This is a genomic window from Pelosinus sp. UFO1, assembly GCF_000725345.1.
GTDB lineage: Bacteria > Bacillota > Negativicutes > DSM-13327 > DSM-13327 > Pelosinus.
Map to the genome: position 1 here is coordinate 1,705,301 of NZ_CP008852.1, position 230,686 is coordinate 1,935,986.

Annotated in this window: 235 protein-coding genes, 14 tRNA genes, 2 pseudogenes, 1 riboswitch and 1 other annotated feature (2 of these 253 cut by a window edge); of the genes and pseudogenes, 203 read left to right on the forward strand and 48 right to left on the reverse strand. The window is 38.2% G+C overall.

Annotated features, from left to right (window positions below):
• The 31 genes from UFO1_RS07730 to UFO1_RS07880 all read left to right on the forward strand — a co-directional run.
• A protein-coding gene (locus UFO1_RS07730) for an ATP-binding protein (protein WP_038669835.1) crosses the window boundary here: on the forward strand, window positions 1–345 show its 3' portion. It extends 48 nt beyond the left edge of the window; 345 of the gene's 393 nt are visible here — the last part of the coding sequence; its start codon lies off the left edge, out of view; it ends in the stop codon at window positions 343–345.
• Window positions 346–451: 106 nt separating this feature from the next.
• Window positions 452–910, forward strand: coding sequence for a tRNA (uridine(34)/cytosine(34)/5-carboxymethylaminomethyluridine(34)-2'-O)-methyltransferase TrmL (gene trmL / locus UFO1_RS07735; protein WP_038669836.1), 459 nt, complete (start codon window positions 452–454; stop codon window positions 908–910).
• 45 nt (window positions 911–955) lie between these two features.
• The gene (locus tag UFO1_RS07740) at window positions 956–1,813 is read left to right on the forward strand and encodes a TIM barrel protein (protein WP_038669838.1); all 858 of its coding nucleotides are present in this window, start codon (window positions 956–958) and stop codon (window positions 1,811–1,813) included.
• 99 nt (window positions 1,814–1,912) lie between these two features.
• Window positions 1,913–2,263 carry a YlbF family regulator gene (locus UFO1_RS07745; RefSeq protein WP_038669840.1) on the forward strand — a complete coding sequence of 117 codons (351 nt, stop codon included), beginning with the start codon at window positions 1,913–1,915 and terminating at the stop codon, window positions 2,261–2,263.
• On the forward strand, window positions 2,250–3,176 hold the full coding sequence (gene murB / locus UFO1_RS07750) for a UDP-N-acetylmuramate dehydrogenase (protein ID WP_038669842.1): 927 nt from the start codon (window positions 2,250–2,252) through the stop codon (window positions 3,174–3,176). The genes UFO1_RS07745 and murB overlap by 14 nt, the downstream gene beginning before the upstream one ends.
• A 111-nt stretch (window positions 3,177–3,287) precedes the next feature.
• Entirely contained in the window at window positions 3,288–4,877 is a 1,590-nt protein-coding gene (locus UFO1_RS07755; protein WP_038669844.1) for an MBL fold metallo-hydrolase RNA specificity domain-containing protein, read from the forward strand.
• Window positions 4,878–5,104: 227 nt separating this feature from the next.
• Window positions 5,105–6,913, forward strand: a complete 1,809-nt coding sequence (typA, locus tag UFO1_RS07760) for a translational GTPase TypA (RefSeq protein WP_038669846.1) — start codon at window positions 5,105–5,107, stop codon at window positions 6,911–6,913.
• Window positions 6,914–7,100: 187 nt separating this feature from the next.
• Window positions 7,101–7,517 carry a cell division protein SepF gene (locus tag UFO1_RS07765; RefSeq protein WP_038669848.1) on the forward strand — a complete coding sequence of 139 codons (417 nt, stop codon included), beginning with the start codon at window positions 7,101–7,103 and terminating at the stop codon, window positions 7,515–7,517.
• 176 nt (window positions 7,518–7,693) lie between these two features.
• Window positions 7,694–7,888 (forward strand): hypothetical protein, encoded by a 195-nt coding sequence (locus UFO1_RS07770; RefSeq protein WP_038669849.1) that lies wholly within the window; start codon window positions 7,694–7,696, stop codon window positions 7,886–7,888.
• 32 nt (window positions 7,889–7,920) lie between these two features.
• Window positions 7,921–9,150, forward strand: coding sequence for a DUF438 domain-containing protein (locus UFO1_RS07775; protein WP_236639356.1), 1,230 nt, complete (start codon window positions 7,921–7,923; stop codon window positions 9,148–9,150).
• Window positions 9,151–9,328: 178 nt separating this feature from the next.
• On the forward strand, window positions 9,329–9,823 hold the full coding sequence (locus UFO1_RS07780) for an HPP family protein (protein WP_051788857.1): 495 nt from the start codon (window positions 9,329–9,331) through the stop codon (window positions 9,821–9,823).
• Window positions 9,824–10,068: 245 nt separating this feature from the next.
• Complete coding sequence (asrA, locus tag UFO1_RS07785; RefSeq protein WP_038669853.1) at window positions 10,069–11,061, forward strand: anaerobic sulfite reductase subunit AsrA; 993 nt, start codon at window positions 10,069–10,071, stop codon at window positions 11,059–11,061.
• Window positions 11,061–11,855, forward strand: a complete 795-nt coding sequence (gene asrB, locus UFO1_RS07790; RefSeq protein WP_038669855.1) for an anaerobic sulfite reductase subunit AsrB — start codon at window positions 11,061–11,063, stop codon at window positions 11,853–11,855. The genes asrA and asrB overlap by 1 nt, the downstream gene beginning before the upstream one ends.
• Window positions 11,856–11,875: 20 nt before the next feature.
• Entirely contained in the window at window positions 11,876–12,823 is a 948-nt protein-coding gene (gene asrC, locus UFO1_RS07795) for a sulfite reductase subunit C (RefSeq protein WP_038669858.1), read from the forward strand.
• Between the two features lie 151 nt (window positions 12,824–12,974).
• Complete coding sequence (locus UFO1_RS07800; RefSeq protein WP_038669860.1) at window positions 12,975–14,276, forward strand: MFS transporter; 1,302 nt, start codon at window positions 12,975–12,977, stop codon at window positions 14,274–14,276.
• 22 nt (window positions 14,277–14,298) lie between these two features.
• Entirely contained in the window at window positions 14,299–17,988 is a 3,690-nt protein-coding gene (locus UFO1_RS07805; RefSeq protein WP_038669862.1) for a nitrate reductase subunit alpha, read from the forward strand.
• Window positions 17,978–19,459 carry a nitrate reductase subunit beta gene (gene narH, locus UFO1_RS07810; RefSeq protein ID WP_038669863.1) on the forward strand — a complete coding sequence of 494 codons (1,482 nt, stop codon included), beginning with the start codon at window positions 17,978–17,980 and terminating at the stop codon, window positions 19,457–19,459. Before UFO1_RS07805 ends, narH begins: the two co-directional genes overlap by 11 nt.
• Window positions 19,428–19,994: a nitrate reductase molybdenum cofactor assembly chaperone gene (gene narJ / locus UFO1_RS07815; protein WP_236639357.1), complete on the forward strand. Its 567-nt coding sequence runs from the start codon at window positions 19,428–19,430 to the stop codon at window positions 19,992–19,994. Before narH ends, narJ begins: the two co-directional genes overlap by 32 nt.
• The gene (narI, locus tag UFO1_RS07820; RefSeq protein WP_038669866.1) at window positions 19,991–20,692 is read left to right on the forward strand and encodes a respiratory nitrate reductase subunit gamma; all 702 of its coding nucleotides are present in this window, start codon (window positions 19,991–19,993) and stop codon (window positions 20,690–20,692) included. The genes narJ and narI overlap by 4 nt, the downstream gene beginning before the upstream one ends.
• 121 nt (window positions 20,693–20,813) lie before the next feature.
• Entirely contained in the window at window positions 20,814–21,248 is a 435-nt protein-coding gene (locus UFO1_RS07825; protein WP_038669868.1) for a GAF domain-containing protein, read from the forward strand.
• Window positions 21,249–21,282: 34 nt separating this feature from the next.
• A complete protein-coding gene (locus UFO1_RS07830) occupies window positions 21,283–22,353 on the forward strand; it encodes a PAS domain-containing sensor histidine kinase (protein WP_038669870.1) in 1,071 nt (356 codons plus the stop codon).
• Window positions 22,328–22,987 carry a response regulator transcription factor gene (locus UFO1_RS07835; protein WP_038669872.1) on the forward strand — a complete coding sequence of 220 codons (660 nt, stop codon included), beginning with the start codon at window positions 22,328–22,330 and terminating at the stop codon, window positions 22,985–22,987. Before UFO1_RS07830 ends, UFO1_RS07835 begins: the two co-directional genes overlap by 26 nt.
• Before the next feature lie 75 nt (window positions 22,988–23,062).
• Complete coding sequence (gene moaA / locus UFO1_RS07840; RefSeq protein WP_038669874.1) at window positions 23,063–24,034, forward strand: GTP 3',8-cyclase MoaA; 972 nt, start codon at window positions 23,063–23,065, stop codon at window positions 24,032–24,034.
• The gene (locus UFO1_RS07845; RefSeq protein WP_144390869.1) at window positions 24,003–24,617 is read left to right on the forward strand and encodes a molybdenum cofactor guanylyltransferase; all 615 of its coding nucleotides are present in this window, start codon (window positions 24,003–24,005) and stop codon (window positions 24,615–24,617) included. Before moaA ends, UFO1_RS07845 begins: the two co-directional genes overlap by 32 nt.
• On the forward strand, window positions 24,614–25,102 hold the full coding sequence (mobB, locus tag UFO1_RS07850; RefSeq protein ID WP_038669878.1) for a molybdopterin-guanine dinucleotide biosynthesis protein B: 489 nt from the start codon (window positions 24,614–24,616) through the stop codon (window positions 25,100–25,102). The genes UFO1_RS07845 and mobB overlap by 4 nt, the downstream gene beginning before the upstream one ends.
• Before the next feature lie 48 nt (window positions 25,103–25,150).
• Entirely contained in the window at window positions 25,151–26,362 is a 1,212-nt protein-coding gene (gene glp, locus UFO1_RS07855; protein ID WP_038669880.1) for a gephyrin-like molybdotransferase Glp, read from the forward strand.
• Window positions 26,363–26,375: 13 nt separating this feature from the next.
• A complete protein-coding gene (locus UFO1_RS07860) occupies window positions 26,376–27,392 on the forward strand; it encodes a molybdopterin-binding protein (protein ID WP_038669882.1) in 1,017 nt (338 codons plus the stop codon).
• A gap of 13 nt (window positions 27,393–27,405) precedes the next feature.
• On the forward strand, window positions 27,406–27,897 hold the full coding sequence (gene moaC, locus UFO1_RS07865; RefSeq protein ID WP_038669884.1) for a cyclic pyranopterin monophosphate synthase MoaC: 492 nt from the start codon (window positions 27,406–27,408) through the stop codon (window positions 27,895–27,897).
• Window positions 27,882–28,835, forward strand: a complete 954-nt coding sequence (locus UFO1_RS07870) for an MOSC domain-containing protein (protein ID WP_038669886.1) — start codon at window positions 27,882–27,884, stop codon at window positions 28,833–28,835. Before moaC ends, UFO1_RS07870 begins: the two co-directional genes overlap by 16 nt.
• A gap of 181 nt (window positions 28,836–29,016) precedes the next feature.
• Window positions 29,017–31,023: a molybdopterin-dependent oxidoreductase gene (locus UFO1_RS07875; RefSeq protein ID WP_051788858.1), complete on the forward strand. Its 2,007-nt coding sequence runs from the start codon at window positions 29,017–29,019 to the stop codon at window positions 31,021–31,023.
• Window positions 31,024–31,191: 168 nt separating this feature from the next.
• The gene (locus tag UFO1_RS07880; protein WP_038669891.1) at window positions 31,192–31,482 is read left to right on the forward strand and encodes a hypothetical protein; all 291 of its coding nucleotides are present in this window, start codon (window positions 31,192–31,194) and stop codon (window positions 31,480–31,482) included.
• Here the strand turns inward: UFO1_RS07880 and UFO1_RS07885 are convergent, their stop codons facing one another.
• The 3 genes from UFO1_RS07885 to UFO1_RS07895 are packed head-to-tail and all read right to left on the reverse strand — an operon-like array spanning window position 31,483 to window position 35,677.
• The gene (locus UFO1_RS07885; protein WP_038669893.1) at window positions 31,483–32,775 is read right to left on the reverse strand and encodes an aspartate aminotransferase family protein; all 1,293 of its coding nucleotides are present in this window, start codon (window positions 32,773–32,775) and stop codon (window positions 31,483–31,485) included.
• Window positions 32,776–32,819: 44 nt separating this feature from the next.
• Complete coding sequence (locus UFO1_RS07890) at window positions 32,820–34,775, reverse strand: peptidase U32 family protein (RefSeq protein ID WP_038669895.1); 1,956 nt, start codon at window positions 34,773–34,775, stop codon at window positions 32,820–32,822.
• 32 nt (window positions 34,776–34,807) lie between these two features.
• On the reverse strand, window positions 34,808–35,677 hold the full coding sequence (locus UFO1_RS07895) for an ABC transporter substrate-binding protein (protein ID WP_038669897.1): 870 nt from the start codon (window positions 35,675–35,677) through the stop codon (window positions 34,808–34,810).
• 240 nt (window positions 35,678–35,917) lie between these two features.
• Here UFO1_RS07895 and UFO1_RS07900 point away from each other — a divergent pair, with 240 nt between their 5' ends.
• A complete protein-coding gene (locus tag UFO1_RS07900; protein ID WP_038669899.1) occupies window positions 35,918–39,346 on the forward strand; it encodes a DNA polymerase III subunit alpha in 3,429 nt (1,142 codons plus the stop codon).
• A gap of 34 nt (window positions 39,347–39,380) precedes the next feature.
• Here UFO1_RS07900 and UFO1_RS07905 read toward each other — a convergent pair whose 3' ends face one another.
• Window positions 39,381–39,959: a YdcF family protein gene (locus UFO1_RS07905; RefSeq protein WP_038669901.1), complete on the reverse strand. Its 579-nt coding sequence runs from the start codon at window positions 39,957–39,959 to the stop codon at window positions 39,381–39,383.
• A gap of 251 nt (window positions 39,960–40,210) precedes the next feature.
• Between UFO1_RS07905 and UFO1_RS07910 the strand changes: the two genes are divergently transcribed.
• The 3 genes from UFO1_RS07910 (at window position 40,211) to UFO1_RS07920 (ending at window position 43,835) form a co-directional block, all read left to right on the forward strand.
• Entirely contained in the window at window positions 40,211–40,411 is a 201-nt protein-coding gene (locus UFO1_RS07910) for a DUF2007 domain-containing protein (protein WP_038669903.1), read from the forward strand.
• 158 nt (window positions 40,412–40,569) lie between these two features.
• Window positions 40,570–42,333: a pyruvate kinase gene (gene pyk, locus UFO1_RS07915; RefSeq protein ID WP_038669905.1), complete on the forward strand. Its 1,764-nt coding sequence runs from the start codon at window positions 40,570–40,572 to the stop codon at window positions 42,331–42,333.
• Between the two features lie 236 nt (window positions 42,334–42,569).
• Window positions 42,570–43,835 carry a hypothetical protein gene (locus UFO1_RS07920; protein WP_236639416.1) on the forward strand — a complete coding sequence of 422 codons (1,266 nt, stop codon included), beginning with the start codon at window positions 42,570–42,572 and terminating at the stop codon, window positions 43,833–43,835.
• Window positions 43,836–43,963: 128 nt separating this feature from the next.
• On the opposite strand, the gene UFO1_RS07925 is transcribed toward UFO1_RS07920, so the two are convergent.
• Window positions 43,964–45,100: an acyltransferase gene (locus tag UFO1_RS07925; RefSeq protein WP_038669909.1), complete on the reverse strand. Its 1,137-nt coding sequence runs from the start codon at window positions 45,098–45,100 to the stop codon at window positions 43,964–43,966.
• A gap of 151 nt (window positions 45,101–45,251) precedes the next feature.
• Between UFO1_RS07925 and dat the strand changes: the two genes are divergently transcribed.
• The 4 genes from dat to UFO1_RS07945 all read left to right on the forward strand — a co-directional run bounded on the left by dat (window position 45,252) and on the right by UFO1_RS07945 (window position 48,647).
• On the forward strand, window positions 45,252–46,109 hold the full coding sequence (dat, locus tag UFO1_RS07930; RefSeq protein WP_038669910.1) for a D-amino-acid transaminase: 858 nt from the start codon (window positions 45,252–45,254) through the stop codon (window positions 46,107–46,109).
• Between the two features lie 111 nt (window positions 46,110–46,220).
• Window positions 46,221–47,651, forward strand: coding sequence for an MFS transporter (locus UFO1_RS07935; protein WP_038669911.1), 1,431 nt, complete (start codon window positions 46,221–46,223; stop codon window positions 47,649–47,651).
• 138 nt (window positions 47,652–47,789) lie between these two features.
• The gene (locus UFO1_RS07940; protein WP_038669913.1) at window positions 47,790–48,122 is read left to right on the forward strand and encodes a hypothetical protein; all 333 of its coding nucleotides are present in this window, start codon (window positions 47,790–47,792) and stop codon (window positions 48,120–48,122) included.
• Between the two features lie 15 nt (window positions 48,123–48,137).
• A complete protein-coding gene (locus tag UFO1_RS07945; protein ID WP_038669914.1) occupies window positions 48,138–48,647 on the forward strand; it encodes a hypothetical protein in 510 nt (169 codons plus the stop codon).
• A 35-nt stretch (window positions 48,648–48,682) separates the two neighbouring features.
• Here UFO1_RS07945 and UFO1_RS07950 read toward each other — a convergent pair whose 3' ends face one another.
• The 3 genes from UFO1_RS07950 to UFO1_RS07960 form a co-directional block, all read right to left on the reverse strand.
• Complete coding sequence (locus UFO1_RS07950) at window positions 48,683–49,429, reverse strand: M48 family metallopeptidase (RefSeq protein WP_236639358.1); 747 nt, start codon at window positions 49,427–49,429, stop codon at window positions 48,683–48,685.
• A gap of 68 nt (window positions 49,430–49,497) precedes the next feature.
• Window positions 49,498–49,583 (reverse strand) — tRNA-Leu (locus UFO1_RS07955).
• 131 nt (window positions 49,584–49,714) lie between these two features.
• A tRNA-Leu gene (locus tag UFO1_RS07960) sits at window positions 49,715–49,800 on the reverse strand.
• A 191-nt stretch (window positions 49,801–49,991) separates the two neighbouring features.
• Here UFO1_RS07960 and UFO1_RS07965 point away from each other — a divergent pair.
• The 10 genes from UFO1_RS07965 (at window position 49,992) to UFO1_RS08010 (ending at window position 60,059) form a co-directional block, all read left to right on the forward strand.
• A complete protein-coding gene (locus tag UFO1_RS07965) occupies window positions 49,992–50,354 on the forward strand; it encodes a hypothetical protein (protein WP_038669916.1) in 363 nt (120 codons plus the stop codon).
• A 388-nt stretch (window positions 50,355–50,742) separates the two neighbouring features.
• On the forward strand, window positions 50,743–51,882 hold the full coding sequence (locus tag UFO1_RS07970) for a nitrogen regulation protein NR(II) (RefSeq protein ID WP_038669918.1): 1,140 nt from the start codon (window positions 50,743–50,745) through the stop codon (window positions 51,880–51,882).
• Window positions 51,883–51,997: 115 nt separating this feature from the next.
• Window positions 51,998–52,921 (forward strand): L,D-transpeptidase, encoded by a 924-nt coding sequence (locus UFO1_RS07975; protein WP_038669919.1) that lies wholly within the window; start codon window positions 51,998–52,000, stop codon window positions 52,919–52,921.
• 302 nt (window positions 52,922–53,223) lie between these two features.
• Complete coding sequence (gene polA, locus UFO1_RS07980; protein ID WP_038669922.1) at window positions 53,224–55,848, forward strand: DNA polymerase I; 2,625 nt, start codon at window positions 53,224–53,226, stop codon at window positions 55,846–55,848.
• Window positions 55,849–55,870: 22 nt separating this feature from the next.
• Complete coding sequence (gene mutM / locus UFO1_RS07985; RefSeq protein WP_038669925.1) at window positions 55,871–56,695, forward strand: DNA-formamidopyrimidine glycosylase; 825 nt, start codon at window positions 55,871–55,873, stop codon at window positions 56,693–56,695.
• 24 nt (window positions 56,696–56,719) lie between these two features.
• Window positions 56,720–57,343: a dephospho-CoA kinase gene (gene coaE / locus UFO1_RS07990; protein WP_038669927.1), complete on the forward strand. Its 624-nt coding sequence runs from the start codon at window positions 56,720–56,722 to the stop codon at window positions 57,341–57,343.
• Window positions 57,344–57,419: 76 nt separating this feature from the next.
• Complete coding sequence (locus tag UFO1_RS07995) at window positions 57,420–57,989, forward strand: lytic transglycosylase domain-containing protein (RefSeq protein WP_038669929.1); 570 nt, start codon at window positions 57,420–57,422, stop codon at window positions 57,987–57,989.
• Between the two features lie 12 nt (window positions 57,990–58,001).
• Window positions 58,002–59,714: a peptide ABC transporter substrate-binding protein gene (locus UFO1_RS08000; RefSeq protein ID WP_038669932.1), complete on the forward strand. Its 1,713-nt coding sequence runs from the start codon at window positions 58,002–58,004 to the stop codon at window positions 59,712–59,714.
• Window positions 59,715–59,844: 130 nt separating this feature from the next.
• A tRNA-Leu gene (locus UFO1_RS08005) sits at window positions 59,845–59,930 on the forward strand.
• Window positions 59,931–59,973: 43 nt separating this feature from the next.
• A tRNA-Leu gene (locus tag UFO1_RS08010) sits at window positions 59,974–60,059 on the forward strand.
• Between the two features lie 231 nt (window positions 60,060–60,290).
• On the opposite strand, the gene UFO1_RS08015 is transcribed toward UFO1_RS08010, so the two are convergent.
• Window positions 60,291–61,217, reverse strand: a complete 927-nt coding sequence (locus UFO1_RS08015) for an AraC family transcriptional regulator (protein WP_084159791.1) — start codon at window positions 61,215–61,217, stop codon at window positions 60,291–60,293.
• A 182-nt stretch (window positions 61,218–61,399) separates the two neighbouring features.
• On the opposite strand from UFO1_RS08015, the gene UFO1_RS08020 reads away from it, so the two are divergent.
• The 3 genes from UFO1_RS08020 to UFO1_RS08030 all read left to right on the forward strand — a co-directional run bounded on the left by UFO1_RS08020 (window position 61,400) and on the right by UFO1_RS08030 (window position 64,046).
• Window positions 61,400–62,614 (forward strand): MFS transporter, encoded by a 1,215-nt coding sequence (locus UFO1_RS08020; RefSeq protein ID WP_051788859.1) that lies wholly within the window; start codon window positions 61,400–61,402, stop codon window positions 62,612–62,614.
• Between the two features lie 209 nt (window positions 62,615–62,823).
• Complete coding sequence (locus UFO1_RS08025) at window positions 62,824–63,465, forward strand: GGDEF domain-containing protein (protein ID WP_038669934.1); 642 nt, start codon at window positions 62,824–62,826, stop codon at window positions 63,463–63,465.
• Between the two features lie 47 nt (window positions 63,466–63,512).
• Entirely contained in the window at window positions 63,513–64,046 is a 534-nt protein-coding gene (locus tag UFO1_RS08030) for a histidine phosphatase family protein (protein WP_038669936.1), read from the forward strand.
• A 45-nt stretch (window positions 64,047–64,091) separates the two neighbouring features.
• On the opposite strand, the gene UFO1_RS08035 is transcribed toward UFO1_RS08030, so the two are convergent.
• Window positions 64,092–65,492 (reverse strand): sodium:solute symporter family protein, encoded by a 1,401-nt coding sequence (locus UFO1_RS08035; protein ID WP_038669937.1) that lies wholly within the window; start codon window positions 65,490–65,492, stop codon window positions 64,092–64,094.
• A 146-nt stretch (window positions 65,493–65,638) separates the two neighbouring features.
• Window positions 65,639–65,845: a binding site (T-box leader), on the reverse strand.
• A gap of 183 nt (window positions 65,846–66,028) precedes the next feature.
• On the opposite strand from UFO1_RS08035, the gene UFO1_RS08045 reads away from it, so the two are divergent.
• The 14 genes and pseudogenes from UFO1_RS08045 to UFO1_RS08110 all read left to right on the forward strand — a co-directional run bounded on the left by UFO1_RS08045 (window position 66,029) and on the right by UFO1_RS08110 (window position 81,882).
• Window positions 66,029–67,780: an ABC transporter ATP-binding protein gene (locus UFO1_RS08045; RefSeq protein WP_038669942.1), complete on the forward strand. Its 1,752-nt coding sequence runs from the start codon at window positions 66,029–66,031 to the stop codon at window positions 67,778–67,780.
• Window positions 67,781–67,856: 76 nt separating this feature from the next.
• Entirely contained in the window at window positions 67,857–68,045 is a 189-nt protein-coding gene (locus UFO1_RS08050) for a DUF1737 domain-containing protein (protein ID WP_038669944.1), read from the forward strand.
• A gap of 27 nt (window positions 68,046–68,072) precedes the next feature.
• Window positions 68,073–69,125, forward strand: a complete 1,053-nt coding sequence (locus UFO1_RS08055) for an EFR1 family ferrodoxin (protein ID WP_038669946.1) — start codon at window positions 68,073–68,075, stop codon at window positions 69,123–69,125.
• An 84-nt stretch (window positions 69,126–69,209) separates the two neighbouring features.
• The gene (locus UFO1_RS08060) at window positions 69,210–70,070 is read left to right on the forward strand and encodes a C45 family peptidase (RefSeq protein WP_038669948.1); all 861 of its coding nucleotides are present in this window, start codon (window positions 69,210–69,212) and stop codon (window positions 70,068–70,070) included.
• Window positions 70,071–70,183: 113 nt separating this feature from the next.
• Window positions 70,184–71,206 (forward strand): metallophosphoesterase, encoded by a 1,023-nt coding sequence (locus UFO1_RS24020; RefSeq protein WP_051788860.1) that lies wholly within the window; start codon window positions 70,184–70,186, stop codon window positions 71,204–71,206.
• A 171-nt stretch (window positions 71,207–71,377) separates the two neighbouring features.
• Window positions 71,378–72,259 (forward strand): LysR family transcriptional regulator, encoded by an 882-nt coding sequence (locus UFO1_RS08070; protein WP_038669950.1) that lies wholly within the window; start codon window positions 71,378–71,380, stop codon window positions 72,257–72,259.
• A gap of 378 nt (window positions 72,260–72,637) precedes the next feature.
• Entirely contained in the window at window positions 72,638–73,972 is a 1,335-nt protein-coding gene (locus UFO1_RS08075) for a tannase/feruloyl esterase family alpha/beta hydrolase (RefSeq protein WP_051788861.1), read from the forward strand.
• A gap of 21 nt (window positions 73,973–73,993) precedes the next feature.
• A complete protein-coding gene (gene dcuC / locus UFO1_RS08080; RefSeq protein ID WP_038669952.1) occupies window positions 73,994–75,355 on the forward strand; it encodes a C4-dicarboxylate transporter DcuC in 1,362 nt (453 codons plus the stop codon).
• A gap of 45 nt (window positions 75,356–75,400) precedes the next feature.
• Window positions 75,401–76,537 (forward strand): M20 family metallopeptidase, encoded by a 1,137-nt coding sequence (locus UFO1_RS08085; protein WP_038669954.1) that lies wholly within the window; start codon window positions 75,401–75,403, stop codon window positions 76,535–76,537.
• Window positions 76,538–76,574: 37 nt separating this feature from the next.
• Window positions 76,575–78,524: an alpha/beta hydrolase gene (locus UFO1_RS08090; RefSeq protein ID WP_051788862.1), complete on the forward strand. Its 1,950-nt coding sequence runs from the start codon at window positions 76,575–76,577 to the stop codon at window positions 78,522–78,524.
• 244 nt (window positions 78,525–78,768) lie between these two features.
• Window positions 78,769–79,962 (forward strand): hypothetical protein, encoded by a 1,194-nt coding sequence (locus UFO1_RS08095; RefSeq protein ID WP_038669956.1) that lies wholly within the window; start codon window positions 78,769–78,771, stop codon window positions 79,960–79,962.
• 153 nt (window positions 79,963–80,115) lie between these two features.
• Window positions 80,116–81,033, forward strand: coding sequence for an alpha/beta hydrolase (locus UFO1_RS08100; protein ID WP_144390871.1), 918 nt, complete (start codon window positions 80,116–80,118; stop codon window positions 81,031–81,033).
• A 172-nt stretch (window positions 81,034–81,205) separates the two neighbouring features.
• Window positions 81,206–81,397, forward strand: a pseudogene (locus UFO1_RS08105) (methyl-accepting chemotaxis protein); the annotation flags it as partial.
• A 101-nt stretch (window positions 81,398–81,498) separates the two neighbouring features.
• Window positions 81,499–81,882, forward strand: coding sequence for a hypothetical protein (locus UFO1_RS08110; RefSeq protein ID WP_038669962.1), 384 nt, complete (start codon window positions 81,499–81,501; stop codon window positions 81,880–81,882).
• A 104-nt stretch (window positions 81,883–81,986) separates the two neighbouring features.
• On the opposite strand, the gene UFO1_RS08115 is transcribed toward UFO1_RS08110, so the two are convergent.
• Window positions 81,987–82,403, reverse strand: coding sequence for an EVE domain-containing protein (locus UFO1_RS08115; RefSeq protein ID WP_038669964.1), 417 nt, complete (start codon window positions 82,401–82,403; stop codon window positions 81,987–81,989).
• 97 nt (window positions 82,404–82,500) lie between these two features.
• On the opposite strand from UFO1_RS08115, the gene UFO1_RS08120 reads away from it, so the two are divergent.
• Window positions 82,501–83,178, forward strand: coding sequence for a uracil-DNA glycosylase (locus UFO1_RS08120; protein ID WP_084159926.1), 678 nt, complete (start codon window positions 82,501–82,503; stop codon window positions 83,176–83,178).
• 57 nt (window positions 83,179–83,235) lie between these two features.
• Here UFO1_RS08120 and UFO1_RS08125 read toward each other — a convergent pair whose 3' ends face one another.
• Together UFO1_RS08125 and UFO1_RS08130 are read right to left on the reverse strand one after the other, a co-directional pair.
• Window positions 83,236–84,501, reverse strand: a complete 1,266-nt coding sequence (locus UFO1_RS08125) for an ATP-binding protein (RefSeq protein ID WP_038669968.1) — start codon at window positions 84,499–84,501, stop codon at window positions 83,236–83,238.
• Window positions 84,502–84,711: 210 nt separating this feature from the next.
• A complete protein-coding gene (locus UFO1_RS08130; protein WP_038669969.1) occupies window positions 84,712–85,356 on the reverse strand; it encodes a phosphoribosyltransferase in 645 nt (214 codons plus the stop codon).
• A 547-nt stretch (window positions 85,357–85,903) separates the two neighbouring features.
• Between UFO1_RS08130 and UFO1_RS08135 the strand changes: the two genes are divergently transcribed.
• The 22 genes from UFO1_RS08135 to UFO1_RS25150 all read left to right on the forward strand — a co-directional run bounded on the left by UFO1_RS08135 (window position 85,904) and on the right by UFO1_RS25150 (window position 103,681).
• Window positions 85,904–86,860, forward strand: a complete 957-nt coding sequence (locus tag UFO1_RS08135) for an aspartate carbamoyltransferase catalytic subunit (RefSeq protein WP_038669970.1) — start codon at window positions 85,904–85,906, stop codon at window positions 86,858–86,860.
• Complete coding sequence (locus UFO1_RS08140; protein WP_038669971.1) at window positions 86,844–88,133, forward strand: dihydroorotase; 1,290 nt, start codon at window positions 86,844–86,846, stop codon at window positions 88,131–88,133. Before UFO1_RS08135 ends, UFO1_RS08140 begins: the two co-directional genes overlap by 17 nt.
• On the forward strand, window positions 88,130–89,194 hold the full coding sequence (gene carA / locus UFO1_RS08145) for a glutamine-hydrolyzing carbamoyl-phosphate synthase small subunit (RefSeq protein ID WP_038669972.1): 1,065 nt from the start codon (window positions 88,130–88,132) through the stop codon (window positions 89,192–89,194). Before UFO1_RS08140 ends, carA begins: the two co-directional genes overlap by 4 nt.
• A gap of 2 nt (window positions 89,195–89,196) precedes the next feature.
• Window positions 89,197–92,418 carry a carbamoyl-phosphate synthase large subunit gene (carB, locus tag UFO1_RS08150; protein ID WP_038669973.1) on the forward strand — a complete coding sequence of 1,074 codons (3,222 nt, stop codon included), beginning with the start codon at window positions 89,197–89,199 and terminating at the stop codon, window positions 92,416–92,418.
• Complete coding sequence (locus UFO1_RS08155) at window positions 92,411–93,178, forward strand: dihydroorotate dehydrogenase electron transfer subunit (protein WP_038669974.1); 768 nt, start codon at window positions 92,411–92,413, stop codon at window positions 93,176–93,178. Before carB ends, UFO1_RS08155 begins: the two co-directional genes overlap by 8 nt.
• Window positions 93,175–94,113 (forward strand): dihydroorotate dehydrogenase, encoded by a 939-nt coding sequence (locus UFO1_RS08160; protein ID WP_038669975.1) that lies wholly within the window; start codon window positions 93,175–93,177, stop codon window positions 94,111–94,113. Before UFO1_RS08155 ends, UFO1_RS08160 begins: the two co-directional genes overlap by 4 nt.
• An 18-nt stretch (window positions 94,114–94,131) precedes the next feature.
• Complete coding sequence (gene pyrF, locus UFO1_RS08165) at window positions 94,132–94,857, forward strand: orotidine-5'-phosphate decarboxylase (protein ID WP_038669976.1); 726 nt, start codon at window positions 94,132–94,134, stop codon at window positions 94,855–94,857.
• Window positions 94,850–95,422: an orotate phosphoribosyltransferase gene (gene pyrE, locus UFO1_RS08170; protein WP_038669977.1), complete on the forward strand. Its 573-nt coding sequence runs from the start codon at window positions 94,850–94,852 to the stop codon at window positions 95,420–95,422. The genes pyrF and pyrE overlap by 8 nt, the downstream gene beginning before the upstream one ends.
• Before the next feature lie 186 nt (window positions 95,423–95,608).
• Window positions 95,609–95,684, forward strand: a tRNA-Asp gene (locus tag UFO1_RS08175).
• A 6-nt stretch (window positions 95,685–95,690) separates the two neighbouring features.
• Window positions 95,691–95,765, forward strand: a tRNA-Gly gene (locus UFO1_RS08180).
• 1 nt (window position 95,766) lies between these two features.
• Window positions 95,767–95,842 (forward strand) — tRNA-Trp (locus UFO1_RS08185).
• Between the two features lie 106 nt (window positions 95,843–95,948).
• Window positions 95,949–96,242, forward strand: a complete 294-nt coding sequence (locus tag UFO1_RS08190; protein ID WP_038669978.1) for a hypothetical protein — start codon at window positions 95,949–95,951, stop codon at window positions 96,240–96,242.
• Window positions 96,242–96,736, forward strand: coding sequence for a site-specific integrase (locus UFO1_RS08195; protein WP_051788863.1), 495 nt, complete (start codon window positions 96,242–96,244; stop codon window positions 96,734–96,736). Before UFO1_RS08190 ends, UFO1_RS08195 begins: the two co-directional genes overlap by 1 nt.
• Window positions 96,717–96,878: a hypothetical protein gene (locus UFO1_RS25145; RefSeq protein ID WP_158442780.1), complete on the forward strand. Its 162-nt coding sequence runs from the start codon at window positions 96,717–96,719 to the stop codon at window positions 96,876–96,878. Before UFO1_RS08195 ends, UFO1_RS25145 begins: the two co-directional genes overlap by 20 nt.
• A 322-nt stretch (window positions 96,879–97,200) precedes the next feature.
• Window positions 97,201–98,712 (forward strand): P-loop NTPase fold protein, encoded by a 1,512-nt coding sequence (locus UFO1_RS08200; protein ID WP_038669979.1) that lies wholly within the window; start codon window positions 97,201–97,203, stop codon window positions 98,710–98,712.
• A gap of 386 nt (window positions 98,713–99,098) precedes the next feature.
• Window positions 99,099–100,361 (forward strand): hypothetical protein, encoded by a 1,263-nt coding sequence (locus UFO1_RS08205; RefSeq protein WP_038669980.1) that lies wholly within the window; start codon window positions 99,099–99,101, stop codon window positions 100,359–100,361.
• A 122-nt stretch (window positions 100,362–100,483) separates the two neighbouring features.
• Window positions 100,484–101,503: a hypothetical protein gene (locus tag UFO1_RS08210; protein ID WP_038669981.1), complete on the forward strand. Its 1,020-nt coding sequence runs from the start codon at window positions 100,484–100,486 to the stop codon at window positions 101,501–101,503.
• A gap of 35 nt (window positions 101,504–101,538) precedes the next feature.
• A complete protein-coding gene (locus UFO1_RS08215; protein WP_038669982.1) occupies window positions 101,539–101,883 on the forward strand; it encodes a hypothetical protein in 345 nt (114 codons plus the stop codon).
• Complete coding sequence (locus UFO1_RS08220; protein ID WP_038669983.1) at window positions 101,838–102,197, forward strand: hypothetical protein; 360 nt, start codon at window positions 101,838–101,840, stop codon at window positions 102,195–102,197. Before UFO1_RS08215 ends, UFO1_RS08220 begins: the two co-directional genes overlap by 46 nt.
• Before the next feature lie 89 nt (window positions 102,198–102,286).
• Window positions 102,287–103,039: a hypothetical protein gene (locus tag UFO1_RS08225; protein WP_038669984.1), complete on the forward strand. Its 753-nt coding sequence runs from the start codon at window positions 102,287–102,289 to the stop codon at window positions 103,037–103,039.
• Window positions 103,040–103,355: 316 nt separating this feature from the next.
• Window positions 103,356–103,431: transfer RNA gene (locus tag UFO1_RS08230), tRNA-Trp, on the forward strand.
• An 88-nt stretch (window positions 103,432–103,519) separates the two neighbouring features.
• A complete protein-coding gene (locus UFO1_RS25150; protein ID WP_158442782.1) occupies window positions 103,520–103,681 on the forward strand; it encodes a hypothetical protein in 162 nt (53 codons plus the stop codon).
• A 21-nt stretch (window positions 103,682–103,702) separates the two neighbouring features.
• Here UFO1_RS25150 and UFO1_RS08235 read toward each other — a convergent pair whose 3' ends face one another.
• Window positions 103,703–104,245 (reverse strand): hypothetical protein, encoded by a 543-nt coding sequence (locus tag UFO1_RS08235; protein ID WP_038669985.1) that lies wholly within the window; start codon window positions 104,243–104,245, stop codon window positions 103,703–103,705.
• A 321-nt stretch (window positions 104,246–104,566) separates the two neighbouring features.
• Between UFO1_RS08235 and UFO1_RS08240 the strand changes: the two genes are divergently transcribed.
• The 3 genes from UFO1_RS08240 (at window position 104,567) to UFO1_RS08250 (ending at window position 109,445) form a co-directional block, all read left to right on the forward strand.
• Window positions 104,567–105,148, forward strand: coding sequence for a TetR/AcrR family transcriptional regulator (locus UFO1_RS08240; RefSeq protein ID WP_038669986.1), 582 nt, complete (start codon window positions 104,567–104,569; stop codon window positions 105,146–105,148).
• 92 nt (window positions 105,149–105,240) lie between these two features.
• On the forward strand, window positions 105,241–106,338 hold the full coding sequence (locus UFO1_RS08245; protein ID WP_236639359.1) for an efflux RND transporter periplasmic adaptor subunit: 1,098 nt from the start codon (window positions 105,241–105,243) through the stop codon (window positions 106,336–106,338).
• A gap of 17 nt (window positions 106,339–106,355) precedes the next feature.
• Window positions 106,356–109,445 carry an efflux RND transporter permease subunit gene (locus tag UFO1_RS08250; protein ID WP_038669987.1) on the forward strand — a complete coding sequence of 1,030 codons (3,090 nt, stop codon included), beginning with the start codon at window positions 106,356–106,358 and terminating at the stop codon, window positions 109,443–109,445.
• A 50-nt stretch (window positions 109,446–109,495) separates the two neighbouring features.
• On the opposite strand, the gene UFO1_RS08255 is transcribed toward UFO1_RS08250, so the two are convergent.
• From UFO1_RS08255 to UFO1_RS08270, 4 genes are all read right to left on the reverse strand, one after another.
• Window positions 109,496–111,163, reverse strand: coding sequence for an MDR family MFS transporter (locus UFO1_RS08255; RefSeq protein ID WP_071841993.1), 1,668 nt, complete (start codon window positions 111,161–111,163; stop codon window positions 109,496–109,498).
• 146 nt (window positions 111,164–111,309) lie between these two features.
• A complete protein-coding gene (locus UFO1_RS08260) occupies window positions 111,310–112,107 on the reverse strand; it encodes an ABC transporter ATP-binding protein (RefSeq protein WP_038669988.1) in 798 nt (265 codons plus the stop codon).
• A 16-nt stretch (window positions 112,108–112,123) separates the two neighbouring features.
• The gene (locus UFO1_RS08265) at window positions 112,124–112,897 is read right to left on the reverse strand and encodes an ABC transporter permease (RefSeq protein ID WP_038669989.1); all 774 of its coding nucleotides are present in this window, start codon (window positions 112,895–112,897) and stop codon (window positions 112,124–112,126) included.
• A gap of 23 nt (window positions 112,898–112,920) precedes the next feature.
• Window positions 112,921–114,000 (reverse strand): ABC transporter substrate-binding protein, encoded by a 1,080-nt coding sequence (locus tag UFO1_RS08270; protein WP_038669990.1) that lies wholly within the window; start codon window positions 113,998–114,000, stop codon window positions 112,921–112,923.
• A 135-nt stretch (window positions 114,001–114,135) separates the two neighbouring features.
• On the opposite strand from UFO1_RS08270, the gene UFO1_RS08275 reads away from it, so the two are divergent.
• From UFO1_RS08275 to UFO1_RS08335, 14 genes are all read left to right on the forward strand, one after another.
• A complete protein-coding gene (locus UFO1_RS08275) occupies window positions 114,136–114,798 on the forward strand; it encodes a hypothetical protein (protein WP_038669991.1) in 663 nt (220 codons plus the stop codon).
• Between the two features lie 60 nt (window positions 114,799–114,858).
• The gene (locus UFO1_RS08280; protein WP_038669992.1) at window positions 114,859–115,221 is read left to right on the forward strand and encodes a response regulator; all 363 of its coding nucleotides are present in this window, start codon (window positions 114,859–114,861) and stop codon (window positions 115,219–115,221) included.
• Window positions 115,222–115,387: 166 nt separating this feature from the next.
• A tRNA-Asp gene (locus UFO1_RS08285) sits at window positions 115,388–115,463 on the forward strand.
• Between the two features lie 12 nt (window positions 115,464–115,475).
• A tRNA-Phe gene (locus UFO1_RS08290) sits at window positions 115,476–115,551 on the forward strand.
• Between the two features lie 3 nt (window positions 115,552–115,554).
• Window positions 115,555–115,629 (forward strand) — tRNA-Gly (locus UFO1_RS08295).
• A gap of 6 nt (window positions 115,630–115,635) precedes the next feature.
• Window positions 115,636–115,709, forward strand: a tRNA-Cys gene (locus UFO1_RS08300).
• A 44-nt stretch (window positions 115,710–115,753) separates the two neighbouring features.
• Window positions 115,754–115,842: transfer RNA gene (locus UFO1_RS08305), tRNA-Leu, on the forward strand.
• A 235-nt stretch (window positions 115,843–116,077) separates the two neighbouring features.
• Window positions 116,078–117,559: an L-fucose/L-arabinose isomerase family protein gene (locus UFO1_RS08310; protein WP_038669993.1), complete on the forward strand. Its 1,482-nt coding sequence runs from the start codon at window positions 116,078–116,080 to the stop codon at window positions 117,557–117,559.
• 158 nt (window positions 117,560–117,717) lie between these two features.
• Window positions 117,718–119,016, forward strand: coding sequence for a hemolysin family protein (locus tag UFO1_RS08315; RefSeq protein WP_071841994.1), 1,299 nt, complete (start codon window positions 117,718–117,720; stop codon window positions 119,014–119,016).
• A gap of 86 nt (window positions 119,017–119,102) precedes the next feature.
• Window positions 119,103–119,333 (forward strand): hypothetical protein, encoded by a 231-nt coding sequence (locus UFO1_RS26190; RefSeq protein WP_084159797.1) that lies wholly within the window; start codon window positions 119,103–119,105, stop codon window positions 119,331–119,333.
• Window positions 119,334–119,496: 163 nt separating this feature from the next.
• A complete protein-coding gene (locus UFO1_RS25685; protein WP_038669994.1) occupies window positions 119,497–120,138 on the forward strand; it encodes an ABC transporter permease in 642 nt (213 codons plus the stop codon).
• A 12-nt stretch (window positions 120,139–120,150) separates the two neighbouring features.
• On the forward strand, window positions 120,151–121,044 hold the full coding sequence (locus tag UFO1_RS25690) for a glycine betaine ABC transporter substrate-binding protein (protein ID WP_038669995.1): 894 nt from the start codon (window positions 120,151–120,153) through the stop codon (window positions 121,042–121,044).
• A gap of 5 nt (window positions 121,045–121,049) precedes the next feature.
• Window positions 121,050–122,003 (forward strand): ABC transporter ATP-binding protein, encoded by a 954-nt coding sequence (locus UFO1_RS08330; protein ID WP_071841995.1) that lies wholly within the window; start codon window positions 121,050–121,052, stop codon window positions 122,001–122,003.
• A 39-nt stretch (window positions 122,004–122,042) separates the two neighbouring features.
• On the forward strand, window positions 122,043–122,477 hold the full coding sequence (locus UFO1_RS08335; RefSeq protein WP_038669996.1) for a PaaI family thioesterase: 435 nt from the start codon (window positions 122,043–122,045) through the stop codon (window positions 122,475–122,477).
• Between the two features lie 120 nt (window positions 122,478–122,597).
• Here UFO1_RS08335 and UFO1_RS25695 read toward each other — a convergent pair whose 3' ends face one another.
• The gene (locus UFO1_RS25695; protein ID WP_236639455.1) at window positions 122,598–122,816 is read right to left on the reverse strand and encodes a hypothetical protein; all 219 of its coding nucleotides are present in this window, start codon (window positions 122,814–122,816) and stop codon (window positions 122,598–122,600) included.
• Between UFO1_RS25695 and UFO1_RS24380 the strand changes: the two genes are divergently transcribed.
• From UFO1_RS24380 to UFO1_RS08420, 17 genes and pseudogenes are all read left to right on the forward strand, one after another.
• Window positions 122,721–122,981, forward strand: coding sequence for a metal-dependent hydrolase (locus tag UFO1_RS24380; protein ID WP_236639417.1), 261 nt, complete (start codon window positions 122,721–122,723; stop codon window positions 122,979–122,981). The two genes, UFO1_RS25695 and UFO1_RS24380, sit on opposite strands and share 96 nt — an antisense overlap.
• Before the next feature lie 405 nt (window positions 122,982–123,386).
• The gene (locus tag UFO1_RS08345; RefSeq protein WP_038669998.1) at window positions 123,387–126,311 is read left to right on the forward strand and encodes an insulinase family protein; all 2,925 of its coding nucleotides are present in this window, start codon (window positions 123,387–123,389) and stop codon (window positions 126,309–126,311) included.
• A gap of 328 nt (window positions 126,312–126,639) precedes the next feature.
• Complete coding sequence (locus tag UFO1_RS08350) at window positions 126,640–127,974, forward strand: DNA recombination protein RmuC (RefSeq protein WP_038675020.1); 1,335 nt, start codon at window positions 126,640–126,642, stop codon at window positions 127,972–127,974.
• A gap of 366 nt (window positions 127,975–128,340) precedes the next feature.
• Window positions 128,341–129,381: a zinc-binding dehydrogenase gene (locus UFO1_RS08355; RefSeq protein ID WP_038669999.1), complete on the forward strand. Its 1,041-nt coding sequence runs from the start codon at window positions 128,341–128,343 to the stop codon at window positions 129,379–129,381.
• Window positions 129,351–130,403 (forward strand): hypothetical protein, encoded by a 1,053-nt coding sequence (locus UFO1_RS08360; protein ID WP_236639360.1) that lies wholly within the window; start codon window positions 129,351–129,353, stop codon window positions 130,401–130,403. Before UFO1_RS08355 ends, UFO1_RS08360 begins: the two co-directional genes overlap by 31 nt.
• A 44-nt stretch (window positions 130,404–130,447) precedes the next feature.
• Entirely contained in the window at window positions 130,448–131,926 is a 1,479-nt protein-coding gene (locus UFO1_RS08365) for a sigma-54-dependent Fis family transcriptional regulator (RefSeq protein ID WP_038670000.1), read from the forward strand.
• Entirely contained in the window at window positions 131,913–133,475 is a 1,563-nt protein-coding gene (locus UFO1_RS08370) for a lysine 5,6-aminomutase subunit alpha (protein WP_038670001.1), read from the forward strand. Before UFO1_RS08365 ends, UFO1_RS08370 begins: the two co-directional genes overlap by 14 nt.
• The gene (locus UFO1_RS08375; RefSeq protein WP_038670002.1) at window positions 133,468–134,205 is read left to right on the forward strand and encodes an OAM dimerization domain-containing protein; all 738 of its coding nucleotides are present in this window, start codon (window positions 133,468–133,470) and stop codon (window positions 134,203–134,205) included. Before UFO1_RS08370 ends, UFO1_RS08375 begins: the two co-directional genes overlap by 8 nt.
• A 104-nt stretch (window positions 134,206–134,309) precedes the next feature.
• A complete protein-coding gene (locus UFO1_RS08380) occupies window positions 134,310–134,708 on the forward strand; it encodes a hotdog fold domain-containing protein (protein ID WP_038670003.1) in 399 nt (132 codons plus the stop codon).
• Window positions 134,701–135,531: a 3-keto-5-aminohexanoate cleavage protein gene (locus UFO1_RS08385; RefSeq protein WP_038670004.1), complete on the forward strand. Its 831-nt coding sequence runs from the start codon at window positions 134,701–134,703 to the stop codon at window positions 135,529–135,531. The genes UFO1_RS08380 and UFO1_RS08385 overlap by 8 nt, the downstream gene beginning before the upstream one ends.
• 359 nt (window positions 135,532–135,890) lie before the next feature.
• Window positions 135,891–137,384, forward strand: a complete 1,494-nt coding sequence (locus UFO1_RS08390; RefSeq protein WP_038670005.1) for an amino acid permease — start codon at window positions 135,891–135,893, stop codon at window positions 137,382–137,384.
• Window positions 137,385–137,455: 71 nt separating this feature from the next.
• Window positions 137,456–138,742, forward strand: a complete 1,287-nt coding sequence (ablA, locus tag UFO1_RS08395) for a lysine 2,3-aminomutase (protein ID WP_038670006.1) — start codon at window positions 137,456–137,458, stop codon at window positions 138,740–138,742.
• A gap of 40 nt (window positions 138,743–138,782) precedes the next feature.
• Window positions 138,783–139,436, forward strand: coding sequence for a CoA transferase subunit A (locus UFO1_RS08400; RefSeq protein ID WP_038670007.1), 654 nt, complete (start codon window positions 138,783–138,785; stop codon window positions 139,434–139,436).
• 1 nt (window position 139,437) lies between these two features.
• A complete protein-coding gene (locus UFO1_RS08405) occupies window positions 139,438–140,097 on the forward strand; it encodes a 3-oxoacid CoA-transferase subunit B (protein ID WP_038670008.1) in 660 nt (219 codons plus the stop codon).
• A gap of 29 nt (window positions 140,098–140,126) precedes the next feature.
• Window positions 140,127–140,363, forward strand: a pseudogene (locus UFO1_RS08410) (FAD-binding protein); the annotation flags it as partial.
• Between the two features lie 258 nt (window positions 140,364–140,621).
• Window positions 140,622–142,715, forward strand: a complete 2,094-nt coding sequence (locus tag UFO1_RS08415) for a glutamine synthetase III (RefSeq protein WP_038670010.1) — start codon at window positions 140,622–140,624, stop codon at window positions 142,713–142,715.
• Between the two features lie 125 nt (window positions 142,716–142,840).
• Window positions 142,841–144,742, forward strand: coding sequence for a glutamine synthetase (locus UFO1_RS08420; protein ID WP_038670011.1), 1,902 nt, complete (start codon window positions 142,841–142,843; stop codon window positions 144,740–144,742).
• 106 nt (window positions 144,743–144,848) lie between these two features.
• Here the strand turns inward: UFO1_RS08420 and tpx are convergent, their stop codons facing one another.
• On the reverse strand, window positions 144,849–145,361 hold the full coding sequence (tpx, locus tag UFO1_RS08425; protein ID WP_038670012.1) for a thiol peroxidase: 513 nt from the start codon (window positions 145,359–145,361) through the stop codon (window positions 144,849–144,851).
• A 213-nt stretch (window positions 145,362–145,574) separates the two neighbouring features.
• On the opposite strand from tpx, the gene UFO1_RS08430 reads away from it, so the two are divergent.
• The 4 genes from UFO1_RS08430 (at window position 145,575) to UFO1_RS26110 (ending at window position 148,654) form a co-directional block, all read left to right on the forward strand.
• The gene (locus UFO1_RS08430) at window positions 145,575–146,072 is read left to right on the forward strand and encodes a ferritin family protein (protein ID WP_038670013.1); all 498 of its coding nucleotides are present in this window, start codon (window positions 145,575–145,577) and stop codon (window positions 146,070–146,072) included.
• 169 nt (window positions 146,073–146,241) lie between these two features.
• On the forward strand, window positions 146,242–146,376 hold the full coding sequence (locus tag UFO1_RS24385) for a DUF2970 domain-containing protein (protein ID WP_071841996.1): 135 nt from the start codon (window positions 146,242–146,244) through the stop codon (window positions 146,374–146,376).
• Window positions 146,377–146,531: 155 nt separating this feature from the next.
• Window positions 146,532–147,761 carry a Zn-dependent hydrolase gene (locus UFO1_RS08435; RefSeq protein ID WP_038670014.1) on the forward strand — a complete coding sequence of 410 codons (1,230 nt, stop codon included), beginning with the start codon at window positions 146,532–146,534 and terminating at the stop codon, window positions 147,759–147,761.
• Between the two features lie 167 nt (window positions 147,762–147,928).
• Entirely contained in the window at window positions 147,929–148,654 is a 726-nt protein-coding gene (locus UFO1_RS26110) for a 3D domain-containing protein (protein ID WP_038670015.1), read from the forward strand.
• A gap of 95 nt (window positions 148,655–148,749) precedes the next feature.
• Here UFO1_RS26110 and UFO1_RS08445 read toward each other — a convergent pair whose 3' ends face one another.
• A complete protein-coding gene (locus UFO1_RS08445) occupies window positions 148,750–149,961 on the reverse strand; it encodes a DHHA1 domain-containing protein (RefSeq protein ID WP_038670016.1) in 1,212 nt (403 codons plus the stop codon).
• A gap of 168 nt (window positions 149,962–150,129) precedes the next feature.
• On the opposite strand from UFO1_RS08445, the gene UFO1_RS08450 reads away from it, so the two are divergent.
• The 5 genes from UFO1_RS08450 to UFO1_RS08470 all read left to right on the forward strand — a co-directional run bounded on the left by UFO1_RS08450 (window position 150,130) and on the right by UFO1_RS08470 (window position 153,130).
• Window positions 150,130–150,777, forward strand: coding sequence for a L,D-transpeptidase family protein (locus UFO1_RS08450; RefSeq protein ID WP_371256721.1), 648 nt, complete (start codon window positions 150,130–150,132; stop codon window positions 150,775–150,777).
• A gap of 38 nt (window positions 150,778–150,815) precedes the next feature.
• Window positions 150,816–150,959, forward strand: a riboswitch (cyclic di-AMP (ydaO/yuaA leader).
• Between the two features lie 51 nt (window positions 150,960–151,010).
• Window positions 151,011–151,601 (forward strand): 3D domain-containing protein, encoded by a 591-nt coding sequence (locus tag UFO1_RS08455; protein WP_038670018.1) that lies wholly within the window; start codon window positions 151,011–151,013, stop codon window positions 151,599–151,601.
• A 139-nt stretch (window positions 151,602–151,740) separates the two neighbouring features.
• Complete coding sequence (locus tag UFO1_RS08460) at window positions 151,741–152,190, forward strand: DMT family transporter (protein WP_038670019.1); 450 nt, start codon at window positions 151,741–151,743, stop codon at window positions 152,188–152,190.
• Window positions 152,191–152,366: 176 nt separating this feature from the next.
• A complete protein-coding gene (locus tag UFO1_RS08465; RefSeq protein ID WP_038670020.1) occupies window positions 152,367–152,906 on the forward strand; it encodes a hypothetical protein in 540 nt (179 codons plus the stop codon).
• A 147-nt stretch (window positions 152,907–153,053) separates the two neighbouring features.
• Window positions 153,054–153,130, forward strand: a tRNA-Val gene (locus UFO1_RS08470).
• A 121-nt stretch (window positions 153,131–153,251) separates the two neighbouring features.
• Here UFO1_RS08470 and UFO1_RS08475 read toward each other — a convergent pair.
• The 3 genes from UFO1_RS08475 to UFO1_RS08485 all read right to left on the reverse strand — a co-directional run bounded on the left by UFO1_RS08475 (window position 153,252) and on the right by UFO1_RS08485 (window position 155,410).
• Entirely contained in the window at window positions 153,252–154,460 is a 1,209-nt protein-coding gene (locus tag UFO1_RS08475) for a site-specific integrase (protein WP_038670021.1), read from the reverse strand.
• A 65-nt stretch (window positions 154,461–154,525) separates the two neighbouring features.
• Window positions 154,526–154,945: an ImmA/IrrE family metallo-endopeptidase gene (locus UFO1_RS08480; protein WP_038670022.1), complete on the reverse strand. Its 420-nt coding sequence runs from the start codon at window positions 154,943–154,945 to the stop codon at window positions 154,526–154,528.
• 21 nt (window positions 154,946–154,966) lie between these two features.
• Window positions 154,967–155,410: a helix-turn-helix domain-containing protein gene (locus UFO1_RS08485; RefSeq protein WP_038670023.1), complete on the reverse strand. Its 444-nt coding sequence runs from the start codon at window positions 155,408–155,410 to the stop codon at window positions 154,967–154,969.
• A 172-nt stretch (window positions 155,411–155,582) separates the two neighbouring features.
• On the opposite strand from UFO1_RS08485, the gene UFO1_RS08490 reads away from it, so the two are divergent.
• The gene (locus UFO1_RS08490) at window positions 155,583–155,786 is read left to right on the forward strand and encodes a helix-turn-helix transcriptional regulator (RefSeq protein WP_038670024.1); all 204 of its coding nucleotides are present in this window, start codon (window positions 155,583–155,585) and stop codon (window positions 155,784–155,786) included.
• Between the two features lie 57 nt (window positions 155,787–155,843).
• The gene (locus UFO1_RS08495) at window positions 155,844–156,095 is read left to right on the forward strand and encodes a helix-turn-helix domain-containing protein (protein WP_038670025.1); all 252 of its coding nucleotides are present in this window, start codon (window positions 155,844–155,846) and stop codon (window positions 156,093–156,095) included.
• Between the two features lie 360 nt (window positions 156,096–156,455).
• Here the strand turns inward: UFO1_RS08495 and UFO1_RS08500 are convergent, their stop codons facing one another.
• Complete coding sequence (locus UFO1_RS08500) at window positions 156,456–157,205, reverse strand: hypothetical protein (RefSeq protein WP_038670026.1); 750 nt, start codon at window positions 157,203–157,205, stop codon at window positions 156,456–156,458.
• 71 nt (window positions 157,206–157,276) lie between these two features.
• Between UFO1_RS08500 and UFO1_RS08505 the strand changes: the two genes are divergently transcribed.
• Window positions 157,277–157,522 (forward strand): hypothetical protein, encoded by a 246-nt coding sequence (locus UFO1_RS08505; RefSeq protein WP_038670027.1) that lies wholly within the window; start codon window positions 157,277–157,279, stop codon window positions 157,520–157,522.
• Between the two features lie 215 nt (window positions 157,523–157,737).
• Here UFO1_RS08505 and UFO1_RS25420 read toward each other — a convergent pair whose 3' ends face one another.
• A complete protein-coding gene (locus tag UFO1_RS25420) occupies window positions 157,738–157,884 on the reverse strand; it encodes a hypothetical protein (RefSeq protein ID WP_173406213.1) in 147 nt (48 codons plus the stop codon).
• A 715-nt stretch (window positions 157,885–158,599) separates the two neighbouring features.
• Here UFO1_RS25420 and UFO1_RS08510 point away from each other — a divergent pair.
• Window positions 158,600–158,872 carry a hypothetical protein gene (locus UFO1_RS08510; protein ID WP_038670028.1) on the forward strand — a complete coding sequence of 91 codons (273 nt, stop codon included), beginning with the start codon at window positions 158,600–158,602 and terminating at the stop codon, window positions 158,870–158,872.
• Here the strand turns inward: UFO1_RS08510 and UFO1_RS08515 are convergent.
• Window positions 158,869–159,102 carry a hypothetical protein gene (locus UFO1_RS08515; protein WP_038670029.1) on the reverse strand — a complete coding sequence of 78 codons (234 nt, stop codon included), beginning with the start codon at window positions 159,100–159,102 and terminating at the stop codon, window positions 158,869–158,871. The genes UFO1_RS08510 and UFO1_RS08515 overlap by 4 nt on opposite strands.
• Window positions 159,103–159,218: 116 nt before the next feature.
• Here UFO1_RS08515 and UFO1_RS25155 point away from each other — a divergent pair, with 116 nt between their 5' ends.
• The 3 genes from UFO1_RS25155 to UFO1_RS08525 all read left to right on the forward strand — a co-directional run bounded on the left by UFO1_RS25155 (window position 159,219) and on the right by UFO1_RS08525 (window position 161,230).
• On the forward strand, window positions 159,219–159,395 hold the full coding sequence (locus UFO1_RS25155) for a hypothetical protein (RefSeq protein WP_158442783.1): 177 nt from the start codon (window positions 159,219–159,221) through the stop codon (window positions 159,393–159,395).
• Window positions 159,396–159,852: 457 nt separating this feature from the next.
• Window positions 159,853–160,920, forward strand: coding sequence for a hypothetical protein (locus tag UFO1_RS24025; protein ID WP_051788864.1), 1,068 nt, complete (start codon window positions 159,853–159,855; stop codon window positions 160,918–160,920).
• On the forward strand, window positions 160,835–161,230 hold the full coding sequence (locus tag UFO1_RS08525; protein ID WP_038670030.1) for a single-stranded DNA-binding protein: 396 nt from the start codon (window positions 160,835–160,837) through the stop codon (window positions 161,228–161,230). The genes UFO1_RS24025 and UFO1_RS08525 overlap by 86 nt, the downstream gene beginning before the upstream one ends.
• Before the next feature lie 101 nt (window positions 161,231–161,331).
• On the opposite strand, the gene UFO1_RS08530 is transcribed toward UFO1_RS08525, so the two are convergent.
• The 4 genes from UFO1_RS08530 to UFO1_RS08545 form a co-directional block, all read right to left on the reverse strand.
• A complete protein-coding gene (locus UFO1_RS08530; protein ID WP_038670031.1) occupies window positions 161,332–161,841 on the reverse strand; it encodes a hypothetical protein in 510 nt (169 codons plus the stop codon).
• A gap of 122 nt (window positions 161,842–161,963) precedes the next feature.
• Window positions 161,964–162,467: a hypothetical protein gene (locus tag UFO1_RS08535; protein ID WP_038670032.1), complete on the reverse strand. Its 504-nt coding sequence runs from the start codon at window positions 162,465–162,467 to the stop codon at window positions 161,964–161,966.
• A 111-nt stretch (window positions 162,468–162,578) separates the two neighbouring features.
• Window positions 162,579–163,142: a hypothetical protein gene (locus UFO1_RS08540; protein WP_038670033.1), complete on the reverse strand. Its 564-nt coding sequence runs from the start codon at window positions 163,140–163,142 to the stop codon at window positions 162,579–162,581.
• 17 nt (window positions 163,143–163,159) lie between these two features.
• The gene (locus UFO1_RS08545) at window positions 163,160–163,672 is read right to left on the reverse strand and encodes a hypothetical protein (RefSeq protein ID WP_038670034.1); all 513 of its coding nucleotides are present in this window, start codon (window positions 163,670–163,672) and stop codon (window positions 163,160–163,162) included.
• A gap of 64 nt (window positions 163,673–163,736) precedes the next feature.
• On the opposite strand from UFO1_RS08545, the gene UFO1_RS08550 reads away from it, so the two are divergent.
• On the forward strand, window positions 163,737–163,964 hold the full coding sequence (locus UFO1_RS08550) for a hypothetical protein (RefSeq protein WP_038670035.1): 228 nt from the start codon (window positions 163,737–163,739) through the stop codon (window positions 163,962–163,964).
• A 93-nt stretch (window positions 163,965–164,057) separates the two neighbouring features.
• Window positions 164,058–164,513, forward strand: a complete 456-nt coding sequence (locus tag UFO1_RS08555) for a hypothetical protein (protein WP_038670036.1) — start codon at window positions 164,058–164,060, stop codon at window positions 164,511–164,513.
• A gap of 112 nt (window positions 164,514–164,625) precedes the next feature.
• On the opposite strand, the gene UFO1_RS08560 is transcribed toward UFO1_RS08555, so the two are convergent.
• On the reverse strand, window positions 164,626–165,921 hold the full coding sequence (locus UFO1_RS08560) for a hypothetical protein (RefSeq protein ID WP_038670037.1): 1,296 nt from the start codon (window positions 165,919–165,921) through the stop codon (window positions 164,626–164,628).
• Window positions 165,922–166,186: 265 nt separating this feature from the next.
• Between UFO1_RS08560 and UFO1_RS24030 the strand changes: the two genes are divergently transcribed.
• The 43 genes from UFO1_RS24030 (at window position 166,187) to UFO1_RS08775 (ending at window position 199,693) form a co-directional block, all read left to right on the forward strand.
• Window positions 166,187–166,747 (forward strand): hypothetical protein, encoded by a 561-nt coding sequence (locus UFO1_RS24030; protein ID WP_051788865.1) that lies wholly within the window; start codon window positions 166,187–166,189, stop codon window positions 166,745–166,747.
• A 180-nt stretch (window positions 166,748–166,927) separates the two neighbouring features.
• Window positions 166,928–167,506: a hypothetical protein gene (locus UFO1_RS08570; protein ID WP_038670038.1), complete on the forward strand. Its 579-nt coding sequence runs from the start codon at window positions 166,928–166,930 to the stop codon at window positions 167,504–167,506.
• 177 nt (window positions 167,507–167,683) lie between these two features.
• Window positions 167,684–168,040, forward strand: a complete 357-nt coding sequence (locus UFO1_RS08575) for a hypothetical protein (protein ID WP_038670039.1) — start codon at window positions 167,684–167,686, stop codon at window positions 168,038–168,040.
• Between the two features lie 163 nt (window positions 168,041–168,203).
• Complete coding sequence (locus UFO1_RS08580; protein WP_038670040.1) at window positions 168,204–168,416, forward strand: hypothetical protein; 213 nt, start codon at window positions 168,204–168,206, stop codon at window positions 168,414–168,416.
• Between the two features lie 52 nt (window positions 168,417–168,468).
• Complete coding sequence (locus UFO1_RS08585; protein ID WP_038670041.1) at window positions 168,469–168,870, forward strand: YjcQ family protein; 402 nt, start codon at window positions 168,469–168,471, stop codon at window positions 168,868–168,870.
• Between the two features lie 79 nt (window positions 168,871–168,949).
• The gene (locus UFO1_RS08590; protein WP_144390873.1) at window positions 168,950–169,624 is read left to right on the forward strand and encodes a DUF4145 domain-containing protein; all 675 of its coding nucleotides are present in this window, start codon (window positions 168,950–168,952) and stop codon (window positions 169,622–169,624) included.
• Between the two features lie 119 nt (window positions 169,625–169,743).
• Window positions 169,744–170,088: a hypothetical protein gene (locus UFO1_RS08595; RefSeq protein ID WP_038670043.1), complete on the forward strand. Its 345-nt coding sequence runs from the start codon at window positions 169,744–169,746 to the stop codon at window positions 170,086–170,088.
• A gap of 731 nt (window positions 170,089–170,819) precedes the next feature.
• Window positions 170,820–171,512, forward strand: a complete 693-nt coding sequence (locus UFO1_RS08600; RefSeq protein ID WP_038670044.1) for a hypothetical protein — start codon at window positions 170,820–170,822, stop codon at window positions 171,510–171,512.
• A 170-nt stretch (window positions 171,513–171,682) separates the two neighbouring features.
• Window positions 171,683–172,267 carry a hypothetical protein gene (locus tag UFO1_RS08605; protein WP_038670045.1) on the forward strand — a complete coding sequence of 195 codons (585 nt, stop codon included), beginning with the start codon at window positions 171,683–171,685 and terminating at the stop codon, window positions 172,265–172,267.
• A gap of 132 nt (window positions 172,268–172,399) precedes the next feature.
• Window positions 172,400–173,332, forward strand: a complete 933-nt coding sequence (locus tag UFO1_RS08610) for a hypothetical protein (RefSeq protein WP_038670046.1) — start codon at window positions 172,400–172,402, stop codon at window positions 173,330–173,332.
• A 166-nt stretch (window positions 173,333–173,498) separates the two neighbouring features.
• A complete protein-coding gene (locus UFO1_RS24035; protein WP_051788866.1) occupies window positions 173,499–174,392 on the forward strand; it encodes a hypothetical protein in 894 nt (297 codons plus the stop codon).
• Between the two features lie 25 nt (window positions 174,393–174,417).
• Window positions 174,418–174,759, forward strand: coding sequence for a hypothetical protein (locus UFO1_RS08620; protein ID WP_144390875.1), 342 nt, complete (start codon window positions 174,418–174,420; stop codon window positions 174,757–174,759).
• Window positions 174,760–174,955: 196 nt separating this feature from the next.
• Window positions 174,956–175,495, forward strand: coding sequence for a hypothetical protein (locus tag UFO1_RS08625; RefSeq protein ID WP_038670048.1), 540 nt, complete (start codon window positions 174,956–174,958; stop codon window positions 175,493–175,495).
• Window positions 175,470–177,359 carry a phage terminase large subunit family protein gene (locus UFO1_RS08630; protein ID WP_071841997.1) on the forward strand — a complete coding sequence of 630 codons (1,890 nt, stop codon included), beginning with the start codon at window positions 175,470–175,472 and terminating at the stop codon, window positions 177,357–177,359. The genes UFO1_RS08625 and UFO1_RS08630 overlap by 26 nt, the downstream gene beginning before the upstream one ends.
• Window positions 177,360–177,374: 15 nt before the next feature.
• Window positions 177,375–177,596, forward strand: coding sequence for a DUF6148 family protein (locus UFO1_RS08635; protein WP_038670049.1), 222 nt, complete (start codon window positions 177,375–177,377; stop codon window positions 177,594–177,596).
• A complete protein-coding gene (locus tag UFO1_RS08640) occupies window positions 177,589–179,166 on the forward strand; it encodes a phage portal protein (protein ID WP_038670050.1) in 1,578 nt (525 codons plus the stop codon). Before UFO1_RS08635 ends, UFO1_RS08640 begins: the two co-directional genes overlap by 8 nt.
• Entirely contained in the window at window positions 179,153–180,256 is a 1,104-nt protein-coding gene (locus UFO1_RS08645; protein ID WP_051788868.1) for a head maturation protease, ClpP-related, read from the forward strand. Before UFO1_RS08640 ends, UFO1_RS08645 begins: the two co-directional genes overlap by 14 nt.
• A complete protein-coding gene (locus UFO1_RS08650) occupies window positions 180,256–180,627 on the forward strand; it encodes a head decoration protein (RefSeq protein WP_038670051.1) in 372 nt (123 codons plus the stop codon). Before UFO1_RS08645 ends, UFO1_RS08650 begins: the two co-directional genes overlap by 1 nt.
• A 14-nt stretch (window positions 180,628–180,641) precedes the next feature.
• A complete protein-coding gene (locus tag UFO1_RS08655; protein ID WP_038670052.1) occupies window positions 180,642–181,685 on the forward strand; it encodes a major capsid protein in 1,044 nt (347 codons plus the stop codon).
• Window positions 181,686–181,697: 12 nt separating this feature from the next.
• Entirely contained in the window at window positions 181,698–182,000 is a 303-nt protein-coding gene (locus UFO1_RS08660) for a hypothetical protein (protein WP_038670053.1), read from the forward strand.
• Window positions 181,997–182,557 carry a phage tail protein gene (locus tag UFO1_RS08665; RefSeq protein ID WP_051788869.1) on the forward strand — a complete coding sequence of 187 codons (561 nt, stop codon included), beginning with the start codon at window positions 181,997–181,999 and terminating at the stop codon, window positions 182,555–182,557. The genes UFO1_RS08660 and UFO1_RS08665 overlap by 4 nt, the downstream gene beginning before the upstream one ends.
• The gene (locus UFO1_RS08670) at window positions 182,554–183,039 is read left to right on the forward strand and encodes a hypothetical protein (protein ID WP_038670054.1); all 486 of its coding nucleotides are present in this window, start codon (window positions 182,554–182,556) and stop codon (window positions 183,037–183,039) included. Before UFO1_RS08665 ends, UFO1_RS08670 begins: the two co-directional genes overlap by 4 nt.
• Window positions 183,008–183,307, forward strand: a complete 300-nt coding sequence (locus UFO1_RS08675; RefSeq protein ID WP_051788870.1) for a hypothetical protein — start codon at window positions 183,008–183,010, stop codon at window positions 183,305–183,307. Before UFO1_RS08670 ends, UFO1_RS08675 begins: the two co-directional genes overlap by 32 nt.
• 1 nt (window position 183,308) lies before the next feature.
• Window positions 183,309–184,769, forward strand: a complete 1,461-nt coding sequence (locus UFO1_RS08680; protein WP_038670055.1) for a phage tail protein — start codon at window positions 183,309–183,311, stop codon at window positions 184,767–184,769.
• A gap of 14 nt (window positions 184,770–184,783) precedes the next feature.
• A complete protein-coding gene (locus UFO1_RS08685) occupies window positions 184,784–185,314 on the forward strand; it encodes a phage major tail tube protein (protein ID WP_038670056.1) in 531 nt (176 codons plus the stop codon).
• A gap of 22 nt (window positions 185,315–185,336) precedes the next feature.
• On the forward strand, window positions 185,337–185,645 hold the full coding sequence (locus tag UFO1_RS08690) for a hypothetical protein (RefSeq protein ID WP_051788871.1): 309 nt from the start codon (window positions 185,337–185,339) through the stop codon (window positions 185,643–185,645).
• 127 nt (window positions 185,646–185,772) lie between these two features.
• Window positions 185,773–187,944, forward strand: coding sequence for a phage tail tape measure protein (locus UFO1_RS08695; RefSeq protein WP_038670057.1), 2,172 nt, complete (start codon window positions 185,773–185,775; stop codon window positions 187,942–187,944).
• Entirely contained in the window at window positions 187,937–188,149 is a 213-nt protein-coding gene (locus UFO1_RS08700; RefSeq protein ID WP_038670058.1) for a tail protein X, read from the forward strand. Before UFO1_RS08695 ends, UFO1_RS08700 begins: the two co-directional genes overlap by 8 nt.
• Entirely contained in the window at window positions 188,146–189,168 is a 1,023-nt protein-coding gene (locus tag UFO1_RS08705) for a phage late control D family protein (RefSeq protein ID WP_038670059.1), read from the forward strand. The genes UFO1_RS08700 and UFO1_RS08705 overlap by 4 nt, the downstream gene beginning before the upstream one ends.
• A complete protein-coding gene (locus UFO1_RS08710) occupies window positions 189,168–189,650 on the forward strand; it encodes a phage baseplate assembly protein V (RefSeq protein ID WP_038670060.1) in 483 nt (160 codons plus the stop codon). Before UFO1_RS08705 ends, UFO1_RS08710 begins: the two co-directional genes overlap by 1 nt.
• Before the next feature lie 10 nt (window positions 189,651–189,660).
• Entirely contained in the window at window positions 189,661–190,203 is a 543-nt protein-coding gene (locus tag UFO1_RS08715) for a phage tail protein (protein ID WP_051788872.1), read from the forward strand.
• Window positions 190,204–190,206: 3 nt separating this feature from the next.
• Entirely contained in the window at window positions 190,207–190,527 is a 321-nt protein-coding gene (locus UFO1_RS08720; RefSeq protein WP_051788873.1) for a hypothetical protein, read from the forward strand.
• Complete coding sequence (locus UFO1_RS08725) at window positions 190,520–191,638, forward strand: baseplate J/gp47 family protein (RefSeq protein ID WP_038670061.1); 1,119 nt, start codon at window positions 190,520–190,522, stop codon at window positions 191,636–191,638. Before UFO1_RS08720 ends, UFO1_RS08725 begins: the two co-directional genes overlap by 8 nt.
• Complete coding sequence (locus UFO1_RS08730; RefSeq protein WP_038670062.1) at window positions 191,635–192,273, forward strand: phage tail protein I; 639 nt, start codon at window positions 191,635–191,637, stop codon at window positions 192,271–192,273. Before UFO1_RS08725 ends, UFO1_RS08730 begins: the two co-directional genes overlap by 4 nt.
• 12 nt (window positions 192,274–192,285) lie before the next feature.
• Window positions 192,286–194,355 carry a phage tail protein gene (locus UFO1_RS24040; RefSeq protein WP_051788874.1) on the forward strand — a complete coding sequence of 690 codons (2,070 nt, stop codon included), beginning with the start codon at window positions 192,286–192,288 and terminating at the stop codon, window positions 194,353–194,355.
• A gap of 13 nt (window positions 194,356–194,368) precedes the next feature.
• A complete protein-coding gene (locus UFO1_RS08740; protein ID WP_038670063.1) occupies window positions 194,369–194,911 on the forward strand; it encodes a hypothetical protein in 543 nt (180 codons plus the stop codon).
• A gap of 199 nt (window positions 194,912–195,110) precedes the next feature.
• A complete protein-coding gene (locus UFO1_RS08745; RefSeq protein ID WP_038670064.1) occupies window positions 195,111–195,368 on the forward strand; it encodes a hypothetical protein in 258 nt (85 codons plus the stop codon).
• Entirely contained in the window at window positions 195,369–195,707 is a 339-nt protein-coding gene (locus tag UFO1_RS08750) for a hypothetical protein (RefSeq protein WP_038670065.1), read from the forward strand. It begins immediately after the preceding gene.
• Between the two features lie 3 nt (window positions 195,708–195,710).
• A complete protein-coding gene (locus UFO1_RS08755; protein ID WP_038670066.1) occupies window positions 195,711–196,274 on the forward strand; it encodes a GH25 family lysozyme in 564 nt (187 codons plus the stop codon).
• An 11-nt stretch (window positions 196,275–196,285) separates the two neighbouring features.
• Window positions 196,286–196,825 carry a hypothetical protein gene (locus tag UFO1_RS08760; protein ID WP_038670067.1) on the forward strand — a complete coding sequence of 180 codons (540 nt, stop codon included), beginning with the start codon at window positions 196,286–196,288 and terminating at the stop codon, window positions 196,823–196,825.
• Window positions 196,826–197,062: 237 nt separating this feature from the next.
• Window positions 197,063–198,133, forward strand: coding sequence for a hypothetical protein (locus UFO1_RS08765; protein ID WP_038670068.1), 1,071 nt, complete (start codon window positions 197,063–197,065; stop codon window positions 198,131–198,133).
• A 361-nt stretch (window positions 198,134–198,494) separates the two neighbouring features.
• Entirely contained in the window at window positions 198,495–198,734 is a 240-nt protein-coding gene (locus tag UFO1_RS08770) for a hypothetical protein (protein ID WP_038670069.1), read from the forward strand.
• A 188-nt stretch (window positions 198,735–198,922) separates the two neighbouring features.
• Window positions 198,923–199,693, forward strand: coding sequence for a radical SAM protein (locus UFO1_RS08775; protein ID WP_038670070.1), 771 nt, complete (start codon window positions 198,923–198,925; stop codon window positions 199,691–199,693).
• Window positions 199,694–199,805: 112 nt separating this feature from the next.
• Here UFO1_RS08775 and UFO1_RS08780 read toward each other — a convergent pair whose 3' ends face one another.
• Window positions 199,806–200,072, reverse strand: a complete 267-nt coding sequence (locus tag UFO1_RS08780; RefSeq protein ID WP_144390876.1) for a hypothetical protein — start codon at window positions 200,070–200,072, stop codon at window positions 199,806–199,808.
• A 761-nt stretch (window positions 200,073–200,833) separates the two neighbouring features.
• Here UFO1_RS08780 and UFO1_RS08785 point away from each other — a divergent pair.
• From UFO1_RS08785 to UFO1_RS25160, 4 genes are all read left to right on the forward strand, one after another.
• Window positions 200,834–201,271, forward strand: a complete 438-nt coding sequence (locus tag UFO1_RS08785) for a GNAT family N-acetyltransferase (RefSeq protein ID WP_038670071.1) — start codon at window positions 200,834–200,836, stop codon at window positions 201,269–201,271.
• A gap of 60 nt (window positions 201,272–201,331) precedes the next feature.
• On the forward strand, window positions 201,332–202,189 hold the full coding sequence (gene dapF / locus UFO1_RS08790; protein ID WP_038670072.1) for a diaminopimelate epimerase: 858 nt from the start codon (window positions 201,332–201,334) through the stop codon (window positions 202,187–202,189).
• A 175-nt stretch (window positions 202,190–202,364) separates the two neighbouring features.
• Window positions 202,365–202,469, forward strand: coding sequence for a hypothetical protein (locus UFO1_RS26195; RefSeq protein ID WP_371256722.1), 105 nt, complete (start codon window positions 202,365–202,367; stop codon window positions 202,467–202,469).
• Between the two features lie 433 nt (window positions 202,470–202,902).
• Window positions 202,903–203,070 (forward strand): hypothetical protein, encoded by a 168-nt coding sequence (locus UFO1_RS25160; protein ID WP_158442784.1) that lies wholly within the window; start codon window positions 202,903–202,905, stop codon window positions 203,068–203,070.
• 303 nt (window positions 203,071–203,373) lie between these two features.
• Here the strand turns inward: UFO1_RS25160 and UFO1_RS25710 are convergent, their stop codons facing one another.
• The 5 genes from UFO1_RS25710 to UFO1_RS08810 form a co-directional block, all read right to left on the reverse strand.
• Entirely contained in the window at window positions 203,374–203,934 is a 561-nt protein-coding gene (locus UFO1_RS25710; RefSeq protein ID WP_236639362.1) for a hypothetical protein, read from the reverse strand.
• Between the two features lie 883 nt (window positions 203,935–204,817).
• Complete coding sequence (locus UFO1_RS25945; protein WP_256380535.1) at window positions 204,818–204,940, reverse strand: hypothetical protein; 123 nt, start codon at window positions 204,938–204,940, stop codon at window positions 204,818–204,820.
• A gap of 382 nt (window positions 204,941–205,322) precedes the next feature.
• Window positions 205,323–205,445, reverse strand: coding sequence for a hypothetical protein (locus tag UFO1_RS25950; RefSeq protein WP_256380535.1), 123 nt, complete (start codon window positions 205,443–205,445; stop codon window positions 205,323–205,325).
• A 255-nt stretch (window positions 205,446–205,700) separates the two neighbouring features.
• Complete coding sequence (locus UFO1_RS08805) at window positions 205,701–205,925, reverse strand: transposase (RefSeq protein WP_038670074.1); 225 nt, start codon at window positions 205,923–205,925, stop codon at window positions 205,701–205,703.
• A 179-nt stretch (window positions 205,926–206,104) separates the two neighbouring features.
• The gene (locus UFO1_RS08810) at window positions 206,105–207,097 is read right to left on the reverse strand and encodes a D-cysteine desulfhydrase (protein WP_038670075.1); all 993 of its coding nucleotides are present in this window, start codon (window positions 207,095–207,097) and stop codon (window positions 206,105–206,107) included.
• A gap of 151 nt (window positions 207,098–207,248) precedes the next feature.
• Here UFO1_RS08810 and UFO1_RS08815 point away from each other — a divergent pair, with 151 nt between their 5' ends.
• The 5 genes from UFO1_RS08815 to UFO1_RS08840 all read left to right on the forward strand — a co-directional run bounded on the left by UFO1_RS08815 (window position 207,249) and on the right by UFO1_RS08840 (window position 210,534).
• Complete coding sequence (locus UFO1_RS08815; protein ID WP_038670076.1) at window positions 207,249–208,157, forward strand: LysR family transcriptional regulator; 909 nt, start codon at window positions 207,249–207,251, stop codon at window positions 208,155–208,157.
• Between the two features lie 248 nt (window positions 208,158–208,405).
• Window positions 208,406–208,657 carry a hypothetical protein gene (locus tag UFO1_RS08820; RefSeq protein WP_038670077.1) on the forward strand — a complete coding sequence of 84 codons (252 nt, stop codon included), beginning with the start codon at window positions 208,406–208,408 and terminating at the stop codon, window positions 208,655–208,657.
• 195 nt (window positions 208,658–208,852) lie between these two features.
• Window positions 208,853–209,293 carry a MarR family winged helix-turn-helix transcriptional regulator gene (locus UFO1_RS08825; protein WP_201771061.1) on the forward strand — a complete coding sequence of 147 codons (441 nt, stop codon included), beginning with the start codon at window positions 208,853–208,855 and terminating at the stop codon, window positions 209,291–209,293.
• The gene (locus UFO1_RS25715; RefSeq protein WP_038670078.1) at window positions 209,290–209,553 is read left to right on the forward strand and encodes a hypothetical protein; all 264 of its coding nucleotides are present in this window, start codon (window positions 209,290–209,292) and stop codon (window positions 209,551–209,553) included. Before UFO1_RS08825 ends, UFO1_RS25715 begins: the two co-directional genes overlap by 4 nt.
• 426 nt (window positions 209,554–209,979) lie before the next feature.
• Complete coding sequence (locus UFO1_RS08840) at window positions 209,980–210,534, forward strand: CBO0543 family protein (RefSeq protein WP_038670080.1); 555 nt, start codon at window positions 209,980–209,982, stop codon at window positions 210,532–210,534.
• A 110-nt stretch (window positions 210,535–210,644) separates the two neighbouring features.
• Here the strand turns inward: UFO1_RS08840 and UFO1_RS08845 are convergent, their stop codons facing one another.
• Entirely contained in the window at window positions 210,645–211,100 is a 456-nt protein-coding gene (locus UFO1_RS08845; RefSeq protein ID WP_038670081.1) for a hypothetical protein, read from the reverse strand.
• A gap of 237 nt (window positions 211,101–211,337) precedes the next feature.
• A complete protein-coding gene (locus tag UFO1_RS08850; RefSeq protein WP_038670082.1) occupies window positions 211,338–211,991 on the reverse strand; it encodes a cysteine hydrolase in 654 nt (217 codons plus the stop codon).
• 300 nt (window positions 211,992–212,291) lie between these two features.
• Between UFO1_RS08850 and UFO1_RS25955 the strand changes: the two genes are divergently transcribed.
• Window positions 212,292–212,366, forward strand: a complete 75-nt coding sequence (locus tag UFO1_RS25955; protein WP_256380546.1) for a putative holin-like toxin — start codon at window positions 212,292–212,294, stop codon at window positions 212,364–212,366.
• Between the two features lie 722 nt (window positions 212,367–213,088).
• Window positions 213,089–213,361 (forward strand): hypothetical protein, encoded by a 273-nt coding sequence (locus UFO1_RS08855; protein WP_038670083.1) that lies wholly within the window; start codon window positions 213,089–213,091, stop codon window positions 213,359–213,361.
• 62 nt (window positions 213,362–213,423) lie between these two features.
• On the opposite strand, the gene UFO1_RS08860 is transcribed toward UFO1_RS08855, so the two are convergent.
• A complete protein-coding gene (locus UFO1_RS08860; protein WP_038670084.1) occupies window positions 213,424–214,374 on the reverse strand; it encodes a LysR family transcriptional regulator in 951 nt (316 codons plus the stop codon).
• A gap of 412 nt (window positions 214,375–214,786) precedes the next feature.
• Here UFO1_RS08860 and UFO1_RS08865 point away from each other — a divergent pair, with 412 nt between their 5' ends.
• The gene (locus UFO1_RS08865; RefSeq protein WP_038670085.1) at window positions 214,787–217,126 is read left to right on the forward strand and encodes a hydratase; all 2,340 of its coding nucleotides are present in this window, start codon (window positions 214,787–214,789) and stop codon (window positions 217,124–217,126) included.
• Between the two features lie 193 nt (window positions 217,127–217,319).
• A complete protein-coding gene (gene dcuC, locus UFO1_RS08870; RefSeq protein WP_038670086.1) occupies window positions 217,320–218,591 on the forward strand; it encodes a C4-dicarboxylate transporter DcuC in 1,272 nt (423 codons plus the stop codon).
• 495 nt (window positions 218,592–219,086) lie between these two features.
• On the opposite strand, the gene UFO1_RS08875 is transcribed toward dcuC (UFO1_RS08870), so the two are convergent.
• Window positions 219,087–220,517, reverse strand: a complete 1,431-nt coding sequence (locus tag UFO1_RS08875; RefSeq protein WP_038670087.1) for a family 2B encapsulin nanocompartment shell protein — start codon at window positions 220,515–220,517, stop codon at window positions 219,087–219,089.
• A gap of 19 nt (window positions 220,518–220,536) precedes the next feature.
• Entirely contained in the window at window positions 220,537–222,009 is a 1,473-nt protein-coding gene (locus UFO1_RS08880) for a cysteine desulfurase (protein WP_051788876.1), read from the reverse strand.
• Between the two features lie 365 nt (window positions 222,010–222,374).
• Here UFO1_RS08880 and UFO1_RS08885 point away from each other — a divergent pair, with 365 nt between their 5' ends.
• Window positions 222,375–222,611: a hypothetical protein gene (locus tag UFO1_RS08885; protein ID WP_038670088.1), complete on the forward strand. Its 237-nt coding sequence runs from the start codon at window positions 222,375–222,377 to the stop codon at window positions 222,609–222,611.
• A gap of 407 nt (window positions 222,612–223,018) precedes the next feature.
• Here the strand turns inward: UFO1_RS08885 and UFO1_RS08890 are convergent, their stop codons facing one another.
• Window positions 223,019–223,369, reverse strand: coding sequence for a helix-turn-helix domain-containing protein (locus UFO1_RS08890; RefSeq protein ID WP_038670089.1), 351 nt, complete (start codon window positions 223,367–223,369; stop codon window positions 223,019–223,021).
• Between the two features lie 392 nt (window positions 223,370–223,761).
• Between UFO1_RS08890 and UFO1_RS08895 the strand changes: the two genes are divergently transcribed.
• The gene (locus UFO1_RS08895; RefSeq protein WP_236639363.1) at window positions 223,762–224,520 is read left to right on the forward strand and encodes a type 1 glutamine amidotransferase domain-containing protein; all 759 of its coding nucleotides are present in this window, start codon (window positions 223,762–223,764) and stop codon (window positions 224,518–224,520) included.
• A gap of 51 nt (window positions 224,521–224,571) precedes the next feature.
• Window positions 224,572–225,672, forward strand: a complete 1,101-nt coding sequence (locus UFO1_RS08900; RefSeq protein ID WP_038670090.1) for an NADH:flavin oxidoreductase — start codon at window positions 224,572–224,574, stop codon at window positions 225,670–225,672.
• 126 nt (window positions 225,673–225,798) lie between these two features.
• On the opposite strand, the gene UFO1_RS08905 is transcribed toward UFO1_RS08900, so the two are convergent.
• Entirely contained in the window at window positions 225,799–226,695 is an 897-nt protein-coding gene (locus tag UFO1_RS08905; protein ID WP_236639364.1) for an MYG1 family protein, read from the reverse strand.
• Window positions 226,696–226,980: 285 nt separating this feature from the next.
• On the opposite strand from UFO1_RS08905, the gene UFO1_RS25425 reads away from it, so the two are divergent.
• Window positions 226,981–227,157: a hypothetical protein gene (locus UFO1_RS25425; protein ID WP_173406214.1), complete on the forward strand. Its 177-nt coding sequence runs from the start codon at window positions 226,981–226,983 to the stop codon at window positions 227,155–227,157.
• Between the two features lie 419 nt (window positions 227,158–227,576).
• On the opposite strand, the gene UFO1_RS25960 is transcribed toward UFO1_RS25425, so the two are convergent.
• Window positions 227,577–227,708, reverse strand: a complete 132-nt coding sequence (locus UFO1_RS25960) for a hypothetical protein (RefSeq protein ID WP_256380536.1) — start codon at window positions 227,706–227,708, stop codon at window positions 227,577–227,579.
• A gap of 127 nt (window positions 227,709–227,835) precedes the next feature.
• Entirely contained in the window at window positions 227,836–227,982 is a 147-nt protein-coding gene (locus UFO1_RS25430) for a hypothetical protein (RefSeq protein ID WP_173406215.1), read from the reverse strand.
• A gap of 433 nt (window positions 227,983–228,415) precedes the next feature.
• Between UFO1_RS25430 and UFO1_RS08910 the strand changes: the two genes are divergently transcribed.
• Both UFO1_RS08910 and UFO1_RS08915 read left to right on the forward strand, forming a co-directional pair.
• Window positions 228,416–229,306: a LysR family transcriptional regulator gene (locus UFO1_RS08910; RefSeq protein ID WP_158442786.1), complete on the forward strand. Its 891-nt coding sequence runs from the start codon at window positions 228,416–228,418 to the stop codon at window positions 229,304–229,306.
• Between the two features lie 103 nt (window positions 229,307–229,409).
• Entirely contained in the window at window positions 229,410–230,147 is a 738-nt protein-coding gene (locus tag UFO1_RS08915; protein ID WP_071841999.1) for an aspartate/glutamate racemase family protein, read from the forward strand.
• Window positions 230,148–230,453: 306 nt separating this feature from the next.
• Here UFO1_RS08915 and UFO1_RS08920 read toward each other — a convergent pair whose 3' ends face one another.
• Window positions 230,454–230,686, reverse strand: partial view of a PsbP-related protein gene (locus UFO1_RS08920; protein WP_038670091.1) — the final stretch only. Its footprint extends 259 nt past the window's final position; the window shows 233 of its 492 coding nt (coding positions 260–492); its start codon lies beyond the right edge, outside the window — the gene reads right to left on this strand; it ends in the stop codon at window positions 230,454–230,456.

The window sequence follows — 230,686 nt, forward strand, 5'->3', positions numbered from 1 at the left end:
ACTGGTTGTGGCAAATGTGTTTCTCCCTGTGCGGAAGGAGCTATTGAGATTTATAATGGCAAGGCGCGAGTACTTCGTGAGGAGTTGTGTGACGGTGCTGGTTACTGCTTGGGTGTATGTCCAACAGGAGCCTTAACTACTGAGGAACGCATCTCTGAGGACTTTGACGAGCGTGCGGTGGAAGAACATAAAAAGACCATCGCCAATCGACCAGAATTTCATCATATTATGAAATGTTCTTTATGTGGTGTAACGGAGAATGATCGACCTTTACTACCGATTAAATCTAAGGGAGAAAGTGATTGGGTCTGTGTACATTGCATTCCTCGTTTGATACACAGTTAAGAACGAGAATATCTATCCTACCTTTACAGGTAGGATTTTGATTTTAGTCTGTGGAATTCTTTTTAAGAGTTAAATATTTGGTAAAGATATAATAGAGGTGTTAATAATGCATATTGTTTTAGTTGAACCTGAAATTCCTGGTAATACTGGTAATATAGCTCGATTGTGTGCAGCAACAAATAGCGAACTGCATTTAGTAAAACCATTGGGTTTTTCGATTGAGGATAAGTATTTGAAACGTGCCGGTCTTGATTATTGGAATTTAGTAAAAGTATCTTGTCATGAAAACTTTGCTGAAGTGGTAGAATTATATAAAGGGCATAATTTCTACTTTAATACGACAAAAGCGGATAAACATTATACCGACATTCAGTATATGCCAGATGATTTTTTAGTTTTCGGGAAGGAAACAGCTGGTCTGCCGGAAGCCCTATTGGCAGAGAATACAGAAAACTGCATTCGGATTCCTATGGTGGATGATGCGAGATCGCTTAATTTATCGAATGCTGCAGCAATCGTTGTATACGAAGCCCTTCGTCAACAACAGTTTGCAAAATTAAAGTAAAGAGCTGAGCGTACTCATTACAGTAAGAAAGGACGGTGATGAAAGTTGTATGCTAACTTTGGTCCGGCAGGTAATCCGGATGCATTTTATGAAGCTGGATATAAGGCGTCAGTAGATATGCCAGCTTGGCTAGGTAAACAAAAACTTACTGCCTATGAATATCAATGTAGTCGAGGAGTACATATAAAAGAAGAAACAGCCAGAGAAATTGGAAGGCAGGCGGAAAAATATGGAATAAAGCTAAGTATTCATGCGCCCTACTTCATTAGTTTGGCTACGGAAGATGAGAAGATTACTGCCAATACACAAAACCATTTTATGAGATCATTAGAGGTCGCTCGTTGGATTGGGGCGGATCGTATTGTTTTTCATATGGGAGGACCAGGAAAGCAAACACGTACAGCCGCAATGCTGAGAGTGAAACGTGCCTTTAGTGCCGTATTAGAACTCATGGAACAAAGAGGATTCACTGGTGTCTATCTTTGTCCAGAAACCATGGGAAAACAAAATCAATTGGGATCATTAGAAGAAGTGGTAGATATTTGTTCTATGTCTAAATGGGTTACGCCCACCGTAGATTTTGGACATTTACATGCAGTCTCAGGTGGGCAGTATATTACGGAATCAGAATTTGAAAGTGTTTTTGACATCATTGGTGAAAAATTAGGGGCAGAAGTAGCGAAACAATTACACATTCATTTTAGTCGCATTGAGTTTACCAAAGGCGGAGAAAAGCGTCACTGGACTTTTGTTGATGATTTTGGTCCTCCTCATGAACCCTTAATTACTTTGTGTGCAAAACGTGGTTTTACACCGCGAGTGATTTGCGAATCAGCAGGTACGCAAGGAATAGACGCAAAGGTTATGCAAGAATTATATCTATCGCTGGTAAATACAAAATGATATTGTAATTACCAGACAATATCTGTACTATTATAAGATAAATATTGTATAATGTATGAATTGGGTGTATTTAGCATATTATAAAACAGGAGGTAGAATGTGAATATTTACGATAAAACTCATGATTTGGTGCGTGCAATAAAGGAGTCACCAGAATATACAGAATTTATGGCAGTCAAAAAAGGTATAGATGCCGATGAAACAGCTAAAAAGATGGTAAAAGAATTTATTGCCAAACAAATGGAATTAGAATATGAAATGATGGGTGGCAAACCAGAGGATAAGGCAAAAACAGAAGAAATACAAAAAATGTATCAGCTTATTATTGGCAACAGCAAAGCATCTGCATTTATGCAGTCATATATGAAGTTTCAGCGTTTAGTGGCTGATATCTATAAAATTTTAGGTGATTCTGTAGCTGAAGGAATGGATTTTTTTGAGAAGAAATGATCATTCTGAGGAGATTTTATTAAAACTTAATAAAATCATTCCCACTGCACGGCTCTTGCTAAATGAGCCATTATCAAAGCATACAACATTTAAGATAGGCGGCCCAGCTGATTACTTGGTTTTTCCAGCCACTATGGACGAAATATCCGCTATTATGCTCATTTCGAAACAATTTGAGATACCGGTCACAATCTTGGGGAATGGTTCTAATATATTAGTGCTTGATAAAGGGATTAAGGGGCTAGTATTGAAGTTTGGCAGTGAAATGGCTAATATTAGAAATGAAGGATCCACTGTTATCGCTGGAGCAGGCGCTATGTTAGCGGATGTTTCTTCCTATGCTGCTAGCTGTGGGTTAAGTGGTATGGAGTTTGCGATCGGAATCCCTGGTAGTATCGGTGGAGCCGTCTTTATGAATGCTGGTGCTTATTCAGGTGAAATGTGTCAAGTTGTTACTGGGGTTTCAGGTGTTTGTGCAGATGGTAGTATACGTCATTATACGTCATCAGAACTTGCTTTTGGCTATCGACATAGTATATTTCAGGATAATGGTTGTATTATTTGTGAAGTAGAATTGAAGTTGCATGTGCAAGAAAAACCCATGATTGCCCAGAAGATGGATGACTATACTTTAAAGCGCGAGACCAAGCAGCCATTGGAAATGCCTAGTGCCGGCAGTACATTTAAACGTCCCACAGGCTATTTTGCGGGGACGCTAATTGAGCAAGCTGGATTAAAGGGCTTTCAGGTTGGCGGAGCACAAGTATCAATGAAACATGCTGGTTTTGTTATTAATGCTGGTGGTGCAACAGCAGAAGATGTATTACTGTTAATTGAAGAAGTGCAACGCCGTGTATACGAACATTCAGGTGTTATGTTACATCCTGAAGTACGTATTTTAGGAGAAGAATAAGTAAAGACTTAGCGTAAGCTAAGTCTTTACTTGCCTTATGGACTTGGGTAGCAGGATTTCTTTACTAATTGTCGAAATATACTGATAGCAGGTAAGAAGGGGGAGAGCAATATGAAAATAACTTTTTTGGGAGCAGCAAAAATTGTAACAGGCTCGTCCTATTTATTGGAAGTAGGTACACAAAGAATCCTGGTAGACTGCGGAATGTTTCAAGGTTCAAAAACAATTACAGCTTTTAATAGACGCGATTTCCCATATGATCCTACAACGATTGATTGCGTATTGTTAACACACGCTCATATTGATCACAGTGGACTATTACCCAAACTGTGTAAGGCTGGATTTAAAGGTACAATTCATGCAACACGAGTTACAAATGAACTTTGCGGAATTATGTTGCCTGATAGTGCGCACATTCAAGAATTTGATGCTGAGATTGCGAATCGCAAGGGCCAAAGAGCTGGTAAAAAACCTGTAGAGCCCTTATATTCAATTGATGATGCTTATGCTTGCTTAAAACATTTTTCCCCGGTGGACTATGATAGTGAGTTAGTAATATCGCCTAATGTTACAGTGCGTTTTAGGGATGCGGGGCATATTTTAGGATCTGCTATGCTAGAAGTCATGGTTTCAGAAGGTGGAAAAACAACTAAGCTACTGTTTTCTGGTGATCTGGGGCAACCGAATCAACCTATAATTAAAGACCCAACCTTTATTGATGAGGCTGATTATATCATTGTCGAATCTACCTATGGGAATCGTTTGCATGAGGACTATGATAAAGAAGAACATTTGGCAACGATTATCAATACTAGCGTAGCCCGTGGAGGAAATATTATAATTCCTTCCTTTGCTGTAGGCCGTACGCAAACTCTTTTATATTATTTACACAATCTTTTAAAGGCTGGGAAAATTCCAGATATACCTGTTATCATTGATAGTCCCTTAGCTATATCTGCTACTGATATTTTCTTGCGTAATACCCAAGATTATGATAATGAAGCCAAAGAGATGCTGTTTAAGGATCATGATAATCCACTTCATATGCCACAATTACGATTTACAAAAACTGCTGATGAATCCAAAGCTTTAAATAATTTGGAACAGCCTGCAATTATAATTTCGGCTAGTGGCATGTGCGATGCAGGACGTATTCTCCATCATCTTAAACATAATCTCTGGCGTCCAGAGTCTACCGTATTATTTGTAGGTTATCAGGCTCAAGGTAGCTTAGGGCGTCGTTTGGTAGAAGGTGCCAGCAAGGTGAAGATTTTAGGGGAAGAAATCAGTGTGAAGGCCACGATTCATCGGTTAGATGGTTTCTCTGCTCACGCTGACCAAGGACAACTATTAAACTGGTTATCCTACTTTAAAAGAAAGGCTGCGAATATCTTTTTGGTACACGGGGAACCAGAAATGTCAGAGCCATTTGCTAAAATAATTAAAGAGAAGTTAGACGTTAGTACTTATATTCCTAATTATGGTGATGTTGCAGTGTTAGATGGAGCACTTTGGAAAGTTGATGAGGCTAAAGTGGTCGACCCAGCAGTAAAACAATTGCATGATTACCTAGAATTACTTGACCGGGAATATGCAGAATATCGAAAACAGCTTGAACAGTTAGGAAATGCTGATAATCATAAGATTACAGAGATTATGAGTAACATAGAAAAGTTACAAAGTCATTTGGGCAAACAATAAAAGAATTGCTAAGTTTTTAAAAGAGTATTTTTTGAACGCCAAAGATACAAAGCTGCTATAAAAGCATTGTATTTTTGGCGTTTTATTCGTAAATATATTGTTAAATTTTAATAATTAGTAATTGACATCAAGACCACAGTATAATATAGTGGTTTGTATGCGAAAATAAAAGGGTGCAGTAGAAAACGCATCCTTTCTTTGTTTATTTTGTAGGAGGGCTTAAATTTATGAAACGTACAGACTTACGCAACGTGGCCATTATTGCCCACGTTGACCATGGTAAAACAACTTTGGTAGATGCAATGCTAAGACAAAGCGGAGTGTTCCGCGCTAATGAAACTGTGGCCGAGCGAGTAATGGATTCCAACGATCTTGAACGTGAACGGGGTATTACAATCCTGTCAAAAAATACTGCTATTATGCATGGCGACGTAAAAATTAACATTGTGGATACTCCTGGACATGCTGATTTTGGTGGCGAAGTAGAACGGGTATTGAATATGGTTGATGGGGTTTTACTATTAGTAGATTCCTTTGAAGGCCCTATGCCTCAAACGAAATATGTTTTGAAAAAAGCATTAGAGCAAAAATTAAAACCGATTGTTGTAATTAATAAAATTGACCGTCCTGACCAACGTGTTAAGGATGTTGCAGATGAAGTTTTTGAATTATTTATGGAACTAGATGCTACTGACGAACAATTAGAGTTTAAAGTAGTGTATACTGCAGCAAGAGCGGGTATTGCTAAATTAAAAATGGAAGACGAAAGTGACAATTTAGAGCCTCTATTTGAATTGTTGGTTTCTGAAATTCCTGCTCCTCAAGGAGAGATTGATGGGCCACTGCAAATCATGGTCACTACCCTAGATTATGATGATTATGTGGGACGTATTGCCATCGGCCGTGTAATTCGTGGCAGAGCTAGTAGCGGCCAGCAGGTTCTAGTATTAAATGGCGATGAACAAAAGAAAGCGAAAATTGGTCGTCTTTATACTTACCAAGGATTAAAACGTACAGAAGTTCAAGATGTAGCTCTAGGAGATATTGTTGCAATTACTGGGCTTGATGATGTTAACATTGGCGAGACCATTGCAGATACAGAAAATCCTGAAGCATTGCCAATGATTGATATTGATGAACCTACATTAGCGATGACCTTTAGTGTTAATAATAGTCCTCTTGCTGGGCGGGAAGGACAATTTATAACTACTAGACATTTACGTGATCGTTTATTTAGAGAAGTTGAAACTAACGTGAGTTTGCAGGTTAGAGAAACTGAAAGTGCAGATACTTTTGAAGTTATGGGTCGTGGTGAATTACATCTATCGATCTTGATCGAAACCATGCGCCGCGAAGGCTTTGAATTCCAAGTTGGGAAACCAGAAGTTATTTATAAAACTATTAATGGCCAACGTTGTGAGCCAATGGAAGCTTTGACGATTGATGTTCCGCAAGAATTTATGGGTGCGGTTATGGAAAAACTAGGTACTCGTAAAGCTGACTTGGTCAACATGACAGAAGTAGCTGGATATTTGCGGATGGAGTTTTTGATTCCTGCTCGTGGACTAATTAGTTTCCGTTCAGAGTTTTTGACTGCTACCAAAGGTAATGGCATCATGCATCACTTATTCCATGGTTATGCGCCTTATAAAGGCGATATTCCTGGACGTAATCGTGGCGCATTGGTTGCTTTTGAAGCAGGCGAAACAACAGGGTATGGTATCTTTGGTGTACAAGATAGAGGGACCTTATTCATAGTACCTGGTCAAACGGTATATGAAGGCAGCATTATCGGTGAAAATACTAGAGAAATGGATATGGATGTAAATCCTTGTAAGAAGAAAAATGTTACAAATATGCGTACGAGTGCTTCTGATGAAGCATTACGTTTAACTGCACCACGTATACTAAGCTTAGAACAAGCCTTAGAGTATATTAATAAAGATGAGCTAGTAGAAGTTACACCTAAGAGTATTCGTTTACGTAAAGCAATTTTGAGTCGTACCCAACGTGGTAGAGAACGCAAAAATAGTTAAATTCTATAAATATAAGTAAAAAAAGCGCCCTTGTGGGCGCTTTTTTACACTTGTGACCCAAAATGTCGTAAATCCTATAAAAAAGATGAAGGTAATGCAGGAAATCTTTACTAACGTGTCGAATGTAAAGCATATCATAACAGTTTTGGTCAAAATGACTTAGAAAAGATCTGGAGGGGCAAAAATAATGGGGCTTAGATTGATTGATAAGCTGACAAATTATTTGATGCCACTGGAAGAAGTGGCTACGCAAGGGAAGGTTGTGTCGGAATTGGATACAGCACGTGCTCGTAAATCTGTAAATTTGCAGGTACATAGCAATGAACCAACTTCTTTACAAGTGGTAGTAGCTTCGCCAGCAACATATGATGATGTCTGTGTATATGCAAATCATCTAAAAGAAAATATGGCAGTTGTGATTAATTTTACAGGTATCGATATAGAAATGCAGCATGCTATTAAAGATTTTATGAATGGTGTATGTTATATAGTAGATGGCAATGTACAGCGAATCGATGATTCTGTGTTTTTATATGCTCCTGGATATGTAGACATAGAAAAAGAATTGTACGCTTATTCCGTACCCGCTTATACAAAACCTTAGTCATGAATCTTATTTAAGCGCTTTAAACTGGATGCAAAAATGCAATCCAGTTTAAAGCGCTTTTTTGTGTTATATAATCAAAATAGTTCAGTATTTACCACTGTTTTTGTATGAATTATTAAAGCATGGAAATGCTAACGTAGAGATTAAACTACAAATATAATGGAGGAGATACTATGATACGAGTGTGCCCTAACTGTACAGATGTAGATATTGATAAGCTAGAAGAATTGGTACCAGGAAATTTAGAGGTGGAATGTATTGGTGAATGTGGTCAGCATGAAGGAAAATTTTTTGGTTATATAAATGATGAACTGGTAATCAAAGAGACAGAAGAAGAATTTTTTGAAGAAGTAAAAAAAGCGAAGTAAAAAACGGTGATTGCGAGCTGTTGAGGGGGTACATGGTGAGTGAACTAATTAATAATCGGGAGTATAGGCAGAAAGTCTTAAAAGAAATAATTTTGGAACTTCATCAAGGGAGGTCAGTACTAGAAGTTAAAGGGAAATTTGATAAAATAGCTGTGGGTATGGATCCGGCTGAACTTTCTTTAATTGAACAAGGACTGATAAATGAAGGGCTGCCAGTGGAAGAAGTACAGCGTCTTTGTGATGTTCATGCTGCAGTCTTTCGCGAAGCGTTAGAAAAAAATCCAGAATTAACAGTCGTCCCAGGTCACCCAGCAGCAATTTTTATCGCAGAAAATCAGGCATTGCAAGAACTAATGGATCAAGAAATTAAGCCTATTATTAGTAAACTAAAACAAGCATCAGATCAGACAGAAAAGGCATTAGTCTTACAGTTGACTGAAAAATTAAACCTCCTTTGGGATGTTGATAAACATTATCGGAGAAAAGAAGATCTTATCTTTCCCTTCCTGGAAAAGTATGAAATTACTGGACCGCCCAAAGTTATGTGGGGTGTCGACGATAAAATAAGGAATTTGTTAAAAGAGACAAAAGGCTTAGCTGTTGCTTATCAACCATCTATAAAAGAAGGGTTAATTGCTAAAACGGAAGAAACATTGGTACAAATCGAAGAAATGATTTTTAAAGAAGAGAAAATATTTCTGCCAATGGCGATGGAGACACTTTCAGAAGATGAATGGTATCGTGCTCTCATTGATAGTGATGAAATAGGTTATTGCTTAGTGGAACCCCAGTGTGGCTGGAAACCATATCGGGAGGATTTAAAGGAAGAATCAATCCATCTACTCAATGAAAATACAGGCGGGCAGGTTAAGTTCGAAACTGGGGTTTTATCACCTCAGGAAATTGAATTGATTTATCGGCATTTACCAGTTGATATTACTTTTGTTGATAAAAATGGAGTCGTCAAATTTTTCTCTGCACCCAAGGATCGAATTTTCCCTCGCACCCGAACCATTATAGGTCGTAAGGTAGAAAACTGCCATCCTCCAGCGAGTGCTGACATTGTAGAAAAAATAGTTGAGGACTTTAAAAACGGGAAAAAGGACAATGAAGACTTTTGGATCAAGATGGGAGATAAATTCGTATACATTCGTTATTTTGCAGTAAAGAACAGGGAAGGAAATTTCTCTGGAGTTTTAGAAGTTACGCAAGATATTAAACCGATCCAAGCTATCACGGGAGAAAAGCGAATTACAGACTAAGCTAGGAAAAGAAAACAATCAATAATAGGGAATTCCCACGACTTAAAGTGGGGATTCCCTACATTACTTTTTACTAGAAAAAGAGTATAATAAATTTCTTACTGATATAGATGTATTTGCATTATTTGTAAAAAAATCTATGAATTTAATTAGATATCGGAGAGGAATAAGGACATGTATGCATACTACTTCGCGGCAAATATTATATCGCAAATTAAACTTTAAACACATTAGTTGGTCTTCTTTAGGGAGTGTTTCTGCGATTGGCATTATCGCATATTTATCGGCAATTACAGGATATGCCTTTCTAATTCCTCCTTTTGGTGCAACATGTTATATCGTTTTTTCCATTCCAGATAGTGCATTTGCTCAGCCGCGAAGTATTATTGGCGGACATGTTCTTGCTGTTTTTGTAGGATTACTCTGCTCATTTATCTTTGGGTCAAACTGGTGGTCTCAGGGTATAGCAATAGGAGCCATTGTGGCTGGCATGCATCTAATTCGTGTAAATCATCCACCAGCCGCCGCCACTACCATATTTCTGACATTACAAGAACACAATAATTGGAATGTTTTTTATACGGTATTGATTGGTAGCATCATGATTGCAGCTGTAGCAGTGGTTTTTAATAAATATGTAATAAAGCACAAATATCCTCATTATTGGTGGTAAATACGATATATTTTAAAAAACGTTAATGTATTATTTGGATAAGAATTTATTGAAATAAACAATGTAGGGAATTTCCTTTAGTAATGTAGGGAATTCCCTACATTACTTTTTAGTAGTTAAATATTAAAATTAGTCTGATATATATTCAGTGCAAAGAACCCTAGGACGGTAAGGATTCTTAATGAGATAAGGTTAAAAGCAGGATCTTCAAAAGAGTAAAAATAAGCGTAGGAAAGGAAAAAATAATGGCATATAAAGTAACAGGGATAAGGTTCAATCAGTACTTAAAAGAATTAGGAAAGGAGTATCAAATTTTTGCTCCAGTAGGTCTCTCTGGAAAGGGGGCCTTTACCGACACGGATTCTGTTAGATATCAGAAAATAACAAGCTTGGAAGAGATAGAACTATCGATAAAGTCTAATTTTTCGGCAAAAGAAATTCTTTTGCCCATAACTGAGACTTTATTTTATTTTAGCGAGGACAATTGGACAGAACCCAAGATTCATGAAAAAAAGATATTGCTGTTTTTGAGAAGTTGTGACATACATGGCATAAAAAGGCTTGATGACATTTATCTGAAAAATGGATGTGAGGATCCTTACTATAAAGTATTTCGGGAAAAAGTAAGAATCTGCCTCATAGAATGTCAAGAAAGCTTTGCAAACTGTTTTTGCGCTAGTATGAATACGAATGTTACAGACAAATATGACATGTTTATCCATGTCGAGGATGATTTTGTATATGTAGGAATTAATAATAAAGAGTTGGATCGGCTAGATGAAAAGGTAGTCGATCTCTCTCCGCGTTTTGTAATGGAAAATAAAATAAAGGTAACGTTACCAGAATCGGTAACAATTGGACTAACTGAGTCTCCAATTTGGGAAGAATACTCCTCCCGGTGCATCGGTTGTGGAAGATGCAGCTTCGTCTGTCCAACGTGTAGTTGTTTTTCTATGCAGGATATCTTTTATAAAGAAAATAAGAACATGGGGGAGCGAAGACGAGTTTGGTCTTCCTGTATGGTTGATGGTTTTACCGATATGGCAGGGGGGCATGCTTTCCGTAAAAAACAAGGAGAGCGCATGCGGTTTAGAGTGATGCATAAGCTTCATGATTATAAAAAACGCTTTGGTTATCATATGTGCGTTGGATGTGGAAGATGCGATGATGCGTGCCCAGAATATATATCAATTTCTCATTGTGCAAATAAGTTGAACCATGTAGTGGAGGAGAAATAATGAACAATACGTATCTACCTTTTAAATCCCGAATTATAAAAATAATTCCTCATACTGCTATTGATTATACTTTCTTGATGGAATATAAGGGCGATGTAAAGCCAGGACAATTTTTTGAAGTATCCATTCCTAAATACGGCGAAGCTCCGATTTCTGTAAGTGAAATTGGTGAAGGTTATGTTGGGTTGACAATTCGCAAAGTTGGTTTGGTTACCAACACAATTCATGAACTACAGGAAGATGGTGTACTATTTCTAAGGGGACCATATGGTAATGGTTTTGATATTAACTTATTTCAATCAAAGGAAGTAATTGTAGCTGCTGGTGGGACGGGATTAGCTCCAGTCAGAGGTGTTGTAGATTATTTCGCTGAGAATGTTAATGAGGTTACGTCTTTTTCGCTGATTGCGGGATTCAAATCACCTAAAGATATACTGTATAAAGATGATTTTGAGAAGTGGCAAAACAACATTAACGTCATAGTAACGGTCGATGGCTCAGAGGATGTAATGTATAAAGGAAATACGGGGCTCATTACAAAATATGTACAGGATATTCACATTGAAAATCAAGCAGAGGTAAATGTAATTGTTGTTGGTCCACCCATAATGATACGTTTTACTGTGGCAGAATTTTTAAAAAGAGGGATTAAAGAAGAAAATGTATGGGTGTCATACGAAAGAAAAATGTGCTGTGGTGTTGGTAAATGCGGGCACTGTAAAATTGACGATACCTATATTTGCCTTGAAGGACCTGTATTTAACTATGTAAAAGCTAAGAATTTTATTGATTAATAGGGAGGGTAGTATGAACCATGGATATAAATACAAAAATGTTAAAAAAGAATGCCTTTCGCATAACAAAGGAAAGAGATAAGACTGCTGTTCGAATAAGAGTCCCAGGAGGAGAAATGGCAGTCAAATATCTAGAGACGGTTAGGCATGTAGCTGAAACCTTTGGTAATGGTACCATTCATATCACAACGCGACAAGGCTTTGAAATCCCAGGTATTAGTATAGATAAAATGGCAGAGGTGAATGCCATAATCCAAAGTCTGATCGAAGGACTTGAGATTAACCAAACCTATTCTAATGCAGGGTATCCAGCAGCGGGTACCAGAAATGTAGCGGCCTGTATTGGTAGTCGGGTATGTCAATTTGCTAATTATGATACAAGTGCTTTTGCTCAAAGAATAGAGAAAGTGATATTCCCCAATGACTATCATGTGAAAATTGCTCTTACCGGTTGCCCTAATGATTGCATTAAGGCAAGAATGAATGATTTTGGTATTATTGGCATGAACGAACCACAGTATGATTCCTATCGGTGTATCGGCTGCCAAGCATGTGTAAAAACTTGTGAAAAGAAATCTGCTGGTGCATTGAAGGTTGAAAACTTCAAGGTGGTCAGGAATTCTGATAAATGTATTGGCTGTGGAGAATGTGTGCTAAAGTGTCCTACAGGAGCTTGGACGAGAAATTCAGAAAAATTATATCAGCTTGTAATTATGGGGAGAACGGGTAGAAAGAATCCGAGAATTGCTCAACCCTTTATCAAATGGATTAATGAAGAAAGTATTTTAGAGATACTTAAGAATACCTATGACTATGTTCATCAATATATCGATAAAGATGCACCAGGGGGAAAAGAGCATGTAGGGTACATTGTTGATCGTACTGGTTATCAAATATTTAAAAATTGGGTATTAAAAGATGTAAATTTAAATAGCGAGGCACAGGTAGCAGAATATATCTATTGGTAAATTGGCAATATTGAGAAAAATGAAATATTTTTCGACGATGTAGGGAGTTTCCAGAATGTATATAGGGAATTCCCTACATTACTTTTTATCGGCAAAATATTAAAATAAATCTAACAATATAGACTTCATATTATAAAAGGGGGACTAGTCATTGTATAAACTGAAAACATGGAATCCAGAAGACCCTATATTCTGGGAACAGGAGGGGAAAAAAATTGCGAACCGGAATTTATGGATTTCGGTTCCTGCACTATTAATATCTTTTTGTATTTGGATGTTATGGTCAGTAGTTGCCGTTAATCTTAATAGTGCAGGGTTTAGCTTTAGTGCAGAGCAGTTATTTAACTTAGCCGCTTTACCAGGATTATCAGGTGCAACGTTGCGTATCTTTTATGCTTTTGTAGTACCTGTTTTTGGGGGACGGAATTGGACTGTCATTAGTACTGCATCACTTTTAATTCCCGCCATTGGTATTGGCTATGCGGTGCAGGATACTACCACAAGCTATACAACCATGGTTATATTGGCCGTATTATGTGGCTTAGGCGGAGGAAATTTTGCATCATCGATGGGGAATATTAACTTCTTTTTTCCAAAAAAACAGAAGGGAACTGCCCTAGGGATAAATGGGGGCTTGGGTAATGTAGGTGTTAGTGTAGTGCAGTTTGTAGCGCCCCTTGTGATCACCTGTGGGATTTTTGGCAGTATGGGTGGTGAACCTCAAATTATAATGAATGGGGGGATTGGGAAATCCATTTGGTTACAAAATGCTGCTTTTATATGGATTATTCCCATTGTATTGATTACCGTGGCTGCTTTTTTCGGTATGAATAATTTGGAGACAGCCAAAGCATCAGTTCGTGAACAATTCATTATATTCAAATGTAAACATATGTGGGTTATGAGTTTTATTTATACCATTGCTTTTGGGTCTTTTATCGGTTATTCTGCAGTGTTTCCTCTACTGATCAAATTTCAATTTTCAGGTATTAATCCTTTGCAATATGCCTTTTTAGGGCCTCTAGTGGGTGCCCTCTCTCGTCCCATTGGAGGATGGGCCGCTGATAAATACGGCGGGGCGCGGGTCAGCTTTTGGTCTATTTTTGTTATGATAGGTGCCACCTTAGGCGTTATCTTCTTTATGAACCAACATAATTTTATCGCATTTTTTATCATGGCATTAATTTTGTTTGTTACTTCTGGGGCGGCGAGTGGCTCTACCTTTGGAATGCTTTCTAAGATCTTTAATCCGAAAGAAGCAGCACCAGCCATTGGATTTATTTCAGCAGTTGCTGCGTATGGCGCATTTTTTGTTCCTAAGGCTTTTGGTTGGTCAACGCAGGCTACGGGATCGCCATCCATGGCCTTATATGGTTTTATTGCCTCTTACATAATCAGTCTATTTGTAATTTATCATTATTACAATCGTAGAGACGCAGAGATAAAATGTTAAAAAAATATGGAGGTGAGAGTATATGGATGAAAAAGAATTACCATTATGGAAAAAACTGAATTTCTTTAAAACAAAAGAAAGGTCGCAAGATGGCTGGAGCCAAGTAGTTGCAGATGACAGAGAATCCGAAGGGATATATCGTAAACGTTGGAGTTATGACAAAGTCGTGCGTACTACCCATGGGGTAAACTGTACAGGATCTTGTAGTTGGAAGGTTTTTGTGAAAGATGGTATTATTACCTCAGAAAATCAGCAGACGGATTACCCTTCTACAGGGCCTGATATGCCAGAGTTTGAGCCTCGAGGCTGTCCGAGAGGTGCAAGTTTTTCCTGGTATGTATATAGCCCTCTTAGGATCAAATATCCCTATATTCGTCGTCAACTATTGGCCTTATGGCGTGAGGCGGTAGAAAATAGTCAGGGCAATTTAGTGAAAGCTTGGGGTTCTATAGTAGAAGATGCTGATAAAGCAAAGCAATATAAACAAGTACGGGGTAAGGGTGGTTTTGTACGCGCAAACTGGCAAGAGGTTAATGAAATCATGTCAGCGATGCTGTTATATACCATTATCACCTATGGACCTGACCGTATTGCTGGCTTTACGCCCATACCTGCCATGTCTATGGTAAGTTATGCGGCTGGGTCCCGATTTTTATCTCTCTTAGGTGCTCCTATGTTAAGTTTTTACGATTGGTATGCCGATTTGCCCCCTGCATCACCTCAAATATGGGGGGAACAAACGGATGTGCCGGAAAGTAGTGACTGGTATAACGCAGGGTATATCATAATGTGGGGCTCCAATGTACCAATGACTCGGACACCTGACGCCCATTTTATGACGGAAGTCCGATATAAAGGTACGAAGGTAGTAGCCGTTAGTCCAGATTATGCGGAAAATGTGAAATTTGCTGATAATTGGCTTCCTGTTAATCCAGGCTCGGATGCGGCCTTAGCCCAGGCTATGACCCACGTTATTTTGAAAGAGTTCTATATTGAGAAACAAGAAGAATATTTTTTGGATTACGCTAAACAGTTTACGGATATGCCATTTATGGTGCTTATTGAAAAAAATGATACGGTATATACTCCAGGCCGATTTGCACGGGCTAGTGATCTTGGGTTAGCAGGGAATAAAGGAGAGTGGAAACCAGTATTATGGGATACAGTACAAGATGGCTTCGCTATTCCGAAGGGAACCATTGGTCAACGTTGGGATAGTACAGGACAATGGAATCTAAAAATGGAGAGTGAAGCTGGTGACACTTTATCCCCATTATTAACACTCCTAGGGCAAGAAGATGAGCAAATCTGTGTAAATCTTCCTGAATTTACGGAAGGTGGCACTGGAATTGTTAAACGAGGTATTCCTGTTAAATTAATCATGAAAAATGGTAAACTACTACGAGTCACAACTGTATTTGATCTTATGTTAGCTCAATATGGAATCGATCGCGGTCTGCCTGGGAAATATCCGATAGATTATTATGATGAAGCAACCTATACTCCAGCTTGGCAAAAGAAGCATACGAATGTTGAGACTGATTTGGTCATTCAGATAGCTAGAGAATTTGCTCAAAATGCTGCCGATACAAAAGGAAGATCCATGATTATCATGGGAGCAGGCATTAATCATTGGTTCAATGGAGACACCATTTATCGGGCTATATTGAATTTGGTGATTCTAACCGGTTGCCAAGGGGTAAATGGCGGCGGCTGGGCTCATTATGTAGGGCAGGAAAAGTGTCGTCCGATAGAAGGATGGGGTACTGTGGCTTTCGCTCGCGACTGGTCAATGCCGCCACGCCTTCAGAATGCGACCTCCTTTTTTTACTTTGCTACCAATCAGTGGCAGTATGAAACCCATAGCATGGAAGGATTAAAATCACCAACAGTGGCAAAAAGTCGCTACAGCCATCCGGCAGACTATAACGTATTGGCCGCTCGCCTCGGATGGATGCCTTCTTATCCTCAGTTTAGCCAAAACTCGTTACAGCTTAGTACAGAGGCCACTGAAGCAGGAGCTGAAACTACTGAAGAAGTCATTAGCCATGTCGTCAAAAAGTTAAAGGACAGAAAGATGTCTTTTGCTGTGGAAGATCCTGATAATGCCAAAAATCATCCTCGCGGATTGTTTGTCTGGCGTTCTAATCTAATTTCTAGTTCTGGTAAGGGACATGAGTATTTTTTGAAATATCTACTGGGAGCTTCCCATGGACTTTTATCGGAACCCAATGAAGAGTTGAGACCAGAGGAAGTTCATTGGAATAATGCTCCTCCAGAAGGCAAGCTTGATTTATTGGTTAATTTAGACTTTCGCATGGCTGGCACCGCTCTTTATTCTGATATAGTATTACCTGCTGCTACTTGGTATGAAAAAACCGATTTAAGTAGTACCGATATGCATCCTTTTGTTCATCCATTCAATCCCGCGATTAATCCACCATGGGAAGCCAAGTCTGATTGGGATATTTTCAAGGATTTGGCTAAGACCTTTTCTACTATGGCGAAAGAATATCTACCTGAGGTACAACAAGATATTGTGGCAGTGCCTCTTATGCATGACTCACCAGGAGAAATTGCCCAGCCCTTTGGTAAAGTGCTAGATTGGCGCAAGGGGGAAGTGGAGGCGATACCTGGTAAGACGATGCCGAATATGGTAATGGTAGAGCGGGACTATAAAGAAATTTATAATAAATTTACTTCTCTTGGACCATTACTAGAAAAAAGTCCAGTAGGTGCTCATGGTATTGCTTTTCCTGTTAAAGAACAATACGAAGAACTTAAAAAAATTAATGGAAAGAACATGGTGCCTGGTGTAGCCTTTGCTCGTCCTAGTATTGAGACAGCTCGCCAAGCGGCAGAAGCAATACTTACTCTATCGAGTGCGACAAATGGCAAATTGGCTATGAAAGCCTGGGAAGATGCAGAAAAGAAAACGGGTATGGAACTTAAGGATATCAGCGCGGGTCGTGCAGGAGAAAAATTTACTTTTAATGACATTACGGTACAACCAAGGCAAGTCATTCCTACCCCTGTATTTACTGGCTCAAATAAAGGAGATAAACGCTACTCCCCCTTTACGACCAGTATCGATCATTTGATGCCTTTCCGTACGTTGACAGGACGTCAACATTTCTATATTGATCATGAAATCATGCTAGAGTTTGGCGAAGCCATGCCTATCTATAAACCGACTTTATCTCCAGTGTTATTTGCTGGCAAAGAATATAAGCCCGAAGCGGAAGGTAAAGAAATTGTTTTGCGATATCTTACCCCTCATGGCAAATGGAATATACACAGTACCTATCAAGATAACCTGCATATGCTTACCTTATTTCGTGGTGGACCTCATGTATGGGTGAATCATCAGGATGCCTTACTGGCGGATCTTAAGGATAATGATTGGGTGGAAGTGTATAATCGTAATGGTGTAGTTTCTGCTAGAGTCGTGGTGAGTCATCGTATGCCTAGAGGAACTCTTTATATGTATCATGCGCAAGATAAGCACATTAATGTTCCTGGTTCATCTATTACTGGACAGCGGGGCGGGACACACAATAGCCCTACTCGAGTTCATGTTAAGCCCACCCAGTGTATTGGCGGATACGCCCAGCTTAGCTATGGGTTTAACTATTACGGGCCAATTGGCAATCAGAGAGATATTTATGTTGCGGTTCGTAAGTTAAAGGAGGTGGCTTGGCTTGAAGATTAAAGCACAAATAGCTATGGTAATCAATTTAGATAAATGTATTGGCTGTCATACTTGCAGTGTGACCTGTAAAAATACTTGGACAAATCGTGAAGGCGCTGAGTATATGTGGTTTAATAATGTGGAAACCAAGCCAGGTATTGGGTATCCCATGGAGTGGGAAAATCAAGAAAAGTATAAGGGGGGCTGGGAATTACAAGATGGTAAACTCCGGCTCAAAGGCGGTAGCCGCTTAGCAAAGTTATTACTTAAATTATTCCACAATCCCGATATGCCTACCCTTGATGATTATTACGAACCTTGGACATACGATTATGAGAAACTAATTAACAGTCCTACAAAGCGTTATCAGCCAGTGGCTCGTCCCAAATCAGTAATTACCGGTAAAAATATGGACTTAAAGTGGGGGCCAAACTGGGAAGATGATTTAGCCGGTGCCCATCAAACTGGTACTAGAGATCCGAATGTAGTGAAGATGCAGGAAAAAGTTAAATTTGAGTTTGAACAAACTTTCATGGCCTATTTGCCAAGACTTTGTGAGCATTGCTTAAATCCTGGTTGTGTGGCTGCGTGTCCTTCAGGCGCCATTTACAAGCGGGAAGAAGATGGGATTGTTTTGGTGGATCAAGATGCTTGCCGCAGTTGGCGTATGTGTATGACTGGATGTCCCTATAAAAAGGTTTATTTTAACTGGCAAACTCATAAAGCGGAAAAATGTATTTTTTGTTTTCCAAGGGTGGAGTCAGGTCAACCTACTGTTTGCTCGGAAACTTGTTCAGGCCGTGTTCGGTATATGGGAGTCATATTGTATGATGCTGATAGAGTAAAAGAGGCAGCATCTACTAGCAATGAACAGGAGTTATATCAAGCGCAGCTTAGTGTATTTTTGGATCCTACTGATCCTGAAGTGATTGCGAAGGCTCGCTTAGATGGCATTCGTGAAGACTGGTTAGAAGATGCAAAACGTTCTCCTATTTATGATTTAGCCGTCCGATACGGTATAGCACTGCCATTACATCCTGAATTTCGCACCATGCCAATGGTATGGTATATACCGCCTCTTAGCCCGATTGTAAGTGTGGCAAAGGAGCAAGGCGTAAATGAAAATCTATTCCCGCTACTAGATGATATGCGTATTCCTATCGAATACTTAGCTAATATCTTAACGGCTGGTAATACAAAAGCAGTTAAGTCGGCCTTAGGTAAGCTGCTAGCTATGCGTACCTATATGCGATCAATCAACACAAACCAAAAAGTCGACAAGGATAAGCTAAGAGAGGCCGGCCTTGATGAAATTGCTGTAGAGCGTATGTATCGCCTTCTAGCTATTGCAAAATATGAGGATCGTTTTGTAATTCCCACATCACATCAAGAAAAATACGTTAATGTATATAAACAGCAAGGTAGCTGCGGTTATTCCCTGCCCCAAGGGAGCTCATGCTATGGTATTAGAGGTGAAGAAGATGGTAGATAAGAAAATGTTGCGATTGCTATCTATTTTGCTTCAATATCCAAAAAGCAGTTGGTTAAAATTTGATGAGTTACGTCAGCTGGCAAGTGAATTGGAACACTTGCCAATGGAGGAAAGGGTACATTCTCTTCTAGATTACTTGGAACATAATACTTGTGAGGAATTAGCTGAGTTTTATGTAAGTACCTTTGATTTTAGTGAACATTGTAATCTGTATATTACCTCCCTACTCTGTCCCGATGATCAAAAGCGTGGGCAAGTACTAGCCGACTTGAAAGGTATCTACCGACAAGCTGGATTTGAGGTAGATACTGAGGAATTACCTGATTACCTTCCTATGCTACTTGAATTTCTAGCCATTGCTAACCAGGAATCATGTAAACAAATTTTAGAGATCGTAAATCCTGGTATTGAAAAACTATGGCAGCAACTTCTAGAAAAACGCAGTCCCTATGCTGCATTGCTTGAAGTTTGTGTAGGATTTACAGTGCCAATAGCATGTGCAGAAACTACCCACAGAGGAGAAGGTATATCATGAATTTTATAGAACAATTTCTATGGGTGATTTTTCCTTATATAGCATTAACTATCTTTATAGTAGGACATATTTATCGCTATAACATGGATCAATTGGGCTGGACGGCTAAATCCAGTGAATTGTTGGAAAAACGCAGTCTACAGTGGGGCAGTATATTATTCCATGCTGGTATATTAGCTGTAGTTGGAGGTCATATTTCAGGTCTCTTGATACCCAAGACTTTTTTTGAATCACTTGGAGTGAACGAGCATATGTACCATATGGCCGCTGTTTATGGTGGAGGTCCCGCAGGGGTAGTCACGTTAGTAGGTATTCTGATTTTAACTTTCCGTCGTTTTGGTAATGACCGTGTATTTGCTGTTAGTAGTAAGGCTGATTTACTGGTAGCTATTTTAGTGCTAGTAGAAGTAGTCTTAGGGTTGACAAGTACAGCTACAAATGTATTCCAGGTGACGAACTTTGATTATCGAGAAACGATTAGTCCTTGGCTTAGAGGGTTATTGTTTTTGAAACCGGATGCTTCCTTTATGACTGGTGTACCTTTGGTATTTAAGCTTCATGTTGTGACGGGCTTTGGAATGTTTGCTATTTGGCCGTTTACAAGATTGGTGCATGTATGGAGTATGCCAGTCGAATATATATACAGAACCTATATTCAATATTTTAGTCGGGATTTAAAAGATAAATCCTTTCATTGATTTCATAGGGCAATCCATGTTGTATTTGAGATTGCCCTTATGTAATAACCCTGCGACTTTGCTTTTAAAAGGAAACTGTGATAAATTGAAATTAAGATTAAATACTTCGGGAGAATACTTTATGAATACATTAGAGAGTACAATCAATAAATGCTTAGAGGATTTGCGACTTAGGGCGGGGGCTGATTTCTCAGCGTTAGCTCTCCAGGAGTCAAGAGAATCTACGATCCGCTGGAAGTATGCAGTGGGTAATAAAAATGAACGGTTTCGAAGGATTGTACTGCGTCTGGGCAAGGGAATTGCAGGGAAAGTATTGATGTCAGGCAGACCCATGATATTGGAACATTATGAACCTCGGCAACATGAAGATCCGCAAGAATACCCGATTCTTTACGCGGAAGAATTGCAATCTGCCCTAGGAGTGCCAGTACTAACAAAGGGAAAAGTCAAAGGAGTGCTTTTAGTGGGTTACCGTACTCCTTGCGTAATTGAGGGAGTAGTAATTGATTTATCCAAACGAGTTGCCACAGAACTAGAAAATAGTATAGACTTCTAAAAAATCATATATGTGCTACATTGGGGGCTGTCGTATGAGGCAAAAAACTTCCGAATCCTTATTAAAAATGATTTTTCAGTATGTAAGCGATGCAATACTCATTTTAGACGAACAAGGAATGATTGTGGATGCCAATCCATCGATTGAAATTCTGACAGGTTATTGTACTAAGGAGCTTATTCATAAAGTGAAATTAAGCAGTATTTGCCAGGGAATGGACAGATGCGCAGATTTCACCGTTTGTACAAATTGTTTTACGAAGTTAGGAAGTATTTCTTCTTTTGAAATTCGCTTATTGCATAGGAATGGGCAAATTTTTTCCGCAGCTGCAAGTACAACTCGTTTGCAAGAACACATGGGAGGATTGTTGGTAGTTGTACTAAGGGATATGTCAGAACATAATAAAGAGGAACAAAAGCAGTTACAAAAAAAGATGGCTAATTATATGATTCAAGCACAAGAAGAAGAACGTAAGAGAGTATCTCGCGAATTACATGACGGAGTCGGACAAAGTATTTATAGTATGATTGTAGGGCTTAATATCATTGGGCAAATGGAACTTAAAGATGAATTGAAAGAACATTTTCAAATGGTACAAGATATGGCAGTTCAGGCTTTAAATGAAGTACGATGCATTGCTGTCGATCTTAGACCCTCCTCCCTCGACGATTGGGGCCTGTTACCAGCCCTACGGTCTTTCATAAAACAGTTTGAGCGAACCTATGGAATTGTAACAACGTTATCTGTTGTAGGAAAAGAACGTCGTTACGAATCAGCGGTTGAAACGGCCCTATATCGTATCTGTCAAGAGGCTATGGTTAACGCAGCTAAATATGCGAACATTGATAAACTACAGATCGATTTTGAAGAACAGGATCAGCAGTTGCACTTAGTAGTTACAGATTTTGGGCGGGGTTTTAATATAGAAAAGATTGAAATACAGGGAACAGGACTTGGGCTGTACGGTATGCGAGAGCGAGCAGAATTGATTGGCGGTACTCTTGATATTACATCCAACTTTGGCCATGGCACTACGATTCGGGTTAATGTTCCCATAACTAAACAGGAGGAAACAACTTATGACCATCCGTGTTTTAATAGCTGACGATCACGCTGTTGTCCGTTCAGGATTAGCTATGCTAATTAATTCTCAGCAGGACATGGAGGTGGTTGGGGAAGCTGCAGATGGAAGGGAAGCTGTAGAATTAGGATTAAAACTTCTTCCACAAGTCGCACTTATGGATTTGAGTATGCCTCCAGGTGAGAATGGTTTAATTGCTACTGCAAGATTAAAAGAATTGCTACCACAAACTCGTGTGCTGATCTTGACTATGCATGATGATGAAGAATATTTGTTTCAATCTCTAAAGGCAGGGGCAATGGGATACATCTTAAAGAACGCTCCTCAATTTGATTTAATTCAGGCGATTCGTACGGTTCACCAAGGAGAATCATATTTGTATCCATCTGCCGCAAAATCGTTAATTGAAGGATTCTTGCGACAGGGAAATAAAAGGGAAGAGGTTGAGTCACTAACATTATTAACAGAACGAGAAAGGCAAACATTACGCTTGGTAGCCATGGGTTATGCTAATAAAGATATTGCTGAGCAACTTTGCCTTTCCGTCAAAACCGTTGAAGCTTATAAAACTAGAATAATGGAAAAACTCCAGTTTAAAACTAGGCCTGAAATGGTGAAATACGCCATAAAAAAAGGACTATTAGATTTAGAGGGATAATACTACAAAGAAGAAATGAGATAATCCTAATTTTAGGGTTAAATGCATGATGTTTACAAAGTAGGAGGTTGCAGGATGGATGGATTATATGACATTGTAGGCAGGCGCATTCATTATTTGCGAGTAGCAGTAACCGACAGATGTAATTTTCGCTGTCAATACTGTATGCCATCAGATGGCGTAAAATGGACGGAACATGACAATATTTTACGATATGAAGAACTACTACGAATTATCCATGCATTTACCAGCTTAGGAATTGATAAAGTACGTATTACTGGTGGAGAGCCTTTAGTACGTAAAGGTCTAATACCTTTTTTAAAAAAGGTTACAGCGATTGCAGGTATTAAAGAAGTCGTGTTAACAACCAATGGTAGTATGCTCGAAGAATATGCTCCTCTTTTAAAGAAAGCAGGGGTGAAACGCGTAAATGTGAGTCTTGATACCTTATATCCCGAAAGGTTTAAACAAATAACAGGACAAGATGCATTGCATCAGGTATTGGCAGGGATAAAAAAAGCGCAAGCAGTAGGTCTTACGCCAATTAAAATAAACATGGTTGTTATGAAAGATTTCAATTCAGATGAACTTGCTGACTTTGCGAATTTGGCTATGGAGAATCCATATCAAATTCGATTTATTGAATATATGCCCTTTTGCTCTGATAAAAACTACTTATTTACCGCAGCCGAGATAAAGCAACAACTTATTACCGCTGGTTTTACGACAATGCTTCCAGAGGTGAGTAATAATTCTCCAGCTCAAGTATATCGTTTTCCCCAATCGCAGGGTTCAATTGGTTTTATTACTCCCGTGTCCCAGCATTTCTGTAGTTCTTGCAATCGCATTCGTCTTACACCCGATGGCAACCTTAAGCCCTGTTTATTATCGAACCAGGAATATTCTTTGCGGGATGTTTTACGTGCAGGAATCTCTGATCAAGAGCTTTTAGATACGATAAGACAAGTGGTTTGGAATAAGCCGATGGAACATGAGTTAAAGAAGGGAAAGAAAAGTGAAAGGGGCATGTATCGTATTGGAGGGTAACCGGTTTTCAATTGTTGTATTAGCAGGTGGTCAGAGTAGCCGGATGGGCTGCGACAAAGCGGCACTTCCTTGGGAAAATGGAGACATCCTCCATAACTTATTGTTAAAAATGCTAACATTGTCTGATGATATCGTGGTAGTGAGTAACATCACTAGAAATATTAAACTGCCTGTCCGGCAAGTTCCTGATATCCTAATGTCTAAAGGGCCCTTAAGTGGTATTCATGCAGGGCTATTCTATGCTCGATATTCTCGGGTTTTTGTTACGGCCTGTGATACACCTTTTTTAAAACCTGAAATTATTCCAATTATTGTTCAATCCTTGGGAAGCCAGGATGGGGCTGTTACGGTACGTAAAGGGAAAATAGAACCCCTATTGGCCTGTTATCGAAAACCTTGCGCTGGCATAATCGAAGAGCTTATTCCGAAGGAACAATACAGTGTTCTTAGATTGTTAGATAAAATTCACTGGGTGCCTGTTACTTGTCTAGATGAACTGGATGATTGCCTTTTTACAAACATTAATACGTATAGTGATTATGAAAAAGCAAAACTAATATTGGGAAGGGAAAAAGAAGTATGATACCCCTTATATCATTTGTGGGCTATTCTGATAGTGGTAAAACCACCCTTTTGGTAAAGGTTATTTCTGAGCTCAAAAGTCGTGGCTATCGAATTGCTGTTATTAAACATGATGGACATGATTTCGAAATAGATCATAAGGGGACTGATACTTACAAGCACCGCCAAGCTGGTGCTGATATTGTATGTATTGCCTCTAGTAAGAAAGTCGCTATAATAGAAAACTTTGCTCAGCCACCAGTATTGGATGATATTGTGCAGAGTATTACTAATGTTGATTTGATTTTGACGGAAGGCTTTAAACAAGAAAAGAAACCACAAATTGAAGTACACCGCCAGGGAATAGAATGTATTGGTCCCAAAAAGAATCGGATTGCGTTAATTGCGGATCAACAGATTTATGAGGGTGTACCGTATTTTAAATTGGATGAGATAGAAGCGGTTGCTGACTTTTTAGAAAATATAATTCAAGATTCAACGCTATAGCTGTAGGGTTAATTTCTTATCTGCTATTTGGGGAAAGGAGACTTGGAAATGGCAATATCATTAGAAGATTCTATGTCAATTTTACTAGAAAAAATAAAATTGCAAAAAAAAACTCATATTTCCCTAGAAGATTGCTATAATCGGGTATTAGCAGAAGACATTATTGCAGATATGGATTTTCCTCCTTTTGATCGATCGCCCTTAGATGGTTATGCAGTAAGAATGGAAGATGTACAATCTGCCTCCTCTTTTAATCCTGTGGTGCTAAAACAAGTAGATTATGTACCAGCAGGCAGTTGGCCAAGTAAAAAAGTTGAAATAGGCATGGCCACACGCATTATGACAGGGGCGAAAATCCCTGAGGGAGCAGATGCTATCATTCGACTGGAAGATACAGAAGTTCAACAGGACATGGTTAGCATTTTCGCAGCTGCAGATGCCAACCACAATATCTGTAGGCAAGGGGAAGAAATTTGTATTGGTCAGATTATGCTGAAAAAAGGCACGGTCATTAAGGATGGAGCGATGGGGGTCCTAGCGATGCTAGGCAGGAGTAGACCCTTGATTTATGAGCAGCCTAAAGTTGCTATCTTGGCTACTGGGACTGAGATTGTTAGTGTTGATCAGCCTCTAACCAAAGGAAAGATTCGGAATTCGAATAGTTATATGTTAATGGCAAAAGTTAGAGAAGCTGGGGGACAACCGATTCTTTTAGGGCAGGTCAAAGATGATATTATCGAAATGGAAAAAAAGCTAATAGGGCATGAGAACATTGCTATGTATATCACTACAGGGGGGGCGTCTGTTGGTGATTATGACTTAATGGAACAATTATTTCATAAAATGAAAATTCCCATGTTATTCAGTCGCTTAGCAATGAAGCCAGGCATGCCGGTAATAACCGGTTTCTGGCATGATACATTGGTGGTAGCCTTATCTGGAAATCCGGCATCAGCAAATGTTTCTTTTGAGGTGCTACTAAGGCCTTTACTGCGAAAAATGGCAGGAATTATTGAGATTGAAAGGCCTAGAGCAGAAGCTAAGCTTAAGAAGGCCTTTAATAAAAAAAGTAAGTCTAGGCGCTTCATTTGGGCTAGGTGCGAAAATGTCGATGGAGCCCTATATGCTGAACCGATTGATTTTCAAGGAAATGGTATGTTGTCAGGCTTATTGCCAGCTAACGCTCTTATTGATGTTTCGGCGGACAGTAGTTGTTTACCAATAGGAACGAGGGTAACTCTTCGTTTATTGACTGATTAGAGAGGAAAAAATAATGAAATCAATTGATGTAAGTCAGGCAATCGGTATGATCTTAGGGCAAGATCTTACTCGTGTTGTACCTGGGGAAACGAGCGGCGTAGCTTTTAAAAAAGGTCATATCATTAAGGCAGAAGATATTTCTTTAATGCGCAGCATGGGAAAAAATAACGTATATGTTATGGAATTTGGTGAGGATCAAGTTCACGAAAATGATGCGGCAGAGCAGTTAGCCCTTTTAGTAGGGCATAAGGAATTGCTGCTATCAGAAGCTGCCGAAGGTAAGGTCGGGATACGGGCACAGTGCCATGGTCTACTCAAGATAAATACGGAGAAATTATTTGAAATTAATATGTTGGAGGGTTTATCCCTTTCTACCTTGCATAATAATAGCCTTGTGTGTGTGAATGAATTAGTCGCTATTGCAAAGATTATCCCTCTGGTTTTACCAAAGAAAACAATGGATCAAGCAAAAGAAATATGTATAGATGAAGAGCTAATCCACATTATACCTTTTACTGCGAAGAAAGCAGGCTTACTGATCACAGGAAACGAGGTATATTATGGTATAATAAAAGATAAATTTGAAGCGGTAATAAAAAAGAAGTTTGCAGATCTGGGCAGTGTAGTAACAGAAACAATATTTTTACCAGACGATGAAAATTTAATTGCAGAAACGATAAAGACATTGGCAGTTAAAAATGACATTGTGTTTGTAACTGGCGGCATGTCGGTCGATCCTGATGACGTGACATTAGCCGGTGTAAAAAAGGCGGGGGCAGATGTAGCAGTGTATGGCACACCTGTTTTACCAGGTGCTATGTTTATGACGGCCTACTTAGGTGAAATACCTGTAATCGGTATTCCTGCATGTGGTATGTTTAGTAAAGTAACGGTGCTTGATGTAGTATTGCCCCAAATATTAATCGGTGAGCGTATTACGCGCCAGTATATAGCTTCCCTAGGACATGGTGGTTTATGTCGCCGTTGCGAGAGTGGCTGCACGTATCCTCATTGTTCATTTGCAAAGTAAAAGGAGTGGAATTATGGGAGAATTTACTCATTTTAATACCAAAGGCGAGAGTCACATGGTGGATGTTAGTGCAAAAGATATAACCTATCGGCAAGCAGTAGCTCGTGGACAAATTTTTATGGAAGTAGAAACATTAGAAAAGATATATGACAGTCAAATTGCTAAAGGGAATGTTTTGGAAGTAGCACGCCTAGCGGGTATTATGGCGGCAAAACAGACGCAGCATTTAATACCTCTTTGCCATCCTTTGCCGATAAGTTCTGTTATGATCAGTTTCACCAAAGGGGAGGCTTCTGTCATCATTGAGGCGACTGTTAGAGTGAGTGGACAAACAGGTGTTGAAATGGAAGCTATGACAGCCGTTAGCATTGCGGCTTTGACCATATATGACATGTGTAAAGCCATTGACCGTTCTATGGTAATATCTAATGTTTGCTTAATGAAAAAAGAAGGCGGTAAAAGTGGCCTATTTGAGAGGGAGGATGATCCATGTCTGCAAAAATAGCTGCTGTTTGCATTAGCAAAGAAAAGGGTGTCCGCAAGACGAATATCGGTGAGGCTACTCTAATTCCCAACTGGGGCATGGAAGGTGACGCCCATGCAGGGAAATGGCATAGACAGATTAGCTTACTCAGCGTAGATAGTATAGAAAAAATGCGGGAAATGGGCAAGCAAAAAGGCCTAGACTTAGTTCCGGGGGATTTTGCTGAAAACCTTACTACAGAAGGCTTGGAGCTTTTCAAACTACCTGTAGGTACCTACCTTAAAGCTGGTGAGACATTATTAGAAGTGACCCAAATTGGTAAAAGTTGTCATCATGGCTGTGAAATATTTAAACAGGTTGGCCAATGTGTTATGCCGAAAGAAGGTATTTTTACCCGCGTACTTGTTGGCGGTAAAGTTAAGGCAGAGGATTCAATTACACTTTGGCAAGGGATACCAGTAGGTATTATTACTGCCAGCGACAAAGGTGCTAAAGGTGAACGGGAAGATACCAGTGCCAAAGAGATCGAAAAACTTATGCCTGAGATTCAAGGACAGGTTATTGATTATCGTATACTGCCGGATGATCAGGATGTATTAGTAGAAGCTATGACGGAGATGGTAGATCAGCTTGGTGTAGGTCTTTTGCTTACTACTGGAGGCACTGGCTTTTCCCCCAGAGATGTAACCCCTGAAGCGACTTTGCGTGTGATTGAAAGAGCTGTCCCTGGCTTACCGGAAGCCATGCGACGAGAAAGCTTTGCTATATCCTCAAGAGCAATGTTAAGCCGAGCTGTGGCAGGTATTCGCGGTAAATGTCTCATTGTGAACCTGCCAGGCAGTCCCAAAGCAGTACGGGAATGTCTGCAAGTCATTTTACCTGTACTGCCTCATGCCCTAGACATCCTCCGTGGCACGGGTGGTGAATGCGGACAACCAGGAACAGGTAAAGGTATATAATAGAGGGATAGAAGTATAGATTAATCCAATATATAATAAAATACTCCTAAACAGATTTTGTTTAGGAGTATTTGTTTTAATTGTGGGGAAAGTAGGATATTAAAAACAGGAAATTGACAGAGGGGGAACGAATAAATTTCATATAATATATGTACGAGAGCACATCAGGAGGTTAGAAATAGTGAAGAGAGAAGTAAAACGGTCTGTATGCCCTTATGACTGTCCCGATGCCTGTGGACTTATGGTAGAAACGTTCGAGGGTAAAGCGATAAGAGTTACGGGAGATCCAGATCATCCTTATACAAAAGGAACCTTATGTCCAAAAATGAATCATTATGAAAAGACAGTACATTCGCCAGAGCGGTTGACTCACCCCTTATTACGTACAGGACCTAAGGGAACAGGGGAATTCAAGGCGATTAGCTGGGATGAAGCAATGCATCATATTAAGGATCATTGGCAGAAGATAATTGCTGAGTATGGAGCCGAGTCTATTCTTCCTTATTCCTATGCGGGGACAATGGGGGTGGTACAGCGTAATATTGGAGAGGCTTTTTTTCATCGTTTAGGAGCTTCTCGCTTAGATAGAACAATTTGTTCATCTGCTAAAGGATATGGATGGTCTACTGTAATGGGCTCAAGCCTAGCACCCCATCCTCAAGAAGTAGCAGCAAGTGACTTAATCATTCTTTGGGGGACCAATGTGCTAGCTACGAATATCCACTTGCTTTATTATGTTCGAGAAGCAAAAAAAAGGGGTGCGACTGTCTGGTTAATTGAGACTTATGAGACGCCGGCAGCTCAAGTTGCTGATAAGGTGATCATAGCGCGACCTGGTACTGATGGGGCCTTGGCCTTGGGGATGATGAATGTCTTGGTGCGTAATCATTTGGTTGATGAGGACTTTGTTAGGCAACATGTACAAGGCTTTGAATCGTTAAAGGAAGAAGTTCTACCAGACTATTCAACTGAAGTCGTAAGTGAAATTACGGGAATTGATAGCACTACGATAGAAGAAATGGCCATATTATATGGGAAAGCGCAAGCGCCTTTTATCGTCATGGGCAGTGGGATGTCACGGTATGGTAATGGTGCCATGACAGTTCGTGCGATTAGCTGCCTTCCAGCGATTGTGGGAGCCTGGGCGAAAACAGGGGGAGGCCTTTTATCAAGCGTTGGTACCGGTGGTGCCTTTGCTATGGAAACCATCACTCGGACAGATTTTATTAAAGAACCGACTCGAAGCGTAAATATGAATCAATTAGGTATGGCCTTGCAGGAATTGAATAATCCACCAATTAAGAGTATGTATGTATATCATTCAAATCCTGCAGTTGTTACTCCGGATCAAAATGCAGTAATAAAAGGACTTTTGCGAGAAGATCTATTCACTGTAGTTCATGAAAGATTCATGACAGATACGGCCCGTTATGCCGATATTGTGTTACCGGCAACTAGTTCACTAGAACATGCGGATATATATCGTTCCTATGGACATTACTGCGTACAAAGGGCCTATTCAGTCATCCCTCCAGTGGGAGAAGCAAAGTCAAATTGGGATGTATTCCGTTTACTAGCTGAAGCAATGGAGTTTAAGGAGCCTTTCTTCCAGCAGACTGTAGATGAAATTATTAACCAATTAATTGACACACCGAATGCATGGCTTAAAGGTGTAGACATGGATAAATTGCAGAATGGTGTAGCAGTAGAACTACCATTGCCTCCTAATTACAAAACAATATTTAAAACTCCTTCAGGAAAAATAGAAATATTTAATCCGCGGGAAGAGGAGCCTCTTCCTAGGTACAATACATCACATGGTGATGATGCCCCTTTTTGGTTTATGAATGCTCCCGGACTGTATTCTCTTAATTCTTCATTTAATGAACGGCCTGACCTTTTGGAAAAAAGGAAAGACATGTATTTGATGATGAACCCCCGTGATGCTTTAAATAAAAAACTACAAGATAAACAAGAAGTCATCGCCTATAATGAACGAGGAGAAGTTACCTTTATTCTTGATATAACACCAAAAGCTCCCGTTGGTGTAGTGGTGGCAGAAGGAATCTTTTGGATTAAAGATACTCCAGGGCAGCGTTCTGTGAATGCCTTGACTTCTCAGCGTCTAACAGATAAGGCGGCTGCTAGTACTTTTTATGATACAAAGGTTGACGTCCGCGCTAAATAAAAAAATGTAAAAATACAATCCTCCAATATATTATTGGAGGATTGTATTTTATTTATTGAACTTTCATATAATAAATAGGAATTTTGGTAATAGTTAACCTTACGTTAGAATAGATTAGATTAACACACTTATTTACAGGCAAATTGACATAAGTAAGGAGTGATGGTTATGAGGACCCTGTTTAAAGAAAAGATAAGTAGATTTGGCTCACTGATTAGTTTATTGACGTTAACCACTATGTTAACGTTATTTTCTCTCTTTATGCCAGATCTAATAGCAACTCCCTCTGGAAGAGTTTTTGTGGTTTTATGGGCTGTGATCGCGATTGTAGCATTTATTGCCCATGCGAGAGGATTAAGAGTAGGGGTTAATAAACGTTATAGTGCCCACAGTATTATGAGAAAAGAAGAGCGCACCCTTAAAAAGGGGCGCCCTCAACGCTTAGTGCGTGGATTATAGTTAAATTTTAATGGAAGATAACACATCGTCTAGGTTGTTGAGTAAGTTGTTAATATCGGCAGTTGTAATAACTAGAGGCGGTTGGAAAGCTAATGTGTTGCGATTGGGACCATTTTTCCCAACTAAAAATCCTCGGTTTTTCATTTCCTCTAGGATAAAATCTGTTTCTTTCATAGCTGGCGTTTTGTCAGCATAAACTAATTCTGCGCCGATCATAAGACCTAGACCTCGTATATCTCCGATAATTCGATATTTTTGCTGTAAAAGAGTAAGACCATCTTTTAAAACTTTACCAAGTACAGCGGCTTTAGCGGGTAGATCATTTTCTTGAATATAACGTAAGGTAGCTAGACTAGCGGCCGCTGTCACTGGGTTGCCCCCTAAGGTAGAAGCACCAGGACGAGTGTATATGTCGGCAATCTCGGCTCTAGCGGTAAAGGCTCCAACAGGTGTACCGTTTCCAAGTGCTTTTGCCATTGTCATTATGTCAGGTTCTACATTATAATGTTCCATGGCAAACATCTTTCCAGTACGACCAAAACCTGTTTGTACTTCATCGATGATGAGTAAAATTCCGTAGGCATCTAAAATAGATTTAACACGTTTAAAATAATCAGGTGGTGGAGTAACCATTCCACCATTTCCTTGAATAGGTTCGGCGAACATAGCAGCTACTTTTCCGGAAGTAGCTGTTTTTATAATGGTTTCAATTTCATTGGCGCAAGCTAAATCACAAGATGGATATTTTTTGTCATAGGGACAACGATAGCAATAGGCATTAGGTGCAAAACTAATCCCCCCAACAGGATTAGGATCTGTACGCCACATACTCAAACCTGTTAAGCTCATTCCAAGTTTTGTGCGACCATGCAAACCCTGGCGCAAACTAATAAATTCAGAGTTTCCAGTATATAAAGTGGCCAAGAGAGCGGCCCCCTCATTGGCTTCGCTTCCAGAACTGCAAAAGAATGTTTTTTGCAATCTTCCTGGTGTTATGTGAGCTAATTGTTCAGCAAGATTCACAATGTTTTCGGTTAGGTAAATAGTGCAAGTATGCTGTAGGGTATTGACTTGTTCGCAGATTGCTTTCGTAATCTCAGGATTGCAGTGACCGCAATTAACGACGGATACACCAGCAAAACAATCCAGATATTCTTTCCCGGTGGAGTCATACAAATATTGCATTTCACCACGTACTAATTGCATAGGATGGTTATAAAAATGATACACGCAAGGGATTATATATTGGCTTTTTTTACGTAAAATTTCTTCAGATCCAATATAAGTATTCAAATATATCTCACCTTTCCATTTTTATAGAACAAAAACTATTAAAATTACTTAGATAGGCGATAGCGGAAACTGCCGACACCTAGTTCTCTAGGGCTTATTGTAGTAATTTTTTCTAATTGACTCATATCAAATTGGTAGTTTTCCTGTTGAGCTGTTAATTTATCCAATTCCTCGCGGTAAACTCTTGTAATAGCTCCTACTACGTCAGCGGTATAGTATTGCCCTTCTATGCGATAATTTTGGACAGCAGTTAGGGAAACTAGGTGGGGTAGTAAGCATAAATCTTTAGCAAATAAAAGATTGCTTCTGCCATATTGATCTACCATAATAGGATGTTGCTGTCCTGCGGTATCGAGTAATGCATATTGTTTTGTATCTAAAGCTGGGTCATAGCTCTTTTCGTATTGGTCGTTTAAAATGGCATCGGGTATAGAATGGTCTGTAATCATTGCGGGTATTGATCCGTGGACAATAATTTCTAAAGGAAGTTGGCTTTTTTCTGTCAAATGAATGACTTGTTCATAGGTAGCTTCAAGAGATATTGTAGCTTTTTTTACATCATTATTTCTAAGAAGTTGAGTTGTCATGTGATTAAATACATTAAATGAAAAATCAGTTTGTATTGGGAAGTTCGAGAGTTGTCTTGCCATGGTCAAAGATCCAAGGTTACCAACCATTACACCATGAGGTTTTAACTTGCTAAGAGCAGCGAAAAATTGCTCTAGTTCTTCACATTCTCGTTCCATTGTAATACGAGGAGTAGTAACTATAACTTTTGCATTATATTTCGTAGCTTCTTCTATGGCTTCAGATATGGATTGTAATGTCCAGGGAAGGGCTGGTTTGGCTGATTCTCCACCAATATATATGATATTAGCTCCATTTTGGCAAGCCGCACGCAAGGAAGATAAATCAGCAACACGGACACTTAATGTAGGCTTAAATGGTTCACTAGCCTTTGGATCTTGAACTGGTACTGGTCTCTTGACTACGGTTGTCATATCGGCTTCTCGCACAGCTTGGCTAAAGAAACGGGGCTCCCGTTTACCGCTATAACCGATCGCTGTGGCACCTGGATTGCCCAAGGCATAACAAGTAGAAAAATCTCTGGACCGACTGTTTTGTAATTCTTCCCAGCCCTGTTGATCTAAGGTATAACCTGTTGGATCAGCAATATAACGATCAATGGCTTTGCGGTATGTTTTTACGATACGGCTTACAAAATCAGCAGTACGCATACGTCCTTCAATTTTGAATGAGCGTACGCCAGCTTGTATGAGTTCAGGCAATTTGGGGTATAAACACATATCTTTCATGGCTAGTTTATAGGGACCAGGATCTTGGTCTGTAACAGGGATCCCTGTTGCTGCATCCACCAATTGATAAGGCCAGCGACAAGGTTTCAAACAACGACCACGGTTAGAGCTTTGTCCAAAAACGACACCTGATTGTATACATTGGCCACTGTGAGAAATGCACATATCACCATGAATAAAATATTCGACTTCTATGCCAGTACGCTCTTTCAAGAGGCTAAGCTGAGAGAGAGACATTTCCCGGTTTACGACAACACGAGTAATTCCATACCCTTGTAAGGTACGCACAGCGTGTTCGTTGTGCGTATTCATCATAATGGATGCGTGCAGGGGAACGCTTAGCTTCATTTCCCGTGCCAACTCCAAAATAGATAAATCCTGTACAATAAGTGCATCCGGCTTAAGCTCATCAAGCAGACTAAGATAAGAACGCATCTTATCAATTTCCCGGTCACTGATTAGGTTGTTAACCGTAACATGTAGTTGTACATTGTGATTATGGGCATATTCGATAGCCTTAGCCAGCATTTTATCATCAAAATTAGCGGTTGTTTTAAACATGCGCATATTGAATTGTTTGCCGCCTAGATATACAGCATCTGCTCCGGCTTCAATAGCGGCTTCTAATACATCCCATGTACCGACAGGTGCTAATAATTCAACAGAGTTTCGTGTTAATAGCATTTTTTCATCTCCAACAATTTTAATAAGGTGATTTATTGAAAAATTTCAGCTGCTTCCTGTAATAAATCTTCCGGTAAGCTGATATCTAAATTTTCTGCAGTAAACTGATTCAACAAAATCTCTGGTGATTTTACAATATCAACAGGAATCGTTTTTACCTCTCTACCATGTAAAATCATTTCGGCTTTTACTGCACATTCCTTACCTAGTTGATAGTGGTTAGCTACCAAACCACCTAAGGCACCATCCGATATGTTAGGGGTATGAGAGGCAATAATAGGTACTCCAATGGTATCTGTATAATAAACAATAGTAGCAAAATTTTCTTCTACAATCCGTCCAATTGGCAAAAATAAAGCATCTAAACCTGATGGTAAGATATCAGGAAGATTGGATAAATCCTCAGAATTCTCAATGGCAATTTCTACTAAGCGTATGGTAGGATGAACTACTTTGCGGAAGTTTGCTACTTCAACCATAGAATTTGTATCTTTTGTGTGATAAAGTATGCCTACGGTTGTTGCTGTAGGCAGTAAACGACTGATAAAAAGCATTTTGTCTTCTGCTTTAACCATACCGGCAACTCCTGTTGCTTTACCGCCAGGTTCTGCCAAACTATGTACAAGGTTCGCGCCGATAGGGTCAAATACAGGTGTAAATACCACAGGAATATTTGCTATAAGTTTTACAGCAGCAGTAGCCGCGGGCGTCGAGCAGGCAAATATAAGATCCACTTTTTTTTCAGCCAATTGATTGGCTAGTCCTGGAAGTTGATCAATATTTCCGTCAGCGTTTAGATAATGAAACTCAGTTTGAATACCGAGTTGTGCAATCTCAGATTTAAAACCATGCACTGCATCGTCTAAGTTTTGTGTAAGTTGCAGAATGCCTATATTATACAATTGATAACACCTCTTTAAACATTTCTAACCACTATAAATTCAACAAATTATGAGTAATACCTGCGAAAGATTGTGAAAAAATATCCTAATTTTCGAAAAAAATATATTATATTGTTAGATTAAGAGGGAAAGTAGTAAATTTCAGTAAGGAATGTTATTTCGTTATTCCATACTATAAAGTATAATGAAAAGGAACTTTTCTATACAATTAGTTTTCTGTCTTCGGAAGGGTGTGAAAATATGAAGCAACAACTACAGCATTCGAATAATAAACCATTTGTACATTTACATGTTCATACAGAATATAGCTTATTAGATGGTGCTAGCCGTGTTAACGCTTTAGTAAAGCGGGCAAAGGAATTGGGTATGCCAGCCATTGCAATTACAGATCATGGCACTATGTATGGCGCTATAGAATTTTATAAACAAGCAAAAAAACAAGGTATTAAGCCAATTATTGGCTGCGAAGTATACGTGGCTCCTCGCTCTCGTCAGGAAAGAACAATGGTGGAGGGAGAAGCCTACTATCATTTAGTACTTTTGGCGGAAACGGACGAGGGCTATCGTAATTTGATTGAGCTTGTGTCACGGGCCAATACAGAAGGTTTTTATTATAAACCAAGGGTGGATAAGGAACTACTCAGTATCTATAGTAAAGGGCTTATTTGTCTAAGTGCCTGTATTGCAGGAGAAATCCCATCTTGGTTGTTAAAAGGAAATATTGATACTGCAGAGGCTTTGATTCAAGAGTATATTACCATATTCGGCAAAGATAACTTTTTTTTGGAACTACAGGATCATGGAATACCAGAACAAAAAAAGGTAAATAAGTTCTTAATAGAGATGGCCGAGAAGTTTGGTGTTGGCTTAGTAGCTACTAATGACTTACATTATATTAATAAAAAGGATGCGGAATGTCATGATGTGCTGTTATGCATTCAAATGGGTAAGACGGTAGATGACACAGCTAGGATGAAGTTTTCTAGCGATGAATTTTATCTGAAGAATTTCGATGAAATGTCCCAGTTATTTGGAGAACATCCAAAAGCCTTGACAAATACTTGTCTTATTGCTGAGCGCTGTAATGTAAATCTAGAGTTTGGGAATTTGTATTTGCCTGAATTCCCCGTACCAGAAGGTCTTACAGCAGATGAGTACCTTGAGCAGCTATGTAAAGAGAAATTAGCGGAACGTTACAGCGATATCACACCTGAGGTACTAGAGCGTCTTGCATTTGAGCTAGACGTGATTATAAAGATGGGTTTTGCTGGGTACTTTTTAATTGTGTGGGATTTTATTAATCATGCTAGGCAGCAGGAGATTCCAGTCGGACCAGGCAGAGGGTCAGCAGCCGGTAGTATTGTGTCTTATTTGCTAGGGATTACCAATATTGATCCTATTGCCTACGGATTGCTGTTTGAAAGGTTTCTAAATCCTGAGCGGGTCACCATGCCCGATATTGATATTGATTTTTGTTATGTGAAACGCGGTAAGGTTATCGAATATGTATCGGAACGATATGGGGCTGATAAAGTGGCCCAAATTATTACCTTTGGAACGATGGCAGCAAAGGGAGCTATTCGCGATGTAGGGCGGGCTTTAAATATGCCTTATGGAGAAGTCGACCGCATTGCTAAAATGGTGCCAAATGAACTGGGCATAACTTTAAAACGTGCCTTGGAAATTAGCTCTGAATTTCGGACAGCTTATGAAAGCGAAGCAATGGTGGGAAAACTTTTGGATTTGGCCATGGCAGTTGAAGGTTTGCCCCGGCATGCTTCTACCCATGCAGCTGGGCTCGTAATTTCCAAGGAGCCTTTGACTCATTATGTGCCACTGCAGAACTCAGCCGAAGGTTTTCTGACGACCCAGTATGATAAGGATAAAGTAGAAGAGCTAGGCTTATTGAAGATGGACTTGCTCGGCCTTAGAACCTTAACTGTCATTGGCGATACGATAAAGCTAGTGAAGGAAAGTCAGGGCATCAAAATAGATATTGATAAGATCCCTTTTGATGATCCTAAAGTAAGTGCTATGTTGACGAGTGGGGATACGGCGGGAGTCTTTCAATTAGAGTCAAGTGGTATGACTGCTTTAGTTAAAGACTTAAAACCGGAATGTTTTGCAGATTTAATTCCTTTAGTCGCTTTATATCGGCCAGGTCCTTTGGGAAGCGGCATGGTGGAAGACTTTATTAATGGACGCAACGGTAAAAAGCAAGTGACTTACGTACATCCTTTACTAGAGCCTATCTTACATGACACCTTTGGCGTTATCCTATACCAGGAACAGGTTATGCAGATTGCGTCTGTTATGGCTGGTTTTACTTTAGGTCAAGCTGATCTTTTGCGGCGGGCGATGGGTAAAAAGAAACATGATGTACTAGATGCTCAGCGAGAGAACTTTTTACGTGGCGCAATGGAGCGGGGCATTGAAGGAAAAATGGCGGGAGAAATCTTTGACTTAATGGCCCATTTTGCGGATTATGGCTTTAATAAATCTCATAGTGCGGCTTATGCCTTAGTTGCTTATCAAACAGCCTATTTAAAGGCAAATTACCCCCAGGAATTTATGGCGGCGCTGCTATCTAGTGTTATGGGGACAAATGATAAAATAGGCTCTTATATTGAAACTTGTCGCCAAATGGGAATTGCTGTATTGCCGCCAGATATAAACGCGAGTCAAAGCAGCTTTAGTGTTGATGGTTCTGGGATACGCTTTGGTTTGGCCGCAGTAAAAAATGTAGGGGAGAATGCCATTCAAAATATGGTAGCTTCCCGTGATGCAGATGGAAAGTTTGAATCATTAGTGGACTTATGTACAAGGGTAGATATGCGGGTTATTAATAAGCGTGTTATTGAAAGTTTGATTAAATGTGGGGCTTTTGACTCATTAGGGGCAAGACGTTCCCAGCTGCTAGCTGTACTGGATCGTGCTGTCGATATGGCTGGGGTAAGACAAAGGGATAGAGTCAGCGGGCAAATTGGACTCTTTGGTGAAGAAACTCTAAATGAGGCAGATGAACTTATCTTGCCTGATATTCCTGAAATTCCAAAAGATCAAATACTAGCCTTAGAAAAAGAAATTACTGGTTTTTATGTTACAGGGCATCCTCTAGATGCTTATCGGGATAAGATGAATCATTTTACACCATTAAGTGAGCTTGTTAGTGGTGAGTATGGAGATGGTAAGTCAGTAAAAGTAGCTGGTCTTATTATGAATGCAAAACGCATTACGACTCGTAATGGGGATATGATGTGTTTTATGGTCCTTGAGGATTTTACAGAACAGATGGAAGTAATCGTTTTTCCAAGAATATTTGACAAGTTTAGTAAAGTTTTGCTGCCCGATATGCCTGTAAAAGTAAGTGGACGTCTAAATATGAGTGAAGATAAGGCGAAAGTAATTGCGGATGATATTCAGCTCCTTAGTGATACAGAAAATATAGAAGTACGGCTTAAAATAAGTAAGCTGCAAGAGAGTGGAGAAGTGTTTGAACAATTGAAACAAGTTTTTAAAATGTATCCTGGTTCATCTGTCGTATTTTTACATCTTATTGACAGCCGTCGTGTTATTAAGACGGAAAAACAATTTTGGATTAAGCCCACTGCCCAAGCAATTGAGGCATTAGAAAATATTATTGGTAAAGGCCGGGTAACGGTTGCCTGACAAAAAAGGACTTGGCCATGGCCAAGTCCTTTTTTTACTTTCCAGTGAGCAGTAGAACAGCGATTGCTGCTCCCTCACGGACATATTGTTTTGTAGTAAGATAAAAGTTGTCAGCCATGGGGGCAGGGGCACCAGTTGCTGATATTCCTTGATTTTGGGCTAGGATAAGAGAACGGCGTATGTGCGAAGCATTCGATACAATTATGGCAGTTTTTAAGTTGTTTTCCTGCATAATCTTATGAGAATTAGCTAAGTTTTGCATTGTGTTAAAGGATTGATCTTCTACAAAAATATGCTCTGAGGGGATGCCATGATTCACTAGATAGTTTTTCATGCTGCTAGCCTCGCTGATAGCTTCGTCTTTCCCTTGTGCGCCACTAACAATAATCCTTTTGGCATAGCCCTCCCTATAGAGTTTAATTCCTTCATCAAGACGTAGACTAAGCATGAGACTAGGATCTTGCCCGATAAGTTTGGCTCCCAGGATGATGATGGTGTCACTGGCAGATGGTTGTGTTAGATAACCAACTGCAATAATTGGGATCTCGATGGATAAAGTTATTATGAGAACTATAAATAGAATATACCGCTGCAACTTTTTCGAGTAGTTCATATTGGCCTCCCAAGGATAATATCACATTGTCTATTATATAATATTGTAAAGGAAAATGTTACATTAGTGCAATGGTAGTAAAAGTTAGTTGAAAATAGGTGAATAATTTTTACTTTTGGCAGAAAACGCCAAGAATTTAGCAGGAATAAAATCCGATATGGAGAAAGCAATGTAGAGATTTGATTTTCATGGTACTATGAGTAGATTAGTAGGGTAGTTTCAAAAATATGGGAATAATAGCAGGAGGAATTATGTGGACTGTAATATATATTGCAACGAATCGAGCTCAAGCTGAAAAATTGAAGAACTTACTATGTACAGAGGGAATTTTGGCCAATACAAGACAAGCCGGTGTTTCGTCCGTTGTTGGTGATGGTATATATGAAATATTAGTACTGGAATCAGAAGCAGATGAAGCACATGCAGTTCTTTGTCAGCATGCGATAAAATAAAGAAAACTAAGATTAGGTAGAGGTATTAACTTATCTAAATCTTAGACGCCCTTATCCAGGGGCTAGTTCCTTTTAACTCCCACTGTAGAAGATAGGGGAGTATAAGAGCGACTTAGTACCGGATTCATTGTATTATATGTTTTAAAAATTGTAGGAGAGTGTACAGCGTGCTAAAAAAGACGAAAATTATTTGTACATTAGGACCAAGTACAGATAAAACAGGTATTTTGGAAAATTTGCTGGTAGAAGGTATGAATGTTAGCCGTTTTAATTTTTCCCATGGATCTCACGAAGAACAAGGTAAACGTATTGAAATGCTGCGTGCCGCTAGCAAAAAACTGAATAAAACAGTAGCCTTATTATTAGATACCAAAGGGCCAGAAATACGTTTGGGTAAATTTGCTAGTGGGAAAGTTCACTTAACAACAGGACAAGCATTTACATTGACGTCAAAGGAAATCTTAGGGACAGTAGATAGGGCATCTGTTAATTACAGCTTATTACCGCAAGAGGTAAATGTAGGTAATACAATTTTATTATCTGATGGCTTAATTAGTTTACGTGTAGACGCTGTCCAGGATGATGAAATCGTTACTACAGTGCTAAATAGTGGCGATATTAGTGATCGGAAAAGAGTAGCAGTACCTGATGTAAGTCTTAATATGCCCTTTTTATCAGAACAAGATGAGGCAGATATCTTATTTGGTGTTAAGCAGAATATGGATTTCATTGCGGCATCTTTTGTGCAAAGAGCAGCTGATATCTTGGCAATTCGTAAATTACTGGAAAGTGTTAATGCCCATATGGAGATTATCGCTAAAATTGAAAACGCAGAAGGTGTTAGAAATATCGATGAAATCTTAAAAGTTGCTGATGGCATCATGGTAGCCAGAGGTGATTTAGGAGTAGAGATTCCAACAGAAGAAGTTCCAATTGTACAAAAACGTTTAATCGATAAATGTAACAAAGCAGGTAAACCGGTAATCACTGCGACCCAGATGTTAGAGTCGATGATGGTGAACCCTCGCCCTACGCGAGCAGAAGCGAGTGATATTGCCAATGCCATTTTGGACGGTACAGATTGTATTATGCTAAGTGGAGAGACTGCATCAGGGGATTACCCTGTTGAAGCCGTGAAAACTATGGCTCGGATAGCTATACGTACGGAGGAATCGTTACAATATAGATCCATCTTACAAGCTAACGGTGTAATGCTGCAAAATACGACTACAGATGCGATTAGTCATGCTACCGTGCAGGTTGCTTATGAATTAAACGCGGCAGCTATTATCACAGCTACAGAACACGGCTATACAGCTCGGATGGTATCAAAGTATCGTCCGCAAGCTCACATTGCAGCTGTAACGCCAAATGAAAAAACGATGAGACGTATGATGCTGTTTTGGGGTGTACAGCCCATAATGGGAGTAGCAACAAAAAATTCTGATGAGATGGTACAAAATGCTATGAATAGAGCAGTCGAACACGGGGTGGTAAAAGAGGGAGACCTGGTGGTAGTTACTGCTGGAGTTCCAGTGGGTATGTCTGGTACTACGAATATGATTCGGGTACATGTTGTGGGTAATATTTTGCTTCGCGGGGTAGGTATTGGACAATGTTCCGTAACTGGTAAGGTTTGTATTGCCCATTCGATTAAAGATGTTAAAAACAAGTTCCAGCCAGGGGACATTTTAGTTGTAACGGGTGTGGATGAAGAAACAGCAGTTTATGCGGCAAAGGCATCAGCAATTATCGCTGAAGAAGGGGGACTAACTTCAAACGCGGCTATTGTAGGTATTAGTGTTGGCATACCTGTTATAATTGGTGTTGATGGTGCAGTAGAACGTTTAACAGATGGATCATTAGTTACAGTTGATGGGTCAAGAGGGCTTATTTATCAAGGCGAAATAAACGCTAGATAGCGAGGCTATCAGATAGATAAGTTTTCCCGGAAGAAATTGCTGTCGTACTGCCATAAGTCACTTATAAGACTCTGGGTTTCTAGAGTCTTATAAGTGTATAGTAAAAGACTATTATTGATGAGCGGAGGGTGTTACTATTGTTCTGGGTGGCATCGACAAGCACTATTGTAATCATGATATGTATTTATTACTATTGCCGGAGAACAACTTGGAAAATTAAATTGCTTACATTCCGGATGCATAAAGTGATCAATAAATCGCAGCAAAATAAGAAACAGGTTCAGCGATTATTAAAAGAGATATATATGCTTCTTAATAAAAGCATAGGAAGTCATGATCAGGTAACTGCTTATAAATTAATTGATTTACTTAAATTAGCTTTTGGTTATGGAATGATGCGTCAAGATGAGTCAGTTCGGCTCATGGCAGTTAGCGTTGCAGCATTGAACAAGGGAAATCCTGATACGGTAAGCTTTATTTTAGATGCTTTTAAGCCATTAATTCGTCAAATAGCGCCTGAATTTGTTCCTAGTGCAGCAGAACAGTTAACATTAATTGGTGCAATTGCTTTGAAGAAAAAACAGAAATTTTTATTCGCAAAAGTGGCAGAATGCATTTTTCTAATAATGGAAAGACCAGATGCTACTGGGGATAAAAAAATAATAACATCAGTTATTGAAGCCCTTAAAGTAATTGGGGTCTTAAGTCTTAGACGCCGTGATATTGCCTTATTTCGGGAAATAAGTATACGTTTATCTAGTTGGTTTAATGGAAATCAAGTTACCGTAGATATTACGGAAAATTTAATAACTATGTTATCAGCTTGGCTGCATCGCATTATTGGATTAAATGAAACAGCTCTATTTGATATTCTAGAGGAATCTTCTTATAGTTTGGTAAAATCTAACGTGTTACTTGAAACTAAGCTAGATTTATTATTTGAGGAATGGGGAAATCTTGCAGCATCTGCTTGTTTAAACCCGAATAGTCAAATAGCTGGCCGAATTATAGACGTTTTGTTTACTCTAGCTAGTATGAACGATGATAGTAGGCGTTGGCCAAGGACGATATCTATAGCTGGGCGAGTTGCAAAGTTAGCAGTCTCACGCCATGGCATTGCTGTGGCATTTATGTCTTTTTACCCTATGCTAGAAATGGGGAGAAAGTTATTATGGTCAGAATTAAGATTTGTTCAGTGTATTGATGAGTGTAGACAAGAGATGTTATTTGCAATTGTCAGGGAGTCCTTATTGATTATTTCATTTGCTTCGAAGCAGGATTTGGTAGGATCTTCAGGGCAAACGATTGTTGATCTTTATAAATGCTGGGTAGAGAATCCTGCAATGGCGGGAAAGCAGAAATCAATTAAAAAGTATTGTCAGTTGCTACTGCTTTTTTGGTTAAAGGATAAAAGAAAGGTTAGAAAAAATCTACCTCATAATAATGATCTTACAGAGCCTATGTTATTTTCTGATAGTGAAAGGCAAAGATTCAGAATATAGAAAAATAACATAAGAAAAGACTTGGCTTGCGCCAAGTCATCGGACGCAGGCAGAAGCCTTAGTCGTTCTTACTTGGAATCAAGAAAGTGTTATACTTTCTGATTCCGTGAAAAAAATCCGGGTATTTTTTATACACCGGACTTTGGTTTTGATAATTTACTACCTGTCAATAATAAGCTGATAACTGGTATGAATTTGCCAATTTTTTTAATGAAAATTGCAAAGGTTAGACTAATAATGACAGTTGTTAAATAGAACATAATTGTGGTGGGGGCTGTCATTAATAAATTGCGGACAGACAAGTAACTGGCTAAATAATACATGACCAAAGGATGAACTAGATACACTACATAGGAGTGTTCACCTAGGCTGCCAAGCAGCTTTTGGATTCCTTCTGGTAGTCTGTCTTTACTAAAAAGCATAAATAAAAATACTGTACTAGATAGCGTATATAATATGCCGATAGGGCTAAGTTGATGATCAGTATTGACGGCAGCTTCAGGTGTGTAATTCAGAGTATACACTAGATAATAATAAAATAGTAACATCCCTGCTAAGCTAATAGAAAAGAATGTTTTAATATAGGATCGATAGCATTTGATTGCTTCTTTGAATTTTACATATTCTACGGCGCAAACAGCGCCGAATAGAAAAATAAATACGTAATGGAATATCCAATAACTTGTACGATGAAAGATTAATTTATTTAGATAATGATTAGAAAAATTTGCGTGTAGTATATAACTTGAGTAATAATTAAAAAGCATTTGTAGTAGCAGGAGTATGCCTAAATTGCGGATTGGATGCTTTATTATACTCCTGACTAGAGTACGCCATAAGGGCATAAATGTGTAAAACCATAATAGAATGACTAGAAAATAGAGTTGATAAGAAGCAAGACCGAAAAAAGCAAACTCATAAAGGAGAGGAGGATGCCATATCATGGTATCGCCACTCACGAAGGTGTAGTGAAGCATATATAAGATAGACCAAACTATGTAAGGTAGTAACACCGTGCGGAGTCGTCTGATAAGGAAACTACTATAATTGAGCTTTGCTGTAAGGTCTTGTGTGATAAATAAGCCAAAGGCCGATACGAAAAAGAAAATCGGAACGCTGAAACGCGTGATAATTTCTAGTAAAGCAAATAAATGAATGTTTACTTTAGGATTGCTTAGGGAGTAAGCTCCCGTATGAATACCAATTACGCCAAGCATAGACACGCCGCGTATGTATTCAATGGCCATTATTTTTTCTCTAGACATTGTTAAGTTCCTTTCTACTGAGAAATTTAGAAATTTTAATCCTGAAAATACTTTATTCGTAATTAGTCAGCATTTTCCTGCTTGTCATGAATAACTAACGAGAATAGAGTATTTCAAAATACATATTAATTAAATTTTTAGGAGGATTATTATGAGAGAATTAGGATTAGTAAATGGTAATTTGGTTGATATGAGTGATAGCTTCATACCAATGGAAGATCGTGGTCATCAATTTGGAGATGGAGTTTATGAGGTGACGAAAGTATATAATGGTCGGTGTTTCGCTTTGAGACCACATTTGGATCGATTGTATCAATCCTTGCGTGCTATAAGAATTCCTGCTACTTATACTTTCGAAGAATTGGTCGAGTTTCATGAGTTGTTGATAAAAGAAAGTGGTATTACAGAAGGAGCCATTTACTTGCAGATTACTCGAGGCGTTGCACCACGCGTACACTCTTTTCCGGAGCAAGTTGTACCATGTTTGACCATGTCTATTCGTCCTAGTAGTCCAATAAATCCGGAATTTAAAGAAAAAGGTGTTAAAATTATATTAATTCCAGATGAACGTTGGCTGCGTTGTGATATTAAGTCTTTAAATTTGCTGAGCAATGTGCTGGGGAAACAACAAGCAAAAGAGGCTCACTGTTTTGAAGCTGTTATGGTGCGAGGCGATCACGTTACGGAAGGCACTAGCAGTAATTTCTTTGTTGTAAAAGATGGAGTGATTTGGACTCATCCAGCTACGAATTTAATCTTAAAAGGTATCACACGGTCAATTATATTAGAAAGATTAGCAAAGGATTTGGATTTGACAATTTTAGAAAAACCTTTTGGTGTGGCTTTCGTAAAAGGAGCAGAGGAAGCATTTTTATCCGGAACGAGTACAGAAATCATGCCAGTTACTTCCATCGATGGAGTTGCTGTGAACAATGGTTCTGTTGGGCCTATTACGCGAAAATTACAATTAGCTTATACTCGTCTAATTGATGAAGAGTGTCATCGTTAGTAGAATGTGATTTAAAACCATGATTCGTCTAGTAGCAGGGAATGGACCCTGCTACTTTTGTGTATAGTAATAGGGAATGCAGTTTGTTTTTTTTAGGGGAGGATGTAATGCATGCAAGAAAAGATTAAGCAATTACCGTACTACCGATGGCTTATTTTTAGCGTAACGGTAATGGGAACTTTTATGGCTGTATTGGATTCTAGTATTGTCAATGTAGCTTTACCTGTAATTGCAGTAAGCTTTGGTGTAGAATTACCAGTAGTCCAGTGGGTTGTAACCGCTTATTTACTCGTCATCTCTAGTTTGTTACCTCTCTTTGGTAAGGTGGGCGATATGTATGGGCGACGTAGAATTTATTTACTAGGATTTAGTATCTTCACGATAGGTTCTTTATTATGCAGTCTTTCTAACGCTGTATGGCTTTTAGTAGCAGCTAGAGTGGTGCAGGCGATAGGAGCATCTATGCTAATGTCTAATTCTCCTGCGATTATTAGTACGACTTTTCCCGGTAAGGAGCGAGGACGTGCCTTGGGAATGAACGGTACAGTCGTAGCCTTAGCCGCTATGGCTGGACCTAGCCTGGGAGGGTTATTGGTAGGCTTATTCAGTTGGCAATCTATTTTTTATATTAACTTGCCCATTGGTATACTTTCTTATCTAGTAGGACATGTTATTTTGCCTGTGGAAGAGAAACATTCAATAGGGACATTTGATTTTAAAGGAGCAGTTTTATTTGCCTTGGGTATGACAGGGTTACTGGTAGTGCTGAGCAATGGGCAGGAATGGGGCTGGAGCTCTTTTATTGTACGCGTAATTAGTATTATGTCTGTAGTGTTACTAAGTGTATTTGTTTGGCATGAGGGTGGGGTAGAGCACCCGATGATTGATTTATCATTATTTAAGCGTTGGCCTTTCTTAGCGGGAAATATTGCAGGATTGTTATCTTTTATGGCCATGTTCTCCAATAATATGTTAATGCCCTTTTATTTACATTCGGTCTTGCTGTTGTCGCCGACAGAGATCGGGTTAGCTATTACGCCGTTTCCGCTATTGATGGCAATTACAGCACCTGCTAGTGGGTATCTATCGGAAAAAGTTAGCCCAGTTGTGCTGACGAGTAGTGGTCTTAGTATCTTAATGTTGGGTCTATTATACTTAGCTACATTAGATGCTCAGTCGGTTATTTGGCAGGTTGCTATAGGCCAGGCTGTGATGGGAATTGGAAATGGTATGTTTCAGTCACCGAACAACAATAGTGTCTTGAGCTCCGTACCTTCTAATAAAGTAGGTCTAGCTAGTGGAATTAGTGCTTTAATGCGTAATGTAGGCATGGTAAGTGGTATTGCAGTTGCAGTGTCTGTATTTGAGAGTAAAAGACAGCAAGAATTAGCTGGTTTAGCTATTCCTGATAATGCAGCTCAACTTAGTGCGTTTTTGTCAGCATATCATGTTGCTCTAGTAATTGGGGCCTGTTTTGCCGGCGTTGGTGCAATTCTCTCTTTGAGTAGAAAAGGGCACGTATATCTAAAAACTACACAGTAAAAATTTTTCTTAGATTTAGCATCTAGGATACATTGTGTATTGGTTTTAGAAGTTGACAAAAATACAGTTTATTACTTATAGTAAGAGTAGGATAAAAGAACTGCACTGGATAAGTGTAGTGTTTAGGGAGGCTAGAAAATGAATCAAATTTGGATGCGAATTTTTTTCATAATGATTGGTGGTAGTATTGTTAAGTATTTATTTGCTTCTTCCCTTGTTTGGGTAGGAATTGATTTGGCTGTTCTCGCAATTTGCTATTTAACTTTAAAGCGATATCCCTTTGTGGATTTGAAAACAAGTATGTTATTTCTTGGTGGCTTAACTGCCGTTTCTGTTTTGACGGATTTAGGGATCATTAGCGGCCTTATTGCCAATGTCATTATACTGGCATTGATGGCATGGATGATGTTTGGACGTAATGGTAACAATGGCCCTAAGAGGCCTCAAAATCGGCATAAGTGGCATAAATAAAGGGGAACCTTATAGATGAACTCAACGTCCAGAATTTTAACACGTACGGCATTGCTGCTGGCTCTTGTGTTGCTGTTTCAATCCTTACGGTTGATGATTCCCATCTCGCCATTTTTATCGACATTTTTAATTGGCAGCTTGATAAATAGTTGTTTGCTAATTGCTGCTGAAATGGTAGGGGCAGGACCGGCTTTAGTGATTGTGCTATTAACACCAGTGGTGGCATATTTTCAACAAGTGTTGCCGCTTCCTATTTTTATTCTGCCTGTGGCTTTAGGGAATGCTATTTATATTGGAATATTTCTAATGGGGAAGCATTGGAAATATTGGATGAGTATTAGTATTGCTGCAGCCTGTAAAGCTGCGTTTATGTATTTTGCTTTTAGTTGGTTGCTTACACTGATAGAAATTCCTGCAAAAATAGCTATTGGATTGCTGTTTGCTATGAGTTGGCCTCAATTTGTTACGGGGTTACTCGGTGGATTATTAGCTGACATTATAAAAAAGCGTTTGAAATTGATGTAAAACAATTTCAAACGCTTTTTTTATAGAAAATTGAACTACAAGATAGTCATGAGTAAGATTCCGTTCGTGCGTAGCCATGTACGATGCTCTTTAAAATTGGGGGAGTATTTCCCGACCTCCCGCCAAAAAGAGTCAGAGTGATTCAGTATGCGCAAATGGCAAAGTTCATGAATGACTAAATAATCAACGACTTCAGGCGGTGCCATAATGATTCGCCAGTTATAATTAACGTTTCCTCTAGAAGAACAGCTACCCCAGCGGGTTTTTTGCTCCTTAATAGTAATACGCTTTGGAGATACCTTAATTGCAGCGGACCAAAAAGTTGTTTTTTCGGATAAGATTTTCGTAGCGGAGTCAATATACCATTCTTTTAATAGCGAGTATGACAGGTTATCCAATTTAGCCGCTGGGAGAGGAGGGAGTTCTAATAGGATTTGATCCTCATCTAGACGCACAGCAGGTTGGTGATTCTCCTTTGTGATAAAGGTAAGGGTATGGGGGATTCCTAAATATAGGATACTAGCATTGTGGCTAATGGATTTGTTAATTGGATTAGATGCCGCAGCTGTTAATTTTGAAATTTGGGTCGTAATCCATTTTGTCTTTTCGAGTATTATCTTTTCAATGTCCTCCATTGGAAAATGTGTAGGGGCAGTAATGTTGAGATGATTTACAGACGTTAGCTTTAACTGAATGGATTTACGGTTTTTCTGGTAACGGATAGTATAAGTAATTGGCTGGTTTTCAATAAGAATTGTATTCATAGAATTAGAATTAGACATTGTAAAGAGGGAATCCTGCAAAAAAAAAAGCTTTCAATTTTTTTAAAAAATTGAAAGCTCTAATATACTGGTGCCGAAGGCCGGACTCGAACCGGCACGTGGAGTACACGTCTGATTTTGAGTCAGGTGCGTCTGCCAATTCCGCCACTTCGGCACGTTTTAGGTTGAACTCTTGGCCCAACAAACAATATATTAACATAATAGATAGTTATTGTCAAGTTTCTAGTTTTAGAAAAACAAAATAAAAAAGACTTTAACACAAAAATGTAAAGTCTTATAAAATACTGGTGCCGAAGGCCGGACTCGAACCGGCACGTGGAGTACACGTCTGATTTTGAGTCAGGTGCGTCTGCCAATTCCGCCACTTCGGCACATTTTAAGTTTTACTATCAGGTGGTGGCCCACCGGACAAGTAGTATATTATCATGATTCTAATAAAGAAGTCAAGAAAATTTTTTATAGAAGAAACATAAACAAAAAAAATCTTGATAACAATTAGTATAAATACACAATTATAGGGAATAATTGTACCATATATGGAAGAACGAGGAGGATGTAAATAATGGCAACGAAGATGGGGCCTTTACCCATAAAAAAGGTTATGTTTAATAGTAAGGTTGCTAATAATGATGGAGAATATGAGTTTATTATTGATTGTGAATCTGTTTATTTTGATGTAGGGTATGACAATGAAGGCAATTTGCAGTTTGTTGACCAGTATTTTTACACGGAACGTCATTCCCATGGGGATATAAATTATGCCTTAGAGGAAGAAGATTTGCTAAGTGTTGATGATACTGATTTCCCGGTGAAGAGTTATTTGTTAGCGAAGCAGGAACACGGGAACGAATGGTTGCGTTTTCATGCAGTGGTACCAAAAACAGTTGATCCTGGATATTTTCACCAAAAGTACCTTGGTGAATAAAACTAAATTTATATTTTGATTGTATCCTATTTTAGAGGTGGTTTAATAACCACCTCTTTTGTTATTTGTAACGTATTTAAAATGTAATTATATGGAAAATGATATAAAAAATGTAATAAAATGGTAAAAAAATAAGACAATTAGAACTAGAACATTTTGCAATGCAGTTATAAATGTCGAATGAGGTAACAAAGAGAATAGAGGAGAGACTTGTTAAATCAAGGGGGAGCAAAAAAGGGTAAGGATATTCGACAGTAAATGCTTGTTTTCCTTAGTATTATGTCGCAATTTTACGAAAAGAACTTAGTCTAATTTAGCAGGAGTTACAATTATTTACAAGAATATTATGTATCACTTTAATAAAGTAGAAAAAGGGAGATGGCGGAATATGTATCTGGCAGCAGCTTCTCAAAATAGAGTAGTACACTTAGTGAGAGAAGATGAATACAAAGAATATTTTGAGTCAACAACAAACGGAATTTTACACTTGGATAATAACATGCGGATAAAAAGCTTGAACCGTGAGGCAGAAAGAATCGGTGGTGTAGACCGTTCGAATGTAATAGGAAAGCGGGTAGAGGTTGTATTTCAAAAGTTTGGTGATCAGTTTTTAAAGATTTTTGATACCTCAGACTTTGAAGATATTAAAACATCGAATCTTAGTTTGAAGGTGAATGAACAGGTTATTTACGTGCATACAGATGCGTTAAAACTCACGGATTCATCAGGCGTATTCAATGGTATGATTGTCATTCTGCAAGATGTATCCGCAGTCAGGGCAGCTATAAAGCAAATACAGACTACTCAGATGCTTGTTTCATTAGGTGAATTAGCTGCTGGGGTAGCCCATCATGTACGAACTCCGCTAACCACAATTAGTGGATATTTGCAAGTAATGTTAGGGCGTATTGATGATGATAAATATACGGTACGTCGTGATGTATTAGAAACTTTATTAGGTGAGGTCTCCTATATCAATGATGTAGTAAAAGAGTTGATTTTATTTGCAAAGCCTCCAGTACAAAAGGAACCGGATGTTGATATTAATCGTTTGCTGGAAGATGCCCTTCGACTAGTCTTTAAAGAGATAGGCGGAGAAAAGATTGATATAAACAAAGAATTAGTAAAAAATCTTCCTACCATTATCGCAGATAACAATCTTATTAAGCAAGCTGTGATGAATATTATGCAAAATGCTATAGAATCTATGGATGGAGAAGGGGTATTAGGTATAAAAACCTGGATGAATGCAGAGCTTAGTATGTTAGTAATTGCAATCAATGATACTGGGGCAGGGGTAACACCTGAGATAATGTCTCGAATCTTTGAACCTTTTTATACTACTAAATTGGACAGGGTAGGATTGGGACTGCCGATTGCTAATCGTATTATTGTGGAGCATGGTGGGTTTGTTAACGTTAGCGCAGGGGAAAAGGGTGGCACAAAAGTACATATTTATTTGCCAATCGTTGATGATTGCACAAATCGTCTAGCAGTAATACATCAACAAATTTTAAACTTACAATAGGGATAACAAGTTGAACTACCTTTTTTATAATAGGAATTTTTTATCCTGTCATATACACAGAGCATTCTTCATATACGTTTATTGTTGTTTAATTTTTAATGAAGAAGGGATGTCTGTGTTTTGTTTTTTAAAGAAAGTAGTATGTCTAATTTTTTTATTGTTACTCATAATGATACCAGTATCTGCAGAACAGATAAGCTCACCGCAAGTAATTGTGAACTTACCGAGCCGTACCTTGCAATTATATTCAGGTACTGCGTTTATTAAAGAATATTCTGTGGCAATTGGTAAACCTTCGACTCCGACTCCTTTAGGGAGCTATACCATTACGAGCAAGGAAAAAAATCCAACTTGGATTCCTCCAGGGCGTGGTTATGTGGTAGAATCTGGCCCAGATAATCCATTAGGATACAGATGGATGGAATTCCTGCCGTTATATGGTATTCATGGAACAAATGCCCCCTGGACAATTGGGATGGCTGTATCCAACGGGTGTATACGGATGAAGGAGGAGGATGCTGAAGAATTATTTGAAGTTGTAAAATATGGCACATCGGTTAAAATAATCTATGAACGCATTAAAATAAATGTTGATAGTCAAGGGCAGGCATCTATCGGAATATTTCCCGACCTGTATGGTTATCAGCACCTTTCACTTGCAAATGTAGATGATAAACTGGCTGAGTATGGCTTTAAAGGGTTTGTAAGCGAAACGGTTTTGTTGTCAATGCTTAGAGGGGAAACAGGTAAACAAGTGCCATTTGCCAAAGTTCACACTCTACGTGTCAATGATAAAACTTTGCGGGAAAAGGCGATAACGGTTGGTGATACGACCTATGTACCCGCATGGCCAGTTGCTGTTGCATGTAATAGTAACATTGTTTGGGATGAACAAAAACAGTTAATATGGAAAGGAAAACGTGGAATTAACGGTGTGATAAAAGGTGATATTATATACAGTAAAGCTGAAGAAATTTCATCGTTATTTGGTCTAGAGTCAGTTCTTAAAGAAGACAATTCATTAGAACTAAAGGACTAAAAACGCTAATTCATCATCACCTATACAAAAAAACGCTGTTGTCGGATATGAGTTAATTTGTCGCCATGTTATAGAGGGCTTATCTTATATGGAGTATGTTGCTTATATAAATCTAAGCCCTAGATAAATAGAAAATGATTATTTGGCGTAAGATAGATATAGACTATACGGAAATAAGAAAGAGATCTGAAAATGATCTCTTTTTATTTTACTATTTATAAATAAGAAAAAATTAAAGGGATTCTGTCATATTTAGCAAAATATAATATAGTTTAAATCTATTATTTAAGGTGGTAAAGCATATGCCTGGAAGTTTTATAATTATTGATGGAAGTAGTTTGGTACATAGAGCGTTTTACGCATTACCCTTATTAACTACAGCAAGTGGACAATATACAAATGCAGTTTATGGTTTTACAACTATGATGGTAAAATTATTAGGGGAACTTAAACCAGATTTTATGGTCGTAGCTTTTGATAAAGGGAAAATCACGTTTCGGAATGACGCATATGCTGAATATAAAGCTCATCGTAAACCGACTCCAGGGGAGTTGTCAGAACAATTTCCCTTGGCTAAAGAGGTACTGGATGCTTTTGGTATTCGAGTAATTGAAGAAGCTGGATATGAGGCAGATGACATTATTGGAACGTTAGCTGCTAAGGCGGGACAAGCAGGGCATAAAGTGACTATCGTTACAGGTGACCGTGACGCATTACAACTAATTTCACCTAATACCCGAGTCATGTTGACGAAAAAAGGTATTTCTGAAATGGAAACTTTTGATAGAGAGGCTTTTCAAGCGAAATATAGTGTAACTCCCGAGCAGCAAATTGATATTAAGGGCTTGATGGGAGATGCTTCTGATAATATTCCAGGTGTCCCAGGTGTCGGTGAAAAGACGGCGGTAAAGTTAATTGCTGAATTTGGCTCTATTGAGAATGTTCTCGAAAATATAGATTGCATTTCAGGGAAAAAGTTGCAAGAAAACTTGCGTAACAATAAAGAAATTGCTTTATTATCGAAAAAGTTAGCAACAATTGTTTGTGATATGCCCCTAGAGTTTTCTACGGAGAGTTTTGAATTTCAACCTAATGTTACTAAAGTAAAAGAACTATTTGCTAAATTTGAATTTAAAACCTTGTTAGGCAAGGTTGACAGCATATTTCCAGGGAATGAGCAACAATGTATAGTTGAGGTAGAATGCCTGCCTGAAGTTACTGCTTTAACTGACGGTAATGAATTTAGAATTTTTGTTAGTAAGGTACGAGAATCAGGTGTGTTAGAATTCTATCCAATTATTACTGGGAAACTACCTGTTATTACAATGCAGGGGTTGTCCGTGATTTTCGATGACAAGGTAGTATATATACCAGCCTCGATAGAAGGCTGGCAAGAAATGTTAGATCTGTTTGCTGATGCATCAGTGATGAAAATTACACACGATGCTAAGATCGTATATAATGCTTGTGCCAGAATGGGGGCTTCATTAGGTGGCCTTGTTTTTGATACGATATTAGCAGCTTATCTTTTGGATCCAACAGCCAGCGAGTATTCCCTTGCTATACTGAAAGAAAAGTACCTTGGACTTCCAAATACAATCCAGTGGAATAAAATGCACCATGAACCTGTTTTTGCTGTATGGGCCATTAAAGTCATACATGAAATTTATCCGTTGCTAAGACAGGGGCTAATAGAGAATGAACTGATTACCCTGTTTAATGAAGTAGAGCTTCCCTTAGTGGAAGTTTTATCTGTAGTAGAAAACTATGGAATTAAGGTAGACAAAGAGTATTTAGAAATCATGTCTGCTGAAATAGGGACTAAAATTAACCAACTACTTTCTGAAATTCATTGCTCTGCGGGTGAAGTTTTTAATGTAAATTCACCAAAACAACTTGGCACTATATTATTTGATAAGTTACAGTTGCCTGTAATGAAAAAAACAAAAACGGGATACTCTACTGATGCAGAGGTATTGGAAAAATTAGCAGGGCAGCATGCTATTATTGATGCAATCTTAGAATATCGGATGCTGACAAAATTAAAGTCGACCTATTTGGACGGAATGATCGGTTTAATTAGTCCAGATACAGGACGTATCCATACGACTTTCAATCAAATGGTGACAGCTACTGGTAGGCTCAGCAGCTCTGAACCTAATCTACAAAACATACCGATACGAACGGAAATTGGTAGGAAGATACGAGAACTCTTTGTACCTGATGAAGGATTCGATTGTATTATGACTGCTGACTATTCTCAAATTGAACTTAGGGTGTTAGCCGATATGTCCGGTGATGAGAATATGATCGAGGCCTTTGCCCAGAATCAAGATGTTCATACTCGTACAGCCTCCGAAGTTTTTGAAGTACCTATGTCAGAAGTTACACCTGAGCTGCGCTCAAGGGCGAAAGCCGTAAACTTTGGCATCGTTTATGGAATTAGTGATTATGGCTTATCACGAGATACTGGCGTTAGCCGTAAAGAGGCAGGTCAATATATTGAGAATTATTTTGCAAAATATCATGGTGTTAAAGCATATATGGACAAAATGGTAGATGACGCGCACAAACAAGGATATGTAACTACCTTATTGGGGCGCCGCCGTTATTTACCCGATATTAATAGCAAGAATTTTAACCAGCGATCTTTTGCGGAACGTACTGCGATGAATACTCCTATACAAGGGACAGCGGCAGATATTATAAAAAAGGCTATGGTGGATGTATACCGTGCCTTGCGAAAAGCAAATCTACAGAGTCGCATTTTGCTTCAGGTACACGATGAGCTAGTATTAGAAGTTCTTGCTTGTGAAGCGGAACAAGTAGCTAAAATAGTAAAAGATGCAATGGAGCAAAGTGTGACATTGCGAGTGCCTCTAGTAGTAGATGTAAATGTAGGGAAAAATTGGGCTAGTGCAAAGTAGCAGTTAAACCAGGAGGATAATTATGCCAGAAATGCCAGAAGTGGAAATGGTTCGACGTACTCTTGTCGACAAAGTAGCTGGAAGGACAATTAAAGAAGTAGAATTTTTGTTGGCCCGACTGGTGAAATGGCCTTCACCTGGTGAATTTCAGGCGGTGCTAACAAATAGAAAAATTGTAACGCTAACTAGACGAGGGAAATACTTATTATTTCATTTAGATGATGGACAAGTGTTAGTCATCCATCTTCGCATGACAGGACGATTGCAATACATTCGTACTGGCATGGAGAAGGACAAATTTACTCGTATCATATTTAAGTTAGATAACGGCGATTTGCTTATCTATGCAGATACGCGTACATTAGGAACGTTATATTTAATGCCAATGGATGAATTGTGGCGTATTTCGGGACTCGCTACCATGGGGCCAGAACCTTTGACGCCTGAGTTTTCACTTGATTATTTAAAGAATATGTTAAAAAAACATCATGGCAAAATTAAGGCTATTTTATTAAATCAGAAATATATAGGTGGTTTAGGTAATATTTATGTAGATGAAAGCATAGCTATTGCCGGTATTCATCCAGAACGTATTGCTAGTAGTTTGAGTGAAAGTGAAAATGAAAAATTATATCATGCAATTAATAAAGTAATAGCCGATGGCATAGAACATGGTGGTACTACATTCCGAGATTATCGTGATGCGATTGGCAGAAGTGGCAGTCACCAGCACCATCTTATCGTATATGGACGTAAAGGAGAGCCGTGCCTTACATGTGGCACACCAATTGTATGGAAAGAAGTATCGGGTCGTGGAAGTCACTTTTGTCCTAATTGCCAAGGGTAGGAAGGATAGGTTGGAGGCGGTTACATGTATATTGTTGGTCTAACAGGTGGTATTGCAACGGGTAAAAGTACTGTAAGCGCCATGCTAGCAGAATTAGGTGCCTATATTATAGATACAGATAAAATTGCCCACAACCTTGTTTTGCCAGGACAGCCTGCTTTTCATGCTGTTGTGGCCCATTTCGGTGGTGGGATAGTACGGAGTGATGGGAATCTCAATCGAGAGGTTTTAGGTGAAATTATATTCAAAAATCCAGAGGAACGTACTTGCTTAGAAAGAATCACTCACCCTTTTATCGAAGAACAAGTAAATGAAGACATCAAAAAAGGGGAAGAACTCGGCTATAAATTGGTTGTTGTTGATGTGCCCCTGCTATTTGAGGTTGGGTGGCAAAATAGAGTTGATGAAGTTTGGGTAGTTTATGTTGACCAAAAGGTGCAGATCTCAAGGTTGATTGCCCGAAATCAATTAACTTATGAACAAGCACAAGTCAGAATTAATGCCCAACTACATGTCAAAGAGAAAGCAAAACAAGCAGATGTAGTGATTGATAATACTCTTGATACAGAAAATACAAAAAAACAAGTAGTAAGCGCATGGCAGGACGTATGCAATAGAGCGCAAAAATTGATTGTTGAAAAAGTTTAGTCGTTCTATTTTCTTTGGGCTTTGCGTAAAATTTTGTAAGAAGATGGCTAGTAAATTAACAACGGAGTGATTTGTTTTGCGGATTTTAACCCGGATGAAAATCCTGGTGGGTAGTATACTACTAGTAGTAACCATTGGTTATCAGATATACAGCAGCGATTGGTTTCAAAAAAAATATATTTATCCTTTCCCGTATCAGGAAATCGTGTATCGTTATGCCTTGGAGAGAGAATTGGATCCCTTTCTTGTTGCTGGAGTCATAAGAGCAGAAAGCAAATTTAATACAAAAGCAAAATCTCCTAAAGGCGCCCTAGGATTAATGCAATTGATGCCTGAAACGTCAAGATGGGTCGCTGAGCAAATGGAAAATCAAGATTTTAATACAAAACAGCTTGAGGATCCAGAACTAAACATTAGTATGGGTACTTGGTATCTAGGGTCATTAAAGAAAGAATTTAAAAGCAATGAAGTATTAATGTTAGCTGCCTATAATGGTGGAAGAGGTAATGTGAAACAATGGATGGCCCAATATGGATGGACTATGTCTTTTGTTGAAGATGAAAAAATTCCCTTTCGGGAAACTCGGGAATATGTAAATCGAGTGTTAGATAATAAGAAACGGTACCAAGAGTTATATGGCAGATAGGAGAAGGTAGCATTGGAAGATGGAAGACCAGTTGCAGTCAAACATAAAACTGATGACTTATTTTCTAAAAGAAAAACCATACAAATACCTAGATTTGGGTTTAGGTATTCTAGTTTTTTATGCTTTCTAATGGCTATCGTCTTACTGGTAGGTGGTTGTAGTTCCAAATCACTGCCAAATCCTAATAAGCCTGAATTAAAGCAAGGCGGACAATTGGTCTATGGCAGTCTACAAGAACCGAATACCTTAAATCCATTGTTATCCGATTTTCTGGCTACTGCGGAAGTGAGTAGTTTGATTTTTAGCGGATTATTGGTAAACAATGAAAAAGGGGAATGGGTCCCAGACCTTGCGGTTGAAGTTCCCACCTTACAAAATGGTGGAGTGAGTCAAGATGGTCTCAGCGTAACCTATAAGCTGCGTTCTGGTGTGACTTGGCACGATGGGATGCCTTTTACTGCAGAGGATGTTAAATTTACTTGGCAACTTATCATGAATCCGAAGGTAAATATTGTGTCTCGTGATGGATATGATAGAATTTTGGCAATCGATACTCCCGATAGCAATACCGTCATAGTGCGGTTTAAAGAGTACTATGCGCCTTACTTAACCCTGTTCACTAGTATTTTACCTAAACACATAATAGAGTCGGCAGGTGATGTCAATAAGGCAGCCTTTAATCGTGGGCCAATTGGTACAGGTCCTTTTAAATTTAAGGAATGGCGTCTTGCAGAAGCCATTGTATTAGAAGCAAATACTACATACTTTCGTGGTAAACCTAATTTAGATACTATTGTTTATAAAATAATTCCTGATAATACTATTATGTTGACGTTGCTAAAGGCTGGAGAATTAGATATTATGGCAAACGTTCCATTCTCCCAATATGAGCAAGTCAAAAGTATAGAAGGTGTCAAGGTTGTCAGTACTCCCGCTATGATTTGGGAGCACCTCGATTTTAATTTGGACAATCCCTTATTTCAAGATGTGCGAGTGCGGCAAGCCATTTCGCTAGGGATAGATAAGCAGGCTTTGATTACCAATCTATTTAAAAATGCAGCGAGTCCAGCTTTTGGTGATCAATCTCCCTTGTCATGGGGTTATAATCCAGTTGTAAAAGGGGCTGTACGTGATGTTGCGGCTGCACGTGAATTATTAGTCCAAGCAGGATGGCAACAAGGGACTGATGGTATTTTTGCCAAAGGCGGACGTAAGCTATTGTTTTCTCTAAGTGTGCCAGCAGGAGTAAAAATACGAGAACTTACAGCCCAAATGATAGCTCAGCAGTTGAAAGAAACCGGTATTGAAGTAGAAGTGAAAGTCCTAGATGCACAGCTGTTTTTTGCTGATACCTTAAAAAAGCGTAGATTTGAAACCGCCTTATATGCCTGGGTGGCAGGAGTTGATCCGAATAACCTCAACTTGTGGAATTCAAAGAAAATTCCTAGTGCAGCCAATCGGATGGAAGGACAAAATTATCCAGGGTGGCGCAACGCGGAAGTTGATTTGCTAACGGAGCAAGGGGCGCGGACGGTGGATATAGAAGCGCGTAAACAAATATATTTTCGAATTCAGGAGTTAATTCAGCAAGAATATCCAATTATTCCTCTCTATTTTAGGACCAATATTGATGTAGCAAAAAATAGTGTTGAAAACTACAAATCAAATCCTACTCCCTCAGGTAATTTATGGAATGCTTGGCAATGGGGAATTGCTTCAAAGTAATTGAGGAAACCTTTCTCATAAATTAAAAAGGATAAAATGAATTATCTTATTGACATTTTCTCATGAAACGGTATAATAGTATATGTCGGCAAGTTAAACCATATAAAGTGAGTCCCAATTGTCTTGCTATGCGGTCGTGGCGGAACGGCAGACGCGCTAGATTCAGGTTCTAGTGAGGGAAACTTCGTGGAGGTTCAAGTCCTCTCGACCGCACCAACTTTAGTATGATTGGCTTGTTTACGAAATGAATAGTTTATTCGCGGTAGTGGCGGAACGGCAGACGCACCAGCTTGAGGGGCTGGCGGGGGCAACCTCGTGATGGTTCAAATCCATTCTACCGCACCAATTCAGTAATGATAGGCTTACAGGCATTTTGCTTGTAGGTCTTTTTTGTTGTTTGCAGTGTTTAATAGGGGCTCGAGGATAATGTGACATTAATACTTGAAACATCAGAGAAGTTCAGGTATTATTGCCATTTTTGCTAGACGTACCGTTTACCATAATAAAAGTAGAGCCTACCAATCAGAGGGTGGGGCTCTACTTACGGGATATACATAGGCTCTTGTTGCAATGGCGTTACTTTCTCATCGAAGATGGCGATGTTTTCTGGTATTTCTTAAATAAGCGACTGAAATAATTACTATCATCAAAGCCAACTGCCATGGCAACTTCGCTGATATTAAAATCGCTTTCTGACAAAAGCGTTACGGCCTTATTAATTCGTAGGTAATTCATATAATCAACTGCGCTTTTACCGGTAATGCTTTTAAAGAGACGACAAAAATGTTGGTTGCTCATGTTGGCTAAACTTGCCAATTGGCTCAGACTAATATTTTCATTGTAATGCTGATCCATATATTTTAAAACAGTACGTAAATGGTGCATGTTTTTTTGTTGGTGATCTTGCTGAATTTTATGAGATGTGTCCTGTTGATAATGCCGCAATAGTAATACGATTATATGGTAAATTAGTGATTTGACTGCTAATTCGCACCCTATTTCTTGCTGATTATATTCGTTAAAAATTTGCTGGACTTGCTTTGCCAATTCATTATCTTGGGGGATATGATTTTGAAAGCGAATTCGGCCTTGTAGCAAGGGATTTAAATATTTTGTTTGGCAAAAGTCCACCTGACTGCCAAGTAGGAAATTAAGATCGACTTTTACGATATAATAAACTAGATGTTGGCAGATAGTCTCGCCGTAGTGTATTTCATTACTATTTATAATCACTAGATCCCCTGGTTTGACCTCGTAGGGGTGGGAGTTGCAGTGAATCAATGCCTCGCCTTGTTCAAAATATAAAATTTGAAATTGTTCATGCCAGTGACTTTCAAAAATAGGACCACGTTCCAAACGTTCGTTGCGGGTTATTTTCACCGGAAAATCTCGATACATGTCGTAATCCCACTGCTGGCTATTGTCGTTAACTTTTGGCTGACCATTGCATAATAGCATACATATACTGTAGTTTTTCTCGCAGAGATTTCTGTCAATCATCATTTGCTATCACCTTCTAATGTTAATATTGTGCTAATATCGAGTAATATAGTCCATGAATTATAATATTGATTTATATATAATAATACCATGATGCAAATAAATGTATAAGGTATATTCTAAAAATATCAAATTAATTTTATGCTACTATGCAAAACGCAATTTGTATCGGAAAGGGGAATATTATGAAAATAAATTTTTTTAATGGTATAGACCGCAATTATTTTTTCTTTTTATTATCGACAGCTTTTATTGGTATTGGACAGAGTGTTGATGGTGCAATTCTGACTAATTATTTAAAAGAAGGCTTGGGAATGATGATTCTAGAACGGTCAGCTTTGGAGTTCCCGCGAGAACTACCGGGGCTACTGATGGTTGTTATTATTGGGCTGCTTTCTTTCCTCGGTGATATTAGAACTATGTTAGTAGGAAATGTTATCTCGGCGATAGGTATGTTTTCTTTGGGGATCATCCCTCCAGAATACAGTTGGCTCATAGTAACTATTTTCGTTTACAATATGGGAACTCATATTTATATGCCTTTGTCTAATAGTATTGGAATGAGTTTTGCTTCTGCTGGTGAATTAGGGAAAAAACTGGGACAAATGAACGCCATTAACACTTTGACGCTAGTCATTAGTAGCGCAGTCTTATGGATGTTGTTCAAGTTTCTGCACATTAGTTATATGACCGCTTTTTCAATAGGCGCGGTGGCCTTTTTATTGGCAGCCGTCTCACTTATTTTTATGAAGCCAACCAAAACAATAAAAAAATCCAGACGTTTTGTTTTCAGGAAAGAATATGGTCTATATTATTGGTTGAGCATTCTGTATGGAGCGCGCAAACAGATATTTATTACTTTTGGTCCATGGGTACTTGTTGATGTTTTCCGCCAACCAGTTACTACTATGATTATGCTGTTTTTTATTGTGTCGATTGCCGGAATTTTTGTAAAGCCGTGGATTGGGCATATGATTGATCATTTGGGAGAAAAAAATGTTCTTAGCAGTGAGGCAATAGGTTGTTTTATTATTTGCTTAGGCTATGCGTTTGCTGATAATCTATTTGGTCAGCAGCTTGCATTGTTTGTAATTTGTGCATGTTATGTTTTGGACCAGGCGATGAATGCAGTGAGTATGGCCAGGGCTACTTATATGAAAAAAATCGCCCTACGACCTGAGGAAATTTCACCTAGTTTGTCTTTAGGTACTAGCATTGATCACGTCGTAACCATGTTCTTACCTATCTTAGGAGGTTTAGTTTGGTACAATGGCGGTCCGAATGGATATAAATATGTATTTATGGGCGGTGCGGTCATTGCTTTGTTAAACTTTGTATCGACTAGATTCATCCAAATAGAGGAGGCAAAGCCGCAACAAAAAGTTGTAAGTGGTGCTTAATGTACTGAGCTTTAGCTACGATGGAATATGCAATTCATAATGATAGGCTTACAGGCATTCTGCTTGTAGGTCTTTTTTATTACTTATGGATACTTAAGTAGGGGTTTGGAAAAGTATAGGATTTTGAACTAAAAGTTCCCTATTCCTTCTGATTGTAGTAGAATATGAGACAACACTGTTTTTTAATATTGAATAAAAGGGTGAATAGAATGAAATATACGGGAAGAATAACTGGCTTAATAATTATGCTAATGACTATTATAGCGGTAAGGTTATATGCTTATATTTATTTAGACTATTCATTCAGCAATCCGCCTTATCCTGGAATTATTGGTTTACTTATTGCTTATTGGGCTGGTAAACAGTATGACAAAGTAAAATTTTATTCAGAAAAAGATAGTTTGACGGGTTTTTATAATCGAAGATTTGTTGATGAACTTCTTCCGTCTCTTTTGGCTAAAATGGATAGAAAAAATGAAAAATTAAGTATAGTTATTTTAGATTGTGATAATTTCAAGGCCATAAATGACCGATATGGTCACAGAAAAGGGGATTTGGTGCTGCAAGAGCTTTCAGCTTTACTTTTAACTATTATAAGAAAGGGTGATATAGCTGCTAGGTGGGGCGGTGATGAATTTTTAATTATTGCGCCTTGTGCAGGTGATGAAGAGATAAAACAAATTCTTAAACGTTTTAATAATGAGCTACTCGAATTATCGAAGAAAATGCAAATGGCCATTTCTATTTCAAGTGGTTATGCAATCTACCCTAGTGACACAAAAGAAATAGAAGATTTAATCAGTATTGCGGATAGCAAGATGTATAGACTTAAAAATGCAGCTAGATCATAGTAGGGTATTTTTTATATAGAGCTTAGGGGTAGAATTAGGAGGGGCTTATGAGAATTGGATTGATACGGCATTTTGAAGTTGAGTGCCCTCATAAATGGATGATGTCTGCAAAAGAATTTAGTGAATGGGTCAATTTGTATGACGGTTCACCCATTAAAATTATGGATTTAATAATAGAGCAAGGAACGTGGGAAAAGTGCTATTGTAGTAATTTATCGCGTACAATCGAAACTGCGCAGCATATCTATAGAGGAGATATTACTAAATCAGAATTAATTCGAGAAGTGCCGATTTCACCAGCATTTGATTCTAAAATAAAATTGCCATATATATTTTGGTTACTGGCAGGGAGATTGGCGTGGCTTAGTTCGCAGCAATCTCAACTTGAAAGTATAAAACAGACAAGGGATCGGGTAAAAAGGTTTATTTCAAGTATTCTTGAGGAAGATAATGTGTTAATAGTGACACATGGATTTTTGATGCTGCAAATTAAAGAACAGTTGATTAATATGGGGTTTCGTGGGGACGAATTCAAGAAAGCGAAATATGGAAAGGTTTATGTATTTGAAAGATCACAATAAAAAACTGCAGGAATCTAAAGAGATTCTTGCAGTTTTTCTGTTTCTTTAAGCGCATTCAGAGGTAGTAATCGCCTTTGAATCAAGTAGATATGTTAATAGAAAGGTTCCAACACAAGCAATCCATTCAAGATAAATTACATGAGGGAATATGTGCGTTGAAGGGAAGGTCTGCCAGAGAATTAATATAGCTAAGCTGACTGCAATAGTATAAAAAGCAGCATTTTTTCGGCAAAGAGACGGGGCGAACAAGGTAAAGAGTACAATCACACTAAAAGATGCGGTTAAACTGAGACCAATCATAAGAGTAGTGATAATACCGCTAATCGTCATAGCAAAAATTAGGGTTAATAATCCTAAGGAGAGTACAGATGCTTTGGTGACAATAAGAAACCTTTTATCACTCGCTGCAGGATTAATGAATTTTTTGTAGATGTCTTGGGAAAATAAAGTTGCTGAGCTGAGGAGCAGATTGCAGGCCGTTGATACATCTGCCGCCCATAATGCCGCAAGAGTAATTCCAGCTAGAATTGGGTTCAAAGACATAATGGTCATTGGCAAAGCCATAGCAGGGCTTACATCTGGAAACATTGTTTTTGCAATGACCCCTAATAAGGCACTGACAAAGCCAATCGGCAACATCATTAATCCACCAATAACAAAACCACGGCGAGCTGTTTGCACGTCTTTTGCTCCTAATGAAATTTGAATGATACTTTGTAGTGACAAGTTAACAGTTACTAATACTAGCATCCAGGTAACAATGCCGATGATACCAACACCGTCAAAAAAACTGAGATACGTTGTATTAGCAGGAAGTTGAGCCTCGATGCTTTTAAGACCTCCAGCATGTGTTACGCTGACAATAGTGGCTAAGATAATACCGATATATTTTAGCGAGACGTTTAAAATATTGGAAAGGCTAGCTGACCACATACCGCCAATCATAGTTACGCTTATGAATACTACAGCACTTGTAAGCATACCAGTGGTAAGTGTGAATATCTCAGGCATTAAAGCACAGAGGATACTGCCGCCTGCTAGATATTGAAGGGACATAACGACTAGTTGAATAAGTATCTGACAAGCTATTCCGGCAATCATGCCCTTTTTATCATAATACCTGCCTAATAGTTCGGGGATGGTAGTGATATTGAGCTCACGATATTTTTTGGCAACTAACATTCCCATAGTAATAGCGCCGATGCCCCAGGCTGTTGTATACCAACCAGCCGAAAGACCAACTTTATAAGCTTGTTCAGCCACACCGATCGTTGAAGCTCCGCCAACTGCAAGCCCTACAATTGATACAGTAATCAGCGGCGTTGTAAGTTGCCTGCCTGCTAAAATGTAATTTGTAGCACTGCCAGCAGAACGCCGCTGGGCAAAATAACTGATCACAAAAAGTAGAAAAATATAAATACATACGATAAGAAATGGAATATTCATGATTAAACCTCCTAGTAATAAACAATTTTTGCATATATTTTCTTTTATGCTGGCTATAAAAGAAAAAACGCCCCTCGTAAAGAGGGACGATATGACCGTGGTACCACCCAAATTTAACCTTAAGACAAAAATAAAAAGCGATACCGATAAGGGACGAATCACCGCGGTACCACCCTAGTTTTGATCATAAGATCAGCTCTATGTCTGTAACGTAGACGTACGGCAAGACCTACTGTAAATTTCAGTCTGCAGTTCGGGAAGGAACTTCATTATGTATTTTCAACTAGTTTACACCAACCACTAGCTCTCTGTATGAAAATAACATAATTACTTTTTTCCGTCATCACCAATAACGATATGGTATTGTAACGATTATAAAATGTTGCAACACAAATGTCAATACACAATGTACAGTAATTTACGGTTTTTTTATATTTTCGTAACCATTATCCTTCTATTTGTTTGTACTATTTGCAGGAAAAGTTTTTAGTAAAAGAGAAGTTCTTTAAGTTACTTATGATAAACGGAGGCTATTTATGTCTATTTATAAAAAATTCATTCAATATTATAAACCATATCAGCGGTTATTTTATTTCGATTTATTTTGTGCATTGGTTGTTTCCTTGATCGATCTTGCATTCCCTCAGATTCTTTATTATCTTACCCATGGGATTTTTACTGGTGATGCAACTGAAATTTTGAATGTGATTGGTTTTGTCGGTGTGGGAATGCTCATCATGTACAGCATTCGTTATGCTTGCCAATATTATATCACTACTTGGGGGCACATAATGGGGGCCCGAATGGAAAGCGATATGCGTCAAGATTTATTTAACCACTATCAAAGGCTGTCCTTTTCTTATTATGACAATAATAACACCGGCGAGATGATGTCAAAATTGGTATCTGATTTATTTGATATATCCGAATTGGCTCATCATGGGCCAGAAAATATTTTTATATCGACCATAAAGATTTTGGGCTCTTTTGCATTTTTGATGTTGATCAATGTCAAAATGACATTGATTCTTTTTGTTGTTACCTTGCTTATGATTATTTTCAGTATTTATAAGAACAAAAAAATGAAAGCAGTATTTATGGATAACCGAAAAAAGATTGCCAGTGTGAACTCACGTGTGCAGGATAGCCTTTCCGGTATTCGTGTTGTCAAATCTTTTGCTAATGAGGATTTGGAAAGGGAAAAGTTTTGCTCTAGTAATCTTGAATTTTTGGATTCCAAGGAAGACAGTTATAAAATTATGGGTAGCTTTCATGCGGGTAATGCCTTTTTTCAAGGATTACTATATACGGCGGTACTTGTGAGTGGAGGCTTTTTCATTGCCAATGGTAGTTTGAAAGTTGCTGATCTTGCTGTGTATGCACTATATATCGGGATTTTTATTAATCCGATTGATGTACTGATCAATTTTACGGAACAGTTTCAAAAAGGCTATTCTGGTTTCAAACGTTTTATGGATGTGGTGGGAATAACCCCGGAAATTCTAGATAAACCGAATGCAATAACATTGACTAATGTTGAAGGTAATATTGTCTATCAAGATGTTTCTTTTCGGTACAATCAAAATACAGGAGTGCTTCATAAAGTAAACATTTCCATTGCGGCTGGGAAAACAGTGGCATTGGTGGGCCCTTCTGGTGGTGGAAAAACTACACTATGTTCCCTATTGCCACGCTTCTATGATGTTACTGAAGGTGCCGTTATGATTGACGGAAAAAATGTGCGTGATGTTACGCTCAAGTCTCTGCGCAGTTCGATTGGTATTGTTCAACAGGATGTTTATATATTCGCTGGCAGCATCGGTGATAACATTGCCTATGGTAAACCAGATGCTACCAATGCAGAAATTATAGAGGCGGCTAAAAACGCCAATATTCATGATTTTATTATGAGCCTTGCTGATGGGTACGATAGTTACGTCGGTGAAAGAGGAACACGCCTTTCTGGTGGTCAAAAACAAAGAATTGCTATTGCTCGCGTGTTTTTGAAAAATCCTAAGATTCTTATTTTGGACGAAGCTACATCTGCTTTGGATAACGAAAGCGAACGTTATATTCAGACCTCTCTGGAACGCCTTTCAAAAGATCGTACTACCATTGTTGTGGCTCATAGACTTAGTACCATTCGGAGTGCAGATGAAATTATTGTAATCAATCACAAAGGAATTCAAGAGCGGGGATCCCATGACGAACTATTATCTTTAAATGGTCTTTACGCTAAATATTATAAGATGCAATTTGAAGGGTTGGATCAACTGCAAGACGAATAGTAAAATAATTGGTGAAAAACCCCAGTGCTTGATTTGAAAGTAAGATGTAAAAATAACTTTTAGAGGGGGAATTTTTGTGGAGAAACAACTTAGATATCGATTAATTACAGGAAAAGATGATGCAACGTTTTGTCAGAGAATTTCTACATTGTTAGATGAGGGGTACATGCTATACGGATCTCCTTCTGCCACGTTTAATGGAACCGATGTGATAGTGGCACAAGCTGTCATTCTTAAGGATGCCGTTGCAACCACAAAGGTATAACTAGTTTGTTGTATGGTGGTGATCAAAATGATTGAGAAGTCATTTGTGTTTTATATGACGGGTACAGGGAATTCCTATAAGGTAGCAATGTGGTTTGCTGAAGTAGCAAGGTCTATGGGGATGCAAACAGGTGTACAACAAATAAAGACCGAGAAGCTGTGTTTTGGACCAGATGAGAAAACCTTGTGTGTTTTTACACTGCCTACTCATGGTTTTACAGCTCCTTGGTTAGTGATAAAACAGATTTTCCAGCTTCCGCGGGCGAATGGTGCGTCGGCTGTTGTTCTACCAACGCGGGCTGGTACTAGAGTAAAAGGAATTGCGTTACCAGGAATGGAAGGGACAGCTGGTTACCTAACGGCATTTCTGTTATTTTTGAAAGGGTATAAAATCAAGGGTGTTATGGGAATTGACATGCCTAGTAACTGGACAGCTGTTCATTGGGGGTTAAGCAAGGAGAATGCCGAATTCATAATTTCGGAGGCAGAACCAAAAGTCAATTCTTTTGCTAAAACTGTTTTATTAGGGCAAGTTTATTTTGGAGGATTTATTCCTTTGGTTTTAGGTCTCTTGTTAGCGTCGGTTTCATTTATGTATCTAATTATGGCACAACTTATTTTATCAAAACTTTTCTTTGCCTCAGATAAATGTGTAGGATGTGGGCTGTGTTCTAATATTTGTCCGACAAAAGCTATTAAGATGACTGGAAAAATTAAAAAACGCCCGTATTGGAGTTATTCCTGCGACAGCTGCATGGCTTGTATGAACTATTGTCCCCATAAGGCAATTGAAGCAAGCCCAATATTAGCGATCGTTTTTTACTATCTAACCACAGTGCCTGCTGCTGCCTATTTACAGGGTCATCTATTTAACGGACATTTAGATTGGCTTCCTATAAATTGGGTAGGAATCGTGCAATATGTATTTGTATTAATTGCAGTTTACCTTGCGTATATACTCATTCATCAAGTCATGAGGTGGCGATTATTCAGTATGATTTTTAGCAGACTATCGCATACTCATTATTTACGCAGATATCATGCTCCAGATGTAACTTTAAAGGACATTAATAATAGATGAGTATTCTATTATTAAAGATAATTAATTGACCTAGAAGTATATAGTGGGAGCTATTAATCTAGAAAATATGGAGGGTAACGAGTTTTGAAACGATATTTAGCGATATGGGCCATGCTGTTGGTAATTACTTTCTCTGTCACTCCTACTCAAGCTTGTACATTATGGGCTGCAAATGGGAATGCAGTTGAGGGTGGAGGAAGCCTTATAGTAAAAAATCGCGATTGGTTACCTGACCATCAACAAGATGTACAACTTATTTCACCCGCAGATGGCTATAGGTATTTGGGACTTTTTGCAATGGATGGAGCTCATAAAGGCCTGAAGGCCGGAATTAATGAGAAAGGGCTTGTGGTAGTAAGTGCCACTGCAGGAAGTATATCAGTTAAAGAACGAAAAGGCATGGCATATACCCATGGGCTTTCTGCGAGATTGCTAAAAGAGTGTAATAGTGTCGAAGAAGCTATATCTAAAACTGATTTATTTGTGGGGCCACAGATTTTAATGATCGCTGATAAGGAAAAAATTGCGACAATAGAAATTGGGCCTGAGGGTAATTTTTCTGTTATGGTGAAGGAAAATGGGGCTATCTTTCATACCAATCATTATGTAGCTGAATCTATGCTAGAATTTAACCATATTTCTGGTACAAGTAGTCAGAAAAGATATAGTCGCATTGGAGAATTGCTAAATAATATTTCGGAGAAGGTTGATCTCGATACCTTTATAGCTCTCAGTAAAGATCAAAATGATGGACCGGATAATAGTATTTTTCGTACAGGAAGCACACCAAATAAAACTCGGACAATGGCTGTTTGGGCAGTAGCAATACCACAAAATAACTCTCCGGAATTATATATTAGAATTCTAAATCCTAATGAAAGTGAGCAAGTTTTAAGAATAAATCCTGAGGATGTTTTTAATGGGAAGTTGTTTTTAAACAAATAAATAAAAATATCATGTTTTCCAGAAGTACTATTTGTTATTAAACAGATAGTACTTTTCTGGGCGCGCTGAGCATAGAGGCTTATTTTTCAGTATAAGTTAAGGAGATGGTAACATTGAATAGACGAGATTTTTTAAAACATCTCGTAATAGGTGGAGGGGCTGTGTATTTTTACGGAAAATTTGTATGCCCACAGATATTAACGGCTATGCCTCTCTTGGCTAGAACTGGGGAAAATGCTACTGAATCGGTGGGCTATCATCGCATTGTTGTACTGGGTGATCCACATTTGCCCTCACGTATACGGGAGCATCCGAATGTTGCAACGCAACAAAGGATTATGAATGTCAAGAATGCAGTGATAGACGATATTAATGCCTGGGAAGATGTGGATCAGATTAATGTTGTAGGTGATATCGTAGCCCAATTTGCAAACGACGAAGAATATGCTTATTGCAAAACCTACTTTGACCAATTTGAGAAACCTGTGCACTTTATAACTGGAAATCATGATTATATATATAACAATTCCTTTTCGCCCGACATGCATTTTGTCAGTGCGGACGCTAATGTCCGACAGCAAAGTCTTGAGCGCTTCAAAGAAACATGGGGGTTGTCGGAAGTATTCTATACGCAAAAACGCGGGAAGTATCTATTAGTTTATTTATCGGTGGATTCCCTTGAATCATCGAACCTGACCGAGATGTCTAAACGTGAGTTAGATTGGTTGCGGGAAACATTGAATATGAATCAGGCCACTCCTACCATAATTTTTTTCCATGGTCCACTTAAAGGAACATTATCTAGCACTACTAACAAACATGCAAATACCCCTAGGTTTATTGCTCAGCCTGAGGAGGAAATTCGCAATATTATCAATAACAACGACCAAATTTTGCTTTGGGTTTCTGGACATACTCACACTCCTGCTACAGACCCATCCTTTGCATCGGATATTAATCTTTACGAAGGACGGGTCACTAACATACACAACTCAGATATGGACAGAGTGAATGTTTGGACCAACTCACTCTATCTGTATTCTGATAAAATTGTGGTAAGGACGTTCGATCACGGAAGGAAAATTTGGATGGACAATCTGGAACGAACATTTTTTGTTCCGAATCTATCAAAGTAAAATGGCCTGAAGGTCTATTGCTGTAGGGTGGAGTGGTTGGGGCTATGGCCATTGTAATTCATTAGCTTGCTATCTTCTCATTATTTATGGCACAATATAATCATATTAAAAATAAATTTTGCGATGAAGAGTATAATCCCAGTTGAATTCCGTTTTTGAAGGGAGCAAGGTATGGATTTAAAGAAAATGGAATATTTTGAGAGCGTAAGTAGGCTCAAGAATTTTACTAAAGCAGCAGAGGAACTTCATGTTGCACAGCCATCGATTACTGTATCCATACTCAAACTTGAAGAAGAACTAGGTGTTTGTCTGTTGCATAGAGATCAGCGCTCTGTCAACCTTACAAAGGAAGGCGAAATTTTTTTAGAACGAGTGAAAAAGATATTAAATGATGTACAAAACACTGTGAGTGAGATGTATGATCTTGGTTCTAAAGCGAATCGGGAACTTAGGTTAGCAATCCCTACTGCCCTCGGGTCGTGGATGTTTCCAATTATATTTACAGAGTATGCTTCGCGATATCCTCATGTTATTCTCAATATTCATGAACTTGGAGTACAGAACATTATTGATAGAGTTTCTGATGAAACCATTGAATTAGGTTTAATTGTATTGTCTGATCCATCCCCGTCCTATATGACTCTTCCTTTTTACCATGGTGAACTTCTTGTTGTGTTTCCCATAGACCATCCTTTGAGCCGTTATGAAACAGTACCCTTTGAAATATTGAAAAATGAAAAGTTTATTCTGTGTGCTCGCGGTAGTTATATAAAGAAGAGAATAATGGAGGAATGTGAAAAATGTGGCTTTGCCCCCGATATATTATTTACTCCATTACAAGTTGTAACTGCATTTAATATGGTTGCGAGCGGGGCGGGAATAACATTTGTTCTTGACGATACAATCGCTATAATTAAAAATAATCCTCACATAGCAATCAGACCTTTGGCAGAGCCGATACAATTTCAGACAGGTTTTATTTGGGCTAAAGACAAATATTTATCGGCGTTAGCACTTGATTTTATTAAGTTTATGCAGAAATTTAAATCGTAAATGTTGAAATGAGTTGATGAGATATATTTCTCACCAACTCATTTTTGCGTAATCGGAAAGTATACACTTTCTTGTTTCCAAAGCAGGCCTGTGACGCTTCAATGAACGATGTAATGATTTTTTACAATGCGCTAGCGATATCTTTTTGCCCTGAAGACTTGGTATAAGCCAAGTCTTTTCTTATAGCTACAGAGAGTTATACAGTGAAACTATCGCATGATAGAAAGGAAGTATTTCACAAAATATTCGTAAGATTGTAACATGAGGATATAGTTTTTGTGGCAACTGAGACTAAGTCGAGAATCTGATGTGGTTGAGACAATTATCAGGGGATTAACCTCAGAGGAAAAATAATGATTAAATAGTGGAGGAAAAATAATGGCGTCGACCCTCATTCCCGGAGCCCATAATGTAGAAGTGAAAATATATGATGACTTAACGACTAATAATCCTATTATTGCCAAAGAAGCAGTTGTAGGTGTTGATAATATTGAGGTTCATGATTGGACTTCTAAAGGTAAAGCTTTCAAACCAGAATGGTTAATCCCTAAGGCGAGTGTTCCAGGTATGGAGATATCAGGCATGTTTGATGATTCTAAGTTTGTCATTCGCATTCCTGATAAATGGAATAGTAAACTAGTTGTTAGTGCAGCTGGTGGAGCGGCTAGTGAGCGATCGATGGATGTGCTTCTTAGCGATTATGTACTTACAAAATTAGATGATGAGAAGGCCTCGTATGCTTATGCTAGTACTGATAAAGGGACTAGGGGCGAAATTATTCCGGCAGCAGATGGAAAGCTGTATTCAGAGAAACGGGCAAATACTGCTTTTCTGCACTCTAAAGATAATCTAGCAGCATGGCATGTTCGGATGAGGCAGTTAACAATAGCAGCAAGGGAATTATTATTGAGTCTTAAAGGTAAGCTTCCTATTCGAACCTATATATCAGCAGGATCAAATGGTGGCTATGTTACGCGATATGCAATTGAACATGATGGAGATTTATATGATGGCGGGTTAGATTGGAAGGGTGTTTTATGGACAGTTGATATAAACAACATCACGGTTAAAGTTGATCAAATGCGCCATTGGAAGATACTACAGGACCCGAATGCTAGCCAAGAGACTAAAGATGTTGCCCGTGAAAAATACGGTTTTCCACCAGAAACTGACTTTCTTATGGAATACTATGAAAAAAATAAAAAACTTCCTCCCGATTCCTTGCGTATGAAATTTGACCCTACCTACTTACATCGAGATTGGTGGGAATATAATGACCATCCGGAAGATTATGATGATTATAATTGGCAAGAACGTCCGAAAGAAGTAAAACAAGCCGTCGCTCAGATTTCCCTTACAGGCAATATACAAAAACCCTTACTTTCACTGGCAGGTACTTGGGATGTACAGATTCATCCATTTTATCACGCGATTGGCTACCAAAACTTAATTCGTGAAAAAGGTAAAGGGGATAGGCATCGATTATATTTGATCGAACATGGCAATCATTTAGACGGACTTGTAGGAAATCCAAAAGTTGATAGTAATAATCAACTGCAAGCCATGCTCCCCTATTTCCATCAAGCATTTGACATCCTAGTGGATTGGGTGGAAAAAGGGAACCCACCACCTGCCAGTAAGACAATAGGTATGCCTTCAACTAGAAGTAAAGCTGTCAGTATAATCACTGGAGAGGATATTGAAAAATACTAAATATAATGGGGGGATGTTTTGATGTTAGGAGTTCTAATTGCCGCTGTTGTTACAGTATGGGTAGGATATCTTTTGTTTAAGGAATATAAGGCCCAGACCGTAATTTTTGTGGCTGGCATTATTCTGTTGGCATGTGCCATTTTGATGGGAAAGCCGATCATAGCTGTTAAACAGAGTATGGGCTTTGCCTGGCTTGATATTTTCAAGGTCGTAGAAGATTTGCTGAGCAATCGAGTCGCTGGCCTCGGTTTAATGATTATGTCTGTTGCCGGCTTTGTTCGTTATATGGATCATATCGGCGCAAGTAAAGCATTCGTGCATCTTGGGGTTAAACCGCTGAATTTCTTCCATTCCCCTTATGTAGTGCTGGCCTTAGCTTTTATCGTCGGTCAAATGATGAAAATAGCCATCATTAGTGCTGCTGGCCTGGGTTTATTGCTGATGGCCACTATGTTTCCCATTCTGATTGGCTTGGGAGTGAGTCGGTTGAGCGCTGCTGCTGTTATTGTCACAAGTAGCTGTGTAGATCTCGGGCCTGCTTCGGCTACATCTCAATTAGTAGCTAAAAACGCTGGCATCGATGTTGTGACTTATGTAGCCCAGTACCAGATTATAATTGCAATTCCAGTCATTCTAACTGTTGCCATCTTACATTATTTTGTACAACAGTGGTTTGATAAAAAAACTGGTCATATCGCAGTGCGTTCTGAGATTGTTGCAACAAAAGCTGAAGGAGAACAAACTCCACCGTTATTATATGCTTTTCTACCCTTGCTTCCCATTGTACTCATTTTCATTTTTAGCCCAGTTTTGGGGTCTAAAATTAGAATGAGCGTTATCGCAGCCATGCTCATTGGTCTGTTCGTCAGCATGGTTTTGGAGTATATCCGATGTAGAGATTATAAGAAAGTTGCGCAAAGTATCCAAAAATTCTTTGACGGCATGGGGGCATCTTTTGCGTCTGTCGTATCACTGGTTATTGCCGCTGAAACCTTTGCTGCTGGACTGACAGCAGTTGGTGCTATTGATACTATTATCAAATCAACACAAACAGCTGGATTTGGTGATCATGCCATGATCCTTGTCATGCAAAGTGTTGTTGCGGGGGCAGCCGTTGTCACAGGATCGGGTGACGCCTCAATCTTTTCTTTCGCGGCACTGGCTCCGACGATGGCCAAGCAAATGGGTATTGATCCTGTACATATGTTATTACCCATGCAATTTGCGGCAACCGCAGCCCGTAGTATATCACCGGTTTCAGCTGTTTGTATTGCCGTTGCTGGTCTAGCTATGGTTTCTCCTATGGACGTTGCTAAACGGACAGCCATTCCTATGGTTGGTGCTTTAATTGTAACAACGATTGCAAATTTCTTTCTATTTTAATCATCTTTGACGAATTCACCAAAAAAATATTTTTAGGAGTGGACTATGAATAACGCAGTTTTTGATCTTGCAGCTTACTTGAAAGATTTGGAATATCTCATTAATATTGACAGTGGTTCTAATTATCCAGAAGGAACGGCACAGGTAGCTCAATTTTTTCACCAAAAATTTTCTGCTATGGGGTGGCAGGTTAGATCTCACAATTTTGATTCTTCAATTGGCCCCTGTCTAGAAATTGTTAATACAGACCAAGGACAGTATGATGTCTTATTAATGGGACATATGGATACTGTCTTTAAAATTGGCACTGTAGCAGAAAGACCCTTTATGGTGAAAGAGGATAAAGCCTTTGGCCCTGGAGTTAATGATATGAAAGCGGGTTTGCTCTCGATCTATTACGCCCTCAGCTCTCTTCAACATGAAGGCAAACTAAACCAGACATCAATCTGTATTGCTTTTAATAGCGATGAAGAAATAAGTTCAATGTTTTCTCGTACTTGGCTTGAGGAACTTTCGGAAAAAAGTCGATATGCTCTTGTTCTAGAAGCCGCCAGGGCCAATGGAAATCTGGTGAATCAGCGCAAGGGGGTTGGACGATATAAAATTGAGGTTTTTGGGGTGGCTGCTCATTCGGGTGTTGATCCTGAAAAAGGTTGTAGTGCCATTCAAGAACTAGCCCACTGGATACTTGCTCTGCATAATAAGACGAATTATCAGACTGGGACTACAGTGAATGTTGGCGTTATTTCTGGCGGAACTGCAGTGAATGTGGTTGCAGACCAGGCAAAGGCTGAAGTTGATTTAAGATTCTATAATGTTGCCGAAGTAGAAGCGATTGAAAATATAATGAAAGATTTGGTTGCTCATCCCAGAACGTCAGGGGTTATAGCCAAAGTAACTGGCGGTGTGACTCGCCCGCCGATGAATCCTACAGAGAAAACCTTGCAGCTTTGCAGCGTAGTAGAGCAAATCGGTTGTGAATTAGGAATTGAGATTGGCTGGACTGCTACTGGTGGCGGGTCGGATGGCAGTTTTGCTGCTAACCTGGGTATTCCCACAATTGATGGTTTAGGTCCAGTAGGTGGCGGCTCCCATGGAGCCAATGAATACATATTGATTCACTCGATTGAGCCGCGTTTTCATTTATTGCGTCGGATTATTCAGGATATAGCGGAGAATTAGGAGAGGTAAGAGGCAAAAAGCAAACTGGAGGTTTAGTATGGACGATAAAAAAATTAAAGAAGAAAAACCAAAGAGTAGCAGAAAGAATTGGACAATGATTTTACTGGGTATTTCATTGGCACTTATTCTCATTGGTAATATTGGTGCTTATATTGTTCAAACGGATGGCGGAAAGATCGATGTGATCGGCCTTAAAATTCCGACGGAAAACGGTCAGTGGCTTACGGCAGATCTGTTTAAGCCCCAAAGTGCTACCGCAGAAAATCCGGTACCGATGGTTGTGGTGTGCCCAGGATTTGAAAGAAGCAAAGAAACACTAAGTAGTTATTCCCTTGAACTTGCCCGAAGGGGAATAGCCGTTATGACGATTGATCCCTATAACCAGGGTGCTTCAAGTTCAACGGTGCAAAAACAGTCCGCCTCATTAGAAGGATACGGCACCGTTCCAATGGTGGAATACATTTATGATACGCCTAATCTTAATTACATTGATAAAACAAGGATAGGAGCAACAGGATATTCTGCTGGCGGAAATGCAGTACTGCAGTCGGCGTCTCTTTTTGGCGCACGGCAGGCCGAGGCTCTTAGAAAAGCTAAATCTAAGGACTCTGATGGGGGACAAAACATTACACCTGCAGAACTGGCCTATGCTAAGTCGCAAAACAAAATATCATCAATTTTTGTTGGCGGGTTTGTAATGACTTTAACAGATAAAATTCTTACAACTGTTGACGCCAATGTTGGGATGGACTATGGCTTCCATGATGAGGGTGCCTACAGGAACACGAACCGCAGCGCCGATATGCATAATGCACCGGAAGCACTACGGTTGGTAAATACCATTTTCCCTAAAGATAAAAAGATCTCCGAAGTGGAAATCGGAAATATATACGGCGACTATACCAACCGGACTATGCGAGTGGTTCACAATACCAACAACATTCATCCCCTTATGCAGTATGATTCTTCTCATATGGCCCACATGATTGATTTCTTTACTACCGTCTTTAACTTGAATCCCCTTATTCCCTCCTCAAATCAGAAGTGGATGATCAAGGAATGGTTTACCCTTTTGTCACTGATAGGCGCATTTCTATTCCTCGTTCCATTCGCTACTTTGATGCTGCGTCTTCCCGTGTTCAGCTCCTTAGTGCATCCTATTCCTCCAGCTCTGCCAACGCCTAGCAAGAAAGGGAGAATTGTGTTCTGGATTACTTTTGTCATCTCCGCTATTTTGGCCTGTTATCTGTTTGTACCGATGGCTCGAGCTACATTCATTCTTTTTCCGAATGCGAGCCAAGCTATGCAAACTTGGTGGTTCCCTCAGCGAATCAATAACGCCGTATTACTGTGGGCAGTAGCGAACGGCACCATCGGCCTTATTGTCTTCTTTCTTACTTACAAGTTGTTCGGTAAAAAGAATGGCATTTCCCCTGAAATGTGGGGCATCAAGACAAATGTGAAAGAATTAGCCAAGACCCTCTGCCTGGCTCTTACCGTATTTGCGGCCTTTTATACTCTGGTTTTTGTCTCTTATGGTATTTTCCACACCGACTTTAGATTCGATTTTGTGTCAGCTCCAGCCGCTTTTCCGAGTAAAATGTGGATCGTTGCTCTGGAATATATCCCGTTTTTCTTTATTTTCTATCTTAGCAATTCTATCCGCGTCAACTGCGCCAGCCGTTTTGAAGGTCAGAAGGAGTGGGTCAGTATGTTGATCATGGGTTTGGGCAACTCTGTCGGCTTGATGATGATTATGGCAATTCAGTATATATATTTAGCCTATACCGGTACCGTTTATTGGACTGATGAGTGGCTTTATATAAATCTGCTTTTTGGAATTATCCCGATGATGTTCGCTCTCCCATACTACAATCGATACTTCTTTAGGTTAACAGGCAAGGTTTATCTTGGACCAATGGTTACCTGTCTCATATTCATCATGATGATGTTGACCAGCAATGTCTGCTATATTCCACTCCACTAGCGTTACATATAGATTCACCCTAGATACTGTTTTTGCTCAATAATGTGATCTTGCATTGGTTTTTCCACTAGAGGAGACGCCGGGGACAAGGGAGGTCCAGTGATTTATTACCCGCTAACGCCGACTACTGGTGAAAAGATAATGTCTGTGGCAAGATGATTTTATAAGGAAACGCAGAGACTTATCAGCTCGTCGGTGCCATATGACAACCTAGTTACAAAAGTAGAATATAAGGGGGATACTCATGAAAAAGAAATTAGCACTTTCATTAGCCCTGATGTTTAGTCTAGGAATGACAGGTACAGTTTTTGCCGCTTCTGAGCCCGATATGGCGGCAGAACTTGCGAGTTTGAAAGCCCGCATGGCAGAGCTGGAAAAGAGTATGGCAACCGCAAAGGTTTCTAAGAAAAAGGACAATGATAATAAACTTAGCTTTGACGGTAGCGATTATCGTGTTCGCTGGATAAAGGATGGTGCCGATGATGGCGACAGTGCTTTTATGCAACGAATCCGTTTGAACATGAGCTATAAAGTTAATGACAAAATCACTTTTAATACCCGTTGGCGTCTACTAAATGAGAACGAATTCGGTAAGGCCGGTTCTATTACCGATAGCGATGGTAAGACAGCTCTTCAAGGTAAAGATAGCTATTTTGTATCCGATGTTAATATGGCCATAAAAGATGTCCTTGGTAGCACTATGACCATAGGTCGATTCAGCCAAGCTTTCGGTACTACTAACTACTGGAACTCCACCGCTATCGGCTTGATTGACGGTGTTAAATTCGACACTAAGATTGATGACGTGAAAGTGACTGCTGGTTATGCTAACTTCGGAGCTTTTGCTACTCCAACAGCTAAATTTACTACAACTTCAAAAACAACATATGATCCAGTTACTAAAAAGTACACAACGATATCCACTACCACCCAAACTAATACTAGCAAACCTAAACTAGAAGATGCCGTTTTTCTAAACGCAAGTTATCCTATCAGCAAAGCCACTACCGTTAATACCATGTGGGTTAAAGAAGTGAGTGGCGCAGACAGTAACTTCAACGTAAGGGGCTTAGGCGTGAATACCCAGCTTAACAATGACTTTAAACTCGTCGGTGACTATAACGTAAACTATGGACAGGCCAATGACCCCTCCGGTTATTACATTAGCCTACGTTGGAAAGGTGCTAAAGACGATGTTCCCGGGTCTTTTGGGATGAGACTTGATTATCGTGATATTAAAGCGGGTAATATGTTCTCATCTTCAGGCACTGGCGTTAGTATCCCCACAGAAGGCTATAAAGGACCTGCAATTAGCGCACACTATGCGATGGACAAGAATATTATACTGGAAGGCTTCCAGACTTTCAAAACTAAAGACGCAGATACTGGAGAAGATTTACCAAACTATAGCCGAGTGCAACTAACAGTAGGTTTTTAAATAGATTTAAGAAATGTATCTTTAGGGAACGGGGTTTCTCTGTGCTAGAGAGAAAATCAAATAGTAGCTTTAGTCTTTAGTTTCAATAGCCACAAGAAGCTGTAAGAGAAGGATTTTAATAGCAATTATAATCATTGAATAGGGGGCTTTAAGTTGAAAATAAAGTGTTTCAGGTGGTACATGCTATTCATTCTCGGTCTTTTTATTTGTAATGCATCAATTGGATGTGCCAATCCGCAGAACTCTAGTCAATTGAGTATTGGGGCAGGAACGTTTACTATGCCCGAAACTACAGGTGTGAATCAGGAGGACTTACGGGTATTTTATTATCGTCCATCAGGGTGGACACCAGAAAAAGAAATTGTAATTGTTTTGCATGGTGTGCAACGCAATGCTGAAGAGTATCGGAATGAATGGAAGAAGTATGCAGATGATTATAACTTACTTGTGATTTGCCCTGATTTTTCAGAAAGTAAATATCCTGGAGTAGGTTACTATAATGTGGGTAATGTGATGAATACTGACAATGAGAATGGGAAATTACAACCACGTGAACAATGGATATTTTCGGTAATTGATCGTGTATTTAATGAGTTGCATGCCCGGTCTGGTGCAACTACCGATACTTTCACTCTCTTCGGACATTCTGCGGGGGCGCAATTTGTGCATCGATATTTTCTTTTTTCCCCGGAATCAAAAGCAAAGAGAATTATTTCAGCAAATGCTGGCTGGTATACCATGCCTGATAGGGATATTCCTTTTCCTTATGGACTCAAAAATATACCCGTGACAAATAAAGATTTGGCAAAAGAGTTTGCTAAGCCAGTGATTATTTTATTAGGTGAGAGCGATACCAAGACAGGGGGAGTTCTCAGGCAAACTCTTTTGGCAGCGAGGGAAGGCAGCAATCGTTTTGAACGGGGGAATAAGTTTTTTTCTATGGCGAAAAATGAGGCTGAAACATTGGGAGTACCTTTTAATTGGAAGTTGATTACTGTACCTGGTGTGGGGCACAGTGACGCTAAAATGGCAGCTGCAGCAGCAAAGCTGATAGGGAATGGACAACTATGATGCTGCGCTTCTTTGCCTCAATACGTTAGGTTTTTTCCTTCCTATTTGGAATTTCTAGAAATAATATTATATGACTTTCTTTTTCTAGAACCGCGTATTTCTGTATGCGGTTCTAGAATCTATTTTTAAATAAAATACATTGTTATGCCAAGATGCGGCTACTGAGATTAGTAGCAGCCGGCAAATTGTTGGATCAATGAAACAATTTGATGTGCTAAGTAAAAAAGCATCTGGAGAGGCACAGGCTGTATCTGCTGCTACGGAAGAACAATCGGCATCTATGGAAGAAATCGCCTCATCTAGTCAATCATTAGCTCATCTGGCAATTGATCTTCGAGGAGCTGTAAGTAAGTTTCAGGTTTAATGCAAAAGGTAGAGGGTCCTCAGTTTGAAGAATGATTACCAAAAAATACAAGGTATTTGACTCCTTAATTAAGCCATACTATTTATTGTAAAGGGTTCGTAATGGTTGAGCCAAGACTGGTGCCGGATCTTACAAGGTTCGGTATTGGTCGGCCAAAGATTATTGTCGGGTCGAAAGGCTCGGCAGTAGTCGGCGGGCAGATCGTTATATGTCTTGTAAGGCTGTACGGCAGCCCAACTGTTGTCGTGTGGTCAAAAGGGATGTATAACGGTCGAGCTAAGACTGTCATGGGTGCTGAAGATATAGGGGTCGGCCGTTGTCGGGAGATTGCGACCGGTTCGGTAGGTATCTGTGGCAGTCGAGCAAAGGTCAGTATCGGTTGTGTAATGCTTGTGGGTAGTCGAAAGATTGCGTATAGGTATGTAATGATCGGTATTGGCTGTAGCGTAGATCATTACGGGCTCTTTTTAAAGCTAACGGATTAATCCGCTAGCTTTTTGCTTTTTCCCTATTACAAATTAGTAACATAGCGAAAAAAGCCAGAGATATTCTCTGGCTTTTTCCGTTGAAATTAGTGTAATTTTTTTACTCACTGAGATGGTTCCTTGGCGATATTATGTAGCAATTGCCAATGTTCTTCTGATACAGGCATAACAGAAAGTCGTGATTGGCGAACCAGCTGCCAATCTTGAAAGATGGGGTTGAGTTTGATTTCTTTTAGTGTTAGGGCTCTTTCTAAACGATAACGAGGCTCCACATCTACGATGACAAATCGATTGTCAGTCTCATTAGGATCAGGATAAGCTTGTGTTACGACTTCAGCGACTCCGATGATGGATTTTTCTTTGCCTGTATGATAAATAAAAACTAAGTCACCAGGCTGCATTTTTTTCATATGCTTTAACGCTGCAAAATTTTTCACGCCATTCCAGCGGTCACGTCCTAATTTTTCAAGGTCTCCATAGCTGAAACTTTCTGGTTCGGTTTTGGCAAGCCAGTAAGCCATAGAAATCACTCTCCTATAATATAATTTATATTTAGTGAAAATATCTACAGTACCAGAAGGAACTTTTTATGTGATATAATGGAGCAAGGTGATGAAAATGATAACATTTAAAAATGATTGGCAGGACTTACTAAAAGAAGAGTTTCAAAAAGAATATTATTTAAATTTGCGGCAATTTTTAATTAAAGAATACCAAACAAAGACTGTTTATCCTAATAAATATGATATCTTTAATGCTCTGCATTATACGGCTTATAAAGATGTTAAAGTAGTAATATTAGGTCAAGATCCATACCATGGGCCAAATCAGGCTCATGGACTTAGCTTTTCCGTAAAACCAGGTATTCAGTCTCCGCCATCCCTACAGAATATTTACAAAGAGTTAAAAGATGATTTAGGATGTTATATTCCGAATCATGGCTATCTGAAAAAATGGACAGAGCAGGGAGTTCTTTTATTAAATACTGTTCTTACGGTCGTAGAGGGACAGGCAAACTCTCATAGCAAATTAGGATGGGAGCAGGTAACTGATAAAATAATTACTTTGTTAAATGAGAGAAAAGAGCCTATTGTTTTTATTCTATGGGGAAATAATGCACAATCCAAGACCAGTTTAATAACCAATGAAAATCACTACATTATTAAGTCGGTTCATCCCAGTCCCTTATCAGCAAGCAGAGGCTTTTTCAAAAGTAAGCCTTTTTCCAAAACGAATACAATGTTAACATCCATGGGACAAACTCCGATTGATTGGCAGATTGACAATTTAAAATAAGTTTCTTCTTATAGGTAAGGTCCTAACTCTAATGGGAGTTAAGACCTTACTTTTCATTTAGGATTGATGGCTCAAGAGGTGATTGATAAATTGTTGTACAGTTCGACCGGAACGTCCGTTATGTCGACGTTCCCATTTTAGAGCTTCTGCTTTTAGTTGTTCCAATGGCAAGGATATATTATTCCTGCTGGCCATTTGTTCTACGATGGCAAGATACTCTATCTGATTTGGTGACAAATAGGTAAGGGTGATACCAAAACGCTCAGATAAAGAAAGTTTTTCATTTACAGTGTCAAAGCGATGTACGTCATCGGTATTGCCTTTTCGATCATCCCAACTTTCTTTTATAAGGTGCATTCGATTTGATGTTGCATAAATAAGAACATTTTTGGGGGTTATTTCGATTCCGCCATCGATGATGGATTTTAAGTATTTATATTCAACTTCGAATTCTTCGAAGGATAAATCGTCTAAGAAAATAATGAATTTTTGTGAGTGGTCTCGAAGGCAGTCCATTAACTTGTGTAAGGATTTTAGTTCATGTTTTGAAACCTCAACAAGGCGTAGGTTTTTGGCGAAAGGTTCATTAATAAGGGCCTTAACAGAAGATGATTTACCTGTTCCAGGTGACCCGATCAGTAGGATGTGATTAGCAGGCTTTTCTGCAAGGAAAGCACAAGTATTTTGCACCAAAGTTTCTTTTTGTTGTTCATATCCAGTAATATCATCAAAGGTAATTTGATCAAAGTTCTTGATGCCCGTAAGTCCAGAGGTGCTGTTCCAGCGGAAGGCATTATAATCAGACATTATGCCACATCCATAAGATGAATAATAATGCAATAATTCCTCTACTAATGAATTAGGTGTAGAGGTTTTGTTAAGAAGATTCAAATATGGATGTAGTATTGAATAATTGGTTACGGCAGTACTAGGAGTGTTTGGAACGAAATCGAAGAGGAACTTGCTGTTTTCTTTTTTAGATAGAATGTGTAAATCATGAGAAATAAAATTTTGTATAATCTGCATATCATGTAATGCTGCTTGGTATAGCGTAGAATCACAAGCTAGGATTCCCTTGCTTTTTTCTACAGTCTTACTAAAGATATTTTCATCCTTAGCAATTAAGTAAATAAGATAGTTTCTTAGCAAGTTCCCTTCTAAATGTAGTTGTTCTGCTTTAGAGAAAAGTTCGCTGCAAAGTTCATAATACAACCGTTTAGGACAATTATCGTCTTGTAGAAGTTGCACCTTCTTTAGAATCTTGTCATCTAAAATATTACGATAAAGTATTAAGTTGTGTAGAGTAAATTCTTTAGTAATCATAGTATTCTAATCCTTCTTTTCGCAAAATTACTCGTTTTAGTTTTCTATATTATTGGCCAAAAAGGGACAATATCCTTTAAAAGTACTAAGTTTAATAGAAGATATAACGAAAAGCTCTCGATTCCACGAATTGAAACAAAGAGCTTCTTGTATATAGAAGATAACATGCTGGTCAGTATTTTTTTCAATAGATTGTCTCTTAAAAGTTTATTACATACGAGGATGATTTAGCTCATGTAAAATAGCTAGCACTTCCTCATCTTCTGTTTGGGAGAATTCTTCATAATACATGCCAACCGCTCCAAAGGCCTCTGGTTGAAAGGGACAGATTATTTTATCAACTTGTGATTCAAGTGTTTCTATTACTTCAGGAGGGGCGACTGGTACCGCAATGATTATCTTGGCTGGATTTAACGTTTTAATCCACTGTACTGCTGCTTGGATTGTATAACCGGTAGCAATTCCGTCGTCGATAATTACTGCAGTTCGGTTTGTTACTTCAGGAGGTTGGTCGCTTCCAGTATAAGCCAGCATTCGCCGTTTAATTTCACTATATTGGCTCTGAATCATTTGCTGTAGTTCAGTTTGTCCAATACTGAACCTTTCAAGAGTATACTGGTCTAAAACAGCACTACCGTCAGGCATGACTGCTCCAATAGCAACCTCTGGGTTTAAAGGATGGCCAATCTTTCTAGTAACCAACACTCCTAAACTGCTATTTAATTGTTGTGCTAATGGAGCAGCAACTACTACACCGCCTCGTGGCACTGCTAACAGGCAAATGTTGTTGCCAGATAAAACCGGCGATAGCTTATCAGCTAGCATTTTACCAGCTTCGGTACGGTCCTTAAACATGCGCATATCCCCTTAATCAAGAGAGTAATATCGTTCAGGTGAAAGTATTACTCTTAGTTTTTCTTAATTGTGATGAACTTATTCTAATGTACTTTACTTCTATTATAAATAAGGCTCTTGATGAAAGTACACAGTATGAATAAAGATATTGACATATAAGGGCTGTTTTTGATATAATCACTCTAATAGAATACTACCTTTAACGTGGTCCTGTGAGGCTGCAAAGGAGACATTTACTAAAGTAGTGTATATTTATGCCTTCTTGCGTCATCACACGCCAGAAGGTTTTTTTATGCATGTTTTAAAGGGATTGACAACCGTTTCAATAATTTGATAGTATATATATAAGTAAAACATGCATAAATATAAATGGCTTTCACAAAAGTCTAATATGGTAGGGCGTATTCTGTTGCAAAAATACAAATACTATCCTTTAAGCTAATCCAGAGAGTTTGGCAAGGGTGTTTGTTCGGCCACAAGTCTATCTTGTTGCCTTGAAGCTCCTTGCCTACCTGGTAAGGAGTTTTATTTATGAGGAGGAGTGGCTGTGAGTAAACGCCAAATATCATTACGGGGAAAAGACATTTTAGGTCTTGAAACGATGACTGTGCCAGAGATGGAATTGATTTTAGAGACTGCTCGAGAAATGAAGGGGATTATTGGTCGTGATATAAAAAAGGTGCCATCATTACGAGGTAAGTCCGTTGTAAATTTATTTTTTGAAGCAAGTACTAGAACACGTACTTCTTTTGAATTAGCTGGTAAATACCTTGGGGCAGATGTAGTAAATATCACTGCGAGTGCAAGTAGTGTGACAAAAGGGGAAAGCCTGCGGGATACTTTATATACAATAGAAGCTATGGGGGTAGACGTGATTGTTATGCGTCACGAGGCTGAAGGTTCTGCCCAGTATGCGGCGAATATAGCCTCCCCTGTAATTATCAATGCTGGAGATGGAGCTCATGAACATCCTACCCAAGGGCTTCTGGATATGTTTACGATTAAAGAAAGCAAGGGTAAACTTGCAGGGCTCAAAATTGCTATTATTGGTGACATTTTTCATAGCCGAGTCGCTAGGTCTAATATTTGGGGGCTCATGAAAATGGGAGCTGAAGTTCACTTAGCAGGACCAAAAACCTTAATGCCTCGTGATATTGAACAAGCAGGAGTTTTTGTCCATGACAGAGTGGAAGCAGCCATAGAGGGAGCAGATGTTGTCAATGTCCTACGCATTCAGCGGGAACGGCAGCATAAAGGTTTATTCCCGTCCGCAAGAGAATATGCACGTATTTTTGGTGTGAATCAAGCTCGCTTGGATTTAGCAAAACCAGATGCATTAGTTATGCATCCAGGTCCGATGAATCGAGGATTAGAGATTTCTCCTGATATAGCCTATGGTGATCAATCTGTTATTCAAGAGCAAGTCAAAAATGGATTAGCAGTGAGAATGGCAGCTTTATTTTTGGTGTTGACAGGAGGTAAGAACATTGAAACTATTGCTTAAAAATGGACGAATGATCGACCCAGCTCAGAACATTGATAAAGTTACTGATATATTGATAGAAAATGGTTTAATTGCTAAAATTGGAGACAATCTAAGTGAAGCAGGAACGGAAGTGTTTGATGCTCAAGGACTCATGATTGCTCCTGGATTTGTAGATATGCATGTACATCTAAGGGAACCAGGGCTAGAAGCAAAAGAAGACATTGCATCGGGTACTAGAGCTGCAGCAGCAGGTGGATTTACTACCATCGCGTGTATGCCCAACACAAGTCCTACTATAGATAATGCCATTTTAGTATCGGGTATATTGCAGAGAGCACAGTCAGAGGGTGTAGTGAATATTAAGGTCATTGGAGCTCTAAGCAAAGGTCAGCAAGGCAAAGAGCTGTCCGAAATTGGTGACATGATACTTTCAGGCGCGGTGGCCATTTCTGATGATGGAAGTTCCCTAGATAATAATCGACTTTTTAAAACGGCTCTTGAGTATACCAGTATGTTTGGATGTCCTGTCATTTCTCACGCTGAGGATGAATCCTTGGTAGAAGAAGGAGTCATGCATGAAGGAGCAGTTTCGGCTATGTTAGGAATGAAAGGTCGACCTGCTGTAGCCGAAGACATTGCAGTAGCTCGCGATATAATGCTTGCCGAGTATACCGATTCTTTGCTTCATATTGCTCATGTCAGCAGCAAAGGTGCAGTAGAATTAATTCGCCAAGCTAAAAAACGGGGTGTTAAGGTCACTGCTGAAGTAACACCACATCATCTTACTCTAACAGATGAGGCGGTAAAAACTTTTGATACAGCCACTAAGGTAAACCCACCACTCCGCTCCTCTGATCATGTTGCCGCCTTGCTAGAAGGGTTAAAGGATGGTACATTAGATGCCATTGCGACAGATCATGCTCCCCATGCTTTTGAAGAAAAAGATCGGGAGTATAAACAAGCACCTTCTGGTTTTGCGGGGCTAGAAACAGCCATAGGGGTTGTTTTGACGGATCTATATCATACAGGAAAGTTCACATTGGTTGAGATTGTCGAGAGGATGTCAACAGCTCCTTCTCGTATATTAGGAATTAAGGCAGGGGGACTAGCAGTAGGAGCCCCGGCAGATATAACTATCATAGATGCAGATTTGGAATGGGTGGTAGACAGTAGTACCTTTTATACAAAAGGGAAACATACTCCATATGAGAAAAAAATATTAAAGGGCAAAGCGGTTGCTACACTAGTGAATGGCAACTTCGTAATGCAAAAAGGCGAGGTATGTATATGAAAGGGAAACTTATATTAGAAGACGGTTCCGTGTTTTACGGAAATCTGGTAGCAGATAGTAGTGCCGTTGGAGAAGTAGTATTTAATACAGGGATGACAGGATACCAAGAAATACTAACTGACCCGTCTTATTGCGGTCAGATCGTAACCTTGACCTATCCTCTCATTGGAAACTATGGCGTGGCAGATCTGTTCGAACAGTCAAGAAAATCATTTGTTCGCGGGTTTATTATTAGCGAACTTTGTGAGGAACCAAGTAATTATCAGTGTGAAAACACATTGACCAAATATTTAACGGATCATAATATTCCGTGTATATATGGAGTGGATACTCGCGCAATCACGCGGCGTATTCGTGCCAATGGAACGATGAAAGGTGTTATTGTTCCAGCAGAAACAAGTGAAGAAGAAATCAAAAAATATTTCGCAGTACTTCCTGAAATGAAAGAAGTACAGGAAGTTACCACTCCTGAAATATATAAGATTGAAAATAAAGGCCCTCATGTAGTAGTAATGGATTTTGGTATTAAAAACAACATCTTACGTTCTCTTCATCATTTAGGTTGTAATTTAACGGTTGTGCCAGCAGATACTACAGCTGAGAACATTATGAACTTAAAACCTGATGGCGTCTTTTTGTCAAATGGGCCAGGAGACCCCAAAGATGTACCCTATGCCATTGAAGCGATTAAAGAATTAATAGACAAAAAACCGATTTTTGGTATTTGCTTAGGCCACCAATTATTAGCTTTAGCGTTAGGTGCAGATACCTATAAATTGAAATTTGGTCATAGAGGTTCCAATCAACCGGTAAAGAACTTGTTAACGGGCAGAGTGCATATTACCTCTCAAAATCATGGATATGCAGTTGAGGAATCTTCCTTTGAAAATTTGGATGTATGTATTAGCCATAGGGCTGTAAATGATAATACAGTAGAAGGTATGCGCCATAAAAGCTTGCCAGTCTTCTCTGTACAATATCATCCTGAAGCATCGCCAGGGCCAGATGATAGCACGTATTTATTTGAAGAATTTATGGCGCTGTTGCCGAAGGGAGTTTAATTATGCCGAAGAAGGAATATCTTAAAAAAGTCATGGTAATCGGTTCAGGGCCTATCGTTATTGGGCAGGCTGCAGAATTTGATTATGCAGGTACCCAAGCGTGCCGTGCACTAAAAGAAGAGGGATTGGAGGTAATATTGGTTAACAGTAATCCAGCAACGATTATGACAGATACCAATATTGCTGACCGTGTATATATAGAGCCTCTAACTCCAGATTTTTTGGAAGCAATTATCGCAAAAGAACGTCCAGACGGTCTATTAGCTACATTAGGAGGGCAGGCCGGGCTAAATTTAGCTGTTAACTTATATGAAAATGGCGTACTCTCCAATTTTAATGTAGAACTACTTGGAACCTCACTGGAAGCAATCAAAAAGGCAGAAGACCGTGAATTATTTAAAGCAACGATGCAATCCATTGGCCAACCTGTTCCAGAAAGTATTACTGTAGAAGATGTAGAAAGTGCCTGCGAATTTGCAAGGCAAATCGGTTACCCTATTATTGTGCGTCCTGCTTATACCATGGGGGGAGCTGGCGGCGGTATTGTAGATAACGAAAACGACCTGATTGATGTCGTAATTCGTGGATTGAAATATAGTATGATTGGTCAGGTTTTAATTGAACGAAGTGTGGCTGGTTGGAAAGAGATTGAATATGAAGTCATGCGTGATGCTGCAGACAACTGTATTGTTGTGTGTAATATGGAAAACTTTGATCCAGTCGGCGTTCATACTGGAGATAGTATTGTAGTAGCTCCTTCTCAAACTCTGAGTGATCATGAATATCAAATGCTTAGAACTGCTTCTTTAAAAATCATTCGTGAACTCGGAATTGAAGGCGGTTGCAATGCCCAATATGCCCTTGATCCTCATAGTAGTCAATATTACGTTATTGAAGTAAATCCTCGGGTTAGTCGTTCCAGTGCGTTAGCTTCTAAAGCCACAGGATATCCTATTGCGAAAGTTGCCAGTAAGATTGCGATTGGTTACAACCTTGATGAAATACAAAATGCAGTCACGAAAAAAACCATGGCATGTTTTGAGCCTACATTAGATTATTTGGTAGTAAAATTCCCGCGTTGGCCTTTCGATAAATTCATGTTTGCCGATAGAATACTTGGCACACAAATGAAAGCTACAGGGGAAGTCATGTCCATTGACCGTTCCTTTGAAGGCGCCTTGTTAAAAGCAGTACGTTCACTAGAAATTGGACTCAATCATTTGCAGATACCTGAAATGGCGAACTTATCAACAGAAGAAGTACACAAAAAGCTAACCGTTGCCAATGATGAACGTATATTTATGATAGCAGAGGCATTGCGTAGGGGTATTTCAGTTGATGAAATCCATCGCATTACTAGTATTAACACCTTTTTCTTAAATAAGATTAAAAATATTATAGCTATGGAAGTATTGCTTAAAACAGAGGAGATATCCTCCGAACGTATGTTAAAAGCAAAAAAAATGGGCTTTACCGACAGGACCATCGCTGCATTATCTTCTAGTTCAATAGAAGAAATCAGAACTTCTCGCAAACAACAAGGTATTGTACCTTCCTATAAAATGGTAGATACTTGTGCCGCTGAGTTTGAAGCGGATACACCTTATTATTACTCTACCTATGCCCAAGAAGATGAAGTGACAGTCTCGGAAAAACGTAAGGTTATGGTTTTAGGTTCAGGCCCTATTCGTATCGGGCAGGGTGTAGAGTTTGACTATTGCTCTGTACATTCTGTTTGGGCTCTTAGAGAGATGGGCTTAGAATCTATTATCGTTAATAATAATCCTGAAACGGTAAGTACCGATTTTGATACAGCAGATCGTCTTTATTTTGAACCTTTGACTCCTGAAGATGTAATGAACATTATTGATAAAGAAAAACCAGAAGGTGTTATTGTACAGTTTGGAGGGCAGACAGCAATTAACTTGGCTCAGCCTTTAGCAAAAGCTGGTGTTAAAATATTAGGTACCAGTGTAGATAACATAGATCGGGCGGAAGATAGAGAACGCTTTGATGAGCTTCTTGAAGCAAATAACATTCCAAGACCTCAAGGTGGTACAGTCACGAATGGGGCAGATGCTGTTATAGAAGCAGCTAAGATTGGTTATCCAGTTGTAGTAAGGCCTTCCTATGTACTAGGCGGTCGTGCCATGGAGATTGTTTATACGGAAGCAGAATTAAAAGACTATATGACAAGAGCGGTTAAAGCTTCACCTGAGCATCCTGTATTAGTAGATCGTTATATGCAAGGTACAGAGGTAGAAGTGGATGCCATTTCTGACGGTAAAGATGTCTTTATCCCAGGTATTATGGAGCATGTGGAACGAGCCGGGGTGCATTCAGGTGATAGTATCGCTGTATACCCAACTAAGAGCTTGTCACCTGCCATTATTAATACAATCGTGGACTATACAACTAGGCTGGCAGTTGGCTTAGAGGTCAAAGGACTTATTAATATTCAATATGTAGTAGTAGACGAAAACGTCTATGTTATTGAGGTAAATCCACGTTCTAGCCGTACCATTCCTTTCTTAAGTAAAGTAACAGATGTGCCAATGGTAAATGTAGCTACTCGCGTAGCTATGGGGGAAAGCCTTGCTTCTCTTGGCTATAAATCTGGTTTGTTACCGTCTAAACCATATACGGCAGTTAAAGCACCAGTTTTCTCTTTCTCTAAGATGCAGCAAGTAGATATATCCTTAGGGCCAGAAATGAAATCTACTGGCGAAGTTATGGGGATTGATTATCATTATGCCAGAGCCTTATACAAAGCCATTACAGGTGCTGGGATGAACGTGCCTGAATACGGAACGGTATTATTCACCGTAGCAGACAAAGATAAAGAAGAGGGCGGGGAACTAGCAAAAAACCTTGCGGATCTTGGATATCATTTAGTAGCGACGGGTGGTACTGCGAAACATCTGCAGTCTTTAGGACTAACTGTCAATACTGTGGATAAAGTTCATGAACATAAACCTGACATTATTCAGATGATCAAAACAGGAAAAATTAACATGGTTATCAATACGCTGACCCATGGCAAAGAACCAGAGCGCGATGGCTACAAAATTCGTCGAGCAACAGTAGAACATGCTATTCCTTGTTTTACTTCTATGGATACAGCAAAGGCAGTGTTAGAGGTTCTCACCTTCATGCGGGAACGTCGCTTGTCTTACGTATTAGCAATACAAGATTATGTAGGTGGAGGGGATAGCCTTGCCTAAACTAGTGGTAGAAGCTCAGATTGTACGTAATAGTGAGATTGGCAATCAGGTGAAAGAATTAGTCCTATACGCCCCAGAAATTGCCACAATGGCAAAACCAGGACAATTTCTTCATGTGAGAGTGGCTAAGTCCTATCATCCCTTGCTGCGTCGACCCCTGAGCATTTCTGGCGCAGATAGAGAGGCTGGAACAGTTAGTACAATTTACCGGATAGTCGGACAAGGTACCGCTTACTTGGCGACCTTAGATACTAAGGATTCTGTAGACTGTATGGGTCCCTTGGGCAATGGTTTTACAATACAAGGTCAACGCCCTTTGTTAGTTGGTGGGGGAATGGGATTGGCGCCGCTAGTTTATCTAGCTGGTGCCTTATGCCCACGCCCTAGTGAGGTATTAATGGGCGGTCGTACAAAAGAAGAAATGTTTTGGCTTAGTATGTTCCATAACATGTGTAATAATATCCACGTAACAACAGATGATGGTACGTTAGGAAGTACTGGTGTAACATTAGATATATTGCCTGAGTTATTGAAAAAATCCACTTTTGATATAATTTACACTTGCGGCCCCCGGGTTATGATGGAGGGGGTAGCGAGACTTGCCGAAGAACACAATATTCCTTGTCAAGTTTCTTTAGAGGACTTCATGGCCTGTGGTATTGGAGGCTGTTTGTCCTGTACTTGTGCCACTAATGATGGGACGCGAAAAAAAGTATGTACGGATGGTCCTGTTTTTTGGGCTCAGGAGGTGATTTCATGAGTAGAGGGCAAGAATGCTGTACTCAGAAGGATATGCTTTCCGTAAGTATAGCCGGAATTAAAATGAAAACTCCCGTTATGACCGCTTCTGGAACCTTTGGTTTTGGGCTGGAATATACGGACTATGTAGATTTAAACAAGATTGGTGCGCTAGTTGTGAAAGGGACAACCCTGGCACCACGTTCAGGAAATAATGGGCGGCGTATTGCTGAGACGCCAGCTGGTATGCTAAATTCCATTGGTCTAGAAAATCCAGGGGTAGATGAATTTTTAGCTAATACATTACCACGATTATCAGAATATGATGTGCCTGTTATTGTGAATATGTCAGGTAATACAGTGGAAGAATATGGGCAATTAGCTGCTCGTCTTTCGGTTAAAGGTGTTGCAGGAGTAGAACTTAATATTTCTTGTCCTAATGTAAAAGAAGGTGGCATTGCTTTTGGAACGAATTGCGATAGTGCCTCTGCCGTAGTACGGCAGGTAAAAGAGAATACCAATCTACCAGTCATTGTAAAGTTATCTCCCAATGTAACGGATATTGTTGCTATGGCTCAGGCAGTAGAAGCAGCTGGAGCAGATGCAATATCCCTTATTAATACCTTACTAGGAATGTCTATTGATATTCATAAATGGCGTCCTGTATTAGGTAATGTGGTGGGGGGGTTATCAGGACCGGCAGTAAAACCAATTGCGGTACGTATGGTATGGCAAGTTGCCCAAGCTGTTAGCGTACCTATCATTGGTATGGGTGGAATTATGACAGCGGAAGATGCGATTGAGTTTATGTTGGCAGGGGCTAGTGCTATAGCCGTAGGCACGGCTAACTTTGTTGATCCCCGTGCATCTCAATCCGTAGCAGATGGTATTAAAGACTATCTCGCGCAACGTGGTTTAACCCATGTTGGCCAATTAGTAGGTAAAGTCAGTATATAAAATATTGGATGTGAGTGAATGAACGGTGATAAACGTTTAATCGTAGCCTTAGATGTTCATAGTATGGAAAAGGTACAGCAACTTGTGGAGCAACTAGGTGATTCTGTTAATTACTATAAAGTAGGTATGGAACTTTTCTATAGTGTGGGAAGTCAAGTTATCACCTATTTGCGCCAACAAACCAAAGATATTTTTCTAGATTTGAAATTACATGACATACCGAACACGGTAGGGCAAGGATTAGCTTCTTTGACAGAATTAGGTGCAAACATGCTAAATGTGCATGCATCCGGTGGATTTACTATGATGCAAACTGCAGCGAAAGCTGTAAAGAATAAAGCGGAACAGATGAATATTTGCCCACCTAAGTTAATTGCTGTTACTGTGCTGACTAGCATGAATCAAGAAGAATGGTCAACCCTTGGATTTGACTCAGAGTTATCTGGACAGGTAGTTCACTTAGCTAAGTTGGCACAAAAAGCGGGTTTAGATGGAGTTGTAGCATCACCACAAGAAGCGGCACAAATTCGCGTTGCATGTGGTAATGACTTTATAATAGTTACTCCTGGTATTAGACCAAGTGGAGCAGCGATTAACGACCAGAGCCGTATTGCTACACCAGCTGGTGCGCTTTTAAATGGGGCTAATCACTTAGTGATTGGGCGCCCGATTACTGGAGTAAGCGATCCAAGGCAAGCCGCAGAAGATATTTTAAAAGAAATGAGGGACTATAGTCATGAATGAAACACAAGTAAGACAATTGTTTGTTGATACAGGTGCCATCCTGGAAGGACATTTTTTATTAACGTCAGGATTACATAGCCCTTTATATGTTGAGAAATTTCAAGTACTGCAATACCCAGAACATACAGCAGCCTTGTGTAAAGCACTAGCAGAACGGTTCGTTCATGATCAAGTGGAATTAGTAATTGGCCCTGTTACTGGTGGGATCTTACTGGCCCATGAGGTTGGGAAGAATCTTGGCACTCGTGCTATCTTTACAGAACGTGAAAATGGTAAAATGACCTTACGGCGTGGGTTTACCATAAAACCTGGTGAACGGGTATTAATCGTAGAAGATATTGTTACTACAGGTGGTTCTGTGCAAGAGGTTTTAGATGTTGTCCGTGAACATGGCGGTACACCTGTAGGTGTAGGTATATTAGTAGATCGGAGTGGTGGCAAAGCCGACTTTGGTGTGCCTCATCAAGCTTTATTGCATTTAACGGTGGAGACACACCAGCCTGACAATTGTCCCCTGTGTGCCCAAGGAAATCCAATAACAAAACGTGGCAGCCGTAAGTTATAAAGGAAAATTAAGATTCAGATGAACTTTAGTTCAATCTGAATCTTAGTCTTTATAAAATAGTAAATGGTGAGTAAGTGAAAAACTAAAAAAAAATATAGGTAAATTAACATAATTCGTTAAAAAATGTCTTGCCATTAAGAACAAGTTGTGTTATTATTATCAAGTCGGTGGTTGACGCGACACAGTGGCCCAGTAGTTTAGCGGTTAGAATGCCGCCCTGTCACGGCGGAGGTCGTCGGTTCAAATCCGATCTGGGTCGCCATTTATTGCGGAAATAGCTCAGCGGTAGAGCATCGCCTTGCCAAGGCGAGGGTCGGGAGTTCGAATCTCCTTTTCCGCTCCATAGGGGTATAGCTCAATTGGTAGAGTAGCGGTCTCCAAAACCGTTGGTTGAGGGTTCAAGTCCTTCTGCCCCTGCCATATAACAAGGTGAAACGTCATTTTAAAAATGACGTTTTTTTTGTTTTTGGATGTTTGGACATATACCCCCTAGTCTGTGTGTTGTAAAAAGACAGAGGGATTTTAAATGTCAAAGATTAGAAGTTTAGTTTCAACAGATTCAAACAAATTTGATAAGCAAAATACCGTAGAACAATTTTTGGTTTTTTGTGAAACGTATGGACTTGGAAAGGATAGCTTACGAAGTCACAAGTATGCCTTAAATCAGTTTTTTGAGCAGTACACAGAAAAAAATATTGCAAACATTCCTGAAGTAAAAAAGGCGTTAACATCTGTGTTGAATGGTAAACAGGATGCATATTATAATAAAACGCTAAATGCAATACGGAAATTTTCAATTATTGTATCGACGAAGGGTTGATGAAGACTAATCCTGCGATAAAACTAAAATATCGCAGACCAACGATTCAGGTAGTTGACCACTCAGAAAAAAACATTCGAGATTTCATGAATGCCATCGAAACAGACACCTTTGCAGGGCTGAGAGATTTTGCTTTTGTAAACATGATGTTAGATTGCGGTATAAGACCAAACGAAGCTTTGCAAATTAAACCTTCTGATGTTAATTTACAAGGCAGACAAATTAGAGTAAGACGTGAATATGCAAAAACTAGGAAAGAAAGATATTTACCAATTTCCTTACAAGTGGTTGAAGTATTAAAGAAATTAATTTCTGTTAGACCTTCCGATTGGGAAACAGATGTTCCTGTGCTTTGTACTTATGATGGTCATAGAATGCCAGCGAGAGGAATGCAAGACAGATTTCGCAAATACTCGGCAAAAATCAATGTAGAAATAACACCTTACCATTTACGGCATGTTTTTGGATTGTTCTATGTTCGAAAATGGAGGTAGTGCATTTAGTTTACAAGCATTGTTGGGTCATGAAACTTTGGACATGACACGTGTGTATGTAAACTTAGCTTCTGAAGATGTGCGAGAAAATCATGAAAAAGCAAGTCCGCTCAAAAATTTATCTGCTTCAAAAAAAGAATAATGAAAATCTAATAGTTTGTTATTTAATTAAAATATAGTATTTCATACAATCGCCTCATTTTTAAATTTACATCTATAGACGAAGTGATATGATTTATTATTTCGTTGCAGCAGTATTATATTAATACAAAAATAGAATTAATTTGCTTATAATTTTGTTTACTATTTACCAAATCCCTACTTATTCAGTAAGAATTGTCTGATAGGAGTAATTATTATAGAGTAGGATTTAACCATTAAGCGGTTAGGTGCTTCTATTTGTAGGATTTTGGTAATTTATATTGAATATACTACATATATTACTTTGGCAAAGGATGTTTTATATGCCTGACAATATATTAAAATTATTCAAATCTAATCGACATGAAATTCTGACAGAAGATAATGATTATCTTAATACAATACCAAAGGGTAAAATGATAAAGAATTTTATTGAAAAAATTAGTGGTCATACAGCAGCACAAGTTCAGATGATAGCACTATATGGAGATTGGGGAAGTGGCAAGACTTCATTAATGCGGTGGATAGAAAAAGATTTATGTAAAGAAAGATTTTATCCTGTTTTCTTTGAAGCATGGAAACATGAAAATGATGAAAATTTGGCTTTGTCAATGGTGGATGTAATAAGTGTAAATAAAGAGACAGAACTAAAAGAAGTAGCAAATGAAGTTTTTTCAGCATTAAAAGGGATATTAAAAGGTGTTGCAAAAAGCATTACATTAGAAGTTCCTGGAGCAAAAATTAATCTTGAAAAAATTGTACAGGAAGCAGAAAATTATTTAAAACCAGATGATATTACATTTTATAAAAAAATTGATAATTTTCAAATTGCATATAAAAAAATGGAAAATTCAATTTTGGGTAACGGTGAAAAAAAACTATTAATATTTATTGATGACTTAGACCGCTGTGAACCTGAAAATGTATTAGCATTATTGTCTGCAATAAAACTATTTTTTACATTTGGTCAGAGAACTATATTTATGTGTGGATTAGATAAAGAAGCTGTTAATAAAGCCGTTCAACACAAATATGGACAAGTTTTAAAATCAGATGAATATTTAGAAAAAATCTTTGATATTTCCTTTTCTATGCCAAAAGAAATATATCTAAGAAGATTCTTGGAAACATATCTAATAAGCGAAAATAAGAGAGTTATCGAAGGGGTTAATACTATAGAAGGTAAAGAAAAAGAATATAAAACGTCAAACTTGGTTTCCGATTTTTTTGAAACTATTAAATTTGGTAATTCAAGACAATTAAGAAAAATTTTAAATAAATACATATTTATAAAATATTTAAAAGAACAAGATATAGGTAATAATGATTTAATACCAAATTTAAATCAATCATTTTATGTTATTTTGACTCTATTTATTATAATTTTGTATGAATTTCATCCTGATTACTATAATATTATAAAAAACTATGATAATAAACTTATACATTATTCGAATACCATGAATTCGGATATAGATAACAATATAGAAAATGTCAAGTTTTATTTATTATCTACTGCTATACAAACAATTAAAGAAATGAAATGTGAAAAACAAGTGCCAAGAGGAAAAGACCTAAATAAATTATCATCAGATGAACAGAAAAACTTTGAAATATTTAGATATAGTTTTCTTACTATTTTTGCACCGTTATCAAAGAAATATCTTATTCTTAATTATTCTTATCCAAATGCTTATATGAATCAATTTACCGAACAAGATAATATTTTATCGAGATTTTGTATGTTTATTGAAAAGAATATAGATTGTGTACTTGAATGTAATGATGAATATATTTTATCAGATATATTTGCTATGGCTGAATTATACTTATAAGTATCATAAACCTTGCATTTAATTGCAGGGTATTTTTTTGTCCTAAACGCCCCTAACTGCTTAATGGTTAGATTTCACTTTCATATTTGTAGGATTTTGGTAATTAATGTAGAATATGATATTTATGATTATTGGGGAAGGAGGATGAAATATGGAAAGCTATAACGCTGCAAGTTTAGCTATTAAACATCTTGAATATGGAGGAAATAGTAACAAATGTTATTGCAGAAAAAAACAAGAAGATTATAGTTGATGATAATATTAATGTCGGATACGCTAACTATAGCCCTGTCAATTAAGGCAGGGTTATTTTTTACTATGTAGAGAATTGAAATAAAATGTAAAAAATGGAAAATATAAACTATCGGGCAAAGGTGGGAGAAAATATGTCAGATGAAAAAGAATCAAGTGAAGCAGATAAACCTTTAATTAGAAAAGATTTATTAGATTATGTAGTGAAATTAAATGATAGAGAAATTGGAAAAACTAAAAATACAGGCTTTACGATTTTAGCATTATTAAGTGCAGTAGGGGCAATTGGTTATAAGATGTTTGAATTTTTTCCGATTTATCAAATTGAACAAGAGAGTTTATTAGTAGTATTTACAGCACTTGTTAACTTTGTTTTAGTTGCTTATCGTTTGTGGTTGGATTTATGCAATGAAAATAGTAAAGTTTATTTAGCAAATGGAATTAGAAATTATCATTTTTCTATACACTCTATAATGTGGAGTGTAATAATTTTTACAGCTATTTTCTTAAATATAAAATCGAAAGATATATTTTTTTATTTCCTTAATCATCAATATACAGTTAACCAATGTTTTATATATGGATATATTTTTGTAATATTATCAAACCCAATTCAATATTTTATATATCAAGTAAAAAAGAAAATTAAAAAAGTAAAATATGAAATAACAAATTTACGAATAGATGCGTATAACTTTTGGGTAATTAGTTATATGCAAGTAATTGTACCTATAATCTTTTTAGGTATTTTGATAATAAATTTTGATTGTAAAAGTTATTTGTTTTATTTTGACGATTATAATAATTTTTATCTAATTAATTCAAAAGTTATAAAATTGTCTTGTTTAATATTAGCGATTTGCATTTTAGTTGTTATGAGTATTAGACAATCAATATTTTCACTAACTAATAAATACAGTGAAAGCATAGAAAAAAATATAATCGCATCAAATTTATCAATAGATGAAATAAGGGGAAATGTTATAAAACATTTTGGATGTCAGACTCTACACGAATGGATTCAAGAACAATATAAATATCAAGAAGAATATAAAACTTGTGTTGATGATGATATAACAAATATCCCAACGTGTCTTAACATGCTGAAATATGAAATTGTAGATAAAAAAATGAAGCCAAATGAAATATATTTTTATATTATCGAATCAAATATGAAATTAACAAAACATAGAAAAGAGTACGAAAAGAGAACAAAAGAACTGAAATTGATGTGGGTGCAAGTTGGATTACTTAGTTATGAAGCTAATAAAATTGATGAAATAATTCGTTCATGGGATGCTAATTTTGATTTATTTAAAAACCATGCAAAATGGTTTGAAGAATCAGTTGAAAATTTATTATTACAACAAACAAACGAACCTCACGACCTGCTATGACAGCAGGTCTTTTTCTTTTTACTCTAACAACAATTTTATCTTTGTTATAATTTCAATATTTCCGATTACATATCACAAAATATGTTAAAATATACCTATCTAAGAACTTAAAGGAGACAAGCATGGATAAAAAATTAAAAAGATTTTTAAAATATGCATTAGTTACTGCTTGTATATTTCTTGCAATTGGTTGGTATATGCAATACTGTAATAATCCAAATAATTACTTTACTATTGCTACACAACAATGGTGGCAGAATGTTTTATTGAATATTGGAGCAGGTTTACTTACAACAATTGCAGTAATATTTTTTTATGACATGGTTCTATTAAAAAACAGTGAAAAAGATAAAATTTTTAAAAGTCAAATTGCTTTAAATAGTCTATATAAGGTTTTAGATGACCACTTTCGTCATGTTCTATATGCTATGTATAGGTCATCAGCATTGCAAGAAAAAGAATTTAATTCATTAGATGATTTCTTTTCTGATGAATATTTTAAAGAAATAGAATATCTTGATTTCAATAAATCGCCATATTTAAATAAAGATGATGAAAGGCAAGATGAAGTAGAAGAATATAGTTCAATTCCACGTAATTATAAAATTGTTCTTGATTATAATAAGCGACTTGCTGAATATCTGCTGAATGAAGTGTTAATGGCTTACGGTCAATTCCTTGAAGCTGACATCTCTGAAGTTTTACAAGAAATCAGATTTTCTCCTTTTATACTATACTCATATAATTTACCATCATTGACGAAGTGGCATAGTCAATCTTTTTTTAAAATGTTAAGACCTTTAGCAGTTAATGGGAGTATTGCACCAAATGGATTTGATATAAAAGAAAATGAAGAACTGATTGAGGCATTAAAAAAACACGTTAATTTATTTAAACAAATAGTATCACTTTATAATAAATATGCACCACCTGAAAAGAAGTTCACTTTTGAAAAAGCATCTAATGGAGTTATAATTGAATGGGGGTGTTGTAGAATAACTAATAAAATTATAACAGGAACAGCTTCTCTAAGCTTATCTGACGATGAAGCTGATATTAATAAAACAATATTGAAAAAAATTACTAAGATAGAAGAACAACTTAATAAACTAATTACAGAACCAAATGTAAAATCAGTTTGATTATTTTAATAAATACAACGAAAAGAAGGTGATTTATGGAAACCTTTGCTCAATGGGTACAAACTTATCAATCAATCATTGTAGTAATTATTGGTGTTGTTGGTTGGATAACTAATCATCAACTAAGTTTACGTGCACAAAATAAAAATTTTTTAAATCAACTACATAATACAGCTAGGATAGATATAACTTTAAAATTAAGGGAATACCAAGCTTTTTTAATTCTATTATCAAAATTCTATTCATTATTACATGAAACATATAAAAAGAAAGAAATTGATTTTCCTAGTGATATAGAAAGTTATATTCGCATTCTGCAAAAACGTGATGATAGATGGTCGTTAGTTATGAAAGAGTATCAAATTTTAATTCTGAATTAGAGCAAGCATATAATATATTAAATGAACGTGATTCTAAAATAAAAACTTTTATTAAAATTGGGTTTACTGCAGATGGATTTAATCACAACTTATTTACTAAAATTATTGAACAATCTTTAGGGACTTCAATTTTAATCATAGACCAAATATCATTAATTGATGACTTGCTGTTATATTTACAAGAAAAATCCTTTGCAAACATAACAGGAAAGGCAATTCGTGAAACCAAATCTGATGGTGATAATAGACCCAAATTTATTTATGATGGGAAATTAAAATACGTAGAAGAAAAAGAAGAACACAATGCTCTTTGAGCCATTGTGTTCTTCTTTGTTAATATACCATAAATTACATGTCATGATATAATATGGTAGAAATCTTAATAATTTGGATGGTGAAATAAATGAGTTTCCCAAAGAGAATAGATAAAGATTTAAATGATATATCATTAAAAGACAATACATTACAAGGAATAGCAGGTGATAATTTTTTAAAAGATTTATCTACACTTGTGACTTCTGCTGTTGTTGACCCTACAGGCATATCTCCTGCTGTTACATTTGCAAGTTTACTATTTAATTTTCGTGGTTCATTACTAAAGGAACGTGAAATAATGCTTTTTGAAGAATTGAACAGAAATCCTAATATGCTAACAGCAGATGTAATAAAGAAATCCGATTTCCTTCATAAAGCTTTAATTACGTGTCAAGTTGTAGCTATGACAAACAGGAAGGAAAAAATTATATATCTTGCTAAGTTACTTAAATCATCTACAGTAGAAGAAAATAATATAGGTGTTGATGAATATGAAGAATATCTTAGTATCATTGCTGACTTATCTTTTCGTGAATTACAGATACTTGCTATTATAGATAAGAATTATATTTTATATCCCGAACCATCTGACCCAGTTGACGAAGTTCTGACCAAGAATAAAGCGGAGTGGCAAAGTGCATTCTTCCCTAGGGTTAGAAATGAAATTCAAGAATCTCTTGGTGTAAGAAGACAAGAATTGGATGATATTTTAATAAGAATAAGTCGTTCTGGTTTATATAAGCAATTTGATTACGTAGGAGGACATAATGGAAATGGAACTTTGACACCGTTATTCTATCGAATTAAAGAATTAATTCAGCTTAATGATTTCATTCTTTAAATTAAAAACTCTTTTAAGAATATTTATTAGCCCAATATTTTATGGGTATTGGGCTAAGTATGTTGAAAATTAAAACACTTTTAAAATACCTTTCAGATATATGATTTTAATACTTATTTGTGTCAGGGGCAGAAGGATTTGAAGCCTCAATCAATAGAATTAACTTTACATAAAGTACAACTAAAACTTCAATGTAGGACATGTTTGTTGATGTACTATTTTTTCGTTTGGACATATACCTAGTGTATATGATATAATAATAAGAACAACACATATAGGGTGAAAAGCCAGTAATGACGTGGCTCGAATGCTCCATAGGGGTATAGCTCAATTGGTAGAGTAGCGGTCTCCAAAACCGTTGGTTGAGGGTTCAAGTCCTTCTGCCCCTGCCACTCAAACACACAGAATCTCTCATGTCTGAGGGGTTCTTTTTTTATTTTCCAAGTGTATCATTACAGAGAATTATGGGAGCATGAGAATTTGGATTTGACAAAGGTCTATGTAAATTTAGCAAATGAGGATATACAAGCAAGTCACGTAATGGCAAGTCCACTGGTTAACCTAATGAATAACAAGCGAGTTTCTTTTAGACAACGAAAAAGAACAGGCTTATTATGCCTGCCCTTGTTGTTTATTACCTGAGGTATATTATTCTCTATTTGTTTAGTCTTCTTTATTCTGTTTATCTTCGTTTTTAGGTAATTGCTTAGCTGCCGCTGGTTGTAAGTTCAACTGTGACTTGGTTCTTTTAGTTTGAGTAAATATATCGTCTTGCCACATTTGATAGCCGTAAAGCAGCAACATGTGCATAAAATTAATTAATAATACTTGAAAGCTAGAAATACCGACTAACTCGTAAATTCCTCTACTTGGTAAAAATTTGCCCAAAAACAAGAAAGAGAAAACAATGTCAAAAACCACATTGGTAATAATATATAACCAAATTCGACTATAAGTAAATTTAAAAATCCACATTGACAACACTGGTAAATTTCCAAAAAAATAAGGAAGCATGTGGTATAAAGGAAACGAAGATTCTCGTACAACCCAAAACCCTAACGCAGTTCCAATATCATGAATTATTACTGTTGCGACTATAGCAAGCAAGCCAACTGGCATATAACGTTTAATATCTTCTTTTCTCATAAAAAACATGGTTAGCCAAGGTGCAAAAAACATTGACCACTGTATCAGTTCATTACTCATAAGCTGTTCTCCTTATCGGAATAAAATTAGTATGTTTCGATAGATTTTTTTTATACAAATCTAAAAGGTGGTTAACAAGGTATTGCGTCTCAAAACGAAAAGAATCTCTCATGTCAGAGGGATTCTTTTTGTTTTATATGATTAACTCGTCTAAGCCTATTTTATAGGCAATATAATGAGATGTTTAAGAAATAAAACCAGTACAATTAGAAGGTTTTTACTGTCTCAAATTTTCATTGACAATAGACTACGTTTGGGGGATAATAACGACATACCGACTGGTAGGTTTGTCGTTATTTTTATGACAAGGTGGATGATATAGTGACCAAAGAGAGTATTATCATTGTAGCGTTGCGCTTATCGCTAACGCGCGGCTATAAGTCGGTTTCACTCATCGATGTTGCGAATGAGATTGGCATTACTAAAGGAGGGATATATCATTATTTCTCTAGTAAAGATGAGTTATTGCTTGCTGCGCTCCACTTTTCTCTTGATTATTTTGAAAAGAGATATGCTGAATTATTAAGTAATAAGAGTACCCTGCGAGAAATTTTATACGCCTTATTGGTTGATAACGTATTCGACGAAGATTCTAAGCAATTTATAGGAACAACAGGAGAATGCAACGTAGATCACGTGCACTTTTACATTGAAATGATGCAGCGATTTTCTGAGATTCAAGAAAGAGTGCAAAAAATTAATGTGTCAACTTGCGAGGCTTTTGCAAAAAGAATTCAGGTCGCGATGGATATGGGGGAAATTAAGAGTAATCTTGATAGTTATGCATTAGCAGCCAATGTTATGGCGTTGGTAAATGGTCAAAAATCATTAGGATGTAATTTTCAATCTCAAGAGATGCGTAAGCGCATGATGGATTCGATGTGGACATTGATGAATAGTTAGGGCTGATAGAAAGCTCTAATTATTTTTTGAACATAACATACCGACTGGTAGGTATGTTATGGTTATTTTAGAAGAAACTGGAGGATAGATTAATGAATCGATTGAAAAAAACTAAATTCTGGATTATTCCACTTGTACTTATCGTTGGGATTACATTAGTATTTCGTAGTGGTGTCTTTGCTAGCAAAGACAAAACGAAAGTTGTTGATAATTCTTTGAGCGTAAAAGTTACAGAAGCGCAGCAGGTAGATCTGGTGCCTAGCTTGACGTTTACTGGCTCCCTAGAAGGTCAAGTATCGGCAACCGTTAGTGCCAAAATTTCTGGATTAATTGAAGAAGTTTTTGTTCAAGAGGGGCAACAAGTTAAAGTGGGTGACCCATTGGTAAGACTGGGCACTGTTGAACTTGCAAACGCTGCACGTCAAGCAGGTGATGCTGTAAACAAGGCACAGGCGAACTATGAATTGGCATTAAATGATTTTAACCGTTATCAAACCTTATATGAAAAAGGTGCGACTTCTGAGCAACAATTAGATAATGCTAAGGCAAAGCTTAAAACAGCTCAGGCCGACTTATCAAGTGCTACAGCTAACCAAAGCAGCTCCGAACAACAATATAGTTATGGCGTTATTAGCTCACCAGTCGACGGTCTAGTTGCGAATAAAACAGCTACTGTCGGACAGGTGGTTTCTCCTGGGCTGGCATTGATGACGGTACAAGATATTAATCAGGTTTATGCTGTAGTTAATGTAGAGCAAAAAGAATTAGGACGTGTGAAAATTGGTCAAAAAGCAAACGTGACCATCGACGCTTATCCTGGTAAAGTTTTTTCAGGCGTAGTTGATATTATGAATCCCGAAGCAGGATCAGCCAGTCGTATGTTCCGTGTTAAGATTAAAATTGATAATGCTAGCGGTGAGTTAAAGCCTGGTATGTTTGCTAAAGTACAATTAACTACAGGTAATAATTATAAAGTTATTACTGTTCCCCAAGCTGCTGTTCTTCAAAAGCAAGGTATCAATTATGTATTTGTTTTAGAAGGCGGTAAAGCTCTTCGTCATCAAGTTGAAATAGGTGAGATTTCTGAGAACACGATCATCATAAAATCTGGCTTACAGCCGGGTGAACAAGTTATTATAAACAGCGTAAACCGACTAAATGATGGAGATGCTGTAAAAGTAACGCAGTAGAATAGGGGAAATAGACTATGAATATTACTGAAATTAGTATTAAACGTCCAGTATTTGCAACTGTAGTGATTTTTGCATTGGTAGTGCTAGGTTTATTTAGTTATGTATCTTTGAGTGTGGATCAGTATCCTAGCGTTGAAATGCCAGTTGTTGCTGTTACCGTTCTATATCCTGGTGCAGCACCTGAACAAGTAGAAACGAAGGTAACGCAAAAGATAGAAGAAGCGGTTAGTGTAGTAGCTGGTGTTGACCATGTAACATCAACTGTAAGTGAAGGTTCATCCATCACTGTTATTCAGTTTACAATGGAAACCAATGCGGATGCGGCAGCGCAGAATGTCCGGGATAAATTAGGTGTTGTTCAAGCGACTTTACCTCAAGATGCAAAGGCGCCAATTGTTTCACGATTTGACCCGACAGATACACCGATTATGTCTATTGCCTTAATGGGAGATATTAGCCAAAGAGAGTTGACAGTGCTTGCAGATGATCTTTTAACTAAGCGTCTAAAAGCAGTAAATGGTGTAGCATCTGTTACTGTTCAAGGGGGGCTGGATCGTGAAATTCAAATCCGCTTGGATGGTAACCAAATGGCTGCCTACGGCTTTACTGTGCCCGAAGTCTTAAACAGCTTACGAAATGAGAATGTTGATTCTCCGGGAGGTAAGGTGACAAACGGGCAGCGAGAAACGGATTTACGTGCAGTAGGTAATATTACCTCCACGAATCAGTTTCTCAGTATCCCGATTGGTCAGCGAGACGGTGTTCAATTTTTTGTGAAAAATATTGCGACAATTAAGGATACAACCCAAGAAGTTAGTACAATCACCAAAGTCGATGATAAACCTGCTCTTGGGTTAGATATTATGAAACAATCTGGTAGTAATACAATCCAGGTTGTAGATAACGTAAAAAAACAGTTAGAAAGTATTAAAAAAGAGTTGCCACCGGGCGTTACATTAGTCGTCGTTCGTGATAATTCGAAGACAATTAGTGAGTCAGTGGAAGACGTTCAATTTAACCTTGTTCTGGGTGGGATCTTGGCTGTTGCTATTGTATTTCTGTTTCTGGGGAACTGGCGTAGTACGATTATAAGTGCTATTGCGATTCCTGTTTCAGTAATTACATCCTTCCTTGTAATGAAATTGCTCAATTTCACCCTGAATACTATGTCCCTCTTGGCGTTGTCCCTCGCTGTTGGTCTGTTGATTGATGATGCGATCGTAGTAATTGAAAATATAGTACGTCATCTGGAAATGGGCAAAGATAAGTTCACTGCAGCTATTGATGGTACATCTGAAATTGGTCTTGCCGTTATGGCAACTACTTTTACCTTGGTAGCTGTTTTCTTACCAGTAGGTATGATGAGTGGTATTGTTGGTCAATTTTTTAAACAATTCGGTATTACGGTGGCGGCCAGTGTGCTGGTTTCCTTATTTGTCGCTTTCACCTTAACTCCCATGTTATCAGCTAAATACCTTGCTCATTCTGAGATTAAAGGTGATAGTCGATTAGGAAAAGCTTGGCTTGTATGGAACCGCAAGTTTGACGAGGCAACTGCTAAATATGGTAATTTCTTAGGTAAGGCATTAAAACAAAGGAAAAAGGTAATTAGTGTTGCAGTAGCCTTGTTCTTTGGCAGTTTATGTCTCCTGCCGTTTCTCGGTTCTACCTTTGTGCCTGATGCGGATAATTCGGAAATTAATGTAACCGCTACTGTTGATCCAGGTATGAGTGTGCAAGCGGTAAGCGATATGTCTGACAACATGGTGCAAATCATTCGGGCTATTCCTGAAGTCAAGATGACCTATAGTGTCGCAAACCCTAGCAACATTAGTATACTGACTCAGTTAGTACCGAAAAATCAGCGCGCCATAAGTGATAACAAAATTATTGAAGATTTGAGACAAAAACTCAATACGATTCCTGGTGCGAATATAAGTGTTTCGAAAAAATCTGGATTGTCAGGCGGTAAGCCTGTATCTATAGTTATTCAAGGACAGAAATTGGAGACGTTATCTACTATTTCTGATCAGGTACAACAAATTGTGGCAAGCGTGCCAGGAGCCGTAGAGGTCACCTCTAGCTATGAAGCTGGTAATCCTGATGCGCAAATTGTGGTAAATCGTGATCGCGCCGCTGATATCGGCATTTCTGCTGCAAGTATAGCGGATACCTTACAGACAATGTTTAACGGAAAAATCGTAACCGAGTACAAAGAGGGGGACGATGCTTATGATGTAAGAGTCATCTTAGATCCAGAAGCACGTCGTAGCTTAACCGATGTAGATAATGTTTATCTAGCCAGCTCTGCGCGAAACAAAAACGGGCAAGCAGTAATGGTTTCTCTCTCTCAAGTAACGGATACTGTTTATGCAACAAGTGCAGCACAAATAAAGCGTTACGATAACCAGCAACAGATTACCATTTCAGCCAATTTAAATGGTATCACTCTTGGCGAATTTAACAAAGAATTTAATAAAAAAATTACTGAAGTCAAGATGCCAGAAGGATATAAAATTGTAACAACAGGTCAAACTCAGTCGATGAATGATGCTTTTAAAGGCATGGTAATGGCTCTAGCGATGGCCGTACTATTTATCTTCTTTGTTTTGGCTGCTCAGTTCGAAAGCTACATTGATCCATTCGCGATTATGCTGGCCTTGCCTTTGGCGATTATTGGTGCGATTATTGGCCTCTTGCTAATGGGTAGTGCCCTTAGTATCATGTCGTTGATCGGTATCATAATGCTAATGGGGCTTGTAACCAAGAATGCTATCCTGCTCATTGACTTTGCTAAACAAAGGCGTGCTGCCGGTGTAGAACGTAATCAAGCTTTAGTGGAAGCTGCAGTACAACGGATGCGTCCCATTATCATGACGACGGCAGCTATGATTGTAGGTATGATTCCACTAGCACTAGGTATTGGACCAGGTGCGGAATCACGTGCGCCTATGGCTCATGCCATTATTGGTGGTCTAATCACTTCGACCATCCTAACATTGATCGTTGTACCAGTTGTGTATAGTTTATTTGATGATCTTCAAAGTAAGAAATTCAGTTTTAAATCATTATTTCACAAAAAAAATAAAAGTGTTTTACAATAAATAAGAAAGTACCCCGTCGATACGAATCGTATTGGCGGGGTACTGTTTGTTTATTTTTTAGGCTTTTTTTCACTTTCTATTAAATCAGGTACCAATTCGGCTGATATTTCTACTTCTGGGGTAATTCCTTCAGTAAATAACGTAACTCCAGCTTCTTCAATAAGAGTTCTATCACTTTTTTTTCCAAGCCTTGCATTTCCCATCAGCAAGCTGATAAAAATACCGATAACTGATATAAACATGGCAACCCAGAAAACTATATGAAGGGAATCAGCTAGCGCTGTTTTAATTGGTGGAAGCAAAATTCCCAGCAGGTTAGGTGGAATCATAGCAACAGTATCTGGACTTAGCAGTACATTAAATAAACTCAGAGGTTCAGTATGGGCCTTTTCAAACATAGGTGTGAGTGGCCCTAATGAAACATTTTGTAAGCTTGGGAAAAATTCTTTTTCCATGATATTTTTTGAGTAGCCATTAAAGATTGAACCTAATATAGTCATGCCAAGAGTACCGCCAATGCTACGGAAGAACTGAGTAGCAGAAGTTGCCACTCCGCGCTGCTCAGCTCCAAACGCACTTTGTACAGCAATTGTAACTATAGGCATAATAGTACCCATTCCAACACCAAGGATCACTATATAATAAATTGCTGTTCGTTGTGTAGTGAATACATTCATTGTACTTAACAGATAAAATCCTAACGACATACAAGCCATACCAACTACGTAGAAAGACCGGAAACTCACCTTAGTTGCAAAACGCCCAACAACTATACTTGTTAGCATAAGAGAGATCATCATAGGTAACATTGTATTTCCGGAGCTTGTAGCGCTCACCCCAAGGACTCCTTGAAGAAAAAGCGGCAGAAATGTTAAAGAACCAAACATTCCTAGTCCCATGAGAAAACCTACTATATTAGTAATTGCAAAGGTCCTGTTTTTAAACAAAGCTAAACTTAGTACAGGATCCACAGCCTTTTTTTCCATAGCAACAAACAATAACCAAGATAGTAACGACAGTCCTAGTAACCCAAGAATTTGCCATGATAGCCATGGATATGTTGTGCCTCCGAGATTTAATCCTAAAAGTAGGCTGACAGTGCCTATTATTAAAGTAATGATTCCTGCATAATCGATGGCTACTTTGTCCGTCAGGCGTTTTTCTCCACGTAAACCAAGATAGATCGTAATTGTTGCAAGAATTCCTATCGGTAGGTTAATATAGAATACCCATTGCCAAGACGAGTAATCTACGATCCATCCTCCTATCGTTGGCCCAACTACAGACGACAATCCAAACAAAGCGCCCATAAGGCCTTGCCATTTACCACGTTCTTCAGGAGGGAAGATATCACCGACAATCGTCATTGCCAGTGGCATCATGATACCTCCACCGATTCCCTGAAGTGCCCGGAATAAAATTAGCTGCAGCATTGTTGAACTAGTACCACATAGGGCAGATCCAATCATAAATAGCAGTAAACCTGTTACATAAATAATTCGACGGCCATATATATCTGCAAGTTTGCCTGCGATAGGGACAATTGTTGTCGACGTAAGCATATATGCTGTTGTTACCCATGTCATTATGCTGAGTCCACCAAGTTCGCCGATAATCCTTGGCATCGCTGTTCCTACTACAGTTTGATCCAGTGAAGAAAAAAATAAGGCTAGAAATAATCCTACTAACAGCGTTCTACGTGGAGATCCATTTCTCATATTGCTCTCCCTTCACCAAGAATAAAGTCTATTTTTAAGATTTCCCTATTCAAAGAAAAAAATGCAACTTTCTAAAACCTTAAATACGCCAATAAGACTGAGTGCAATAAAAATAAGTAACCTACTAACTCGTAGGTTACTTATTTTTATTGCACAGAAAGACCATTTTTGCTATTAATAACTTCATCGCGAAGAATGAGCCAAATGGACTGAAATAATTGATTATATTGAAGGGAGGTACGGATATCTGATATATTTCGTGGGCGGGGGAGGTCAATATTTATTATAGTTTTGACCTTGCCTGGGTTGGCGGTCATGACCATAACTCTATCACCTAAGCACAAGGCTTCATCTATACTATGTGTGATAAATACAGTCGTTTTTCTGGTTTCTTCCCAAATTCGTAATAACTCTTGCTGTAGAAGGATTCGATTTTGTTCGTCTAGGGCTCCGAAGGGTTCATCCATCAATAAAATTTCGGGATCATTGGCAAAGGCGCGAGCTACGCTGACTCGTTGCTTCATGCCGCCTGATAATTGAGAAGGATAGGCGTGAGTAAACTTGTTAAGGCCAATCATTTCAATATAGTGTTCCGCTATTTCATATCTTTCTTTTTTGGGGATGTTCCGCATGCGCAGCCCATAAGACACATTGTCAATCACTGTCATCCAGGGAAAAATGGATTGTTCCTGAAATACCATAGAATTAATCGGTCGGTTTTCCTGGTTTGCTTTGATGAAAATATTGCCGCTTGAGTGATCATCGAGGCCGGCTAAGATTCGGAGTAATGTTGTTTTTCCACATCCGCTTGGCCCAACAATACAGAAGAATTCTCCGTTGCCAATAGAGAGGGAAATATCATCTAAGGCGGTCACCAAACCAGAATTAGTGTGAAAAAATTTACTTAGATTTCGAACTGAGATGCGTTCTTCTTCATAAACCATGCTCTGCATCTCCTTTTTATATTTGCTTTTTCCAAGGCAGGAACCAAATTTCTATCTTATCCAGAAGTAAAGAAAAAATATAGCCTAAAATCGATAGGGTAATAAGTGCTACAAACATTTGTTCAATGTCAAACATATCATAGGCCCGCCATATCATCCAGCCCACCCCGGCTTTTGCTGCGGAAAGTTCTGCTGCGACAATGAGAATCAGGGCCATACCCATACCTAGCTTTAATCCCGCAAAAATCATTGGCAAGGCACCGGGCAAGGCGACAGTCAGATAAAAGTTTTTTCGGTTAGCGCCAAAATTCTGGGCAACGTCTAAATAAATTTTATCAATACTAAGCACACCAGCCATGGTGTTGATAACAACCAAGTAGAATACGCCAATGGCAATTGTAAAAATCTTGGACGTTTCTCCTAAACCAAATATAAGTAAGATTAGCGGCATCAAAGCGAGTTTTGGAATGGGATAGGTGGCAGCGATCATCGGCTCAAGTGCCGAGCGGATGACTGGAGATAACCCCATGCCTATTCCCAGTAATATACCTGGGATGGAACCAGCTAAGAAGCCCCACAATACCCTTTGTACGCTGACTGCCGTATTATACAATAAGTCACCCGAAAACAAGAGGGGAATGAAAGCTTGTAATATTAAACTAGGACTTGATAGCAGGCGAGTATCTATGATGTGAATATGAGCCATTATCTCCCACAATAAGAGAAGCGTTATAGGAGATAATACAGAGAGTATTCGAATAAATAGAGTAGAGTTATGCTGTTTTATCATGCTCTCATCTCCCAAACAATTTTTTAGTTATTGTATTTTCCTAGGGTTTTAATTGCAAAGTCTACATACTGGTTATCTACAGCATCTTCGTATTTAATATTGGATTTTAATAAATTATTTTCTTTGTACCAATCTAGATCCATGATAATGCCTTTTTTACGAACGTAGCCATCTGGATTTAAGCCAGTAGGATACATTTTTTCATATAATGGTGCATCCTTTATGACAGAGTACTTGCATAGAATATCTATAATTTCGGCTTTATTTTTATTTTTGAAAAAGGCGTTATTATAGTCTCGTACAGATTGTATGTAGGCTGTCATAAAACGATTGGCTACATCTGGATGCTGCGTCAAGCTGGTGCCGAAAACTAGCAGCGCAGTCTGGGCATCTGGATCATAGTCAGCTGGATCTTTCCAGGGGTCAGTTAGATCTTTGTTCATGCTTAGTGTAACAAAGGGTTCAATGACCATAGCAGCATCGATACTCTTGTTTCCAAGGGATACTAACATGTCAGGAAAAGAACGAATAATTTGTACATCAACGTCTTTGGTAGTTAATCCTCCTTTTTGTAAAACCCTTGCTAAAGCAATCTCGTCGAGAGAGGCGGTGGCAACAATAGCAATTTTCTTATTGCGAAGATCTTTATAATCCTTAATCGTATTCACTAAGTCTTTGCGAATTACTAAACGATAGTAACCTTGCCCGGCGACATTAATTCCCTTATCCGCAACAATTTTTACTGGTATATCACGAGACATCGCATTTAGTAAGCCAGAGGAGGTAACGGTAGCTCCCACGTCGAGTTGTCCGGCTGCTAATTGATTAATCATTTCCTGCCCGGTGTTGAATTGAACAGGTTCGATCTTGATGCCAACATCTTTATAATAATTTTTTGCCATACCAATTAATATGCCCGCATCAGAGACAACCTGCTTCATACCGACCTTGACTACCGTTTCCTCAGGTAGAGGAGATAAGCCTTGAGCCCATGTAGGTCCAGTGGTAGATGTATTTTTAGTAACAGTACCTTGACTGCAAGCAGTGATAAGCAGCGTTAAGAGCAATAGGGTTATTATTTTAAAATTTATAAAACGTTTCACATACTTCCCTCCCGAATTAATCATTAATTTATCACATGATATTCATTTTTATTATATTTGGTGATAAAGTAGCAGGTTTTTAGATGGAAATACAGAATACGTAATAGTACTCCAATTAGAAAGGTATCGTTTTGTATGGAAAAAATAATAGAGCAAGTACAAGCATGGAACATGCTTGGTAAACTTCCAAAAGAATTTGTCGGGTTCACTTTAACACTAGAATTAGAGAAGCGGGATACACAATACTGTATATTTACTTACAAAAATGAAGAAAGGCATAGAAGTTTCTCAGTATTGTATGATCATGCAACTAAAGAATATTTTGCTCGCACAGTGATTGGCTTGATGGAATATTATGACGTTAATTTTATTGTTGGAGATATTGAGCGGCTGGAAAGCTTATTAGTTGAAAGATTGAGAGCTGTTTTAACTAGCCTAGCTTCTTTTACTAGAGAAAATTTAGATAGCATTCTTCTTGACAAAAAAGTCATTGAGTGGCCATATAATAAAGAACTGCAACAAAATCTCTTTGGGTTTGAATTGTTCATAAGGCCGGATGAACCTATAAAAATTATCAATGGTTCTTATATAATCTTAGATTACAGTGATTTTAAAACAGAAAGTAATTTAGCGATTTATTATAATATCTTTAGGGATGAGTTTTTTGGAGAAACACGTATTAGGCGTACTCCGACTATGGCTGCTGTTTTTGATGCCAATAACTTAGATGACTTACAAGAAGCTCTTGCAAGCAACCTTACGAGTGTCTTAGAAAGTTTAAGGGCACAAATAGATTGATTATGTAAAGTATGAAGAATTTAAGTATCAAGATTGTTAATTGTAGGAGGTTCAATTCGAATGGCAAGAATATTAGTCTGTGATGACTCTGCTTTTATGAGGATGATGTTAAAGAGAGTGCTGGTGGATAATGGTCATGAGGTGGTAGGTGAAGCAGGAGACGGAATGGAAGCCGTCCAACTTTATCGGCAACATAAACCTGATTTGATAACGATGGATATTACAATGCCTAAAATGGATGGGATACAAGCAGTAACACATATCCATGAAGAAGATCCTTTGGTCAGAATTATTATGGTTACTGCTCTTGGGCAGCGAGCAATTATTACAGATGCTCTTAAGGCGGGTGCGTCAGATTTTATTGTGAAACCTTTTGATAATATACAAGTAATTGAAACCATTAAAAAGGTATTAGAGGAATAGGTAAAGTTTATTTACGAAAGTACTTGACAATAAAACTCCACATGCTATAATAGTATCTGTGGCCGAGGCTTGTAACTGGAAAAAAGTGCTTCGAAAGAAAATGCTAAAAAAACTAGTTGACAAGTCGAAAGAAAGATTATATAATGGTTTTTGTGACCAATGAAGTGGCCCAGTAGTTTAGCGGTTAGAATGCCGCCCTGTCACGGCGGAGGTCGTCGGTTCAAATCCGATCTGGGTCGCCATTTAATCTTAATGCCTCGATAGCTCAGTCGGTAGAGCAGAGGACTGAAAATCCTCGTGTCGACAGTTCGATTCTGTCTTGAGGCACCATTTGCGGAAATAGCTCAGCGGTAGAGCATCGCCTTGCCAAGGCGAGGGTCGGGAGTTCGAATCTCCTTTTCCGCTCCATTTAAAGGCGGCATAGCCAAGTGGTAAGGCAGAGGTCTGCAAAACCTTTATCCCCAGTTCAAATCTGGGTGCCGCCTCCAAATTAGTTTCATACACTGCCTTTAACAGTTTGGCATAGTAATATGCCGGGGTGGCGGAACTGGCAGACGCAACGGACTTAAAATCCGTCGGAGAGAGATCTCCGTACCGGTTCGATTCCGGTCCTCGGCACCACGAGAATTCAAAGCTTCGCAGCGATGCGAAGCTTTTTTGCTATGAAAATTTAAGGTAATAAGACATCTTTAGAAAAACAATAGATAAAAATGACATAATTTTATAAATTTTCACATAAAAGTGAAACCCTTTTCAGGAGGAAGTAGGCAACTTTAATACGAATAGGAGAGTTGTAGGAAAAAGTAGTGAAGGAAATTTGGGCTGGTATAATATTCAAATAGAGGAGGATTCGAAAATGATAAATATTCCAAAAGTTAAACTTGGGATTGTAGCAGTAAGCAGAGATTGTTTTCCCGCTCAGCTTAGTGAAGAAAGACGAAATGCAGTTGTGCAGGAATGTAACAATAAAAAGATTGCCATTTTTGAGGTAAAAACCGCAGTGGAAAATGAAAGAGATGTAGTAGAGGCATTAGAGGAACTTAAAAATGCAGGTGTAAATGCATTGGTAGTATACCTTGGAAATTTTGGTCCTGAAGGGCCGGAAACAATTCTAGCCCAAAAATTTGCTGGACCAACTATGTTTGTTGCAGCTGCAGAGGAAACAGAATCCAATCTTATAAACGGCCGTGGCGACGCATATTGCGGAATGCTTAATGCATCCTATAATTTAGCGTTAAGAAAACTGAACCCCTATATACCAGAATATCCTGTGGGTACACCGGATGAAATTGCCGGCTTTATTTCTGATTTTGAAAATATTGCACGAGTAGTGCTTGGGGTTTCCAACTTGAAAATTTTTAGTTTTGGACCTAGACCTCACGATTTCCTAGCATGCAATGCACCGATAAAACCTCTATTTGACCTTGGTGTAGAAATCATGGAAAATTCTGAACTTGATTTGTATGCTTCATTTAATGAACATGAAAATGATCCGAGAATTCCGCAAGTTGTCAAGGAAATGGAACAGGAGTTGGGAGAGGGAAACGGGTATCCAGGTATTCTTCCGAAACTAGCCCAATATGAGTTGACGCTGCTTGATTGGCTGAAGAATAATATAGGAATTTCAACATATGGTGTTTTTGCCAATAAGTGTTGGCCTGCTTTCCAAACCCAATTTAAGTTTGTACCCTGTTTTGTAAACTCAAGAATGGCTGCAAAAGGTATTCCTGTAGCCTGTGAGACGGATATATACGGTGCATTGAGTGAATACATCATAACCTGTGCGACGAATTTGCCTGCCACGCTACTTGATATAAATAATTCAGTGCCGAAGGATATGTTTCATAATAATAAGGAGAAATTCGACGGATATCAGCTTAGTGATTTGTTTATGGGCTTTCACTGTGGCAATACTCCAAAGAGTTGCATGAAAAATGCTGCTATGAAATACCAATTGATTATGAAAAGACTTCTTGAACCTGATAAGGAACCGGATATATCAAGGGGAACGTTAGAAGGGACGATAAGACCTGGTGATATTACCTTCTTTAGAGTCCAGGGTACAGCAGATTGTACCTTACGAAGTTATGTCGCCGAGGGTGAAATAATTGATGTGGATCCAAATACTTTTGGCGGAACAGGAATTTTTGCAATTAAGGAGATGGCAAGGTTTTATAGGCATGTACTAATTGGAAAGCGATACCCTCATCATGGTGGTGTTGGTTTTATGCATGCTGGCAAAGTATTATATGCTGCGATGAAAATGTTTGGCGTGTCAGATGTAGCCTTTAATCAGCCTGCATCTATGCTTTACAAAAACGAAAATCCTTTTAAATGAGAATTTAATCAAATCATAAAGAAACTCTATTCCTCTTAGGAATAGAGTTTCTTTCCGGTATTTTTAATAATAGAGAAAGTGTGGTATAATATTACAATATATAAAAATAGAGGAGGTGTCCTATTTTCCCAGAGGATTAGGGATAATAGGGACTTTTATTGGACCCTGCGTCGATCTTGTTTAATATTTTTTTAGTTTTATTGTTAGTTATATTGAATGGATTCTTTGTAGCAGCTGAGTTTGCTATGGTTAAGGTTAGGAGTAGTCGAATCGAAACGTTAGTTTCGGAAGGCAATCTGAAAGCAAAATTTGCACAACGGTTAACAAAAAACTTAGATGCCTATTTATCAGCTTGTCAGTTTGGTATCACTCTTGCTTCTCTTGGATTGGGTTGGGTTGGAGAACCAGCGGTAGCTAAGATGCTTACGCCGATTCTCTCCGTATTCGGTTTTTCTGAGCAAACAATTGAGACAATTTCCTTTACCATCGCCTTTTCTGTGATTACTTCCCTTCATATTATTTTAGGGGAACTAGCACCAAAATCATTGGCAATTCAAAAAGCAGAGCAAATTACCATGTGGACAGCACCACCCTTAATTGGTTTTTACAAAATTATGTACCCATTTATTTGGTTTATGAATGGAACGGCAAATAAGTTTCTAAAATCTTTAGGACTTGAACATGCAACGGATAGTGAATCTGCTCATACAGAGCAAGAGATACGCATCCTTATGGAAGAGAGCCATAAACAAGGCTTTATTAATCAAACAGAATTAACGTTAATGGACAATATATTTGATTTTGCGGAGAAACATGCCCACGAAATAATGATTCCCCGTACAGATATGATATGCTTAGACATAAAAAAAACTAATGAGGAAAACCTAGATATTGCATTACGTGAGGAAAAAACGCGTTATCCAGTATGTGATTCCAATAAAGATGATATCATTGGTTTTGTTCATATTAAAGACTTGCTTACACCCATTGCATTAGGGGAGGCACCTGCATTGCAGGATATTACGAGAGAAATACTAGCCGTACCCGAAAATATGCAAATTAGTGCTGTTTTGAAACTTATGCAAAAGAATAAATCGCAAATCGCGATTGCGGTAGATGAGTATGGTGGCACAGCTGGACTTGTCACAGTAAAGGATATTCTTGAAGAGATCGTAGGTGAAATGCAAGATGAGTTTGATGACGAGCGTCCTTTAATTGAGATGCAGGATTCCAATGCTCATATTGTAGATGGAAAGATATTAATTGAAGAATTTAATGACTTTTTTGATTTAAAACTTCAATCGGATGATGTGGATACTCTTGGCGGTTGGATTTGTGCTAGAACAGAATTGCCATTAGAGGTTAATCGCAAGATTACCTACGAAGGGTATGAGTTCATTATTACAGAAGCTGATAATATGCGCGTCAATCGAGTGCTCGTTAGGAAAAAGGAATAGAGAATATTTCACCCCTCGCAGACAGTGCGAGGGGTTTTCCTATAACCACTTAGAATATTAAAATAAAATTCTAAAAATTCCGTAATATTAGCAGTCCAGAGGATCAGAAACTTATTTCTGATGCTGCCGCTGAATCAGTTGCATATGAAAAAAAATTATGGGCTGATTTTACTGCTACATCGCTTAAAGAATTGGAGGAAAAAGGCGTAGTAATTTCTAAGCCTGATAAAGAGCCTTTCCGCCAAGCTGTAGCTCCAATGTACGCTAAATTCCCTGAATATAAAGAAATAGTTGCACAAATCCAAGCAGTTAAATAAAGGAATGGGTAATGAAAAGACCTTACAGATTGTAAGGTCTTTTTTCTATTACTACTTTACATACAAAGGTTTTAAGGGTATTATTTGTCATACTTTCTTTAATATGTAATAAGTTAATGTTATACTTGTAGCAGATAAAACTTGATGGAAGTCAGGTGGGAAAATGAGTTTGTTTTCTTTATTAAAAGATCGAGCAGACTTCTTCAGCGAGCTAATCGTGCAGCATATTATACTATCTATGATCTCCATAGGATTTATTACAATCATCGGGGTTGTCGTCGGTGTTGTGATAACAAGAAACAAATCTGTAGCACGCATTGTAATAGGAGTTACGAATTTTTTATATACGATACCCTCTATCGCCTTATTTGGTTTTTTAGTATCCATTACAGGCATCGGAAATAAAAGTGCAATTATTGCTCTTGTAGTATATGGATTATTGCCAATTATAAGGAATACATATGTAGGGATAACTGAAGTTGATAAGGAGATCGTAGAATCTGCTGTTGGAATGGGAAGTACAGAAGCTCAATTGTTGTTTCATGTACAAATTCCTCTTGCATTGCCTGTCATTATGGCAGGATTTAGAACCATGGTTGTAATGACGATTGCTCTCGGGGGAATTGCTTCCTTTATAGGAGCTGGTGGGCTTGGAGTTGCTATCTGGCGAGGCATAACTACCAATAATCCTGAAATGACGATAGCAGGAAGTTTGCTAGTTGCTCTATTGGCTTTACTTTCCGACTTTGTACTGGAGTTAGCAGAAAAAAGATTGCATCTTAAAATATTAGGGCGTCAGAAATAGGAGGGGATTATAGTGAAAAACAGATTGGTAGTAGTGATGATTACCGTGATTCTTGTTTTTATCGCTGCGGGTTGTAGTCCTAGTTCTAGTCAAAAGTCGGTGGTAGTTGCATCTAAGCCTCATACGGAACAATATGTTTTAGCGGAACTAATTACCCAATTAATTGAAGGAGATTCTGATATTAAGGTTGTGCAAAAGCTGGGGATTGGTGGCGGGACAGCTAACATACAGCCTGCTATTCTAAAGGGTGAAATTGATATATATCCAGAATATACAGGAACAGGCTGGTTATATGTGTTGAAGGAGAAACCTGAAAGTGATTCAAGTAAGCTATATGAGGAATTAAAAAGTAAATATATTGAGCAATATAATATCAAATGGCTTGGTTTATATGGTTTTAATGATACCTATGCCTTAGCGGTAAAAAAATCGGTTGCTGATAAGTATAATTTAGTTACTTATTCCGACCTTGCAAAAGTCAGCGAAAATCTAGCTTTTTGTGCAGAAGCTGATTTTTATGAGCGGGAAGATGGGTTTAAGGGGCTTGAAAAAACATACAACTATCACTTTAAAGATAAGAAAGAAATCGATATTGGTCTAAAATATGAGGCAATCGATTCTGGACAAGTTGATGTAATAAATGCCTTCTCCACAGATGGATTGTTAAAGAAATACGATTTAAAAGTGTTAAAGGATGACAAAAACTTTTTTCCTTCTTATTTTGCAGCAACTGTTGTGAGAAATGATACATTGAAGAAGTATCCTGAATTAGAGAAAATATTAGGAAAGTTAGATGGGCAAATTAGTGAAGAAGAAATGATAGAAATGAATTATGCTGTGGAAAAGGATAAGAAGGATCCAAAAGAAGTAGCAAAAGCATTCTTAATTAAAAAGGGATTAAAATAAGTATTATGATACGATTTGAAAATATAGTGAAATCATATGGTGAAAAAACAGTACTAAAAAATCTTACTATTTCTATAAACAAAGGTGAATTTATTACATTGATTGGGTCATCAGGTTGCGGTAAAACAACGATATTAAAACTAATTAATGGATTGATTAAGCCTGATAGTGGAAAGGTCTGGATTAATAATCAAGATCTTTCTGCGCAAGACTTAATTGAAATGAGAAGAAATATTGGCTATGTAATTCAAAATGTAGGCTTATTTCCTCATTTTACGATTGCCGATAATATTAGCTACGTGTTAAAACTAAAGCAAGTTGATAAAGTAAATGCAAGGCAAAGGGTGGAAGTACTAATTAACCTTGTAGGCCTTGATAAGAGTTATTTACAGAAATATCCGTGGCAATTAAGTGGGGGGCAGAAGCAAAGGGTTGGCGTAGCACGTGCCTTGGCCGCTGATCCAGAAATCATCTTAATGGATGAGCCTTTTGGTGCGGTGGACGAACTTACACGAAGGTCCTTGCAAGACGAGATACAAAATATACATAGGAAACTTGGTAAAACGATCGTGTTTGTAACCCATGATATTGAAGAAGCTATTAAACTTGGCAATCGTATTGTCTTGCTAAATGAGGGGGAGATTGAGCAGATTGGTACAAAAAAGGAATTAATTTTCTCCCCGAAAAACGATTTTGTTAGGAATTTCTTTGGAAACCGAAATTTTGTAGCTTACCTTAATACTACCAAGATAAAAGAAGTATTTAATCCTTTATCTAGGGAGGAGGCAAAGGATTATGAAGAAATGCCCTATGCTTTTGCTGATGATACCCTTACTGAGGGAATAAAAATTATTTTTAATCAAGGCGTAAACAAAATCGCAGTTCGAGATGAAGAGAATAAGGTGATCGGTGAGTTTGGTTTTAATTTTCTAAAGCAATGCAGTAAGAGTAGATGCTGATAAGATGCAATTAAGATAATAATGTTAGGAGTGCTAATTATGGAAAAAAATATAGAATGGCTGAAAAAGAATTTGGTTACGATTTATGATCAAAATCCATATATTAATTTATTGGATATTCAGATAGATACATTAAAAGAGGGGCAAGCAGAGCTTGGTATGCCAGTTATTGCAGGTAAGCATACTAACTTATACAATATTGCCCATGGGGGAGCCTTGGCTTCACTAGCCGATACTGTAATGGGCGTTGCATGTGCTACAACGGGAAAAAAAGTAGTTACTCTGGATCTGAATATGAATTTTATAAAAGGTGCAATACCTCAATCTGAAATTAAGGCTTATGGAAAAGTCGTGCATAATGGGAAAAGTACAATGGTAGCAGAAGGCGAAATTTTTGATAGGGAAAAGCAGTTACTTGTAAAAGCGCGAGCTACTTTTTTCGTTACAGGTATGTTTGAAGAAGAAAAAGAATAGAAAAAAAGACGCCTATCTTTAGTGATAGGCGTTTATTTGTTAAAATGTCTGAAATTCTCTTTACAAGAACGTTTGTTTGCTTTAGTATAAAAAGGCAAACTAATGTTCGTAATGTTTTCGCTACGCTAAACGATACTGCATAAGTCGTACTACACAATGAAATAGGTGATTATTTTCAATTGGGCGATACATATTATTATTGGTCTTTTTTTTAGCATGGAATTCGCCAATCAGCCAACGGATATTCTTTTTATCATGATTGGTAGCTTGTTGCCGGATATTGATCACCGCAGGTCGATGGTGGGTAGGTTGAATATCTTTGTGAAATTTATGAGTCATCGAGGTTTTTGTCACACACTAGTAGGGTGTATTGTACTGTCTCTTCCTTTTTTATTGATTCAAGGCGCGGCGCCTTATGTTTTCTTAGGGGGAGTTTCTCATCTGTTCGGAGATCGGTTGCAATCTGCATATAGTTCAAAAATGTTTAGAATTAAAGGTTGGTAAATTCATAAATTTTTATTGAGGAAATAGGATACTATAAATAAGAATAATTGCAATAGCTAGTCCAGAAAGGGAAAATAAAATTGCCTTTCTAGTTTGGTGCTGCTGATAGTTATACATTCCGACCCAAAGCAGGGTTAGAGATAATAATAGTCCACCTAACATGGAAGAGTAATAAATTAATGTTTCCAATATAAACATCCTTTCCGTACTAATATAGGAATTATGAATACGTGCATCTATTATTTTCTCATTTTACACTGTTAGCGTCAATCTTTTAATCAATATCGCATATAGTATTGTCGTGGTGTTTCTATCGATACTTGCTAAAAATATGCATATTGCAGGACGTTTTTCCGGTTATAACGAATATCTATAGGAATGAAATTTTTGAAAAGAGGTAATGGCATGGATTTGATAAAAGGAAATCTGTATAACGGCTTTCGTTTAGAAGAAGAAAAGAAGCTTGATGATATAAATTCGCTAGCCAGGACATTTTATCACGAAAAAAGTGGCGCGCGGTTATTATACTTGCAAAATGATGATGATAATAAGGTATTTTCTATTACGTTTCGCACCCCGCCAGAAGATAGTACTGGGGTTGCTCATATAATAGAACATTCTGTATTGTGTGGATCTCGTAAATTTCCCTTAAAGGAACCATTTGTTGAATTAATAAAAGGTTCATTAAATACGTATCTAAATGCGATGACTTTTCCTGATAAGACCATGTATCCTGTTGCTAGCCGTAATGCCAAGGATTTTCGCAATTTAATGGATGTATATATGGATGCCGTGTTTTATCCAAATATATACAAAACTCCAGAAACTTTAATGCAGGAAGGGTGGCATTATGAACTAGAGGATAAAGATGGTGAAGTGACTTATAAGGGCGTTGTCTATAACGAGATGAAAGGTGTTTTTTCCTCGCCTGATGCCATTTTAGAAAAGAAAAATTTTGAATCCTTGTTTCCTGATACAGCCTATGGAGTAGAATCTGGTGGTGATCCTGAGTTCATTCCTGAACTAACACAAGAAAAATTCATTGATTTTCACAAAAAGTATTATCATCCATCTAATGGCTATATCTTTTTATATGGTGATATGGACATTCTTGATAATCTTAAATTTATTGATGAAGCCTATTTGCAAAACTTTGAAAAGATCCAAATCAATTCTGAGATTGCAATGCAGAGTGCTTTCCCTCAAAGGGTAGAAAAAACTTTTGAGTATTCTATTGCCCCTAGTGAAACTACAGAAGATAAAACATTTATTAGTAGGAACTTTGTCTTAGGGAAAGCAACGAATTCTGAAATAAGCTTGGCCTTTCAAGTATTAGAGTACTTGCTTTTAGAAACTCCAGCAGCTCCCCTGAGAAATGCGTTAATCGAGGCAGGATTAGGGAAAGATGTAGTAGGGAATTTTGTCAAAAGTATTTTGCAGCCTACATTTGGCATTGTTGTGACTGGCACAAATGAGCAGGAAAAAGAGAAATTCATTAAAGTTGTAGATGATGAATTAAAACGGTTAGTAACTGAGGGAATTGATAAGAAGCTGATTGAGGCATGTATCAATATTTTCGAATTTACCTTACGTGAAGCGAATTATGGTTCCCGTCCAAAAGGACTGGTCTACAATATAAAATGCATGGACAGTTGGTTATACGATGCAAGTCCTTTCCTGTTATTAGGATACAAGCAAGACTTGGAAAAAATAAAATCAGCTTTAAAAACCAATTATTTTGAGCAAATGATTGAAAAATATTTAATGAATAATACCCATCAATCTGTAGTGGTATTAAAACCGAAACCTGGATTATCAGAGGAAAAAGATGAAGAGGTGCGTAAACAGTTAGCCGCATATAAAGCGTCTTTATCAGCAGAAGAAATAGATAAACTGGTAGAACAAACACTTAGATTAAAAGAACTGCAACAAGCCCCAGATTCGCCAGAAGCACTAGCTACCATCCCATTACTAACACTACAAGATATCGAAAAAAAGGCAGAAAAATTAGTACTCATTGAAAAAGAAGAGCTAGGGGTACCTATTTTACTTCACCCTCTTCAAACGAATGGTATTGCTTACGTGAATATGTACTTTGATACACGTCGTGTACCGCAAGAATGTTTGCCGTATGTATATTTCTTAGCAGAAGTGCTGGCAAAAATTTCTACAGAAAAGTATGATTACACAGAGTTGTCAAACGAGATTGATAGTAATACAGGTGGCATCGTTTTTGATGTGGCAGTATATACGGAAGATGCAAATGATTCTAAGTACGTACCTAAATTTTTAGTCAAAGGAAAATCTCTGGTAGAAAAGTTACCTCAACTTGTAAACTTGATTGAACAAATAATTGCCCATAGCCGTTTTGAGAACGATAAACGTATGAAGGAACTGATTCAAGAGATTAAATCAAATTGGGATATGAACTTATTCCGTCGTGGTCAGCAACTTGCCACGAATCGAGTACTTTCCTATTTCTCACCCATTGCAAAATATAATGAAGTGGGAATGTTAACGTTTTATGAGTTCATGGCTAGTTTAGAAAAAGAATTTACGGATCGATCTGAAGAAATCTATGGAAACCTTATGAAAGTAGCTAACTTGATTTTTAATAAGGAAAGTTTGCTGGTAAGTGTAACAGTAGAGGAAGAAAACTATCCTAACTTCCAAGATGCTTTTAAAAGCTTTTATTCTTGTCTCCCATCGACAACTGAAAAACCTGTCCAATATAGTTTTGAAACTAAGCAGCAAAATGAAGGATTGATGACATCTGGAAAGGTGCAATATGTTGTAAAAGGGGCTAACTTCCGTAAACTAGGGTACTCTTATCATGGAAGCTTAAAAGTACTAGAAACCATTCTGCGTTATGATTATTTATGGACTCGGGTCCGGGTTCAAGGGGGAGCCTATGGTGGCTTTGCGAGATTTGAGCGTAATGGAAATATGGTACTCGGTTCTTATCGAGATCCTAATCTAAAAGAAACTTTGGCGGTCTATAATGAGACAGCAACATACCTTAAGAGCTTCTCTGCAGATCAACGAGAAATGACCAAATATGTGATTGGTACCATGAGTCAATTGGATACACCTTTGACTTCGTCCCAAAGAGGGGAACGCGCGACAAATCATTATATTCGCAAGATTTCCCAAGACATGATCCAAAAAGAGCGGGATGAAATTTTGTCTACAAAGCAGGAAGATATTTGTAAATTGGCTGCTTTAATGGATGATGCTATGAAGGAAAATCATCTTTGTGTATTAGGAAATGAGCAAAAAATAAAAGAAAATAGTAATACTTTTCAGCATATAACCAACATTCTAAAATGACCTAAAGAAGCTGCTATTTCCTTAAATGGGGAAAAAATTAAGAGGGTGGTTATAAACCACCCTCTTAATTTTACTTCTTCTCGTTTTTGTTTTTAGGGCAAATTTCTTTGGCAAATTCAGCAGAAGCTTTTTTTGATTTTTCTTTGTTGTTTTCTTTACAGCCCTGATTTTGACGTTTTTCCATAATATCACCTCCTAGCCACTGTCGGATTAGAATGTACATGTAGAAAACAGGATCTTTCAATATTTTTGCCAAAAATTAAAATTATATGAAATATTATTAAAAAAATAAAATAGTATATTTGGAGGACTAATTTTGTTGGAGAAGATGATTTATATACTGCTTGGGCTCAACGGAATTATGATTTTTCTTATTATTATGATCATGATGCGTATCGGGAAGAATCAGCAGAAAGACTTTTTAGTGAATTTTGCAGCCATAGAAAAAGCCATCGAAAGAGTAGAACGTACCGTTAATGATGAGATGGCGAAGAATCGTGGCGAGAATGGATTTAGTGCCAGAGCCTTACGAGAAGAAGTAGGCAATACATTAACCAAATTTACCGAGTCTGTTCTAAAAAGAATGAATGAAAATACAGCAGCGCAGCTTGCTCAATTAGAAACTTTCGCGCAACAATTGCAGGGGCTAACCCAAATGAATGAACAAAAACTAGAACGGATGCGTGAAACAGTAGAAAAACAATTACATATGCTTCGTGAGGATAATGGAAATAAACTTGAAGAAATGAGAAAAACGGTAGACGAAAAGTTGAATCAAACGTTAGAAAAAAGGCTAGGAGAAAGCTTTAAACTCGTTAGTGAAAGACTGGAAATGGTGCATAGGGGCCTAGGGGAAATGCAGACACTTGCTTCTGGTGTAGGGGATTTAAAACGGGTATTATCAAATGTAAAAACCAGAGGTATATGGGGTGAGATTCAGCTTGAGAATTTACTCGAACAAATTCTAACAATTGAGCAATATGCAAAAAATGTTGCTACGAAGCCTGGGAGTAATGATCGAGTAGAGTTTGCAATAAAACTTCCTGGTCGGGATACAGAAGAGAGTATCGTATGGTTACCGATTGATGCAAAATTTCCACAAGAGGATTACCAACGTTTGTTAGAAGCCCAAGACCAAGCCGATGCTCCTTTAGCAGAAGAGGCAGCAAAGGCGTTAGAAACTAGAATTAAGGGAGAAGCAAAAGATATCGCTACTAAATACATCAGTGTACCTCATACCACGGAATTTGCTATTTTATTTTTACCAATTGAAGGACTGTATGCAGAAGTATTACGCCGTCCAGGATTGTGTGATAACATAATGAGGAATTACAAAATCCTTATTGCTGGTCCTACTACACTGTCAGCACTATTGAATAGTTTGCAGATGGGTTTTAGAACCTTAGCTGTTGAAAAACGTAGTTCTGAGGTATGGTCGTTACTCGGAGTAGTGAAGACAGAGTTTGGTAAATTCGGTGACTTGTTGGATAAGACGCATAAGAAGCTGCAAGAAGCTAGTAACTCTATTGATATAGCTGCTCGGAAGTCTCGTAATATTGAGAGAAAGCTTAAGAATGTACAAGAGTTACCGCAAGAAGAAGCCTTTAATTTATTAGATGTAGCAAGTAGTGCAGAAATAGCAGCAACAGTAGAAGAGGAATAAAAATTCGCAACCTGTATGTAAGCGCCCAAAATTCAGCAGTGGAATGCTGGCTTTTGGGCACTTACATACAGGTTTTTGTTTCTAAAATAAAATAGCCCGCCCAAAAATGGGCAAGTTGGTGAATGACTTTAAAAATATAATGGTAAAAGTGCTGATTTAATAGATATATTGTGAGATGGAACGGAATTTGCATAATAATCCTATTGTTAGAGAAGCAGAGTATCTTAGCATGAGCAAGTCTTTTATTTGGATATTGGGGGTGAGGTATTGTGGGGTGAACACGGTCGGATTAGTTTAGTTATGGAAAGATTTAAGCATTAAAAGGATTATATTTGAAATTATAGAATATATTGGGGGTAGATTATTATGACAAAAGTTGGTTGCGAGTATGGAACGCATCGCGTAGTAGAACCTCAAGGAGTTTTACCTCAGCCAGCATGGAGAATTGATAATATGATGGAAATCTACGATAATGAGCTGTTGATTGAAGTAGATACGTTGAATATTGATGCAGCTAGTTTTACGCAAATCAAGAAAGAAGCCAATAAAGATCTGGAAGTAATGGAAAGAATTATGCTTGAAACGGTGGAAAAACGGGGCAAACATCATAATCCGGTTACTGGCTCCGGAGGAATGCTGATGGGGACTGTTACTAAAATTGGCCCTGCTTGGACTGGTAAAACTCCGGTAAAAGTGGGTGACAGGATTGTTACCTTAGTGTCTTTATCATTGACTCCTTTAAAAATTCATAAAATTAAAAAAATTCACTTAGAAAAAGAGCAAGTAGAAGTAGAGGCTCAGGCAATTTTGTTTAGCAGCGGCATTTATGCCGTACTGCCTTCAGATATGTCACCATCTTTGGCGTTAGCTGTATTGGATGTAGCGGGGGCACCAGCGCAAACTGCCCACCTTGTGCGTCCAGGACAAAGCGTACTCATCATTGGTGGAGGTGGTAAATCGGGAATGCTATGTCTCTATGAGGCTAAGAAGAGAGCTGGCGTAACAGGTAAAGTCATTGGTTTAGGATCAAGTAAAGGTAGTTGTGACAGAATGCGGCAATTAGGGTATGCAGATGAAGTTCTTCAAGTGGATGCTACTGATCCTATTAAAATTATGAAAGCTGTATTGGAGGTTACAAATGGCCAGATGGTGGATGTCACCATAAATTGTGTTAATATACCCGGTACAGAAATGGGCTCGATTATGGCGACAAAAGATGGGGGTACGGTATATTTCTTTAGTATGGCTACCAGCTTTACAGGCGCGGCTCTTGGGGCTGAGGGAATAGGCAAGGATGTGACCATGTTGATTGGCAATGGGTATTGTCGGAATCACGCGGTGGTTGCATTAGAAACAGTCAGAGAATGTCCGATTCTTTGGAAAATATTCCAAGAACTTTACGCATAAAAGAAATGTTAACTTGGAGTGATTTTTGTGGAGTACCTCCCTCAGTTGTAACAATTGTTGGCATGGCCAAAAATGTAGGGAAGACTGTAACTTTAAATTATATACAAAGGGTTTTATATAATCAGGGGTTGATCTTAGGATTGACTTCAATCGGACGGGATGGAGAAAGCTTTGATGCTTTGACAAACATATCTAAACCCTCAATTGTTGTGCAGCCGCAAGCAATAGTGGCTACTGCTGAGAAAGTAGTTGCGAATCCGAATCTATGGGATTATCTGCAAAAAACAGATATAGTGACCCCGCTTGGCAATGTAGTCATTCTTAGGGCAAAAGCTGTAAGTAAGGTTGTTTTAGCTGGGCCAAGTAAAAATCAAGAAGTAAAAAGACTACTACAGTATTTATCTGGTTTTGGAACGAATTGCATACTAATTGATGGTGCTTTTGATCGACAGAGTTCAGCTGATCCCTTGGTTAGCAATCAAGTAGTGTTGGCTAGTGGGGCAACTTTGAGTCGTGATTTGGAGCAATTAATATATATAACTAAGAGTCGAGTGGAACAATTGACGTTACCTAAGTGTGATGATTTTTACCTTACGCTATGTAAGCAATCTAAGTCTAAAGTGGTGTTGGCTGGTAATAGTGGGTTGCGTGAAATAGTTGCAGATACCTCTCTTTTAAGCACGACAGAGTGGGCAAAATTGCTTTGTGACGATTGCTCTGTCGTGCTTATCAAAGGGGCAGTAGGAGATGGTTTAGCGCATGCTTTACTAGAAAAACGGCATACTCCAGCTGTAATTGTTCAAGACGGCAGTAAAATTTTTATCACGCCATTTCTGTGGAGGCAGCTTAAAGTCCGAAATGTAAAGTTTCAGGTTGTGCAGCCTATTTCTTTGTTGGGAGTAACCATCAACCCATCCTATCCAGGAGGAAATGGCTTTGACCCAGATGTTTTGCTTCAAGGAATGGGCAAGGCATTAGCACCTTTGCCGATAATTGATGTGGTGCGTGAGGTGAAATTTTAGTGGAGTGTTTTGAAAGAGGCTTTTAGGTATTGGGGGGAAGTAGATTGTTTAATTGGTTAGATGGCAGTGACAGTTGTCTTGATTTAGTGCTGGATCATCTTGACCAAGCGGTGCATGTAATAAATTGTGAAGGAATAACGGTTTATTATAATCAGACAGCGGCTGAAGTAGAAGGGTTGCAGGTAGTTGATGTTGTTGGAAAACATTTTCTCCAGGTATATCCTTCATTAACCCTTGAAACGAGCAGTTTGATGAAGGTTTTAACTACTGGAAAGCCAGTATTGAATCAGCAACAAACGATAGTGAGCAGGAAAGGGAGGATTATCACAATTCATTACTCTACTTTCCCGCTTTATCGGGATGGGATATTAGTTGGTGCCTGTGATATGTCGCGGGATATAACAAAAATAAAAGAATTGTCAGATCGGGTGATGGATTTGCAGGCTGAACTTTTAGATACCAAATCCAGTGGCTGTAAGAACTCTAAAAAAACGGAAGTTAGTTTTGCAAAGTACACTTTTAACGATATTATTGGCAGTCATGATTTGATAGTTAAACTCAAAGTACTAGGCCAGCGGGTGGCATCAACATCTTCTCCTGTTTTGGTGATTGGTGAAACAGGAGCAGGCAAAGAATTAGTAGTGCAATCCATTCATAATGCTTCATCACGTAAAGAAAGACCTTTTGTGGCGCAAAACTGTGCGGCCTTTCCAGCGACACTATTGGAAAGTATTTTATTTGGCACTGTTAAGGGAAGTTTTACCGGAGCAGAAGACCGGCCAGGGTTATTCGAACTTGCTGATGGAGGAACCTTGTTTTTGGATGAAATCAATTCCATGCCAATGGAACTGCAAAGTAAATTGCTCAGAGTGTTGCAAGATGGGACTTTTCGTCGTCTAGGTGATAATAAATTGCGAGAAGTAGATACCAGGGTTATTGCCTGTACCAATGTAGATCCACAAGAAGCAGTACGAAAAAAGGAACTGCGTGTTGATTTATATTATCGGCTGAATGTTGTTGCTTTGAAAGTACCTTCTCTCCGGGAACGAAAAAGTGATATTTCTTCCTTGGTGGAACATTTTATCATAATGTATAATGCCAAAATGGGTCGCTCGGTGAAAAAAATCAGTGGGGAAGTGAATCAGGCCTTCTTACATTATTCGTGGCCAGGTAATGTTCGGGAATTGCAGCATGCAATTGAGCATGCCATGAATATCGTCTCGGGTCTGGTCATTGAAATGGAACATGTTCCTGAACATCTACTTAAATATGATGAGGAACCAGATAATGAAAAAGGTTGGAGTCACTTGGGCGGAAAGGGTCTACCCGAAGTACTTCAAAATGTTGAAAAAAGCGCCCTCATACAAGCGTTAGAAAGAAGTGAGGGAAATATATCAAGAGCAGCGCTGTCTTTAGGTATTCCTCGTCAAACCATACAATATAAGTTAAAAATATATGGATTAGTTGAAAAAGACAAAAAAAGCAACTCTTTAACAAGGGGGGATTATATTGAAAAAACTTAACTTGGATCAGGGCACCATTGGGCGTGGACGGGAGTTAGCTAAGCTGATTGTGGATAAGGTGCAAGAACACATTGATGCTCATAGTACAGTTGCGGTTGAGCGATCTGTTTTAAGATTGCTGGGTATAGATGGAATAGACCAAGCAGGGGTGCCTGTAGTTAATAGGGTGATCGAAGACCTATATGCAGCAGGAGTATTAGGAAAAGGGGCTATGTATTGGCTCGTCAATGCTATGCTTAATACCCAATTATCTCCACAACAAGTTGCGGAGTATGTTGTAAATGGAGAGATTAATTTAGTGGAATTACCTATAAAATCAGATCAGGAGATAGAGAAATTAGCCGATCAACTTGCTATCTCAGCATTACATAAAATTCAAGATCGCCGTGAAGAAAGAGAAAGGCTGATTGCTGATTTAGGCAAGGGGCCAGAGCCTATGCTTTATGTAATTGTAGCGACCGGAAATGTTTATGAGGATGTCATTCAAGCTCAGGCTGCAGCTAGGCAAGGGGCAGACATCATTGCTGTAATTCGTACTACAGGACAAAGTTTGTTGGATTATGTTCCTTATGGACCTACTACTACTGGGTTTGGCGGTACGTATGCTACTCAGGCTAATTTTAAAATCCTGCGGGAAGCGCTGGATGAAGTGGGGCAAGAAGTAAACCGGTATATTTATCTGACAAATTATTGTTCGGGGTTATGTATGCCTGAGATTGCGGTGATGGGGGCCCTGGAGCGTCTGGATGTTATGCTCAATGACTCTATGTACGGTATTATTTTCAGGGATATAAATATGAAGCGTACCTTTGTTGACCAATTCTTTTCTCGTTTAATTAATGGCTATGCTGGTATTATCATCAATACTGGTGAAGATAATTACTTAACAACGGCTGATGCCATGGAAAGCGGTCATACTGTGCTGGCTTCTGAATTGATCAATGAACAGTTTGCCTTCCGGTGTGGTATGGTTTCAGAGCAACTTGGTCTTGGGCATGCTTTTGAAATTGATCCCAAAACACCCAATGGTTTTCTCTATGAATTAGCTCAGGCTCAACTGGTCAGGGAGGTTTTTCCACATAGTCCGATCAAGTATATGCCGCCGACTAAATTTATGACAGGAAATATCTTTAAAGGTCATGTACAGGATACCCTCTTTAATGTGTGCTCGATTATGACAGGACAGAGTTTACATCTCTTAGGCATACTGACAGAGGCAATTCACACACCTCTTATTCAAGACAGGTTTTTGAGTATAGAGTCAGCCCGCTATGTTTTTGATAATATGCGAGGACTTGCCGATGAAATTTCCTTTAAGAAAGATGGAGTTATCCAGCAACGGGCAAGTGAAGTATTAGAAAAGGCTGTTATATTGTTGGAAGAAATCGCTGAAATAGGATTAATGCAGGCTTTAGCTGCAGGATATTTTGCTGATATAGCACGTACTCCAGAAGGCGGGAAAGGCTTAAATGGAGTCATTGTACGTGAAAATGGCTATCTTAATCCCTTTATTCCCCTAATGTTTAAAGGAGGAAGAAGGAATGGTTGATTTACAGAATGTCAAACCTTATGGAGATACCTTGGATGATGGTATGGTGCAGCTATCGTTTACATTGCCTGTATCTTTATCGAGTGTATCTAAAGAAGCAGCGAGGCAATTGGTTGCCAGTATGGGATTAGAAGAGCCAGCAGTTGCTCATGCAGAGGCGATAAGTGATACGTTTAGTTTTTTTATTGTCTATGCAAAATGTAAGCATGGGATAGATATTGCAGGGATTGTTGTGCCGGAAGTTGATTTAGAGGTGTTGTCTAAAAAAGAAATCGATGACTTCATTAGTACACATCTAGGGCGGAAACTCAATATAGTAGGAGCCTGTATTGAAAGCGATGCTCATACTGTTGGTATTGATGCCATCATGAACATAAAAGGATTTAATGGACATAAAGGTCTAGAAAGTTATCATGAAATCAATGCTGTGAATATGGGGGCGCAGGTTACTTGTGAGGACGTAATTCGCAAGGCCTATGAGATCAAGGCCGATGCCATTTTAATATCTCAAGTGGTAACTCAGAAAAATATTCATATTACCAATCTTACAAAACTGGTAGATATGCTTGAGGCAGAAGGATTGCGGGATAAAGTAACGTTAGTTGTGGGTGGGCCGCGAATTAGTCATGAACTGGCGAAAGAATTGGGATATGATGCTGGCTTTAGTTCGAATACTTATGCAGAACACGTGGCTTCTTTTCTTGTGCAGGAAGTAAAGGGGAAAAATTAGCGGGATATAGTAGAGGGACTGGTAAAAAAATTCAGATGCTAGGCTGAACTGCTTATGGCAAAGGTGAAGCGAGCGACTGGAGAAAGAAAAAAAGAGGGAAGAATATGGAAGAATCATTAATACGTATACGAATGAGTGAACATGATGCTCATTATGCCGGAGGATTAGTCAATGGATCGCGAATGTTGGATTTATTTGGTGATGTGGCAACAGAATTGTTAATCCGTAGTGATGGTGATGAAGGTCTGTTTGTTGCATATGATAATGTGGAATTTAAAGAACCTGTTTATGCTGGTGATTTTATCGAGGCCAGGGGGAAAATTGTAAAGATAGGTAATACATCACGACGGATGGAATTTACCGCTATGAAAGTTATCACATTAGATCAAATTGCCCCACATGATTCTTCGGCATCTGTACTGATTGAACCAGTGCTTGTTTGCACGGCTAGCGGAACATGTGTCGTTCCTAAAGAAAAGCAAAGAGGTGGAGAATTTGGATAAGCTCATCATTACGGTTGCACTAGTCGGGGCTGAAACCTCCCGAAAAGAAAATCCTAATTTACCACTTACGCCTAGGGAAATTGCTGATGAGGCAATACATTGTGCTGAAAAAGGAGCTTCTATTATTCATCTTCATGTTAGAGATAAAGAGGGAAATGCCACTCAGTCTAAATCCATTTTTAAAGAGACAATGGATTTGATCAAAAAGGATAGTAATGTAATTATTCAAACATCCACTGGCGGAGCGTCATGGATGACAGCGGAGGAACGTTTACAACCGGTAGAACTAAGACCAGAGATGGCAACATTAACTACAGGTACAGTTAATTTTGGTGAAGAAATATTTTCAAATTCCATGTTAAACATTGAAACATTTGCCCAAGCAATGGTAGAGCAGGGGGTAAAACCGGAAATTGAGGTATTTGAGGTTGGTATGGTTAATAATGCTTTACAGTTGGTTAAAAAGGGAATTTTGCAGCTGCCCCTTCATTTTGACTTTGTGATGGGAGTCCCTGGAGGTATAACGGGAGAGCCTAGGAATTTACTGTATCTGGTTGAGTCTCTACCACCAGGATGCACTTGGACGGTGGCTGGAATCGGGCGCAGTGAATTGCCGCTAGCGACAATGGGTATTGTAATGGGCGGACATGTTCGTGTCGGCTTTGAGGATAATGTGTATTATACAAAAGGAGTATTAGCTGACAGTAATGCCCAATTAGTAGAACGAGTTGTACGAATTGCTGGAGAGTTGGGACGGGGAATTGCTACACCTGATCAAGCTAGGGAAATTTTGGGGTTGCATGGGAGAAGTAGAGCGGTTTAGTCATTGGATAAAGAAGTAGGTTTCCTAAAAAATCCGGCAGTAGATACTGCCGGATTTTTTGCACCTGCTGAATTTTAGGCGATTAATAAAAAGCTATAAATTAGAGTAAGTTAGCCATTTTGTTTTAACACAGTGCCCAAAAATAGTCAGGAGTAGAGGCTGATACTCTGTGGGGGTACTATAAGTATGTCATTGACGAGGATTCTACTGTTGGCATGTTTATTGCAACTCATTTGTAATGCAAGGTATTGGTGCCCTAGAAATCTTCGATGTTACAGCAATTGAATTTATTGAAAATTGAAAATTGTTTTACATTTACTGAAGCGTTCTTAAGCTGAATATAAAAAGGAGTGAATCGAATGAACGCCGACCTAGAGAAGGGGAAAAACTTAAGTATAAGGGAGACTGGTATTGGGGATAAAGAGGAGCTAAAGCGAAGTTTAAAAGCCCGTCACATGAATATGATAGCACTTGGAGGTGCTATCGGTACTGGTTTGTTTTTGGCTAGCGGTGCATCAGTTAGTACTGCCGGCCCGGGCGGAGCGCTAGTGGCTTATGGAGTTATTGGCATTATGGTTTACTTTCTAATGACGAGTTTAGGAGAAATGGCAACCTATTTACCTGTTCCAGGATCCTTCGGAACATATGCGGCGAGGTTTGTCGATCCGGCCTTAGGGTTTGCAATAGGTTGGAACTATTGGTTAAACTGGGCTACTTGTATAGCGGCAGAGTTAGTGGCAGGAGCTATCATTATGAAGTTTTGGTTCCCTGATATCCCAGGTTATTACTGGAGTGGGCTATTTTTAGTCATTTTATTTACACTTAATTTTTTGTCAACACGAGCTTATGGTGAGAGTGAATATTGGTTTGCTGGCGCTAAGGTTGTAACTGTAATGATATTTTTATTGGTAGGTACTTTGATGATTTTAGGGATGGGGAGCCCCTCGCCTGGATTTGCTAATTGGCACATTGAGGAGGCACCTTTCGTCGGCGGATTAAGCTCTATACTGGCGATTTTCATGATTGCTGGCTTTTCTTTTCAAGGTACTGAGCTGGTTGGTATTGCGGCTGGTGAAAGTCAGAATCCTGAAAAAGATGTGCCAAAAGCAATTAATACGGTGTTCTGGCGTATTCTCCTATTTTATATTGGTGCTCTAATAATTATTGGTTTTATACTACCTTATACTGACGAAAATTTATTGAAAAGCGATGTGGAAAATGTTGCCGTTAGTCCCTTTACTCTTGTATTTAGCCGTGCTGGTTTTAGCGCAGCGGCTTCCCTGATGAATGCAATCATTCTCACGTCAGTACTATCTTGTGCTAATTCAGGACTCTATGCTTCAACTCGTATGCTTTATGCGATGGCAAAAGAAGGAAAAGCACCGAAGGTATTTGGTAAGGTTAATAAACGTGGTGTCCCAGTTAATTCTCTATATATTACGTCTGCTATTGGATTTCTTGCCTTTCTTTCCTCGCTAGTTGGTGAAGGCACTGCTTATACCTGGTTACTTAACATTACTGGTATGATCGGATTTATAGCTTGGTTGGGTATTGCCATTAGCCACTACCGTTTTCGGAAGGCATTTATCAAACAAGGGTTTGATTTAAATGAACTCAAGTATAAAGCAAAATGGTTCCCCTTTGGACCTATATTCGCTATGGTACTTTGTTTCTTTGTAATTATTGGGCAGAACTATAACGCATTTTTAGGCGGGGAAGTGGATTGGTATGGCATAGTCGTTTCCTATGTGGGTATTCCAATCTTCTTGGCAACTTATATTGGATATAAGTTTTCGAAGAAGAGCAAGTTAATTGCTTTGGAAGAAGTAGACTTAAGTAAGAATGCTATCTGATTGCAAGTTCCACCCCAAAATGGGGATAACAGATTGTAAAAATCAAGTGAATTCCGAAGGGAGTACATAAAATGCGTGATTATCGTGATATCCCCTTGTGGGCGAATGTTAAGGAAGAAGAGTGGCAAGACTGGCGGTGGCAGGTAGCTAATCGTATAACTTCAATGACAGTATTGAAGCAGGTTGTTCCATTAGCTCGTGAGGAAGAAGAAGGAATAGTCAATTGTTTACAAAGTTTAAGAATGGCGATTACTCCTTATTATGCAACATTAATTGATGCTGATAACTTGAATTGCCCAGTTCGCAAGCAAGCTGTTCCGACAACGGCTGAATTAGAGTTTGGCCAATTTGATATGGCTGATCCTCTGCATGAAGATAAGGACTCGCCTGTTCCTGGACTAACTCATAGATATCCTGATCGGGTACTGTTTTTAGTTACTGACCAATGTTCCATGTATTGCCGTCATTGTACTAGAAGGCGCATAGCGGGAGTCTGTGACCAAGCGCGTTCAAAAGAACAAATTGATCGTTGTATCCAGTATATACGCGAAACAACCGTAGTCAGGGATGTAGTTTTGTCTGGCGGTGATGCCTTTTTAATAAGCGATGAGTTGATTGAGTATATTTTACAAGAATTACGGCAAATAAAGCATGTAGAAATTATCCGTTTTGGTACTCGTACGCCGGTAGTTTTGCCGCAACGAATTACTCCTGCCCTGTGTGCTATTCTGAAACGCTATCATCCGATTTATGTAAATGTTCATTTTAACCATCCGAAAGAAATTACAACAGCTGCTAAAGAGGCTTGTGCTCGTCTGGCTGATGCTGGAGTGCCGCTTGGCAATCAAGCTGTCCTCTTAAAAGGCGTCAATGATTGTCCGGAATTAATAAAAAAATTGATGCAACAATTACTAATGATAAGGGTAAAGCCTTACTATATTTATCAATGTGATATGTCACAAGGCATACAACATTTTAGGACTCCAATTAGTTCAGGGATTCAAGCGATTGAGTATTTAAGGGGGCATACTTCAGGTTTAGCAGTTCCCACTTATGTGGTTGATGCACCAGGCGGTGGCGGTAAAATTCCTGTTATGCCTCAATATATGGTTTCCCAAAATTCCAGTAAAACTGTTTTGCGGAACTATGAGGGCATCTTCACAACCTATACTGAACCAAAGCACTGCGTAGATCCAGAAGCGCCGTGCGAAGTATGCGGTGGTTACCATCATGATACAACGGTGGGATTGGCTGGATTACTTAGTGGTGATCATTGTTCCTTGACATCGACGCAATCGGTGTTGAGAAACACAGAAAAATTAGGAAACGAGGAGCCTGCTTTGCTTATAGCAAAATAGCGTAGTGATGATTGGGGTTTTAGGAGGTGGAAGGTGGATTATGGCAAGATTTTGTACTGCTGAAGAGGCGGTAAAGGATATTTGTGAGGGAATGTCGATCATGATTGGTGGTTTTTTAGGTGTTGGTACGCCTGATAACTTGGTGCAGGCTCTGGTAAATCAAGGTACTAAAAACATAACCATCATTACGAATGATAGTGCTTTTCCTGGCGTAGGTGTTGGTAAGCTTCAAGACAGCAAACAAATTAATGTATTATATACATCTTATATCGGCGGACATCCTGATAGTGGTAGTTGTATGGAAAATGGGGATATGCAGGTTGTTTTAACCCCTCAGGGAACTCTTGCCGAACAAATTCGGGCAGGTGGCGCTGGTTTGGGGGGAGTCTTAACTCCTACTGGTATTGGAACAGTTGTAGAAACCGGAAAACAAAAAATAGTTGTAGCAGATAAAACATATTTGCTAGAAGAGCCGCTGAAAGCTGATATAGCTTTGATAAAAGCATATAAAGCCGATGTGAGTGGTAATTTAATCTATCGTTTTTCAGCCAGAAACTTTAATCCCTTGATGGCTATGGCTGCCAAGAGAGTTATTGTTGAAGTGGAGGAAATAGTGCCAGTAGGCTCGATTGAACCTGATTATGTGGCAACGCCGGGAATATTTGTCGATTTGTTGGTCAAGGGGGGGGAATAGTATGCCGGAAGTGGATAAGCGAACTCGCATTGCAATGCGGGTAGCCAAGGAATTGCATGATGGCGATGTGGTAAATTTGGGGATTGGTATGCCCACTCTAGTGGCAAATTATCTGCCCAGTGGAGTTTCTATTATCTTGCATTCGGAAAATGGATTCTTAGGAATTGGACCAGAACCGCAAAAAGGCTCGGAAGATAAAGATTTAGTAAATGCGGGAGGAAAGCCAGTGACCATTCAAGAGAATGGATGCTGTTTTGATAGTGCTATGTCATTTGCCATAATTCGGGGAGGGCATGTTGATACTACGGTGTTAGGCGCATTGGAAGTAGATGAACAAGGGAATCTAGCTAACTGGATGGTTCCGGGAAAAAGAATTTCGGGTATGGGCGGCGCCATGGACTTAGTTGTGGGCGCAAAAAAAATCATTATTGCCATGGAACATACAAATAAAGATGGCTCTCCTAAAATAGTAAAGAAGTGTTCTTTGCCGCTTACAGCTCAAGCTGAGGTTGATCTAATTGTTACAGATATGGCGGTTATCGCAGTTCGCCCAGAGGGACTACATCTCATTGAAATAGCCGAAGATACCACATTAGAAGAAGTAGTTGCTGCTACTGCTGGGCAATTATTTTATTCTACTGAAAACATTGGAACGTTTTAATTTTAGTTAGTCAAGCATACAAATAGTGCCAACTATACTTTGCCTGCGGCATATCAGGAGCTATCCAGCACTTGGCAGGCATGTCCTCTTCGGACATTATCATTGCTATTAACAAAGATGCCGATGCTCCAATTTTCAAATTGGATAATTATGGTATTGTTGGTGATGTAATCGAAATTATTCCGTTTTTGATAGAAGCGTTCAGTTCAGTAAAAATAAATATGAGTGTATTTAATAAAAATAACTCATTTAATGTAACGAAATAGACCATTAATCTAGAAAAATGTATTTTTAAAAAGTAAGTTAAATATCTAGACAAAAGTCATTTTTGTGCTATAATAATACTATAACTGAAAAATAATGGGTCAACGAAGACTCCTATCACTGAACAAGTGGTGGGGTCTGTTTTTTTTTAGGGATTGTGGTACCATTATTGGAAAAACTAAAGTGTAAACGTTTTTAATGAGAAAAGAATTGCTTTCTGTTTAATGTCAAATAATGAAAAGATGAGAGGGGTTTTTTTGATGAGCAAGTTAGGTCAAATTTTTGGTTCAAATGTATTTAATGATGCCGTTATGAAAGAGAGTCTTCCTAAAGCTACATATAAAGCTTTAAAAAAGACGATTGAAGGTGGTCTTCCTTTAGATCCAGCAGTAGCAGATGTAGTAGCTACCGCTATGAAAGATTGGGCTCTTGAAAAAGGCGCAACCCATTTTACTCATTGGTTCCAACCTATGACAGGTATCACTGCTGAAAAACATGATGCCTTTATATCACCAACTGATGATGGTAAAGCTATTATGGAGTTCTCAGGCAAAGAATTAATTAAGGGAGAACCGGATGCTTCTTCATTCCCTTCTGGTGGTCTTAGAGCTACTTTTGAAGCTAGAGGATATACTGCATGGGATTGTACATCACCAGCATTTGTAAAAGACGGTTCATTATGTATACCAACGGCTTTTTGTTCTTATACTGGAGAGGCTTTGGACAAGAAAATTCCGCTATTATCTTCAATGGAAGCGTTATCCAAACAAGCATTACGTGTATTAAAAGCGCTTGGAAATACAACATCTAAGAAAGTTATAACAACCGTTGGACCAGAACAAGAATACTTTATTGTTGATAAAAAAATATATGATCAAAGAAAAGATTTAAAATTTACAGGAAGAACACTTTTTGGTGCTAAACCTCCTAAGGGCCAAGAATTAGATGATCATTATTTTGGTTCAATTAAAGAAAGAATTTCTAATTACATGAAGGAATTAGATGAAGAACTTTGGAAACTTGGGATTTCGGCAAAGAGCAAACATAACGAAGTGGCTCCTGCGCAACATGAGTTAGCTCCAATATATACTACGACAAATATAGCGACAGATCACAACCAACTTACTATGGATACAATGAAGAAAGTTGCTTTAAGACAAGGTCTTGTTTGCTTGTTGCATGAAAAACCATTCGCTGGAATTAATGGTTCCGGTAAGCATAATAACTGGTCTATGGGAACAGATGATGGAATGAATTTACTAGAACCAGGTAAGACTCCTCATGATAATAGACAGTTCCTTGTATTCTTATGTTCTGTTATAAAAGCCGTTGATGTTTATTCAGATTTATTAAGAGTATCGGCTGCAAATCCAGGAAATGATCATAGGTTAGGTGCTAATGAAGCTCCTCCAGCTATCATCTCAATATTCTTAGGAGAGCAATTACAAGATATTCTAGAGCAAATTGAAAACGGCGGAGCTACAAGCTCTAAAACTGGCGGTAACATGGAGATTGGTGTTACTACGTTGCCTGTATTGCCAAAAGATGCAACTGACAGAAACAGAACTTCCCCATTCGCATTTACCGGTAATAAGTTTGAGTTTAGAATGTGCCCATCTTCAGCTTCCATTGCTGAACCAAATATAACTTTAAATACGATTGTAGCTGAAATACTGGACGAAGTTGCTAGTCGATTGGAAAAGGCTAAGGATGTAAATGCCGAAGTCAAAGCAATTCTTGCTGAATATGTTAGCAAGCATAAAAGAGTGGTATTTAACGGAAATGGATATTCAGATGAATGGGTTGTTGAAGCTGAAAAGAGAGGTCTTCCAAACTTAAAAACTACAGTTGAATCCATTAAAGCTCTTATTTCTGAAAAGAACATAGCTGTAATGGAAAAACATGGTGTATTGAGCAGATTGGAAATGGAATCTCGTTATGAAATAGCTCTTGAAAATTATATCAAAACAATTAACATTGAAGCGCTGACAATGATAGAAATGGCTAAGAGAGAAATAATGCCTGCTGTTATCAAGTCTGCTACAGGTCTTGCTGCTTCAATCAATACAATCAAAGCTACAGGTGTAGCGGTTGACTTAACCGCTCAAACTGAATTGTTAACAGAAATTTCTTCATTAACTGGGGCATTAAAGAAAGCTATTACGGTTCTTGAAGAAACTGTAGAAAAAGCCTCAAATGCTCATGGAGACATATATGAACAAGCTTCATTATACCGTTTTGATGTATTTGAGAAAATGGCAACACTACGTGAAGTTGTTGATACACTTGAAACTTTAGTAGATAAAGATGTATGGCCAATGCCAACTTATGGTGAACTATTATTCAACATATAATCTATTAATTAAATATCCTGGCTGTACAAGCCAGGATTTTAATTTTTGTATACAGGCGCTTACTTGTTGACGTCAGTCAATCTGGGGAGTACAATTATACTTAAAATATGTAAGAGGTGATGCAAATGATAAATGAATTGCTTTATGTGATTCCAGCTGGAAAATATGACAAAAGCGAATTGGTTGAGCTATTAAAACAACATTCAGAGATTAAGTTTGTTTCATTAGTGGGTATTGACCTTGCTGGTAATGACACTGATGAGAAAATTCCAATGGGAATATTCCTTAAAGATATGGATGATTTCTTTAGAGGAAGCGCAGTACAAACAGATGGTTCTTCTGTAGTACTTACAGGTATTGCTACTTTGAATAATGCAAAAGTAGATATGCCTGCCGATGCTAATGTAAATTGGTTTGTTGATTATAATTATGATAATATTGATGAAGCAACTGGCAAACCTACTGGTACACTTCGTATTCCAGCATTCCTTGTTCATGATGGATTGCGTGTTGATTCCCGTGCGGTATTAGCTGATAGTCTCGCTTACATAAAATCAGAACTGAAAAGTTTATTCAAAAAATATCCTAAAGTTGCTGGCCTTGAACATATCAATGGGGAAGACATTGAGGATATTGTTTTTACATCAGGAACGGAACTTGAGTTTTGGGTTAAGACACCAGTTGATAAAGCTGAAGTTGCAGAATTGTCAGCATCCCAGACTTTGCAAGAACAATACTGGCAACGTACCCGTGGCTCTGTGCGTACTGCATTAGAACAAACGGTTGTGATGTTAGATAATTACGGTTTGAAAACTGAAATGGGCCATAAAGAAGTTGGTGGGATTAAAGCCACTATTGATGAAGCTGGTAATTTGACTCATGTTTGCGAACAGCTAGAAATTGACTGGCGTTTCGCGGATGCTATGCAAGCAGCCGATAATGAATTACAAGCTCGTATTGTTGTAAGAGAAGTATTTAGAGCGAATGGTCTTGAAGTAACCTTTAAGGCAAAACCAATCATTGGTGTAGCTGGTAATGGTGAACATACTCATGTAGGTTTCGCTGCTAAAATGAAATCAGGCAAATTAGTGAACTTGTTTGCTCCTACTGACATGAAAGCTGATTTTATGAGTGCCGTTGGTTACGGTTCTATCATGGGTTTACTTAAAAACTATGAAGCGATCAACCCATTTATTTCTTCAACAAACGATGCATTGAATCGTTTGAAACCAGGTTTTGAAGCACCAGTTTGTATCGTAACTTCCCTTGGACATACGCCAGAAATTCCTTCACGTAATCGTACGATCCTTGCAGGCTTGGTACGTGACGTAAATAATCCATTAGCTACTCGTTTTGAAGTTCGTGCAGCGAATCCTTATACAAATACGTATGTTGCCTTATCTGCTATTTACTTAAGCATGCTTGACGGGGTTAAAGGGATTGTGGAGTCCGGTAAAAATACAAAAGAAATATTGGCTGAGTTGTCTAAAGAAGCAGGCGTTCCTGGGTTCTATTTAGAAAAGGACCGTGCTTATCGCAGCGAACATGATGTATTCGAAGATTATACAGAAGAAGAACGTAATAAATTATTTAGTAAACCTCCTGCTACTGTTTGGGAAAACATGGAGAACCTTAAAAAGTATCCAGAAAAAACCCAAGTAATTAAAACGGGTAATATTTTGCGTCAAGAAATTATTGATGCTTTCGTTGCAGGTGCTTTAATCCGTTGGTCAACAGAATTGGTTAAGAGAATTATTCCTGAAAACCTTGCTATTGTTAAAGCTACAAAACCTTTGCACGATGCAGAAACTGCAGTTGATTACGACTTATACCTTTGGGATAAAGTGAACGCCTTACGTGTAGAGTTGGCTAAAGATACTGTAGCTCACAAGGGTATTTTTACTCGTATTGCTAATGCCATTGCATCAGGCGATTATGACACTGCTTCTACTCTTCAAGTTGAAATGTATGGCAAAGTAGAAGAGTTGAAAGCTGTATACGCTCAATACAAATCTAACATTATTTAATAATTGTTAATAACAAAAGCCCCTTATCTACGGATAAGGGGCTTCTTTGTGCTGGTTTTTTACATGAAAATAGCAGCACACTATATGTGGCCGCTATTTTTAAAATTTATATGTACTGCTTTACAACGGCCATTACTTTATCGTAATCAGGCTGATCACCAATATTAGCAACATACTCTACGTGACGTACAATGTCATTTTTATCAATGACCACTGTACCGCGGGATAAAAGACGTAATTCTTCAATAACAAATCCATATTTAAGACCAAAATCAAGATCCTTGTGATCAGAGATAGTTTTTATGGTGGCGATATCTTTTGCAGCACAATATTTTTTCAAGGCAAAAGGTAAGTCAACGCTGATTGATAAAACCGTTAAGCCATCAATTTTAGCAGCCTCTTCATTAAACCAGCGAGTTTGAATATCGCAAACAGATGTATCTATGGAAGGTACAACGCTAATTACGCGAACCTTACTTTTTGTATCACTAAGTGAAAGAGGAGATAGATCTGGAGATAATGCAGTGAACTCAGGAGCCTTATCACCGATCTTTACTTCCGTACCAATTAGTGTCACTGGATTGCCACCGAATTTTACAACATCACTACGTTTACTCATTAGGGAACGCCTCCTTGTTTAAATGTGATCATATATATATGGTAACATGTGTCAGAAAGAATGTAAATAATAATTATTATTAAATAGTTTAAAATTTTATCTTAAAGAATGAGAGAAGAAGTCAGTATTTGTAGTAGCTTTGCAGGAGTTTAGTAGAGATTGTTGAAGTATTAGAAAAGATATAATAGTATTTTTACTTGAGGGGGCATATAAATGGATGTAAAATTATTTAGTGATCTTGAAGGCTTACGAATTGCGATGGATATAGAAGAGCAGGGGCGTGATTTTTATCAACAAGCTTTCGATATAGCAAAAGAAGATGCCCATAAAGATCTATTCTGTTTATTGAAAAACGAAGAAATTATTCATTTTGAAACATTTAGTAAAATTTTTGATACAGTAAATAAAAATAAAGAGGCGGCATCAGAGGAATACTTGTTTGATCCCGAGACTTCTCGTTATCTTACTGTGCTGGCAGAAGGTCATATATTCCCAACAGCAGCCAATGCGAAAGTTAAAATTGCCGAAGTGACAACAGTTCGCGAAATTTTACAAATGGCCATTCAAGCTGAAAAAGATTCTATATTGTTTTATGATGAATTAGCAACTAAATCAAAATTCGAAGAAGCTAAGAAAATTTTTACAACTCTTAAAGCAGAAGAACAAACTCATGTAGTTAAATTACGTAAAATTCTCGATACCTTAGCTTAAGTAAATATATTATCCTCACCAGAATAATCGCGGCATAGTTTCCGCGATTATTCTTTTACCAATAAGTCTTAAAGATTCTACTTTTCAGCAGGAAATATTCTGAAAATAGGGAATTATATATATACTGGAATATAGCCTATCATATAGAAAGGTAGGAGGGGGTTACGTAGTGACTAAAGGAATGGGAAAACGTGCTCATCACAGACAGGACATGAAAAAGTTAAATCAAACTGCACTTACGATTGGTGGTGTGTTAGGAGCTATTTGCTTAATAGCGGTCATCGTCTCTCTTTTGTATAAGTGATACAAAGTGCCTTAAGGCACTTTTCTTTTGTGTATAAGAAGAGTAAAAAGAAAAGAATGCTACCTAAAAATTATATGTAGGTAAGAGATGGAAATATTGTCGAGATAGGGTTATACTGTTTATATAGAAAGAAACGTTATAAGGGGGCGGGGCTGATGATTAAAGATAAAGAATGGGTAATAAATGAAATAGAGAAAATTGCCTGTTTTGGAAAGGGACCTCGCGGCATAACTCGCTTAGCTTTTAGCCAAACCGCTGTAGAATCGCAAGAATACATAATAAGCTTAATGAAGCAGGAAGGCCTAGTCGTCACAGTCGATCAAATTGGCAATATTATTGGTCGTCTAGAGGGCAAAGATAATACATTACCAGCAGTAGCTACGGGTTCCCATTTGGATACAGTACCAGAGGGGGGCAAGTATGACGGTGTACTTGGAGTAATTGGCGGATTAGCAGCGATGCGTCGTTTAAAAGATAGAGGGGGCTTAACACACCCAGTTGAGCTGATCGTTTTTGCTTCTGAAGAATCAAGTCGCTTTGGTTTTGCTACAATAGGAAGTAAAACTATGGTGGGATTAGCCAATAGCATTGCTTGGAGTAAGGCTAAAGACCAAGATGGCAGGAGTTTTCCAGAAGTAATGTTAGAGAATCAATATGATCTAGAGCATCTCAGCGCTGCAGCACGTAGTAGTGAAGACATAAAGGCTTTTATTGAACTTCATATTGAGCAAGGAAGAGTGCTAGAAAAGGAGGGAAGAACGATAGGGATAGTGGAAGCCATCGCTGCTCCTACACGTCTTAAGATTATAGTAGAGGGTGTAGCTGCTCATTCAGGCTCTACTCCTATGGAAGAGCGACAAGATGCCCTAGTAAGTGCTTCTATGATTGTGCTGGCTATACAAGAGATCGGACTCGAACAATCAAGCTACGGTACAGTAGCTACGGTAGGCATGCTCAAAGTCCACCCAGGTTCTATAAATGTTATTCCTGGTGTGGTGGAAATGCATGTAGACATTCGCGGCATAGATCATGAAAGTATTATTGAATGTTTACAGGATATTAAGGATGCGATTAGTGCAATTGCGGAAGAGCAAGAAACTGGGGTTTCCATCGTAATGCTTTCAGCAGAAAAACCTGTAAAAATGAATAAAGAAATTATGAGTCTTATTAAGAAGGTTTGTAATGAAAAAAATGTGTCTTACCAATTTTTACATAGCCGAGCAGGTCATGATGCTATGAATCTATCTCGCTTGGCACCAACGGGTATGATCTTTGTTCCTTCCAAAGATGGAGTCAGTCACAATCCAGATGAGTACACGAAGGATGACGATATAATGGTAGGAATTGATATTCTGACGGAAACGTTATATCAATTGGCAAAGTAGACTCATGGTTTTGGTCATAATGAAATATTGAAAAAATCAGCAGTAGAGCGGTCTTAGGGCCGCTCTATTTTTTTTAGGCAGTTATTACCGTTACTAATTATGTAAACAATATGGTAAAATGACAGGGACAGGACTTATCCATGACGTATTTTGAAAGGGGATTTTGAATGAAAAAATTAATTGCCAGTATATGTGCAGTTGTGGCAGTTCACTTCTTTTCTCCTGCCATGCCAGTTCATGCTGCAGCCTTAGATGAGCAGTTGGCACAGTTGGTTGCGCAAAATGCTAGTGTTGATCGCATACAACAGCTGTTGCTATTAAAGAAAGAATGGGAGCAGGGAAATAAACAGGGACTAATAGAAAACTTGGCGAAAGCGGCTATAAACCAATCAAGTCAAGTGAGCGCTGCCAATGCCTTAGTGCAAGGTAATGTAAATCAAGTAGTAAGCAATGCTTTACGCCAACAGGTTGAGCAAAAGATTACAGATCAAGCAATTCCTTATGGAAAAGAATTAGCGGCGTTTGCTGCATTATTTAATAATCAGTCCTTAGCACCGAAAGCTGTCCAAGAGAATAATTCTCTGACAGCAGCACCTCAAAATTATAAGAGAGTATTAAATATGACTTCTACGGCCTATGCGCCTGGGCCATTAGATAATGGTAAATGGGGTTATAAAACCTATGTAGGTGGCGCTGTGCGCCCAGGAGTGGCCGCAGTAGATCCTAACGTCATTCCAATGGGAACCAAATTATGGGTAGAAGGTTATGGGGAAGCTGTCGCAGATGATCAAGGCAGCGCAATTAAAGGCAATCGTATTGATCTAGTCTTTAACAATCGTCAAGATGCTCTTGATTATGGAATTAAGAACGTAAAAGTATACGTATTAAATTAATCAAAAAACTGGCTCTAGTGAGTAACTATAAGTTACATGCTAGAGCCAGTTTTTTTGTTATTTGATAACCTATGAAATATAGCGGTTACAGGTTCCTACAATTGTTTCCGTATGTTTTCTCTTGCTAACGTAAGTGCGGCAGGGAGCTCGCCAATCTGACTGCCGCCTCCTTGAGCAGATTGCTCATTTCCGCCACCTTTTCCATCCAATAGAGGGAGTATCTTTTTTACTTCTTGACCCATGTGAAGAGCAACATCCGATGAAGCTGAAAAAACAAGGTGAACTTTAGTTTGTTCTTGATTTATCCCCGCGATAAGGGCGATGGTATAGGGGTTACTACTCAGTTCCTTGGCGATATAATTCACCTCGTTAGGGCTAGCGTCTGTGAGAGTATGTACAATTAATTTATGATGATTAATTACTTCTCCCTGTTGATAAAGAGTAATTGAGAGATTGCGGTGTAATTCTTGCTTTAATAAGGCTAATTCTTTGGTAGTAGTCTCTAACTTCTGCAATTGTTTTTCGACGCCATTAAGAATCTTCGGAATAGGCAATGATAGGCAACTTGCAAGTTGATGCAGAATTGTATTCTTTTGCTGATAGTCGGTGAGACCGCGCCAGCCACAGACAAAATCAACCCGCACGCCATTTTTCTTACGCTCCCAGCTGAGGATTTTAATGCAGCTAATTTCTCCTGTATTGGCGACATGAGTACCACAGCAAGCAGAGTAGTCAAAATTAGCGATTTCCACTAGTCGTATTTCAGAAAAGTCCTTTGCAGGAGGTTTGCGTAAGGGGAAGCTTTGCAGGTTAGCTTGATTCAACCAGTGAGTATGTACGGCTTGTGCTTGGATAACAACTTGATTGGCTGCTACTTCTACGGATTCTAGATTTTCAGGCGTTAGAACTTCAATATCCAAATCAATTTGGCTGGATTCTTTGCCTAAATGAAAGCCGACAGTATTTGCTTTTAGTATAGAGTAAAATGCACCAGAGAGAATATGTTGACCGCTATGTTGCTGCATATGATCAAAACGCCTCTCCCAGTTAATCCGTCCCTGTACACTGCGAGTAATTGGTTCTGCTTCAAGGATATGAACGACATTCTCGCCATCTTCCTGGACTTCGATAACAGCCAGATCGTCAAGATAGCCAAGGTCAAAGGGTTGTCCGCCTGATTCTGGATAAAAAGCAGTTCGGTCTAAGATGACAGCCCACCTATTATTAGGTAAGGAGCTAACCTGTATGATATTGGCATTAAATTCTTTTATATAAGCATTTTCGTGGTAAAGTTTTGTAGTTGTCAAGAAGATACCTCCTATAATAAATGGTTTTGATAAGCTATAGATACTATTATACTATTTTTTCTTTCTTGCACATATATTTTTGGGAGAGGTTGTGTAGGGGGAATTGGTGTGACAATTTTAAAGGTAAAAAAAACACAAATTTTTTATAGTGTAGCTATTTTGCTTCTTATGAGTCTTATCTTTGGGATGCTTGGTTTTGAGTATATGGATGAACAGGAACTAGCAGCTATTGAAAATCAGCCTGTTACTGCGCCGATAGGAGCAGTCAGCATTGTTGTTAAAGTCTCGCAGCGAGTCTTGGAAGTATATAGTGATGGAAACCTACATAAAACATACCGAATTGCGGTTGGTAAGAGTGGAACTCCGACACCCATTGGAGAATGGAATGTCGTATGGAAAGACTATAATTGGGGAACTGGATTTGGTACTCGTTGGATAGGGATTAATGTGCCCTGGGGAATTTATGGTATTCATGGTACAAACAAACCTTGGTCCATCGGACAATTTGCGAGCCACGGTTGTATTCGCATGCGGAATAAGGATGTGGAAGAATTATTTGAATGGGTGCCGATTAATACTCCTGTGCGCATTGAAGGTCGTAAGATAAAGGTAGAGCGCACGTTGAAATTTCAGATGTCCGGCTCGGATGTTGCTTTATTACAAATGAAATTAAAAGAGTTCGGTTACTTTAACGGACGGGCAGATGGAATCTTTGGGAGCATTACGAAACAGGCCATTGAAACCTATCAAGCAGAACATAATCTAGAAGTTACGGGTATAGTAACGAAGCAAATGGCAGAAATATTGGGCATTTAAAACCTTGTTTTTTGACTAATTGCTAAAAATATAGTATAATCTCTACAATGCCGAATCCATAACAGGTACGGGGGAACCAATACATATACAGGGGATAATCCGCAAATGCGGAGGGGCGCGTTCTCAATTCTCTCTTTTCCCTATCCCGACAGCTAACCCCGGAGGCTGACGAATTCTGAGCTAATAGTTACTAATTAACTATCTCAGGGTCGTTTAAAAGAGAGGTGGACAAATTGAAAAAATTCCATGTATTAGCAGCATTGATTTTTTGTATGCTGCTAAGTAACGTTGTCGCTTTTGCCGCACCAGGGGACAAGCTTATTAAGCTAGGTATGCGCGGTGAAGATGTACAAATGGTACAAAAATCACTTTTAGAAAAAGGTTTCTACGTCGGTGAGATTGATGGTGTTTTTGGTAACGCAACACTAAAGGCAATAAGAGATTTTCAAATTAGCAATGGATTAGTAGCAGACGGAGTTGTTGGTAAGGAAACCTTACTGTATTTAGGGCGTCCTGGTAGCGCTGAAGGTAACCCAAGCAGATTTGGTAGATCACTTACTATGAGTGCATCTGGCTATAGTGCTTATGATGATGGAAACTCTAATCATACATATGGCGGTAATTTAGTTCGTAAAGGACTTGTAGCAGTTGATCCAGGGGTCATTCCCCTTGGAACCCGGTTATTTATACCCGGTTATGGCTACGCAATAGCAGATGATATTGGCGGCGCCATAAGAGGAGATAAGATCGATTTAGCATTTGATAGTCATGGGGAAGCCATGCAGTTTGGTAGACAACGGGTAACAGTATACATCGTGGATTAGCAGGTGGTTGCCTGCTACTTTTTTTTGCGTAAAAATTTTATTATTATAACAGATAGCTTGTATAGAAAGATATATCAAATAGGATACTACCTTTATAAAGAATAGAGAAAATACGGTTTCTCATTGAGGAGTGTAAGATTTGGATATATCAGGGAACTTACTTGCATTATCATTGGCCTTTATCTCGGGTATTCTTATGGCAGTACAAGGATCACTCAACACTGGACTAAGTAAAGTGGTTGGTCTCTTAGAAACAACATTTATTGTACATATTACAGGGACGATCTTGCTACTGATACTACTTTTTGCTTTCCAGATGGGAAAAGGCAATTTATCTCTTTTAAGTGAAGCACCTTGGTATGCTTACCTAGGTGGAGTGGTTGGCGTGGGTATTATCTATTTGGTGGCGGCTAGTATACCACAGGTAGGGGTTGCCAATGCTACAACGGCAATTATTATTGGACAAGTATTAACTGCCATTGTCATCGACCATTTTGGCGCATTTGGCTTGGTGCAGATGGCCTATGGTTGGAATCAAATAGTAGGTCTTATCTTATTGGCAATTGGTGGGAAGTTACTATTAAGTTAAGTGATACTGCATTTTTTATTAAGAACTTAATGATCTCTTTAGCCTCATGTTAGAAACATAAGGCTTTTTTGTCTGTCAGGGTACTTTCAAATTTCTAATGATACAAAGAGGAATTACAGAAACAATAGTCGAAATATCAGTAGTTATTTTTAAAATGGTAATCGGAGGAATGCTAAGTGAAAGTTTTTGACAATGATAATAGAGAAGGTTTATTGAATCGGCCGGGAAAAAGTTATTCATTAACCTTTGGCGAAGAAAAAACAAGTCATGAAGGGCTTGATGATATCTATCTAGAAATTGAAGAACGGATATTAGAAGCCATTAAAATAGGCGAGCCATTTACTTTCGATGGGATAAACGAGCGGGGAAATTTATATTACACGATTGAACGTACTGAAGAAGACTATATTCTAAGCGTGAAGGAAATTACAGAGGAAACAGGAGAACTGATCAAAAGTACCTTAGAAAGTGTTAAGAAATTAGGCAAAGAGAAAATGGAAGAGATCATGGAAATCATGATTTTAGAAGATATAGACATTGATATCAAAAAAACAATGGTTTTACCTCTAGAATCAAGCTATGAAGGTTTAATTGCAACCCTTCAAGAACTCAGAGAAACAGCAAATGAAGATCTTATAGATAATTTAAAACGTCTCCAAGAAATCGTTGAAGAATACGAAGAAGAAGATGAAGAAGAGTATGACGACGAATTTTAATAAGGGATGGTAAAACACTCCTTTAGTCATAATAGAATTACATAAAATTTATAAATATACTTGCAAAGATTCGAGCAATACTCTATAATATAAAGAGTGCTCCACCATCTAAGTCTCAAAGATATTAGTAGTGGAAAAACATAATAAGGGGTTATAGCTCAGTTGGTTAGAGCGCTTCGTTGACATCGAAGAGGTCTGCGGTTCGAGTCCGCCTAACCCCACCAGTAAATTCAAGCCTTCGCGGTACGCGGGGGCTTTTCTTATTTTTGCCTTGCACCTTATGTTGCCCCTTGAAGCGTTTTAATATGGACATTTTTATAAAATGTTCGCTGTGTGAGGACTGGCTTATTTAGCATGTTTTTTTTGACTTTTTATACTACTTAAGACATTTTGCATGACTGAGGCTGTTTCATCTTCGATAGTTTCAATGGTGTGAATATAGGTATCAAGGGTAAAGGATTTTTTTGAATGTCCTAAGCTTTTACTTACTGCTGCAATATCCATACCATTACGTAAAAGGTAAGAACCGTGTAAGTGTCTTAGTAAATGCGGTGTAAAGTTAAATAAATCATGTTCAAAGCAGAATTTCTTCAGGAATGAATTCAATGCGTGTGGGTGACCAATACTTCCATCTGGTTGAGAAAAGAGCCACTTATCACTACTGATAGGATCATCTAGAAGGACTACTTTATTACGTTTTGCTCTTCGCATAGCAAGGGCTTTTATTTCCGCATTATAACTCTCTCTTAATTTCATAACCGAGATTGGGAGAGATATAGTTCTTTCGCTGTTATTTGTTTTAGTTAACCCTATATGTATTCCTTCTCCTGGAATGTATGTCGCTGCTCGTTCAATCTTTGCGGTATTTTTTTCAGCATTAAAATCACCCTGCTTTAGTGCCGAAAGTTCTTCTCGTCTTAATCCACCAGCAAAGGCTAGCATACACATCAATTGACTCTTTAATGGTGCTTTACTTAGGCAATCAAAGAATTTAACAACTTCTTCTTGAGTGGGTATTTCTTTTTGTTTCTTCCTCGTGCGGGGTTTGTCTAATTTTTCTAACGGGTTAGAGGTAGTGAGCTCCCACTTTAGGGCAGAAGAAAAGAGTAATTGTAATAACTCTCGATATTTAGCGATACTTCGATCAGTGAACGGTGTATCGTTATTTTTTGCGTCCTGTTTAGAAAGCTGAGCAAAGAAATCAACCAACTGAATAGGCTTAATCTTATCTATTCGCAAATGTCCTAATGCGGCATTTATACGAACAAACACCTGGTTATAACAAGCCATTGTTGTTTTTGCATAACGTGCAATAGCAAATTTTTCTTTCCAGTAATCATAAAACTGGCTAAGTGTCATTTTTTCAATACTTGATGCAAGAACTTTACCTTGCACACAATCACGAAGAAATAAGTCATAGAGCGCTTTAGCTTCTGTCTGGTTGGAGGCGGTGACAGTTTTGATGAAACCTTGCTGCTTACCAGTAGCGTCATACCCATTTGGTACAAAAAATTGATAATTGTTGTTGCCGCGATTCCTAATTTTAGACGGCATAATATCACCTCAATTTAATTATTAGTAAAGACACAGCTTGTCCATCATAGTGGGGCTGTGTCTTTCTATGTATCTTTTAAATGTATTAATTTAGTGGGGATTCCTACTGACTTTCCTAAATTAAATACACTATGATCAGCGTGTTCCTGTAATAGTTTATCGGGCAATAGTAGTTCTACAGCAAAGGTATTGGCTTCACGTTCAACCTTATCAACTGAAAATAGTGTATGACGTTTTAAGAATGGAGTATTAACATCTGGATGATAGATAGCATGTCCGAGTTCATGAGCACATGTAAAAATACTTTCTTTTTCATTAAGAGATTGATTAATATGAATAAACTTAAATCTAAAATCCTTACTAAAGTATCCCATAGTGCTTCCCAAATCTTCATATAAGATATTAATATTCAAATTTTTAGCTAGTGTGAATGGACAATTTGTTTTATGCTTTTCTATTAACTTTTCAACAATTGCTTTTATCATTTATGAAATCCTCCCTTGAGGCTATTTCTTAAATTTTTTAGGTGTAAATTTCTGCTTTGCCATTTGTTTTGCTAGGCGCATTGTATTTTCAAGGGAGATACGAAGTAATTCTTTGTCTTCGTCACTCATTGGTTCATCACCGTCATAGTACGCAAGAGCGCTATCCGGCATAAGGTCATTTAAAACAGATTCTAATTTTTTCTTTATGCTTCGTTCGTCTCTGGGGGTGAGAGGTGGGAGGGACGACGGCTTTTTAGTGTTATCATCTTCATCAATTCCAACTATTAGAAGTGGGGATATCTCCAATGCTTTAGCTAAGAGGGCTATCTTATCTCTCTTCATATTATCTATATCCCCTGATTCCCATCGAGATATGGTTGCTTCGCTTACTCCGACCCTTTTTGCAACTTCAAGCATCGTTAAACCTAATTGTAATCGTCGTTCTTTTAAATAAGATTTATCCACTAGCTGCACCTCTTTATTTTATAATTGCATCCCTATTCTACATTAATTCTTGCGTATTTGCAATAATTTTTTATAAAAACGATCGAATAACTTGCGTAAACGTATTGACTAAGAAAAATAGATATGTTAATATGAACTTGCGTAAACGTAATAAATGGAGGGGTGATCTTTATTGTTCAATAAGCATAAATTTAAAGCTAGCATAATTGCTGCAGGAATGAATATGGAGGATGTAGCTAATTTTTTAGGGCTTAATACCTCGACATTATATCGAAAGATTAATGGTTCAAGTGACTTTACACGTATTGAAATAAAAAAAATACAAGATTTATTAAATCTTGATATGTGTAAAATAGGGGAAATTTTTTTTACTTAATAACTTACGTTTACGCAAGTTATGATTAATGTGAATCAGAAAATGAGGTGAAGTCAAATGCAAACCGTCCAAGACTTTGCAAAAACAAAAAATATATCAAAGGCAATAGTAGATACTTGGATATATCGTCATGGTTTGCCGGTCATTCAAATCGGTAGGCGAGTATACATTGAGTTAAGCGATTATGAAGCATGGAAATCCGAGCATAAAAAAATAGTGGCCGAAAGACCACAAAAATCACTCAAGATGGCAATACCGAAACAATGCAGAAAATCGGGGATTGCTGCTAAAATGCAAAAAATTTACTAATGTATTTTTTTATCAGCGAAAACCACGTAGACTTTCCCAGGTTAGTATATGCGTATGTATTCGGTATTATGCGTAGGGGGGTGAAAATATAAATGAGTGAGCAAACAATATCGCTACAGGCGCTAAGCACATTAAGTTGGAGCTTCATGGGAATGGCGCTTAGCTTTTACTGGATCATTAAAACTATACATGTAATTAAGGAGAAAAAGAAAAATTGATGGATACTATTTTGCATATTATAACTTTTATTTGCATGTCGGCAATAGTAATACCCCTAAGATGTTATGAATTGTTGGATGAAATTCTAAATGATAAGAAAGCGTAAATCATTGGCAGACGAAATACGGCTTTCAAATTCAATCATTCTTTTTTCGTACCCGTAAGTATAAAAGCAATTGTCATTTGACAGAGAGCATAAACAATAACAGTTAAGATTTGTTTTCTAGATTCATTTGTTTCAATAGAAGCAAGAGTTGCAAATACATTCAGCAAACTTTCAATATTTGGTTGCGTTATTTTCTCGGAAATAGAATTTGTTAATACAAACACATAATTTCGTACTTCGTCTGATGCTTTTTCCCAGAAGACATCAGAATGAAAAATATCATCATCTTCCAATGTTTCTATATTGTCTATTTCCTGTTGAAGAACTTTCTTAACTGCAATCGGAGTTTCATTTATTATTTCGAATGTAGGTTGTAAGTCGTACAAGCAGTCTTGAATGTGTGGTAACATCTGTGCAAAGTTTGGCGGCAAAGCATTTTGCATCATGGTAGCCTGCTGATGAAATATGCTCATTGCAGATGATATATCCACAGAAAAAGAAGGCATGGCTAACTGGCTTATTTGGATTGGAGAAATTAAACGATTATAGTGTGACAGTGCCTGCATAGCCGGCTGCATTGCGGTAGAAATGGTGCTGATAGTAGCCCAATGATTGTTTACAGTAGCAGTCTGGTAGGCCCACTGTATAGCAGGATTGGAAAAGTCGGCTTGTACCGCTTTTGACTGATAGCTAAGCTTTTCAGCCATACTTGCAAATTCATGTAGTCTTCTAAATTGATTAGCCATTTTATTCATTCTTTTAATTGAATCTTTGATGGTTGCCAATAATATCACCTCTTTCTAAATTAACAATTCGACAAAAACCATAAATTCCCTATATAAGGAGGTGAAAATAAATGTCAACACAAAAAGAAAACGCCACTATTGGTAATAGTGACGATAGGGAAATAAGAACGTGTCCATCGTGTAGTAAAGAATATAGTTCCGGTAATTTCTGCTCTTATTGTGGTCAAAAAGTGGTTGAAGAATGTGACTGTTGGAAATTAAATCGACGGTTTAATTGTGGGCATAACGAATGCCCTACAACAGGAGCATTAATTAGCAAATTTGGTTATGAATTATTTCCATCCCAAGTAGGATAGGGCAGCACCTGCTATTATCTATTGAATGGTAATCCAAAAATGATGGCGGAAATCAAGTGTTGCTTCCAAGATGCAGAGGATTTATTAATTTTTTTATCATCGAAAACTCCGCAAACTTCCCCATCATATCATCCCCATATTCCTCAGAAATTATACTAAAGAGGTGAAAATAAAGAAACCAGCAAGCAATTTATACTTGCTGGAATAAAGCAGACTTATTGTTTAACGGATTTACTTGATTTTATTACAGCTGCCAAAGCCATTGATGCTAGCTTATCTGCATCACTAGAACTTGCTCCATTTTTTATAGCTTGACTTCTAACTTCATTTTTAAATTTTCGTTCATCAAAATCAATAATCATAGTATCACCTCCTTTAGGGTGGCACTTCGACAAAAAGGAATAAATATCCTTGTAATAATTTGTAAGGTTAGGAGGTGAAGCATTTGTCCTGCAACCGTGAAGCCAGAATTCAGTATTACTTTGAAAGGAAGGTGGTCCACAACCTGAAATTAATTTACGGTCGAAAGCCTAGTGATGAAGTCAGTCGTATGATCGCAAAGCATACCAGAAAGATGGACGGGCTTGCAGCCTGCATCAAAAGGAGGTGAGGAAAATATTACAACAACGTAAAGTAGTTAATATAGGTGAATATCGGCAGGTAAATAGAGTAGCGCCACCAGACAAACAGCAAACCGTTTTAACTGAAATCAAAGATTTAGTATTAGGACTTTTAGCTGTTGTGAGCTTTGTTACTGGTTTTGTCCTTGCGCTTGGAAAATGAAAAAAGACACCTTTGCAGAGGTGTCCTTAAGAAAATTTGAGTTAATAAAATTGTAGCATATCGCATAATGGCGGTCAAGGAGGGTGCTTAATACGTATTCAATCTGTAACTGTCACCACTACATTAGGTAAAAAATATACGGTTGGCCACACGGTCAATGATATGGTGATTGATGATATTATCCAAAATAAAGATAGTGGCGCTGTGTTTTGCTATGACGAAAATAGCGCAGACTATCCCAGCCTAGTATATGCGCATGCAGCAAACTTTATGCAAAGAAAGGAGTGCGGGTAGATGGAAGAGAGTAAAAAAATAATTGATAATGAGCTGCGAACTCAAAACCAATTAAAAAATCAAAAAGCAGAATTTAAAAAGCAATATATGATTGGTGAAGAAGTCGTGAATATGTTTTTTAAAGACGAAGCTTTTGGCGAAGTACACGAACAATTAAGCTTAATTTCTGATGTTGTAAAGTTCCTAACAGAGAAATACAGCATAGAAAATGTACAGGACTTTAAGGAAATAATTGCGTTGGCAAAAGTCTATGCTACACATGCAAAAAATTAATCGAATGAAACGCCTACGAGCACATCATGTTCGTCATTATCATCGTCAAGGCGATGCATTTTTAAATGACCAGCCTTAGCAAGTTCTTTTAGTTTAACTTCTAACAGGTCTTTATTGTCAAAACCGTTTCGATTTTTCAAACCAGTAAAAATTTTATCAAAAGTAACCATAGAACCTCTGTTTGTAAAAGTTTCTAATGGTAATGTTTTAATAAATGCCAAAAGATCCATAAGTATCACCTCCTTTTAATAACATATTTCGTCAAAGAGGTAAAAGTTTCCTGTAAGTCAGTCCATACTTCTCCAGTCTAGAGTATGCCTATGCATCTTAAAGGAGGTGATACAAAGTGTTACAACAGCGAAGAGTGATTAATGTCGCTAACTGTGGGGTGATTAGGCAGGTTTGTAAGCCCGTAGAAGAACCGAGTAAATGGGGATTCTTTAAAACGTTGTGGGATATGTTATTGCGAATTATAGCAGTTGCATGTTTTTTAATCGGTGCGTGTTTAGCTTTTGGGGTATAAAAAAAGACCACTTTGCAGAGTGGCCCTTAAGAAATCAGTTAATTGGATTGTATCACACCGTATTTCTACAGTCAATGGAGGGTGTATGAAAGTGGAATTAGTTTTATCAGTTCAGCAACGTCCACCAGCTCCAGCATGGGATAAGAAGAAAAAAGTATTAAAGGGTTTAGAAAAGTATTGGAAGATACAATTCGGAAAGTGATAAAAAACGCTTACAACTACGGCAAATAGTTGTAAGCGTTTCCTAAAAAGATCGTTTGTAGATATAAAATCATCTTGCTTTAATTATACTCTACATACGACAAAAACTCAATAAAAAACGGCTCTCGAAGCCGTAATAAACTTGATAAAACTAATTAATCTTAGGACAAAACTATACCATTTCTATTAGTAGTATATTTCATAATCAATAAAATATACCTAATTGAAAAATATAGTTAGAAATGGGAGAAATTACATGTCGTATAAGAAGAAAACAATGAAAGCTGGAAAGGTAATAGACACTACCAAGTATCACACAGTTAGAAATAACTCAACAAAAAGACCAAGAAGAGAAAATCAAAATCCTACACCAGCACCACAAGCAAAATGCAATGAAAGAAGGGCATATGAAAAACTATATTATCTCATAAGTGCCAACTTCAATGCTGACGATCTTTACCTAACCTGCACATATGGGAAAGAAATGGAAGAACCAAAACCAGAAGAAGCCAAAAAACATCTAAGCAAATATCTTGATAAATTACGTTGCCTTTGGAAAAAGGCGGGAGCCGTACTAAAATACATAGCAGTCACCGAGTATAAAAAAGGTCGCATACATCATCACATATTAATCAATAACATTGGGCTAAGCGTTAAATACGTTAAAAAGTATTGGGATTTAGGATTTATGAAAATGCAAACATTCATAGGAGAACCAGAAGATTGCGAACGACTAGCCAGTTATTTTATCAAAGAAAGCAACAATACTTTCAACACTGATGATAAAGTACATGGCCTACGGTGGACCAGCAGCAAAAACTTAATCCATCCAGTACCAGAAATAAAAACAGTATCCGCTAGTAGCTGGCTCAAAGAACCAAAACCGATTAAGGGGTATTACATAGCATTTATAAAACGTGGAACAACAGAAAGCAATTACCCGTACCTATTTTACCGCATGATAAAAATACCAGATAAAAATAGTCAAATAACTTGCAGAGGGGCTAGAGTCATGAAATGCATACCAGGACCTACCACAAGAGACTATTGCCTAAAATGCAACGGCAAGGGGCGGGTAGTTGATTATATAAGACCAATGGTAAAAATGGAATGTCAGGAATGTGGTGTAATCTGGCGTACATTATCATCACATTGCGAAATTTGCAAAAGACCAAGCGAAACCCCTTACTATACTGATTGTGCATTTTGTAAGGGCAAGAAAAAAGGAGGCGAAAAATTTGAACAAAGTAATTATAGTCGGGCGACTAACCCGCGATCCCGAAGTCAGATATACCCAAACGGGCAAAGCAGTAGCTTCTTTTAGTGTAGCCGTAGACACAGGCTATGGAGAGAATAAACGAGCCGATTTTATACCTGTAGTAGTTTGGGACAAGTTAGCCGAAGTTTGCGGTAACAATCTTACAAAAGGTCGTAGGGTATTGGTAGAAGGCCGCCTTCAGATCCGTGACTATGAAAAGGATGGAGTAAAACGGAGAGCTGCGGACGTAGTAGCTCAGAACATAGAATTTCTAGATACAAAGAACCCATCCAGTAACACTGCCACAACTAGCAAGCAAAGTCCAATGGATGGGTTTGGATATGAAATACATCCTGAGGAAGAAATCCCTTTTTAGGTAAGCCCTCACGAAAGAGGAATATAAACAAAGCAAAGAAGCTCATGCGGCGGGGGCGTGATAGTTAAACATTACTACTAGGAGTGGACTACTAATACAAGCTAGATGGGTTTCAATGTATTCAGAATGGCTTCGATGGCATAGTTAGCATATTCATAGTCATCCTTCTTGCAGGAGAATATCAACAGAAAAATTTTCTTATCTCCATACAATGAGTATATTAGCATGTAATCCATGGGTTGCCCCTTAGGAATTAATAATTCACATGATTTGCCGTCCAAATTGCCAACGTGGATTTGTTTAATACTTCTGACGGTTGTTCCTGTGCCTATAGGTTCAAAACGTGCTCTTCGCATCGAATCATTGTCATTAAAAAGAAGTATTGAACAATCAAGAATTGCCAGAGATGAATCTATTGATTTAAAGGTTTTTCCATCAAAATTCCAATCTGAGGGAACTAATATTTGAAATCCGTTATCAACAGTTATAAGGTTAGCAGATTTATTCAATACTGTGTCTTCAGAAGGGGATACCATTAATTGTGTTGTTCCTGCATGAGTGATGCTTGGAAAAATTAGAAGAAGCAATGAGAGTATAAGCGTGCGAAGCAATTTGAACACATCCTTTTGTTTTTACCTCGAGTTTGTTGAGGTTGCTTATAAATTGCAATGTAAGCAGATTGTATGGTAAGAGAGAAGTTATATTGGGGAGGGCGGGATAGATCAATTTGAGTCTATATCAAGTTATTCTTCATTGGTAGTTGTTCCACAGAAAGACCGGATCTGCTATTAGGAAGATATTTAACGCGATAATTTTTCCCCTCTTTCATGGTAGAAGTAAAAGGAAACTCAATATTTAATCCGTTTATTTGGACATATTCAGTAAAACTTTTACTCTTATGCCAGATCTTTTGAGGAGTTCCTTCAATATACTCGTAATTTCCAGTTATCAAAACGGGAATATCTTTTATATAGGGGATACTAACCTCAATCATAAGAAAAACAAAAGCAACAGCTAAAAATAGGCTTATGGCCCGAAATGTTTTTGTCTGAAAAATTGGTGCTGGTTCTGCTGTCTTGTGATAACCAAAAATCGGCAATGTGTTAGCAGAGGGAATACGCATGAGCTTCTTATTGCCTCGCATACTTTCATTTCTGTTAATGAATAACCAGAGACTTATTCCTACGTAAAAAATGGGTGTGCATAAAAACCATACGATATAAAGTAATTTCAACAACTGGGGCATCTCCTTTTCGCATTAAGTTACTTATAGAGAGAAATAGTATGATCTTGTATTTCGAATACTCGAATGATAGCGGATCTTAAAAAGAAAAAAAGATAAATATCTTTATTGCACAAACTCAAAGGAGTTTAAAATCAATTCCATAATTTTTCGATTGTTATTTAAGTCATCGAGTGTTCCGCAAATACTAATATCATAACGGTTAGAGTTATGAAAAAGAACGTATCGTTCCTCAACAAATTTACTGTCGCTTAGTAAGGGCATAAGTACGGTTGCTCTAATAAAAATAGCTTTTTTATCTTTTAGGTGTGTAACAAAATAATCAGCAACTATTATATCGGCCGATATTTTTTTACTTAAAGGATCTTCCTGAAAGTCTTTAATTAATTTATTAACAGATTGACTTGAAAAGACTTCATCACTATTTATTGGATACTTTTGAACATCTACTTCAAAAGTAGGTATTGATGAATTGAGGGGATCTTTTCTTAAAGGGCTTAGTCCAATAATAGAAAGATTTTCAATTTTAAGTTGACTTACTTTCCAATCAGAGGGATGAGAAAATTTAAAATGGTAATCGTTGTTTTCGTACACGGTCATATCGGATGCAAAGGCATACGGTAAACTAAAAGTTATAAGAATTAACACTAGAAATAATATGCGTTTCAAATAAGAGCCTCCTCAGGTTACTTTAGTATTTTAATGCTAGATACTATCTTATCAATAATCTCCTTTTCAGCTTTTATTTCATTATAGTCTCCAGAGTAATCGCCAGAAACATCCACGCGATAGTAATATTGAGAACTATTGACGTAATAGCTAAGATAGAATCTTTTTCTAGAAATACTAGTATATAAATCCCACCTAGCGTCTCTATTATCAATATAAGTTGCTCCGCATTCTTCTAATATAAGATCTTTTATATGGACTTTCAAATATGAGGTGTGTTTTTGAGCATTCAGCATCACATCGTCTATATTCTGGTGCCATATAGGTAACTTCTCGATCGTTATAATCGGGTAACCGTGTTGCCGCCTAGCAAGTAAGAATCCTTGTTTGCCGTCGTTAGATATTATCCATTCTTCTCCAGGAAAAGTAACGGTAAAATAATCCCCATTATAAGTAGTTTCCTCTTGAGCAAATGTAGTAGGTGATAATAAAAATAGTAAGGCCAATATAAATAAGGCAATACGTTTCAAATTAACATCTCCTTTTTAATCCATTATAGCCAATAATCACCATAAATAATAGGAGGCGAGCATAATGACTAAAGAAGAACTAGCGGAGATTCGTGGGCGGGGGGATAATTTGGCTCATAGTAGACAAGATATTCCAGCCTTACTGGACGAAATAGAACGTCTACAGAAAATAGAAGTTAAAGCAAAAGAAGTAATCAAGGTTATGCAGCCATGGTATTGCCAGATAGGTAAACAAATGCCTGAACCTATGGTAGTAGTAGAGACACTAAGTAATTTAGCAAGAGTGATCTAATTTATAAAGGGAGGCTAAGACCTCCCTATAGGTGTTTAATAAACACAGTCTTTGGAATGTAATAAAGTGAATAATGATGTGGGGGTATAAGACATGGATTGTATTAAGGAGGCAGAAAACTACTTACGATATTACAGGGAACTACACCAAAGCATAGAACATGCGGATTATATGATTAGCAAGTTAGTAAACCAAACAGCACCTAATGATATGTCTGCTGTGTCTATGGATATTACAGGAATACGGGCAGGTAAGCCGTGCAATACACTGAATCAAATGTATCAATTACAGGTGTGGCAAGAAATGAAAGAGCGGACAATGGAAGAAATTGCGAAGGTAGATAATGTACTTGATACTATTAGTCAGGACACAGGTTGTGAGATATACAGGAATTTATTATATATGTGGTATGTTGAAAAGAAGGTTAAGCAAAAGATTGCAGAAGAGTTGGGATATAGCCATAAGCAATCAGTGTATGAAATAAAAAATAAAGCAATTAAAAAATTTGCAGTGGCATTATTTGGTGTTTCAGCATTGGAAGCAATATAGATTACACATACTCTATACGTAAAAAAGAGACGGTTTCGATCCGCCTCTTTTTGTTTTTTATAGTGTTGTATTAATTCGAATGGAAATTCCAGGGGGGGCCTTAGATATAGTTCTATGCGAAAACGTCCCTAATACTTATAGTAATAGGTTGTAGCTTAGATGGTGCAAGGCCTGACAAATCTATAATATGAAAATGATAAGTTGTATTGTTATATTCCACATAGTCTTTATCAAGTTTAAACGGTACCCTGGATATACCAATAATATAAATATCAGTTAGTAAAGCAGGATAACCTGCCAAACGGTCTTTGTAGAGGTGTGATTGCGTCACGGCATGCTTTAGTTTTTCAATAAGTTTAGATTGGTTCATTTTCCCTAAGGACTCGCTACCGAATCCTATTTGTTTGAGTTCGCATAGAAAAGATTGATCTGGTGTAGTTAAGAGGGTATCAATCCGTGCGCCATTGAGTTGGGCTTCTGATATAGGATATAGACCGTGTAAAAAGGAAAACCGTTCAAACTCTTTCTGAAAAAATTTCTCGGAATATTTATCATTTTCTAAAATGGAATCCTCCCGAGAATAAAGCTCCATATAAGTGATAAAACGCTTAATTACAGCCTGCTTACTTAGATGAGTACTCATTTTGTGTTTGAGATAATTATATAAAATATCACAATTTCTAATGCATTCTTGTAAATCAATCTTAAATCCAGTGAATTCTTTATTAATATACCAATCGTAAATAGTTGCTAAATATTCAACTGATTTACTACCGCCAAAGCTATGTTCAAATAATTCTATTTTTTCGAGTTCATTTACTGATTTAGTCACTAATGAAACGGCTTCACCGAACGGTGGAGTATTCCAGTCTGCTTCAGGACATATTCCCTCTTTAATTATGCCTGGTATGCCTTGACCGTTGCCCAATAGATTACCCTTTATCCTAGACAATATTCGATAATCAAATCTTTTTATATTAGAACAATCTTTACAAAGATGTAAGAATTGTTCTATTTGCATAAAATTAAAATAATCTTTTTCATGGGGGCTCGGTAGCCTCCAACTATTTGTATCTAGTTCCCGGATCTTATTCATATACTCAGAGTTTTCCAAGAAAAAATTCCCGATTATCTGTAATGCTTCTTTTATTTTAACAATATTATTATTGAGGTATTCTGCTCTTTTTTGTTCGGTGATTCCTAATAATAAATCAAACTCAGCCCTCAATTCTGAGGTTGTAAGAATATAATGAACAAAGAAAATGACAGCCTCAATAAAGTGTTTTCCTTCTTCTTGCTTAAAATAAAAAGATGATTCTTGGATTAAAGTAGCTTCTTTCTCTATGCGCAAATAATGAAAATCTAGCTGGTTAATAAGTTGATTTATATATGATGTAATTGGCAACATGAAAAATCCTCCCGAGTAGTTTCTTTTATCTTCGACATATAAAGAAAAAAACCTGTTATAGGAGCTACTCAATAAGGAGGCTGTTCATTAAATCATACAATTCTTAACAAGGCGAAAAACTGGCGACGTTTTTTTGACTTTACCTGTGATAAAATGATAATAAGTTAAAAAAGATTAAGCCGCTTGTGATGGGCGGCTTTTTGCATTGCAGGGAAGTAATCCTTTTTGTAGAAGTATGTATGAAAATGGAAAAGGGGTTACTTATATGAAAGATAAAATATATGCATTATTAGCGATTAGCATTTTTGCAATATGTTTATGGTATTTTTATCAAGCTGCCATTTATGTTATTAATATCTTCGTTGGTTTGCCGAAAGAAATAATAGCTCCTATAATTGCAGGTATTTCAGTTGTTCTTGCAAGTTTGATTACTGTTATTTTGGGAAAATATTTTGAAAGAAAATATATAGTCAGTCAAGAACAACGAGTTAAAAGAACTCCGATGTATCAAGAACTTATTACTTTTATTTTTAAGTTGTTACCTGAAAAAGAAGAAGAAAGACTTTCAGAAAGTGAGCAAGTAGAATTTATTCGGAAATTTACAGAGATGGTCTTGCTTTGGGGATCAAATGAAGTTATTAAAGAATGGTCCTTATTTAGAACAAATATTATGAAGTCCAGCCAATCAACAGATAATTTATTTCTTTTGGAAAATGTTCTTATTGCTATTCGTAATGATTTAGGACATAAATCGTCAGGAATAAAAAAAGGAGATATATTACGCTTGTTTATTAATGATATAGATGATTATTTGATTAAAAAATGAGTATAAAAATTAGAGCATCCCTTTGTGGGATGCTTTTCTTATGCCCAATTATACTTCCCCGTTTAAATATCATTATCACAAGAATGTATATCAGTGAAACCGATATACAGGAAACACAAAATTAATAATAAGAGTTCTTTAGCTATATTGGATTTAAAAATAATTAAAGGAGATGTTTAAATGTCTAGAACAGTAAATATCACAGAAGAAATCATTGTAGTGTCAGAAGGTAAAAAGGATATTGGTAAACTTGCATTTTTAGGCAATGACGGTAAATTTGATCCGAGTGTTATTCCAATGCAAAGTGTAAGTATGTCTCAATGTGGAGTGAATATGTCTGCTGATTTATCGATACCTAATATTGCTTGGACAAATGTTACATGGGGGAAGAAGGAATATGATTCAGCGCAAATCTGTAATAGCGATCAAACAGGCTTTACAGTAGATGCAGATGGACTGTATTTAATCGAGGCATCTGTTTGTTTTGAAATAAATGCAACAGGTGTAAGATATATTGGAATTACTAAAAATGGTTCTTTTATAGCAAACCAAGATCTACTAGCGGCACCTCAGCTATATTATAGTTACCTTCCCGTACAATATGTAGGTAGACTTAAAAAAGGTGATGTACTGAAAGCTTACGTGTATCAATCATCAGGTGGGGCGCTTAATGTTTTATCTTCTCCTCTTGGTGGCGTAGATCAAACACATCCCGGTTGTGCTCAACCTCGATTTACTTTAACTCAATTAAGTAATTAAGAAGAATGGGAGTGAAGAGAAATCTTCACTCTTTTTATTTTTTGTAATTTACCATATGGAATTGAGGTGAAACCATGATTTGCTTCACAACCTGCGCCTGTAATATAAGCAATGATTGCATAAGAGCAACCTTGCATACTAAGTCTGCAAGGTGCAGAGATAGGACGGTGCCCAAGGATGTTAGAAAAAAAGAAAAGAGTAGTAGACCCAAAAGGGATGAAAAAAGTAAAAGCCATTGACCACTGCGAAAAATGCGGCAGGATGTCAAATGGCTTTTATAATTTAGAAGTGGCTCATGTAAAAGGTAAAGGATGTAGTGGACCGGATATTAAGGAAAATTGTTTAAAACTATGTGGACCTGCATCTATGAGTATGGGGTGTCATGGTGCTGATCACAGGGGCGAGATTACTGACGATGAATTATTTGAAATTATAGCAAGGCGTGAGGGTAAGCCATTAGAGGTTATTCAAGAGGTCGTTCAGAAGGCATGGAGATTTAGAGAATATCGGCGGGTGATGAAAAATGACGTATGACCCTAAGATGTTACCTGAATATATATCAGAGGACCTAGAAGCACCACACTATTTAATTTAAGTTGTAAATTATGAAGAAGCAAGGGTGTCTAAAGTTGTGGGTGGTTATGAAGTCGGCTTTAAATCAGCAGAATGAAACTATAAGAAAGCACTAGCTAAAGCTATGGTGATGCATAAGGATTTTAAAGTAGCAACTATTGTAAAGGCTATGGCTGAAAACGAACTATATGTGATAGAACAAGCTTCTCTACTAGAACAAGCAGAAGTATTATTGATTATGGGTAAAGCGGAGTTAGAAGGGCGGGACAAACAATATCAAGGTATAAAGAAATTAATTGATCTTGAGGTTCAGGAGCTAAGAACTTCTAGAGGATAATATTACCTTTTGCCGAAATGTGTATAAATTTGGTAAAAAGGAAGTGTGTTTTATGGAATTAGATACTAAACAAAAAGTACTAATAGCAATTTACACTGAGTATCAAAAAGATATACCAGATATGGCATCAATTACATCTAGTAATTTAGGGATTGATCACGATATATTTAAAATTGCCTTAGATAAATTAGATAATGAGGGGTTAGTTAATGGATTAAATATTCTTAAAGGCGGATATCGTAGTATTCCAAAACAAGTAATAATTCATCATGCAAAAATGAGCAGCTATGGGATAAATTACGTTGAAACTAAATTAAACATCCAACCATCTTTAAGTAATAAAGAAAAAGTAAAGGTCGTTATAGATCGTTCTACTGAATGGGGATGGGAGCAACTTAAAGATATTGGTTCAAAGGTTTTATCGGAAGTAATTAAATCCCATGCGGGTATTTAAAATATTACTAAGCGTCCTACGGGGCGCTTTTTCTGATATTTTAAAGGATAATATTACCTTTTGCCGAAGTATGTAGGAAATGGTAAAAAGGGAGATGGTTATCATACCTACTGTAAAGGATCCGGACGGAAGCAATCAAGAGGCAGACAAGATTCCCGAAATATGCCCACATTGTCAATCAAGTATTTCGGTAAAACATATTATTAGTAAACATATAAAGATTGAATCAATATTTTATCTGCAAGTAGTTTATTCTTGCCCTAATCAAAAATGTAAGGAGATCATAGTTGCGACATACGAATATAATAGCGGTCAATATTACTTGCAAAAGATTGAGCCACAAAAATTTGTTGTTAGTAATTTTCAAAAAGAAATAAGCGATTTATCACCGCAATTTGTTAAAATATATAACGAAGCTTATAATGCTGAAACGTTTGGTTTGTTAGAAATTTGTGGACCTGGATATCGTAAAGCCCTTGAGTTTCTAATAAAAGATTATCTTATAGAAAATAATCCTGATAATGAAAATGATATAAAAACAAAAATGCTATCTCCTTGTATAAACACATATATATCTGATGTAAATATAAAGTTCTGTGCAGAACGTGCTGCTTGGGTAGGTAATGACGAAACACATTATGTTCGACGTTGGGATAATAAAGATTTGCAGGATTTAAAAATGTTAATTCAGTTAACAGTTAATTGGATTATGAATGAAATTTTTACCGAAAAATTTCGAAGTGAAATGCCATAAATAAGGGTTGTATGCTCTAAGCGTCCCAACTACGAGGCGCTTTATTATATTCTGCAGGATAATACTTCCTTTTGTAGAACTGTGTATAAAATGGTAAAAGGATAAAGGAGATATGCTTTATGGGAAATAGAATAGCTGTTGTAACAATTGCTGTAGAATTTAAAAATGGCCATAATTACACAGATGCTATCAATGAAATAGGTCAAAAGAAGAATAAGTTTTCGCTTCCTCCTATCGATATAAAACGGACTGAGAGGTTTCATGTTTTTGATGGTTTGGGTTTTGATAGTGGCATAAAAGCTACTTTAAATCTTTTTTTTAAAGACAACGGTAATGGTGGGAGTGTTGCAGTACATCTTCCTAATATCCAACATGAGTTGGAGAATTTAGAGTCAAAAACATATAATTTAATCGCCATAAGCGAATCCTTATTTTGGTACCATACTTATGATACAAACCGCTAAAACCGAAATGATAAGATATTATTTATTATATTTTATAAAATAAAAATAGCGTCACTTCGGTGGCGTTTTTCTTTTACCTAAAACTAAGGAGGTACACCATACATATAGGCAGAAATGGTGATTAACTATACGCGCTCGCGCCATTACCCGCCTGCCTTTGAGACTGTTTTTACGATAAAACAAGTCTAGATATATAATATACATTATACGATGGGGTTAATATAATTAACTATATATAATAGGCGTTTATGGGTTGATTATCCATATAAAATCTTGTCGTATAATGGCTGATGGCATGTTTAGTGATTACCATCTGTATTGAAGGCAATTGGTGGTAAGAGTGAGCAAACACCTAAAAATTATCGTTCACAGCTTAATAAACTTATGGAATGGTTTAAAAATAACGGTGGTACAGGTGATCCTAAGAGATAACTTCGATTGATGCCGTTGAGTATCGAACTTATTCGCAGGAGGTAAGGAAGCTAAAGCCTGCTAGTATTAATACTGCACTGGCAGCAATTGAATCCGTTTGTGTTTGGCTGATAGAAGAAGGGCATAACATACTGTCACGACTTAGTCAGTAAAGGGGTGTTTATTGAATTGGTAGCGAAGTTAGCCGGTCATGCTAAGATTGAGGCGACTATGATCTATACTCAACTAGGTGAGCAGGAGATGCAGGCTGTGGTGGAGAAGCTGGGGTTTAGCTAATTACAGATTAGGAGGCGAATATTTTGTTAAATACAGATTCAATGTACATTGAACTTAAAGGTGATTCGGGAAGAATCGAGCAGTATAAAGAGTTTGCTGGCGAAGGTAATATTGAGATTGTTAAAGATGCGCAAAGTTATTACATAACATCACCAGAACTTCAGGCAATGTCATCTGACGTCGAATCATATAAAAAAGGGCAAGAACTGCTAGATTTGCTTCATGGCATTTCTGCTGTTATTTATGGTGGACCATTTGGTATTTCTCTCGGAACAGTAAATCGCACTCCTGGGATGCAACGCGGGTCTGGAAGTAGCTTTATTAGTGCTAGGGCAACTATAGTCAAAGCACCAAGTGAGGATTTATCACTAGCTGCAAAGAATCTTATCAGTGCAGCTAAAAATGTGCCTGTAATTTTAGAGTGTTTAAGATACTTTTGTTTAGGACATCCATCAATTTTTGATATGTATAAAATATATGAGATAATTCGAACTGACTGCGGTGGGCATGATGAAGTTCATAAGCGTGGCTATATCGATAAAACAATCTTAAATGATTTATGCAGTAATATTAATCATTCTAAGCTACAGGGAGAACAAGCTCGCCATGCTAGAATGCCAGGCCGTGATCCCAAGCCTGAAAGTTATATGCCAATTGAGGAAATGCAACGTACTGTAATTATGATATTCAATAAATGGGTGAACGATAAAGTTTAATTTCGGGATCTTTTCTTATGATCCTATAGACAGGTGTAAGGATGATTAGGTGAATAATAGCTACTGGTAGCAGTGGAAAAGTTGAGGTTTAGTTAAATAAAGTTATGATTTTGTAGTAGGTAAATGTATTTTTTTTGTAGAATAAATCAAATAAAAAAGGAGTTGATTATTTGATTTATGAAAAAACCTTAAAAAAGTGTATGCTAATGCTAAAGGCAATTTTGTTTATGCTTATTGAATTTGTCATTTCCCTATTTTCTATATTATCGAAACTAACCTTTTTGGATTATATAGTTATGAGATTAATTTGTAGTGCCCGAAGAATGTTTACCCCTATCAACAAAGCACTAATTAAAAGCAGACTTTTTAGTCAACTTTCTATGTCCATTTCATTTCAAGAGCTACAAGCCATTCGGGATAATAATAGCATATCAGAAGGATATAGAAGCTTAATAAAACTAATTACTTTGTTTACTGATATAAATGACATTGAAAATTATAAGGGTGAAAAATTTTACACCGATACTAACCAAATAATTTATGGATTTATTAGTAATAAAAGAAGAAATCCTTTGCTTAAGCATATGAAAATCGAGGTTACTGGTATATACAAAGGAATTCAACCATGTGAAAAATTAAATTTGATGCATTCTAGGACGTTTGTCCGTAGTGTTTTTAGTAAAAAGATCATTAGATTGGTTCAGTTTATCTATAGAGTAGAAACAATGTATGTTTTAGAGATAGAAATAATATAAGAGCCGTAAGGGCTCTTTCTTTTTAACTTAAAAACAGAAGTAATTGAATATTACACTCAGCCAGCGAACAGGAAATGCAGGCTGTGGTGGAGAAGTTAATTTTAGTTAATCAGCAGAGTAGGAAGTGATAGTATGCCATCAATTGTATTAGAATTTCAGAATGAGATAATTATGTCAAACAGCCGATTGACGGACTTATTACGAAAAGGATTACTTATTGCTAAAAAATTAAAACTAAGCGAATTTGAAAATTGGATAATTAATGAACTGGATGGATATAAGTCAATGGAGTATTTGCCGGAGTATAGGAAGTTGCAAGGACTTTTATATTTTAGCAATCCATATACAGGTACTCGTCCAGTAGGCATTTCAAACGGAGACTTAGAAAAAACAATAACTACACGACCTATGTTTTACTCAGTATCAGAACTAGAAGCAATGTCGAAAAAACAGAAAGAAGATGGTGGAAGTTTTGAAGTTGTATTTCCAGGTGGGATGCAATTAAAGTTGCAGGAGATGTGCGGATGTTCCTCGGACTATCGATTTGTGTTACATCTTCAAATTTATCAGATAGAGGGAATTGTTGATGCTGTTAGGAATACTTTACTAAAATGGGCGCTCCAACTTGGAGAAGATGGAATTTTGGGAGATGGTATCGTGTTCTCAGACAAAGAAAAAGAGGCTGCTGCTTTGCCTAGGTACAGCACTGTTAATTATTTCTATGCACCAGTTCAAAATTCTCAAATCCAGCAACAGACCCAGGGATCTACACAGTCATTAACTGTAGAACAGGTGGATTTTGAGAAAATTAAGGAAACAGTTCAAGACATATTGACTAAACTTGATACTTTAGGGGTGGAGGGTAGTCAGAAAGAGGATTTAGGGGTTGAATTGCAAACGATGTTTTCTCAACTTAAATCTTCTAATCCTAAAATTGGCGTTTTGAGAGAATGCTGGGCGAGTGCAAGAAACATATTAGAAGGAGTAACCGGAGGTTTAATAGCAAGTGGGCTTGCGGTTAAGATTCAGTGGTTATCCGAATTACTGAAAAGCAAACCCGGTTAACAATGGGTTTGCATTAAACAATAGAATAAGAGCCTTTGGGCTCTTTTCTTTTTATTCTAAAGAAAGGTGTAACTGATAATCTACATTCAGACAGGAGCAGGAGTTGAGGGCGATGGTGGAGAAGTTGGGATTTAGCTAGTAAATATTATTTAGGCGGTGTATTATTTTGGGTAGTAACGCTGATAATGAAGTCGGATTAAAGGAACAAGAAAAAAAGAAATGCTTTATTATAACGCCAGTTGGTCCGAATCACTCGGATATAAGAAGAGCTGCAGATGGTGTAATACAATCAGGTATAATTCCAATACTAGAAGAGTTAAATTTTCAAGCAGATATTCCACATCAACTATCCGAATCGGGGTCAATAACAAAGAGTGTTATTAATAAGATAATTGATAATGATTTAGTGATTGCTAATCTTACTGGGCTTAATCCTAATGTGATGTATGAGCTTGGTATAAGGCATGCTGCTAGAAAACCAATAGTTCATATTTGCGATCAAAATACCAAGCTACCTTTTGATATTGCACCTGAAAGAACACTTTTTTATATTGATGATATGTTAGGGATACAAGAATTTAAACCAGAATTAAAAAAATATATTCAAGCTGCTTTGGCTGAATCTGAACCAAGTAATCCAGTATATGATGCAATCCAAGCAAAATCTATAATGAAAAGTATTGAAATTAGCGATCCCTTAAGATTTGTCTTAAAAGCTATTGAAGATTTAAAAACTAAGCTTTCTAGAGAAGATAACATTAGAGATATTGATTTGCATGAAAGAGCTAGGCATAGAAATCTGATGAAAATAAATGCTCAGAAACTCGATGCTAGTTTTCAGATAATAGAATTTACTATACAAGCACCTGATATTGTTCCCGAAATATTGGAAGGTTTGGAAGATATACTTACTAAATCTTGCCCTTGGATACAAGTGAGCTTGGAGTATAATATTAATAGCTGTAAACTTATAATTAAAATCCCACTAGAAACTAATGCAGTGCCTATTTATAATCTTGTAAAAAAATATATGATTGAAAACAACTTAGAAATAGAGTGAAGTAGCTTATTGCTGCTTCTTTTTTTTGCTATTGGAAGGAGGTGACATAGTTATGGCAAAAGATATAAGAGGTGAATTTGACAATGAATTTCTAGCAGAAGTTAAATCAATGTCACCTCCACCAGTTCTAGATAATTCCCAGTTAATAACTGTACCATCAGAAGAAGCTCATAACGCACTGATCGCAAATCAGCAGCATGAACTAGCGCAGACCAAACGTGAATTAGCAGCCAACAAGCGTAAATCCTACCTCACTAGCGACGAGATTCCAGTCCGTCCCTGTACTAGCGACTGTCCTAATCGTGATCGCTGTCGTGACTTCGTGAAAGGGCGAGTGTCTGATTGTGAACGAATCAGAAGGATATAAGCGCGGTGAAAAGTGGGTTGGGAATTGAGATATGAAGATTACCTAAGGTACTCCCAGGGGCATAAATGTCTTACGGGTCTAGCGAGCCCCAAAATTTCGCTAGCCGCAGACCGTTTTTATCCATTTCGCTTTCGCATTATTCCTAAATGAGAATAGCAGTAGACATAAGAAAAAATAAGCGTTGGGAGGTGTTTTTATGACTGACAAAATGCGAAATACAGTATCAACTTCATTGCTGGCAGAAATTATTGGCGTAACGTCAAGGAGAGTGCAACAACTCACGAAAGAAATTCCATTAGAGCAAGTATCTCGTGGGACATATGATTTGCCGATTACTGTACAAAAATATGTTGTCTGGATAAAGGATAGCGCTGCAGCTAGTAATGAAGGAGAGGCAAATTTACAGATAGAAAAAACCCTCCTAACGCGAGCTCAGCGAAAAAAGGCGGAACGGTTACTGCAGTTAATGGATGGCGAATTGCACAAAGCTGACGATGTTAAATTTATCGTAGGCAATATGGTTGCTACTGTAAGATCACGACTATTAGATATTCCTGCAAAGCTATCTCCTAAGATGATTGCCCAAAAAGATATTGATATTGTTCGTGCCATTATTCAAGATGAAATATACTTAGCCCTTGAAACATTATCTGACTACGATCCAGAGCCGTATAAACGGCGCAGTCGTGAGTACGTGGAAGCGGTGGCAGATGGCGAAGCACACGAACTCGAATAGCAAAAAAACTCTAAACCTAATTAAGAACATTGCAAGAGGATTCGCTCCACCACCGCAATTGACTGTTTCAGAATGGGCAGATAAAAATAGAATACTTCAATCATCATCTAGTTCGGAGCCTGGTCCTTGGAGGACAGACCGTGTACCTTACATGCGGGAGATAATGGACTGTTTATCTGCAAATAGTTTGGTACAAAATGTTTGTCTAATGAAAGGGGCTCAGTTATCTGGGTCAGAATCAGGCAATAATTGGATAGGATATATAATTGATCAGGAACCTGGGCCTACTATGATAGTGCAGCCAACCATAGATCTAGCAAAAAAATATTCTAAACAACGGATATCGCCAATGATAACAGCTTGCCCTGTGCTATCTAATAAAATAAAGCCATCTCGGTCACGTGATGGTGATAACACAGTACTAACTAAAGAATTTCCTAACGGACTCTTAGTAATAACTGGTGCAAATAGTGCTGCGGGGTTACGCTCCATGCCAGCAAAGAATCTTTTTCTAGATGAGGTTGATGCATATAAGGATGATGTAGAAGGCGAGGGCGATCCAGTTGACTTAGTAATGGCCAGAACAAGAACCTTTAATCGGCGCAAAGTTTTAAAAGTTTCAACTCCATTAGTCAAAGGTATTTCACGAATTGAAAATGATTATGAAGAAGGCGATCAGCGTAAATATTTCGTCCCATGTCCTGAGTGCGGTCATATGCATGCATTGGAATGGGCTAATTTTATTATTCCTAAAGATGAAAATGGTAAAAGTATTCCTAAAGAAGCCCACATGGGTTGTCCTGATTGTGGCTCAGTTATAGAGGAACATCATAAACCGTACATGTTGCAGCATGGAAAATGGCGAATGACAGTGCCAGAGAATGCGAGTTCTATACGTAGGAGTTATCATATATCTACCTTATATAGTCCGCTAGGATGGTTTTCGTGGGCTGAGATTGCAGAGTTATGGACCAAGATTAACAAGAACAAAAAAAGGTTAAAATCATTTATTAATACGATTCTTGGAGAAACGTTTGGTGAAGAAGGAGAAAGCGTAGATCATGAAATATTGTATGAAAATCGCCGAACAGTGTATGAAGCAAGTTTGCCAGAAGGTGTTTTAGTCCTAACAGCCGCCGTAGATACACAAGATGATCGTCTTGAGTATGAATGTGTTGGATGGGGATTAAATAAAAACAGTTGGGGGATTGAATATGGAGTATTTCATGGAGATCCACGCCAACAAGCAGTATGGGACGATTTAGATAAATGGTTATCCAAACAGTGGTCCTATGCGGATGGCAGTAAATTAAACATCTCATGTACATGCATAGATAGTGGTGGTCATGCTACATCTGAAGTATATAAATTTTGTAAGCCACGAGAGCAACGTCGAGTCTTTGCTATTAAAGGTAAAGGTGGTCCTGGTATTCCGATAGTTGGCAGACCATCGAGGAATAATAGATATAAAACACCGCTATTTACATTGGGCGTAGATGCAGGGAAAGAGGCAGTTTATTCCAGATTGAAATTAGAGTCAGAAGAAGAACATGGTTTCTGTCTTTACCCAATGTCTGAAAATGGAGCAGCAATAAAAGGTTATGACCTTAAGTATTTCAAGTCCTTAACAGTAGAGAAAAGGGAGCTAAAATATATAAAAGGAAAACCACGTTATATATGGGTTAAGCCTTCAGGAGCAAGAAATGAGGCTCTTGATATTCGAAATTACGCTACAGCAGCCTTAGAAATATTAAATCCGAGTCTTGAAATATTAGATAAAATTCGCAATGAAAGAAATGTAACACCAAAGAAAATACAGCAATCTAGGAAACGCCGAGTACTTAACTCAGGCGTTTCTGTTTAGTTAGGAGGTAAAAAAATGGGGCTATACACAGTAGAACAAGCAAAGCAGCATTTAGACGCATGGCTAGAAGCTGATTTGGCGTTAACAACGGGAAAAGAGTACCGTATAGGAACAAGACTTTTGCAAAGATCCGATGCGTCCGAAGTAAAAGAGCGAATCAGTTTTTGGTCAAGAGAATTAATTAAGGCACAAGGATCAGGGCGAAAAAAAACTAGGCGAGTGATTCCATATGATTGATAGATTAATAAGTTATTTTGCACCGGAAACTGCATTAAAGCGAGCTGTAGCCCGCAAAAAAATGGATGCAATTAATACGGGATACTCTCACCACGGGGCGAGTGGCACTAAAAAATCAATGATTGGCTGGTCACATAGTGCGGGTAGTCCTGATGATGATATTACTCTAAATCTCGACGTACTCAGACCAAGAGCAAGAGATTTATACATGGGTAATCCGATTGCATGTGGTGCTCTTAAAACAGATAAAACCAATGTCGTTGGGTCTGGCCTTAAGTTAAATCCGCAAATTGATGCAGATTTTTTGGGACTAAGTGCAGATCAGGCTGACGAGTGGGAAAAAAATGTTAGTCGTGAGTTTGCTTTGTGGGCTGAGAACAAAGATTGTGATGCTGCTAGGATGCTTAATTTTTATCAATTACAGCAGTTAGCGTTTTTGTCTGCTCTTATGTCAGGTGATGTATTTGCACTATTACCAGTAATTCCGCGTAAAAATAATATTTATGACCTTAGGGTTCAATTGGTTGAAGCTGACCGCGTATGTAATCCTTATAACGTGTTAAGCGATGACAAAGTTTTAGCTGGGATTGAAGTCGGGGATTATGGGGAGCCGGTTGCTTATCATATTGCTAAATACCATCCTCTTAGTTTATTAAACCAAAAGGCGAATACATGGACTAAAGTGCAGGCGTTTGGGACCCGTACCGGACGCAGGAATGTCATACATTTGCTTGAAATGGAACGTCCTGGTCATCGGCGCGGCAATCCTATGTTATCTCCCGTCATTGAAGCATTAAAACAATTAGGCAGATACAGTGAAGCCGAATTAATGGCCGCAGTAATTTCAGGATTGTTCACTGTAGCTATTACATCAGAAAGCCCTGAAGGGCCAGATATTGGCGAAGATCACTTGCCAGGTATTGTATCAGGAACCTCCGTTGAAGATGATGTGCGAAATGATATAAAACTTGGTAATGGGACCATGATTGAGTTAGCCCCTGGGGAAAAAATAGAACCTATTAATCCCGGAAGGCCAAACGCTCTATTCGATCCATTTGTCACATCCATATTACGGCAAATAGGAGCTGCTCTTGAAATACCCATGGAATTACTAGTAAAACATTTCACGGCTAGTTATTCAGCCAGTAGAGCCGCACTGCTCGAAGCATGGAAATTTTTTCGACGCCAAAGAGATTGGCTATCTAGTGATTTTAATCAGCCGATTTATGAGGAATGGCTATCTGAGGCAGTTGCAAAAGGTCGCGTAAAAGCTCCTGGATTCTTTAATGATTTAGCTGTTAGGAAAGCATATTGTAATGCAGAGTGGAATGGGCCTACGGCTGGACAACTTGATCCTGTTAAAGAAGCCAATGCATCTAAAATAAAAGTACAGGAAGGTTTTAGTACAAGGCAACGTGAGACAGCAGAACTAACTGGCGGCGACTGGAATCAGAATTACCGCCAACGTGTGAGGGAGGAAAGAATGATGCGTGAAGGTGGCTTGGTAACCGTTGAGATGGCTGCTCCCCAACAAATGAACAATGAGGTGAAAGGGGGTGAGGAAGATTAAGAAAAATCGATCCGTGCTTAATTCAATACCACTTGTGACCAATGCAACGCAAAAATCCATTGATATTAATATTTATGGTCCCGTTGTTGATTCATCTTGGTGGAATGAGGGGGTAGTCACTCCGAAACAAATACAAGATGCTCTGCAATCGGCAAGTAATGTTAGCCAAATTAATGTACATATTAATTCGCCAGGAGGATCGGTATTTAGTGGACAAGCAATCTATAACATGCTCAAACAGCATCCTGCAAATGTGACAGTGTATATTGATGGTCTAGCTGCTAGTATTGCATCCATTATAGCGATGGCTGGCAATAAAATCGTCATGCCACCAGGTACAATGATGATGATACATAACCCGTTAGTTACTATGTATGGGTCTTACGAGGCAAGTGAGATGCGAGATACTGCTGATTTTCTAGATAAAATTAAAGAATCACTAGTCGCTACGTACACTTCAAGAAAAACAAATAAAACCAAAGATGAAATTATAGCATTAATGGATGCGACAACCTGGCTAACGGCTCAAAATGCAGTTGATATTGGTTTTGCTGATGAAGTCGAAGGCAGTACGCCAATTACGTCAAACCTATCTGGTAAAGTTCTCAATATTGCAGGCATGGCCTTTAACTTGGAGTCGTTTGATAACGTACCGCTAAACATTGCAAACAGTACTATGGACACCAATGAAAAACCAAATAACAAGGAGGAAAATATTTTGGATTTAAAAGAATTGCAATCGAAATTCCCTGATCTATATAACGAAATTACTGCTATGGGCGTAACCAAAGAACGCAATAGAATGAAAGCCCTCGACGAGGTGCAAATTGGTGGATTTGAGGACATCGTAAATAAGGCCCGTTATGAAACTGGGGCTACTGCGGAGCAAGTGGCTATGCAAATTATTGCTGCTCAAAAGAAAGAGGGAACCGAATACCTGAAAAACAGAACAGAAGATGTGAATGATTCAAAGGCAAATGAAGTTCCAAGTGCAGCTGCTCCTGAAAATGAAGCCAAAGCGAGTGAAGAAAAGGAAGTAACGGGGCTGCTTGATCGCTTAGCAAATATGGTAAAGGCTGGTGAAATTTAATGAATGAAAATCTAGCGATAACTACTACATCAATGACGTATGACAATTTAATTGTCGCTGGTACGTTCCCGATTGTCACTGATGCGCTGACGACTGCGAGTGGTAATAGTTATAAGCGGGGAACAGTGCTGGGAGTGATCACTACTAGTGGAAAAGCTGTTAAAGTTGACTCTAGTAAAACTGACGGTAGTGAAACAGCTTATGCAATTTTATCGCAAGATGTTGATGCAACTTCTGCGGATACGGTAGCACCTGTATATCTAACTGGTGAATTTAACAGTGATGCTCTTATTTTTGGTGGCACTGATACGCAAGCAACCCATAAATCTGCTTTACGTAAAATAGGTATTTTCATTAAAAAAGTAGTATAAGGAGGAATATATAAATGGCTATCGATTTATTTCAAACTCGTACCTTGTTAGGTGTTGTAAAACTAGTAAAACCTTCAAAGAGGTTTTTACTTAATACTTTTTTCTCAAAGGTAAACCCAATCATTACCGCTACAATTGATATTGACCTAGTGAAAGGAAAAAGAACGTTGGCCCCATTCGTGTCTCAGCGTATTGGCAGTACCACTGTAGGAACGGATGGATTTACTACTCAGACTTACAAACCACCAATGATTGCTCCTGATTATCCCTTTACAGGTGAGGACTTGCAAACTCGACTTCCTGGTGAAAATATTTATTCTGGAAACTCCCCTGATGATCGTCTAGCAGTATTAATTCTCAATAAATTAAACAGTTTTGAGGATATGATTGCTCGCCGCGAAGAATGGATGGTAGCACAAGCACTATGTACTGGTAAAATTCCCGTGGTTGGCGAAGGAATTGACCAATTAATTGATTTTAGCTTTACCAATAAAGAAACGTTGACAGCGGCTAAAGCCAAGTGGAGTTATAAAGCAAGTGATTATACAGGTAATCCAATCAAAGACTTAAAACGTTGGAAGCGAGCATTAGCGAAAGCTGGTTTTACTCCTACACATGTTATTATGGATACTGATGCTGCTGATGCATTCTTAGAACATCCTGAAATTGTTAAACTGTTTAATACCCCTACGGCTAATCTTGCTACAATCGCTCCAAGAGAGAAAGATCCAGATGGAACGACTTTTATTTGCCGAATCAATGAAATTGGTCTTGATATTTACAGTTACGAAGAATGGTATATTGATCCTACCGATAACGAAGAAAAACCACTCATACCATCTGGTACTGTAATTATGGCAAGTAATGATAGTAATGCAACTGGTTTTACAATGGCATACGCGAGCATAACAGATGTTAATCGCGGAACATTTAATTTACCTCGTGTGCCTAAAACTTGGATGCAAGAAAAACCATCTGCTCGTTATTTAGCTTTGCAGTCACGCCCATTGCCAATCCCAACTATGGTTGATAGTTGGTTTGTTGGTACCGTTTTGTAGGAGGCGTTCAATATGCCTAAACTAAAAGATTATCTTAATTCAGACTTAAAAGTTTTCTTGAATGCCGATGAATTCGCCACGGAACATAATATTGATGGACAAGACATTCTTTGTGTAATTGACGAAGATAGAGCCATACCTAATGCAAATGACGGCGTATATGTTATACGCCGTCATTTATTTATCAGTCAAACAGATCTTGGGTATATACCAATACCCGATCAGAAGATTGAGGTCGATGGTAAATATTATTATGTAATTGATTGTATAAAGGAAGATCTTCTAGAGATTATTCTGGAGGCACGAGATTCGTGATTGAATTTACTTCGGATCAAATCAGCAGGGGAGAAGCTCTATTGGGTGGGATTAAAGACGCTTTACCAAAAGCGCAAAGCAATGCTATTAATCGTAGCCTAATCACGGCTAGAGCGGAAGCAATCCGTAGTGTGAGAGAACAATATATTGTGGACGCTAGTACTATAAGAAAAACAATGGTAATTAAAAATGCTAGTCTTAATAAACCATCTGGTTCTATATCATCTACAGGCAGTCCAATTGCTCTCTCAAAGTTTGATATAAGCCCTACTAGACCAAACAGTAAGCAAAGGATTCCTGTTACTGCAAGGGTTAAATTGGGGAGTAGTAAGAAAACCATAAAAAACGCATTTATAGCGCGAACATCAAACGGACACATAGGGGTGTTTATCCGTGCAGGTAAAAGCCGTTTTCCGATCAAGCAACTTTATGGTCCCAGTGTTCCGCAAATGTTAGGTGAAAAAAATGTGAGCAAAAAAATTGAAGAGAAAGCGGCTGAGACTCTTGATAAACGCCTTGAACATGAAATTAATCGAATTTTGGAGGGCCATTCATGAATATTCCAATTATGATGAGTGAACTAATTAAAGCAGTTCAGCAGGCTACTGTCCATCTACAACTTGAAACTAAAAATAAAACCTGCCGGGCTCCGCAAGTCGTAGAGGGATATTTACCTCCTAAAAATCCAAAAGATCCTCAAGGGATAGAGGATTTTCCTTACGTGATTGCCCGTTATTTAAGTGATGAAAGTCAAAGTGAAGGATCAATGGCACAAGTAAAATTAATTTGCGGGATTTATTCAGAAGATGATCAGCAAGGATGGCGTGATTTAGTAAATGCAATGGATGCTATAAAGACTCATTTACTAAGTAAACGGTTTTTCGGAGGATGCTTTGAAATTGAATTACCTCTTAAAAGGGTAATTCCCGAAGAACAAGGAGCACCTGAGTGGGTTGGATGGCTCACTCTCAACATATCAACACCAAATATATTGGAGGTGACAGAAGATGTCAGAAGAATCCTTGAAGGAACCAAATAAGGAGCCGGACAAAACAGCATCAAATGTAGATAGTAGTTTAATATATCTTGGCCCAAACCTACCTTCTATGCTTAATCGTTTTACCGTGTATAAGGGAGGAATGCCAAAACATTTAGATAAAATGGTAACTGATTGTCCAGAAATCGAAAGCATGTTTGTACCAGTAGCGAAGCTGTCAGAAGTTATGGGGAAAATTAATCAAACAGGTACTCCTTATAACGTCTGGTATAACGCCATAATTGAGTTTATTAAGAAGGGAGTGAAATAATTTGTCATATAGACATGGAGTTTCTATTAGTGAAGTACCTACGTCAATTCTGCCGCCTGTAGAAGTGTCGGCAGGCTTGCCTGTTTTCATAGGGCGTGCGCCAATTAATTTAACGGGATCATCTGAATATGTGAATAAACCTTTATTGGCTTATTCCTATGATGAAGCTGTAAAGGCACTAGGCTATACCAGCGATTTTGAAAACTATGAATTATGCGAAGCAATTAAAGTCATGTTTCAATTATTTGCTGTGAGTCCGATTGTTTTTATCAATGTATTAGATCCGGCCGTGCACAAAAAGACAGAAACCAATAAAACTGTAAACATTACTGCCGGGGAAGTGATATTAGCCCAGCAAGGAGTGTTACTTGATAGTTTGGCAGTGAGAAAAACATCTGCGGGACAACCTTTACAAAAAAATATAGATTATGCGGCTGCCTTTAATGATGGAGGGCAAGTGTTAATCAGTGTATTAGATGGTGGTGCCATTGATGCGAGTCAAACAACCTTAGTTGTATCCTATAACTATATCGATCCCGCGATGGTCACGGAAGAGGATATTATTGGCGGTGTTAGTGCAACGACTGGGAAATTAACGGGCATGGAACTGATTAATCAAATTTTCCCTTTATTCCGTTTGGTACCGGGACAGATATTATCACCGGGATGGAGTCAAAGCCCAATGATTGCCGCTATTATGAAAGCGAAAGTGCAAAATATTAATGGTTTATTTAAGGCAATTACGATATGTGATCTTGATTCTTCAGCGGAGGGGGCAGAATTGTATACTGAAGCCCCCGCATGGAAAGAAAATAATAACTATACGGATAAAATGCAGATCAACTGCTGGCCTCTTGTAAAGCTCGGCAATGAAACATATCATCTGAGCACGCAATTAGCTGGAGTGATCTGCCGTGCTGATGCTGATAATAACGATATTCCTTATGTTAGTCCATCCAATCATAGCTTGCAGGTAAATGGAGCTATTAATAAGGCTGGAGAAGAGATTTCACTTGGGCCTGATCAAGCCGCATATTTAAATGGTCAAGGAATTGTAACGGCTTTAAATTTTATCGGTGGCTGGAAAGCATGGGGGAATCGTACAGGCGTATTTCCCGGTGCGAGTGATCCAAAAGATAGTTGGATACCAGTGAGGAGAATGTTTAATTGGATTGGGAATGAACTTATTTTGACGTATTGGCAAAAGGTTGATAGCCCAATAAACAAGCGTTTAATACAAACAGTTGTAGATAGTTTTAATATTCGTCTCAATGGTCTTACTGCTAGAGGTGCTTTACTTGGTGGCCGGGTGGAGTTTCAGTCTGCTGAGAATCCAATCACAGATCTTATGAATGGGAAGGTTCGATTTCATGTTTACCAAACTCCACCAACTCCTGCAGAGGATCTAGAGTTTACACTTGAGTTTGATACCACATATTTAGAAAGTTTATTTAGTGAATAAGGGAGGTGCGATGAATGGACGGAATTAATACAATTCCAGAAAGAATTGTAGGTCATCGGGTTTATCGGAATGGAAAAGATCTACTAGGTGTTGCTGATGTAGAGCTGCCGAAGATTCAATATATTACCGAAACCTTAAAAGGGGCGGGTATCCTGGGAGAACTGGAAACACCGACGACAGGACAAACCAAAGCATTGAAGACGAAAATAAATTTTCGAACAACTACGCCAGATATGATCAGTTTATTGGATTGTAGTGGCCATGATTTAGAATTTAGGGCTGCAATACAAAAATATGATGTTGCAAGTGGAGAACGAAGCTTTAATGCGGATCGGATTATAATTCGCGGTTTTCCTTCTGAAGGAGAACTAGGAAAATTGGAATCAGGGGCATCCGGCAATAGCTCTGTAGAACTAGAATGTGTGTACCTTAAATATGTAATCAATGATATAACGGTTCTTGAAATCGATAAATTAAATTATAAATATGTCGTAAATGGTGTAGATTCTTTAAGTGTGGTCCGTCAAGCATTGGGCCTATTATAAAAAGGTTGGAGGAAGATTTAAGATGAAACTTAATAAACCAATTACAAAAAATGGTGTTGAAATAGCGGAATTAAATTTTGATTTTAATAAAATCACTGGGAATCAAATTATAGCAGCCGAAAAAGAAGCTAGATTATTGGGAGATACTACTCCAGACTCTTGCTATAGCAAGACATTTCAAGCTATCATAGCTGCCAGAGCGGCAAACGAATCAGTTATTGTTGATGATATCTTGAATTTATCCGGTGCTGATTTCATACAAGCCACTACGGTGGCAGCAAATTTTTTGTTCGGATGGGCATTACCGGGCGCTCACCAGGAAAACTCATAAGAAAAACAGCATTATCCTTAACTGAATATGAAAAAGTCTCGTATTGGATGGAAATCCCCTTACGAGACTTTTTTGATTGGATTCAGGATGCTGTTGAATTGATGAAGGAAAGGAGGAAAAGAGAGAAGTGAGTAAAGTGTTTCAAGTAGCCTTTGAAATTGCAGGTAAAATGGGATCTAGTTTTCAAAGCACCTTTTCCTCTGCCTCTGCTCAAATGAGAACCCTAGGGGCTCAGTCGGTTGCCCTTCGAGGTGATTTAAAGACTCTTGATGCTGCATATAAGTCGGGCGTAATCAATGTGGATAGCTATAAAAATGCTCAGGCTATGTTGAAAAATCAGCTTGAGCAAACCCAGTCAGCGCAATCAAGATTGATAGCAGCACAATCACAACAAAACGAAGCTAGTAAGCGGTCTTCACAAATTCGTGGTCGTATGGTCGATACAGCAATCACTGCAGCTCCATTATTGGCTGCTACAAAACAGGCTATTGACTTCGAAACCGCAATGGGCGGTGTAGCCAAACAGGTTCAGGGCGCTAGAGATGATAATGGTGACCTAACCGATACGTATTATCAAATGCAGTCAAGTGTAATGCAACTCAGTAGAGATTTACGTATGTTGCCAGCTCCCGTAGCTGAAACAACAGCCGCTGCCGCCAGGATGGGTGTACAGGGAGTCGATGCACTGAATGATTTTGTCAAAATGTCTGTGCAAATGGGTGTAGCGTTTGATGGGAGTGGCGATCAAATTGCGGAATCAATGGCTAAGATTGCTAATATCCGAGGCATTAAATTAGACACTGCAGAAGGTCGGGCACAAATTAGGGATTTGGCTGATACCGTTAATTATCTTGATGATCAGACAACGGCAAAAGGTCCTGAAATAATCGAAGTTTTAAAGCGTATCAGTGGGACTGCAGCGCAATCCTCGTTTTCCAACAATGACCTAGCAGCATTTGCTACAACAATGCTAGACTTGGGGAAAACTCCAGAAATTGCTGCTACTGGGTTAAATGCGTTTATGAATAGGTTAGCCACCGCACCGTCGCAGGCGAAGCCATTTCAGCAAACATTAGCGCAATTAGGAATTGATGCGCGACAATTGCAGGCATCGTATATGGTTGATTCTAAAGGGACCGTATTTGGCTTGCTCGATCAGATTAAAGGTTTGGACAAGGCTCAACAGGCTGAGACACTAACGGGTCTATTTGGTGCTGAATACCAAGATGATATTTCTGCGTTAGCATCAGGCATGGACAAGTTACGCGGCAACATGGATTTACTCAATGATGCTGCTCGACAGGGTAGTATGGAAAAAGAATTCGCCGCAAAGCTAAAACTCACAGCGTCCTCGATCGATGCAGTTAAACAGTCTGCCGCAGAAACGGGTATTTCGTTAGGGCAGGTATTTTTGCCAGCAATCGTGCAGGTATCGGCATCGTTTCAAGCGGGAGCACAACATTTGGCAGCGTTTAGGCAGGAACATCCCCAATTAACAAATGCGGTTATAATCGCTACAGCTGGTTTGGTTGGATTTCGTCTTGCATGGCTGGCTACATCATTTTCTATGAATCAATATAAGGATACCGTAGCAGGAATGAAATTGTTATTAGCCAGTCAAAATGCACAGATCGTTTTAAATAAAACATCCATGCTCCTGTCAGCCGGATCAACTCAAGTAGTTACCGCGGCACAATGGGCTTGGAATGCAGCCTTGACAGCAAATCCGATAGGTCTAGTGATTGTTGGGATTGCCGCCTTAGTTGCAGCTGGATATGTATTGTATCAAAACTGGGACACAATGAAAGCCTTCTTAATTACGATGTGGAATGATCCGACAGCAGCGATTGCTCAATTCACGGGATATATTCGCTCACAGTTTGAAGAAAAATTAAATTGGCTATCTGAGAAATGGGAATGGGTTAGAAGTATATTTAGTACCCCAATCCAAGCAACCGTACAGGCAAGTGCAAATGCTGCAGGGAAAGCTAATATTTATCAAAATGCTACTGGCGGTATCTATGGCAGAGGATCATTTCTAACAACATTTGCAGAGCAATCTGCCGAGGCAGCTATACCGCTTGACGGATCGGCGCGAGCCATTTCTCTCTGGCAACAAGCTGGCGATATTCTTGGAGTAAGTGGCAATGGCGGTAATATATTTAAAATCACCTTTGCTCCAGTTATAAGCGGTGGAAATCGTGAGGAGATCATGCCAGAACTGCAACGTCAACAAGATGATTTCATGGAGAAATTACAAGACGTAGTTCATCAGCAAGGGAGGGTAAGTTATGGCTAGTACCTACACAACAAAACAAGGAGATATGTGGGATGCTATCGCTTACAAAGTATACGGTAGTGAACACCAAATGCATGTTTTAATGGATGCGAATCCAGTATATATTCCGACTGTCATTTTCCCTGCTGGTGTAATTTTGGTAGTACCCGATATAGCAACATCACAACCACAAAACCTACCTCCATGGAAAAGAGTGAGTATATGACGATAGCAAGACAGGCATGGTTGCAGTTGCAATATGAAAATGCAGATATCACGACAGATTTACAACCTCACCTGAAAGGATGGACCTATACTGACAATCTCAGTGGTCAGGCAGACGACTTACAAATTACGTTAGAAGACCGTCAACAGTTGTGGATAGGAGACTGGTTTCCAGATTTAGGCGCAAAATTAAAGGCGACAATTAAGCGGAGCAACTGGAAAGAGGATAGTAAGGATGATGAACTGCCGTTAGGTACCTTTGAAATTGATGAGCTGGATGTTAGTTATCCACCATCAGAAGTGAAGATCAAAGCGTTATCCGTATTTCAATCGACATCTTTAAAAGGTGAGGATAAAAATCGAGCATGGGAGAAAACAAAACTATCGATAGTAGCCAATGATATTGCTACAGGTGCAGGTTTGGAGCTGTTTTATGACGTACAGGATGATCCAGAATATGACCGTGTTGAGCAAACCGAACAGCAAGATTTACCTTTCCTGCAAAAGCTTTGTCAAGACGCGGGACTGGCCTTAAAAGTATCTGATGAACAAATTGTTATTTTTGATGAAGCAAAATACGAACAAGCTGATCCAGTATTGACTATTGACCGTCTGAAATTCCCTATTAAAAAATATGGTGGACGGGCAACCATTAATGACACATATTCCTCCTGTCGTTTGAAATATCGATCTCCTAAAGGGCGTAAAAACTATGATTATGAATATACTCCACCAAATCCGCTACCTACAAAGCGGGTTTTAGTGTTGCGTGAACGATTCGATAATTTAAACGAAGCGGAGAGGAAAGCGAAGAAAGCTCTTCGCGAAAAAAATAATCAGGCATGGCAGTTTAATCTTACAATTCTAGCTGATTTACGATTATTGTCCAGCATGGTCGTAATCTTAAAGAATTTTGGAAAGTTTGATGGCAATTGGATCATAACCCAGGCTACACATGGTCAAAGTAGCAGTGGTTATGAAGTGAGCCTGCAAATGCGTCGATGTTTGGAGGGCTATTAATGAATGGAAATGATATAAAAAATCTTTTTCGCACTGGAACTGTGACTGCAATCGATGAAGTAAAACAGTTAATTCGGGTCACATTTGATGATTTGGATGATACTGTTTCGCCTTGGATGCAAGTTGCAGCACGTGGTGTATCTAAAGATGATGACTATTGGGTGCCGGACATTGATGAACAAGTACAATGTATGTTTATGCCAACAGGGAATGCTGAAGGATATGTACTTTTTAGCGTACGTGGTGCGAATAATGTGCCAAGGGCTGGAAAGATGGGGCGGAGATATATTAAATTTGCTGACGGTTCGTCTGTGGAACATGATAGGGAAAGCAGTACTATGACGATTGTGTGTTCTGGACCTATCAATATCATTGCGGCAGGAAATGTAAATGTAACTGGCGATGTAATTGCAAATGGTGTTAGTTTAATCAACCATATCCATCCTGAATCCATCGGAACCGTAACAGGTAAACCGCAATAGAGGTGATGCAATGTCTATAGGAGTTTTAAGCGGTACCACAAAAGAGAATGAGCTAATAGAGGTAGTTTTTGAGTCTTACTACCAAGCGTCCGCCACTGAAAATAATAATTTGTTTGGAAACTGGCTATCATCAAAGTTCGGTATTTCAAGTTTAAATAATGTATCACAGAGTAAAGATACTTTTAAAGTTCTAACATTTGATGGATTACAGCGTGATGGTTCAGGCCGATGGGCCACTCATGAAATCATCGGGCAAGATAGAAAACCCTTACTGGAGTTCTTAGGACCTGATTTAGAAAATCTTTCTTTTTCAGTTTTTATGTCGTCTTTCCTTGGAATTAATGCATCTACTGAATTGCAAAAGCTTCGAAATCTACGTGATGGTGGAGTTATCTGTGATTTTGTTATAGGCGGAGCTTCTTTTATAACAAATAAATGGGTAATAAAAAGCTTGAGTGAAGCCCATAAAACCTATGACAAAAGTGGTAATTTACTTATTGCAGTTGTAAATATATCACTGATTGAGTATGTCAAACTGCCGGAGGAGGGATAGTGATTGGCTAATGAATATGAAATAGATGTCTCTGGTTCGCTGACATTAAACTTTGGTGCAACTGGTAATCAAGAAATCTTGCAAAACGTAGCTATGATATTAAATTCAGTTGTCTACTCATGCCCTATGGACCGTGCATTTTCATGGGATGCCAGTCTTTTAGATCGGCCTATCAACTTAATCCCATCACTGCTTTCCTCACGGCTTATTTCTGCTGTAAATAAATACGAACCAAGAGCATCTATCGTGGAAATTACATATAGCGGTGATGGTGCCAATGGTCAACTGCAGCCAAAAGTGAAGGTGAAAATTAAAAATGGCTAAGTATAATCTACCTGATATTACATTTGCTGAGAAAGACGCGAAAATCATTGAAAATGAAATAATACAAAGTTATGAAGAAGTCTCTGAACAATCCCTTGCCGTAGGAGATCCGCGTAAAAAACTATTGCAATCAGAAGTGCCGATCATTGTTGGACAGCGGTCTTTAATAGATTATTCCGCAAAACAAAATCTACTTGCTTATGCCGTTGATGATATTTTAGATCACATTGGAATTCTAGTTGGTTGCACACGATTGCCGGCTAAAGCAGCTACTTCGACTATCCGGTTTACATTAAGTGTTGAGCGTAGTCAGCCAACTACCATAGAAGCTGGCAAACGTGTTACATCTGGCGACAATATATTTTTCGCGACAGTCTCTGAAGCTGTTATTCCGCCAGGAACAATAACAATAGATAGCAAAGTACAATGTTTGACCGAAGGTACTATAGGTAATGGTTATGGGATAGGAGAGTTAAAAACACTTGTTGATCCTATACCTTATGTATCCAGCATATCAAACATTACGGTAAGCGAGGGCGGAATTGATATTGAGGCTAACGATCCTTATCGAGATCGCATTCAGCAAGCACCTGAGAGCTTTTCTACAGCGGGTCCTGATGGTGCCTATATATATTGGGCCAAAACAGCGTCCAGCACCATTATTGATGTAGAAGTTTATTCTCCCAGTCCTGGGGTTGTTCATATTTGCCCTTTGGTTACGGGTGGAGAGATTCCCGGACAGGAAATATTAGATGCGGTATTGGCAATCTGTAGCGATAAAAAAGTGCGGCCATTGACGGATAACACCTATGCAGTAGCGCCAGAGCAAGTGGAGTATACCATTGATGTTTCTTATTGGATCGATAAGCAAAATGAAAATCTAGCATCTAGTATCCGTACAAAAGTAAATCAGTCTGTGAGTGATTATAGAACATGGCAAAAATCAAAGCTTGGTCGTGGTATTGATCCGTCAGAGCTAATAAAGGTCATGAAGAATGCAGGGGCAAAAAGAGTAGCAGTGGCAACGCCAATCTATCAAGCATTAAACAAGAATCAAGTGGCAAAAGAACAGGAAAATATAACGGTCAATTATGGGGGTATTGAGGAATGAGCAAAGACATATATAATGTCAATTGGCTTGACTTAATACCTCCATCGATTTCCGCAGATCCCCAGGTACAGGCAATTTCAGCGGCAGTTACACCACAGCTGCAAGAGGTAAGTCAGTCTATTCGAGAGTGCATTATATTAGCCAGACTAGACGAATTACCGGAAGAGGTAGTGGATCTATTAGCATGGCAGCATCATGTTGACTTTTACGATGCGGATTTATCTATCAACCAAAAAAGAAATCTTGTTCGAACGTCCATCGATGCCCACCGACATAAAGGAACGCCTTATGCAGTTGAACTTGTTGTTAAATCAATACTAGAAGATGCAGTTGTGCAAGAATGGTTTGAATACGGCGGTGAGCCGTATTTTTTTCGTGTGATAAAAATCAATGGACAAATTACAGCAGATATGTACCCCAGGTTAAAAAAAGCTATAGATACTGTAAAAAATACACGGTCATGGCTAGAGGGTGTGTCGCTCTCACGAACTATTAACAGCACGCTTTATTTAGGTGTAGGCCAAAGCATCCACAAAAAGATAGATATTTCACCTGTTGCTTTCCGCATGCCCGAAATATCAAGTCGAGAATATTTGGGTGGGGCTATAAATGTACATAAAAAAATACGGATATAAAGAGGTGAGCACATGCCAAATTGGTCAGGAGGAATCCTTACAACCAAAGGCCAGGCACTACAGGCTAAAGTAGATGCAGGCCAAACAAAGCTTATAGTTACAAAAATGAAGGTCGGTTCTGGTGTCCTGCCTAACGGGCAAAATTTACAGAGTCTTAATGATTTAGTTGCTCCAGAAATGAATGTACCAATCAGTGCAGTTTTAGCAAATGCCAATATATCCACTATTGTTGGTGTTATAACCAACGCAGGGTTAACCAATGGTTTTAATGTCCGAGAATTAGGGGTATATGCCCAAGATCCAATACTAGGGGAAATTCTATACGCGATAACAACTGATTCAGCCCCCGATTATTTACCCCCTGAAGGTGGAGCAGTCACAGTATCAAGTGAATTTAGTTATAATATAGTCGTTAGTAATGCAGCCAATGTTACTGCAACAATAGATTTAAATGGGTTAGTAACTGTAAGTATTCTACAACTACATAAAAATGCACCCGTGCTTGACCATCCAGATAACTCTGTCACTGATGCCAAAATCGGAAATCGCACTATAACCGATACAACAGCTCTTGCAGGCGCAGCTGGCACGCTTACTACCTTGCTGGGGCGTATCGGCAATATGCTGAAAAGTATTACGGGTAAAGCAAATTGGTATACTGCGCCAGCTACTACGCTAGAGGCGGCCAAAGGCCATATGGACGCGCCAGCCCCGCATGCGGGACACGCGCCTAATGGCTATGGTTTAGGCGGGAGTGCGACTACCGTAGATGATTGCAATCTAGCCGTTTTGTGTGGCTTCTACTGGGTATCTGCTAGCGGTGCTAACATGCCTTCAGGACTTACCTTGGCGTCTTACTTATTTGTAGAAACGCTAGACTCTGGCAACCTAAAGCAAACACTATTTAGCAGGTCTAATGGCGCTATGTACACTAGGCAGAAGCTTTCTACTGTATGGCAGGCATGGCAGAAGCTAGCTACTTCCGACCAGATAACTACTTACGGTCTTGGGAGTGCGGCGTTAGCAATTGGAGACTGGAATAATTACAATGCTACAGGTTTTTACTTCGCTAATAATCTTACGAATGCGCCAGTATCAGGGGTTAATACCTGGTGTTGGGTTCAGACAATTAACTACAGTACTAACTATATATATCAGCAAGCTCACACTTTTGGGGCTAGTCCATGGGGCATAAGTTACGAAAGAACTTGTAACTTGGGAACATGGAGCGCGTGGAAACAGATTGCTACAATGGACTTAGTGGCCCCAGCAGGATTTGGGCTGGGGACTGCTTCCACTGTATTTACTGGGGACTACAACAGCGTAACGGCTAACGGATTCTATAGAAGTAGTACGGTGGGACAGGCTAACGCCCCTTCGTCACTTTACGTTTATTTTGTAGAAGTTACGGGGTATAACGGTGTTAATTACACCATACAAACCGCTACGAACTCCAGTACAGGAGAGGTACACACACGCGCGCAAATCGCGGGCGTTTGGTCGTCATGGAAGCAGATTGCTACAATGAACTTAGTAGCGCCAGCTGGGTATGGTTTAGGCGCAGGCGCCACGAGGTTGACCCCAGGCACAGACCTAGACACAGTGGCGGCAAACGGGTGGTACGACATAAATGCTGGAGTAAACACGCCTGGAAGCGGGATAGATAGCTGGTTTAAAGTCTTTGTTATTTGCGGGGGTGACACTAACTACGTAACCCAAAAGGCATATACAATGACCAGCGCTGTAAATTATGAATACACAAGGCAAAAAACCGCTGGCGTTTGGGGAGCATGGAAGAAAACTACTACCTCTGACGAGTCGGCGTATATAGTAGCCTCTGGTCGTGGCACAGGGTACTATTGGAGAAAGTGGAGCAATGGCGACGTCGAGCAGTGGGCTGTCGCTAACAGCTACAGTAATAATACATTTCCAATAGCTTTCCCCACGGAAGTTACGCAAATTGTCGTAACTGGTTCTGTTGACTATAGTTTTGTTGATAAAACACAATTTTACTTAGGAGACACGAACATATCAGATAGTGGTAAACCAGCAACACGTACTTATATGGCAATAGGACATTAAGGAGGTAATAACTATGTATTATTTACATTATGATGAGAGTACAGGTTTTATAGTCGCACCGTACCATTCTGCAGTTCACGGCAAAGAAATACCTCTGTATAATGCAGAACCACTCGTTACGAAGGTAGCAGAGGTAGACGAAAATGGCAATACGGTTGTAGATAAAGACGGAAACCAGGTCATGAAAGAAATAATTCAGGATCCAGGTACTGTGCAAATAGGTACTACTTTAGACTTATCAGCAATTCCTACACCGTACATTGAAATTACGGACTCGGAACACGACGACTGGATGCAAAACCAATCGACTAGAAAAATTGATATTGACACTAAAAAGTTGGTTGAATATACGCCTCCTGCACCTTCCGTGGAGGTAATTAGGCAAAATAAATTATCTGCCCTAGATGCCGAATATCAGCCACAATTTGCCGAACTATCACAGGCTTTAGGTATGGCAATGTTGTCAGAGAATACCGATTTAATCACCAGTATTAAAGCTGATTATGCAGAACTAAAAACCGAATATGACACAAAGAGAGGTGAGATAGATGATTAAAAGATGCTTTGTGTGTGGAGCAAAAGAAAATGAGGGGAAATGTACAAATTCAGGTTGTAGTCGTAGTAAGTAGGAGCCTAGGGGCTCTATTTTTATTTTTACCTATCTTATCCGGCTGAATTTGTACGGAATAAATAGGCGTTTATTTTGTAGCAAATTTTGAATGTAAGTATGTAGATAGAATTTTGGGGGTGGGGTATTGGATTTTCAGCGTGAAGTATTAGATCGTATGATTATATTAGAAACAAAAATGGACGTAGTAATAAGTGGTTGTCCTACGTGCAAAGCCAAAGTGGATGCAAATGAAATAGCACTTACAAAGAATATTGAAAGTACTAAATCAGCTCATCACCGAATTGATGAGGTATACAAAACGGCGGGGTACATTTCAGCTGGTATTGGGCTAGTTTTACAGGTTATAGCCTTCGCTTTACAAAATTTTAAAGGGGTGCATTAAATGACAAACGAATACCAAATTGCATTATGTGGCGCTGGGGTAATCCTAGTGGCTAATATTTTAGCCATGGGGCTGTTTGTGATGTATGTAAGATTGCAGGATGGTCCGTTACGCGAAGCGGTCAAGAGCACCATTTATGAGCTGGACAGGTTTGCCGATAATATGGAAAACGCTGAAAAACGCAGATCTGCAATCCAGCAAATCAATGAAATATTAGGCTGGCGACGTATTTTAGTACCCGGAGCGTTCATAGGATGGATTATCGACGCGGAGGTGGCCGCCGTCCGTAAGATGCAGAAAGCGGCAGGAACACCTGATTTATACAACGAGGAGGAATAGATAATGATAAAAGGTATTGACGTATCCCATCATAACGGTGTGGTCGATTGGCAGGCGGTGGCTGCTGCTGGAATTGAATTCGCGATCATCCGCAGCTCCTACGGTCTGCAATCAAAGGATGGAATGTTCGAGCAGAATGTAATCGGCGCTAAAGCTGCCGGTCTGAAAGTTGGCGCTTATCACTACTCGTATGCTTTGAGCGTCGAAGATGCAATACATGAAGCAAAAAATTGCCGGGAGGCAATAGACAGTACAGGACAACTATTAGAATTACCAGTGTTCTTTGACATGGAAGATGCGGACGGCTATAAACGGCGTAAAGGCTTTGCATTTAACCCGGTAGAAATTACAGCCATGTGCAAAACGTTTATTTGCAATATAGGTCTAGACTGCGGCATTTACGCCTCTTACTCCTGGCTGACTGATTATATTGACTGGCGTAGTATTGGTTGTGCCGTATGGAATGCCCAATGGAGCCAGAGCGACGATATTAAAGGTTATATGTGGCAGTATACTGATAAACTGGAAATTGGCGGAAAACTATTTGATGGAAATATCAAGTATTAGGTGGTGATAAAATGGCATTTGTAAAAAGTAACTGGAAGTATCTTTTAGGACTAGCAGCAATGCTAGTTCTGCTTTTTTTCGGGCATCAAGAATACCGCGACTGGAAGCAGCATATCCTGCAGGAAAAACAAGTCAAATCTGCTGATCCCTTCGTACTGCCTCCCCAGGTTATTCATACGACAACGGAAACAATCCGGGAAGTAGCCGTACAACCTCCCAGTCAAGAAGGAGCTATCTTACAGTTTGTAGAACGGCAAGGCAAAGTTATTGCTATTGTAAATGGTCAAGAGGTTGAAGTGCCCAATGTATCCGGTCAGTCTGACGTTAAAATAGGTGAGAATGGTGAGCTTAGATTTTCTACATCGTCTACTACTAAAATAGATGTAACAGACATGGCAAATGCTCAAGCACGTTTGATTGCTAATCAAGAATTAGAGAAACAGGCCAAAGTGCACAAGCAGGAAATGGACAAAGAAAAATCTTCGCGACAGAAAGAACGTATTGGATGGATACTTGGCACTGCTGCTGGAGGATATTTGTTAACACGTTAAAAGATATAGCCGTCTACCTTTAACTAGGTGGACGGCTCTTTTATTTTGTACCTATCTAAAATTAGGTATATGTATGGATAAAGAGTGAGAAATAAATTTGCATTCCCTAGTTGAATTTATAGTTACTAAGGAATGTGTATTAGTGAAAGCCGATATACAGGATACACACATTGAAAATAAGAGGTCCTTGGCTATGTTGGTGATAAGAAATATTAATTTAATTTGGAGGAATGAAAAATGGCTTATAATTCAAATTTACCTATGGACAATACTTCGGATATCAGAGAAAATTTTAGAGCGTTAAAGGATGATAAGATTGTTGCGGCTGCTACAGCTATTACTGCAGATACTGCTGTAAAATTAGCAAATGCGAGGAAGATATCTCTTGATGGTGATGCAACAGGTAGTACAAGCTTTGATGGTTCTGCAGATGTGACTATTACCGTGGATGTACTTACTGCAGATACATCAGCTCAGTGTACTGGTAATGCAGCTACTGCTACAAAGTTAGAGACTGCAAGGAAAATTAATGGAGTATACTTTGATGGTACAGCAGATATTACAATTACTCAACTAAATGGAAAAGATATTGCTACAACAGATCAGATTCCAACAAGTTTACCTGCAAATGGTGGGGATGCGGATACGGTAGACGGGAAGCATGCTGTGGACTTTGCACCAGCAGGATATGTTCCACCAAATGCTACTGAAACTACAGATGGCTCAATGAGTGCTGCTGATAAAGCAAAGCTTGACAGTATTGAAGCGGGAGCTCAAGTTAATCAAAATGCTTTTTCTAATGTAGTAGTGAATGGTACAACTATCCATGCCGATAGTCAAGCCGACACCATCGAATTAGTAGGAGGCACAAATATTGCGTTAACAGCGGATGCAACGAGTGAAAAAGTAACGATTGCAGTTACTGGGAAAGTAGCAAGTGCGGCACAGGCTGATACGGCAACTAATGCAATAAGTGCTGGTAATGCAGATACACTTGATGGACATCATTGGAGTGAGGTTCAAGCTGCAATTGCAAATAATAATTTTGATGCTGGTCATAGTTTTAATATTAATGGTTATCAAAAGTTTGGGAGTGGCTTGGTTATGCAATGGGGTTCATGGTCAGGAGCTACACCAACGACTGTTAGTTTCCCAATACCTTTCCCAAGGGCTTGTTTCTCGGTCTCAATTGATAATACTAGTGGTGGCAGTTATTCACTTAGCGGCATCAATATTACAACTAAAACCTTTGATAATTCTTATCCTGGAATGTTATTTCCCGCTAGTTGGATTGCTTTTGGATATTAAAAATATGCAAACAGATTAATTACTGGTTTATCCACATAAGCCCCGTCTTACCTTAATTGGTAGGGCGGTGCTTTTTTATTTAGTAGTCATATAATCGTCATCGATTGCATAGAATGTATCTATCTGTGTTATGAGGAGGTTTAATAATATGTTAGTTTTATATGGATTAGTGACTATTGGTGTAGTCACTATGAGTTTATTGGTAAGCATGTTTAATCGGCTTCCACAATAAACTCATGTTTAGCCGTCTTGCTCTTAATGAGTGAGGCGACTTTTGTTATTTTCCAACAACTACTACTTGCCTTCCGCCTCAGAAAATCTTACAATAAAAACAAACATATGTTCGTTTTAGAGGTGAAGTATGAGCAATTACAAGGTTTTTGTGGAAGTAACAGCAAAACACGATATACGGGGCAACATCCGTCCATTATCAATAAAATGGGAAGATGGGCGGGTATTTGAAGTTGATCGCCTCCTAGATGTACGACAAGCCGCATCTTTAAAAGCTGGTGGCATGGGAATGCGGTATACTTGCAGGATATGTAATAAGCAAGTCTATTTGTTTTGTGATCAGGGAAAATGGTTTATGGAACGGAAATAGCCTATATTTTATATCGTATAAATATATTTATTACATAGAAGCCGCCTTACTCGCTTGAGTGAGACGGCTTTTTGATTTTATACCTATCTAAAAGTATGGTGAGTTTTTGTTGTTTGAGGAACTTATTCAATCCAAATTTATATAATAATATAGAATACTTTCATAATAAAAAAAGGATTGGAATGAAAATGAGCGAAACTAAAGATATTTTGCCTTATCTTGAATTTCATTTAACAGATCACTGTAATTTAAATTGCAAAGGGTGCAATCATTTTTCCTCAATTGCAAACGAAAACTACTTAAGTATGGAATCCTTTCTTAAAGATATGAAAAGATTATCTGAAATTTTCTTAAACATTACTAAAATTAGAATAATGGGCGGGGAGCCTTTACTCCATCCACTCATTACAAAGTTTGTTCAAGAAACACGTCGTTTTTTCCCTTACAGCGTGATTTCAGTTGCAACGAATGGAATTTTATTACCTGCAATGGATGTTCATTTTTATAATTGTTTATTTGAAGATAATATCATATTGGATGTATCGATTTATCCTATTACAGAAAAACAGATGGTAACTTATCTTGATTTGCCAATACAGCGTAGGATTCCTATTCGGTTTACGAAGGTTAGAAAGTTTTGTAAATCAATAAATGCTTTGGGCAACTCAGATGCGTTAAGCATGTATATTCAATGCTGGGTAAGAACTTGCACCTTTTTACGGGAGGGTAAAATTTATCATTGTTGTTTACCCGCTTTATCTGACATTATCAACCAGAAGTTTAATTTAGCAATACCGAATATAGGTATAGATATACATGAAGATATTTCAGGTTCAGAGATATTGAACTTTATTAGCAAGCCGTCGCCAGTATGTTCTTACTGTAGCAAAACTGAATGGTTTCCTTGGGAACAATCTAATCAACAGAAAAATGAATGGTTAACATGTAGTGATAAATGAAATATTTCCAGCACACCTTCGATAGAGGGAATGGGATGAGTGTACTAACTAGCAGCAGAATAATACATGGAACGGAAATAGGAAAAAATCCCTATATGATTAGGGAGTTTTTTTACGCTGTTTTCTTAGATTTACGTGGAGTTTTCTTCTTCTCGTTTGCCTTTGAGGCCGCCTTGGTAGATGCAATACTTGCTTCTAAGGCTGCCATTAAATCCATATAATGAGGCGCAGTATCAGTAGTGTTAATGATTTCCTCATTAACAGCTTTATCTTCAATCATTTTGATAACTTGCTTTTGATATTCGTTTTCATACTTAGTTGGATCAAATTTTGTAATTAGGGTGTCGATAAGAGTTTTGTATTTTGAACGGTTAAACATAATATTAATTCCTTTACATATGACCTCTTCGGAATCCACCGAAGAGGTCATACAACGAAAAAGCTGCCCCTTATTCTGCACCTTACGGTGTGAAAAAAGGGGGAAAGTACTGCTTAAAACTGCAAAAAACTTTGTAAAAATGAAAGAGTAAAAACATCTAGATGTGCTGAATTTACTGGGTTTCGGAGGTTCTGTGGATAGAGAGATTTTAATTGGGAAAATGGTAAAAATGACGTTGACATCGAAGAGGTCTGCGGTTCGAGTCCGCCTAACCCCACCATCTATGAATATAGACACTACAAGGCTTCGTGAGCCCTGTAGTGTTTTTTATTTTTCTCAAAAATAGGTCAAATACAGTAAAATGTTGCTACCCTGCTTCTTACTGTAGCAACATAATAGCAACATTTTACGCCAGTGGAAGCACTCTAACCAACGAAGCTATATCCCATATTGCTCTTAAATAAATGTGATGATGTTGTATACCCTCAAGAAAGATTGTTAAGTAGGGAAGAAACCGGACTTTTTATTAGTTTAAGAGAATATGGAATTTAATAGATAATAGCTTTGTTTTAGGGAGAGATAACGGGGACAGTTCTTTTTGGCAACTTTATTGTGAAGAAATGACAAATAGGACCGTCCCTTCTGACACCTCTTATTCTCTATAGCAGTTTTTACCATATTCTTAGCAGGTTAAGCAATGTCCGGATGAAATATTTTCGTTATAATGAAAATGGAATTAACTATATAGAGGGTGAAGGAAAATGTTAACCATAACTTTTGTAAGTTCCTCGGATTTGGGGCAACTTGCCTTACTATATGAGGAACTTACTGGAACAAAAACTAATATGGTGCTTATGGAAAGCTTGTATAAAAAAATTGCAAATAATACAGATTATATTTTAATCGGGGCAAAAGATGAAGAACAACGGTTGGTGGGTTCGGTCATGGGAATTGTATGTACCGATATTGTAGGAGAATGCAAACCATTTATGGTGCTTGAAAATGTCATTGTAAGTGAAAAAAACCGCAGACAAGGTGCAGGTCGTCAATTGGTCAAATATATTGAGAATTGTGCCAGAGAACGGAACTGCTACTATATCATGCTGGTATCCTTGCTCAAACGTAAGGAGGCTCATGCTTTTTATAAATCTATTGGATATAAGCTGGGAGTTGTTCAGGGATTTAAAAAATATTTATAAAGAACACGGCTCTGCAGTTTTAGGGGAAAAGGGTCAGTAGGGCAATGGGGAGGAGATTAAATGGATTTTCATTTTTACAAATACCATGCTTTGGGTAATGATTATATTGTCATTGATCCCAACAAGACCAGAGTTAACTTATCTGAGGAAAACATTAGGTTGATTTGCCACCGCAATTTTGGTATCGGCTCGGATGGTATCTTATACGGTCCATTATTTCAAAATGATTCCATCTATTTAAGGATATTAAATCCGGACGGAAGCGAGGCCGAGAAAAGCGGCAATGGAATCAGGATTTTTTCCCGGTATCTATTTGATGCTGGCTATTTAAAATCCTACCAGTTTTATATTGAAACGTTAGGTGGAAAAGTCCACGTTGAATTATTAGACTCTAAGGCAAATCAAATAAAAGTGGATATGGGACAAGTCACTTTTTATAGCACTAAAATACCAGTGGCTGGTACCCCGCGTGAAGTTATAAGTGAAGAGTTAATTATCAATGAAAGAAAGTTTACTGTGAGTTGTCTTTCAATAGGAAATCCGCATTGCGTAATTCCTCTTAATGCTGTCTCGAGGGAACTTGCAGAAGAATTGGGTCCTATTATTGAGAATTATAAGCTTTTTCCTAACAGAATAAATGTTCAATTTCTTCAAGTGCTTGATCGTAATAATATTAAAATAGAGATTTGGGAGCGTGGAGCAGGTTATACATTGGCATCAGGTAGTAGTAGTTGTGCGGCAGCAAGTGCCGCTTTTCAGCTCGGCATGGTCGATAGTGATGTAGATGTTCACATGCCAGGTGGAACAATTAGCATAATAATAAGTCCTGATGGACATGTGCACATGACTGGTTCGGTAACAGGGGTTAGCAAAGGATGTTTCTCGGATGACCTCTTAGCGCAAATCTCTAATTGCTGACAAAAACATCATTCCATGAAGGAGCTTAAATAAAGAATCTTTTTTAGTAGAGATTGGTATTCAGATCTAGATCATATTACAGGGGATGGTCCTTATTGGCAACTTTATTGTGAAAGAATGACAAATAGGGCCGTCCCTACTGACACCCAAAGCCATACTAGATGGATTAAAAGGTATAGCTTGGCAGGATGATGAGCAAGTTGTAAAGGTAATAGCTGAGAGGATAGTAGCTGGCAGTAAGGAATCAGAGAGAGCAGAAATTGAGATAATGGTGGTGTAAAATACACAGAAAGAAAAAGCCCGAAAGCTTTTTAAAAAATAAGTATGTGTGAAGCTAGCGCGGCCAACAATCTTGTCTAGGCCAGCAACTTCGCCGAGGCCAACAAGATCTTCTAGGCCAACAGCTGTCATTAGGCCAGCATCCTTGATTAGGGCAGCAATTTCTCCTAGGCCAGCAACACCTAGGGAAACAAGAACCACTGGGATAACACCAATAGCCAAATTCCCATAAATCTGATGCATAGAGTTTTTTTCTGGAATTTGGGTCTTCTCTCCATTCATCAATATCAGGATCTCCCCATTTACGATAATCCATATTATAAAATCACCTCCTAATAACCATAGAAAGATCATTTATACACAATATGATCTTTGGTAAATAAGAGTGATTAATCTGTTATCAATTGTTATTAGAGCGTGAGGGAGGGGTGAGTATGGCATGTATCAATAACGTGATTGGATATGTAAGACATTTAGAAATAGCAATTTCAGAACATGACTTGATTGGTATGCGAAGAGCTAATGCAGAACGCTATATTGCAGCATTTAGAGAGTGTGCTGATAGAGTTAAAAAATTGTATCAAATAGAGGAAGAGGAGTAACTTAGTTTATTTTAGTGGTAGGAGAGAGGTTCTTATGGGAAGGGCGTAATAGTATTATTCAAAGGATTTCAAAAGAAGGCAAACAAATTCCTAATATTTTGCGATAGGTTTGTTCGTATTCAGGTAATATACTGAATCCTACTATATAGTGCCTCTTTAAGACAACTACGTATTGAAACCAATTATGAAGCAGTATGATGCCTTGACTACTGTAGTCGAATCTCTCAGTGTTGAAAGTGTAAACTTATGACACTGATAAGTGCAAAAAAAACAGAGCCGATCCAACCCTGCTTTTTATATTAACTATTCATCCTTATCCTGCGAGCTGTTTTCGTTTCTATCTTGGGCTAGTGGTTTGGCTGCTTCTGACTGTAAGATTCGCAAATTCTTTGTTTTCTCAGTTCTTTCATAACGAACGAAAATACCTTCTTGCCACATTTGATAAGCATATACTAAAGCACCATCGGTAGTAGTAATTAATGCATTTACAAAAGGCGTTATACCTACCTCATGAAAAATCCCTCTACTGCCAAGGAAATAGACATGAAATAAATATATAAATCCAAAGTTTAGCACTAGATCTATCATTATATATTTCCAAAAATCGCCATAAACAAAGTGAAAAAGCCAGATAGTAGTGACGCAATTTAATCCGAAAATAATATAAGAAGATGTCCTTAAAGGATAAGTTGTTTCTCCATAAATAAACCACCCTAGACTTTCCCCCGTCTCTACAGCTATTACACTAGTAAGCGCAGAGAACAGAGCGACAGGCATAAAACGCTTTATCTCCTCTTTATTCATAAAAAACAAAGTAAGCCATGGCAGAAATAGCATAGACCATGATATTGCTTGATTACTCATAAACACATCACCATCCCTAACTTTCATTCAATTTAGCTTAGTGTTTCCTTTATTTAAACAATTAATTCTTTCCCATCACAAACCTGTCATACAGACCTAAAATGTTAACTTATGACACCGTCCTAAAGAGCGTCTTATCAAGACACCATTTTCTGATCTGTCAGATTGATACTCAGGCTATCTTGTATGAATCTTTCAAACGTATGGGAGATACTCCTTTATATGACCATAAATAATAGGAGGACAAGCATAATGACTAAAGAAGAATTAGCGGAGATTCGTGGGCGGGTGGATAAGATAAGGGTGGTAAAAATTAAGATAGCTGCTCTAAAAAGAACAGCCATTTGAAAACGGTTGATTTGGATATATATGAAGTTATCTCCAATTGGCAGTTTGCTCTACAGCAAGGCCAGATCTAAAATAATTTCAATAAATAATGTATTGTATTTCCTTTGCTATGTGGAGTTACTTTATTATATAAATTATTTAATCCTTGAGCCTTTTTGGGCTCTTTTTCTTTTACTCCACCGAGGGACATTTTTTATCAAAGCAACATATTATGTAATAAATATAATAAGGAGGGTTGATAAAAAATGAGTGTGGATTCTGACCGGGATTGTTGTCATCATCATAAGAAGTGTTCAAAGTGTTGTCGTAGATGCCCAAGATGTCATTTCGAATGTGATATAGAATGTCGTGAATGTCCTGTATGTCATCACTGTTTTGATAATTGCTGCGAGTGCTGTAAGTGTGGTTGTAAACATGATCACTGCTGGTAGATTTATGGGCGTCCTTCGGGGCGCTTTTTCTTATACAAAAAAATAAACCACGCCAGGCGAAGCGTGGTTACAAGAGATTGGAAATTAGTGGATTAGTTTAAAAATTAGCAACTAGAGAAAGAGTCTTCACCGCAACAAGAGAATAACAAGATGATGATGATAATTATAATAATACAGCTGGAGCCGCCAAATCCATTGCGACCGCCGCTTCCAAAACCGAATCCCATAAGTATTCCTCCTTTTTATCTACTCACTACATTGTATGATAGCTAACTGCAGGAGGTGAGTACAATGTAGCCGGTGATCATGAATTTAATATAATTATTTAAGCAACCATCGGATAATATAGACCAATGGTTTTTTATTATATCCAAAAAACAAGAGAGGTGTGTAGTGTGTTTTATTGTAACGATATAGAATGTCATGAATGTCCTGTATGCCATCACCGTTTTGATAATTGCTGCGAGTGCTGTAAGTGTGGTTGTAAACATGATTACTACTGGTAGATTTATGGGCGTCCTTCAGGGCGCTTTTTCTATAAAAAAATAAACCACGCTTTGGCGACGCGTGGTTGCAAGAGGTTGGGGAATTAGTGGATTAGTTTAAAAATTAGCAACTAGAGAAAGAGTCTTCACCGCAACAAGAGAATAACAAGATGATGATGATAATTATAATAATACAGCTAGAACCGCCAAAACCATTGCGACCGCCGCTTCCAAAACCGAATCCCATAAGTATTCCTCCTTTTTATCTACACTCACTACATTGTATGATAGCTAATTGCAGGAGGTGAGTACAATATAGCCGGTGATAATCAATTTAATATAATTATTTAAGCAACCATCGCATAACATAGACCGATTGAAAATAACTCAAAAAGAAGATGTCATAAAAACACAGCAAAAAGCGGGCGTTTCATACGCCCGCTATGGATTGATACGTTATTATTTTAAGGTAAACCTGTTATCTCTAGGATGCTAGCCATGTTTACCAATGAATATTTGATTGCTCGCCATCGGAATAATTTTTATAATGAGTTCGATTTTCTAAAACTTTATATCCATTCAATTCATAACGATGACGCCAATTTAGCAAGGTTGATTTATTAATATCATATTTCTTAGCAATATCTAAAAGTGTAGTCTGACTCGTTTCAATTTCTTGCAATATAACTAGTTTTTCTGCTGCACTATATTGATTTATTTTTGACATTAAAATGCTCCCCTTTCGGTAGTAGGTTTTTTATTATTTAACCTGTCTACCTATAGGGGAGAATATCCAATACGCAAGGGTTGAGGTCATTTTAAACCATCACAGGGGATACGGCTCTTGCACCTGGCATAACGGCAATTATTACTGAAAATTTAAAATTAGAGTTGCTGCCGTACAGATTATTCGGCAAAATAATCTTTGTAATGATATAAAGCAGGTGATCCGCCTGTATGAACAAAGACTACATTCTCGCCTTTCTTAAAGCGACCTTGACGAATCAGCCCAATTAGTCCTGAGAAAGATTTGCCAGTATATACAGGGTCTAATAAGATTGCTTCCGTTCTAGCCATCAGTCTAACAGCTTCTACCATTGCAGACGTAGCTAACGAATATCCTGATCCAACGTATCCCTCAACACACTCAATAATTTCTTCAGGGAATTGAAGTCCAAACCGTGCTGCTGTCAATACGGCGTCTTTAATGATTATCGGGCGTTGGGTTTCATTCGGTCTGCTGATATTGATACCTACTACCGGAATGCCAGTATTATTTCCCCAAAAGCCTACTGCTAATCCCCCATGAGTACCACCGCTGCCGCTAGTGCAAACCACGCAGTCAATATTTAGACCTTTATCAAAGGCTTGCTCTAAAATTTCTTCTGCACAGGCGACATAGCCCAATGATCCTACAGCATTGGAACCGCCACCGGGAATAATATATGGTTTTCCGCCTTTTTTGCGAACATCTTCAGCTACTTTTTCCATGGCTTCCATCATATTAGACCCACCAGGAACAACAGTAATTCCTGCAACACCCATTAGGTGAAATAAAAAGTTATTTCCAGATGCATTCTCGTTGTAACTGCCAGATACCCGCTCCTCAATTACAAGGTGGCAAGGCATCCCTTCTTTACAGGCTGCCGCTAGCGTTAGGCGAGCGTGATTGGACTGAACAGCACCACAGGTAATCAGTGTATCGGCACCTTTAGCTAAAGCATCCGCAACTAGGAACTCTAGCTTGCGTGTTTTGTTGCCGCCACCTGCCAGCCCAAGCATATCATCTCTTTTAATCCAAATATTCGGACCATCTAATGCCTCGGTAAGACGAGGTAAAAATTCTAATGGAGTTTGTCCCTCAGTATAACGTCGACGTGGAAATTGTGCAAGATTCAATGTTTTTTCCTCCTCTCTATAAATCTTCTTTATCTAGTTCTAAGTATAGACTATAATTAATAATAACCAAAATAATTTATTTCTATGTTTATTATAAGTTAATGCTTATGATAAGCATAGAAATAAATACCAATATAAGGGGATTGATATAATGGATCAGTCTTTGCTTGTCTTTATCACAGTTGTGGAAAAAAAGAGTTTTACACGTGCGGCAGATGCACTACATATGACACAACCAGCGGTTAGTCAATATATTCAAATGCTAGAAAGAAACGTTGGGACAAAACTATTGGACCGTAATAATAAGTATGTGCAATTGAATAAAGCCGGGGAAATTGTCTATCACCACGCAAACGAGATCATTGGCCTCTATACACAAATGCAGAATCTAATAGATGACACGCTGAATAAGGCTAGCGGCAACCTATCCATAGGTGCAAGTTATACCTTCGGAGAATACGTACTGCCTCATATTGTGGCCTATTTACGCGCAAAACATCCCCTGATAAAGCCCAAAATCACTATAGCAAATACAAAAAGAATTTCCGAGTGGGTAGCAAACCGCCAGTTAGATATTGGAATCGTTGATGGCGAGGTTCAACATAATAATTTACACATGGAAGCATTTGCCGATGATCTAATGTATATAGTTGCTGCCGCCAATAAGCCATGTGCAAATCAACACACACAGAAGATAGCTGATTTTAAAAATGAGACTTGGATTATTCGCGAAGAAACGTCCGGAACACGAGAAGCAACGGAAAAAATGTTTTCTGGGTTAAACTTTTATCCGGAAAACATTATGGAGTTTGGAAGTACACAAATCATTAAGGAATCTGTGCAGGCAGGACTGGGTATTACATTATTATCACATTGCACAATCCAAAATGAAGTATCGTTAGGCATCCTTAAGATAATCGATGTGGTCGGGAGTCCTTTTAAACGAAAGTTTTCGTTAATTACACCTCCTACTCGATTCAAAACAAAAATTACAACAGTCTTTATAGACGTTTTGCGAGACCATAAAGGCTTACCTAACTTTTTTGGAAAACCTATTTGATACCACCCATATTCCACCGGTAGCTTCAACTGTCGGTTAGGCAACTCCGTTAACACTAAGCACTACACTTGCGCCGGAAGGGGCAGTCCCTGATACAGTTGTATCTATTGCTGTTACTATTCCTGTTACTATTCCGGAGATTATTGGTACGCCAAGAGTTTTTTTATCATTTCAATATTGTTCTCAAGTTCGGTCAACTCCGATGAACTTTATCTGACTGCTGTTGTGCATTCGGCTTTTGGGAGCTTTTGCCGCAAGCAGCTAATTGGGTAAGTATTATTATTACAAATATTGAAAATAAGATGGGTATATCACTGATCCCTAGTGGGAATATAACAAAAGAACTTTCTGATGGCAAATTTACAATTCTTTCTGAGTTTCCAACCTCTGAACTTACAGGTGGTGCTATACTAATTAAAAATGGGGAATTAAATAAAGCTTCTAAATTAGTACTGGAATACTTTAAAAAAGATGTTGCTTCCTCTCGTTATTATCACTAAATGTTAATCTTCACTCATAGCAAAAGCTCCCTGTTCTCGGGGAGCTTTTGTGTATTTATGTCCTTATAAGCTATAAGTTGGTATGACTACCGCCACAATACGGCTCCACTAGAAACACTAGAACATTGTTGACACAGTCAACTAAATGTGTTGTTGTAATTGTTGATAAAGTCCACTAAAAGGGGAGGGCCTATAATGGACGTAAATGATAATGTCATAGCAGATATAAGGTATTTCAATAGATTTTATACTAATATACTTGGTGTGTTAGATAGGACTGTGTTGGATACCGGATATTCTTTAACAGAGGCACGGGTCATTATAGAAATCGGTATGATGGGGCAGTGTATAGCAAGCAATTTGGTCGATATCTTGGAAATTGATCGCAGCTACTTGAGTAGAATAATTGCTAAGCTCGGCAAAGATGGACTTCTCATAAAGGAAGATTCTACCGTAGATAACAGAACAAGTTTGATTAGTTTGACCTCAAAAGGGACTGAACTATATAAGCAACTGAATGAAAAATCTGATGAACAAATAATGAGATTATTGCAAGGTTTATCACAGAAAGAAATTAAGGAAATACATGCTTCGATGTTGTTAATTCAGAAGAAATTGGAGAGGATTAAAAGATGATACGATTTGAGAGTGACTATACAGAAGGTGCTCATAAGCGCATTATAAAACGATTAGTGGAAACCAATGAAGAGCAGACACCAGGTTACGGAATGGATGAACACTGTGAAAAAGCCAGAGCTTATATTAGAAAAGCATGTCATGCAGAGAATGCAGGTATACACTTTTTAGTCGGAGGAACACAGGAGAATACTACTATTATCGCTTCAATCTTGCGCCCGCATCAAGGTGCAGTTGCTGAAAAAGGATTTTCTTTCTGATTCTATGACAAATCAGCAGTTTCCAATATTACCGAATGAAGTGTTAATCAAATTGAGCGAGAAATATTCTTATTCTTACTGGGAAAAAGTCGATGCAAGTCACAGTGCTGTGAGATTTTGCACCAGTTGGGCTACGAAGAAAGAAAACGTTGAAATGCTGATAAAGGATATTAAGGCATTACAATTTTTAAATTCGGCGGTTTAGAAGTAAATTCAAAGCCGTCCTTTTCCATTTTCATTACTAATGACGGGAAAATCATCAGGGGACTTAGTTTTAACTGCTTTTATCATAAGATTACTCCATGAATATATGGTCTACTATTAGGAAAACTATATTGGGTGATTCTATGCGGATATTTTTTGCGGTAGCATTTATTGTAGCTGCTTGGCGAAAAAGTAAACCTTGTTTAGAGAGGTAAGGTAAGTATGAGCGGCTTTCCAACGGATGAACAACTCGCACAGATGACAAAAGAATTGACACAGGCGCGTATTGAAAACTGGCTGGCAACAGACTTATTCACCTGGCAGTGGTGGTTTATCCTAGCTACATTCGTAATTCCCTGGATCATCTTTTACTATATAGGAGATAGAAAACAGTTACCCAAACTGTTATTGTACGGTACTCTCCTTATGTTATTAATAATTTCCCTCGACCGCTTTGGCTTTGAGATTGGACTTTGGTACTATCCGTTTAGATTACTGCCAGTTGGTCCACTGACTGCCTATATTGATGTTAGTCCGCTGCCTATTATCTATATGCTGGAATATCAGTATTTTCCAAGATGGAAGGATTTTGTTAAGGTGTCTATTGTGACTGGTTTCGTATTTTCTTTCTGTTTTGAACCTTTTCTAATAGCTGTAGGATTATATGTCCCTGTACGATGGGAGCATCATTTTAGTTTACCTTTTTATATCCTTATGCCAGTTTTGATGAGGCTGGCTGTGGAAAAGATATTTGCCTCTGCAAAAGAACCGTCATAAACAGTAAAAAAACGTTAACTTTTAAATCGAGGATTTACTTGAAAAAAAGAAGATGCCATAAAAGCACAGCAGAAAGCGGGCGTTTTATACGCCCGCTTTGGATTGATCCGTTATTCTTTTAAGGTAAACCTGTTATCTCTAGGATGCCAGCCATGTTTACCAATGTATATTTCATTGCTCGCCATGTCATGGCCGTCTTTATTGACATCAAAAGTTAAGGTATCTCCTCCTCTTACTTTGAAATCTAATTCATCAATCCCACGACCTGTGAAATGGAAGCGAATTGTGTTACGGTCACGATCTACTTTCACGAAATCACCATTTTCCAGATCCCTGTCGTCAATGTCGTAAAAGCGTCCATCGGTTCGAATTACGCCAGAAAATACATGTTGGTTACGAAAGTTAGTTGTTTTTAAATGAAACTCGTCATTGCGATTATGCCATACGGAGAGGCCAGGGGGATTTTGTTGTGGACGGCCCTCGGAACGGTCACTCCAGGCAAAAGCGGTTCCTGATAAGGTAACAAGGAAGCAGGTGAGCAGTGCTAAGCAAGATAATTTTTTCATATGTACCATCTCCTCAATCTTGATCTGATATTACTATATTACAAAACTTTGACAAAAATATGACAAAGGGAAGAATTAGGAAAAGTATAGAGAGAAATCCGCAAACATACAGAATTAACTGTACACCTGCGGATTTCTTTATGTCCCTATATTAATGAAATTGAGTCAGGGGGCGGTTCGTTGACTCGTAGTGCTACCCGATAAATGAATTTGGTGATTAGGGATTTTTTAATCGTGTTAAAAGCTTATTAGACTTACTTTGGTTAGTGTCGCTCGATTTCGTGTTCCCGGACTGTTAAGCATATGCCATGCAGTATACTGTTCGGCAAACGGATTGCGAGCGGACATGCAGTCAACTGGAATAATAACATCGTAGCCCCGGAAACTAGCACTAGTGGCTGTATGAAGAACTGCGCCGTTAGCAGCATAGCCAGTAATAATAACAGTTTTAACACCATTCTCTTGTAATATTTTATTTAAGTTGGTCTTGTAAAACTTATCAACGTTTGACCTCACAATAGGATCATCTGGTGTAGGGGCTATTTGCCTTATAATATCCGCGGGGTATCCTGTATGTGTTAGGCTATAGACAACTAGCATGCCTTCCCTGCGGACTATTGTCAATAGATCATTAATCTTAGAGATGGAGGCTAGACAACGGGGATTATTGCATATAGAGGTCTCCATATCCAAAATTAGTAGGGCACTAGTTTCCGGAGTAATCACAACTGGTTTCAGCTCAGGTGGGAGGGGAGTAGGAATGGTTTCCCATTCATCAATGATTGTTTGGTCCTCTACTCCCGCCTGGTTGTCCGATTGAAACCAGTAGTCACTATAATTATGACTATCGTATTCACACCATTCATCACATTTAGGACAATAATATCTCATATTAATCCTCCTAAGACACTCCGATACTTTACTATATATTATGCATCAGAACTGAAAAAGACAGCACCAGTCATGATGCTGCTTCCAAATTGCTATTAGGTAATTTAATGGTAATGAAAAAATAACAGATCATTATTTATGTAAAAGAAATTAGCAGCTGTCTCATTGCATGTTCAATGTGTTAAATAAAACGTTACTGCCGACAGAATTTACTTCTTAGTAAATGTAATAATATGGTATAATAACTATACAGGTTGTTGGGGGACGGTTAGCCACACCCTTTTGAAAGGGGGTGGTATGATGACAATATTTGAGGCGATGTATCTTATGATAGCATTTGCAACACTTATTGTTTTAATCATAAAAAAGAAATAACCGCCCCTCTCTAAAGTTCGCGGTTATTTCACATACCCAAGGACTGGGCTAACCGTTTCCGGTTAGGCAACTTGTAGGGGCTGGCGTGTATCGAGCACGTCAGTCCTTTTATTATAGTATACTCATTTGGAAAAAAATATGCAACCAATAGGCAAAAATAATGAGTAGAGAAAGTCATTTTTCATGGTCCATGTACTTGCAATTATACCCAGAAGTACTATAATTAGTAATAGGTGGAAATTAAAAAAGTCGCCGTGTCCTGAGAGTGGTGGAACACTCCCAGGCACGAGCAGGTGTACTCGGCACCTACACGTAACAGCTAGCTGTCTACGACGACAATTTATTATACCGTGATCTTTCCTTGAAAACAAGGGAAGGTACGTTCGGAGTAGTAAAATTGTGGGTCTTAGCAGAGGCTTAGCGTCTGCATGCAATCAAGACGAAGCAAAGCGCATGTGTAGGTTGAATAACCTCGCATGCGCTCTTTTAATTTCCCCTGAAACAAACTGTATGTTGGTTTCTTCTATCCTGAGCTTCGGATAGAAGAAACCTTCTACAGGATGAAGATGGGGGGATATAAATTGGGTTCAGTACAAGGTAAGAGAAAAGGTAAAAGTACCGCACCGGTGTGTGGCGGGGACTCCTCCTCGCCACCATGGATGGGAGGCATCTCCATTTACGAGGGACAAAATTCGGTTTCTGGAAAAATGAGGATACTGTAGATGTATAAAACCTACAGAACAACGAAAGACACAATTATGGGGGCGGAAACAGAGAGCACTGATATTTCACTTAAGTTGATTACAGATTTAGATGAGAAAGAATATGTGATGGTCAAGAGGCAAAAGGAAGTTGCTATATATAGTCTTTTGCTGGTTGGCAACGTCACTGAAATAGTTCACGGCGTTTCATTCAAAGAGTATAGAGACATTACCTATGCAAGACTAGATAAGGAATTATTAGAGCAAGGAATCAAACCCAAGAAAAGGCTATAATTTCTATCGGAAGTCTTTCACAAAAAAAGGCCGAACTAGCTTATGCTAGTTCGGCCTTAACCTTACATAAAATCATAAATAATTGAACCAAACTTTTCACTCACCATTTTGATAAACAGTTGCGCGGCTTTAGAAACGTAGGCATTTTTTTGAACCGCCACGCACATTGTCCAGTAAGGTGAATAACTTTCATCGATGTAGTAGTAGTCAGGATGATAGTCACCTGGAAATAGCTTTAAATATTGATGAGGGACAAAGGTTACACCAATGCCCTCAGAGGCTAGTCGTCTTGCGGTTTCAAAGCTTTTAGTGGTTAATGAAATGGTTGGATTGATATTGGCTTTTTGTAAGATCAGGTCAGAAATCTGCCTGATTTTTTGTTCTTTGTGTAACATGACAAAGGGTTCGCTGGCAAACAGAGGAAGGTCTATTTTCGGATACTCTAATCCTTTAACACTTACAGCGTATTGACGCAAAGGGTGATCTTTTTTGGTTGCCAGAATAATTGGGTCTTTAAATAAAGGATAAATATTTATATTTTGACTGTTGGAGTGATCGCTAAACGGTAAGGTATGCATAATAGCAAAGTCAATTTCTCCCGAGGACAAGGCCTTGTCTAGTTCAGTCGAATTTCTTTCAACAAGAAATATTTCTATATTGGAACATTGTTGCTTAAAAGCAGGCAAAATAACCGGCAATATATATGTAGCAAGATAAACGGTAATACCGACTGTAATTCTGCCCTTTTTCAAATTATTTATATCACTGACCTCGATTTCAAAATCGCTATAGATCTTCATGATATCAGTAGCAATTTGATAATATCTTTCTCCCGCAAAGGTCAGAAGTAGACCGGTATTTGTACGTTTAAACAACTTGGTGCCGAGGTTAGTTTCAATCTTTTGGATACAATGGCTGAGAGAAGGCTGGCTCAAAAATAGCTTTTTTGCAGCTTTGGAAATACTTTGCTCTTCTGCGATTGTTTTTACATATAGTAATTCACGTTCTGTCATAGTAGTTCATCTACCTCTTCTATTTTATTTAAAGAAATACTTTATATTTTTGCAATTTCCAGGAAGGCAGCTTTCTATTTACCGCTATTGGGGAGCGAGTTTGTTAGCGATATAGAAAAAAACTATAGGAGATATAAAACAATAAGTATTTGAGTATACCCAGCCCTCATTATATAATTTGAAATATAAAAAAACAAGAATTTTCACAATACATATATTATTGAAGAATTTTTCATGTCCATGTTCTTAGATGTAAGAATTCCATTGGACGAACACAAGACAATATTACAAGCTTGCAAGTGAAGAATTGTAAGGATGAAATTTTTGGATTTTTTTTATTACAACTAGGTATACCGTGAATAGTAAATGTCAAAGTAATACAAAAACATTAGTAGAAAGAAGCGTGATTTGTATGGTTGAACTATTAGATAAAGGTGTTTATCTTTTGCAGGGACAGGTAATTTTAGAAGATGCCGATAAGTTAGGACTACAAGAAGTTAATAATCGTTTGGCTTATGAGGGACTTGAGCTGCTAGCAGAGTCCGGTATTAATCATGAACAAGCTCGTGCTGGCACAATTGCCCATCAAATCCTTAGCGCTCATAATACGATCGCTGACAAACAGAATTTGAGAATAAAATTTGATGCCTTGACCTCCCATGATATTACCTATGTTGGTATTATCCAGACAGCTTCTGCCAGTGGTATGAAGGAATTCCCTGTGCCATACGTTTTGACAAATTGTCATAACAGTCTATGTGCTGTTGGTGGAACAATCAATGAAGATGACCATGTTTTTGGTTTATCTGCGGCTCGGAAGTATGGGGGAATTTTTGTTCCCGCACATCAAGCGGTTATTCATCAATACATGAGAGAAATGATGGCCGGTTGCGGTAAAATGATCCTCGGTTCTGACAGTCACACTCGCTATGGTGCACTGGGAACGATGGCAATTGGTGAAGGCGGTGGAGAACTTGCCAAGCAACTGGTAAAACGTACTTATGATATCGCTTATCCTGATGTGGTTGCGGTATATCTTGAAGGTTCTCCAGTGCCAGGTGTCGGACCTCAGGATATTGCCCTTGCTATCATTAAGGCCGTCTTTAAAAATGGCTTTGTTAAAAATAAGGTCATGGAGTTTGTAGGGCCTGGCATTAGCAATCTTACGGTAGATTACCGTAATGGAATTGATGTTATGACTACTGAAACTACTTGCTTAACTTCAATCTGGCGCACAGATGAAAAGGTAAAAGAATATTTTGAAATTCATGCTCGTCCTGAAGCGTATAGCAAATTAGACCCTAAATCAGTGGCTTACTATGATGGTTTGATAAAAGTAGATCTAGGCCGCATTCAACCGATGATTGCGCTGCCTTTCCATCCTAGCAATGCATGGACTATTGCTGAATTCAATCAAAATTCACTTGCTATTTTAAAGCAAGTTGAAGAAGAAGGTCGCAAGCTAATTAATAATCCGAACATTAAATTCCAATTAACAGATAAGTTAGTAAACGGTCGATTGAAAGTAGATCAAGCTGTAGTTGCTGGTTGTGCTGGTGGAACTTATGAAAATATTGTGGCTGTAGCCCAAATCCTTGGAGAAAAATCCCTTGGCGATTTCCCTTTAAGCGTTTATCCATCTAGCCAACCAGTATTTTTGGGACTGATGAATAATCGTTCTATTGAAAAATTAACAATCGCAGGTGCTAGCATCCGATCCGCTTTCTGTGGACCTTGTTTTGGTGCTGGTGACGTTCCGTCCAATAATGCCCTTAGCATTCGTCACACCACGCGTAATTTCATAAATCGTGAGGGCTCTAAACCAGATAATGGTCAGTTGTCTTCTGTAGCATTGATGGATGCTCGTTCCATTGCGGCTACTGCCTTGAATGATGGCATATTAACTGCAGCCACTGATGTTGCAACGTTGCTGTCACCGACACCAGCATATAAATTCAACCAAGAAATATACAAAAACCGAGTGTATCAAGGATTTGGTACTCCACGTTCTGAAGAAGAGTTAGTGTTTGGACCTGGTATTATTCCATGGTCTAAAATGCGTCCACTGACAGAAAACTTGTTACTTAAAGTAGCAACAGTCATTTATGATCCAGTTACTACGACTGATGAATTAATACCTTCTGGTGAAACTTCATCCTACCGATCGAATCCTCTGAGACTTGCTGAGTTTACCTTGTCTCGTAAAGATCCAGCTTATGTGGGGAGAGCTAAGGCAATTCAGGCAATTGAGTTACAACGCCAAGAATTGCTAGCTGCGGGTAAAGTTCCAGAGGGCATGGATGAACTATTCTTACCTATTTTAGAAAATGGTCATATGAACCCAGAAGAGGTACAAGAGTTAATCAGCAAAACTGGGCTAGGAAGTCTTGTCTTTGCAATCAAGCCTGGTGATGGTTCGGCCCGCGAACAGGCTGCTTCCTGCCAAAAGGTTCTGGGAGGAGATGCTAATGTTGCCATTGAGTATGCTACAAAACGATATCGTAGTAATCTGATTAATTGGGGAGTGGTGCCCTTCACAATAGATGAAGCTGATAAATTTAAATTCACAGTGGAGGATTTGCTATACATTCCCAAGATTCGTCAGGCAATAAAGAATGGTGACGAAAGAGTGAAGGCTTACATTGTTAATGCGAGTGGCAAAGTTGCCGTTGAGTTGAAACTTGAAAATCTTTCGAAAGATGATAGAGATATTATTTTGGCTGGATGCTTAATTAATTATTATGCCAAATAAAAGATGATTAGTGGTAGAGGATGGCTAGCCATCCTCAGCCATGTTCTTTAACGGTAAGATTGTTAATTTTTTTTTAGATTTATTGTTTGGAATATTTAGAACAAGCGAGTTGCGACTCATTGAGGAGGGAAGCTGGAGAATAAACTACATATTAGGGTGCTTGTAATGAAACATAAAATATTGGAGGTTGAATATGTTAATTGTACTGAGTATTATTGTTGTTTTTATTACAGTTTATTGCTTAGTTAAGCAGTATGAGACACGTCTGGTTCTATTCTGTTCAGGTGTTATACTCGCCCTTATGGGTGGTGACGTTATGGGTCCATTTAAAGCTTTTTCCCATGCCATGCTAGAAAGCAAACTATTTGAAGCTATTATATCCGTGATGGGTTTTGCCTTTGTTATGAAACTAACCGAGTGTGATAAACATCTTATTAATTTACTAATTAAGCCTTTGAAAAAGGCTGGACCACTATTGATTCCAGCAACGACGCTAGTTACTCTATTTATTAATACGTCAATTACGAGTTCTGCAGGTTGCTCAGCAGCTGTGGGCGCAATATTGATCCCCCTCCTTATGGCGGCAGGTGTTCATCCAGCAATTGCTGCTGCGTCTATATATGCGGGAACATATGGAGCCATATTTAACCCAGGTTATGCACAAGTAGCGATTATTGTCGATGTAGCAAAATCTACGCCAGTAGCTGTTGTAGCCAACCATTTTACAGCACTGCTCACTGCTGGAGTTATTGGTGCTTTTAGTTTGCTTGCAGTCGCCTACGTGCGTAAAGAAAACAACGGCTATGAGCTGCCCGCAGAAAAAATGGTAGAAGATACTACAGGTACCTTTAAAGTGAATGTGATACGTGCTTTTATTCCGCTTCTTCCTATCCTTCTGCTAGTGTTGGGAAGCATGAATGTAATTCCAGCTTTTAAGCAATTGCAAATTTCTCACGCTATGATTATTGGTGTATTTTGCGCCTTCATCGTGACAAGGGTCAGCCCACAGAAAATTTCCAAAGAATTTTGGAAAGGTGTAGGAGATTCTTTTGGTCATGTATTTGGGATTATTATTTGTGCCTTGGTTTTCGTGGGCGGTCTGAGCTCAGTTGGTCTGATTCAGGCGTTGATTAGCCTTATGATTTCTAATCCTTCCATTGCTAAAATAAGCTCAGCAGTCGGTCCATTTCTATTAGGAGTCATGAGTGGTTCTGGTGATGCAGCGGCAGTTGCATTTAATAAGGCGGTCACTCCTGAGGCTGCTAAGTTTGGTTTAACGTCTATGGATATGGGAAGTATGGCTGCTATTGGTGGTGCCCTTGGACGTTCCATGTCACCAGTTGCTGGTGGATTGATTATTTGTTCAACCTTGGCTGGTGTTTCACCTATGGAAGTTGCTAAACGCAATGCTCCTGGTATGATCCTAGCTTGTATCGCTACCCTAATCTTGTTGTTATACCGGTAGAGATAGGCAAGACATACAATATGAGATCCTTCGGGGGTGCTTTTCTTATGCAAAAAAATAAACCACGCTTTGGTGAAGCGTGGCTGGCAAGAGCTCAGAGTTTAGCGGATGTTACATTAACAACTAGAGGATGAGTCTTCATCAAAATAGAATAATAATAAGAGGATAATAACCCAGCCGAAACTACCGAAGAATCTATTGCGGGGAAAACAACCAAAGCCCATATGTATGCCTCCTTTGTAGTTACTAATACAATGTATGATAGTTAAATGCAGGAGGCGAGTAATGTAGTCGATGATAATCAATTAATTAATACAGTTACTGAAAGTAGCCACCGGTTCAAACATAGACCGGTGGCTATTGCTATTCAAATAGAAGAGAGACGAATTCTACAATAAAGAGCTACTGACATATAGCCAATAGCCCATCACATCAATTTCAATAACCTAGCGGATACCTAAAAAACGATTTTTTATTAACCAGTGGATAATATTATTAGTAAGTGGCGTAGTTATGGTAAAAACCGACTTCTACATTGTCTAGGCTGGCGAGGGCTTCATCGGTCAGGACAGCAGTTGAGAAATATAGGGTAAGCAGATAGGAGGTAAGGGCCTTGTTGTCAATGCCCATCGTACGCAGCGACAGACTCGGCAGAATTTCATCAGGGATGCCTAATTGGTGCAGTCCGACGACCCCTTGTTCTTCCTCTCCCAGGCGCATTAAAAGTATGCTGGTTGTTCCCACATAGCACCCGCTTTTTGCCTTGCCATTTACCATCAGCTTATTACAGGGCACGATAGGTACACCACGCCAAGTCATGAAAGGAGAACCATGGAGCGTTACGGTAGCAGGCGGGACGCCACGTTTAGTACATTCACGCCCGAAGGCGGCAATGGCTTTTGGATGAGCTAGAAACAGGGCGGGCTTTTTCCAAACTCTTGAGAGCAATTCATCCATATCATCAGGAGTAGGAGGGCCATAGCGAGGTTGTAAGCGCATAGATGGTGCTACCGAATGAAGCAGACCGAAGTCTTTATTATTGATAAGTTCCCATTCTTGTTGTTCTTTCATGGCTTCTACGGTCAGCCGTACTTGCTCTTTTAGTTGATCAATCGGGTCGTTGTAAAGATCGGTAACACGGGTATGTATTTTTAAAACTGTTTGTATGATACTCAGAGGATATTCCCTCGGTTCTTCGATATAATCGACGAAGGTTTCTGGTAGTATACATTCACCTTTGTGTCCGGCCTGGATACTAATCTTGTGTTCGCCATGTTCGTTGACTTTGGAGCTCCATTCAGCCTTAACTTGCGCGGTATCTTCCAGTCGTTTGCCAAGCTCTGGTTTTTGGCGAACAAGGGCTTCAAATTCGGCTTGATCCAGTGCCAGAACAGAACAGTTGGATAAAGCCGTGATGGTTGCGGTACAGGGCTTGGTGTCCAACAAAGCAAATTCGCCAAAGAAATCGCCAGTAGATAAGATGGCTAGCTGCAACTTTTGTCCACGGTCTCCTACTGTAGTTGCTTCGACAGCTCCATTGGCGATAATAAAGAGTTTAGTACCTGTTGCCCCTTCATGGATGATTTCTTGATGCCGCTCATATTGTTCTAGAATAAATTTATTCGCCAGTTGGTCCATTTCCTCATCTGTGGTGTTAGAAAATAAGGGTATTTTTCGCAGCTGATCAGCTGCCACGCTGAATTCACCAGTATTTTTCGTAACATGAACTTTGCCTTCTTCTTTAAACAAAACTTTTATTCGATTGGCTCGGTAGGTTCCGGAATTAACTTGAACCCAAGGCAGGAATTGAAGAATCCATCGTGGGGTAATTTCCTCCATCATAGGAAGTGACTTAGTAGTGGTAGCCAAATTTCTGGCCACTTGGGTACTTAGGCTTTCCTGGTCATTAATTAAATCGCTACTCATTTATTTAGCCTCCTTGATTCTATTGAATGGATTTTCGGATGGCCCAAACCAATTTTTCGATTTCCGAAAAGGTATTATAAAAGGCGATTGATGGCCTTATTGTGCTCTCTAAACCAAAACTACGCAGTGAGGGCTGGGCACAGTGGTGTCCAACACGTAACGCGATACCTTGTTTGTCTAGAAATTCAGCGATTCTTTCGGAGGGAACACCTGGCACGACAAAGGACAAGATACCGGCTTTATGGGTTGATGTGCCTACGAGGTGTAGTTTAGGGATGTTGCCTAAGGCTTCTGTGGCATAGGACAATAGATTTTTTTCATACCTTTCGATTTTACTAAATCCCAGATTGGTGAGGTAGTCGATAGCAGCCCCTAAACCGACTGCTCCTGAGATATGACCGGTTCCCGCTTCGAATTTGTTAGGGAGGGAGTTGAACGTGGTATTCTCAAAGGTGACGTCTTTAATCATATTACCACCGCCTTGCCAAGGTGGCATTGCTTCAAGTAGATCTTTCTTTCCATACAACACACCAATTCCTGTCGGACCGAACAGTTTATGTCCGGAAAAGGCATAGAAATCAACCCCCAAATCCTGAACGTTAGTTTGGAAATGGGGCAGACCTTGCGCTCCATCGACCAGTACCGGGATGTTGCGGCTATGGGCCATATCAATGATGGTTTTGATGGGTATGACTGTTCCTAGGGAGTTGGAAACGTGGGGGATGGCAATCAAACGAGTTTTAGGACTGAGCAGTTTTTCATATTCCTCTATAATAAGTTCGGCGTGTTCATTTACGGGAATCACCCGTAATATGGCGTCTTTCTCCTCGCACAATAATTGCCAAGGCACAATGTTGGCATGATGGTCCAATATACTGACGATAATTTCATCACCCGGCCCAACGATCCTCCGTCCGTAACTTTGGGCAACGAGATTGATGGCTTCCGTAGCACCTCGCACGAACACAATTTCATCTGGGGAACTCGCGCCGATCAGATTCATAACTTTTTTTCGAGCCCCTTCATAAGCGTCAGTAGCTCGTTTGGCTAATGTATGGGCGCCGCGGTGTACATTTGAGTTATCTTGGGAGTAAAACTGAGCAACAGCGGTTATAACGCTTTGCGGTTTTTGGGTTGTGGCGGCATTGTCTAACCAGATGAGCGGTCGACCGTTTACTTGTTGGTGAAGTGCCGGAAAATCTCTGCGGATAGCCTCAACGTCTAACTCCTGACTAGTAAGTGTCAATGGAGCCGAACTTGGGGTCAAAAAATAGTAACTCCCAGTTTCATCGAAACTTGCCGGTGAATCGGGTAAGGAGGATGATGCCAATGAATTGCGGATTTCTGTTAGAAAGTTCGGCTGTGTTAATTGATGGGAATTGATGCACTGCGCGGGAAAAGCAGTTTGCATACAGCTTTGCTTGGCTAGTTGGTCAATCGGGCTCCAGTTCCAGTGATTTTTCGCTGATACTAGGCCATCCTCTTTCGTCATAAATACCCCCCCTCTGTTGACTGAATACTGGCATTTGCAGTGCGCTGCGAACAAAGCAAATAAGTATCTGCATAAATAATATTCGGATGATTGTGGTATAGAACCAAATTATACAAACGAATGAAAAGATGCGGCAATTTTGTACAAATTGTCGCATCTTCTATCTGGTTTTATTGGTGATTAGGGAATGATGTGATGATCAGGAAATTGTTTATCAATAAGGGGTGGAGAATGTAATAATTTAATACAAAAAAAAAAGTAGAGAAAGCAAAAAAGAAGTATCTGGGGTAGTAGCTGATAAAAGTCCGAAAAATCACCTGTGAATTGCATATATTTTTAAAATTAAAGGATAATATTGTCTTTTATTGAATAAGATGAAAGTATATTTGGAATTTTCGGAAAACAATAAGGGGGTGATTGTAATAGAAACTACCACTAGAATATTTAGTAAGGATGGAACTGCAGCAATTGTTATATCTGATGATAGATTTCTTTTCTTAAATCTAAAAACAAAACAAGGTAAAACGATTGGTACAACAAGAAAGGAAGCACTAGAACAATTACGCAATATGGGTAAAATTGACGATTTCCCAAATATATAAGGCTAAGCATCCTTCGGGGGTGCTTTTCTTATGAAAAAGAGATAAACCACGCTTTGGTGAAGCGTGGTTGGCAAGAGGTTGGGGATTTAGTGGATTAGTTTATAAAAATTAACAACTAGAGGAAGAGTCATCACAGCCACAGAATAATAACAAGAGGATAATTATAATAATTATACAACTGGAACCGCCGAAGCCATTGCGGCCGCCTCCGAAACCACCGAAGCCCATATGTATTCCTCCTTTTTATTTATAACACATTGTATGTTAGTAAAATGCAGGAGGTGAGTACTATATAGCGATTATAATCAAATTAATTTAATTACTTAAGCAGCCACCAGAGAAACCCAGAAGGTGGCTTTTTTATTTTTCCAACTTAGGAGTTCTTCGTGGATTCAATAGCCATAGTTTTATGTGTCTTTACAATGAGGGATACCACAGTTTGGGAAGTTTATGATTGACCATTGCTCAATCATACTTAGAGCAGGAAAAAGATTTTTGCCCATTTCAGTTAAGAAATACTCCACACGAGGAGGAACTTCAGGAAAAACTTTTTTTTGAATAAGACCGTCGATTTCTAGTTCGTTAAGTTTCTCAGTAAGCACCTTCTGGCTGATGTTGCCAGTAATTCTTTGAAGTTCTAGAAATCTTTTCGGACCTTCATGTAAATGACATAGAATAACAGCTTTCCATTTTCCTCTTATTAATTCAAAAGCTAAATCTAAATGACATACAAATTTTTTATCTCTATAATGTAGCATGATTTCTCCTTCTCAAAATTGTGGACCGATATAGTAAAAGTATATCAGATTTGGAGTTGAGTGCAAATTTAATTAATGGGGAGATTTTTTTTGAGATTAACTGTTGGAAAGCCTTGATAAAATACATTTCATACATTTAGGTAAGTTAACATACTTAAAAGTGCGTACTTGCCCGGCATAAACGTATAAAGTAAACTGAGATTGACAAAAAAATAATGAGTATCTGGAGGGGTAAAATGATTAATCAAGTAGAAAGAAAAAACCGATCCTAAGTTGTGATAACAAAACTGACGTAATTCTATCGAAGCTTAACTATTTGATGAAAAAATCAACTGATAAGCACATCGTTCAAACTATAATATTTTATATTAAGAGGAGAATTGAAAATAAATATGAAAAAATTTGCCTTATTTTTAGTGTTAATTACACTATTATCCAGCAGTGTAGGGTTTGCCAATAATCCAAAGGAGGAAAGCAGTATGAAATCTTCAAATAAAATATTAATGGTTGTTACTAACCGAGATCACTTCAATAATTTCCATAAAACTGGTCTATGGTTGGAAGAATTTGTAGTCCCCTATCTAGAATTTCGAGCAGCTGGTTATGAGATTGTGGTGGCAAGTCCGTTGGGAGGAGCCTCTCCGGTCGATCCCCAGAGCATTCCCGAAAAAGTTCCTGCCGAATGGAGTTCTGCAATACAAGTCCTAGAATCGACTGTAAAACTTGATCAAGTTGATTATACACAATACGATGCTATCGTATTACCGGGCGGTCATGGACCTTTATTTGATCTACCAAGCGATCCTACCCTTGCCCGTATCTTAAGCTATTTTAACGCGGAAAATCGCATCATTGCTGCCGTATGTCATGGGACTGCTGGATTGATGGGTGCAACGACACCAGAAGGAAAGCCTTTGGTCGCAGGTAGAAAAATGACGGGTTTTACTAACGCTGAAGAGAAAATTGCCCAATTGGACAAATTAGTTCCATTCCCACTGGAGAGCAAACTTAGAGAATTAGGAGCTAATTATGTTTCAGGAGATCCTTGGAGCGATTATGTTGTCGTTGATGGCAACCTGATTACCGGACAGAATCCTCAATCCAGCGTTACTTTTTCCAAAGCAATTTTGGAATCACTGGTGAATAAATAGACAGATTTGGGCTGGTGTACAGTCTTCAGAATATGAAGGGCGATAGGAAAGATGAAAAAACTTTTTGATAAAACGAAACTATTAAATACGGATCTTAAAAATAGGTTTTTTAGAGGTGGGCTTTGGGAAGGATTAGCTGATGCCAAAGGACATATGACACAAGAGTTATTTAACATATATGAAGAGTTAGCAAGGGGTGGAGTTGGAACAATCATAACGGGATATGCCTTTATTACAGAAAATGAGCAACCTAACCCAAGAATGATGGGAATATATAATGATTCGTTCATAGAAGAATATAAAAAGCTGACAGATATGATTCATGGATATGGAACAAATGTAATTATGCAAATAGTTTATGGAGGATCTCAATCGAAGTTTAACACAGAGGGAAGAATTATATGGGGACCTTCGAGGGGTGAAAATGAAGTAACGAAAGTGATTCCAACGGAAATGAATAAGGAAGATATAGGATCTTTAGTAAGCGCATATGGCGATGCTGCCTTGAGAGTAAAAAAGGCAGGGTTTGATGGCGTAGAAATGCATGGTGCACATGGGTATTTATTAAGTCAGTTTTTATGTCCGTATTATAACAGAAGAACCGATGAATACGGTGGCCCGATAGAAAATAGAGCTAGAATAATATTTGAAGTATATAAAGAAATAAGAAATAGAGTAGGGGATGATTTTCCTGTACTTATAAAAATAAATGCAGAAGATTTTATGGATAATGGATTAACGGCAGAAGAAAGTTTATATGTATCTAAGAGGCTAGCAGAGTTAGGTATTACGGCAATAGAAGTTAGCGGTGGTAACGAATCATCTGTAAATGTACTAGAAGGGAACTTAGGTCCTGCAAGAACTAAGGTAGTTGTTAATAAAGAAAGAGAATCGTACTTTAAAGAATATGCAACAAGGTTAGCACATGAAGTAGAGATACCAGTAATATTAATAGGAGGAAACAGACATTTTAATGTGATGGAAGACATATTAAACAATACTAAAATAGAGTATTTTTCATTAGCAAGACCGTTGACTGCAGAACCAGATTTAATCAGTAAGTGGGTTATTGGGGATACTAAAAAACCTAAATGTGTTTCCTGCAATAAGTGCTATAATACGACAGGTCATAGATGTATATTTAATATTTAGTTAATATAAAGGTCCTTAAAAGCAGAAAAAAGCTAGTTGAAGCGCTTTAATCAACTGAGCTATCACCAAATATAAAATAGGCCAGAGACATTTATTTGTCTTTGGCCTTATTTTATGACTGCTTGTTCAGATTGATAGCTTTGCTATTTTTAAAGCGCTCTCCATGCTTTTAGTCGATGCGATAAAACCTGCCTTGTGACAAAATATAGCATCATCTATTTTAATTATAGAATTTATTTCTTCACTTGATTTGCCTCTAATGGATTCTAATAGATCTTTTCTTGCTTCGAAAGTATCAACGGTTTTCTTTACAGTCTGAATCTTATAATCGGCATTATTATCATCTGGAGAAATAACGAACAATACCTCATTATTTATATCTATTTTAAGTAATTGTTGGAGCCAAGGGCATCCGTTTTCTAAAACCATTATTTCATTAATAGTTCTGTTTTGAAAGGCTTCATTTACTATGGTCCTTGCTTTTATAACAGAAACTTGTTTACTTATTATTCTTCTTAAAACCTCAGTAGCATAGTGAACGGCTTCTTCAAATGCCTCATCTTTGGAATCAGTTGAATCCCACGTAGGATTAAAACTTTGGATAATATCACTTATTGAAGTTACTTTAATTTCTGATTTTACATCTATGCCATTATCTGTAGCGTCAATCCCCTGGACTAAAGTTTTATCAACATAATCAAAAATTGAACTTATATCATTTTCTTCTAATTGAGAATTAAACTTTTGTATTACTCTTGAACCAAACTCTCTCCAGATTAGACCACAAGAGGCATACGGAATATTATTTTCTCTTATTTCTTTATTTATTTGGTGATGGTCGAATTCTCCCAAGGATATATCATAAACCAGATCTATTTCTTTTAGTATATTTTCATCTCTTGTTCTTGTTACCTTTATATCCCCTAGTAGTAACCGAAGTATAGCGGTAGCCATAACATCGTCTGCATGAAATTTTCCGCTGTGTGTTCCTAAAGTTTTAATATTCTTTTCATTAATCATCATTTACCCTTTCCTATTCGAACTATTTATTATCATTTATATTTATATTATAAATATAGTATAGCATTGTTTAGGAAAATCTTATGCAATAACATGAATTTAAGTAAGTTTTCTAACAGTGATTTAACGTAGTTTTTAGACGTTGTGAGCCCTGTAGTGTTTTTATTTTGAATATTTATAATTCCCATAATAGTGTTTTTTGACGAAATAAACTTTTAAATTTACAGTTATTGTAAAACGGTGTATATTAATCATAGATTAGTAAGTTAATGGAAGGGAATGATTATAATGGCAAATACATATTATCATAACGGATATTGTGAACCAACAGATAAAGAAAGTAATACGGTGGTTAGTGATATAGTTATAATTGGTGGTTATGTTTTATCCATGATAGCTTTCACAGCTATAATATGGTATGGAGCTTCTATAGGAATTTATGTAGATCCTACATCTATTTCCTAGTAATTGAGGGTTTGAAAGAACTAACTTTAGGAGCAATAATTATGATAAGGTTAAAGAAAATAGGTGCGTTTATCGTAAGGCAATTTGCAAGGCGGGGCGAATTTATACAAAAAACATGGTTTTATGAATAAGCGAATCCATTGATATATGTCAGAAATTTTGAAACCATATATAGGAAAACGTAATCCTACGACAGGATATTTTCTTGTACGATTAATCCCGTCTTGCCTTGGTAAGATGGTGTTTTTTATTTAAATGGAAAGTGAAAAAATGAAGAGGACGACATTGTACCGCGATGATTTTTAGTAAATATGCAATCGAAGCAGTGACATCCGCTAACTTATATAGCAATACAAAAACTACACGGCCTAGTGAGCCCTGTAGTTTTTGTATTCTTTAACCATATATTGATGTTCGTATTATTTAATGTGGCAACTTCTTTTTTGTATCGGTGCATACTGGCAATATCTTAAGGAACCATATGGCATTATGGCGATTATAGCAGGTTCTCTAGCTGCTGGCTCAGTAACGACTTGGATTGAGCAGAACATGGGACGCCTCCTGCTCCTCCGGCTATTTCTGAGGATATTAAAAGAAAGTATGCGGAAGAAAATAAAATTTGGGATTAAATCAGAAAAAACCAGCAAGCAAATTTACTTGCTGGTATTGAAACAGAGTTTATTGATTTACGGGTCTGCTTGATTTTAATACAACTGATAAAGCCATTGAAGCTACTTTTTTAGAATCACTCGATGATGCTCCAAAATTTTTGGCTATGCTTTTAATTTCATTTTTAAACTTTTCCTCATCAAAATCAATAATCATAATGTCACCCCCTTTCGAGGTGAAATTTGGATCAGTATAAAAATTGAGCAGTGCTCTTTATTTAAGATATGCGTATTTAACATAAGAGGTGAACCAATGATTTGCGCTAAATGCGCAAGTCAATCGACTTAATAATGCGCAGTGAATTGATCATGCCGGATATATAACTAGGAAGACTAATACCAAGGATTACAGCTCGGAATAAGACTAACCATCAAGATCGGTGTTACCAAAGGCATAAAAAAAGGCTCTCTAGAAGAGAGCTGAGAGAAGAATGGGAAAGATTGTTAGCGACGTGAGTATGCGTCAATAGAATTATCACCAATAAATAGGAGTTCTATACATTATGCTTGTCCCTATTGCCCTTAAACATTGGAATGTTATAATAAGAAAAATAAGTGTTTCAAGAACATGGTATTGTAGGTGTAGTTTTATGGATATAGGATTATTTAAGACCTTTTTATTGGTAGCTGAATTGCTTAACATTACGAGGGCTTCAGAACAGCTTAGTTTCTCACAGCCAGCTATAACTGCTCAAATTTGTAGCCTAGAAGATGCTTTTCGTGTGAAGTTATTCGAGAGAACCGGGAAAAGGTTAACATTGACTGACGCGGGTAAGAAGATGATAGACTATGCTCAGCGGATTGTAAGCTTGTATGAAGAGACACAAAACGTTATGGCAACTTTTAGTCATGCGAGCGAAACTATTAGGTTAGGTGTATCAACACAAATGATAAATTATTTTTTGCCTTTCGTTTTAAAGGAACTCCAAGGGCAAATGCCGTCTCTTAACATTAGTGTAGAGATCTGCATGAATACGCAAGATGTTTTAAAAGGGATATTAGAATGTCGTTATGATTTTGGTTTTATACACGGAGAAAATACATTTAAGCAAATTAGACAGCATGGAATATGGACGGAAGATGTTTTATGGGTGGCAAGTCAAGAGTTTATCAAAAACAATGAAGTAAAAGATAATAATGATTTACCTGTTATCAACTACACAGTAGGAAGTGTATTAAGAGGAAAGTTAGATGAATTGACGGGAAATGAAGATTTACAGTCGCCGATTGAGTATAGTGATTCCGAGGCAATTAAACGTGCTGTTATAGCTGGATTAGGTATTTCTTATTTGCCAACAACATTGATAAAGGATGAGATAGCGATTGGGAAATTAATTGTCCTTGAAAGAGAACCGTTAATTCAGTTACAGATATCGTTAGTATATCATCACGATAAAACTTTCACACTTCCGATGTACGCTTTGTTATTAGCTTTAGCTAATCAACCTGGTGCAGATAAGACTATAAAGGAACTTCTATAGACAATAATAAGAAGTTTCTATAAGTAAATTAATAACTTGAATTTCCTTTTTATTTATAAATTCTGTAGTATAAATTTATAGAGTAAAATGAGGGGGAATTCAAGTGATAACGATTGGGATATTAGGCGGAATGGGACCTATGGCAACAGCCGATTTATTTGAAAAAATAATCAAAAATACTCCAGCAAGTACCGACCAAGAGCATTTAAAGGTCATTGTTTATAATAATCCCCAAATACCTTCACGTATTAATGCGATTATAAATGGAACAGAAAGCCCGCTGAAAGAACTTATCTCTTCGGCCAAGTTACTTGAAAAAGCAGGTGCTGAAGTTTTGGTGATGCCATGTAATACAGCTCATTTTTGGTATCAAGACATTCAAAAAGCTGTGAATGTTAAGCTAATTAACATGATTGAAAATACAGCAGATTATGTGAAAGTTCAAAAGTTAGATAGCACTGAAAAGTTTATGCTGTTTGCAAGTGTCGCTACGGTTAAAACAGAAATGTACCAAAAAGCATTTTTGGCAAAAGGGTTAGTTGTACTTACTCCAAATATTGAAGAACAAAAGATTGTATCGCTAGCAATCCAAGAGGCAAAGGCAGGGCGAATCGAAGACAATTCAAATAACAAGTTACTGTCAGAAATAATTTTTAAGTATCAGCAAATGGGGGTAAGCGCATTCATTGCGGGATGCACAGAAATACCCTTGCTATTTCCTTGCATTAGTGGAAATTATCAATTGATTGACCCAACTAAGATATTGGCACAAACAGTTGTTAATCAAGCAATGAAAATCAATTTGAAATCATCTCCGACGGACCTATATTGCAATCTCTAACGATACCAAGAACCTCTAGGGAATCTAGAGGTTTTTTTGCTATGACTAAACTTTAAATTGTCAGGCATGAATGGCCAAATTTCTTTTGCACCCCACTGAGTTAATTAGACCAAGACATAAAAAAGGCTCTCTAGAAGAGAGCTGAGAGAAGAATGGGAGAGATGTGTCAACGACGTGAGTATGCGTCAACATAATTATCTCCGATAAATAAGAGTTGTATACACAAAGGATGAGGGAGGAGGATAAAAAATATTAGAAAGGGCTTCGCTGCAGCAGATTGCTGTTTCATAATAAATTAGACAATAGTTAAAATAGAAACTCAAAGTTGGACATAATCTGATCAAAACTTTTCTGATCTTCATCTAGTTGGCTGAGGTTACCGTCACCTTCTACCCTAACAATAACCCCTTTTTTGTAGAAAAGGTAGCTAACTTTATATACCGATTTATTGTTATCAACAGTTATAAAACGTATGGCATTGCGGTTGTCAATCATTATATTGTGCTTATCTTCTAACTTACCTGCGTTTTCAATAAGAA

Excerpts from the sequence above, each read along its gene's own strand:
- UFO1_RS08590 (WP_144390873.1), top strand. The coding sequence starts at position 168,950 with ATGGTAAAAAGGGAGATGGTTATCATACCTACTGTAAAGGATCCGGAC.
- UFO1_RS08160 (WP_038669975.1), top strand. The coding sequence starts at position 93,175 with ATGAGTAGAGGGCAAGAATGCTGTACTCAGAAGGATATGCTTTCCGTA.
- UFO1_RS08755 (WP_038670066.1), top strand. The coding sequence starts at position 195,711 with ATGATAAAAGGTATTGACGTATCCCATCATAACGGTGTGGTCGATTGG.
- UFO1_RS07830 (WP_038669870.1), top strand. The coding sequence starts at position 21,283 with ATGAGGCAAAAAACTTCCGAATCCTTATTAAAAATGATTTTTCAGTAT.
- UFO1_RS08555 (WP_038670036.1), top strand. The coding sequence starts at position 164,058 with ATGGATTGTATTAAGGAGGCAGAAAACTACTTACGATATTACAGGGAA.
- UFO1_RS07880 (WP_038669891.1), top strand. The coding sequence starts at position 31,192 with ATGAGGACCCTGTTTAAAGAAAAGATAAGTAGATTTGGCTCACTGATT.
- UFO1_RS08625 (WP_038670048.1), top strand. The coding sequence starts at position 174,956 with ATGACTGACAAAATGCGAAATACAGTATCAACTTCATTGCTGGCAGAA.
- glp (WP_038669880.1), top strand. The coding sequence starts at position 25,151 with ATGGCAATATCATTAGAAGATTCTATGTCAATTTTACTAGAAAAAATA.
- UFO1_RS08770 (WP_038670069.1), top strand. The coding sequence starts at position 198,495 with ATGAGCAATTACAAGGTTTTTGTGGAAGTAACAGCAAAACACGATATA.
- UFO1_RS07755 (WP_038669844.1), top strand. The coding sequence starts at position 3,288 with ATGAAAATAACTTTTTTGGGAGCAGCAAAAATTGTAACAGGCTCGTCC.
- UFO1_RS24025 (WP_051788864.1), top strand. The coding sequence starts at position 159,853 with ATGTCGTATAAGAAGAAAACAATGAAAGCTGGAAAGGTAATAGACACT.
- coaE (WP_038669927.1), top strand. The coding sequence starts at position 56,720 with ATGTATATTGTTGGTCTAACAGGTGGTATTGCAACGGGTAAAAGTACT.
- UFO1_RS07950 (WP_236639358.1), bottom strand. The coding sequence starts at position 49,429 with ATGTCTAATTCTAATTCTATGAATACAATTCTTATTGAAAACCAGCCA.
- UFO1_RS07920 (WP_236639416.1), top strand. The coding sequence starts at position 42,570 with ATGCATAAAGTGATCAATAAATCGCAGCAAAATAAGAAACAGGTTCAG.
- UFO1_RS08265 (WP_038669989.1), bottom strand. The coding sequence starts at position 112,897 with ATGATAAAACAGCATAACTCTACTCTATTTATTCGAATACTCTCTGTA.
- UFO1_RS08510 (WP_038670028.1), top strand. The coding sequence starts at position 158,600 with ATGGAAGAGAGTAAAAAAATAATTGATAATGAGCTGCGAACTCAAAAC.
- UFO1_RS08275 (WP_038669991.1), top strand. The coding sequence starts at position 114,136 with ATGGAAAAAATAATAGAGCAAGTACAAGCATGGAACATGCTTGGTAAA.
- UFO1_RS07890 (WP_038669895.1), bottom strand. The coding sequence starts at position 34,775 with ATGCTATTAACACGAAACTCTGTTGAATTATTAGCACCTGTCGGTACA.
- UFO1_RS25430 (WP_173406215.1), bottom strand. The coding sequence starts at position 227,982 with ATGATTATTGATTTTGATGAGGAAAAGTTTAAAAATGAAATTAAAAGC.
- UFO1_RS08110 (WP_038669962.1), top strand. The coding sequence starts at position 81,499 with ATGGTTGAGCCAAGACTGGTGCCGGATCTTACAAGGTTCGGTATTGGT.
- UFO1_RS07860 (WP_038669882.1), top strand. The coding sequence starts at position 26,376 with ATGAAATCAATTGATGTAAGTCAGGCAATCGGTATGATCTTAGGGCAA.
- UFO1_RS08895 (WP_236639363.1), top strand. The coding sequence starts at position 223,762 with ATGAAAAAATTTGCCTTATTTTTAGTGTTAATTACACTATTATCCAGC.
- UFO1_RS08095 (WP_038669956.1), top strand. The coding sequence starts at position 78,769 with ATGAAAAAGAAATTAGCACTTTCATTAGCCCTGATGTTTAGTCTAGGA.
- UFO1_RS07780 (WP_051788857.1), top strand. The coding sequence starts at position 9,329 with ATGCATACTACTTCGCGGCAAATATTATATCGCAAATTAAACTTTAAA.
- UFO1_RS08580 (WP_038670040.1), top strand. The coding sequence starts at position 168,204 with ATGGTGATGCATAAGGATTTTAAAGTAGCAACTATTGTAAAGGCTATG.
- mutM (WP_038669925.1), top strand. The coding sequence starts at position 55,871 with ATGCCAGAAATGCCAGAAGTGGAAATGGTTCGACGTACTCTTGTCGAC.
- UFO1_RS08120 (WP_084159926.1), top strand. The coding sequence starts at position 82,501 with ATGATAACATTTAAAAATGATTGGCAGGACTTACTAAAAGAAGAGTTT.
- UFO1_RS07765 (WP_038669848.1), top strand. The coding sequence starts at position 7,101 with ATGGGGCTTAGATTGATTGATAAGCTGACAAATTATTTGATGCCACTG.
- UFO1_RS25420 (WP_173406213.1), bottom strand. The coding sequence starts at position 157,884 with ATGATTATTGATTTTGATGAACGAAAATTTAAAAATGAAGTTAGAAGT.
- UFO1_RS08480 (WP_038670022.1), bottom strand. The coding sequence starts at position 154,945 with ATGATAAAAGCAATTGTTGAAAAGTTAATAGAAAAGCATAAAACAAAT.
- moaC (WP_038669884.1), top strand. The coding sequence starts at position 27,406 with ATGGGAGAATTTACTCATTTTAATACCAAAGGCGAGAGTCACATGGTG.
- moaA (WP_038669874.1), top strand. The coding sequence starts at position 23,063 with ATGGATGGATTATATGACATTGTAGGCAGGCGCATTCATTATTTGCGA.
- UFO1_RS08750 (WP_038670065.1), top strand. The coding sequence starts at position 195,369 with ATGACAAACGAATACCAAATTGCATTATGTGGCGCTGGGGTAATCCTA.
- UFO1_RS25145 (WP_158442780.1), top strand. The coding sequence starts at position 96,717 with ATGTTCGAAAATGGAGGTAGTGCATTTAGTTTACAAGCATTGTTGGGT.
- UFO1_RS08715 (WP_051788872.1), top strand. The coding sequence starts at position 189,661 with ATGTCTATAGGAGTTTTAAGCGGTACCACAAAAGAGAATGAGCTAATA.
- UFO1_RS08515 (WP_038670029.1), bottom strand. The coding sequence starts at position 159,102 with ATGGATCTTTTGGCATTTATTAAAACATTACCATTAGAAACTTTTACA.
- UFO1_RS08350 (WP_038675020.1), top strand. The coding sequence starts at position 126,640 with ATGATTTATATACTGCTTGGGCTCAACGGAATTATGATTTTTCTTATT.
- asrA (WP_038669853.1), top strand. The coding sequence starts at position 10,069 with ATGGCATATAAAGTAACAGGGATAAGGTTCAATCAGTACTTAAAAGAA.
- narJ (WP_236639357.1), top strand. The coding sequence starts at position 19,428 with ATGGTATTAGAGGTGAAGAAGATGGTAGATAAGAAAATGTTGCGATTG.
- UFO1_RS25950 (WP_256380535.1), bottom strand. The coding sequence starts at position 205,445 with ATGGGATTCGGTTTTGGAAGCGGCGGTCGCAATGGTTTTGGCGGTTCT.
- UFO1_RS08475 (WP_038670021.1), bottom strand. The coding sequence starts at position 154,460 with ATGCCGTCTAAAATTAGGAATCGCGGCAACAACAATTATCAATTTTTT.
- UFO1_RS08575 (WP_038670039.1), top strand. The coding sequence starts at position 167,684 with ATGTTAGAAAAAAAGAAAAGAGTAGTAGACCCAAAAGGGATGAAAAAA.
- ablA (WP_038670006.1), top strand. The coding sequence starts at position 137,456 with ATGCGTGATTATCGTGATATCCCCTTGTGGGCGAATGTTAAGGAAGAA.
- UFO1_RS26110 (WP_038670015.1), top strand. The coding sequence starts at position 147,929 with ATGAAAAAATTAATTGCCAGTATATGTGCAGTTGTGGCAGTTCACTTC.
- UFO1_RS07825 (WP_038669868.1), top strand. The coding sequence starts at position 20,814 with ATGAATACATTAGAGAGTACAATCAATAAATGCTTAGAGGATTTGCGA.
- UFO1_RS08280 (WP_038669992.1), top strand. The coding sequence starts at position 114,859 with ATGGCAAGAATATTAGTCTGTGATGACTCTGCTTTTATGAGGATGATG.
- UFO1_RS08725 (WP_038670061.1), top strand. The coding sequence starts at position 190,520 with ATGGCTAAGTATAATCTACCTGATATTACATTTGCTGAGAAAGACGCG.
- UFO1_RS08610 (WP_038670046.1), top strand. The coding sequence starts at position 172,400 with ATGCCATCAATTGTATTAGAATTTCAGAATGAGATAATTATGTCAAAC.
- UFO1_RS08020 (WP_051788859.1), top strand. The coding sequence starts at position 61,400 with ATGAAAATAAATTTTTTTAATGGTATAGACCGCAATTATTTTTTCTTT.
- UFO1_RS08700 (WP_038670058.1), top strand. The coding sequence starts at position 187,937 with ATGGCTAGTACCTACACAACAAAACAAGGAGATATGTGGGATGCTATC.
- UFO1_RS07945 (WP_038669914.1), top strand. The coding sequence starts at position 48,138 with ATGAACTCAACGTCCAGAATTTTAACACGTACGGCATTGCTGCTGGCT.
- UFO1_RS25160 (WP_158442784.1), top strand. The coding sequence starts at position 202,903 with ATGGCATGTATCAATAACGTGATTGGATATGTAAGACATTTAGAAATA.
- UFO1_RS08130 (WP_038669969.1), bottom strand. The coding sequence starts at position 85,356 with ATGTTTAAGGACCGTACCGAAGCTGGTAAAATGCTAGCTGATAAGCTA.
- UFO1_RS08310 (WP_038669993.1), top strand. The coding sequence starts at position 116,078 with ATGATAAATATTCCAAAAGTTAAACTTGGGATTGTAGCAGTAAGCAGA.
- UFO1_RS08345 (WP_038669998.1), top strand. The coding sequence starts at position 123,387 with ATGGATTTGATAAAAGGAAATCTGTATAACGGCTTTCGTTTAGAAGAA.
- UFO1_RS08910 (WP_158442786.1), top strand. The coding sequence starts at position 228,416 with ATGGATATAGGATTATTTAAGACCTTTTTATTGGTAGCTGAATTGCTT.
- UFO1_RS08025 (WP_038669934.1), top strand. The coding sequence starts at position 62,824 with ATGAAATATACGGGAAGAATAACTGGCTTAATAATTATGCTAATGACT.
- carB (WP_038669973.1), top strand. The coding sequence starts at position 89,197 with ATGCCGAAGAAGGAATATCTTAAAAAAGTCATGGTAATCGGTTCAGGG.
- UFO1_RS08215 (WP_038669982.1), top strand. The coding sequence starts at position 101,539 with ATGGAAACCTTTGCTCAATGGGTACAAACTTATCAATCAATCATTGTA.
- UFO1_RS07835 (WP_038669872.1), top strand. The coding sequence starts at position 22,328 with ATGACCATCCGTGTTTTAATAGCTGACGATCACGCTGTTGTCCGTTCA.
- UFO1_RS08690 (WP_051788871.1), top strand. The coding sequence starts at position 185,337 with ATGAAACTTAATAAACCAATTACAAAAAATGGTGTTGAAATAGCGGAA.
- UFO1_RS08495 (WP_038670025.1), top strand. The coding sequence starts at position 155,844 with ATGCAAACCGTCCAAGACTTTGCAAAAACAAAAAATATATCAAAGGCA.
- pyrE (WP_038669977.1), top strand. The coding sequence starts at position 94,850 with ATGAATGAAACACAAGTAAGACAATTGTTTGTTGATACAGGTGCCATC.
- UFO1_RS08355 (WP_038669999.1), top strand. The coding sequence starts at position 128,341 with ATGACAAAAGTTGGTTGCGAGTATGGAACGCATCGCGTAGTAGAACCT.
- UFO1_RS08705 (WP_038670059.1), top strand. The coding sequence starts at position 188,146 with ATGACGATAGCAAGACAGGCATGGTTGCAGTTGCAATATGAAAATGCA.
- dapF (WP_038670072.1), top strand. The coding sequence starts at position 201,332 with ATGGATTTTCATTTTTACAAATACCATGCTTTGGGTAATGATTATATT.
- UFO1_RS08070 (WP_038669950.1), top strand. The coding sequence starts at position 71,378 with ATGGATTTAAAGAAAATGGAATATTTTGAGAGCGTAAGTAGGCTCAAG.
- UFO1_RS07965 (WP_038669916.1), top strand. The coding sequence starts at position 49,992 with ATGGCAACGAAGATGGGGCCTTTACCCATAAAAAAGGTTATGTTTAAT.
- UFO1_RS07775 (WP_236639356.1), top strand. The coding sequence starts at position 7,921 with ATGGTGAGTGAACTAATTAATAATCGGGAGTATAGGCAGAAAGTCTTA.
- UFO1_RS08880 (WP_051788876.1), bottom strand. The coding sequence starts at position 222,009 with ATGACGAAAGAGGATGGCCTAGTATCAGCGAAAAATCACTGGAACTGG.
- UFO1_RS08650 (WP_038670051.1), top strand. The coding sequence starts at position 180,256 with ATGAATGAAAATCTAGCGATAACTACTACATCAATGACGTATGACAAT.
- UFO1_RS08330 (WP_071841995.1), top strand. The coding sequence starts at position 121,050 with ATGATACGATTTGAAAATATAGTGAAATCATATGGTGAAAAAACAGTA.
- UFO1_RS08045 (WP_038669942.1), top strand. The coding sequence starts at position 66,029 with ATGTCTATTTATAAAAAATTCATTCAATATTATAAACCATATCAGCGG.
- UFO1_RS08090 (WP_051788862.1), top strand. The coding sequence starts at position 76,575 with ATGGACGATAAAAAAATTAAAGAAGAAAAACCAAAGAGTAGCAGAAAG.
- dat (WP_038669910.1), top strand. The coding sequence starts at position 45,252 with ATGAGAGAATTAGGATTAGTAAATGGTAATTTGGTTGATATGAGTGAT.
- asrB (WP_038669855.1), top strand. The coding sequence starts at position 11,061 with ATGAACAATACGTATCTACCTTTTAAATCCCGAATTATAAAAATAATT.
- UFO1_RS08035 (WP_038669937.1), bottom strand. The coding sequence starts at position 65,492 with ATGAATATTCCATTTCTTATCGTATGTATTTATATTTTTCTACTTTTT.
- UFO1_RS08630 (WP_071841997.1), top strand. The coding sequence starts at position 175,470 with ATGGCGAAGCACACGAACTCGAATAGCAAAAAAACTCTAAACCTAATT.
- UFO1_RS08685 (WP_038670056.1), top strand. The coding sequence starts at position 184,784 with ATGGACGGAATTAATACAATTCCAGAAAGAATTGTAGGTCATCGGGTT.
- UFO1_RS07900 (WP_038669899.1), top strand. The coding sequence starts at position 35,918 with ATGAAGCAACAACTACAGCATTCGAATAATAAACCATTTGTACATTTA.
- UFO1_RS08235 (WP_038669985.1), bottom strand. The coding sequence starts at position 104,245 with ATGAGTAATGAACTGATACAGTGGTCAATGTTTTTTGCACCTTGGCTA.
- UFO1_RS07905 (WP_038669901.1), bottom strand. The coding sequence starts at position 39,959 with ATGAACTACTCGAAAAAGTTGCAGCGGTATATTCTATTTATAGTTCTC.
- UFO1_RS08115 (WP_038669964.1), bottom strand. The coding sequence starts at position 82,403 with ATGGCTTACTGGCTTGCCAAAACCGAACCAGAAAGTTTCAGCTATGGA.
- UFO1_RS08900 (WP_038670090.1), top strand. The coding sequence starts at position 224,572 with ATGAAAAAACTTTTTGATAAAACGAAACTATTAAATACGGATCTTAAA.
- trmL (WP_038669836.1), top strand. The coding sequence starts at position 452 with ATGCATATTGTTTTAGTTGAACCTGAAATTCCTGGTAATACTGGTAAT.
- UFO1_RS08075 (WP_051788861.1), top strand. The coding sequence starts at position 72,638 with ATGGCGTCGACCCTCATTCCCGGAGCCCATAATGTAGAAGTGAAAATA.
- UFO1_RS07925 (WP_038669909.1), bottom strand. The coding sequence starts at position 45,100 with ATGTCTAGAGAAAAAATAATGGCCATTGAATACATACGCGGCGTGTCT.
- UFO1_RS25710 (WP_236639362.1), bottom strand. The coding sequence starts at position 203,934 with ATGAGTAATCAAGCAATATCATGGTCTATGCTATTTCTGCCATGGCTT.
- UFO1_RS08780 (WP_144390876.1), bottom strand. The coding sequence starts at position 200,072 with ATGTTTAACCGTTCAAAATACAAAACTCTTATCGACACCCTAATTACA.
- UFO1_RS08260 (WP_038669988.1), bottom strand. The coding sequence starts at position 112,107 with ATGGTTTATGAAGAAGAACGCATCTCAGTTCGAAATCTAAGTAAATTT.
- UFO1_RS07940 (WP_038669913.1), top strand. The coding sequence starts at position 47,790 with ATGAATCAAATTTGGATGCGAATTTTTTTCATAATGATTGGTGGTAGT.
- UFO1_RS08860 (WP_038670084.1), bottom strand. The coding sequence starts at position 214,374 with ATGACAGAACGTGAATTACTATATGTAAAAACAATCGCAGAAGAGCAA.
- UFO1_RS08335 (WP_038669996.1), top strand. The coding sequence starts at position 122,043 with ATGGAAAAAAATATAGAATGGCTGAAAAAGAATTTGGTTACGATTTAT.
- UFO1_RS08190 (WP_038669978.1), top strand. The coding sequence starts at position 95,949 with ATGTCAAAGATTAGAAGTTTAGTTTCAACAGATTCAAACAAATTTGAT.
- UFO1_RS08905 (WP_236639364.1), bottom strand. The coding sequence starts at position 226,695 with ATGATGATTAATGAAAAGAATATTAAAACTTTAGGAACACACAGCGGA.
- UFO1_RS08220 (WP_038669983.1), top strand. The coding sequence starts at position 101,838 with ATGGTCGTTAGTTATGAAAGAGTATCAAATTTTAATTCTGAATTAGAG.
- UFO1_RS07910 (WP_038669903.1), top strand. The coding sequence starts at position 40,211 with ATGTGGACTGTAATATATATTGCAACGAATCGAGCTCAAGCTGAAAAA.
- UFO1_RS08740 (WP_038670063.1), top strand. The coding sequence starts at position 194,369 with ATGTATTATTTACATTATGATGAGAGTACAGGTTTTATAGTCGCACCG.
- UFO1_RS08255 (WP_071841993.1), bottom strand. The coding sequence starts at position 111,163 with ATGAGAAATGGATCTCCACGTAGAACGCTGTTAGTAGGATTATTTCTA.
- UFO1_RS08675 (WP_051788870.1), top strand. The coding sequence starts at position 183,008 with ATGTCAGAAGAATCCTTGAAGGAACCAAATAAGGAGCCGGACAAAACA.
- dcuC (WP_038670086.1), top strand. The coding sequence starts at position 217,320 with ATGTTAATTGTACTGAGTATTATTGTTGTTTTTATTACAGTTTATTGC.
- carA (WP_038669972.1), top strand. The coding sequence starts at position 88,130 with ATGAAAGGGAAACTTATATTAGAAGACGGTTCCGTGTTTTACGGAAAT.
- UFO1_RS08855 (WP_038670083.1), top strand. The coding sequence starts at position 213,089 with ATGTATAAAACCTACAGAACAACGAAAGACACAATTATGGGGGCGGAA.
- UFO1_RS08560 (WP_038670037.1), bottom strand. The coding sequence starts at position 165,921 with ATGTTGCCAATTACATCATATATAAATCAACTTATTAACCAGCTAGAT.
- UFO1_RS08420 (WP_038670011.1), top strand. The coding sequence starts at position 142,841 with ATGATAAATGAATTGCTTTATGTGATTCCAGCTGGAAAATATGACAAA.
- UFO1_RS08670 (WP_038670054.1), top strand. The coding sequence starts at position 182,554 with ATGAATATTCCAATTATGATGAGTGAACTAATTAAAGCAGTTCAGCAG.
- UFO1_RS08030 (WP_038669936.1), top strand. The coding sequence starts at position 63,513 with ATGAGAATTGGATTGATACGGCATTTTGAAGTTGAGTGCCCTCATAAA.
- UFO1_RS08430 (WP_038670013.1), top strand. The coding sequence starts at position 145,575 with ATGGATGTAAAATTATTTAGTGATCTTGAAGGCTTACGAATTGCGATG.
- UFO1_RS08405 (WP_038670008.1), top strand. The coding sequence starts at position 139,438 with ATGCCGGAAGTGGATAAGCGAACTCGCATTGCAATGCGGGTAGCCAAG.
- UFO1_RS25695 (WP_236639455.1), bottom strand. The coding sequence starts at position 122,816 with ATGACTCATAAATTTCACAAAGATATTCAACCTACCCACCATCGACCT.
- UFO1_RS08640 (WP_038670050.1), top strand. The coding sequence starts at position 177,589 with ATGATTGATAGATTAATAAGTTATTTTGCACCGGAAACTGCATTAAAG.
- UFO1_RS08765 (WP_038670068.1), top strand. The coding sequence starts at position 197,063 with ATGGCTTATAATTCAAATTTACCTATGGACAATACTTCGGATATCAGA.
- UFO1_RS08085 (WP_038669954.1), top strand. The coding sequence starts at position 75,401 with ATGAATAACGCAGTTTTTGATCTTGCAGCTTACTTGAAAGATTTGGAA.
- UFO1_RS08710 (WP_038670060.1), top strand. The coding sequence starts at position 189,168 with ATGAATGGAAATGATATAAAAAATCTTTTTCGCACTGGAACTGTGACT.
- UFO1_RS08250 (WP_038669987.1), top strand. The coding sequence starts at position 106,356 with ATGAATATTACTGAAATTAGTATTAAACGTCCAGTATTTGCAACTGTA.
- UFO1_RS07935 (WP_038669911.1), top strand. The coding sequence starts at position 46,221 with ATGCAAGAAAAGATTAAGCAATTACCGTACTACCGATGGCTTATTTTT.
- UFO1_RS08380 (WP_038670003.1), top strand. The coding sequence starts at position 134,310 with ATGGAAGAATCATTAATACGTATACGAATGAGTGAACATGATGCTCAT.
- UFO1_RS08450 (WP_371256721.1), top strand. The coding sequence starts at position 150,130 with ATGAGTCTTATCTTTGGGATGCTTGGTTTTGAGTATATGGATGAACAG.
- UFO1_RS08785 (WP_038670071.1), top strand. The coding sequence starts at position 200,834 with ATGTTAACCATAACTTTTGTAAGTTCCTCGGATTTGGGGCAACTTGCC.
- UFO1_RS08875 (WP_038670087.1), bottom strand. The coding sequence starts at position 220,517 with ATGAGTAGCGATTTAATTAATGACCAGGAAAGCCTAAGTACCCAAGTG.
- UFO1_RS08225 (WP_038669984.1), top strand. The coding sequence starts at position 102,287 with ATGAGTTTCCCAAAGAGAATAGATAAAGATTTAAATGATATATCATTA.
- UFO1_RS08655 (WP_038670052.1), top strand. The coding sequence starts at position 180,642 with ATGGCTATCGATTTATTTCAAACTCGTACCTTGTTAGGTGTTGTAAAA.
- narI (WP_038669866.1), top strand. The coding sequence starts at position 19,991 with ATGAATTTTATAGAACAATTTCTATGGGTGATTTTTCCTTATATAGCA.
- UFO1_RS08245 (WP_236639359.1), top strand. The coding sequence starts at position 105,241 with ATGAATCGATTGAAAAAAACTAAATTCTGGATTATTCCACTTGTACTT.
- dcuC (WP_038669952.1), top strand. The coding sequence starts at position 73,994 with ATGTTAGGAGTTCTAATTGCCGCTGTTGTTACAGTATGGGTAGGATAT.
- UFO1_RS25960 (WP_256380536.1), bottom strand. The coding sequence starts at position 227,708 with ATGTTCTGCTCAATCCAAGTCGTTACTGAGCCAGCAGCTAGAGAACCT.
- UFO1_RS08805 (WP_038670074.1), bottom strand. The coding sequence starts at position 205,925 with ATGTCAAAAATAAATCAATATAGTGCAGCAGAAAAACTAGTTATATTG.
- UFO1_RS24040 (WP_051788874.1), top strand. The coding sequence starts at position 192,286 with ATGCCAAATTGGTCAGGAGGAATCCTTACAACCAAAGGCCAGGCACTA.
- UFO1_RS08375 (WP_038670002.1), top strand. The coding sequence starts at position 133,468 with ATGGTTGATTTACAGAATGTCAAACCTTATGGAGATACCTTGGATGAT.
- UFO1_RS08730 (WP_038670062.1), top strand. The coding sequence starts at position 191,635 with ATGAGCAAAGACATATATAATGTCAATTGGCTTGACTTAATACCTCCA.
- UFO1_RS08550 (WP_038670035.1), top strand. The coding sequence starts at position 163,737 with ATGACTAAAGAAGAACTAGCGGAGATTCGTGGGCGGGGGGATAATTTG.
- UFO1_RS08850 (WP_038670082.1), bottom strand. The coding sequence starts at position 211,991 with ATGAGATATTATTGTCCTAAATGTGATGAATGGTGTGAATACGATAGT.
- UFO1_RS08415 (WP_038670010.1), top strand. The coding sequence starts at position 140,622 with ATGAGCAAGTTAGGTCAAATTTTTGGTTCAAATGTATTTAATGATGCC.
- UFO1_RS08585 (WP_038670041.1), top strand. The coding sequence starts at position 168,469 with ATGGAATTAGATACTAAACAAAAAGTACTAATAGCAATTTACACTGAG.
- UFO1_RS25945 (WP_256380535.1), bottom strand. The coding sequence starts at position 204,940 with ATGGGATTCGGTTTTGGAAGCGGCGGTCGCAATGGATTTGGCGGCTCC.
- tpx (WP_038670012.1), bottom strand. The coding sequence starts at position 145,361 with ATGAGTAAACGTAGTGATGTTGTAAAATTCGGTGGCAATCCAGTGACA.
- UFO1_RS08845 (WP_038670081.1), bottom strand. The coding sequence starts at position 211,100 with ATGAAAAAATTATCTTGCTTAGCACTGCTCACCTGCTTCCTTGTTACC.
- UFO1_RS07805 (WP_038669862.1), top strand. The coding sequence starts at position 14,299 with ATGGATGAAAAAGAATTACCATTATGGAAAAAACTGAATTTCTTTAAA.
- UFO1_RS25425 (WP_173406214.1), top strand. The coding sequence starts at position 226,981 with ATGGCAAATACATATTATCATAACGGATATTGTGAACCAACAGATAAA.
- UFO1_RS08635 (WP_038670049.1), top strand. The coding sequence starts at position 177,375 with ATGGGGCTATACACAGTAGAACAAGCAAAGCAGCATTTAGACGCATGG.
- UFO1_RS08595 (WP_038670043.1), top strand. The coding sequence starts at position 169,744 with ATGGGAAATAGAATAGCTGTTGTAACAATTGCTGTAGAATTTAAAAAT.
- typA (WP_038669846.1), top strand. The coding sequence starts at position 5,105 with ATGAAACGTACAGACTTACGCAACGTGGCCATTATTGCCCACGTTGAC.
- pyrF (WP_038669976.1), top strand. The coding sequence starts at position 94,132 with ATGAACGGTGATAAACGTTTAATCGTAGCCTTAGATGTTCATAGTATG.
- UFO1_RS08390 (WP_038670005.1), top strand. The coding sequence starts at position 135,891 with ATGAACGCCGACCTAGAGAAGGGGAAAAACTTAAGTATAAGGGAGACT.
- UFO1_RS08125 (WP_038669968.1), bottom strand. The coding sequence starts at position 84,501 with ATGATTACTAAAGAATTTACTCTACACAACTTAATACTTTATCGTAAT.
- UFO1_RS08210 (WP_038669981.1), top strand. The coding sequence starts at position 100,484 with ATGGATAAAAAATTAAAAAGATTTTTAAAATATGCATTAGTTACTGCT.
- UFO1_RS25685 (WP_038669994.1), top strand. The coding sequence starts at position 119,497 with ATGAGTTTGTTTTCTTTATTAAAAGATCGAGCAGACTTCTTCAGCGAG.
- UFO1_RS08815 (WP_038670076.1), top strand. The coding sequence starts at position 207,249 with ATGGATCAGTCTTTGCTTGTCTTTATCACAGTTGTGGAAAAAAAGAGT.
- asrC (WP_038669858.1), top strand. The coding sequence starts at position 11,876 with ATGGATATAAATACAAAAATGTTAAAAAAGAATGCCTTTCGCATAACA.
- polA (WP_038669922.1), top strand. The coding sequence starts at position 53,224 with ATGCCTGGAAGTTTTATAATTATTGATGGAAGTAGTTTGGTACATAGA.
- UFO1_RS08890 (WP_038670089.1), bottom strand. The coding sequence starts at position 223,369 with ATGCTACATTATAGAGATAAAAAATTTGTATGTCATTTAGATTTAGCT.
- UFO1_RS08015 (WP_084159791.1), bottom strand. The coding sequence starts at position 61,217 with ATGATGATTGACAGAAATCTCTGCGAGAAAAACTACAGTATATGTATG.
- mobB (WP_038669878.1), top strand. The coding sequence starts at position 24,614 with ATGATACCCCTTATATCATTTGTGGGCTATTCTGATAGTGGTAAAACC.
- UFO1_RS25715 (WP_038670078.1), top strand. The coding sequence starts at position 209,290 with ATGATACGATTTGAGAGTGACTATACAGAAGGTGCTCATAAGCGCATT.
- UFO1_RS08055 (WP_038669946.1), top strand. The coding sequence starts at position 68,073 with ATGATTGAGAAGTCATTTGTGTTTTATATGACGGGTACAGGGAATTCC.
- UFO1_RS07970 (WP_038669918.1), top strand. The coding sequence starts at position 50,743 with ATGTATCTGGCAGCAGCTTCTCAAAATAGAGTAGTACACTTAGTGAGA.
- UFO1_RS08400 (WP_038670007.1), top strand. The coding sequence starts at position 138,783 with ATGGCAAGATTTTGTACTGCTGAAGAGGCGGTAAAGGATATTTGTGAG.
- UFO1_RS08865 (WP_038670085.1), top strand. The coding sequence starts at position 214,787 with ATGGTTGAACTATTAGATAAAGGTGTTTATCTTTTGCAGGGACAGGTA.
- UFO1_RS07870 (WP_038669886.1), top strand. The coding sequence starts at position 27,882 with ATGTCTGCAAAAATAGCTGCTGTTTGCATTAGCAAAGAAAAGGGTGTC.
- UFO1_RS08825 (WP_201771061.1), top strand. The coding sequence starts at position 208,853 with ATGGACGTAAATGATAATGTCATAGCAGATATAAGGTATTTCAATAGA.
- UFO1_RS08570 (WP_038670038.1), top strand. The coding sequence starts at position 166,928 with ATGTCTAGAACAGTAAATATCACAGAAGAAATCATTGTAGTGTCAGAA.
- UFO1_RS07770 (WP_038669849.1), top strand. The coding sequence starts at position 7,694 with ATGATACGAGTGTGCCCTAACTGTACAGATGTAGATATTGATAAGCTA.
- UFO1_RS08435 (WP_038670014.1), top strand. The coding sequence starts at position 146,532 with ATGATTAAAGATAAAGAATGGGTAATAAATGAAATAGAGAAAATTGCC.
- UFO1_RS08195 (WP_051788863.1), top strand. The coding sequence starts at position 96,242 with ATGAAGACTAATCCTGCGATAAAACTAAAATATCGCAGACCAACGATT.
- UFO1_RS08840 (WP_038670080.1), top strand. The coding sequence starts at position 209,980 with ATGAGCGGCTTTCCAACGGATGAACAACTCGCACAGATGACAAAAGAA.
- UFO1_RS08760 (WP_038670067.1), top strand. The coding sequence starts at position 196,286 with ATGGCATTTGTAAAAAGTAACTGGAAGTATCTTTTAGGACTAGCAGCA.
- UFO1_RS08200 (WP_038669979.1), top strand. The coding sequence starts at position 97,201 with ATGCCTGACAATATATTAAAATTATTCAAATCTAATCGACATGAAATT.
- UFO1_RS08660 (WP_038670053.1), top strand. The coding sequence starts at position 181,698 with ATGCCTAAACTAAAAGATTATCTTAATTCAGACTTAAAAGTTTTCTTG.
- UFO1_RS24030 (WP_051788865.1), top strand. The coding sequence starts at position 166,187 with ATGAAAGATAAAATATATGCATTATTAGCGATTAGCATTTTTGCAATA.
- UFO1_RS08505 (WP_038670027.1), top strand. The coding sequence starts at position 157,277 with ATGTCAACACAAAAAGAAAACGCCACTATTGGTAATAGTGACGATAGG.
- UFO1_RS08205 (WP_038669980.1), top strand. The coding sequence starts at position 99,099 with ATGTCAGATGAAAAAGAATCAAGTGAAGCAGATAAACCTTTAATTAGA.
- UFO1_RS08775 (WP_038670070.1), top strand. The coding sequence starts at position 198,923 with ATGAGCGAAACTAAAGATATTTTGCCTTATCTTGAATTTCATTTAACA.